The sequence below is a fragment of the Streptomyces sp. NPDC012794 genome, from assembly GCF_042901085.1.
Lineage (GTDB): Bacteria > Actinomycetota > Actinomycetes > Streptomycetales > Streptomycetaceae > Streptomyces.
Genome location: NZ_JBIBCI010000001.1, coordinates 504546 through 688968, shown reverse-complemented (window position 1 = coordinate 688968; position 184423 = coordinate 504546). Strand labels below are relative to the sequence as shown.

Here is a 184423-nt window from a genome sequence, read left to right as displayed (position 1 = left end):
TCCTCCACACCTACAACCACCACCGCTGCCACACCGCACTGGGCGGCATGCCACCCATCAGCCGCGTGAACAACGCTGCGGGTCAATACACCTAGCCAGTGGAGGTCCGTGGCGGCGGCCAGGGCGGCAGCGAGGACGGCGAGGCCCTGGGTGGCGACGCAGACGAGGAAGGCGGCGCCGGGCATGCGGCGGCGCCAGTGCCGTACGACGGCGGTGAGGAGCCCGGGCCACAGCAGGGCGGCCAGCGCGAGCAGGGCGGCGGCCTCGCGCTGCCGGCCGAGCTGGGAGACGCGGGCGCCGAGCACGGTGGTCGCGGCGACGGCGGTGAGGGCGGCCGGGGTGTCGGCCTCGGTCCGGAAGCGGCCCCGGTCGCCGATGAGCCGGGCGGCGAAGTCGGCGGCCAGTACGAGCCACAGGGCGACCGCGACGGCGAACGCGGCGAGGGAGAGCCGGGTGCGGCCGGTGAGCTCCAGGCCGACGGACAGGATCCCGGAGGCCATGACGGCTCCGCCCGCGGCGGGCGGCAGCGATGAGGACCAGGCCCTCAGACGGCTCCCGCTGCGCATGGCCTCACATTACGCCGCGGGTGCGGAACTGGACGCTGATCCGGGGGCCGACGGCCCGCGTCGTCTTGGGGACGGCGTGTTCCATGGTGCGCTGGCACGAGCCGCCCATCACGACCAGGTCGCCGTGGCCCAGCGGCAGCCGCAGCAGGGTGGGGCCGCCGTCGCGCGGGCGCAGGACGAGGTCGCGGGGGTCGCCGACGGAGAGGATGGCGACCATGGTGTCCTCGGTGGAGGAGCGGCCGGTGCGGTCGCCGTGCCAGGCGACGCTGTCGCGGCCGTCGCGGTAGAGGCAGAGCCCGGCGGTGACGAAGGGCTCTCCCAGTTCGGCGGCGTAGTGCCGGCCGAGTGCGTCGCGGGCCTCGGTGAGCACGGGGTGCGGGAGCGGCTCGCCCTCCCGGTAGTGGGCCAGCAGCCGGGGCACGTCCACCTCGCGGTCGTACATCTGGCGCCGCTCGGCGCGCCAGGGCACCTCGGCGGCGAGCCGTTCGAACAGGGCGTCGGCCCCCGTGAGCCAGCCCGGCAGGTGGTCGACCCAGGCTCCGGCTCCGAGCACGGTCCTCCGGACCGGTGAGAGCGGTCCGAGCCGGATCTCGTCGGTCTGGTCGAAGAGGGAGCCCTGGAGTGCGCGCATACGACCAGCCTACCCCCGGACTCGAACACGTGCTCGATCAAGTGGGGTGCTCCGGGGGGTAGCCTCCCGGGACGCCGGAAGAGGATCATGGCCGCACCCGCCGGCCCCGCCGGGCCGCAGAGTCGTGGAGGTACACGTGTCCGTCGCGCCCAGCCATGCGTCAGGAAGCTCCCCGGTCCCGCTGCTGGACGAGACGATCGGGGACAACCTCGACCGCACCGCGCGCCGCTTCCCGGACCGCGACGCCCTCGTGGACGTGGCCGCCGGGCGCCGGTGGACGTACGCGGAGCTGACCGCCGACGTGGACACCCTCGCCCTGGGCCTGCTGAACCTCGGCATCGCCAAGGGCGACCGGGTCGGCGTCTGGGCCCCGAACCGCGCCGAGTGGACCCTGGTGCAGTACGCCACCGCCAAGATCGGGGCGGTCCTGGTCACCGTCAATCCGGCGTACCGCTCGCACGAGCTGGAGTACGTGCTGAACCAGTCCGGGATCCGGCTGCTGGTCGCCGCGGAGCGCTTCAGGAGCTCCGACTACGCGGCGATGATCGAGGAGGTCCGGCCGCGCTGTCCCGGCCTGGAGTTCACCGTCCTGCTGGGCGGTCCGCTGTGGGACGCGCTGCTGGAGCGCGGCGCCCAGGGCGACCCGGCGGACCTGGAGCGGGCCGCGGCGGCGCTCGACCCGCGGGACCCGATCAACATCCAGTACACCTCGGGCACCACGGGCTTCCCGAAGGGGGCGACCCTCTCCCACCGCAACATCCTCAACAACGGCTTCTTCGTCGGGGAGCTGTGCGGCTACACCGAGCGGGACCGGGTGTGCGTGCCGGTGCCCTTCTACCACTGCTTCGGCATGGTCATGGGCGCCCTCGCCTGCACCAGCCACGGCGCGGCGATGGTGATTCCGGCGCCCGTCTTCGACGCCGCCGCCACACTGGCCGCGGTGGAGGCGGAGGCGTGCACCTCCCTGTACGGGGTGCCGACCATGTTCATCGCCGAACTGGCCGCTCCCGGCTTCGACGGGTACGACCTGTCGAGCCTGCGGACCGGGATCATGGCCGGCTCGCCCTGCCCGGTGGAGGTGATGAACGAGGTGATCGAGAGGATGGGCATGGCCGAGGTGTCCATCTGCTACGGCATGACGGAGACCTCTCCGGTGTCCACGCAGACCCGCGTGGACGACTCCGTGGAGCGGCGGGTCACCACGGTGGGCCGCGTCGGCCCGCACCTGGAGGTCAAGGTGATCGATCCGGAGACCGGTGCCACCGTGCCCCGCGGCACCCCCGGCGAGCTGTGCACCCGCGGCTACTCCGTGATGCTCGGCTACTGGGGCGAGCCGGAGAAGACCGCGGAGGCCGTGGACCCGGAGGGCTGGATGCACACCGGCGACCTGGCGGTCATGGACCCGGACGGCTACCTGAGCATCACGGGCCGGATCAAGGACATGGTGATCCGGGGCGGCGAGAACCTCTACCCGCGTGAGATCGAGGAGTTCCTCCACGGCCACCCCGACGTCCTGGACGTCCAGGTCATCGGCGTCCCGGACGCCAAGTACGGGGAGGAGCTGATGGCGTGGGTGCGGATGCGCGAGGGGGCCGAGCCGCTGACGGCGGAGGCGGTCCGCGCGTACTGCGCGGGCCGCCTGGCCCACTTCAAGATCCCGCGTTACGTCCACGTCGTGGACGAGTTCCCCATGACGGTCACCGGGAAGGTCCGCAAGGTCGAGATGCGGGAGACCGCGGCCCGGATCCTGGGGCAGTCGTAAGCCGCAAGTGGTTGCTCCGGGCGCCAGTTGGGGCCCCGCACGCGCATGGCAGGCTGTGGCCATGCAGTTGCGCGATGTGATCCTGTCCGGCGGCCCGGCTCCGTTCCGGCTGCTCGGCGGCGAGGACGGGCTGGAGCGGCCCGTGCTCGCCGCCGTGACCATCGACCTGCCGGACCCGGGGCGGTTCGTCTCCCCGGGGGACCTGGTGCTGTCGGGGCTGGTGTGGCTGCGGCAGGACCTCGGGCGCGCCGATGCCTTCGTACGGATCATCGTGGAGGCGGGCGCCGTGGCCCTCGGCGCGGGCGAGGCGGAGTTCGGGCACGTCCCGGACGAGCTGGTGCGGGCCTGCGCCCGGCACGGGCTGCCGCTGTTCGCGGTCGGCGTGGACGTGCCCTTCGGGCCCGTCGCCGAGTTCGTGGCGCGGGGCCGCAGCGGGGCCCGCGTCGGGAACCTCGCCGCGCTGGTGGACCGGCACCGGCGGCTGATGGCCTCCCGGCCGGGGAGCGGCGCCGGGGCGGGTGCGCTCCTCGAACTGCTGCTGAGCGAACTGGACCTGCGCGCCCATGTGCTGTCCCCCACCGGACGGCTCATCGCCGGCGCCCGGCCGCCGCTGCCGGAGGGTACGGCGGCCGCCCTGGCCGGGCGGTTCCTGGCCGCCGAGCGCTCCGGCCGGCGCGCCCCGCACCGTACGGTCGCCCACGGGCTGCCGTACTCGCTGTTCCCGGTGCGGTCCGCTCCGGGGGCCGGGCCCGCGCTGACCGACTGGGCCGTCGCGGTGGAGGCCGACACCGGGGACTGGCACGACGAGCGCATCGGCCTGGTGGAGCGGCTGGCCGGACTGATCGCCGTGGAGCGCGGCGGCCGTGACGCCGACCGCACCGCGCGCCGGCGGGCCGCCGGGAGGCTGCTCGGGCTGCTGGACTCCGGCGGCACCGGGGCGGAGGCACGGCAGATGGTCCGGGACGCGGCCGGGCGGCTGGCCGCGGAGGGGCCCGCCGGGGAGGCCCGCTGGCAGGCCGTCGCGGCCCGGCTGGACGGCGCGACGGGTGACGGCGGGCCGTCGCCGGTGCGGGACCTCCTGGAGGAGGTGCTGCTGCACCCGGCGTGCCTGGGGCCCGGCGCGGTGCGGCGCATCGGGGTCGCCGCCGCGCTGGACGGCCGGGAGGCCGTGGCCTTCGTACGCGTCGACCCCGGCGGGGAGCTGACCCCGGACGCGGTCCGGGAGGCCGCGTGCGGCGCGCTGCCGCGCGGGCTGCGCGGCGGGGAGCGGCTCGGCCTCGGACTCGGGGATCCGGTGGCGGAGCCGGACGACCTGCACCACACGCTGGCGGAGGCCCGCACCGCCCGTCAGGTCGCGGCAGGACCGGACGGGGAGGCCGTCGCCGTGCGCGGGACCGGGGACATGGCGGCGCACGTCATGTCGCTGCTGCCGCTGATCCCGGCGGAGGTCCGGCGGGCCTTCAGCCGCCGGCTGCTGGCACCGTTGCACGCGTACGACCGGCGCTACCACTCCGAACTGGTCACCACGCTCCGGACGTTCCTGGAGCACGACGGCTCCTGGGCCCGCTGCGGGGAGGCCCTGCACCTGCACGTGAACTCGCTGCGGTACCGGATCGGCCGGATCGAGTCGCTCACCGGGCGGAACCTGGCCCGGCTGGAGGACAAGATGGACTTCGCGGCGGCCCTGCGCATGGACTGAGCGCCGCGACGGGGCCGGTCACCCCGCGCGGCGGATCCGGGCCAGTACCAGGACCGTGTCGTCGGTGGCCGCGCCGGGCAGCAGGGCCTCCAGGACGCGGTCCACCTCTTCCTCCAAGTCCCCTTCCACGGCGGCCAGTTGCTCCCGCAGGGCGTCCAGGCCCGTTTCGATGTCCCGGCCGCGGGCCTCGATCAGGCCGTCGGTGTAGAGGGCCAGGACGGCCCCGTCGGGGAGGCGGGCCCCGGCCGGGAGGAAGGGGACCCCGCCGATTCCCAGCGGGATTCCGAGGCCGCCGCCCAGGGTCTCGACGGTGCCGTCGGGGTGGCGCACGAGGGGCGGTGGGTGGCCGGCGTTCGCGATGCGGGCGCGGCCGGTGTGCGGGTCGTACTCCACGTACACGCAGGTGGCCAGTTCGATTCCGGACTCGCGGGCGCACGCGTCGAGTTCGCCGAGGAGACGTCCGGGGTCGGGGCCGTGGCGGGCCAGTGCCTTGGCGGTGATGCGCAGCCTGCCCATCGAGGCGGCGGCGGGCACCCCGTGGCCCATGACGTCACCGACGACGAGGGCGACCCGGTCCCCGGGCAGGTCGATCACGTCGTACCAGTCGCCGCCGACCTCGGTGGCGCGGCTGCCGGGCAGGTAGCGGTGGGCGATGGCCACGTGCTCGCTGTGGGCCAGGGCGCTGGGCAGCAGGGCGCGCTGGAGGGTGAGCGCGATGTCCTGGACCCGGCTGTAGAGGCGGGCGTTGTCCAGGCACAGGGCGGCGCGTGAGGCGAGTTCCCCGGCGAGGCTGAGGTCCTGCTCGGTGAAGTCGGGGCGGGCGGCGGTGCGGCCGAACATGGCGATGCCCTGCACGGTGCCCCGGGCGGCGAGGGGGGCGATGAGTATGCGGGCCAGACCGCTGTCGAGGAGCAGCCGGGCGCGGTCCCGGCGGGAGGCGGTCCGGGCCGCGAACTCCTCGTCGACCTCGGCGCAGAGCGGACGGCCGGTGGCGAGCATCCGGTGGATGCCGGAACCCGGCGGGTACGTCACCCGGTCCAGGCCCGCCACGAGCTCGGGGGCGGGCGGCGGCAGGACGGTGCCGGAGGCGATGCGGCGGGTGAGCAGGGGCAGGTCCGGGTCGAAGGCCTCGGCGGGGTTCGTCCACTCCACCAGCTCGACCACGCAGCCGTCGCAGAAGGCCGGTACGGCCACGTCGACCAGCTCCCGGGCGGTGGTGTCCACGTCCAGGGTGGTGCCGACGCGGGCGGCGGCCCGGTCCAGCAGGGCCAGGCGCTGGCGTGCCTCGGTGGCCTCCAGCAGGGCCCGTTCCCGGTCGGTGACGTCCACGAGCAGGCCGCCGACCCCGGGGCGGGTCCCGCCGGAGCGGCTGAGCGGGAACAGGCTGACCGACCGGACCTGGTCGCGGTCGGGGCGGCCGGGTGTGCGCAGCCCCACCAGGGCGCCGACGAGGGGCCGGCCCTCGTCGGCCACGGCGCGCAGCATGCGCTGGAACTCTCCTCCGTCGGAGGTGAGCATGATCTCGTCGGTGGCGCGGCCGAGGTGGTCGGCGACGGGCAGCCCGTCCATGTCGGCCAGGGCCTGGTTGAGGTGGACGTAGCGCAGGTCCTGGTCGAGCATGACCAGGCCGATGGGGCAGGTCTCGAAGAGGGCGTCGAGGAAGGCGAGGTTGGTCTTCACCCGGTCCAGTTCGTCTCCCCTGCTGGCCAGCCCGATGATCACCGCGTCGGCGTCGCCGGCGACCGGGAAGACCCGGAACCCGCAGTCGAAGACCGAGCCGTCCCGGTGCAGGGCGGGCAGCCGCACCCGCCAGTACCCGAGGGCCAGGGCGCGTTCCGCCAGCCGTTCGGCCGCCCCCGGGGTGCCTTCGGGGGGCGGGGGGAAGAGCCCGGCGGCCGGCCGGGACAGCACGTCGGCGGCCTCGTGGCCGAAGAGTTCCCGCGCGCCGGGGCCCCAGAAGCGGATCCGGCCGGCCGCGTCCATGCCGAAGACGGCCACCGCCACGTGCTCCAGCAGGGACCCCGGCTCCGACCGGATCGGGCCGGCAGTCCCCGCGCCCCCCGCCTGCTCCGACGGCACCGGAAGCCTCCTCATGCCCGGGGCGCGCCCAGTCCCCGTACCGCCCGCGCGGGGCGGGGGGCCCGCCGCTCCCCTTCATTCTGCGCGCACCCGGCGGGGCGGACATCACGGTGCGGGCCGGCCAGGCTCCGGGGCGGCGCTCACGCGGCGCGGGTCGAGGACGATCTGCTGGGCGGGCCGGCAGTCGGCGCTCTCGATCGCGAGCCGGTCGGAGCAGCCGGTGCACAGCGGGTTGGCGCCGCCCAGGCCGTCGGGGCCGCAGCAGCCGCCCCGACTGCCCAGGTAGGTGGCGGGAGTCATGCCACGGGCGTCGCCCGGGCTGAGGACGATGCTGCGGGGCGGGCCGGCCGGGACCCGGCCCGACTGCCGGGAGGGGCCGGGTTCCCACGAGTACGCGGAAGGCCGGGGGTCGTACGCGAAGCGGCCCGGCGGGATGCGCGTGCGGCCACGCGCCCCGGCCTCCGCCTCGTAGGGCAGCGGGCCTCCCCCTCCGGCAGCAGCACCTCGGCGGTGACGGCCGTACCGCAGTCGGCGCGACGGAACGCGGTCATGCCGGTCCTCCCTCTCCCGGCCGGTGACGGCGCCGGCCGCGCGGGCGGGGTGGGTGACGGAGCGGCCGTCGGCGGGGAGGCGTACCACCCGGCGCGGCACGGCGGACCCGGCCACCGGACGTGTTCCCACCGCCGGCCGGGCGGGCGCCGCAACCGGCCGGGGCGCCCGCCGGCCCGGACGGGCGCGGACAGCCGGGCGGTGGGGACGGCCGTTGTGGGCCAGGGGGCCGGAAGGCGCGGCCTACCGGTGGTTCCGCGGGACGTTGGAGGTGATCGAGCCGTCGGAGCCGGACACGGTCACCGCGTGGCGGACGCCGTCCGGGCCCAGGACGACCGCCAGCCAGGCGCTGCCGCCACCCTCCTGGGCGACCGCGCGCAGGCCCGCGACCTTGCCGCCCTCCACCGCCGCGGCCGCCTTCTCCGCCGCCTGCCCGATGGGCAGGGCGGGCAGCGGCACGGGCGCCGCCGGGTCGTGCTTCGCGAAGCCCCCGCGCGCCGGGCCGGCGCCTTCCCGTACGGCCTTGGGGCCGCCCTTGAGGGCGTGCTCGCGGCCGGGCTCCGACCGGACGAGGTGGCGGGCGGCGGCCCGGTCCCCGTGGTCGTCGTGGGGGGGGGGGGGGGGGCGGCGCGCCCCCCCCCCCCCCCCCCCCCCCCCCCCCCCCACCCCGCCGCCCACGATCACCGCGACCGCGCCGACGCCGAGCGCCCAGCGCGCGGCCGCGCCCCGGGTGACGGCCGCGCCCAGCCCCTGGCGCGGGGACTTCGCCGGCTGCTGCGCGGGCCGCGCCGGCTCGGCGGCACGCGTGGGCTGCTCGGGCTGCTCGGGCTGCGGGAAGGACTCAGACATGGCGGGACTCCTCAGGCACAACCGGGCACCGCACCCGGCTCGCCGCCGAGCATGCCGAGGCGATGCTGAAGCCCACCTGAAGCCACCTGAAGACCCCTTCAGCAAAGCCCGGACCCCACCTGAGACCCTGGGCGGCATGCGCGTACTGGTGGTGGAGGACGAACGACGACTGGCCCTCGCCCTCCAGCGGGGGCTCCAGTCGGAGGGCTTCTCGGTGGACGTGGCCCACGACGGGCCGCAGGGCCTGTGGATGGCCTGCGAGCACGACTACGACCTCATCGTGCTGGACATCATGCTGCCCGGCCTCAACGGCTACCGGGTCTGCGCCCGGCTGCGCGCGGCCGGCAACGAGTCCGGGATCCTGATGCTCACGGCGAAGGACGGCGAGTACGACGAGGCCGAGGCCCTGGACACCGGCGCCGACGACTTCCTCTCCAAGCCCTTCTCCTACCTCGTGCTCGTCGCCCGCCTCCGCGCGCTGGCCCGGCGCACGGGCCGCCGGGTCCCGCGGACCATGGAGTTCGGCGACCTGCTGGTGGACCCGGCGCGCCACCTGTGCTCCAGGGGAGGAACGGAGATACGGCTGACCGCCCGGGAGTTCGCCGTGCTGGAGTACCTGGCCCGGCACGCCGGCGAGGTGGTGCCCAAGCGGGAGATCCTGGAACAGGTGTGGGACAGCGCCTTCGACGGTGATCCGAACGTGGTCGAGGTGCACGTCAGCGCGGTGCGCCGGAAGATCGACGCGCCGTTCGGCCGGTTCGCCCTGGAGACCGTGCGCGGCGCCGGATACCGGCTGGCGGCGGACGGTGGCTGAGCCCCGCCCGAAGGCGCCTCCGGGGACGCGCCCGCAGACCCGCGCACCCCGCCCGTTCGGTCCCGTACGCGAACCCGTACGCCGCCTGCTGCGCCGGATCGGCCCCACCACCGTCCGCGGACGCGCCACCGCCGGCGCCGTCCTCGTGGTGGCGGCGGCCCTCGCCCTGGCCTCGTTCGCGCTGATCGGGCTGCTGGAGGCCAACCTGCTGCGCAACGCCGAGCGCGACGCCGAACGGCAGGCCGTGGCCATCGCGCGGCTCGCGGCCGGCGGCGGCCTCGACCGGATGCGCGCACCGCTGCCCGGCGCCGACTTCGTCCAGGTGGTCAACGCGCGCGGCCGGGTGCTGCGGGCCACCCCGAACCTGGCCGGCGCGCCCGCGCTGGGCCCCGGCGGGCGGTCGGGCCCCGGCACCGCCTTCCACACCTGGCGGGTCCGGCCGCTCGGCGGCGAACACCGGCTGCGGGTCGTACAGCTCACCACGGACACCCCGCAGGGCCTGGTCACGGTGTACGTGGGCACCTCGCTGCGTGATGTGGACGCGGCGGACGACACCACCGCCGCCGCCCTCGCGGTCGGCGGGCCGCTGCTCCTCGCCACGGTGGCCCTGGTCACCTGGCGGGTGACCGGCCGCGCCCTGCGGCCCGTCGAGGCGATCCGCGCGGAGGTCGCCGAGATCACCGACCGGCACCTGCACCGCCGGGTCCCGGTGCCGCCCACCCGTGACGAGGTGGCCCGGCTGGCGGAGACGATGAACGCCACGCTGGACCGGCTGGAGTCCTCCGGGAACCGTCAGCGCCAGTTCATCGCCGACGCCTCGCACGAACTGCGCAGCCCGCTCACCGTGCTGCGCACCCAACTGGAGGTGGCCCTGGCCGTCCGGGACCCGGAGCTGTGGCCGGAGCTCATCGGCGGGGCGCTCGAGGACACCGAGCGGCTCCAGCACCTGGCGTCCGACCTGCTGCTGCTGGCCCGGATCGACGCGGCCCGGCCCGTCGCGGCGGTCCGCCTGGACCTGGGTGCCGTGGTGCGCTCCGCCGTGGAGTCACGGCTGGGCGACCGGGTCCCCGTACGGATGGAGCTGGAGAGCGGTGTGACGGTGGAGGGCAGCGAGCTGTGGCTGACCCGGGTGGTGACCAACCTGCTCGACAACGCCCAGCGGTTCGCCGGCCGGAGGGTGGAGATCGTCCTGACCACCACCGGCGGCTCCGGGACGCGGACCGCCGTACTGGAGGTCCTCGACGACGGTCCCGGCATCCCGCCCGACGACCGGGAGCGGGTCTTCGAACGGTTCACCCGGCTGGACGACGCCCGCAGCCGCGACCACGGCGGCGCCGGGCTGGGCCTCGCCATCGCCCGCGACCTGACCGCCCATCACGGGGGCACCCTCACCGCCGAACCCTCGGCCCGCGGTGCCCGCCTGCGAGCGGTCCTGCCGACGGCACCGGATCAGCTCCCGGCGCACCGCCCCTGCCGGAACGGCGGCTCCTCGGGCAGGTAGCGGAGCGCGGCCGTCCCTTTCTGACGGGAACTTGACGCCGCCCGGCCGGGTCCGTACGCACCGCTGACGTACGGGCCGCCCTCGCGGGAGTTCAATGGGAGCCGGACGGCGGGCGACTCGGGAGGGGCCGGCGGTGGGGCGACGGGTAGTGGCGGGTGTGAGCGGCGGTCCGGGAAGTGCGACGACCCTGCACCGGGCCGCGGACGAGGCCCGGTTGCGCGGGGCGGAGCTGTGGGCGGTGCTGGCCTGGCAGACCCCGGGCGGGGCTCCGGGCAGCCCGGACGCCTGCGCCTGCGAGTCCTACCCCGAGTACCGGGCGGCGGCGGCCGGGCGGCTGCGCGACGCCCTGGTGTCCGCTTTCGGGGCGGGCGGTCCGGGCGTCCCCCTGGTCGCGCAGATCGTACGGGGCACCCCGCGGGCCGTCCTGACCGACGCCGCCCGGGACGCCGACGACCTGCTGGTGGTCGGCGCCGGCCGCCGCGGACGGCTGCTGCGGGCCCTGCGGCCCTCGGTGGCCCGCCACTGCCTGGCGCACGCGCCGTGCCCCGTACTCGCCGTGCCGCCGAACCCGCTGGAGGCGCAGCTGCAGAGCGTGCGCCGCCGCAACGCGTGGCACCTCCCGCTGGACACGCGGAAGCTGGCCGGGTGAACCGTCCCCCGGGGTCCCGGCCGGGCCCGGTCCTGGGGGCACGTCCCCGGCCACGGCGCGGCCGGCGTTTGTCCGGTTCGGGGCCGTACATCACGCGGGGGGCGAGCTACGATCACGGCGTGGTCACAGCCCGGTCCTCCCGTACGCCGCGGGTCCGCACCTCAGCGGGCCTGGCGCACCTGCTCGGGCTGGCCCTGCTGCTGATCGGCCTGCTCTGCGCACACGGCGCCGGCTCCCAGGGCGCCGCCCACGCCACCGCCCCGGCGTCCCCCGCCCACGCGTCCACCATTCCGGGCTCGGCCGTGCCGGGCTCCGCCGTGCCGGTGCCGGGCTCAGCCGTACCGGCGGCGCCGTCCGGCACCACGACTCCGGTCTCGGCGGCCCCCGCCGACCGGCACGACCCCTCCCACCCGGTCCACGGCTGCACCCCCCTGCCTCCCCGGGCCGGCTCCCCGGCCGACGCGACCGCCGCTCCCCCGCCGGCGGCCGTCGCCCGGGCCGTCCTCGCGGCCCACCGGGACGGGGCCCGCCACGACGGCGCGGTCCGCCACCAGGCCGGAGCAGCGCCCCCGGCGCACTCCAGAGCCTCCGCCGTCCTCCAGGTGTAGGCCCGGGATCCGTCCGGGCCCGTCCCGCGATCCCCACCACCCCCGTGCCCTCCGGGCCGTGGGGTGCCCGCCGCACGGAGGAACTCTGTTGCCCCATCCCCTCACGCGCCCCTTACCTCCCTTTTCATCCTGGTTCCGCACGCTGGTGGTCGTCACCCTCGGCGCGCTGCTGTCCGCGACTCTCGTCTGCTCCGCGCAGGGGCACGCCGACGTCTCGTACGGCTCGTCAGCCGCTGGAGCCGCGCCGCAGCCGGGACCGACACCTTCCGCAGAACCGCTGGGTCACGCGCACCCGCATCCCGGGCACGGCACCAGCTGCGCCTCCTCCACCCCGGCCTCCTCGGCGCAGGCCCCGACCCCGCTGCCCGCCGGGCCGGCGCGGCCCTCGGCGACTGCGGGCGCCGCTCCGGCGGCCGCCCGGGCCGTCCCCGCGGGCACCACCGGACCGGCGGCCGTCCGCTCGGGACGTTCCACTCTGACCATCGTCTGTCGATGGCGGCTCTAGTCCGCTCCCGTAAGCCCGTTCGCAACGGCTGACGTATGCCCGACGGGCTGACCCTGCCCTGCCCCGGCTCGGCATTCCCGCGAGCGCGACCACCCGAAGCACCATCAAACGAGAGCGGAACAATGCATTCTTCGGCCACCGACGTCACTCCTCCCGCCCGCACCGGAATCTCCGGGCTGGTCGGCAACACCCCCCTGCTGCGCGTTTCGGAGCCCCTGGCCCCGGCGGGGCGCGGCTTCTGGGCCAAGCTCGAGGGCTTCAACCCCGGCGGCATCAAGGACCGCCCCGGCCTGCACATGGTCGAACGGGCCCGCGCGCGGGGCGAGCTGGAGCCGGGCGCCCGGATCATCGAGTCCACCAGCGGCACCCTCGGCCTCGGCCTCGCCCTGGCGGGCATGGTCCACGGGCACCCCGTCACCCTGGTCACCGACCCCGGCCTGGAACCGTCGATGATCCGCCTGCTGACGGCGTACGGGGCACAGGTCGACGTCGTATCCGAGCCGCACCCCACCGGCGGCTGGCAGCAGGCCCGCCGCGACCGCGTCACCCAGCTGCTGGGGGAGCACCCCGGTTCCTGGTGCCCGGACCAGTACAACAACCCGGACAACACCACCGCGTACACCCCACTGGCCCTCGAACTGGCCACCGAGCTCCACCACATCGACGTCCTGGTGTGCAGCGTCGGCACCGGCGGACACTCGGCGGGCGTCTCCCGCGTGCTGCGCCAGCTCTACCCCGACCTGAAGCTGGTGGGCGTGGACACCGTCGGCTCCACCATCTTCGGCCAGCCCGCGCGGACCCGTCTGATGCGCGGTCTCGGTTCGAGCATCTACCCGCGCAACGTCGCGTACGAGCAGTTCTCCGAGGTGCACTGGGTCGCGCCGGGCGAGGCCGTGTGGACCTGCCGCCAGCTCGCCGCGTCCCACTACGCCGCCGGCGGCTGGAGCGTCGGCGCGGTCGCCCTCGTGGCCGGCTGGCTGGCCCGGACCCTGCCCGCGGACACCCGGATCGCCGCGGTCTTCCCCGACGGCCCGCAGCGCTACCTCGGCACCGTGTACGACGACGACTACTGCGCCGCCCACGGCCTGATGGACTCGCCCCCCGCCGCCGAACCCGAGACGATCGGCCGTCTGGACGAGAAGGAGGTCACCCACTGGACCCGCTGCACGAACGTGGTGGACCCGCTGACCCTGCGCGCGCCGGAGGTCGCGGCGTGATGAAGGGCACCCTCGCGCAGGTCCGCACGTACGAGCGCAGCGTCCAGCTGCTGATGGTGAACCAGTTCACCATCAACCTCGGCTTCTACATGCTCATGCCCTACCTCGCCACGCACCTGGCCGGGCCGCTGGGGCTGGCCGGCTGGACCGTCGGGCTGATCCTCGGCGTGCGCAACTTCAGTCAGCAGGGCATGTTCCTGATCGGCGGCACCCTCGCCGACCGCCTCGGCTACAAGCCGATGATCATCACCGGACTCGCGCTGCGCATCGCCGGCTTCGCGACGCTCGGGCTGGTCGACTCCGTGCCGGCGCTGATCGCCGCCTCGGCGGCCACCGGCCTGGCCGGTGCCCTGTTCAACCCGGCCACCCGCGCCTATCTGGCGGCCGACGCGGGCGAGCGCCGGGTGGAGGCCTTCGCCCTGTTCAACGTCTTCTACCAGGCCGGCATCCTGCTGGGCCCGCTGGTGGGCATGGTGCTGACGGGCGTCGACTTCCGCGTCACCTGCCTGGTGGCGGCGGGGATCTTCGCGGTGCTGAGCGTCGTGCAGATCCGCGCCCTGCCGGCCCGCCGTGGCAACGACGCCGCCGAGCGCGCCGGAGGCCCCCGGGAGGGGGTGCTGGTCCAGTGGCGCGGGATTCTCGCCAACCGCCCTTTCCTGCTGTTCTCCATGGCGATGATCGGCTCGTACGTGATGACCTTCCAGGTCTACATGGCGCTGCCGCTGGAGGTCCGGCGGGTCGGCGGTGAGGGCGGCTTCGGGACGGCCTCGGTGGCGGTGCTCTTCGCGGTGTCCGGGCTGAGCACGATCCTCTTCCAGACCCGGGTCACGGCCTGGTGCAAGGCCCGTCTGGAGCCGGGCCGGGCGCTGGCGGCGGGCCTGCTGACCATGGGGGTTGCCTTCCTGCCCCTGCTGGCGGCCACGGCACTGCCCGCACCGGAGTCGCAGTGGGGGACGCGGCTGCTGGCGGCGGTGCCGCCGGTGCTGTCGGCGCTGCTGCTGGCCGCCGGGACGATGATCGCGTACCCCTTCGAGATGGACACCATTGTCCGCCTCTGCGGCGACCGCCTCGTCGCCACGCACTACGGCCTGTACAACACGGTCTGCGGCCTGGGCATCGCCGTCGGCAACCTGCTCACCGGGGCGGCGCTGGACGCGGCCCGCTCGGCCGGGATGTCGGCGCTCCCATGGCTGGCCCTGTTCGTCCTGGGCCTCGGCTGCACGGCCGCGCTGTACGGACTCGACCGCACGGGCCGTCTCGCCGCGCCGGCCCGGCAGGCGCACCCGGAGGCCGTGACGGCCTGACCCCCGGCCAGGCCGGCGAGCGGGACGGGTGCCGCCCGCCGGCCGGGACCGGGGTCATCAGGGCCGGGCCCGGGCCCGTCGGTGCCGGGTCAGGAGATCCCGTACCACTGGCTGCCCCAGCCGGTGTTGATGGTGCTCGTGGACTGCTCGGCGAGGTTCACGGTGGGCGGCAGGGAGCTCTGGCCGGTCAGGATGGTGCTGTAGCGCAGGTTCGGGGGCGTGAGGCCCGCGTTGACCGAGATGCCGGCTCCCGTGGACTTCAGGGTGAGGGCGTTGGTGGCCCAGTTGCCGTTGAGGAGGAGCGCGATGAAGTAGGTCCCGGGGGCGGCCGTGAACGGCTTGGCCAGGGCGAGCGGTTTGGCGACGGGGTCGGTCATCAGCTGCGGGGAGATGTCGGGAGTGGCCGCGCGCAGGGTGCCGGTGGCGTCGTACACGCCGAGGTAGCAGTCGGACAGGCGGGCCCCCTGGTCGAGTCCGGCCAGCCCCAGCCAGATGTTCGACCAGGTGATCTCCTGGCGCAGGACGACCCGGACCAGGGTGACCCGTCCGCCGACGCCGGCCGCCGACTGCGCGGTGACGTGCCCCGCGTCGTTGGGGTCACCGGTCCACGCCAGCAGGTTCTGGTCCTGCGGCCGCGGCCCCTCGTACCCGCCCCCCGTGCCGCCCGGTGCCGGGGGTGCCGCCGTGCCCGCGGGGGAACTGTCCGCCGCCCGCGGGCTCTTGTCCGGTGAGGTGCAGCCGGACAGGACGAACAGCACGGCGAGCGCGGCGGCGAGCGAACGCGCGGCGGTGGTGCGGGTGGACATGCTTCCCCCAGGTGGTGCGGATGGACCGGGGGCCATGGTCACATGCCGGGGAGGGGCCGGGTCCGTCGGCTGGCGGTCCCCCAGCCCCTCGGGGCGGTGGCCGGGGCTCGGCCGGAGCCCCGTCAGTGCCTGGTCAGACGCGGTCGGCCGCGATCAGGACGTACTGGAAGGAGCCGTCCTTGTAGGAGTTGATGAACGCCTCCTCGATGCCGGTGACCAGGGAGGAGGTGGCCCGCAGCTCCCAGTAGGGCAGGGTGTCGGGGGTCAGGTCGATGACCGCCTGCGGGACGAGGCGGTTGTCGGCCATGGCCCGCAGGTACTCCCGGCGGGAGTGGATGTTGCACTCGAAGTGGGCGTTGATCTGGGAGACCCACTTGGAGGGCTGGCCGTAACGGGGGTTCCAGCAGCCGGTGATGGTCACGTAGCGGCCGCCGACCGCGAGGACCCGGGCGTGCTCGGCGAAGAGGTCGTGCAGGTCGACGTACATGCTCGACTCGTTGTTCCACGAGGCCGCGGCCTGCCCGGTCTCGAAGGGGGTGCCCAGCATGTTGCAGACCCGGGCGCGGACGTGATCCTCGATGCCGAGTTCGCGGGCGCGCTGGTTGGCGAAGTCGGCCTGCTTGGCCGACAGGGTGACGCCCTCCACCGTGCACCCGAAGCGCTGGTGGGCCATGACCATCGAGCCGCCGCGGCCGCAGCCGGCGTCCACGAGGGTGTCGTCGCGTCCGATGGGGCCGAGGTGGTCCAGGAGCAGTTCGGCCTGGGCCGACTCCAGCCGGTGCAGCTCGGCGATCAGCTTCTTCTCGTATGCGCTGTCCGCGGGGTCACCGAGGGCGGCGTGGTCGATGTCGCCGATGCCGTAGTGGTGGTGGTAAAGGCCGTCGACGTCGCCCAGGCGCAGGTTCACGGGCCTGGCCTCGTCGTTCCAGTAGCGGGCGATGTCCCCCTGGTAGGGGGTGCTCGGCGCGGGGATGAGCAGGGAGCCGGCCGGGGAGGTGGTGGTGAGATCAGTGCTAGTCACGGATAAGTCCGTCCTTACCAGAAATCGGGCAGTCTGTAGCGGTAGGTGTTGCTCATGTGCCAGTAGTGGTTGCCGTCGACCCATACGGCCACTCCCCGCAGGAAGCGCAGCACGGTGGGTACGGGGCAGGCCGCGGCCAGTCGGGCGGCCTCCTCCTCGAAGGCGTGCATCAGGTCGTTGTGGACCTCAACGGCCTTCAGGTAGGCGTCCTTGTCGGACAGGCCCTCGCGTTCGGCGATCACCACGGGCAGGTTCAGGTGCCGGCCGGGGGAGGCGAGTTCCTTGGTGTACGAGTAGAGGTCGTTGGCGATGGTCGCGGCGTTCCCCGCGAGCGCGATGACCCGCTGCATGGCGGGCTGGGCGTGGAGCTCCGGGGGGAGTTCGTAGCCGCCGACGGTGTCGGTGATGGTGGGGCAGGGCCGGAAGTTGTTGAACTGGCGCATCGCCAGGTACTCGGCCACCTCCGGGACGTACTCCGTCTCGGCCCAGGCGGCCTCGGCGAGGTACCCCATGTGCAGCCGGGCCATGTCGTGCCGGAACCGGTCGGCCTGGGAGGGGGTGGCCGCCCGGACGAAGTACTCCATGGCCGAGCGGTAGGTGCGCCGCGGGGCGTCCGAGAGGAGCGATTCCTCCCACGCCGGCACGTACTCCCGCGTCGTGTGGAGGGGGTCGAGGGCGGTGTGCGCCAGCAGGAGCCTTCCGCCGAGACCGACGGGCGAGCCGCCGTGGTCCTCGCAGTAGACGTCGTCCACGACGTTCTCGGCGACCATCAGCCGCGTGGCGATCATCAGGTGGTCGATGGTCGGCGCGTCCGGGTGGCAGGCGACCATGTAGCGGCCCACGGAGAAGCCGTCGAACTGGTCCTCCCATTCCGGGGGGTACGCCTGGACCTCGTCCACCGCCCAGCGTTTGATGCGGCGGCTGACCTCCTCGACCCGTACCGGGTCCGGCTCCGGCACGGGGTGGTGGTAGAGGCCCGGGACGGGCCGTCCCGCCGCCGGCGCGGCGGGTGCCGCCGGTTGCGCGGGCGGGGCCAGGTGCAGGGCGGCCGTGCCGAGGCCGCCGGGCCCGCGCAGGATCCGCTGCAGGGCGGCGGGGTCCGCCTGCCCCACCGCCGCGGCGTCCTCCGCGGGTGCGGGTACCGCTCCCGGGGCGGGGGCGGTGCCGAAGGGCAGGACGGGTGCGGTCGGCAGGGCGGGGCGGGCGGCGACGGGGGCTTCGGCGGCCGGTGCCGCCACGACGGCCCCGGCGGCCGCCGCCCCGGCGACGGGGGCGTGGCCCGGGGCGCGGCCCGCACTCAGGACGTTGGGGAGGCCGTGCGCCCCGAGGTGCGCCGCGGCGGAGGGCAGGCCCGACTGCAGAGGGGAAGGCCCGGGCTCGGGCATCCGTGACTCCTTGGTGAGGTGGGTGAGGTGGCCCGGATCCCGGGCGCGCGCGGCCCGTCCGGGGTGATGCCGGGCCGCTGCGGCCGGGGGCGGGTCCGCTAGTCGCGCCTGCGGGCGATCTGTACGTTCTCGAGGACGCCGAGGGCGTCGGGCACCAGGATGGCGGCGGAGTAGTAGGTGGTGACCAGGTAGGAGATGATCGCCTGCTCGTTGATGCCCATGAAGCGCACCGACAGGCCCGGCTCGTACTCCTCGGGCAGACCGGTCTGGCGCAGGCCGATGACGCCCTGGTTGTCCTCGCCGGTGCGCATCGCGAGGATGGAGCTGGTGTTCTCCTTGCTGATGGGGATCTTGTTGCAGGGCAGGATCGGCACTCCGCGCCACGCCGGGACCTGCTGACCTCCGACGTCGACGTGGTCCGGGTAGAGCCCGCGCGCGTTGAACTCGCGTCCGATCGCCGCGATGGTCTTGGGGTGGGCGAAGAGGAACTTGGTCCCGCGGCGGCGGCACAGCAGCTCGTCGAGGTCGTCCGGGGTGGGCGGGCCGGAGTGGGTCTGGATCCGCTGCTTGAAGTCGGCGTTGTGGAGCAGGCCGAATTCCCGGTTGTTGATCAGCTCGTGCTCCTGGCGCTCGCGCAGCGCCTCGATGGTGAGCCTGAGCTGTTCCTCGGTCTGGTTGTGCGGGCCGTTGTAGAGGTCGGCGACCCTCGTGTGGACCCGCAGGACGGTCTGCGCGACGGAGAGCTCGTACTCGCGGGGATTGAGCTCGTAGTCGACGAAGGCGCCGGGCAGCTCGTACTCGCCGGTGTGGCCGGCCGACATCGCGATCTCGGCCTCGCCGTGACGATTCTGCCGCTGCTGCGGGAGCGAGCTGAACCGCTGGATGTGGGCCTGGAGGCTGGGCGCCGAGGACGTCAGGGCCGCGAAGTCCTCGCGGGAGAGGCTGAGCAGGGTGCCCGGGGTCTCGGCGGTGGCCGTGTAGTCCCAGTCGGCGTCTCCGTCGAGGAGGGCGTTCTCGCCGAAGCTGTCGCCGTCGGCGAGCGTGGCGACGGCCACTTCGTCGCCGTACTTGCCGAGGGAGGTCTGGCTGACGCGGCCGTGCGCGATCATGAGGATCCGGTCGGCCGGGGCGCCGCGTTCGACGAGCACCTCACCGGCGCGGAAGTCGCGCTGGACGCACCGGCCGGCGAGGGCGGTCAGCACCTCCAGGTCGTCGAAACCGCGCAGCAGGGCCAGTTCCCCGAGCTCCCGGGGGATCACCCGCACCGAGGCACCGTCCTGGACGAACTCGATGCGTCCGTCGCCGACGGTGTAGGTCAGCCGGCGGTTGACGCGGTAGGTGCCGCCCTTGGTCTCCACCCAGGGCAGGCTCCGCAGCAGCCACCGGGAGGTGATCTCCTGCATCTGCGGGGCGGACTTGGTCGTGGAGGCAAGGTTGCGGGCGGCCGCCGTGCTCAGGCTGGACTGCTGCGGCGGATCCAGCTGCGCTTCCGGGCTGGTGTCAACGGTCATGAGGGCGAGCTCTCCTTCGTAAGCGCGGGGACGGACACAGGGGTACGTCACCGGTGAAAAGGAAAAAAAGGGGGCGAATATCCGGGAATCCGTCCAGATCTCGGGGAACAGTAACCAGCGGCTCACCCGGTTGACCTTGAAACGCCGAGGCCATTACCTCGATGCAGTGATCTTGGGCAACTGGAGGTTTGACCCGGCGCCGGGCGGGAGCCGGACCCTCCGGCCGCCCGCGCCCCGCTCGGCGGGCACGAAAAAAGGGCCCCTCCCGCCGGCTTCCGCCGGCGGGAGGGGCCCCAGGAGGGCGACCGTCAGGTGCGGTACGCGAAGTAGCGCGCGTCCGGGTAGGACGCGATGATGCTCGCGAGCGACTTCCGGTACGTGTTCGTGGAGTGGTACGTGAGGTACGGCATCCCGGCACGGCTGCGGTAGGTGACGATCATGGAGTGGTCCTTGGACCCGTCCTTGTTGAAGTCCACCTGCATGACGTCGCCGATGTCCATCTGGTACACGTTCGCCAGGTTCGTGGCCCGCTGGTTGGAGAGCGTGAACCAGGCCCACTCGTTCACGCCGATCCAGGAGACGGACTGGCGGGTGCCGTCGTACCACCAGTTGCGGTAGTCCGAGGAGGTGCCCGGAACGGGCTTCCAGCCGCCGGCCTTCAGCGACTGGCTGACGAAGTTGGTGCAGTCACCGCCGGCGCCGTTGAACTTCCGGTACGCCGGGTTGTAGTTGCTCCAGTACTTCTCCGCGTACTTCGCCATGGCGTTGTAGTCGTACGCGCCGCCGGTGGTCTTCTTCGGATTCGGCGTGGCCGGGTACTTGGTGGACGCGGGCGTGCCGTCCGGGTACTGGTTGCCGTCGTCCTTGACGACGGCGACCTTGGCCGCCACGGGCTCGTTGACCGCCACGGGGGCGTTCGCGCTGTCCTGGGACTTGATCGAGGTCAGCTCCCAGGAGCCGCCCTTCTTGCCCGTCAGGGTCAGCTCGTAGCGCGTCTTGAAGTCGGTGGTGTCCGGTTCGTCCCCCCGCACCTTCTTGTAGGTGAGCGTGGTCTGCTCGGTGACCTGCACGGTCGCCTTGCCGCCGGTGAGGGTGGCGCGGTCCACCACGACGCTGGTGTCGGCGGCCGTGTAGGCCTCACCGAGCTCCGCGAGGCGGGTCTTGCGGGACTGCAGCGACGCGATGGCCGCGTGCTCGTCCTTCTTCAGCCTGTCCGACAGCCGGGCCTTCTTCTTGGAGGAAGGAGCGGCCTCACGGTGCCGCACGTGACCGTCGACCAGGGCCTGCGTGCGCTGCGAGAGCACGTCGTCGGCAATGCGGGCGAAGGCGTCCGCGGTGGCGCGGTCGGCTTCCTCCGTCGTGCCCGCGCTCGCGGAGTAGGCGAACAGGCTGCCGGACGCCATGGCCACGGTCAGGGCGCCGATGGCGGCCAGCCTGAACCTCTTAGGTATCACTGTGCATCCCCTTGTCACCCGGTCCGCACGGACCGGGCGACGGAATCTTCGCACAACTGGGCGACGCCGTGGCCGTGTTCCGTTTCGTCCCCTCTCGCCCGGCAATGATCACGCCAGGCGCCGGTCCGCGCGCTTCCGCTTCCGGACGGGACACCGCCCCCGCGGAACCTCCGCCTTCACCCCACCTCCCCGCCGGCTTCACAGGAGGTGCATCTAGGGTGTAGGCGGAAGCACAGTACGGGGGGCATTCGGAGTGGGCGGGCAGGACATGTCCTCAAGAGGGCGATCGCGGGGCAGACGGGCGGCCCCGAAGGACAGCGGAGCGGCCGCCCCGGGCCGCCGCAGGAAGTCCGGGAGCCGCCGGGCGCGGTCCGGCTCCGGCCCGGCCGGCCGTCTCCCGGCGGCGCTCGCGCCGGTCCTCGCCGCGGCGCGCCCCGCGCTGCGCCGTCTGCGGCCGGCGTACCCGAGGCCGGGGCGCGACGGCTGGCGCCGGTGGGTCCCCTCGGGCCGCCAGTGGGCCGGCGCCCTCCTGTACCTGTTCGTCGGCATGGCGGGCTTCGTCGGCATCGCCTACGCGACCACGGACATACCCGACGACCTCAACTCTTTCGCCACGCAACAGGACAATGTCTACTACTGGTCCGACGGCTCCACCATGGCCCGCACGGGCTGGGTCCAGCGGCAGGAGATGCCCCTGGCGAAGGTGCCCGAGAAGGTTCAGGGAGCCGTCCTCGCGGCCGAGAACGCCAGCTTCTACTCCGACCCCGGCGTCTCCCCGTCCGGCGTGCTGCGCGCGATCCGCGCCGCGGTGACCGGCGGTGAGACCCAGGGCGGATCCACCATCACGCAGCAGTACGTGAAGAACGCGTATCTGAACCAGGACCGCACCCTGTCCCGGAAGTTCACCGAGCTGCTGCTCGCCGTGAAGCTGGACAGCCGCGCGGGCAAGAAGCAGATCCTGGAGGACTACCTCAACACCAGTTGGTTCGGCCGCGGCACCTACGGCATCCAGCGCGCGTCCCAGGCGTACTACGGCAAGGACGTCTCGCAGCTCAACGCCAGCGAAGGCGCCTTCCTGGCCTCCCTCCTCAAGGGCGCCGGTCTCTTCGACCCCTCCCTCGGCAAGGAGAACCACGCGCGGGCCGTCGAGCGCTGGAGCTGGATCCTGGACCGCATGGTCGAGACCGGCCACCTCTCCCCCGCCGAACGCGCCACGTACACGAAGTTCCCGGAGCCCTCGGCCGCTTCCCTCGTCGGCATGCCCGGGGCGCAGAACGGCTACCTGGTGGAGATGGCCAAGGCGTACGCGATCAAGGCCGGACACCTCAAGGAGTCCGACTTCGACCTCGGCGGCTACCAGATCTACACGACCTTCGACAAGAACCGCATGGCGGCCCTGACCGCCGCGGTCCAGCAAGCCCAGAAGGACATCGACCCCGAGCGGCGCCCCGACACCGACAAGTACGCGAAGATCGGCGCGGCCAGTGTGGCCCGCGACGGCCGGCTGCTCGCCGTGTACGGCGGTCCCGACTACCTGAAGCAGGGCTTCAACGAGGCGAACGCGACGACCATCCCGGCCGGCACGGTGTTCACGCCCCTCGTCTACGCCGCCGCGCTCGAGGACGGGGTGCTGCGCACGCGCGGCCAGGCCCGTACCCCGGTCTCCCCCTCCAGCGTGTACGACGGCAACGACCAGGCGACGGTGCGGACGCCCGAGGGTCCGTACTGGGACCGCAGCGGCAAGGTGGTCAAGGGGCACAACGAGGGCGACCGCAGCTGGGGCCAGATCACCCTCCAGCAGGCGGTGGCCCATTCCGTGAACACCCCCATGCTCCAGCTCGGCCTCGACGTCGGGCTCGACCGGGTGGAGTCGTACGCCGAGCGCTCGGGGCTGCTCGCCTCGAGCCTCGGGCCGCGGATCCCCGCCTTCGCCCTCGGGGAGAACTCCACGCCCAGCGCGATCCGGATGGCCGGCGCCTACCAGACCTTCGCGGCGGACGGAATGCACACCGACCCCTACTCGGTGCGGTCGGCCACCCGCGCCGGAGCCGCCGTGCCGCTGGACGCGCCGAAGGCGGTCAGGGCGATGTCGCAGAAGACCGCGCGCACGGTGACGGAGGCCCTGCGGGCGGCCGTCAGCGAGGGCTCGGCCAAGGCCGCGGCCAAGGCCCAGCCGGGTGCGGCCGGCAAGACCGGCACGACCGCGGCGAACACCGCGGGCTGGTTCGTGGGCACCACCGCGCAGGAGACCACGGCCGTGGTGGTCTACCGGATGTCGCTGCTGGACCTGATCCCGCTGCCGCTGACGGGGCTGGCCGGCGACGCCCCCACGACGCCCGGCAGCGCGCGGGCGGTCGGCCTGTGGGCCGACTACGCGAAGGCCGTGAAGTAGGCGGGGCCGTCGTACGTGGCCCCCGGGCGGCGCGCCGTGCGACGGGCCCGGCAGGAGCCGGCCGTCCCGGCCGCGCCGGCCCGGGTCACTTGATGAGCGCCTTCCAGTCCGGCGCCTGGGCCGGGTCGAGCATCCGCAGCTGGGCCAGGACCTTCGGATCCTGGACGTCCATCCAGTCCGCCACCTCCCGGAAGGACGCGCAGCGCACGTCCTGGCGGTTGCAGACGTCCTTCATCACGTCCTCGACGGCCTTCATGTAGATGCCGCCGTTCCAGTCCTCGAAGTGGTTGCCGATGAACATCGGCGCCCGGCTGCCGTTGTAGACGCGGTTGAAGCCGTTCATGTACGAGCCGCGTACCTGCGCCTGCCAGGCGGCGAACTTCGACGGGTCGCCCTGGGTGCTGTCGCCCGACTGGTTGTAGAGGAAGTTGAAGTCCATGGAAAGAACCTGCACCTCCTTGCCCTGCAGGGGGACGAGCTGGAGCGGGAAGTTCCAGATGCCGTCCATCTTGGACGGCCACATCTGGAAGTCGCCCGAGGAGCTCGCGTCGTAGCGCCAGCCGTACTGCTTGATCGCGGTCACGAGGTTCTTCTGGCCCTCGAGGCAGGGCGCGCGGCCGCCGACGACCTCCCGGTCCGGGTCGAACGGCAGGGGGGCCTCACCGGTGAAGCCGGTGTTGGTCTTCCACCCCTTCATGAAGGCGTACGTCTGGTCGATCTCGCTCTTCCACTCCTCGGGGCTCCAGTCCCCGCCGCCCTTGGGGCCGCAGAAGTGCCCGTTGAAGTGGGACCCGATCTCGTGGCCGTCGGTCCAGGCGCCGCGCAGCTGCTGGATCGTGGACCGCACGTGCGGGACGGTCGGGTACGAGATGGCGGCGGCGCCCTGGCCGTGCTGCGGCGGGCGGTAGAGCGACTTCTTGCTCTCCGGCAGCAGGTAGATGCCCGTGAGGAAGAAGGTCATGTGGGCCTTGTTCTCCTTGGCCACCTTGCGGAAGTGCGAGAAGAGTTGGTCGTCGCCCTCCAGCGCGCCGTCCCAGGAGAAGACCACGAACTGCGGCGGCTTCTCGCCCGGCTTCAGCTTCTCGGGCTTGAGCTGTCCCGGCTGCGGCCCGGTGTAGGAGGTGGAGCCGTCGCCCAGCACCTCGACCTTGCCGTCCCAGTCCGGCTTGGGGCCCTTGCCGAAGCCGGGCCCGCCGGTCACCGCGCCCGCACCCGCCGGGGCCGCCAGCCTGGCGTCGCGCTCGACCTCGGAGGATCCCGGGAGGCCGACGGCGAACGCGACGCCCGCCCCGCCGGCGACGAGTACGGCCCCGGCTATGCCCAGGCGCTTGCGGTTGCGCGTCTTGCGGCGGGCCTTGCGGGCCGTACGGGACTTCGCCCGGGTGCCGGCGTCGGTCTCGGCCATCGCGGTCGTACCCCCTGAATCTCCGCAGCCGGGCCGCGCGTGGATGCTTCATACGAATATAGAACTTCTCGGCACGGCTCTTTTACCACACCTCCCGTACCGCCCGGTTTCACAGCCGGTCCACAGGTCGCGGGCAGGCGCGGGAGGAGCCGCGGGCGAAGCCGCCCGTTCCGGCGGTCACCCGGTTGCCCCTTCCGGTGGGCGTCCGGGCCGCCGGGGTTTTGACTGGGAGCCCGGAAGACCCTTGGAGGCGTGGTGGCGGCGGTCGTGTGGATGCGCGGTGCGGCAGGCGGGGCGGTACTGGCGGCGGTGGTGCTCGGCGCCGCCGGCTGTTCGGACGGCGGCGTGCCGTCCGGGGCGGTGTCGAGCGCCGCCGAGGCGGTGAAATCGGCCGGCGAGGCCGTCTCGTCGGCAGCCGCCGAGGCGGGGAGGGCCGCCGAGTCCGCCGCCGCCGTGGCCAAGGACAAGCTCGCCGAGGTCAAGGACGGGGTCGACGCCAAGGACCAGGTGACCCTGGGGACGGTGACGAAGGACGCGGACGGCCGTACGTCGGTCCCCGTGACCGTGCGCAACACCGACGAGGGGCAGAAGTCCTTCGCGGTGCAGGTCGAATTCGAGGACGAGGGCGGCAAAATCCTCGACACCGTGGTGGTGACGGTCGCGGACGTCGCGGGCGGGGGCACGGGCCGGGGCGCCGCGCGCAGCACGCACGAACTGTCCGGCACGGTGAAGGCCCGGACCGGCACGGCCCTGCGCTACTGACACCGCCCGGCGGACGGGGCCGCACCGGGGGGCGGACGCGCCCTCGCCGCAGGAGCCCGGAGCCCGGAGCCTGTGCGGTGCCGTGCCCCTGACCACGCCCGTGCACCCGTCCCGGCCGGACGGGACCCGTCCCGCCGGTCCACGATCGGAGCCGCAGCGCGACCCCTTCCCGCGGCCCGCCGGAACGTCCCGCGCGCCCACTCCGGGATCGGCACCCTCGCCGTCGGGGTCGCGGCCTGACGGCTCGCGTCACTGTTCCTGCGGTGGTTTGCCCTCCGCCGCGGACACCTCGACGAACTCGACCTGGCCCTTGCCGTTGAGACGCAGGATCGGGACGGCCTTGTTGCGCGGATTTCCGTTGTTCTGGAAGGAGATGAACCCGCTCGCGCCGGCCACCTGCTGGGTGCCGTCCATCTGGTGGAACATCCGGGCCACCGCGTCGCCCGCGACCTGTCCCTGCCAGCGGGCGGCCATCTGGATGCCGTGGGCCGCTGCGAGGACCGCGTCGTGGCCCATCAGGGCCCCGCCGTCCTCGCGCGGGTCGTGCGGGAACCACTGGTGCAGCAGTCCGCCCGGCTGGAAGTTCTTAGCCGACGGCGCGGACACCGCCTGGGGCGCGGAGCGGTACATGTCGGGGTGGGAGAGGCCGGTGTAGAGCACCTGGATGCCGGTCTCGGCGGCGTGGGCGAGCTGCTCGGCGCTCAGGTTCGTCGTGTCGTCCCCGGCGAACACGGTGAACTGCTGGTCGGTGCAGCTGCGGTTGGAGAGCGCGTCGAGGAAGTGGGTGAGGTGGCGGCCGCGGCCCGCGAAGTACACGAGCTGGGGCCGCTGCTGGCACAACTGGCCCGGCATGTAGCGCAGTTCGTTCTGCCAGGCGCTGCTGACGGAGGAGTCGTAGGTCATCCGCTCGGAGACGAGCCGGTGCTTGTCGCCGTCGTGGAAGGCCTTGGTGAAGGCGGTGCCCAGGGTCGAGGCGTAGAGGTTGCCCTCCGCCACGTCCTGGAGGACGACGGCGGTGGCGACCCCGTGCCGTTTGAGGTAGCCGGCGGCCGCGTACGCCTCGTCCTCGTTGGTGGGGGCGATCCGCACGAAGCCGTTGATGTCCTGGATGTTCGTCGCGGTCAGGGTGGCACCGACCATGGCGATGCCGTGTTCGGAGAGGCGCTTTATGGCCGCGAGGTTCTCGTTGGTGCTGGGGCCGAGGCCGGCCACGGCGACGAGCCGGTCCGGGGAGTCCTTGCGTGCGATCAGCTCGTCGACGGTGTGCTTCCACTGCGTGGACCTGCTGCCGGGATTGGCTATCAGCAGGCGGATCTTGGGGGTGGCGGCGAGGTCGCCCCGGTTGTGCCGGTACTGGGCGAGGTAGGCGCCCTGGAGTTCGTGGCGGACGCCCTCGGCGGAGTTGCTGTCCTCGGCCGTGGTGGTGAAGGAGGTGAAGTAGGCGACGCTGACGTACGGTTCGTCACCGGCGTTGGCGAGGACCCTGCGGTTCTCCTCCTCGATCTTCTCGCTGACGGCGTCGAGGTGCGGGGCGAAGACGTAGGAGCCGTCGGTCACGCCAACGCACTCGTCCTGCGCGCCCCGTTCGACGATCCCGTCGCCGCATCGTGCCTGGCGGTCCTGGAGCCAGCCGAGGCCCAGCCAGAGGCCGGCGGCCAGCGCGACGACGGCCGCGGTGGCGAGGGCGACGCGGCGCACGACGTGCAGGGGCCATTCGAGTCTGGGCACGTGCTCAGCCCTCCCAGCCGGCGGTCTGGGGATCGCGCCAGTGGCGGTACCGTTCCGACTCGTTGAAGAGGGCCACGATGTCGTTCCTCCGCAGTTGGGACAGCTGGGTGTAGCCGTCGGCGATCATGTCGTTGAGCCGCATGGCGGGGTCGGCGAGCGGATCGCTCCACACCCAGCGGGTGGTCACCAGGGTGTGGATCACGGACTCGGTGTCCATCACCCGCCCGGGCCGGCGGGGGACGAGTCCCGCGAGGAGTTCCAGGGGTCCGCTGTCGGCGGGCAGGCGGTTCGGCGCGGCGGTGATCGCGTCGAACTCGGAGATCCACTGGGCGGCCGGTACGGCGGTGAAGCGCCGCGCCAGGTGGGTGGTGACCTCCTCGGTCCGGCCGCGGGCGAGCTGGTGGTACATCTCCTGCACCGGCTTGCCCTCGCCGTGGTAGTACTCCGCGAGGAGTTCGTGCACGGCGTCCCACCCGTCGGGGCGTGCGGCCAGCCGCCACAGCAGCAGCCGGCGCAGCCACGGGTGGAGTACGGGGACGACGGAGACGGGCCCGCTCAGCAGCCAGCGGGAGCGGATGTCGCCGAAGAGGGAGTCGTCGGGGCTGAGCAGCCGCGTGGCGACGGAGAAGTCCCGGGCTGCGGCGCATTCGGCGAGGGCGGTGCGCTGGGTCCTGTCGAAGTCGCGCAGGAGGTGGCCGAGGGCCGTGTCGGCGAGGGTGGCGGAGTCCTCCCCGGTGCGCAGCGGCCGGTCGGGCAGGGTGCGCAGCCAGCGGTCCTGCCCTGGACCCGGCTCCCTGGGGGGCCCGGCCTGGCGCAGTACGTCGAGTACCTGGTGGACGGCGCGGGGCAGGCCTCCGGTGAGGCGGTGCACGAAGGGGGTGAGGCGGGTCAGCGGGGCCAGGTCGCTGTGCCCTCCGAGCTGGAGCTCGATCCGGATCCGCACTTCGTCCAGGTTGAGGTCGCGCAGGCGTAACGGGTACCACCAGGAGTCCTCGCTGTCGCGGGTCGGCCGGTGGGCGTTCCAGTCGGCCAGGGAGGCCCGGTCGGGTCCGCGCAGCTGCCAGGGCCAGGACTCCCCGGTGGCCGGGCCCCAGCGGGGCAGCCAGCGGTTGGAGCTGGCGACGACGGTCAGCGGGTCGCTCGTACGGCCGGCGACGACCGTCTCGTCGTGGCGGGAACGCAGCAGCAGGTCGAGGAAGCGGCGGCCGTACTCGGTGTGGGAGTTGTCGAGGAGCAGCAGGTAGGAGCGGGGCATGAAGTTGCGGGCGGTGTTGCGTCTGAGGTCTTCCAGGAAGGCGGAGAAGAGGATGAGGTCGAGCCGTTCCTGTTCGTTCTCGTCGCCCTCGTGCCGCCAGAGGTTGAGTTCCACGAGGGCTTCCATGGGGTCCGCGCTGCGGGTCATGGGGTGGCGTCCGTACCAGTGGGCCCCGGCGGTGAGCCGGTTGCCCAGTCGGCCGCCGAACAGGCCGGGCACGGTGCGGCGGCCGCGCCGCAGGGCGTCCTGGAAGAGGGCGAGTGCGGCGTTGGAGGCGCCTTCGGGCATGCCGACCGCGCCCATGCCGACTTCGAAGAACGCGGCCAGGTAATCGCCGTGCCTGGCCTCGTTCTCCTCTTGGAACCGGTCGAGCCGGCGCTGCACCGCGCGCCGTCCCTCGGGAAGGCTGCGCATGCTCAGTTCCTGGTCGGAGGCGAGCAGGCCGAGGCTGAGCAGCGGGAAGTGGGAGCGGCCGTAGCGGGGCAGTTTGCGTTCGAGCTGGCGGGCCAGGAGGCCGAGGGCGTAGCGGGGCAGCAGGGACTGGGCCCCGCCGAAGTTGACGAAGGCGAAGGGGTAGTCGGGCCCGAAGTGCTCCATGAGCGCGCTGTGCGCCTCGCTGGCTCCGCTGCCGGCGGGACCGAGGAGCACGGTCAGGGGCCGCTCGGCCGCCGGGCTCTCCTTTAGGCACGCGTCGACCAGGGACAGGATGCCGCTGCGGCCGCGCAGGCCCATGCCGGTACCCGGCTCCATCACTCGTGATCCCCCCAGGACGACGCTTCCGAGAAGTAGAGACTGCCATCCGGAGCGGGAGTCAGACAGGGGTTTCCGCTCCTGGATCGTTTCGGTCTGCGCGTCGCGGGGGCCGCGGCGTCCTTCAGCCGTGCGCGCCGGAGCGGGGTTCCGTCATGCCCCGGTGTACCTGGGCCTTCAGGCTGTCGGGCAGGACGCGGTTGGCCAGGCCCTGGGCCTTGGTCTTCCAGGTGCCGGCGACGACCTTGTCCTCGCCGGCCATCATCGCCTGGAAACCCTGCGCGGCCACCTGGGCCGGGTCGTCCTTCCGCGACCGGCCGACCCTCGTGTCCAGCAGGCCGGCCCGTGCGAAGAACTCCGTGTCGGTCGGGCCGGGCATCAGCGCGGTGACGGTGACCCCGGTGTCCTTCAGCTCGTTCTGGAGCGCCTGGGCAGCGGCAGTTTCGCGAGGTGGACGGTGGACGTGATGTTCAGGTCGATGATCTTCAGCTCGTCCGCCAGACGGGTCCGCAGGAAGGGTCCGCCCTGCCCGGCGCCCGCGTTCATCGCGACGGCCGCCACGGGCCGGCGGGTGGCCGTGACGGCGCGGTGGAGCTCCTCGACGCCGTCCCGGGTGCCGAGGTCGGTCCGGACGGCCTTCACGCGGGTGCCGTGGCCGGTCAGGGTGGCGGCGGCCGGGGCGAGGGCGTCGTCCTCCGCGGCGATGATCAGGTCGAAGCCGTGTTCGGCGAATTGCCCGGCCGGCTCGTAACCGATGCCGCTCGACGCACCGGTGACGACTGCCAGGGGGTGGGTCGTTTCCATGTCCGGCGCCTGCCCGTACCCGGGCGTCCCATCGCCCCTTCAGGCCCGGCCCGTCCGCAAGAGGTCCAGGACCGCCTGCTCCACGGCGCCGTGGGTGGCGGGCCGGCCGAAGAGGCCGTCCTCGCCCAGCTCGCCGAGGGAGGCGGCGACGGTCTCGCCCTCCTCGTAGAGCTCGATGACACGGGGGGCGATGTAGGACGCCCGGCATACGGCGGGCGTGTTCCCCAGGTATTCGCTCACCTCGCGCACGGCCCGCGCGACGACCTTGCCGCGCCGGGCACGGGAGGCGTCCGAGGTGGCCTCGGAGACCGCCAGGGCGACCGCGGCCAGGACGGTGGCGTACCAGGTCCGGAAGTCCTTCGCGGTCACGTCCTCCCGCGCCCGTTCCCGCAGGTAGGCGTTGAGGTCCTCGGCGTGGACCTCGTGCCACGCGCCCCGTTCCCAGTACGCGAAGAGCCGCGGGCCGGGGTCCTTGCGGCGGAGCAGCGCCCGGACCACCGCGTGGGCCTGGGCGTCGACCAGCGTACGGTCGACCGTCCGGCCCGACTTGGCGGGGAAGTGCAGGCGGATCTCGCCGGCGCGGCAGACGGCGTGCTCGCGCAGCAGGGTGGTGAGGCCGTAGCTGCCGTTCTCCCGGGCGTAGCGTTCGCCGCCGATCCGCAGGAAGCCCAGGTCGAGCAGGCGCGTCATGCAGGCCAGGACCCGTACGCGGGACAGTCCGCGGCCCGCGAGGTCCCGCGTCACCTCTTCCCGGAGCCGTGGCAGTCCCCGGGCCACGCGCTGGACGTGCTCGTGCTTCGCGGCGTCCTGCTGCTCACGGAAGCGCGGGTGGTAGAGGTACTGGCGCCGGCCCGCCGCGTCCGTTCCCACGGCCTGGATGTGGCCGTTGCGCCAGGGGCAGATCCAGACCTCCCGCCAGGCCGGGGGGATCACGAGCGCGCGGACCCGCTCGACGTCCGCCTCCGGCAGGGGACGCCCGTGGGTGTCCAGGTACCGGAAACCGCGCCCGTGGCGTACCCGCCGCCACCCGGGCGCGTGGGGATCACTGGTCCGCAGCCTCACGACAGCCGTCGGTCCGCGTCGCGCCGGGCACGCGGGGTCCGCGCCTGCCCCGAGCCGTCGTCGGGCAGCGGCGGGAAGCGGTGCCCGCCGGCATCGGGGCTCTTCATGTCCGGCGCCTACCCGTGCGGGCGCGGCGGCATGCGGGGCGCGCGGCCCATGTGCCCCCGGTCGGCCGGGGTGCCAGGCGGCCGGGGCAGTGCGGACGGCCCAGGGGGCCGGGTCTGGCCGGGTCCCGGCCACCCGGTCGGTACGCCCCGGCCACAGGGCCGGGACTGGCCCGGATGCCGGTCACCCGGCGGGCGCACGGCCCACGGGGCCGGGACGGACGCGGGTCCCGGCGACGCGGCCGGCAAGCGCGGCCCGGTCACCGGGATCGGCCGCCGGCCGGGTGTCTGTCCCGGGCGCGGCGGTGCGCACGGGGCCGGCTCAGCCCCGCCTGCTGCGGTCGGCCGCGCGCCGGTCAGGGGCGGCTGCGGCGAGAGGGCCGGCCCAGAGGGGTGCCTGCCGGGGCCCGCCGCGGCCCGGTCCGCCGTACTTGGCAGTGCCCGGACCGGAAGGCCGTACCCGGCAGGACCCGGACAGGTGGGACGCCTCCGCCAGGACCCGGCCGAAAGCCGCCCCCGCCGGGTCCCGGAGGGGAATGCCGTACCTGGCAGTGCCCGGACGGGAACACCGCCCCCGCCGGGAGCCGGCCGCACGCCGGCCCCGCCCGGATCCGGCCGAAGGACGTGCCTGCCGGGCCCGGGACCGGAACGCCGCACCCGGCGTGCCCGGACCGGAAGGCCGCACCCGGCAGGATCCGGCCGAAGGCCGTCAGGCCGCCGTGCCCACCGCCACCGGGGCGGCCGGGCGGGACACCGCGGGGTCCGCCATCACGACGGGCGGCGTCGCGCGCCGGGGCCGGCGGCCCTTGAGCAGGTAGCCGCAGGTGACGGCGCCCACCACGATCAGACCTCCCGCGACCAGGGTCACCCGGACTCCCGCCAGCTCCATCAGCAGGCCGAGCGTGGGCGGCGCCGCGAGGCTCCACACCGTCCGGATGCTGGACCACGCGCCCAGGACACGGCCCCGCATCCGGGCCGGGGGGTCGGTCTGCAGGACGGTGGACTGCGCCGTGTCGGCCACCGACTCCGCGAGGGCCATCGGCAGGACGATCACCATCAGCGCGGCGAGGGACGGGGACACGCCCGCGAGGACCTGGAGCAGTCCTCCGGCAGCCGTCAGCACCCCCACCAGCCGGACGCCGGGGTTGCGCAGCCTGGCTCCCAGTACTGCACCGAGCAGGCCGCCCACGGCCAGCACGGTGGAGACCTTGCTGAAGGAACCGGCGCCGCCCGCGAGGGGGCCGGCGACGAGCACGACCAGGGTCAGCGAGTAGTTGCGGCCGAAGAGCGCGCTCACCGCGTTCATGGCGGCGAGCGCCACCAGGCGGGGACGGCTCATGAAGTAGGCCAGCCCCTGGCGGGCGCTCAGCGTCTCGGCCGCGGGGGCCGCCGCCTGCGGGACGGCGGCCGGGGCCGCCGGCCGGACCGGCTTGAGGAAGGGGATGACACCGGCCACGAACAGGAACGACAGGCCGTTCGCCACGTAGGCGGAGGCCGTGCCCATGACGCCGACGGCAAGGCCCGCGAGCGCGGCGCCCATGAGCCTTCCGGCACTGTGGACCAGCGAGCCCACTCCGATGGCCGAGGGCACGTCCCGCGTGTGCACGAGGTCATTGCCCAGGAGCGAGCAGGCCGGCCCGTCGACGGTGGCGATGAGGCCCGTGACGGCCGCCAGGGCCATCAGCACCGGCAGGTTCAGCATGTCCAGCCCGACCAGGACGGCGGTCACCAGGGCCACGGCTCCGAGGACGGCCTGGCTCACGGCCGCGGTCAGCTTGCGGGGCCAGCGGTCCACCGCGGCGCCGCCGAGCAGGCCGAAGAGCAGACCGGGAGCGGCCTGCACCGAGATGGACAGTCCCGTGGCGGCGGCGGATCCGGTGATCTGGAGGACCAGCAGGTTCTGGACGGTCAGCTGCATCCAGGTGCCGGCGTTGGACACCAGGCTGGCCGCCGCCCACCACCGCATGCTGCGGTAGCGCAGGCTGCGCCACGGCGAGCGGTCTACGGGAACCTCAGGCCGGGCGGACGGCGACTGCTCGGCGGAGGACGTGACGGGAGAAGGGGAGGAGGGCAGGGCGGAGGATGTGGCAGACACAGGGGCGGCACTCGGGAACGGCCGCGGGGTGCGGCTGGCGACAGGGAGCGGCGGGCGGCGTTCCGCCCCGGCGGCGCACGGCCCGGAGGCTGCGGTGCGGCGGACGGCGACGAGCGCGCCGCAACCATGGTGGCAGACCTTGCCGGCCCGTCCCGGCCTCCGGCGGGCCGGCGGGCCGGCGGCGGCCCCAGGCCGCCGGTACGCGGGGGGAGTTGGGCGCGGGGTGGGGTTGCTCACACGGCTCACACGGCTCACAGAGCGCATACGGCTCACACGGAGCGGCCGCGGCCTCCCGTCACCGGCCGCGGGGGCCGCGGGGGGCGGTCGAGGCGGCCGGCGGTGATCAGCGCCTCCGCCGCGGGCCTGGCCCCGTACGCGCCCTGCCCTCCGGTCCGGGGCCCTCACCCGTCCGGACGTACGCGGCCGGGCATGGCTGTCCGCCGTCTCCGCGACACTTCGGCGCGGTCCGGCCCGTCCGCCCCGAGGGTCACTGCCACAGTGTGGCCGTGCCGTCTCCGGCGGGCCGTCCGGCCCGTCCACCCGTACGGCGGCGCGGAAGGAGAGTGGGCAGGTGACCGCAGCACAGGCAGATCTGGGCGGCAAGCTGGCGCTGGTGACGGGAGGGGCGCGCGGGCTGGGCGCCGCCATCTCGCGGCGGCTGGCCGCGGCGGGAGCCACCGTCCTGGTGGCGGACGTGCGCAAGGACCTCGCGCAGGAGTTGTGCGCGGACCTGCTGGTGGCCGGAGGCCGGGCGCGGTTCGTGGAGCTGGACGTGTGTGACCCGCAAGCGGTCGCGGCCGTGTTCCGGGACATCGAGGAGGACGGCCAGGCGGTCGACATCCTGGTCAACAACGCCGCCGTGGACGTGTCCAAGGCCGTCGAGCAGCTGTCGGCGGAGGAGGTCACGCGCGTGGTCACGACCAACCTGCTGGGGCCGATGTACCTCTGTCTGGAGTCCTACCGGCGCATGGTCGCCCGGGGCGGCGGCCACATCGTGAACATCCTGTCGACCGCCGCCAACCGGACGTGGACCGAGGCCGGTCCGTACGCCGCCAGCAAGACGGGCCTGCGGGCCTTCACCCACACGCTCTTCAAGGAGGCGCAGCGGGACTGCGCGGGCATCGGGATCACCGGCGTCATCGCGGGCGGCATGGAGACCGGTTTCATCCTGGAGCGCTTCCCGGATGCCGACGTGTCGATGCTGCAGAGCCCGGACATCGTGGCCGACACGGTCATGTACGCGCTGTCGGTGCCCGTCGGCAGCGTGGTGCCCGAGGTCGTCGTCGTACCGCGGTGCGAGCCGTCCTGGCCCTGATCCGGCGCCGGGGGGGTTACGCGGCGTCATCACTCCAATGCGGCGTGGACGTGCCGACGGCCGGGTCCGCGTGCACGCTGGGATCCTCTGGCGGCCCCGCGGGGCCGGCCGACGCGTACGGGGCCGCTGCCGCCCCGCCGAGACCTCCGCGTCGCGCAACTCCCCCGTCCCATCAGGAGATGACCATGGGTAGTCCCCCGTCCCGACGCTGGGCGCACGCCGTCGTCACGGGCGGCGCCGGTTTCGTCGGATCGCACCTCTGCTCCGCCCTCGTGGACTCCGGCACCGCCGTGACCTGCGTCGACGACTTCAGCACCGGCCGCCGGGCGAACGTGGAGCACCTCGTCGGGCGCGCGGACTTCGTCCTGTGCGAGGCGAACGTGTCCGAGGGGTTCACGGTGGACCGTGAGCCCGATCTCGTCCTGCACCTGGCCTCCCCGGCGTCTCCCGCCGACTACCTCCGGCTGCCGCTGCACACCCTGGACGCCGGCAGCCTCGGTGTCCGCAACGCGCTGGAGCTGGCGCACCGCAGCGAGGCGCGCTTCGTGCTGGCCTCGACGTCCGAGGTGTACGGCGACCCCCTGGAGCACCCGCAGAACGAGCGCTACTGGGGCAATGTGAACCCGGTCGGCCCGCGCAGCGTCTACGACGAGGCGAAACGCTTCGGCGAGGCGCTGGCCACGGCGCACGCGACGGCCCTGGGCACGGACGTGGCCATCGTCCGGCTGTTCAACACCTACGGCCCCCAGATGCGGGGGTACGACGGGCGCGCCGTCCCGACGTTCATCCGGCAGGCGCTCACCGGCGCACCCCTCACCGTCACCGGTGACGGCCTCCAGACGCGTTCGCTGTGCTACGTCGACGACACCGTCGCCGGGATCCTCGCGATGGCGGCGCACGGCATGCGGGGGCCGGTGAACATCGGCAACCCGGTCGAGATCACCATGCTCGAGCTGGCCCGTTACATCCGGCACCTGACCGGCTCGCCCTCGGAGATCGCCTTCATCGAGCGGCCCACGGACGATCCCGCCGTGCGCTGCCCGGACATCACGCTGGCGCGCGACAAGCTGCAGTGGGAGCCGGCGGTGGCGGCCGAGGAAGGCCTGCGCCGCACGATCGAATGGTTCCGCGCCCATCTCGACGACTGACCGGCGGGCGCTCCCGGTACCGCACGCCCCGTCCGGGCGGGCGGTGTCGGGCGCCCGTCCCGGTGCCCCGATCCCGCCGGCCGAAAGGCTCGTCCCGCCATGCGTGTGCTCGGCATCAACGCGCTCTTCCACGACCCCTCCGCCGCCCTCGTCATCGACGGCACGACCGTGGCCGCCGCAGAGGAGGAACGTTTCTCCCGCCGCAAGCACGGCAAGCGGCCCGTACCCTTCTCCGCCTGGGAACTGCCCGAACGAGCAGCGGCCTGGTGCCTGCGGTACGCCGGGCTGCGCCCCCAGGACCTCGACGTGGTCGCCTACGCCTACGACCCGGAACTCGCCCTGCCGGCCCCGGACATGGGCCTGCACGACCCCTGGGACCACCTGCGGCAGACCTACGCCCGCGAGGCGCCCGGATTCCTGGCGACGGCCCTTCCGGGCCTCGACCCGGGCATCGTCCGCTTCGTACCGCACCACATGTCCCACGCCGCCTCCGGCGCCTTCGCCGCCGACGGGGCCGAGCGCAGCTCCGTCCTGGTCCTGGACGGTCGCGGGGAGCGCGGCTCCCACCTGGCGGCGACCCGCAGGGGCAACCGGCTGGAACCGCTGCGCGCGCAGGAACTGCCGCACTCGCTGGGGCTGGTGTACGAGGAACTGACCGACCACCTCGGCTTCCTGCGGTCCAGCGACGAGTTCAAGGTGATGGCCCTGGCGTCGCACGGCCGGCCCCGGATGCTGCCCGAGCTGCGCCGCCACGTCTTCCCCACCGGCGACGGCGGGTTCCACGCCTCGGACGTCCCCTGGCACGAGCTCTGCCCGCCCCGCCGCCCGGACGAACCGTGGACGCAGGAGCACGCCGATACGGCTGCCAGCGCCCAGGCGGTCCTGGAGGAGACCCTGCTCGACCTGACCCGGTGGCTGCACGGCCGCACGCACGACCAGGTGCTCACCCTGGCGGGCGGCGTCGCGCTGAACTGCGTCGCCAACGCCCGCATCGCCCGGGAGGGCCCCTTCTCCCGGGTCTGGGTCCAGCCCGCCGCCGGCGACGCCGGTACGGCCCTGGGGGCGGCGCTGCTGGTGGCCGCCACGGAGGGCGACGCCGTGGAGCCCATGGCGGGCGCCGACCTGGGCCGCGACTGGTCCGACGCGGAGCTCGGCGGATGGCTGAAGACGGCGGGCGTGCCCTTCGAGCGGCCGGCGGACATCGCGGCGACGGTGGCCGAGGCGCTGGCGGACAACGCCATCGTCGCCTGGTTCCAGGGGCGCTCGGAATTCGGGCCGCGGGCCCTGGGGCACCGGTCCCTGCTGGCGCACCCCGGCCACGCGGGGAACCTCGAACGGCTGAACGACGTCAAGGGCCGCGAGCAGTTCCGTCCGGTGGCGCCCATGGTCCTGGAGGACCGCGCCGCCGAGATCTTCGACGGGCCGCTGCCCAGCCCGTACATGCTGTTCGTCCACGACGTCGCCCCGGAGTGGCGCGAGCGCATCCCGGCCGTCGTCCACGTCGACGGCACGGCGCGCATCCAGACGGTCAGTTCGACGCGCGAACCGCTGGTCGCCCGGATGCTGACCGAGTTCGAGCGGCGCACCGGACTGCCCGTCGTCGTCAACACCAGCCTCAACACGGCCGGGCGGCCGATGGTGGACGATCCCCGGGACGCCCTGGAGTGCTTCGGTTCCTCACCGGTCGACCTGCTCGCCATCGGACCGTACGCCGTCCGGCGCGGCGGCCTCTTCGCGGCGGGAGAGGGCGCGTGAGCGCGGCGACGGGGTACGCGTCGGTCCCGTCCTACGCGGTGGTCGTTCCCACGGTGGGACGGCCGAGCCTCGGAGTCTGCCTGGAGGCCCTGGACGCGGCGACGGCGGACGGACCGCGACCCGACCGGGTGGTGATCGTGCACGACCGGCCGGACCCCGACGGCAGCGTGCCGCCCGTGGAGGTGCCCGAACGGCTGCGCGAGGTCACGGTCGTGGTGCCGGGCGCGGGGCGCGGGCCGGCCGCGGCCCGCAACGCCGGGATGCGGGAGGCCGGCCCGGCGCCCTGGATCGTCTTCCTGGACGACGACGTCGTACCCGGTCCGGCGTGGGGCCGCGAGCTGGCCCGCGACCTGGCATCGGCCTCCCGCGACACCGCCGCGGTCACCGCCCGCATCGACGTACCGCTGCCCGTCCGCCGGCGCCCCACGGACTGGGAGCGCAATACGGCCGGCCTGGCGACGGCACGCTGGATCACCGCCGACATGGCCTTCCGGCGTACGGCCCTGGAGGCGTCCGGCGGCTTCGACGAACGCTTCCGGCGCGCCTTCCGCGAGGACGCCGACCTGGCCCTGCGCCTGCTCGACGGCGGCTGGACGCTGGCGTCGGGCACCCGGCGGACCACCCACCCGGTACGGCCCGCCGGCCGGTGGATCTCCGTACGCGTCCAGGAGGGCAACGCCGACGACGTACTGATGACCAGGCTGCACGGGCGCGACTGGTGGCACCGCGCCGGGGCACCGCGGGGCCGGCTCCCGCGCCACCTCGCGGTGAGCACGGCGGCCGGCCTGACCGTGGGCTGCGCCCTGTCCGGCAGGCACCGCGCCGCCGCCGTCTGCGGCGCGGCCTGGCTGGCCGGGACCACGGAGTTCGCGGCCGCGAGGATCGCCCCCGGGCCCCGTACCCGGTCCGAGGTCCTCACCATGGCCGTGACGAGCCTGCTCATCCCGCCCGCCGCCGCTTGGCACTGGCTGCGCGGCCACGTCGCGCACCGGGCCGTCCCGCGCGGGACGCCCGCGCGCGGACCGGCGGCCGCCGCGGTGCCGGTCGCGGTGGGCCCCGGGTCCGACGGGGCGACGCGCGCGCAGGTGGGTTCGTGACCGGCGGCGGCACGCCGGGCGCCGCCGGCGGCCCGTGGCTGTGGGACGGTCCCGCCCCGGCGCCGTCCGGCGGCGGCCCGGGTACCGCGGCCGCGCGCCGGCGGGGCGCGAGCGCGGAGCGGCAGTTGCCCGACGCGGTCCTCTTCGACCGCGACGGGACGCTCGTCGTGGACGTGCCCTACAACGGCGACCCCGCCCGGGTGACCCCCATGCCGTCGGCCCGTGCCGCCGTGTCGGCCCTGCGGCGGCTGGGCGTCCCGCTGGGCGTGGTCAGCAACCAGTCGGGCGTGGCCCGCGGGCTGCTGACCCGGCGCCAGGTGGAGGCGGTACGGCGCCGCGTCGACGCGCTGTTCGGCCCGTTCGCGCTGTGGGCGGTGTGCCCGCACGGGCCCGATACCGGCTGCGGCTGCCGCAAGCCCGCTCCGGGGCTGGTCACCGCCGCCTGCGAACGGCTGGGCGCGTCGCCCGGGCGCACCGTGGTGATCGGCGACATCGGCTCCGACCTGGAAGCGGCCCGTTCGGCCGGGGCCCGCGGCGTGCTCGTCCCCACCCCCGCCACCCGTGCCGAGGAGGTCGCGGGGGCCGACGCGTGCGCGGCCGACCTGATGGCCGCGGTCCGCCTGGCCCTCGGCTCCGTACCCGTCGGGCGCTTCGCCGTTCCCGGCCGGTCCGCGGGGCGGTCGCGGTGAGCGCCCCGCGCACCCTGGTGGTGCGGCTGGACAGCGCCGGCGACGTCCTGCTCAGCGGTCCGGCCGTACGGGCCGTGGCCGCCGGCTCCTCCTACACCGCGCTGCTGTGCGGCTCGTCCGGGATCGCGGCCGCCCGGCTGCTGCCGGGCGTGGACCGGATCCTGGTGCACGATGCCGCCTGGGTCGGGCTGCGGCCCGCCCGGACCTCCCGCGAAGAGTGCGACATGCTGGTGGACGCGCTGGCGGCGGAGCACTTCGACCGCGCCGTCATCCTGGTCTCCTACCACCAGAGCCCCCTGCCCGCGGCTCTGCTGCTCGCCATGGCGGGCGTGCCGTCCGTCGCGGCCGACTGCGAGGACTACCCCGGGTCCCTGCTCGCGCTGCGCCACCACCGGCTGCCCGGACGGCACGAGACCGAGGCCGCCCTCGACCTGGTACGGGACTTCGGCTTCGCCCTGCCGGCCGGTGACGACGGGGCGCTCCGGGTCGGCGCGCCGCCCGACACGACCCGGCTGACCGGTCCGGAACCGTACGTGGTGCTGCATCCGGGAGCCGCCGTCGCGGCCCGTTCGTGGAGCCCCGACCGGGCGGCCCGCGCCTGCGCCGCCCTGCACGCCGCCGGGCACCGGGTGGTGATCACGGGCAGCGCCGCCGAGAAGGAGCTGACGTCCCGGGTCGCCGGGCGCCACGCGCTGGACCTGGGCGGGGTGACGACGGACCTGCACGAGCTGGCGGGCGTCCTCGCCGGGGCCCGCGCGGTGGTCACCGGTAACACCGGCCCGGCGCACCTCGCGGCCGCCGTCGGCACACCGGTCGCGTGCCTGTTCGCGCCGGTGGTTCCCGCCGAGCGCTGGCGCCCGTACCGGGTGCCGCACGTGCTGCTCGGCGATCAGCACGCCGCCTGCGCCGGGAGCCGGGCCCGTGACTGCCCGGTGGCGGGCCACCCCTGCCTCGACTCGGTGACCGACGCCGACGTGCTCGCGGCCCTGGAGTCCCTGATCGCACCGGACCCGGCGGCCGGGCGGGCCGGGGGCGGACGGCCGCACCCTGCGCAACCCCGGGAGACCGAGCGAGGAGCGAACGTATGAACATCCTGCTGTGGCACGTGCACGGTTCCTGGACCACGGCGTTCGTCCAAGGCCCCCACTCCTACCTGGTCCCCGTCACGGCGGACCGCGGCCCGGACGGCCTCGGCCGGGCCCGGACCTTCGAGTGGCCGGAGTCGGTGCGCGAGGTCGCCGTGGGCGAGCTGCGGCACACGCCGGTCGACCTCGTCGTCCTGCAGCGGCCGCACGAGTGGGAACTCGCCGAGCGCTGGCTGGGCAGACGGCCCGGCCGCGACGTGCCGGCGGTCTACCTGGAGCACAACGCGCCGGCGGGGGCGGTGCCCGACACCCGCCACCCGTTCGCCGACCGCCCCGACCTGACGCTGGTCCACGTGACGCACTTCAACCGCCTGTTCTGGGACAACGGCGGTACCCGCACCGTGGTGATCGAGCACGGCGTCGTCGACCCCGGCCACCTGTACACGGGGCGGCTCCCCCGGGCGGCGGTGGTCGTCAACGACCCCGTCCGCCGCGGCCGGTTCACGGGTACCGATCTGCTTCCGGGGCTGGCCGAGGCGGCGCCGCTCGACGTCTTCGGCATGCGCACGGAGGGGCTGGCCGCGCACCTGGGCCTGCCCGCCGACCGCTGCCGCGCCCAGGACCTGCCGCAGCGCGACCTGCACGCCGCGATGGCGGAACGCCGCCTCTACCTGCACCCGGTGCGGTGGACCTCCCTCGGCCTGTCGCTCCTGGAGGCCATGCACCTGGGCATGCCCGTCGTGACCCTCGCCACCACCGAGGCGGTGGAAGCCGTACCGGCCGGGGCCGGTGTCCTCTCGACCCGGCCCGAGGAACTGGCCCGGGCGGCCCGCCACTACGTCAACGAGCCGCAAGCGGCCGCCGAGGACGGCGCCCGGGCCCGGCAGGCGGCCCTCGAACGGTACGGGCTCAAACGCTTCCTGGACGACTGGGAACGCCTGTTCTCGGAGGTGCGCTCATGAGGGTGTCCAGCCGCTCCCGGGGATCCCGCCCGCTGTCGATCGCCCTGGTCTCCGAGCACGCCAGCCCCCTCGCGGCCCTCGGAGGCGTGGACGCGGGCGGCCAGAACGTGCACGTCGCCGCCCTCGCCGGCGCACTGGCGGACCGCGGCCACCACGTCACCGTGTACACCCGGCGGGACGGCCGGGACCTGCCGGAGCGGACCCGCATGCGTCCGGGCGTGGAGGTCCACCACGTACCGGCCGGCCCCGCGGAGCCGATCCCCAAGGACGAACTCCTGCCCCACATGCGGGACTTCGGCTACCACCTCGTCAACGAGTGGCGGGCGGGGGCACCGGACGTCGTGCACGCCCACTTCTGGATGTCGGGCGTGGCGTCGCTGCTCGCGGCACAGGAACACCGGCTGCCGCTGCTGCACACCTACCACGCCCTGGGCAGCGTCAAGAAGCGCCACCAGGGAAGCTCCGACACCAGTCCGGCGGCCCGGATCGCCCTGGAGAAGGAAGTCGGTCTGCGGTGCGACCGGGTCATCGCCACCTGCCGGGACGAGGTCTGCGAGCTCGCCCTCATGGGGGTGGGCCCGGACAAGGCCGACATCGTGCCCTGCGGGGTCGATCCGAAGCGCTTCCGGCCGCCGGATCCCGGCGCGGAGCAGCGCTCCGGGCACCGGTACCGGCTGCTGCAACTGGGCCGGCTGGTCCCCCGCAAGGGGGCGGCCCTGTCCATCGCCGCGCTGGCGCACCTGCCGGGTGCCGAGCTGCTCATCGCCGGCGGGCCGCCCGCCGGCGCGCTCGACCGCGACCCCGAGGTCCGCCGGCTCCGGGGCATCGCCCGGGGCGCCGGCGTGGCCGACCGGGTGCGTTTCCTGGGCGCGGTCTGCGGCGACCGGGTCCCCGGCCTGATCGGCACCTGCGACGTGGTGCTGTGCCCGGCCGACTACGAACCGTTCGGGATCGTGCCGCTCGAGGCGATGGCGTGCGGCCGGCCCGTGGTCGCCAGCGCCGTCGGCGGCCAGTTGGACACCGTGGCCGACGGCGAGACGGGTCTGCTGGTCCCGCCCGGTGACGTCACCGCGCTGGCCTCGGCCGTGGCCGTGCTGCTGGACGACCCGGCGAGGCGTCTGGCGTACGGCGAGGCCGGCCGCCGCAGGGTGCTGGACCGGTACGGCTGGGACCGCGTGGCGGCCGCCACGGAAGCCGTCTACCGGTCCGTCCTCACCGCCCGGTTCAGCGTCGCGGAGCCGGTGTGAAACGTCCGCCGCCCCCGCCGAACGACTCCCCCGTTCCGAAGCCAGAAGGAGGTGCGGCCCGGCCGGCCCACCGCGGCGGCCGGGTCAACGCCATGGACCCCAGCCTTTCCCACGGAACCTCGGAAGCGCACCGGCACTGCCGGTCACTGCAGGAGGCGCTCGACGCCCTGCGCCGCGACGGACTCGACCGGATCTCCCAATGGGGCACCCACCTGGCGGCCGTCCTGGGCGCCGGGGGGAGGCTGCTCGCCGCGGGCAACGGCGGCAGCGCGGCGCAGGCCCAGCACCTCACGGCCGAACTCGTCGGCCGGTACCGGCGGGAACGTCCCGCGTACTCCGCGATCGCCCTCCATGCGGAGACGTCCAGCGTCACCGCCATCGGCAACGACTACGGCTTCGAGCAGGTCTTCGCCCGCCAGGTCGCGGCACACGGCCGGGACGGTGACGTCCTGGTCCTGCTGTCCACCTCGGGCCGCAGTGCGAACCTGCTGTCCGCGGCGATGACGGCCCGCGCGAGCGGCGTACGCGTGTGGGCCCTGACCGGGCCCGCTCCGAACCCGCTCGCCGAGGCCGCCGACGACGCCCTGTGCATCGCCGCGGATTCGACGGCCACGGTGCAGGAGGCGCACCTGGTGGCGGTCCACCTGCTCTGCGAGTCCTTCGACGCGGCCGTCACCCCGAGGCCCTCCCGCAGGCTGAAGATCGCGGTGAAGCCCTCCGTGGCGGCCGCCGAGGGGGCCTCGTGAGCGGGCGCCACCAGCCTGTCGTCGTCGTGGGTGACGTCCTCCTCGACCGCGACATCGACGGGGTCGCCGGCCGTCTCGCCCCGGACGCCCCCGCACCTGTCGTCGACGTCACCTCCGACCGATCCCGTCCCGGCGGGGCCGGGCTCGCCGCACTGCTCGCGGCCCGCACCGGCCGGGAGGTCACCCTGATCACCGCCCTCGGCGACGACGCGGCCAGCCGGGAGGTCCGGGACGCCCTGAGCGGCCGGCTGCGGCTGGTGGAGCTGCCCCTGCGCGGAACACTGCCGGTGAAGGCACGGGTGATGGCCGGCGGCAGGCCCCTCGTCCGCGTCGACCGGGGAGGCGGGACGGTGGGCCCGCCCCCCGGGGCGGCCCGGGAGGCGCTGGCTGCGGCGCGCGCCGTGCTGGTCGCGGACTACGGACGCGGCACCGTCGAGGCGATGCGTCCGCTGCTGTCCGGCGTCGTGCGTCAGGTGCCGGTGGTGTGGGACCCGCACCCGCGCGGCGGCCCGCCCGTGCCGGGCACCAGGCTCGTCACCCCGAACGCGGCCGAGGCCGCGGCCCTCGTCCCGGACGAAGGGGACTCCTGGGGTGCTCACGCGCGGCGCGGATCCGCGCTGGCACGGCGCTGGGGGGCGGCCGGGGTGGCCGTCACCCTGGGCGACCGCGGCGCGCTGCTCGTGCGCGCCCACGCGGCGGCCCCCCTGCTCGTTCCGTCCCCATATCGGGCGAAGGGCGACCCCTGCGGGGCCGGCGACTGCTTCGCCGCGCTGACCGCCTGCGCGCTGGCGGACGGAGCACTGCCGGAGGAGGCGGTGACGCGCGGGACGGCCGGGGCCGCCGCCTTCATCACGGCGGGCGGGGTCTCCTCGCACACCCTGTGGCCGGATCCGGGCGCGGGCCCCGCCCGCACCGACTACAGCGGCGGCGAGACCGACGCCTTCGCCCTCGCCGACGCCGTACGGGCGCGGGGAGGGACCGTCGTGGCGACGGGCGGTTGCTTCGACCTGCTGCACGCGGGCCACGTGGGGCTGCTGGACAGCGCCCGGAGCATCGGCGACTGCCTCATCGTGTGTGTGAACTCGGACGCGTCCCTGACGCGGCTGAAGGGGCCGGGCCGTCCGCTCACTCCCCTGGAGGACCGGCTGCGGGTCCTGCTCGCGCTGGGCAGCGTCGACGCGGTCGTCCCCTTCGACGAGGACACCCCGGAGGCCCTGCTGCGGTCGCTGCGCCCGGACGTCTGGGTGAAGGGCGGCGACTACTCCTGCGAGGACCTGCCGGAGGCGGGGGTGCTCGCGTCCTGGGGCGGCCAGGCCGTCGTACTGCCGTATCTCGACGGCCGTTCCACCACCGGCCTGGCCCGGCGCGCCGCCCTCGCGTCCGCGGCGGCCCGCCCGCCGGCCCGCTGATGGACGTCCAGGGATCCGGCTCCCGCCGGCCGGCCGTACTGGTCCTGCGCGCGCTGGGCCTGGGCGATCTGCTCGCCGCCGTGCCGGCGCTCCGCGCGCTGCGGCGGGCCTGGCCCGCCCACGAGCTGGTGCTGGCCGCTCCCGCACGCCTGCGCAGCGCCGCACGGTTCACGGGGGCGGTGGACCGCCTCCTGCCCACCAGCGCCCCGGGCCGTGAGGTCCCCACGACGCTGCCCTGGCGGGGGCCGCCGCCCGAGGTCGCCGTGGACCTGCACGGGAACGGACCCCCGAGCCGCCTGCCGCTGCGGGCCCTGCGCCCCGGGCGGCTCCTCGCGTTCCGGCATCCCGGACTCCCCGAGCCGCCCGGACCGCCCTGGGACGACCAGGAGCACGAACGGTCCCGCTGGTGCCGCCTGCTGGCCTGGTACGGACTCGACGCCGATCCGGACGACCTGCGCATCACCGCACCCGGACGCCCCTCCCCCGCGCCGGGCGCCGTGCTGCTGCACCCGGGCGCCGACGCGGGGGCCCGGCGCTGGCCCGCCCGGCGGTTCGCCGAGGTGGGCCGCCGCCTCGCCCGGGCCGGGGCCGAGGTACTGGTGACGGCCGGTCACGGCGAGGGACGGCTGGCGCACGACGTGGCCAGGCAGGCCGGGCTGCCTCCGGAGGCGGTGATCGGCGGCGAAGGGGACGTCCCCTTCACCGAACTCGCCGCGCTCGTCGCGCGGGCGCGCTGCCTCGTTGCCGGGGACACCGGCCTCGCCCATCTCGCCTCGGCACTGGGCACTCCGTCCGTGGTGCTCTTCGGTCCGGTCTCGCCCCGGCTGTGGGGGCCGCCGGCGCAGGGCCCGCACCGCGCTCTGTGGCGGCTCCGGCCGGGCGAGGACCCCTTCCGCCCGGGTGACCCGCACGGCTCGGAACCGGACGTACGGCTGCTGCGCATCACGGTGGACGAGGTGCTGGCGGCGGTCGCGGCGCTGCCGGAACGCCCACGGGATCCATGACGGGCGCGTCCCGTCGGGGCCCGCGCCTCAGCGCAGCTGACGGCGTACCAGCTCGTGGAAGAGGCCCGCCGGGTCGGCCAGCAGGTCCGCGGGCCGGCCCTGCTGGACGATCCGCCCGTCCGCCATGGCGATCACCCGGTCGGCGTCCATGATGGTGGACAGCCGGTGGGCGATCACGACGCGGGTGGCGCGCAGGGTGCGGGTGGATTCGATGACCACGCGCTGCGCTTCGTTGTCCAGGGCGCTGGTGGCCTCGTCGAGGAACAGGACGCGCGGCTTGCGGATGAGGGCCTGGGCGATCATCAGCCGCTGCCGCTGGCCGCCCGAGAAGGTGCCGCCGCCCTCGGAGAGCATGGTGTGCATGCCCATCGGCATGGCCTTGATGTCCTCGGCCAGACCCGCCATGGCGGCGGCCTCCCAGGCCTCTTCGAGTGAGTACGCCTCGGCGCCGCGGATGCAGTCGAGGACCGAGCCGCTGAAGGGCTGGGCGTTCTGCAGGACCACCCCGCACTGGCGGCGGACGGCCGCCCGGTCCAGGGCCGCCAGGTCCTGGCCGTCGTACAGCACGCTGCCCCCGGAGGGCTTGTCGAAGCCGATGAGGAGGCGCAGGAGGGTCGATTTGCCGCAGCCGCTCGCGCCGACGACGGCGACGAACTCGCCGGGTTCCACGCGGAGGCTGACGTCGTCGAGCACCAGGGGGCCGTCGTCGGTGTACCGGTACGACAGCTGCCGGGCCTCCACGGCGCCGCTCAGCACGCCCGGCGCGGTGCTGGTTCCGCGGACCTCGGGGGTCTCCCGCAGCACCGGCTTGACCTGCTCGTACATCGGCAGCACGGCGGCGGCCGACAGGAGCGCGCCGGTCAGCTGGGTGACCGAGGACAGCAGCATCGTCACGGCGGTGCTGAAGGTGAGGAACTCGCCGGCCGACATGGTGCCGCGGGCCGGGCCGGCGAGCAGCGCGAACATCACCAGGGTGCACAGCGGCAGGTGGACGGCGCCCACCACCGTGATGAGGTTCTGGATCCGGCCGGCGCGCTGCTGGAGCTCACGGGTACGGGCGAATTCCCGGGCCCAGGCGGCGTAGGCGAAGCTCTCGGCGGCGGCGACGCGCAGTTTGGGCAGCCCGCGCAGGGTCTGGAAGGCCTGGTTGTTGATCTTGTTGCCGAGCGTGACCAGCCGGCGCTGGTAGCGCAGCTGCCACAGGCCCAGGCCCAGCAGTACCGCCGCGATGACGAGCAGCATGGCGATCGCCGCCAGCGCCAGCGGCACGCTGTAGACGAACAGCAGGACGAGGTTGACGGTGCCGACGGTGCCCGCCTGTACGCAGACCGGGCCGATGCCGGACAGTACGCGGCGGATGGCGCTGATGCCCATGGCCGCACTGGCCAGTTCGCCCGTGGAGCGGCCCGCGAAGAACGTCGTCGGAAGCCGCAGCAGCCGGTCCCACACCGCGGGCTGGAGCGTGGCCTCGATCCGGCCCTCCATGCGCAGTAGGGCGGTGTTCTGCAGCAGCATGAAGGCGGCCGAGACGACGGCGGCCGCGATGAGCGCGAGGGTCGTCTGCACGATGAGGCCCGTCTCGGCCTCGGGGACGTACTGGCCGAGCACCTTTCCGGTGGCGATGGGGACCAGCGCGCCGAGGAGCACCGCGACCAGCCCGCCCAGCAGGAGGCCGCGCAGTTCGCCGCGGGTGCCGTGGACGCTGAAGCGCAGCAGGGCCGACAGGCCGGGCTTCCCCTCGGGCAGCGGCCGGTAGAACATGACGGCCCGGGGTTCGTAGGAGCCGGCGGTGGCCGCGCCGATCCGCTCGCGGCGGCCGGAGGCGGTGACCGCCTCGTACCGGCCGCGCCGCCACAGCAGGGCGACCGGTGTCCCGTCCTTCGCGCGCCGGCCCACCAGGGGACCGCTGTTCTCCCGCCACCACCGCCCGCCCAGCCGGACGGGGCGGGTGCGGATCCGGGCGGCCAGCGCGATGCGTTCGACGGGGTCCGCGTGCTCGGCGACGGTGGCCGTGGCGCCCGGTCCGGACAGGGTGATGCGGGCCTCGGCGGCGACCAGCCGGCACACGCCGAGGGTCGCGTCGTCGCCCGCCCCGCGGCCGGACGTCCGGCCGGAGCCGCCGATGGAGGAGAGCAGCGCCCGGTCCGCCTGGACGCGGGCCGCCCGGCCGGCCTCGATGCCGGCCGCGGTGCGGCCCTCGTGGGCGCGCTCGAGCTGTTCGATCCAGTCGTCCAGGGCGTGGAGCAGCCGGTACTGCTGGTCGACCATGCCCTGCCACATCGCCCCGTCGAGGAGGAGGGTGCCGACGGGCTCCGCCTCGTACGCGGCGCCGTACTGCACGCTGCCCGGGGTGATCCGCATCCACAGGACCTCGTCGTCGTCCCCCGCGTGGCCGGTGGTGGCGCGGCCGTCGAGCGGTGCCTCGTAGAGGACGCGCAGGCCGCGGCCGACGCCGAGGGCGAAGGCGTCCTCCAGGGGGCTGAGCCGGCCGCCGGCTTGGGCGTACCCGTACGGTCCCTGGCCCGGGTTCCCGTACCCGTACCCGTGCCACTCGTCGCCGTACGGCGGGCGGTGCAGCTCCCGCAGCTCGATGCGGCGCAGCCGGCAGCCGTGCGGGGTGCGGCCGACCAGGGTGTGCCCGGTGCCCTCGGCGGGGCCCATCAGCAGCGCGCCCGCCTCCAGCCGGCCCAGGTGGTGCCAGGGCCCGGCCTGTGCGGTGTCGACGGCGAACAGGTCCAGCGCGCCGTGCACGACCAGCCACAGCACGAGTGGGCCCTCCAGGGAGACGCTGCGCAGGCCTGGGCGGTCGACCGGCGTGCCCAGGCCGCCCAGCGCCGTGACGACCGGGTCGGTTTCCCGTCCGGTGCTCCCGCCCTGGTCCGCGCCCGGCTGTGCGGCGGGGGCCGAGGGGTGGTGGTGGGTCGTCACCTCAGTGCTCCTTGACCAGTTCGGCGTACGGGCCCCGCGCGGCGAGGAGGTCCTCGTGCCGCCCGCGTTCCACGACCGTGCCCGCGTCGAGCACGAGGATCTCGTCGCTGTCGCGCACCGTGCTCAGCCGGTGGGCGATGACCACGCAGGCGCAGCCCCGGCGCCGCAGGTTGTCGATGATGACCTGTTCGGTGGCCGCGTCCAGGGCGCTGGTCACCTCGTCGAGGACCAGGACGCTGGGGCGTCGGACCAGCGCCCGGGCGATCTCCAGGCGCTGGCGCTGGCCGCCGGAGAAGTTGCGGCCGTCCTGCTCGACGCGGCTGTGGATGCCGCCGGGGCGGCGGGCGACCACCTCGTGCACGGCGGCGTCCCGGAGGGCGGCGACGACGGCCTCGTCCGGGATGGAGGGGTCCCACAGGGTGACGTTGTCGCGGACGGTGCCCTCGAAGAGGAAGACGTCCTGGTCGACGAAGGAGACGGAGGCGGCCAGCGCGCCGCGGGGTATGTCGGCCAGCCGCATGCCGTCGATCCGGATGGCGCCCGACCAGGGGGTGTAGAGGCCGGATATCAGCCGGGACACGGTGGACTTGCCGCTGCCGGACCCGCCGACGAGGGCGATCTGCTGTCCCGGGCCGACCGTCAGCGAGAAGTCCTTGAGCAGGGGGGCGTCCAGGGCGCTGTAGCCGAAGGTGACGGCGTCCAGTTCGACGTGGCCCTTGAGCCGGCGCGTGCTCGCGGCGGGCTCCCGCCGCGAGTGGACCGGGTCGACGGGGAAGTTCTCGACGTCCTTGAGGCGGGCGACGTCGGCCGCGAAATCCTGGACGCGTCCGGCGACCCCATTGAGGCGGGTGATGGGCGCGGTGAAGCTGGTCACCAGTGCCTGGAAGGCGACGAGCAGTCCGACGGAGAGGTGCCCCTCGACCGCCCGCAGGCCTCCGAGCATCAGGATGAGCGCGCTGTTGAGCGCGGCGAGCGTGGGTGCGACGACGGCCAGCCAGGCACTGGGCACGCCGAGCCGCTGCTGCACTTCGAGGGTGAGCGCGTGCTGTCCGGCCCAGCGGCGGAAGAAGCCGTCCTCGCCGCCGGTGGCCTTCATCGTCTCGATGAGCTGGAGACCGCTGTAGGAGGTGTTCGTCAGGCGGGCGCTCTCGGCGCGCAGCTTCTGGGTGCCGGTGGACCTCAGGTGGATCACGATCCGCATGGCCGCGACGTTGAGCAGCGCCACGGCCACGCCGAGGACGGTGAGTTGCGGGTCGTACGTCCACAGCAGTACCGCGTAGAGCACGACGACGACGGCGTCCACGCCCGCGGCGGCGAGGTCGCGGGCGAGGGTCTCGGCGACCGCGTCGTTGGACTGGAGGCGCTGGACGAGGTCGGCCGGGCTGCGCTGGGAGTAGAAGGCGACGGGGAGCCTGAGCAGGTGCCGCAGGAAGCGGGCGCTGCCCAGGGTGGAGGAGATGACGCGTCCGCGCAGCAGGTTGGCCTGTTGCAGCGCGGTGAGCGTCGCGGTGAGGACGAGGGCGACCGCCATCGACGCGAACAGCACGCCGAGCAGGGAGGTCTGGTCACCGATGAGGAACATGTCGATGTACGTGCGGCTCAGCGCCGGTACCGCCGAGCCGACGACGACGAGCAGGAGGCTGGCGATCACAGCGGCCGCCATGGTGCCGGACGTGCCGCGCAGGCGGGCCGGCACGGCGCCCAGGACGCCGGGTTTGCTGCCGGCGCGGCGGAATCCGTCACCGGGCTCGAAGGTGAGCACGACGCCGGTGAAGCTGGTGTCGAACTCGTCCAGGGGTACGAAGCGGCGGCCCTTGCCGGGGTCGTTGACGTGGACGCCCCTGCGGCCGAGGCGGCGGCCCATGCCGTCGTAGACGACGTAGTGGTTGAACTCCCAGAAGAGGACGGCCGGTGCGGGCACCTCGGCCAGCGCGGCCAGATCCATCTGCATGCCCTTGGCCCGCAGGCCGTATCCCCGGGCGGCCTTGAGGAGGTTGCCGGCGCGGGAGCCGTCACGGGAGACGCCGCAGGAGATCCGCAGCTCTTCCAGCGGGACGAAGCGTCCGTAGTGTCCCAGCACCATGGCCAGGGCGGCGGCGCCGCACTCCACCGCCTCCATCTGGAGCACGGTCGGGGTGCGTACGGCCCGGGGCGTCCTGCCCCCGGGGGTGTGCGCGGACCGGCGGCGTCCCGTGGTCCCGGCCGCCGGTCCGGGGCGGCGGCGACGGCGCGGGGCGCTCACGGCAGGAGCCAGTCGACGGGTCGCTGCGCGGCGAGATGGACGGAGCCGGTGACCGGCGTCGGGGAGTCGAGGGTGTACGGGGGTCCGTCCGTGGAGGACCACGCGTAGCCGGACCTGGTGGTGGTGGAGCGCTCCAGGTGTACGAGTACCGCGACCGGGTCGCCCAGCCGGTAGAACTGTTCGGCGAGTCTTCTGTCGCCGAGGAAGCCCCTGAGCTGGGTCTCGGTCTGGGGGACGCGGCCGACCGCCTGGACGCGGCCGCGCAGCACGCCGAACCGCTGCCGGGGGGCGGACTGGACGCTCAAGTCGACCGGGGCGCCGACCGGGATGGCCGGGCCGCTGCCGGCGGGCACGTACAGCACGGCCACCAGCGGGTCTTCGGGACCCCGCACCCGTTCCAGGGTGGCCACCTCGGCGCCGGTCGTGACGACCGAGCCGGTCCTGGCCGCCATCGTCCTCACCCGGCCGCCGGCCACGGCGCGCACGGGCCGGTCGCCCTGGTCCGTGCGGACGGTGAGCAGTGGCGTTCCGGGGGACACGATGCGGCCCTCCTCGGCGAGGACTTCGGTCACCTGGCCCGACACGGGGCTCTGCAGCGTGTAGCTGCCCTCGGCACGGGTGAGGACGCCGGGTGCGCTCTGCTTCGCGGACACGGTGCCGGTGACGGCCCAGAAGCTCGCGGCCGCCATGACGACGACCGTGACGGCCAGTACGAGGCGCCCCTGCGGGCGCGCGAAACGTACGGGCAGGTCGAGTTCTTCGGGCGATTGCAGCTTGGAAAGCGCCTTTTGGCGGAACTGCACGAACTATTCCTTCAACCGCATTCGAATGAAGTGGGAGTGGGATCAAGGGCAGCCGTGAACCCCGGAGCCGCGGGGGGCACTCCGGGGTTCGGGGCATATTCCGATCAGAGACCGGCGATACCGGTGTGCACCGAAACGCCCGTGATACCCGAGACGAGACCGGGGGCGGCACCGACGAGGCCCTGCGCGGCCTGGACGGTCTGGAGGGAGCCCACGGCGCCCAGGACGGTGCTGACGTCGCCGGTCACGGCGCCGGCCAGGCCACCGTTGACGCTGACGATGCCACCGGAGACGGCGTCCAGCTCGGCGTCGTCCATCTCACGGGTCTCAATGTCGTTACGCATGCGTGCGCACCTTTCCTTCATCGAAATGTTCCACGGCCACGGCGGTTCAACGGCCGGAAATGCCGGCCGCTGTTCTTCCGAACCGCCGCGGTGCGCAGATAGAAGCACGCGAACGGGTGACCGGCCTAATTGAGTTGACGCCCCATCACGGCGCCGCCTTCACTCCTGCCCACCGGCGTGCAGCTATGTTCACGCAATGACCACAGTCTCTCCGTGAGATCGAGTAACAGATATGCGCGACCCTCCTCACCCTAGGGCGATATGCGGACATACAGCCAGCAAACGCATCGGCTGGTCCGGCGGTCCGGACGACGACGGAAGGGGTCCGTCCGATTTCGCGCACACCATGTGGAGATTTTCGGAAGATGGCATTCCGGTCCGCGGCGCTGGTGCCTCCGCTCAGCGGCCGGTCGCCGCCTCCGCCCGCCGCCACGCGGACTCGCGCAGCAGCCGCAGGCCGTTGAGGCCGACGATGACCGTGGACCCCTCGTGGCCGAGGACGCCGAGCGGGAGGGGCAGGTGTCCGACGAGGTCCCAGATCACCAGGGCGGAGATGAACACCGAGGCGATCACCAGGTTCTGCGTCACCAGGCGCCGGGCGGCACGGGACAGGGCGACCACCGTGGGTACCGCGGCGAGTTCGTCCCGGGCGATGACGACGTCCGCCGCCTCCAGGGCGAGGTCGGAGCCGACCCTGCCCATGGCGATCCCGGTGTGGGCGGCGGCGAGTGCCGGGGCGTCGTTGACGCCGTCGCCGATCACCAGGACCCTGCGGCCGGCGCCCTCCTGCCGCTTCACGGCGGCGACCTTGTCCTCGGGCAGCAGCCCGGCGCGGACGTCGGTGATGCCCACCTCCCCGGCGACACGGGCGGCGGCACGGGGGTTGTCCCCGGTCAGCAGCGTCGGGGCAGCACCGGTGAGGGCGGCCAGGGCGGCGACGGTGGCGGCCGCGTCCGGGCGCAGCCGGTCGGTGATGCCGAGGAGCCCGACCGGTGCCCCGTCCCGCTGGACCAGTACCGCGGTACGGCCGTCGTCCTCCAGGCTCCCGGCCACCGCCAGGGCGCCCGCCGTCCCGTGTCCGCGGGCACCGGCCAGCCGGAGGGGGGCCCCGACCGCGACCGTGCGCCCGCCGACGGTGGCCCGTACGCCCACGCCGGGAGCCGAGGTGAAGTCCTCGGCGGTCGGCAGGCTCAGGCCCCGCCGGCGTGCGGCTTCGACGACGGCACGGGCGAGGGGGTGCTCGCTGGGGTGCTCGGCCGCCGCCGCGAGCGCGAGGAGACCGTCCTCGTCGAGACCGCTGCCGGGCAGCGGGCGGACGTCGGTGACCTGCGGGGTGCCCTCGGTCAGGGTGCCCGTCTTGTCCAGCGCCACCGCGTCGGCCTCACCCAGTCGCTCCATCACCACGGCCGACTTCACCAGGACGCCGTGCCGACCTGCGTTGGCGATCGCCGAGAGCAGCGGGGGCATCGTCGCCAGCACCACCGCGCACGGAGAGGCCACGATCATGAAGGTCATCGCCCGCAGCAGCGCGCCGGTCAGGTCGTCGCCGAAGGCGAGCGGTACGGCGAACACCGCGAGGGTGGCGAGCACGATGCCGATCGAGTACCGCTGCTCGATCTTCTCGATGAACAGCTGCGTCGGGGCCTTGGTCTCCGAGGCCTCCTCGACCATCGCGACGATGCGGGCGATCACCGAGTCGGAGGCCTCCCGCTCCACCCTGACCCGGAGTGCGCCCGTCCCGTTCAGGGTGCCGGCGAAGACCTCGTCACCCGCCCGCTTCGGCACGGGCAGCGATTCCCCGGTGATGGTGGCCTGGTCGACCTCACCGGCCCCGGACAGCACCCGGCCGTCGGCGCCGACCCGCTCACCGGGGCGGATCAGGATGGTGTCGCCGACCGCCAGGTCCTCGGCGGTGACCGTCTCCGTCCCGCCCGCGCCGAGCAGCCGGGTCACGGTGGCCGGGGCGAGGTCGAGCAGGCCGCGCACCGAGTCCGCGGTGCGGGCGGTGGCCAGGGCCTCCAGGGCGCCGGAGGTGGCGAAGATGACGATCAGCAGCGCGCCGTCCATCACCTGTCCGATCGCCGCGGCCCCGATCGCGGCCACGATCATCAGCAGGTCCACGTCCAGGGTCTTCTCCCGCAGCGCCCGCACGCCGGCCCAGGCCGGCTCCCAGCCGCCCGTCACGTACGCGAGCGCGTAGAGCGGCCCCCAGAGCCAGGGCGGAGCTCCGGTCAGCTGGAGCGGGAGCGCGAGCAGGAACGCGGCGGTCGCCGCCGCGGCCCAGCGGGCCTCGGCCAGGGCGAGGACCCGCGTACGGCGGGGCCGGAGCGCACCCCGGCGGCTCGCGGAGGAAGAGGCGGCGGAGGGGGAGCGCTCGGTGAGCGTGGAAGGCGAGGAAGGCATGGCGAAGAGACCCTTCACGGCACGGGAGGGGCGACACCGTCAGGATACAGGAACGAATGAACATCTCTTCATGTATCGCCGGTAGGATGGTGCCCATGGGCCACGGAGTCGATTCGAAGAGCACGGTCAGCACCCGCGAGCGGCTGGACGCCGTGGGCGCCTCCGATGTCGCCGCGACGCTCCAGGCCCTGGCCACGCCCTCGCGGCTGCACATCCTCGCCCGGCTCCAGGAGGGCCCCTGCCCGGTCGGCGAACTCGCCGAGGCCGTCGGCATGGAGCAGTCGGCCTGCTCCCACCAGCTGCGGCTGCTGCGCAACCTGGGCCTGGTGACGGGTGAGCGCCGGGGCCGCTCCATCGTCTACGAGCTGTACGACGGCCATGTCGCCGAACTGCTCGACCAGGCCCTCTTCCACGTCGAGCACCTGCGCCTGGGCCTGCGCGACGCCCCCGGCGAGGGGTACACCGGATCAGCCGGCGGGCACGAGCGCTGAGGTCGGGCCGCACCCGGCCAGGCGGCCCCCCTCCAGGACGTGCACGGTGTCCGTGTAGGCGCCGATCAGGTGGAGTTCGTGGGAGACCATGGCCACGCTCAGCGCGTGCTCGGCGCGCAGGCGCGTCAGCAGCTCCATGACGGCGCGGGCCGTGTCCGGGTCGAGGGCGGACGTGATCTCGTCGCACAGCAGGATGTCGGGTCCGGCGGCCAGGGCGCGGGCGATCGAGACCCGCTGGCGCTGACCGCCCGAGAGCTCGGCCGGATAGCGGCCGGCGAACCCGGCCGGCAGTCCCACCTGCCGGAGGAGTTCGGCGACCCGGCCGGGTACGGCCGCCCCGGACAGGCCGCCGTGCACGCGCAGGGGCCGGGACAGTGCCGCGCCGACGGTGCGCGCGGGGTTGAGGGCCGCGAGGGGGTTCTGCGGGACCAGTTGGATGCGCCGCTGGTCCTCCCGCGTGCGCTTGCGAGCCAGGGAGGCCAGGGGCCGGCCGTCCAGCTCCAGGCTGCCGGTGTCGGCGGGGTGCAGTCCGGCGAGCACCCGCAGCAGCGTGGTCTTGCCGGAGCCGGACGGGCCGACGATGCCGGTGGCGGATCCGGGGGGTGCGGTGAAGTCGACCGCGTCGAGGACGCGGTGGCGGGTGCCGCCGTGCCGGAAGGTGACGCCGACGGCGCGGGCGCTCAGCCCCTGGCCCTCCTTCCGGGCGGCGGCGGGAGGTCCGGAAGAGGGGCGTGGCGGGGTCCGCGGTGTGGGGACGGCCGGGGGCCGGGCGGGCGTCAGGCGGACCGTGTGGTCGGCGCAGGCGCCGACGAGTTCGGGGTCGTGGGTGGCCATGACGACAGCCAGCCCCCGCTCGGCGGCGAGGTCACGGAGCAGCTCGGCGATCTCGTCGCGCAGGGCGGGGTCCAGTCCCGCGGTGGGCTCGTCGAGGAGCAGGATGTCGGGGGTCCGGGCCAGCGCGCGGGCGAGGGCGACACGCCGTTGCTGGCCTCCGGAGATGGCGGTGGGCCGGCGGTCGGGCAGGCCGTCGCCGAGCGGGAGCCGGCACTCGCTCAGGAGGCCGAGGACGGTGGCGTGGCCGCGGTCGGGGGCCATTTCGGCGACGAGCCGGCGCACGGTCATCCGCGGGTTGAGGGCCGAGCCGGGGTCCTGCCCGACGTAGGCGACGCGCGAGCGCCGCAGTCGCCGCAGCTGTCCGGGGGCGAGGGCGACGGGGTCGTGGCCCAGGACGTCGAGCGTGCCGGCGGTGACGGCGGCGCCGGGCGGGAGGTGGCCGATGAGGGCGCGGAGCAGGGTGGTCTTGCCGGAGCCCGAGCTGCCGGTGAGGGCGGTGACGCGGCCGGCGTGGATGCGTACCGAGGTCGGCCGCAGCAGGACGCTGCCGTCCTCCATCGAGACTTCGAGACCGGTAGCGGTGGCCAGGGGCGGGCTGTCGGGGACGGCCCGGGCCGTGGCCCGAGGTGTTTCCGCCCGGGGTGCGGCGTCGCTCACGAGGTGGTCACCGCCTTGCGTACGGAGTGGGGGGCGAGGGAGGTGGAGGCGAGGTTGACGCTGATGGCGAGCACGGCGATGGCCAGGCTCGGGGCGAGGACCCCCCAGGGGCTGAGGAGGATGCCGGGGGCGTTCTCGCGGACCATCAGGGCCCAGTCGGCGGCGGGTGGCTGGGGGCCGATCTGGAGGAAACCGGCCATGGAGATCACGTAGATGCCCTCGACGAACCGCAGGCCGAACAGGGCGAGGACGGTGGCGCGGAGGTTGGGCAGCAGCTCGCGCACGGCGATGTACGCGAGCCCCTCGCCGCGGGTGACGGCGGCCTCGACGTAGCCGGAGTTCGCCAGGGGCGCCGCGGCGCCGGCGACGATGCGCACCGCGTACGGGGTTCCGAGGACGGTGGCGGCGATGACGACCGGGCCGCGGCCGCCCCCGGGCCAGGCCAGGGCGATGAGCATGATGCCGAGGACGGACGGGAGCAGGATGGACACGTCCGCGGTGCGTTCGACGGCTCGGCCGAGCGCCGGGCGCAGCACGGCGGCGCAGCCCAGCAGGGTGGCCAGCAGGGTGACGGTGACGGCCACGACGAGGGCGCTGCCGATGAGTGCGGTGCCGCCGTGCAGCACACGGCTCAGGACGTCGCGGCCCAGCTGGTCCCCGCCGAGGAGGGCGTCCCGGCCGGGGGTCGCGTAGGGGGCGGTGACGGGGGTGTCGACGGTGTGGGGGGCGAGGAAGGGCCCGCAGAGGGCGAGCAGGACGAGGAGCAGTGCGGGGGCGATGCCGCGCACGGCCCGGATCGGTCCGGGCAGGGGCCGCGTCCTCGTGGCGGCGGCGGTGGCGGCGCTCATGCGCGGACTCCCAGGGTGCGGGCGCGGAGCAGGTCCGCGGCCAGCAGGACGAGGCTGATGACGGCACCGGCGCAGATGACGACCCCGGCGATGAGCGGGGTGTCGCGTGCGGCGACGGCGCCGGCCAGGACGGTTCCGATGCCGGGGTAGTTGAAGAGGGTCTCCACCACGACCGCTCCGCCCAGGAGCATGCCGGTGGAGGTGGCGACGCCCGTGGCGATCGCCGGTACCGCGCCCGGGAGGGCGTGGCGCAGCAGGACGTGACGGGCCGGCAGCCCGTCGAGGACGGCGGCTTCGACATGGGGGGTCGCGGCCTGGTCGGCGAGGGCGCCGCGCACGATGCGGGTGTTCCAGCCGGTCTGGGGGATCACCAGGGCGATGACGGGCATGATCAGCATGGTCCAGGCGGCCGGAGCCCCGTCGGCTCCCGTGACGGTGACGGCGGGCAGCCACCCCGTCCACAGCGACAGGAGCAGCAGGAGCAGGACGGAGATGACGAATTCGGGTACGGCGAAGGAGGCGGTGGCCGTGTGCCCGATGATCCGGTCGGTCAGCCGGCCGGGGCGGGAGGCCGCCCAGCAGCCGAGGGCCAGGGAGAGGACGACGGTCAGGAGGAACGCGGTCGCCCCCAGCAGCAGGGTGTTGGGGAGGGGGTCGGCCAGCAGCTCGGTGACCCGCCGGCCCCGCGCCGAGGTGCCGAGGTCGCCGGTGGGCAGGGCGGTCATCCATTCCCAGAAGCGTTCCCACAGCGGCCGGTCGAGTCCGAGGAGGTGCCGTCGCGCCGCCAGGTCGGCGGCGCTCTCGCCCCGCTCGGCGGCGGCGGTGGCGGCGTCGCCGGGCAGCGCTTCGACGGCGGCGAAGACGACGGCCAGCAGCACGACGAGCAGCAGGGCCCGCCGGGCCGCCGCCCCGGCCGCCCTGGCCGCCCTGGTGGCCAGGGCGGCGGCACGCCGTGAGGCGGCGGCCGCCCCGGGGCGTGCGGGGGCGGCCGCCTTCTCGTCCCGGGCCGGGTGGCTCAACGCAGCCACACGCCCTCGAGCTGGACCCGGCCGTATCCGGCGAGCCTGGGCAGGCCCTGGACCTTGGCGGCGGCCAGGTCGATGCCGTCGGCCATGCCCCACAGCAGGTAGCCGGACCGGTCGTACTCGATCCGCTGGAGCTCCTTCAGGGCGGCGGCGCGTGCGGTCTCGTCGGCGGTTCCGACGACCTTGAGGTAGGAGGCGTCGAACTCCTTGTCGGACCAGGCCGCTTCATTGGTGGCGGCCTCGGTGACCATGGTCTTCGAGGCGAAGAAGACGACCGAGTCGTTGGTGCCCCAGTAGGTGGTGTAGAAGTCGCCGCTCTTCCAGGTCTTGTCCCAGAAGGCGCCGGATTCCTGTTTGACGACCCGGACCTTGACGCCCGCTTCCCTGGCCTGGTTGGCGAAGAGGGTCGCGGACTCGGCGAGTCCGGGGATGTCCTCGGTGGTGACGAGGTCGTAGGTCCGGGACAGGTCGAATCCCGCCTCGGCGAGGAGCTTCCCGGCCTTGGCCAGGTCCCGCGCACGCTGCGGGATGTCCTTGGCGAAGTTCGGGTCCCCGGTGCCCATGATGTCGTTGGAGACGGTGCCGTAGCCGGAGAGGACCTGCTTGACCATGGCCTCGCGGTCGACGATCAGGCGCATGGCCTCGCGGACGCGGGGATCGGCGAACGGGCTGCCCGCGGCGGTACGCATGACGATCGGCATGGCCATGTCGTTGGGGCGGCGCAGGACCTGGACGTCCTTGCGCGCCTCGGCGGTACGGGCGGCGACCGCGCCGACGTTGGAGGCGACGTCGATCTGCCCGGCGAGAAGGGCGTTGGCCATCGCCTGGGGGGTCTCGAACATGGTGACCTCGATGGCGTCGAGGTGGACGGTCCCGCCGTACCACGTGTCGTTCCGCACCAGGCGGGCGTTGCCGCCGCGGTACCAGTCCAGCTTGAACGGGCCGGTGCCGGGCGCCTTCTCCAGCGCGCCGTCGGCGGTGTCCTTCTTCAGGACGAAGGTCGTCAGGCGGGTCAGGAGCGGCAGTTCGGCGTTGGCGTGGTCCGAGACGAGGACGACGGTGTCGGTTCCCTCGGCCGTGATGTTCTCCGGCTTGATGCCGGGCAGGCGGGAAGCGCCGGAGGGGGTGTTGCGCAGGCGCCGCAGCGACCAGACGACGTCGTCGGCCGTCACCGGGCTGCCGTCGTGGAAGACGGCGCCCTTGGCGATCTTGAATTTCCAGGTCCTCAGGTCCGCCGAAGGCTCCCACGAAGCGGCCAGCCGGGGACGGGTGTTGGGCTTGGCGCCGGGAGTCGTGAGGGTGTCGTAGACCAGCGCGATGACGAGGTAGTCGCTCTCGTTGGCCTGGGAACCGTGCGGGTCGCGGGTGATGGCACCGGCGCGGCCGAGTGCGCCGACGCGGAGGGTACCCCCGCTCTTCGGCTTGCCGTCACCCGCCGCGGGGTCGTCCGCGGTGCCGGCTTCCCCGGAGGAGCAGGCGGCGAGGAGGGCCGCCGCGCCCAACGCTCCTCCGGACCAAAGAACTTGACGCCTGTTCATCTTCACGTACGTCCTCGATCCACTGAGCGGGCTGGGGTGTTCTTAGGTTTGCCTATCCTAATGACAACCATTTCCGCAAGCCGTCGTTCGCGATGGGACGCGTATCCGAATCCGGGTGAACGTCAACCCGTTAGTAAGGTTTGCCTTACCTTCATCTCCTGCTAGCGTTCGAATCGTTCGCCGGTTCCGCAGGTTCACGGCTGGCACGCCAACTGCCGTTGAGGCGTTGCCAGTTGACAGTTCCCGCCCCGTCATGGAGAGATGAACCGCGCCAGGAAACCGGGTTCCCCCCTGCCATCCGAACGAAACGGATTCCTTCGCCATGAGCACGGCAGCCGCCCCAGTCCGCCAGCTCAACCCCCACACCGCGGGAGAACTCCGCGACGCCGCGGAGAAACTGCTCGCCACGTTCGGTACGTCCGCCACGAGCCCCGCCCTCCTGGCGCGGGTCCAGGAGGTGGCCGGCGGTTTCGGCGACGCCCTGCGCCACCAGTGCCGCCCCGTCGACACCGCCGACGGCCTGTTCGTCCTGCGCGGCCTCGCCGTCCACGACGGAGCCATCGGCGCGACGCCCGCCAGTTGGGCCACCGCGCACGACAGCGGCGCGGTGTACGACATCGCGCTGCTCCTGCTCGCCACCGTCATGGGCAACCCCATCGCCTGGCAGGGCCAGCAGGACGGCCGCTTCGTCCACAACATCGTCCCCTCCCGGGGACACGAGACCGAACAGACGGGCGCCTCCAGCACCGTGCTCCTCAGCCCCCACACGGAGGACGCCTTCCACCCCGGCCGCGCCCACCTGCTGATGCTCGGCTGCCTGCGCAACCCCGACGGCATCGCCACCACCGCCGCCAGCATCCGTAGGACCCGCCTCGCGGACACCGACATCGCCCTGCTGACCCGGCCGGTCCTGCCGATCCTGCCCGACGACGCCTACCGGGCGGCCCAGGGCTACAACGGCGGGGCCCCGCCCGCCGTACCGGCCCTCCACGCCGGCGAGGACGGGATGACCCTGCGCTACGACCCCGCGTACACCCCCCTGCACGAAGCGGACGCCGCGTACCGGTCCGCGTACGACCGCCTGTCGGAGGAACTCGCCCGCGTCTCGGTGGCCGTCAGCCTCGGCCCCGGCGAGGTCCTCGTCGTGGACAACGACCTCGTCGTCCACGGCCGCGTCCCCTTCCGCGCCCGGTACGACGGCACCGACCGCTGGCTCAAGCGCGCCTCGGTCCGGGTACCCGGACGCCGCACCCGCCCCTCCGCCGAAGCCGGCGAGCACGGATACGGCCAGACCGCCCTCGAAGCACACCCGAGCTGAACTCCCGTCCCGCACCGGAGGAGTGACCCACCATGACGGACACCCCGGCCGCACCCGCCGCCACCCCGGCGGCCTGCGACGGCACACACCTGCGCGTCCTGTCGACCACCGACCTGGCCGGGATCGACGTGTCCCTGGCCGACGTGGTCGCCACCGTCGAGGGCGCCTACCGCACCCTGCACGCCGGCCGGTCCGACAACCCCCGGAAGCTGACCGTCAAACCGCAGGACGGACACTCCGTCTCCTACGCGATGCTGGGCCGGGACGGCTCCCGCGACGTGGTGGCGATCAAAACCTCGTACAAGCACGGCCTGGACAAGGGCCGCGAGGAACAGCACTACTACACCGCGCTGACGCTCTACGACGACAGCACCGGGCTCCCCGTGGCCATGATGGACTGCTCCCGCATCGGCTCGCTGCGCACCCCCGCCGTCTCCGCCCTGCTGGCCCGGGAGTGCGCGGCGCCCGGAGCCCGGTCCGCGCTGGTCGTCGGCACCGGGACCCAGGGCCGCCTCGCCCTGCCGTTCCTGCTGACCACGCTGCCGGAGCTGGACCGGCTGATGCTGTTCGGCACCCACCCCGAGGGCATCGGTTCCGTCCGCGAGCGGTTGCGCGCCCACTTCCCCGACCGGGACGTGGACATCGTCACCGACCTGCGGGCGGCCGCCTCCCAAGCGGACGTCATCGTCGCGACCGCCGGCGCCCACACGCCCGCCGCGATCGAGGCCGACTGGCTGGGGCCCGGCACGCTGTCCGTCCTCGTCGGACACGGGCTCTCGCCCTCGACCCTGCACCACGCGGACCGGGTCATCGCCACCAGCGAGGCCCAGATGCACGTCACCGGCACCGACATGGCCGACGCCGACGGCAAGTTCCCCGCGGTCGACGCCGAGCTGGCGCCCGTGCTGGCCGGGGAGGCCGCGGGCCGCGGGAGCGGCACCGAACGCGTCTTCGCCTACAACAGCGGGCTCGTGGTCACCGACATCGCCCTCGGTCACCGCTTCGCCCAGCTGGCCATCGGCCAGGGCCTGGGCACCGAGGTGCCACTGTGGCAGTGAGCCCCGGCACCGGCCACTCCCCCGCCCTCCCTCCCCTCCCCGACGCCGCGACGGAGGCCGTGCTGGCCAGCGGCCTCCTGCCCGAACTCGCCCACGCCCTCGGCGGCCCCTTCCACTTCCTGCTGCCCGAGGCGTTCGACGCCAACCTGCGGGCCCTGCGGGACGCCCTCGCCGCCGCGGGCGTGGACGGCTTCGTGTACTTCGCGAAGAAGGCCAACAAGGCCGCCGTGTTCGCCGAACGGGCGGCGGCGGGCGGTGCCGGGGTGGACGTGGCCTCCGCCGGCGAGCTGCGCGAAGCCCTCGGGCACGGCGTCCGCGGCGAGCACCTCGTGGTCACCGGCCCCGCCAAGGACACCGTCCTGCTCCGCCTGGCCGTCCAGCAGGGCGCCCTGATCGCCGTCGACGCCCTGGAAGAGCTCGACGCCCTCGTCACCATCGCCCTGACCGGACCGGTGCGTCCCGCCCGCGTGCTGCTGCGCTGCCTTCCCCCGGCCCAGCCGCACAGCCGTTTCGGAATGACCGGTGCCGAACTGGACGCCGCGACGGACCGCTGCGTCCGGGCCGGTGACGCGCTCCGGATGGAGGGCTTCAGCTTCCACCTGTCCGGCTACGCCCTCCAACCGCGCGCCGACCTCGCCGGACACCTCGTCGACCTGTGCCTCAAGGCCCGCGCCCGGGGCCTGGAGGCCGCCCGCATCAGCATCGGCGGCGGCCTGCCCGTCAGTTACACCGACGCCGACAGCTGGCACACCTTCCTCACCCGGCACCACAGCCGCCACTACCACGCGGGCAAGACGTTCCGGACCGGCGACTTCTACCCCTACCACTCGCCGGTCTCCGGCGCCGACGCCCTGGCCGCGCTGCTGGCGGCCCGGCCCGAAGGCCGCGGCCGGCCGCTCGGCGGCCTCCTCAGGGACGCCGGGGTGGTCCTGCTCCTGGAGCCCGGCCGGGCCCTCCTCGACCGGGCGGGGGCCACCGTCTTCCGGATCCAGGGCGTCAAGGAGCGCGCGGGGTACCGGATCCTCACCGTCGACGGCACCAGCCTGAGCCTGTCCGAGCAGTGGTTCAACAGCGAGTACCTGCCCGATCCCCACCTCCTGTCCCAGGACCCCACTGGGCCCGCCGGGGTGTACCCGGCGAGCGTCGGGGCGGCCACCTGCCTGGAGTCCGACATGCTCACCTGGCGCAAGGTCGGCTTCCCCCGCCGCCCCCGCACGGGCGACCTCCTCGTCTACCCGAACACCGCCGGGTACCAGATGGACTCCAACGAATCCCCGTTCCACGACCTCGCCCTGCCGCCCAAGGTCGTCATCGACCGCACCGGCTGCCCCCGCCCCCGCTGGCGCCTCGACCGCCACTCCCCCTGAGCCGGAGACCATCCGACCGTCCTCCCCCTCACAGGAGCTTTCGATGCCCGGAGCACTTCAGCGCCCCGCCGTGGTCTCCCGAGTGTCCGACCTGATCGGCCGCACCCCCCTGCTGGAACTCGCCGCCACGGGGACCGGCAGCCGCCTGCTGCTGAAGCTGGAGATGTTCAACCCGACCGGCACCGCGAAGATCCGTATGGCCCGTGCGATGGTCGACGCGGCCGAGCGGGCCGGCGAGCTGCGCCCCGGGGGCCGCGTCGTCGAGTCCACCTCGGGCAACACCGGTCTGGGACTCGCCGTGATCGCCGCCGAACGCGGTTACGCCTTCACCGCCGTCGTCGACGACCACGCCTGCTCGGACAAGCTCCGCACCATGAAGGCCCTGGGCGCCGAACTCGTCCACGTTCCCGACGCCGGCACCGGCGAGCTCGCCACCGCCGCCCGTGAGGAACTCGCCGAGGAACTGGCCCGCGGCCGGGACAACACGGTCTTCACCGAGCAGCACAACAACCCCGCCAACGGCGTCGGCTACTTCCCCGTGGCGCACGAACTGCACGAGGCGCTCGACGGCGGGCTCGACGTCCTGATCGGCGCGGTCGGCACCGGCGGCGCCCTGTGCGGCACCAGCCGGGAGCTGCGCAAGCTGATGTCCGGCTTCACGGTCATCGGTGTCGAGCCCAAGGGGTCCATCGCCTTCGGCGGCCCGGCCCACGACTACTACCAGTCCGGCACCGGCACTCCCGAAGGCGCGGAGATCGGTGCCCTCGTCGACTTCGACCTGATCGACGAAGGGGTCAAGGTCGGCGACGTCGAGGCCTTCGCGACCTGCCGCGCGGTGGCCCGTACCGGTCTGCTCATCGGCGGATCCGCCGGCGGCGTCGTGTACGAGGCGCTGACCCGTCTGACCGCCCTGCCCCCGGGCACCACCATGGTCGCCCTCGTCAACGACGGCGGTGAGAAGTACATGGACACCGTCTTCGACGACGCGTGGATGCGGGAACGAGGCCTCCTCGACACCGAGGCGGAGCGCGAGATCGACGAACTCCTCACCAAACTCCGCAGGAAGCGGTGATCCTGACTCATGCTGACCACCCTCCTCCGCGACAGCCGCGCACTGGCCTCCCTGGCCGTGCCCCTCGTCCTCACCCAGCTCGCGCAGGTCGCGCTGACGACCACCGACACGGTGATGATGGGTTTCCTCGGGACCGAGGAGCTCGCCGCCGGCGGCCTGGCCCTCGTGATCTTCAACCAGCTCCGCACCATGGGCGTCGGCCTGGTCACCGCCGTGGGCAACCAGATAGCCGCCGCCGCGGCCAGAGCCGAGCGGGCCGGCGAGGGCGGGGCGGACGGCGGAGGGGCGGTCGGAGGGGGCGGGGCGAACGAGGAGGTCCGGGGCATCGTCCGCGCGAGCCTGGCCGTCGCCACGCTCGCGGGGACGGCCGGCGCCGTCCTCATGGTCCTCCTTGGCCAGGCGCTGATCTGGCTCGGCCAGGACGCCGCGGTCGTCGAGCGCACCCGGACGATGCTGCTCGCCCTCGCCCCCGGCCTGCTGCCCTGCCTGTGGTTCCAGGCCGTCCGCCAGTTCACCGTCGGCATGCGCCGCCCGCAGGGCCTGCTCCGGATCACCCTCGCGTCCGTGGCCGTCAACGCGGGCCTGAACTGGGTCCTCGTCCACGGCACATGGGGTCTGCCCCGGCTGGGTCTGACCGGCATCGGCGTCGCCACCTCGACGGTCTACCTCCTGTCGTTCACCGCCCTGTACCTCTCCGCGAGGAAGGACGGCGAGCTGGCGCCACTGCTCACGCCGAACGTCTTCAGGGCCGACCCGGCCACCGTCAGGCGCCTCGTCGCACTGGGCGTCCCCATAGCCGCCACCTACGGCTCCGAAGCCGGGTTCTTCTCCATCACCGCGCTGATGGCAGGCTCCTTCGGCCCCGACGCCCTCGCCGCGCACACGGCCGTCAACCAGCTCGTCTACATCGTCTTCCAGGTCGCCGTCGGGCTCTCGCACGCCGCCTCGATCAACGTCAGCCGCGAACTGGCGCTGGGCCGCACGGATCACGCCCGGCGCATCAAGAACACCGCGCTCGCCTGCGCCGCCGCCGTCATGGCCGCCGTCGGCGTCCTCTACCTGACGCTCCCCGGTCTGGTCCTGGCCCCCTTCCTCGACTCCGGACCCGGCTCTGGGCAGGCCCTGACGATCGCCACCCAGCTGCTGGTCGTCACCGCCTTCCTCCAGTTCTTCGACTGCGCCCAGAACATAGGGGTCGGACTCCTGCGGGGGCTCGACGACACCAAGAGCGGTTTCCGCATCACCGTCATCGGCTACTGGGCCGTCGGGCTGCCCGCCTCCTGGCTCCTCGCCTACGCGCTCGGCCTCGACCTCCTCGGCATCTGGCTCGGCCTGCTCACCGGCCTGGCCACCACCGCCGTCCTGCTGCTGCGCCGCTACTCCGCCTCGCTCGCCCTGCGCGGCGACCCCACGGCCATGACGGCCCCCGCGTAGCGCCGGGGAGGGTTCCCCGGGCCGGTTCCGCGTGACGGGCCGTCCCGGCCGCCGGAACGATGCGGGGCCGACGGCTACCGGGAGGGGACCAGCCGGCCGGCGTCGAGGACCGCGGTCCGGTCGGCCAGGGCCTCGGCGGCCGCCCGGTCGTGGGTGATGAACACCAGGCTCAGCCCGTCCCGGTCCCGCAGCCCGGCGAGGTGGGCGAGGATGGCGTCACGGGTCGCCGCGTCGAGTCCCGAGGTGACCTCGTCGCAGACCAGGACCGCGGGCGCGGCCAGCAGGGCCCGGGCCAGGGCCGCCCGTTGGAGTTCGCCGCCGGAGAGCGCGCCCGGGCGGCGCAGCGTCAGGTCCTCGGCCAGCCCCAGCTCCCCCAGGGTGCGCACGGCGGCCCGGCGGGCGGTGTCCCGGTCGGCGCCGCGCAGCCGGACGGCGGTGCGGCCGACCTGGTCGAGGACGGGCCGGTGTTCGTCGAAGGCCGCCTTGGGGTCCTGGAACACGTACTGCACGGCGGCCAGTTCGGCGCGGGTGCGGGCGCGGAGACCGCGCCGCAGGGGGACCCCGTCGAGCAGGACCGCACCGTCGTACGCGGAGTGCAGGCCGGACAGGCAGCGGCCCAGGGTGGTCTTGCCGCTGCCGGACCGGCCGGTCACGGCGAGGCACTCCCCCGGCGCGACCGACAGCGTGACGCCGTGCAGGACGGCGACGGTGCCGTGCGCCGTACGGTGGCGGGCGGTCACCTCCTGTACCGCGATCCTGGCGGCGGCGGGCCGGGGGGCTGCCCGCGGCCCGGGGAGCACGGGCCGCGCGGGGGCGGGCAGCACCTCGTCGGCGGGGCCCCGGTCCACGACCCGGCCGGCCCGCAGGACGACCACGTCGTCCGCGAGTCGCCGTACGACGTCCCCGTCGTGGCTCAGCAGGACCACGGCGATGCCCTGCCGGGCGACACCGGCCAGCGCCTCGACGATGCCCTGCTTGGTGACCGGGTCCTGGCCGGTGGTGGGTTCGTCGGCCACGATCACCTCGGCTCCCAGGAGCAGTGCCTGGGCGATGACGACGCGCTGCTGCTGGCCCCCGGAGAGCTGGTGGGGGTAGCGGCGCAGCACCGTCTCCGGGTCGGGCAGCCGGGCCAGGCGCAGGGCGTGTTCGACGCGGTCCCGGATCTCGCGGCGGGTTCCGCCCCGCAGGGCGGCGATGTCCCGCAGGAGCGCTCCGGCCCGGCGGGCGGGGTTGAGGACGGCGGCGGGGTGCTGGGGCACGTAGCCGACGGAGCCGGGGCCGGGGGTGCTGATCCGGCCGTCGATCCGGGCGCCGGCGGGGAACTCGCCCAGGAGGGCGCGGCCGGTGGTGCTCTTGCCGCTGCCCGAGGGCCCGACCAGGGCGGTGATCCGCCCGGCGCGCGCCGTGAGGCTCACCCCGTCGACCAGCGTGCTGCCGGCCACTTCCACCCGCAGACCCTTCAGTTCGGCTACCGGGTTCATGCTCGGTCTCCCTTCCCGGCGGCCTTCGGCCCGGTGCGCAGTGCGGCGTCGAAGAGCAGGTTGGTGCCCATCGACAGGGCCGCGATGAGCAGCGCGGGCACCACCACGGCCCACGGCTGGAGGAACAGGCCCGTCCGGTTGCGGTCGACCATCACCGCCCAGTCGGCGGCGTCCGGTTCGACGCCGATCCCGAGGAAGGCCGCCGTCGCGACCAGGTACAGGGCCCCGGTCAGCCGGATCCCGGCGTCGGCGGCGAGGGTCCTGCGCATGCTGCGGAGCACATAGCCGAACGCCGTGCGCCACCAGGACTCGCCCTGCATCCGCAGGGCCTCGACGGCGGGCCGGGCGCAGACCTCGGCCGCCGCCGCACGCACCACGCGCGCGGCGTCCGGTACGGCGGCCAGGCCGACGAGGACGGCCAGGCCGGCCGGGCCCGGGGTGAGGGTCGCGGCCACCAGCAGCACCAGCAGGAGCGAGGGGACGGCGATCAGCACGTCGAGGGGCCGCATGAGGATCTCCTCCAGCCAGGGGCGGCCGGTGAGCGCGGCTGTCAGCCCGAGCGGGACGGCCACCAGGTAGGCGAGGACGGTGGCGGCGAGTGCCACGAGGACCACGGAGCGGCCGCCGAGCAGGACCTGCCGCCAGACGTCCCGGCCGGAGAAGTCGGTGCCCAGCCAGTGCCCGGCACCGGACTCGAAGGACACCGAGCGCGGGCCGGCCGGTCCGGCGAACAGCGGTCCGAGGGCCGCCAGCAGCAGGGGCACGGCGATGAGCCCCACCGCGAGGGCGTATCCGGACGCGGGGCGCCTCACGCGATCACCTCCGCGCGGGGGGCGAACCGGCGGGCGACGAGGTCGGCCCCCAGGTTGGCCAGGACGGTGACCACGCCGAAGACGACGGCCATGCCCTGGACGACGGGCACGTCCCGGGCGGCGACGGCGTCGATGAGCACGGTCCCCAGGCCCGGGATCACGAAGAGGGCCTCCACGACGATCACCCCGCTGAGCAGCCAGTCGCAAGTACGGGCCAGCTGCTGGGCGGCCGGGGCGAGGGCGTTGGGCAGGGCGTGCGTCCAGCGGACCCGGGCGCCGCCGACGCCGTAGCGCAGGGCCTGGGCGACGTACGGCGAGGCCATCGCGTCGATCATCCCGGCGCGGACCAGGCGGCTGATGGTGCAGACGGGCCGGGCGACGAGCACCAGGACGGGCAGGACCAGCACGGCCGGCTCGGTGAGCGGGTCCGCGCCGACGGCCGTGGGCGGCAGCCAGCCCAGCCACAGTCCGAACAGGGTGGCCAGCAGCACGCCGAGGGCGAACTCGGGGACGGAGTGCACGGCCAGGGTGAACGCGCTGAGGGTCCGGTCCAGCGGGCCGCCCTCGCGACGGGCGCACAGCACGCCGAGCCCCGCGGACAGCGGCAGGAGTACGGCGAGGGTGGCGCAGGCGAGGGTCACCGTGGGCCCGAGACCGCCGGTGAGGTAGCCGGCGACGGGCCGGCCGCTGACCAGGGAGGTGCCGAGGTCGCCCCTCAGGAGTCCGCCGGCCCAGTCCAGGAACCGTTCGGCGGCGGACCGGTCCAGCTCCAGGGCCGCTCGGATCCGGGCGATGCGCTCGGGGTCGGGCTGGTCGCCGGCCAGGGCGACCGCCGCGTCACCGGGCAGTGCCTCGGTGAGGACGAAGACGAACAGCACGACGGCCGCCGTCTGCCCCACACCGAGGAGCAGACGGCGGCCGGCCCAGTTCAGGTGCCGGGTCACGCGAGCCAGAGCTTGTCGAAGCGGGCCCAGTCGAGGGTGTTGGCGGGTGCCTTCCCCGAGACGCCGCGCACGGAGGGCGCGGTGGCGACGATCCAGTCGGCGAAGCCCCAGATCAGGAAGCCTCCCTCGTCGTGCAGGCGGCGCTGCATCCGCTCGTACAGGGCGGCCCGCTCCTTCTCGTCGCGGGTGGACTGGGCCTGCTGGTACAGGTCGTCGAAGTCCTTCTGCCGCCACTTGGTCGCGTTGGTGGTGGAGCCGGTGAGCAGCCGCTGCGAGACGTGCGACTCGATGGGCATGGCGCCGGAGCGGTAGGAGGCGAAGGTGCCGCTGTCCAGGATGTCCTTCCAGTAGGTGTCCTTGTTGCCCACCTTGACGTCGACGGTGACCCCGGCCTTGGCGGCCTGTTCCCTGAAGATCCCGGCGGCCTCGACGAAGCCGGTGGCGGCGGGGGCGGTGTCCAGGGTGACCTTGAGGTTCTCGGCGCCCGCCTCCTTCAGCAGGGCGCGTGCCCGGTCGAGGTCCTGGGTGCGCTGCGGCAGGTCGGAGGCGTAGTACCGGTAGCCCTTGCCGAAGAGGTCGTTGCCGGTCTCGCCGGCGCCGGACAGGGCACCGTCGACGAGCTCCTTGCGGTCGGCGATGAGGAAGAACGCCTGGCGGATCCGCTTGTCGTCGAACGGCGGCCGGTCGGTCTTCATGACGAAGCCCTGCATGGAGCTGCCGGGCAGCCGGACGACCTCGATCTTTCCCTTGCCCTCGTGGGTGCGGGCGGTGGCCGGGCTGAGTTCGTGGGCGTACTGGACCTGGCCGCCGAGCAGGGCGCTGGTGCGGGCCGATTCCTCCGTGGCGACGACGAACTCGACCTGGTCGAGGTGGGGTGCGCCCTCCCAGTAGGCGTCGTTGCGCTTGACGACGAGGGACTTGCCGGGGGTGAAGGAGGCGAAGGTGAACGGGCCGGATCCGACGGGCCTGTCGAAGGAGGTGGTGTCCTTGGGGACGATGTGGGCGCCGAACGCGGCGAGGACGTTGGGGAATTCGGCGTAGGGGCGCTTGAGCCTGAACTCGACGGTGTTCGGGTCGAGGGCGCGGCTGGCGGCGAGGTCGATGGGCTCCAGGGAGGCCTTGGCCCGGAAGGTGCCCTTGGGGTCGGCGATCCGCCGGTAGCTGTAGAGGACGTCCTCGGCGGTGACGGGGCGTCCGTCGTGGAAGGACGCCTTGCGCAGGGTGATCTTCCAGGTGTCGAGGGTCTCGTTGGGCTCCCACCGCTCGGCGAGCCGTGGGACCGGCGCGAGGTCGGCGCCGAAGTCGGCGAGCTTGTCGTAGAGGGCCTTGGCCCGGGCGGCGTCGACGAACAGGTTGGCGGCGTGCGGGTCGAGGGTCTCGTTCGCCCCGCCGCCCGCGAACGCGGCGCGCAGCGTGCCGCCCCGCTTGGGGCTGCCGGTCCCGGCGGCGTTCCCCTTGTCGGCGGTCCCGCCGGTGTCGGCGGCGCAGCCGGCGGTGAGGGCGAGGGCGGTGGCGGTGGCGAGGAGGAATCCCCGGCGGGCGAGGCCGGCGCGGTGGTGGGTCACGGTGCTTCTCCGTTGCTGTGCGGCGGGTTGGGGCTGGGGGCGAGCCGGGCGACGAGGTGCAGGCGGTCCGAGGCGACGGTGGTGTGCGGTACGTCGCCTTCGCGCCAGGCCGGTTCGGTCCGGGGGCCGGGGCGGTCGTACAGGTCGAGGACCTCGAAGCCGGCGGTGGTGAGGAAGTACCGGAGTTCCTGGGGGAACAGCAGCCGCCAGGCGGAGTGCTGCTCCTGCCGCGCACTCGACGGGGTGCCGTCGGCAGCGGTCCAGGTGCGGCGGCGGCGCAGGAGTTGGGCGCCGTGGTCGATCCACAGGGTGGTGTGCGAGGTGTGGGTGGTGCCGCGCCACGCGAAGGAGGCGGTGCGCGGCCCGTCGAGGAGTTCCGTGTTGCCGAGGAAGAAGGCTCCGTTGCGCATCTCCGCGATGAGCAGTCCGCCCGGGTCGAGGTGGCGGCGGACGGCGGCGAGGCAGGAGGCGAGTTCTTCGTTGCTGTGGCAGTAGAGCAGGGCGCTGTCCAGGCAGAGGACGGCGTCGAAGGTGCGGCCGAGGTCGAAGTCCCGCATGTCGGCGCGGCGGTAGTCCGGGCCGGGGTGGCTGCGGCCGGCGTGGGCGAGCATGGCCTGCGCGGTGTCGACTCCGGTGACTTGGCGTCCGGCGTGGTGGTGGAGCCAGGCCGCGTCACGGCCGGTGCCGCAGCCGAGGTCCAGGACACGGGTTCCCGCGCCGTGCCGGCGCAGGGTGTCCTCGGCCCAGCGTGCGGCGACGCGGTCGGGGTCGGGGAAGCGCTCTTCGTAGAGCTCGGGGTGGTCGGTGAGGAGGTTTCCGGTGCTCATCTGGTCTCGCTCAGGGGACTGGGGTCGCCGTGCGGGGGCGGCGGGTGCCGCGCCCGGTGGCGGGCCCGGGGTGTCTGCTTCCGGGGGGCGGGGGTGCGCGGGGCGGGGGTCGGGGGCTTCGGCGGCGGCCGGGTCCGCCGCGGGGGCAGGGGGGCGGGGCAGGGCCCCGCGGCGGTGCAACGCGGTGACGGCCGTCGCCGAGGCGAGGCCGAGGGCCGTGCAGCAGGCGTACGGGAGCCAGGCCGGGCCGCCGCGGGTGACGGCGTCCATGGCCCAGCCGACGCCCGCGCCGACGCCCGCGGCGGCCACTCCGGAGACCGCGTAGAACAGGCCGTAGAAGGTGCCGGTGAGCTGCGCGCGGCCGAAGGCGGGGATGAGTTCCATGACGAACGGCTGGGCGGTCATCAATCCGAGGGACAGCAGCAGCGCCCCCGCCAGGACCGGCAGCAGCAGTGCCGGATGGGTCCCCGTGGCCGCCGCCGTCAGCATCGGCGGTACGAAGCCCAGCCCGCCGAGGGCCAGCCCGGCGGCGATCCACCGGCCCCGGCCGCCGCCCCGCGCGGTCAGCCCGCGGGTGATGCGCAGTTGCATCAGGAGGCTGGCGAGGGTCCCGACGACGAAGACGAACCCCACCGATCCCGCCCAGCCGGTGGCCTGCCGCGCGGCGTGCGGCAGCAGCAGGTAGAGCTGGCTCTCCATGCCGTACATGCCGACCATGGCGAGGGAGAAGGCCACGAAGCGGCGGTTGCCGGTGACCTCCCGCCAGTCGCCGAGGACGGAGCCGGCCGGACGCGGCACGCTCCGGGCGGGCAGGACCGCGGCCTGCGCGAGGGTGAGCAGCCCGAACACCCCCGCCGCGGTGAGCGCCGCCACCCGGAAGCCGCCGTACAGCAGCAGGCTCCCCAGCAGCGGCCCGATCAGCGCGCCCGCCGTGGCGAACACGTTGAACAGGGAGAAGGCCTCGGCCTTGCGGTCGCCGGACTCCTGGGCGACGTAGGTCCGCACGGCGGGGTTGAACAGGGCACCGGCCAGCCCGCTCAGCACCGATGCGGCGATCAGCACGGGCAGCGCGTCGCCGAGGGCGAACAGCGCGAAGCCGAGGGTGCGCAGGCCGCAGCCCGCGATGATCACGCCGCGGGCGCCGAGGCGGTCGGCGGCGGATCCCCCGATCAGGAACAGCCCCTGCTGGCTGAGGTTGCGCAGGCCGAGGACGAGGCCGACCACGGCCGCCGACAGTCCGAGGTCGTCTTTGAGGTGGGTCGCGAGGTACGGGATGAGCAGGTAGAAGCCGATGTTGACGCCGAGCTGGTTGACGAGCAGGAGCCGCACGGCCGGCGGGAAGCCGCGCACCGCGGCGAGGGTTCTCATCGTCCCGCGCCCACGGGTATGGCGGCGCGGGGCAGCACGCCCAGGCCGCCGCGCGGGGAGGGGGCCACGGTGCCGCCGGTGCCGCCGATGCCGGACCACGGGTCGTCGGCGAGGAGCAGGTGTCCGTCGAGGTCGACCCAGCGCGCCCGGTCCACCAGGTGTACGGCGGGCGCGATGCCGAGCGAACTGGCGGTGAGGCAGCCGAGCATGAGGTCCGTGCCGCTGCCGTCCAGGGCGGCGTGGATGCGCAGCGCGTTCCGTACGCCCCCGCACTTGGCGAGCTTGACGTTGACCCCGTGGACCCGTCCGGCGAGGGCGGCGGCGTCCTCGTAGGTGACCGCGTCCTCGTCGGCGATCACGGGGATCGGGGAGGCGGTGGCGACCCGGGCCAGGGCATCGGGCTGTCCGGCGGCGACGGGCTGTTCCACGGCCGTGACGCCGAGGGCCGCGAAGCGGGGCAGCAGGGCGTGGGCCTGGTCCTCGGTCCAGGCCCCGTTGGGGTCGAGGAGCAGGTCCGCGTCCGGCGCTCCGGCGCGGACGGCCTCGATCCGGGCCAGGTCCTCGGCGGGGTCGGGTGATCCGGCCTTGACCTTCAGGATGGTGAAGCCGCTCCCGGCGAGCCGGCTCGCCTGGGCGGCGGCGGTGACGGGCGCGACGATGCCGATGGTGCGTGCCGTGACCGCGGACGGCGGCAGGGGACTGCCGAGCAGTTGGTGCGCGGGTTCGCCGGCCCGCTTGCCGACGAGGTCCAGTACGGCCGACTCGACGGCGGCGAGGACCCCCGCGGGCAGTTCCGCGCCCAGGGGGCCCGCGGGTGCGAGTTCCGCCCAGGCGGTCTCGGGGTCCGGCAGGCGCTCCAGCGCCGGGCGCAGGGCGCTCAGGCGGCGCAGGATGCGGTCGGCGGGCAGTCCGAGGTAGACGCTGCTCACGGCCTCCCCCCAGCCGCGCAGCCCGCCGTGTTCCAGGCAGACCCAGACCGCGTCGCGGCGCGCCATCACGGAGCGGGAGATGCGCAGCGGTTCCGCCAGTTCGAGCGAGGCGGTGTGGCAGGTGAGTCTCATACGGCACCTCCGGGGGCCGGAACGCGAGGGGCGCGGGCTTCGCCGCCGGGGACGGTGGCGGGATCGACGACGGTCCGGCAGCGGGTCCAGCCGAGGGCCTCGGCCGCACGCGGGTGCGGGATCTCCAGCGGCCGGGTGGCCGGTGCGGTGGCGGTCAGGCCCTGGGCGCGGCAGAAGTCGTCGTCGTACACGGTGCCGAGGTAGCGGTGCGGCCCGTCGGGGAAGACGGTGGCGACGACGGCGCCGGGCTCGGCCCTGGCGGCCCAGGCGGAGACCAGGGCGACGGCTCCGGTGCTCCAGCCGCCGCTGACGAAGCTGCCGCGCGCGAGCCGGCGGCAGGCGTCGACGGCCTCGGCGGCACCTACCCAGTGCACCTCGTCGAACGCCCCGTGGCGGACGTTGGAGGGGTGGATGCTGCTGCCGAGCCCGCGCATCAGGCGGGGCCTGGCGGGCTGCCCGAAGATCGCGGAACCGACGGAGTCGACGCCGATGACCTTCAGCCGGGGCCAGCGGCCGCGCAGCGGGCCGACCAGCCCGGCGCTGTGCCCGCCGGTGCCCACGCTGCACACCAGGACGTCCAGGTGGTCGAGCTGCGCGATGAACTCGGCAGCCATGGAGCGGTAACCTGCGGGATTGTCGGGGTTGTTGTACTGGTCGGGCCAGTACGCGCCTTCGGTGCGGGCCAGGACCTCGCGCAGCCGGGCGATGCGGGCCGCCTGCCAGCCGCCCTGGGGCGCCGGGCGGTCTACGAGCTCCAGGCGGGCGCCGTAGGTGCGCAGCAACTGGCGCATGGAGGCCTCGAGTTCGGTGTCCCCCACGAGGATGACGGGGTGGCCGAGGGCCTGTCCGGCGAAGGCCAGCCCGATGCCCATGGTGCCGGAGGTCGACTCCACGACCGGGGCTCCCGGGCGCAGTTCGCCGCGCCTGCGGGCGCCGGTGAGCATGGACATCGCCGCGCGGGCCTTCATCCCGCCGGCGCTGAGGCATTCGAGCTTGGCCCAGAATCCGGGGTGGGGGTGGGGCAGGTCGGTGTGGACGCGGGCGACGGGGGTGCGCCCCAGCAGGGGCAGGAGGTCCGGGTTGGCGGCGGACCGGGACCGGTGCACGGGCGGAGCGAGGGTCATGGACGGCCTCCGTAGCGGTGGATGACCCCGGGGCCGCCGTCGAGCCAGAAGAACGGGTACGGCTCGGCGGACACCGCGCTCACCCCGGCTCCGAGGAAGCGGGGCAGGACGGCGCTGCCGGTCTGGGCGAACATCACGAGGGGCTTCCCGGTCGCGGCGCTGTGGTCGAGCAGGGTCTGGAAGGAGCCGTTGCCGAGGGTCATGCCGGAGGCGAGGACGGCGCCGCAGCGTTCCAGGTGTGCGGCCGTGTCGGTGAGGACCGGCTCTCCCCACTCGGTGGTGCCGCCCTTGAGGTCGCACGGCAGGTAGTCCAGGCCCCGCGTGCGCAGTTGTTCCAGGAGCGAGTTGACCACTCCGACCACCAGGACCGGCCGGTCCCCGCCCGGCGGGGAGGGTGCGGCGGGCAGCAGGTCGACGACGGCGCGGGCCCGGGCCCGTGACCGGCTGAGCGAGCTGCCGGCCGGCAGGGGGTACGGGCGGGCGCCGTTGTCCGGCGTGTGCGGGCGGACGTGGGCCAGGTAGGCGTCGAGCGCCGCGATCCGCACCGGCAGGAGCGAGTGGCCGAGGAGGTCGGCGACGGTGGCGCCCACGCAGTCGTCGAGGGCGCCTCGGGGCAGCGTTCCGGGCTCGACCGCGCAGGATCCGACGGCCGCGGCGAGCCGCAGGCTGAGCACCTCGTTGCGGTAGCCGCCGCTGCGCCCTTCGTGCCGGACGGCCTGGACGGTCGTGAAGGCGAGCGAGATCCGCTCGTGGGCGGGGCCGGGGCCGTACGCCCCGGCCAGGACCGCGTCGACCAGCTGGGCGACGGTACGGACGGCGGGGTCGGCCTGCGGGCGGCCACCGGGCGGCACCGCTCCGGTCCGGGGTGCGGGCGGGGAGGACAGGGTCACGCGGGCACCGCCGGGGAGGGCTCGTAACAGGGGTGCAGGCCGGCGAGGAGCCGCTCTGCGGCCGCGCGGGCGCCGCCGCCCTCGGTGTCGGCGGTCATGACGTGGCCGAGGTACTCGTTGTTGCTGGTGGCGGCCCGCACGGTGCGCCCCGGTTCGGCGAGGCTGAGCTCCAGCACCTCGGGCCGGGCACGTACGGCCTGCGCGCCCTCGATGCCCGCGAGGACGCCGTCGGTGCCGGGGAGCAGGAAGGAGATGGCGGCGCTGCGTACGCCGGTGGGGCGCGGCGTCAGGTCGGGCGTGCGCCCCAGGGCGACGTCGACGCATGCGGCGGCGAGGTCGACGCCCGTGACGTGCCGGACGAGTTCGGTGATGCGGTTGCCGGCGGGGCGGGGGTTGACCTCGACCAGCCGGGGTCCGTCGGGCGTCAGTTTGATCTCGGTGTGGCAGACCACCTGGTCCAGGCCCAGGGCCTTGACCGCCGCCAGCGCGGTCCCGGCGGCCTCCGACGCCGTGGCCGCGTCGATGCCCGCCGGGAACATGTGGCCGGTCTCGATGAAGGCGGGCGCCCCTCCGACGCTCTTGTCGGTGATGCCCACGACGTGCGTGGTGCCGCCGGAGGACACGGTCTCGACGCTGACTTCGGGCCCGTGCAGCAGTTCCTCGAGCAGGATGACCGGCGCGCGGTCCTGGCCGCGCGCGTTGACCGGGAACTCGGCGAGGGCCTGGCAGGCGTGCTCCAGTTCGCGCTCGTCGCCGACCGCGCGGACCAGCATGCCCGCACACAGGTCCACCGGTTTGACCACGAGCGGGTACCCGATCTCGCGGGCGGCGGCGGCCGTCTCCCCCACCCCCTCGCAGAGCGCGAACCGGGGCCCGGCCACCCCGGCGCCGGCGAGCACACGGCGCGTCAGGTCCTTGCGGCAGGCCGCCTCGACGGCCTCCGGGGAGGGCCCGGGCAGGCCGAGCCGGCGGGCGGTGTGCGCGACGGCGGGCAGGTAGTAGTCGCACGAGGAGACCACCCCGTCGAAGCCGAGGACGGCGTGCAGGCCCTCCACCCGCTCCAGGAGCGCGGCCGTGTCGTTGGTGTCCGCCGTGATGACGTTGCGGGCCGTGAGCAGCGGATGCGGCCCGTCCCCCGCGGGGTGCGCGCGCAGGTAGTGGTGCAGGTCGCGGGTCACGAAGGTGAACTCGTGCCCGTCCTCTCGGATGGCCCTGGGCAGCAGCCTGCTCATCGACCCCACCCAGCTTTCGATCACCAGCAGATGTCCCACAGGACTTCCTCCCAGACTGCGTCGGCTCTGTGCGACGCAGACGTTATAAGAAATCGTTTTCATTTCCAATAGATGAGTTTTCCGCTAGCCTGCGGCCCCCGGAACACGAGAGGCGGAGTGCGATGAAAGTGCTGACGCGGGATCAGAGGGTCGGCCCGTACACGGTGCGGCAGGCGAAGGCCGAGGACCTGCCCGGCGCCCGGAGCGTCATGCTGGACACCTTCTACCGGGAGTTCGGCTACGGGTACGTGCCGGACTGGCACTCCGACGTCGTCGACCTGGACGGCACCTACCTGCGGCATCCCCGTCACACCCTCGTCGTGGCCGCACGCGACGACGGCGAGGTGGTCGGCACCACCGCACTCCATTCGCGCGGCCCCGCCCATCCGCCGCACCCGCGCGCCCTCGCCGAGCGCTACCCCTCGGGGCGGACCGCGCAGCTGCTGCGCGTGTACGTGCGCCCGACCACCGGCGGCACGGGCTCGCCCGCGCCATGGTGCACACCGCTTGCGCGTTCGCCGCGGCCGTACCCGGCTACGAACGCGTCTACCTGCACACCAACGTGGACATCCCCGGCGCGGAACACTTCTGGCGCAGCATGGCCACCGAGGTCTTCGACGCCCGCACCACCGGGGAACACGGAGGCTTCGGCACCGTCCACTTCGAGATGCCGCTCCCCGCGGCGGGGGCCGCGCCGTCGCCCGCCTTCGCCTCCTCCCCGGCGGGCGCGGCGGTTCAGCGGCCGGCGTAGGGCAGCAGGGCCATCTCCCGTGCGTTCTTGACGGCGGCGGCGAGGGTTCGCTGCTGCTGGGCCGTGACCCGGGTGACGCGCCGGCTGCGGATCTTCCCCCGATCGGAGATGAACTTCCGCAGCAGGTCGGTGTCCTTGTAGTCGATGGAGGTGATCCCGGCCGCGTCGAGCGGGTTGGGGCGGGACTTCAGGGGCTTGCGGGGCTGGGGGGTTCGGGCCATGGCGGTGTCTCCTTGTTCTGGACGTTTCGGCTGCGGCCTCGGGCGGCCGCGGTCAGGGCGTACGGGTCAGGCGGCGTCGAGGAGGGAGTCGAAGGCGGCGGGCAGGCGCTTCCAGCCCTCGCGCCCGGCCTCGTACTCCGCGTCCGTCAGGAGGCAGGAGTCCAGGAGCCGTTCGAGCCCGTCCCGGTCGAGGCCGGGCGAGGTGAACACGAGGTGCTGGCAGCAGTCGCCGTGGTCGGGGTGCCAGTCGAGTGCGGCCGCCGCCCGGCGCACGGGCGGGACCATCTCCCAGGCCGCGTCGGGCAGTGACGCCAGCCACGGCCCGGCGCTCTCCACGCACAGCGCTCCGCCGGCCGCGTCCCAGGCGAGCAGGGTGTCCGGGCGATCGGCGAGCCAGAACCGGCCGCGGCTGCGGGCGGCGGCGCAGCACAGGTCCTCGAGCGCCCGGTAGAGGCGTTCCGGGTGGAAGGGCCTGCGGCGGTGCCAGACGAACGTGGTGACACCGGCCTCGTCGGCGTCCTGGGGCAGGAGCGCACAGGCGGGGTGCTGTGCGGCCGCCGCGGCCTCGACGTCGAAACCGGCGAAGGCGGCCCGCGCGAGATCGGCCGACGCGGCCGGGACGCGGCGGGCGGTGGGGTGCAGTTGTGCGAGCAGGGCGTGGTCCTCGTCATCGGCATCGTCACTGTCGACGACGGCGAGGACGGACGCGTACTCCAGCTGGCGGGCCCAGGTGTCGCCGACGGTCCGCTGGTCGGTGGGGGCCGCGGCGAGTCCGGCCTCGGCGAGGTCGTCGCCGTTGGCGAGGCAGGGCAGGACGAGCGCGGGGTCCACCGCGGTGATCACGCCCGTCACGGCCAGCCGTTCGCCGCCGTGCCCGGCGATGACCTCCGCCATGGCCTTCGGTTCGACCGAGTCCCACAGCTCGACCACGGCGAGCCGGGTCAGGCCGTCGTCCGCCATGCGCTCCAGCTCGGGTACCAGGTCCTCGCGCAGCGCGCAGCAGGCGCAGTCGTTGACCAGGGGCGTCTCCGCCCGGGACAGGACGCCCGAGGCGTCCCGCACCAGGCGGAGCACGGTGCCGTCCGGTGCCGCCGCCAGGTCGTGGTGCAGCGCCACGCTGCCCGGGACGCTCCGCAGCAGGCGTTCGACGACCTCCGTGCGGGCCTCGGCGTGGAGGCCCGCGACGAGTACGACGGGAAGCTGCTGGCCGCGGGCCATCAGCGGGCCCCGTAGCGGCGCTCGAACCGTTCGACGCGGCCGGCGGTGTCGAGCACCCGCGCGGTGCCGGTGTAGAAGGGGTGGCTCGCGGAGGAGATCTCCACGTCCACGACGGGGTAGGTGTGGCCGTCCTCCCAGTCGACGGTCTTGTCGCTGGTCATCGTGGAGCGGGTGAGGAAAGCGGTGCCGGAGGCGGAGTCGCGGAAGACGACGGGCCCGTAGGCGGGGTGGATCCCGGGCTTCATGGCAGGGGGCCTTTCGATGCTGGGGCGGGGGGCGCGGAGTCGGCGCCCTTCGCGGAAGGCGGCGCGGCGGCCGGTTCTCGCGGGTGACGCGGGCGAACGCGCCGTCCGCAAGAGAGCGGAGCCCGGTGACCGGGCGGATCCCGCCGCGTTCGTGCCGCTAGTATATGACAATGGTTTCCATTATCAACAAGGGGACCACCCGGAGAAGGAGCAGAACCATGTCCGCCCACTGCCAGCTGACCGGCGCCAAGCCCGGTTTCGGCAACACCATTTCCCACTCGCACCGGCGCTCCTCGCGCCGCTTCGACCCCAACATCCAGCACAAGCGGTACTGGCTCGCCGGCGAGGGGCGCCACGTCCGCCTGACGCTCAGCGCCAAGGCGATCAAGACCGTGGACGCGATCGGCATCGAGGCCGCCGTGGCCCGGATCCGCGCCCGGGGAGGCAAGATCTGATGGCGAAGAAGAGCAAGATCGCACGGAACGAGAAGCGCAAGGAGACCGTCGAGCGGTACGCCCCCCGGCGCGCCGAGCTCAAGGAGGTCATCCGCCGCACGTCCTCCACCACGGCCGAACGCGAGGCCGCCCTCGCGGAGCTGCGCCGCCAGCCGCGCGACGCCAGTGCCACGCGCGTCCGCAACCGCGACAGCGTGGACGGCCGCCCCCGCGGCCACCTGCGCAAGTTCGGACTCTCCCGCGTGCGGGTCCGGCAGCAGGCCCACGCCGGCTTCCTGCCCGGAGTGACCAAGTCCTCCTGGTAGCGGGCCTCCACGTCCGTACGCGTGCGGCACTCCGACGGGGGCCCGCAGCCCCGGCGGCGCCGCACGCGTACGCGCCTCCCGAATTTGGTAATGGGATCCATTTTCATATAGCGTCCCGGTGTAACCGAGACCGAGGAGCCCCACCATGGCCGTCCCCAAGCGGAAGATGTCCCGCAGCAACACCCGTCACCGCCGCGCCCAGTGGAAGGCGACCACGCCCCAGCTCGTGCCGGTCACCGTCGACGGGATCGTCCACCAGGTCCCGCAACGCTTGGTGAAGGCGTACGAGCGCGGCCTCGTCCACCCCGAAGGCTGACACCGTGGCCCCTTGCGACCGCCTGCCGGTGACGGTCCTGTCCGGCTTCCTCGGCGCCGGGAAGACCACCCTGCTCAACCATGTCCTCGGCAACCGCGAAGGCCTGCGGGTCGCGGTCATCGTCAACGACATGAGCGAGGTGAACATCGACGCCGCGCTCGTGCGCGGCGGCGAGGCGGCACTCTCGCGCACCGAGGAGCGGCTGGTCGAGATGACCAACGGGTGCATCTGCTGCACCCTGCGCGACGACCTGCTCGAGGAAGTCGACCGGCTGGCACGCGAAGGCCGGTTCGACTACCTGCTCATCGAGTCCAGCGGCATCTCCGAGCCCATGCCGGTGGCCGCCACCTTCTCCTTCCCGCGGGACGACGGCGCCACCCTCGGCGACCTCGCCCGCCTCGACACCATGGTCACCGTCGTCGACGCCGCCAACTTCCTCCTGGAACTCGCCGGCGGGGACGAACTCGTGGCGCGCGGTCTCGCCCCGTACGAGGACGACGAGCGGACCGTGAGCGATCTGCTCATGGACCAGGTCGAGTTCGCGGACGTCATCGTCCTCAACAAGCTCGACCTGGTCGGACCGGACGACGCCGCCCGGCTGCGCGCCACCCTCGCCCGGCTCAATCCCGAGGCCCGGCTGGTGCCGGCCGTACGCGGCCACGTGGCGCTCGAACAGGTCCTGGGCACCGGGCTGTTCGACGTGGAGCGGGCCCAGCAGGCCCCGGGGTGGGTCAAGGAGCTCAACGGGGACCACGTCCCGGAGACCGAGGAGTACGGCATCTCCTCGCTGGTGTTCCGCGCGGACGCGGCCTTCCACCCCGGCAGGCTGTGGACGTTCGTCACCAAGGGCCTCGACAGCGGCACCTTCGGCCGGATCCTGCGCTCCAAGGGGTTCTTCTGGCTCGCCAGCCGCCCCCGGGTGACCGGCCTGTGGTCCCAGGCCGGCGCGGTGGCCCGGTTCGAGCCCTCGGGGGCCCGCGGCCCGGACTCCGCCCAGGGCCAGGAGCTGGTCTTCATCGGCACCGGCCTGCGCGCCGACGCGCTCCGGGCGGCACTCGAGGCCTGCCTGCTCAGCCCGGACGAACCGGCCCCGGCCGGGGACGAGTTCCCCGCGTGGGAGACGTACGGCGTCGACGACGCCTGCGAGCACGAACACGCCGCCGCGTCCGGGGCGGCGGCCTTCTGAGACTCCGGGCCGGGTGGTGGTCGCAGCCACGGCACCACCCGGCCCGGCCAGCCCGCCCCGTCCCCTTCAGGCGCGCGGGGCGGGAGGGGTGTTGCCGTAGTAGGCGTCCGGTCCGTGCTTGCGGGTGAAGTGCCGCGCCAGCAGGTGGGCCGGCGGCTCGGAAGTGTGCCCGAGGCGGGACCCCAGGGCCAGGGTGTGCAGCGCCATCTCCGCCACCGCCTCGCAGACGACGGCGTTCTCCAGCGCCGCCTTCGCGGTGGCGCCCCAGGTGAAGGGGCCGTGCCGCGAGACGAGCGCTCCGGGGACCTCGTCGGCCCGGCGGGGATCGCCATCGAGCCGGGCGACGATCACCTGTCCGGTGTTGTACTCGTAGTCCTTCGCGCACTGCTCGGCGGTGAGGTCCGCCGTCACGGGAACGGGCCCGTTGAAGGTGTCGGCGTGCGTCGTGCCGAGCACGGGGATCGGGCGGCGCGCCTGGGCGAAGGCGACGGCGTGCGCCGAGTGCGTGTGGGTGACGCCGCCGATGGAGGGAAAGGCCTGGTAGAGGCACCGGTGGGTCTCGGTGTCGGTGGACGGCCTGAGGTGCCCGTCGACCACCCGCCCGTCCTCCAGTGCCACCACCACCAGGTCCTCCTCGGTGAGGTCGGCGTACGAGACCCCGGACGGCTTGATCACGAAGACACCGGCGTCGCGGTCCACTCCGCTGACGTTTCCCCAGGTGAGGGTGGCGAGTCCGGCTTCCGGGATGCGCAGGTTGGCCGCGAGGACCTCGCGACGGAGGTCCTTGAGGAGGGTCTCGCTCACTACGCTCTCACCGTTCTCTCCGGCATGCGCGCCGGTTCCCGTGCCGGCGTCCGGCGGGTACCGCGGTCGCGCGTGGATGGGCTGGGCGATCGGAGCAAGCGCGCCAGGCGTCGCGGCTGTGACGAGCGCAGCTCCCCCGGTTCAAATTGTGAGCGTTCACATGCCTAAAGCTCAAGAGGAGAGGAGAAGATTCCTGCCCACAGAACCCGCTCATCGCTGCATAATGTGAGCGCCAACATCGATGTCGTGCCGCCATGCTCCCGATCGGTCCGGGACGTGTGCGGGCCGCGGCCGGTTCGGTACCGTGAGGGAAGGCCGCTCGACGAGGAAAGGAAGAGGGTTGACCCAGCTCCCAGACGTCCCGCGAGCGCCCACGATGACGGACGTCGCGCGCGTCGCCGGCGTGTCCCACCAGACCGTTTCCCGGGTGCTCAGCGACCACCCGAACGTCAGCGCCAAGACCCGGGCCGCGGTGACGCGGGTCATCGAGCAGCTGGGGTACCGCCGCAACTCGGCGGCCCGGGCCCTGGCCACGCGCCGGACCCACACGCTGGGCGTCATCGCGGTGAACACCACGCTGCACGGGCCCGCCAGCACCCTGGCGGGAGTCCAGGAGGCGGCCCGGGAGCGGGGTTACCTGACCTCCGCCGTCACGCTGCGGACCGCCACGCGGACGGCCCTCGCCGAAGCCATGCAGCACCTCGCCGGGTGGGGGGTGGAGGGGATCGTCGCCGTCACTCCCCAGCGGGACGCGGTGAGGGCCCTGGCGGCACTGGAGGCACCGTGTCCGGTGGTCACCGTGGAGGGCGGCCACACACTGGACCTGCCGGGGGTGTCACTGGACCAGAACCTCGGCGCCCGCCTGATCACGGAACATCTCCTCGCCTCGGGCCACGCCACCGTGTGGCACGTCGCGGGCCCGCCCGACTGGCTGGAGAGCGAGGCCCGTACGCAGGGGTGGGAGGACGCGCTGCGCGAGGCCGGCGCCGAGGTGCCGCCCCTGCTGCGCGGCGACTGGAGCCCGCTGTCGGGGTACCAGGCCGGCCAGCAGCTCGCGGGCCGGGTGCGGGCGTCACGGGGGCGGGGGCCGGGTCTCACCGCGGTGTTCGTCGCCAACGACCAGATGGCCCTCGGAGTCCTGCGGGCGTTGCGGGAAGCGGGCCTGCGCACGCCGGAGGACGTGGCGGTCGCCGGCTTCGACGACATCCCGGAGGCGGAGTTCTTCCCGCCCCCGCTGACGACGATCCGACAGGACTTCGCCTCCCTCGGCCGCGACAGCATCGGGCTGCTCCTGGACCACATCGAGGGCCGGACGGACGAGCCGACGCACCTGGTCGTGGCGCCCGAGCTCATCGTGCGCGCCAGTACGGCCCGCAGGATCCCTCCCGCCGGGGAATGACCTCCACCGCCACCGCCCGGGGGACCGCTCCCCCGCGGGCGGTGGGACGGGCGGCCCCCGCGCCAGGCCCTGTCGTCAAAGGAGCGCCGGTCAGGTCCGCGGCGTCCGGTGCCGTGTATCGCAAGGCGGAGGGGCGCCCGAGTACCGGACGTACTGGGGTGCCCCGACAACGCGGCGAGGTGCGGTGCCGGGGGCCGCGGGCCAGGCGGGACTTTGACGGCAGGGCCCGGGCGCGTACGGCCCCACCGTCAGGCGGCGACGGTGGTGAAGGCGTGGACCGTGGTGGACCGGTACGGCCGGCCCGGGCGCAGCAGGACCGTCGGGTAGTCGGGGCGGTTCGGGGAGTCGGGGAAGTGCTGCGTTTCCAGCGCGACGCCCGCGTAGGCGCGGTACGGCCTGCCCCCCTTGCCCGTGATGTCACCGGTCAGGCCCTGGGCGGTGTAGACCTGGATGCCCGGTTCCGTGGTGCGCACTTCCATGCGCCGGCCGGATGCGGGCGCGTACAGCACGGCGGCCCTCCGGGGGCGGGCCCGCCGGGCGCCGTCGAGGACCCAGTTGTGGTCGAAGCCGCCGCCGGCGAGGGCCAGTTGCGGATCCGTACGGGTCAGGGCGTCGGAGAGCCGCCGGGGGCGGCGGAGGTCGAACGGGGTGCCGCTGACCGGGCGGTGCGGGCCGTCGGGGATCAGCTCGGCGTCCACGGGGGTGTAGAGGGGGGCGTCCACCTGGAGGTGGTGGGAGAGGACGTTGCCGCGCCCCTCTCCTTCGAGGTTCCAGTAGGCGTGGTTGGTGAGGTTGACGATCGTCGGCGCGTCGGCGACCGCCCGGTAGGACACGGTCAGGCTGTCCTGGCGGTCCAGCGCGTAGGTCACGCGGACGTCCAGGGCTCCGGGAAACCCCTGGTCGCCGTCGGGGCTGTGCAGGAACAGCCGGACACCTGTGCAGTGCGCGGAGTGGAAGGGTTCGCACCGCCACACGCGCTGGTCGAACCCGTCGGGACCGCCGTGCAGGGTGTGCCCGTTCTCCTGGGTGGCGAGCCGGTGGGTGACCCCGTCGACGACGAGCCGGCCGCCCGCGATGCGGTTGGCGTAACGGCCCACCGTCGCACCGAAGTAGCGTGCGGAGCCCTCGAAGGCGGCGGGGTCGAGGGCGGCGAGCACCACATCGGCCGGGTGGCCCCAGCGGTCCGGCACGGTGAGGGAATGGAGGCGGGCGCCGCGCGTGTGGACCTCCGCGCGGGCCCGGCCGGGGAAGCCGAACCGCCATCTCTCCCCCGTTCCCTCACCGTCCGTGCGCGGGGGGCGGCCCGTCCGCGGACCGGGGGCGGTCCGCGGGGTCCCGGTGGTGCGGCCGGCGGGTTCGGATGCGTTGGTCACGGCGGTGTTCCCTGGGAGTCGGTCCGTCGGAGGGGCCGCGCGGCGGGCCGGGGTCGCGGCACCCGAACGCGTCGGCACGGGACGTACGGGCGGAAGGGGGCGGGGGATCAGTCGGCGGCGGGGCGGCGCCCGCTCATCAGCCGTTGCAGCACGATGAACACGAGCAGCAGGGCACCGATGACGATCCGGGTCCACCAGGAGCTGAGCGTGCCCTGGAAGTTGACGACCGTCTGGATCATGCCGAGGACGAGCACGCCGAGGGCGGTGCCCAGGACGAAGCCGGAGCCTCCGGTCAGCAGCGTGCCGCCGATCACGGTGGCGGCGATCGCGTCGAGTTCCATGCCCATGGCGTGGAGGGCGTAGCCGGAGAGCATGTAGAAGGTCAGCAGCAGGCCGCCGAGGGCCGAGCACAAGCCGCTGACGGCGTATACGGCGATCTTGGTGGAGCCCACCGGAAGACCCATCAGGCGCGCGGAGGACTCGTTGCCGCCCAGCGCGTACACGTTGCGGCCGAAGCGGGTGTGGTGCAGTACGACGAAGGCGGTCGCCAGCACGGCCAGGGCGATGACGACCGGGATGGAGACGAAGAGTCCTCCCGGGCCGTACAGCCGGGTCTGCGCGATGGCCGCCGTGGCGGGGTCGCTGATCGTGATCGATTCGGTGCTGATGGTGTAGCAGAGGCCGCGGGCGAGGAACATGCCGGCCAGGGTCACGATGAACGGCTGGATCTCGAAGGTGTGGATGATCCAGCCCATGAGCGTCCCGCTCGCGGCGCCGACCAGCAGGACCGGGGGAATGACGGTGGCCAGGGGCCAGCCGTGCGACTCGACCAGCCATGCGGTGAGCATGGTCGACAGGGCCACCATGGAGCCGACGGACAGATCGATGCCGCCGGTGAGGATGACGAAGGTCGCCCCGACCGCGACGACCAGGAGGAATCCGTTGTCGATCAGCAGGTTCAGTACGACTTGTGCGGAGAGGAAGCCCTCGTAGCGCACCGATCCGATGCTGAACATGCCCGCCAGCAGGACGGCCGTGACGATCAGCGGGATACGGGTGCGGGTGCGCGGGGACACCGTCGCGAAGGGGCGGGTCAGCTGCGCGGCGGCGGCCGCGATGCCGGTACTCATGCGCGTACCTCCTGCTGCTGCGGGGCGGCGCCCGCCGTGGTGTGCGATCGGGGGGTGCGCGTCCCGCGGCGGCGCAGGGCCTTGGCCCGGAAGACGGGGGACTGCACGAGACAGACGACGATGACGACGAAGGCCTTGAAGACGAGGGTGGTCTCGGGCGGGACGCCGAGGGTGTAGACGGTGGTGGACAGGGTCTGGATGATCAGGGCGCCCAGGACGGTGCCGCCGAGTGAGAAGCGTCCTCCGGTCAGGGCGGTGCCGCCGACGACGACGGCGAGGATCGCGTCGAGTTCGATCCACAGGCCGGCGTTGTTGCCGTCGGCACTGGAGACGTTGGAACTGATCATCAGTCCGGCGACGGCGGCGCACAGCGCGCTGAAGACGTAGACCAGGGCGAGCAGGCCGCCGGCGCGGATGCCGACCAGGCGGCTGGCGGCGGGGTTGCCGCCCACGGACTCGATCAGCATGCCGAGGGCGGTGCGCCGGGTGACGAAGGCGGTGAGCGCGACGAGGGCCGCGGCCAGGAGGACGGCGAAGGGGAGGGTCAGCCAGTAGCCGCCTCCGATCATCTTGTACGGGCCGCTGCTCACCGTGATGATCTGGCCGTCGGTGATCAGCTGGGCGACGCCGCGGCCCGCGACCATGAGGATGAGGGTGGCCACGATGGGCTGCACCCCCAGCCCGGACACCAGGAAGCCGTTGGCGAGGCCCAGCACGAGGGCGACGCCGAGGGCGAGGGCGACGGCCGTGAGCATGGTGGCGACGCTGCCGGGACGCGCGGCGGTGGAGATGTGCGCGCAGGCCACGGCCGCGGCGATGGCGACGGTGGACCCGACCGAGAGGTCGATGCCGCGGGTGGCGATGACGAGGGTCATCCCGAGTGCCACCAGGGTGAGGGGCGCGCCGAACTGGAGGATGTCGACGAGGCTGCCGTAGAGGTGGCCGTCGCGTACGCGGACGGAGAAGAAGTCGTGGTGGAAGGCGAGGTTGCCGAGGAGCAGGGCGAGGAGGACGAGCGTCGGCCACAGCAGGCGGTGGCCGGCCAGTCGTCTCCGGATCGCGCCGGCCGCCCCGGACGTGCCGGGCTGGGGGGTCATGAGTCCGCTCCGGTGGCGATGGTCGTGAGGATGCGCTCGGGTGTGACGGTGTCGTCGTTCCTGAGGGTGGCCACCATGCGGTGGTCGCGGAGCACGGCGATGCGGTGGCTCAGGCGCAGGACCTCTTCCAGTTCCGCCGAGATGAACAGCACGGCGGTGCCCTCGCCCGCCAGGCGGGCCACGAGCTTCTGGATCTCCGCCTTGGCCCCGATGTCGATGCCCCGGGTGGGTTCGTCGAGGATCAGGAGCCGGGGGTCGGTCAGCAGCCACCGCGCGAGGAGGACCTTCTGCTGGTTGCCTCCGCTGAGGTGGCGTACCTGCGCCTCCGGGTCGGCGGGGCGGATGTCCAGGGCCGTGATCCAGTTCCGCGCCAGTTCGTCCTGTGTGGCACGGGCCAGCGGCCTGGTCCAGCCGCGGGCCGCCTGCAGGGCGAGGACGATGTTCTCGCGGACCGTGAGCTCGCCCACCAGCCCCTCGGACTTGCGGTTCTCGGAGCAGAAGGCGATGCCCCGGACGATGGCGTGGCGGGGCGTGCGCAGGAGCACCTTCTCGCCCTCGATGCTCACGTCCCCGGCGTCCGCGCTGTCCGCGCCGAACAGGAGACGGGCCACCTCGGTGCGGCCCGAGCCCAGGAGGCCGGCCAGACCGATGACCTCACCGGCATGGATGTCGAGGTCGTACGGTTCGATCGAGCCCGTGCGGCTCAGCCGGCGCGCCCGGAGGAAGGGTTCGCCGGCCGCCCGTTCGGCCGCCGTCTCGTGGGCGCGGTCGGACAGCCGGTCGAGGGTGGCCAGTTCGCCGCCGATCATGCGTTGCACCAGTGTCACCGGGGTGAGTTCACCGATGGGGTACTCGCCTTCCAGGCGGCCGTTGCGCAGGATGGTGACGCGGTCGCAGAGGTCGAAGACCTGGTCGAGGAAGTGCGTGACGAACAGGATGGCCACACCGCGGTCGCGCAGGCGCCGTACCAGGGTGAAGAGCTGGGCGACCTCCTCCCGGTCCAGGCTGGAGGTGGGTTCGTCCAGGACGAGCACCTTCGCCGAGACGTCCACCGCCCGGACGATGGCGACCAGTTGCTGCACCGCCAGGGAGTGCGAACCGAGCAGACCGGTGACGTCGAGGTCGAGGTCCAGTTCCGTCAGCAGTTCCGCCGCCCGCCGGCGCATCGCGGACCAGTGGACGAGGCCGAACCGGCGCGGTTCGCGCCCGATGAGGATGTTCTCGGCGACCGAGATGTTCGGGCAGAGGTTGACCTCCTGGTAGACGGTGCTGATGCCGGCCTGCTGCGCCTGGAGGGGGTCCCCGAACGTGTGGGGCCGGCCGTCGACGAGGACGGTGCCGCCGTCGGCGGGGTGGACCCCGGTGAGCACCTTGATCAACGTGGACTTGCCGGCGCCGTTCTCGCCCATCAGGGCGTGCACCTCACCGGGGAAGAGCCGCAGGGCGACTCCGTCGAGGGCGAGCACCCCCGGGAACTGCTTGCGAATGCCCTGGGCTTCCAGGACCGGCGGCGGGCCGCCGGGGTCCGCGGGCCGCGGGGTGGACGGGGATGCCATCCGCCCTCCTCTCGTGGGTGGGGTGGTGGAGCGGGCTCCGGGGAGTGGAGGAGACACCGGGTCCGGCCTCCTCCGTCACCGGTCGTGCCGCGTCAGTACTTCCGGGACGGCAGCGCGGCCGCGGCCTTGTCCTGCGGGAAGACGCCTTCCTCGGTCTCGACGCGGGGCGGCACCTCCTCGCCCGCCGCGACCTTCTTGGCGAGCTCCATCAGCTGGTCGCCGAGCAGCGGGTTGCACTCCACCACGACGTTGATCTTGCCCTCGGTCATCGCGACGAAGGCGTCCTTGATGCCGTCGACCGAGATCACCTTGATGTCCGTCCCGGGCTTCTTGCCGGACTCCTCGATCGCCTGGATGGCGCCGAGGGCCATGTCGTCGTTGTGGGCGTAGAGGACGTCGATGTCCTTCTCGGACTTCAGGAACGCCTGCATGACCTCCTTGCCCTTGGCACGGGTGAAGTCGCCCGACTGCGAGGCGACGATCTTGAACTTGCCGTCGGCGCGGATGACGTCGGCGAAGCCGGCCTTGCGGTCGTTGGCGGGTGCGGAGCCCGTGGTGCCCTGGAGCTCGACGATGTTGACCGGGCCCTGCTCGTTCGCGTACGCGCCGGTCAGCCACTCCCCCGCGGACTTGCCCTCCTTGACGAAGTCCGAGCCCAGGAAGGTCTTGTAGAGGGTGGTGTCCTTGGTGTCCACGGCGCGGTCGGTGAGGATGACCGGGATGCCCGCGTCCTTGGCCTCCTTCAGCACGGTGTCCCAGCCGGACTCCACGACCGGCGAGAAGGCGATGACGTCGACCTTCTGCTGGATGAAGTTGCGGATCGCCTTGATCTGGTTCTCCTGCTTCTGCTGGGCGTCGGAGAACTTGAGGTCGATCCCGGCCTTCTTCGCCGCCTCCTGGACCGACTTGGTGTTGGCGGTGCGCCAGCCGCTCTCGGCTCCGACCTGGGCGAAGCCGAGCGTGATGGCGCCGCCGGAGCCCTTCTTGGCCCCCGGGGCGGAGGCGGAGCCGGGGTTCTCGGTGGAGCAGGCGGTCAACGCCGAGGAGGCGAGGAGGGCGGCGGCGAGGGCGAGGGCTGTTCTGCGAGCCATGTCGGGGGTCCTTTCGGGGTGCACGGAGGAGGCGGCGGCACACGACGGCCGGAATGGCCGGGGTGGGGTGGGGAGGGGAGGGGATCGGCAGGAGAGGGGGTCACCTGGGAAGGGGGCGCCGTCGCATTGTGAGCGCTAACAAGTCACGTTCTCAAGCCCCTTGCGTGCGTTACCTGTCCGTGACCATCCCGGCTCGGCCACAGGACGGGCTCCGGCTTTCCGCGATACCGTCCGACCCGCTGCCCTGGGCATGCCGCAACCCGCAGCACCGCCGGGCAGATCGACTCGCCCGTCCGGCGCGCGCGCAGGCCGCCACACCGACGAAGCTCGCACACGACCGCCCGGACCCCTTGCCTCACGGCATTGTTAGCGCTCACACTGCGGGGACCGCCGATCACGCGGGCCGACTGCCGTGATCGCGGTCGGGCAACCGCGTCCGCCGGGCCGCCCGCTGCCCTCCGACCCCATCGAAAGGCACTCCCTTGACGTCACCCCATCCCCCCGCGCCCACCCCGAGTCCCGAGGAACCGGAGCAGTACACGGTCGGCGTCGACTTCGGCACGCTGTCGGGCCGCGCCGTGGTGGTGCGGGTCCGCGACGGTCAGGAGCTGGCCGCGGCGGTCCACGCCTACCGGCACGGGGTCATCGACCGGCACCTGCCGCACGGCGGCGCGCCGCTGCCTCCGGACTGGGCCCTGCAACACCCGCAGGACTGGCGGGACGTGCTGTGCCGCGCCGTCCCGGAGGCGGTGGCGGCGGCCGGGGTGGATCCCGCCGCGGTGATCGGCATCGCCACCGACTTCACCGCGTGCACCGTGCTGCCCGCGCTGGCCGACGGAACGCCCCTCGCCGAGACCGGGCTCGCCGTACGGCCCCACGCGTGGCCCAAGCTGTGGAAGCACCACGCGGCCCAGCCGTACGCCGACCGGATCAACGAACTCGCCCACGCCCGCGGGGAGAAGTGGATCGCCCGCTACGGCGGGAGGATCTCCGCCGAGTGGCAGTTCGCGAAGGCCCTCCAGGTCCTGGAGGAGGATCCTCTCGTCTACGACACCTGCGCGCGGTGGATCGAGGCCGCCGACTGGATCGTGTGGCAGCTCACCGGAACCGAGTCCCGCAACGCCTGCACGGCCGGGTACAAGGGCATCCACCAGGACGGCGCCTACCCGAGCGAGGAGTACCTGGCCGCGCTGAACCCCCGGTTCGCCGACTTCGCGCGCACCCGCCTCGAATTCCCCCTCTCCGCGCTGGGCTCCCGAGTGGGCTCGCTGAGCACGGAGGCGGCGGCGTGGACGGGGCTGCCTCCCGGCATCGCCGTGGCCGCGGGCAACGTCGACGCCCATGTCACCGCGGCGGCGGCCCGGGCCGTCGAGGACGGGCAACTGCTCGCCATCATGGGCACCTCCACCTGCCACGTCGTGAACGCCCCCGTCCTCGCCGACGTCCCCGGCATCTGCGGTGTCGTCAACGGCGGGATCGTCGAGGGGACCTACGGCTACGAGGCCGGCCAGAGCGCCGTCGGCGACGTCTTCGCCTGGGTACTGGACCAGGGCGTCCCCGCGGAGTACCTCGCCGAGGCCGCCGACCGCGGCGAGGACCTGCACACCCTGCTGACCCGGAAGGCCGCCGGGCAGCCGGTCGGCGCCCACGGACTGGTCGCCCTCGACTGGCTGAACGGCAACCGTTCGGTCCTCGTCGACCACCACCTCTCCGGGGTCGTCGTGGGCCTCACCCTCGCGACCCGCCCCGAGGACGTCTACCGGGCGCTGCTCGAGGCGACCGCGTTCGGCACCCGCGTCATCGTGGAGGCGCTGGAGGCGGGCGGGGTACCGGTGCGCGAGTTCATCGTCGCCGGCGGACTGGCCAGGAACGAACTGCTGATGCAGATCTACTCCGACGTGCTGCGCCGCCCCGTCTCCCTCGCCGCGTCCGGCCAGGGACCCGCCCTGGGGTCGGCCATCCACGCCGCCGTGGCCGCCGGCGCCCACGCGGACGTACGCACGGCCACCGCCGCCATGGGCCGCCGGCGGCCCGCCGTCTACACGCCCGACGCCTCACGGGCCGACGCCTACGACGCCCTCTTCGCCGAATACCGGCTCCTGCACGACCACTTCGGCACCGGCGGCATGCTGCACCGGCTGAGGAGCATCCGCGACGCGGCCCGCACCGGGGGCTGACCCCTCGCCCCGCTGTCCGTCACCACTTCCCCGCGCGCCCGCCGCCCCCACCCCCGTGGCGGGACGTCACCTCCAGGAGTCCATGTGCCCAGCCGAACGTCTCCCGCCCAGGAAATCTGGTTCCTCACCGGCAGCCAAGGCCTGTACGGGGAGGAGACCCTGAAGCAGGTCGCCGAACAGTCACGGCGGATCGCCACCACCCTGGCCGGCGTCCCCGGCATTCCCGCCCGAGTCGTTTGGAAGGCGGTGCTGACCGGTGCCGACGCCATCCGCCGGACGTGTCTCGACGCGAACGCCGACGACCGGTGCGTCGGCCTGATCGCCTGGATGCACACCTTCTCGCCGGCCAAGATGTGGATCGCCGGACTGGACGCGCTGCGCAAGCCGCTGCTGCACCTCCACACCCAGTCGAACGTGGCCCTGCCCTGGGACACCATCGACATGGATTTCATGAACCTCAACCAAGCCGCGCACGGGGACCGGGAGTTCGGGCACGTCCAGGCCCGTCTCGGCGTACCCCGCAAGACCGTGGCCGGGCACGTCAGCGATCCGGTGACGACCGCACGCGTCGCGGTCTGGGCGCGGGCCGCCGCCGCGCGGACCGAACTGGCCACCCTCAAGGTCGCCCGGTTCGGCGACAACATGCGCGACGTCGCCGTCACCGAGGGCGACAAGGTCGAGGCCCAGCTGCGCTTCGGCGTCTCCGTCAACACCTACGGGGTCAACGACCTGGTGGAGGTCGTCGACGGCGCGGACGAGACCGACGTGACCTCCCTCGTCAAGGAGTACGCGGACCTGTACCACCTGGCGCCGGAACTGCGGCCGGGAGGAGAACGGCACGACGCGCTGCGTTACGCGGCCCGCATCGAAGCCGGTCTGCGCACCTTCCTCGAAGCGGGCGGCTTCGGCGCCTTCACCACCAACTTCGAGGACCTGGGAGGCCTGCGCCAGCTGCCCGGCCTCGCGGTCCAGCGGCTCATGGCCCAGGGCTACGGCTTCGGGGGCGAGGGCGACTGGAAGACCGCCACCCTGCTGCGCGCCCTCAAGGCGGCCGCCGCCGGGCTCCCGGGCGGCACCTCCTTCATGGAGGACTACACCTACGACATGACGCCCGGCGACCAACTCATCCTCGGGGCGCACATGCTGGAAGTCTGCCCCACCATCGCGGCCGACCGGCCCAGGTGCGAGGTCCACCCCCTCGGCATCGGCGGGCGGGAGGACCCGGTGCGCCTGGTCTTCGACGCGGCCCCCGGGCCGGGCGTGGTGGTGGGCCTCGCCGACCTCGGCGACCGGTTCCGTCTGATCGCGAACGACATCGACGTGGTGGCACCGCCCCGGCCGCTGCCCGCCCTGCCCGTCGCCCGCGCGGTCTGGCGGCCCCACCCCGACCTGCGGACCTCCACGGAATCCTGGCTGACGGCCGGAGGGCCGCACCACACCGTCCTCAGCACCGCCCTCACCTCCGACCACCTCGACGACCTGGCGGAGATGCTCCGCATGGAACTCGTCCTCATCGACGGGACCACCACCCCGAAGCGGTTCCGGCGTGAACTCCGCTGGAGCCAGGCGTACTACCGCCTGGCACAGGGACTGTGAACCCCGCGGCTGGGCTCCGCGGGCGGTGGAGGGCTCTTCGGTGACTCCGGATCCCCCTTTGCCGTCGGCGACCGGAGCGCGCGGCCCGGGGAGCGGATCCGGGCAGTGTGAGCGCCTGGGGCGGGGGCGGGCGGCTGCTGCCGGGCGGACGGCCGAGGAGACCGTGGGCGGCCCCTGACCGAGCTGCCGGCCGGACACCCGCCCGGCTCCCCCGGCGACGGCGGCCGCCGGACGACGAACGGCCTCCGCTGCCGCGCGTTGCCGGCCGTCCGTCCGAGCTGATCGGGCTGCCCGCCCACACCTCGGGGCTGACCTGCGTCGGGCTCGGCTTCGAGGCGACCGGCGCGTTGTGCGTCGAGCATCTGGCGGCGCTGGGCCACCAGGACGTCGCCGTCGTCGGCGAGGCCCCCTCGGTCTGCGAACGGCCCACAGGCTTCGCCGAGCGCACCCTCGACGGACTCCGTCCGCTCCGGGCCATCGACGGCTGACCGTCCCGTCTCCCCTCCGGGGGGACGGGACGCCCTCAGCCCAGGGGCAGGCGGGTGGGATCGGCGATGATGCGCCGTACGGTCGACCATGCCGCGCCCAGCACCGGCCCGCGCCGCCCCAGGGCGGAGGGGCGTACCGCTTCCGGGGCCCAGGGACGGACGGTGATCCGGGCGGCCAGTTCGGCGCGGACCGGCGGGAGGAGCCAGTCGGCGAGTTCCGCGTAGGCTCCGCCCAGGACGAGCGCGTCCGGGTCGATCAGGTTCACCGCCGAGGCGAGGGCGAGGCCGAGGGCCCGTCCCGCCCGGTCCAGGGCGCCCAGGGCCCGCGCGTCCCCGGCGGCCGCCCGCTCGGCCAGCAGGGTCACCGGATCGCCGGCGGAACCGAGCCCGGCCTCGCGCAGCACGGCGGCCCGGCCCGCGTACTGCTCCAGGCAGCCGCGTGCCCCGCAAGCGCAGCGGGGGCCCTCCGGGTGGACGGGCAGGTGGCCCAGTTCGCCGGCGAAGCCGCGGGCGCCCCGGAACAGCTGCCCGCCGATGACCAGTGCGGCCCCGATTCCGGCCTCGGCGGAGACGTGCACGAAGGTCTCGGCGGGGTTCCCCCGGTGCCACTGCTCGGCGAGCGCCCCCAGGTTGGCCTCGTTCTCCGGCTCGGGAACGGCCTCCGGGCCGGGCCAGTGGTCGGCGGGGCGGACCGCCTGCCAGCCGAGGTTGGGCGCGTTCTCGACCAGCCCGCCCGGCGCGTTGGGCACCACCCCCGGCACGGCCAGGACACGGCCCTCGACGCGCAGGCCGAGGGCGGCGGCCTCCGACTCCGCCTCGGCGCCCAGTGCGGCGGCCTCCGCCAGGACCCGCCCGGCCGGCCGGCCCGCGTTGGCCCGCTCGACCCGGCGCCACACCCGGGGTTCGCCGCGCAGGTCCACGACGCAGGCGGCGAGGTGGGTGACGCCGATCTCCAGGCCGAGGCCTGCGGGGCCCCGGTCGTTCAGGGCCAGTGCCCGGCCGGGGCGGCCGACGCGTCCGCTGGGCGCGGTCTCCGTCTCGGTCAGGGCTCCCCGGCCGATGAGCTCGTCGACCATGGAGGAGACGGCCGGCCTGGTCAGGCCCGTGTGCCCGGCGACGTCCGCCCGGGAGAGCGGGCCGTGCGCGGCGACCGCGCCGATCACCACCGCCAGGTTCTGCCGGCGCATCCCCTGCTGCGAGGCGGGCGCGGCCTCCGGGCTCCCGCTCGCCCTGCCGATCCCGGTCACGGGCCGACCCTCCTATCGCTGTGCCGGCGGGACTTCCTGCAAGGTCCGCGCCCGACGCAGCGTATCGGTGATCCGTTCGAGCGCGTCGTCGTCCCGGGGCACGGGCTCCAGCACCCGGCCCTCCGCGGTGCGCCAGCGGCGGGCGACCGCGTCGGCGGGCTCTCCGGTGAGCAGTGCGCCGGCCTGTGCGGCGGCCCCGAGCGCGACCGGTTCCGGGGCGTCGGGCAGTTGGACGGCCCGGCCGGACAGCCGCAGGACGGTCCGCTGCCAGGCCCTGCCGCGGGCGCCGCCGCCGATGAGCAGCAGTGGTTCGCCGGGGGCCGGCGTCTCGCCTCCGGCGCGCAGCACGTCGTCCAGGGCGACGAGCAGGGCGTGGGCGGCGCCGTCGTAGGCGGCCTGGAGCAGCTGTCCCGGTGTGGTGTCGTGACGCAGGCCGTGGACGAGGCCGGAGGCGCCGGGGAGGTCGGGGGTGCGTTCGCCGTCCAGGTACGGGAGCACCACCACCGTGCCGCCTCGCTGGACGTCCTCGCGGTCGCGGCCGAGGAGGGCGGCGAAGCGGTCGACGGCGAGGGTGCAGTTGAGCGTGCAGGCGAGCGGCAGCCAGCCGCCGAGGGCATCGGCGAAGCCCGCTACGGTCCCGCTCGGGTCGGCGGGCCGGCTCCGGCCGACGGCGTAGACGGTGCCGGAGGTGCCGAGGCTGAGCACCGCCCGTCCGGGCGTCAGGCCGAGCCCGAGGGCGGCGGCCATGTTGTCTCCGGTTCCGGTGGCCACGAGCGCGCCTTCGCGCAGCGGCATCCCGGCCCGGACGACGCCTGCCCGGGCGCCCGGGGGGAGGACCCGGGGCAGCAGCCGGGGGTCGAGGCCGATCCGGCCGAGGATGTCCCGGTCGTAGCCGTCCGGGCCCCACCAGCCGGTTCCCGACGCGTCACCGCGGTCGGTCACCGCCTCCCCGGTCAGCCGCTCCGTGAGGTAGTCGTGGGGAAGCCGGACGGCGGCCACGCGGTCGGCGGCGGCGGGCTCGTGGGCGCGCAGCCAGGCCCATTTGGCGGCGGTGAAGGCGGCCGTCGGGACGCTGCCGGTGCGGTGGGCGAGTTCGGCCGTCCCGAACGAGGCGCCGAGTGCCGCGGCCTGCGGGGCGGAGCGTACGTCGTTCCACAGCAGTGCCGGGCGCACCGGCCGGCCGGCCGCGTCGAGGGTGACCAGGCCGTGCTGCTGGCCGGCGATCGAGCACGCGGCGGCGCGGTCGGCCCACCCCGTGGCCGCCAGGGCCTCGCCGAGCGCCCGCCACCACCGTTCGGGGTCGCTCTCGCGTCCGGCGCCCGCGCTGACCGTGTGCGGGGCGCGGCCCTCGCCCAGGACGGCACCGGAGTCCAGGTCGACGGCGAGGGCCTTGGTGGACTGGGTGGAGCTGTCGACACCGATCACGACACGCTGAGCGGACATGCGTTCCTCCGGTGGGGTTCCTTCTGGCGTCTCGGCATACTAATTTGTTTTCCGCCATAACAAATAGCCCTCGGTATGGATCCGGAGCGCCCCATGACCAGCGACCCGCTCGTCCCCACTCCCGCGCACAGGTTCACCTTCGGCCTGTGGACCGTCGGCTGGCAGGGCCGGGACCCCTTCGGCGACGCCACCCGGCCCGCCCTCGACCCGGTCGAGGCCGTGCAGCGGCTGGCCGAGCTCGGCGCCTACGGCGTCACCTTCCACGACGACGACCTGATCCCCTTCGGCGCCGGCGACTCCGCCCGCGAGCAGGCGGTCAAGCGCTTCCGCACCGCACTGGACACGGCCGGGCTGAAGGTGCCGATGGCCACCACCAACCTGTTCACCCATCCGGTGTTCAAGGACGGCGCGTTCACCGCCAACGACCGGGGCGTACGCCGCTACGCGCTGCGCAAGACGATCCGCAACATCGACCTGGCCGTGGAACTCGGCGCCTCCGTGTACGTCGCCTGGGGCGGCCGCGAGGGCGCGGAGTCGGGCGCGGCCAAGGACGTCCGCACGGCGCTGGACCGGCTCAAGGAGGCCTTCGACCTGCTCGGCGAGTACGTCGAGACCCAGGGCTACGATCTGCGCTTCGCCATCGAGCCGAAGCCCAACGAGCCGCGCGGCGACATCCTGCTGCCCACCATCGGCCACGCCCTGGCCTTCATCAACGAGCTGGAGCGGCCCGACCGGGTCGGCCTCAATCCGGAGGTCGGCCACGAGCAGATGGCCGGGCTGAACTTCCCGCACGGCATCGCCCAGGCCCTGTGGCACGGCAAGCTGTTCCACATCGACCTCAACGGCCAGTCCGGCATCAAGTACGACCAGGACCTGCGCTTCGGCGCGGGCGACCTGCGCCAGGCCTTCTGGCTGGTCGACCTGCTGGAGTCGGCCGGATACGACGGCCCCCGCCACTTCGACTTCAAGCCGCCGCGCACCGAGGACTCCGCCGGGGTGTGGGCCTCGGCCGCCGCCTGCATGCGCAACTACCTGCTGCTGGCGGAGCGTTCCCGCGCCTTCCGGGCCGATCCGGACGTACGGGCCGCCCTCGACGCCTCCCGGCTGCCCGAGCTCGCCCTGCCCACCGCCGAGGACGGCCTGGCCGGCCTGCTGGCCGACCGTTCCGCCTTCGACGGGTTCGACGCCGGGGCCGCCGCCCGCCGCGGCATGGCCTTCGAGCACCTGGACCAGCTCGCCCTCGAACACCTCCTCGGCGCCCGCTGAGGCGCGGCGCCCGGGAGCCGGGCCGTGCGTGCCACGGCCCGGCCGGGTCGGCACCCGCCCGCCCGCGGTGAACTCCCGCCGCCACGCCGTGAGGCGTCCACCCGCAGCGCCGGCTCACCCGCGCTGAGCCCGATCCCACCGCGCCGTCCCGGTGCACCTTCCCGGCGTCGGGTCTCGCGCCGGGCGGCGCGTACTCCGGCCCCTGCGGCACCGGACCGGCGTGGCGGGCGTGCAGTTCGCGCAGCAGCTCGGTGAGCGCGTCCGGGACGACGGGCCGGCCCATGGCGGTGTGCCGCGCCCGGTACGGGTCCCGCTCGGTGACCCCGGTGTCCACGGCGGTGCGCAGCGCAGCCCCGGGTCCTCGGCGCGGTGGGGCGCTGCGGCTGCGGGCCATCGGGCGGTAGAAGCGGTAGGAGTCGACGCCGAGGAAGTCCGGCGGGGCGCCGACCAGCTCCAGGACGGCCGCCGGCCGCCGGGGGCCGCCGGCGAGCCCGGCCCGCCCGGGTCTCGGCCTCGTGGCGCGGGGTAGCGTCCGGCGGGGAGCGGCTCGGTAAAAAAAGCGGCCGGCTCGGCGGGCTCAACGGCGGGGCGCGGGCCCCACACTGCGGCGCAGCACGATCTCGGGCGCGATCCGCACGTGGGTGCGGGCGTGCGCGACGCCCACCAGCTCCTCGACGAGCAGTTCCAGGGCCCGGCGGCCCAGCTCGGCGAAGTCCTGCCGCACGGTGGTCAGGGGCGGCGTGAAGTAGGCCGCCTCGGGAATGTCGTCGAAGCCCACGACGCCGATGTCGCCCGGAATCGACCGGCCGGCCTCGTGCAGGGCGCGCAACAGGCCCAGGGCCATGTGGTCGTTGGCGCAGAAGACGGCGGTGACGTCGCTCAGCCCTGCGATCCGCAGGCCCGCCCGGTAGCCGGAGCGTGCGCTCCAGTCGCCGCGCTCGACAGGCGGCACGGGGGCCCCGGCAGCCTCCAGCGTGCCGCGCCAGCCCTCCTCGCGGTCCTGGCTCTCCAGCCAGCCGGCCGGGCCGGCGAGGTGGTGCACGGTCCGGTGGCCCAGCTGGAGCAGGTGCCGGGTCGCGGCTTCGGCACCGGAGCGGTTGTCCACGGAGACCATGGGAACCCGCGCACGGCTGCCCGATCCGACCGCGACGACCGGCACGGAGCTGGAGAGCCCGGCCACCGCGCTGACGGCGGAGATCTGGGGCGCGATCACGACGACGCCTTCCACGCCCTGGTCGCGGAGCCGGTCGACGGCCTCCTGGACCGAGCGGCCGTCCAGGGAACGCAGGCTGGTGACGCTGACGGAATACCCCGCGCCGCGCGCGGCCCGCTCGATGCCGTCCAGCATCGAGGCGGGGCCGTAGAGGGTCGAGCCGAAGCTGACCACCCCGAGGTTCTGCGAGCGGCGGGTGACCAGGGCCCGGGCAGCGGAGTTCGGGCGGTAGTCCAGCTCCCGGATGGCGGCGAGCACCCGGTCCCGGGTGCCGGGCCGTACGTGCGGGGCGCCGTTGAGCACCCGTGACACCGTCTGGTGGGACACGCCGGCCAGTTTGGCCACGTCCGCCATCACGGGGTGGCGCTGCCCGGTCCCGGCACCGTCGGCTCCCACTCGCACTCCCTCCTCGACTGCGGGCCACGGTACGCCACCGCCCCCCGCCGAAGGCCACGCGGGCGCCGGCGAACGCGGGGGCCGGTGCGCGGACGCCCCGCCGCGGAGCCCGGCCGCCTGCTCCTCCGTCACCCGACGGTGATCCGGACACGGCCCTTGACGACGCTCTTGTGAGCGTTAACACTCAGGTATCGCCAGGCCGGAGCCGCAGCAACCGGACTTCGCCGAGGGCGAGGAAACCACTCCCCGGCCGGTCCTGCCCGACCGCTCCCGGCCGCCCAGCCGGGTCGCAGCGTGCCGGTCGCGCACCACCACTGGAGGAACTGTGCGGAAGCTTTCGGCGAGCCTTGCCACCGTGGGTCTGACACTGTCGCTGGCGGCCTGCGGCCAGAGCGCCAACGGAGCGGGCGACGGCGGGGCCGGCGGGAACGCCAAAGGCGGCCTCGTCGGCATCGCGATGCCGACCAAGTCGTCGGAGCGCTGGATCAACGACGGCACCAACATGGCCAAGGAGTTCCAGGCCAAGGGCTACAAGACGGACCTCCAGTACGGGGACAACGTCGTGGAGAACCAGGTGTCCCAGGTGGAGAACATGATCACCAAGGGGGCCAGACTGCTGGTGATCGCCCCCATCGACGGTTCCTCGCTCACCAACGTGCTGCAGAAGGCCGCCGACGCGCACGTCCCCGTCATCTCCTACGACCGGCTGATCCGCGGCACGGGGAACGTCGACTACTACGCGACCTTCGACAACTACAAGGTCGGTGTCCTGCAGGGCGGTTACATCGTCGACAAGCTCGGCCTCAAGGACGGCAAGGGCCCGTTCAACATCGAGCTGTTCGCCGGCTCACCGGACGACAACAACGCCAACTTCTTCTTCAACGGGGCCATGAGCGTCCTCAAGCCGTACGTCGACGAGAAGAAGCTGGTCGTGCAGAGCGGCCAGACCTCGTTCAGCCAGATCGCCACCCTGCGCTGGGACGGCGGTCTCGCCCAGTCCCGGATGGACAACCTGCTGAGCAAGTCGTACACCGCCGCCCCCGTCGACGCCGTGCTCTCGCCGTACGACGGCATCTCGATCGGCATCATCTCCTCGCTCAAGGGCGTCGGCTACGGCACCGGCCGGCCCCTGCCCGTCGTCACGGGCCAGGACGCCGAACTGGCTTCGGTGAAATCGATCATCGCGGGCGAACAGACCCAGACCGTCTACAAGGACACCCGTCAACTGGCGAAGGCGGCGGTCCAGATGGGCGATGCCCTGCTGACCGGCGGCAAGCCCGAGGTCAACGACACCACCCAGTACGACAACGGGGTCAAGACCGTCCCGGCCCAGCTGCTCCAGCCGGTCAGCGTCGACAAGGACAACTACCGGAAGGTCCTGGTGGACAGCGGCCAGTACACCGCGGACCAGCTCAAGTAGCCCTCGGGCCCCGCCCAGGGGACCCGAGCCGAACCGGCGGCGCGACGCCCGGGCCATCGCCCCGCACCCGCACGCGCACCGCCCCGAACGATACGGATGCACAGCCATGGCCGGACCCGTTCTCGAAATGCGTTCGATCAGCAAGTCGTTCCCCGGTGTCAAGGCGCTCTCCGAGGTCAACCTGACCGTGGCCGCGGGTGAGGTGCACGCCCTCTGCGGCGAGAACGGCGCCGGCAAGTCCACCCTGATGAAGGTCCTCAGCGGGGTCCACCCGCACGGCAGCTACCAGGGCGAGATCCGCTTCGAGGGCCGTCCCTGCCGGTTCCGGGGCATCCGGGCCAGCGAGCGGCAGGGCATCGTGATCATCCACCAGGAACTCGCGCTCGTGCCCCACCTGTCCATCGCCGAGAACATCTTCCTGGGCAACGAGCACGCCACCCGGGGTTTCATCAGCTGGCACCGAACGCTGACCCACGCCGCCGAACTGATCGGGCGGGTCGGACTCGACGAGAGCCCGCACACCCGGATCACCGACCTCGGCGTCGGCAAACAGCAGTTGGTCGAGATCGCCAAAGCCCTCGCCAAGGACGTCAAGCTGCTCATCCTGGACGAGCCGACGGCCGCGCTGAACGACGAGGACAGCCGCAAGCTGCTCGACCTCATCCTGGGACTCAAGGCGCAGGGCATCGCCTGCGTCCTCATCTCGCACAAGCTGAACGAGATCGCCCGGGTCGCGGACGCCGTCACCATCCTGCGCGACGGCCGGACCATCGAGACCCTCACCATCGGGTCCGAGGGCATCTCCGAGGAGCGGATCATCCGCGGCATGGTCGGCCGCGACCTGGAACACCGCTACCCCGAGCGCACCCCGGCGATCGGCGAGGTCGCCTTCGAGATCGAGGACTGGAGCGTCCTGCACCCGGTCGACCAGCGGCGGAGGGTGGTCGACCGCGCCTCGCTGAACGTCCGCCGCGGGGAGATCGTCGGCATCGCCGGCCTCATGGGCGCCGGCCGCACCGAACTGGCCATGAGCGTCTTCGGCCGCTCGTACGGACGGTGGACCGGCGGCCGCGTACGGCTGCACGGCCGGGAGATCCGAACCCGGACGGTGCCGGAGGCGATCGGGCACGGCCTCGCGTACGTGACCGAGGACCGCAAGCAGCTCGGCCTCGACCTCAACGACGACATCAGCCGGAACATCTCGCTGAGCGCCCTCGGCAAGGTCGCCCGGCGGGGCTGGGTCGACCGGCACGAGGAGACCCGGATCGCCGAATCGTTCCGGCGGAGCATGAACATCAAGGCTCCCTCGGTGTTCGCGCAGACCGGCAAGCTCAGCGGCGGCAACCAGCAGAAGGTCGTCCTCAGCAAGTGGATCTTCTCCGGGCCGGAGGTGCTGATCCTCGACGAACCCACCCGGGGCATCGACATCGGCGCCAAGGCGGAGATCTACGGCGTCATCGCCGGACTCGCCGACCAGGGCAAGCCGGTCCTCGTCATCTCCTCCGAACTCCCCGAGCTCCTCGGCCTGTGCGACCGCGTCTACACCATGGCCGAAGGCCGGATCACCGGTGAGGTGCCCCGCGCGGAGGCCACCCAGGAATCCCTCATGCGGCTCATGACCATGAGCGCGGCATACCCCGACAAGCAGGTGTGAGGCATGGCGCAGACCGAGACCACCCCAGACACCAAGCCCGGCGTCCCGCGGACCGGCCGACGGCCGTCGGCCGGTGCCGCACTGGCCCGAGCGCTGCGCGGCAACCTGCGCCAGTACGGGATGCTGCTCGCGCTGGCGCTGATCGTGCTGCTGTTCCAGATCTGGACGGGCGGAATCCTGCTCCAGCCGCTCAACATCACCAATCTGATCCAGCAGAACGGCTACATCCTCATCCTGGCGATCGGCATGATGATCGTCATCATCTGCGGGCACATCGACCTGTCGGTCGGCTCGCTCGCCGCCTTCGTCGGGGCGGCCGCGGCGGTGATGATGGTCGAGCACGAGATGCCGTGGCCCGTGGCGGTGGTGGTCTCGCTGCTGATCGGGGCCCTGGCCGGGGCCTGGCAGGGGTTCTGGATCGCCCATCTCGGGATCCCGTCGTTCATCGTCACGCTGGCCGGCATGCTGCTGTTCCGCGGCGGCACCCAGATCCTCCTGCACGGCCAGTCGGTGGCGCCGTTCCCCAAGGGCTTCCAGAACATCAGCAGCGGGTTCCTCCCCGCGGCCGGCCCCCACACCGACTACCACAACCTCACCCTGCTGCTGGGCCTCGTGGTGCTGGCCGTCACGGTCCTCCAGGAGGTGCGCGGACGGCGGCGGGCCGCGTCGTACGGGCTGGAACCGCTTCCGCGCGGGCTGTTCCTGCTGAAGCTCGGCGCGATCGCGGCGGCCGTGGTGGCCTTCACGCTGCTGCTGGCCAGCTACCACGGGGTGCCGGTGGTCCTGCTGATCTTCGGCGTCCTGCTGGTCGGCTTCGGGTACGTGATGCGCAACTCGGTCCTCGGCCGGCACACCTACGCCATCGGCGGCAACGAGGCGGCGGCGAGGCTGTCCGGGGTGAAGAGCAAGCGGGTCGTCTTCCTGGCCTTCGTGAACATGGGAGTCCTCGCGGCCCTGGCCGGACTGGTCTTCGCGGCGCGGCTCAACGCCGGCACGCCGCAGGCCGGCATCAACTTCGAGCTGGAGGCCATCGCCGCCGCCTTCATCGGCGGTGCCTCCGCGAGCGGCGGTGTGGGGACCGTCCTCGGTGCGCTCACCGGCGGTCTGGTGCTGGGCGTACTGAACAACGGGATGTCACTGGTGGGCGTGGGTACCGACTACCAGCAGGTGATCAAGGGCCTGGTGCTGCTCGCGGCCGTCGGCTTCGACGTCTACAACAAGCGCAAGGCCGGATCCTGACCGGGCCCCGGCAGACCACGCCTTCCCCGGCGCGGCCTGCCGGGGGCTCGGCGCCCCGCGGCTGAGCGGCCCCGGATCAGGCGTCAGAGGTCTTTCGGGTCCCGTCGTTCCAGGGGGTCGAGGGCGGGGCCCTGGAGGACCTCGCCGTCGATGCCGAAGCGGGAGCCGTGGCAGGGGCACTCCCACGTCCGTTCCGCGTTGTTGAAGGCGACGAGGCAGCCGAGGTGGGTGCAGACGGCGGACACCGCGTGCAGTTCCCCCTGGTCGTCGCGGTGTACGGCGCACGGCCCGCCGTCGGCTCGGACGACCGTGGCCTCACCGGGCCGCAGCGCGCCGACCGGGCCGCCCGTACCGTCGCCCATGGCCTTCAGCCGGTCCATGACGAAGTGCTTCCCGACGTCCCACTGTGCCTTCAGGAACTCGGGGGCCGACCGGAGGGCGGGGCCGAAGCGGCGGGGGTCGTAGAGTCCGGACCACGGGTCCTCGTCGCGGGTGGCGAGGGAAGCGATGAGCTGCCCGGCCAGCACTCCGCCGGTCATGCCCCACCCGGCGAATCCGGTGGCGACGTAGACGTGGTCGCCGTCGGAGCCCCAGCGGCCGATGAGGGGCAGCGTGTCGGTGGAGCTGTTGTCCTGTGCCGCCCACCGGTGCGTGATCGGCACACCGGGGAAGTACCGCTCGGTCCACGCTTGCAGGCGGGCGTACCGCTCCGCCGTGTCCTGTCCGGTGCCCGGGGTGAAGGCCTCTCCGCCGACGATCAGGAGCCGGCCGCCGTCCGCGAGGGGCGCGGTGCGCACGGACCGCGTGGCGTCTTCCCTGGTGATGTACATGCCGTCCGGGTCCTGGCTCGCGGGCAAGGGCCCCGCGATGACCAGGTCGCGTCGCTGGGTGAGCCGGGTGGCGAGCAAGGCGTGGTCGAAGACCGGGTGGTGGGTCGCGATGACCACGTGCCGGGCGGTGACGGTGGTCCCGGAGGAGGTCGTGACGCGGCACGGATCGCCCCCGTCGAGGCCGGTGACACGGGTGTGCTCGTACAGCCGCCCACCCCGCGCGACGAGGTCCTCGACGAGACCGCGGAGGTATCCGAGGGGGTGGAACTGCGCCTGGTCCCCGAGCGTGACGGCGCCCGCGACCGGATACGGCAGACCGGTCTCGGTGACGAAGGAGGCGTCGAGACCGGCCGCCCGGGCGGCTTCGGCCTCCGCCCGCAGCGCCTCGACGCCGTCGGGCCGCTCGCAGTAGGTGACGGCGGGGCGGCGTTCCAGGTCACAATCGATGCCGAGGTCCCGGACCACCTCGAAGACGTGGCGCAGCGCGGCGCTCTGGGAGGTGGCGTAACGGCGGGCGGCGTCCTCCCCGTGCCTGCTGCGCAGCGTGTCGTAGACGCCGGGGTGCAGGGCGGTGAGCTTTCCGGTGGTGTGGCCCGTCACGCCTGCCGCGAGGCGGTCGGCCTCCAGCACGACGACGCTCAGCCCGGTGCGGGCGAGTTCCCAGGCGACGCTGAGGCCGGCGATGCCGGCGCCGATGACGGCCGCGTCCGCCTCGGTGGGGGTCGACAGGGGGGCGAAGGCGGGCATCTCGGCCGTCTGCATCCAGAACGACCGGCCCGGGGAGGGGCGTGGATTCATGTCCGGCGCCTGCCCAGGGAGTCGCGTCGCAATGCGCGGTCCGTGCGTTGGCCGGCGAGCTCCTCGTAGAGCGAGGCGTACGCCGCCGCCATGCGCGAGGTGTCGAACCGGTCGAGCACCCGCGCCCGGCAGTCGCGGGGGGAAAGCCGGCTGACGTTGCGGATGGCGTCCGGCAGCTCGGCCGGGTCGTCGCACACGAAGCCCGTCACCCCGTGGTCGACGATCTCGGGTACGGATCCCCGCCGCAGCGCCACGACGGGGGTGCCGCATGCCATGGCTTCGATCATCACCATGCCGAAGGGCTCTTCCCAGCAGATCGGGAAGAGCAGGCACTGGGCCTCGGCGAGCAGCTCGCGCTTGGCCGCCTGGTCCAGCTCGCCCACCCATTCGGCGTCCTCGCCCAGGCGGGGCAGGACCTCGTTCCTGAAGTACGGCTCCTCGTCCGGGTCGTTGCACTTGCCGGCGATGGTGATCGCCTTCCCGGCCCGGCGGGCGGCGTCGATGGCGAGGTGGACGCCCTTCTCGGCGGCGATCCGGCCGAGGAAGGCCACGCGGTCGCCCTTGCGCTCGCGGTAGGGGTGGTCGAGGGTGCGGACGGCGTTGTGGACCTGCCCGGCCCAGGGGAGGCCGGGGGCCTGCTCCTGCTGGGCGCGGGAGATCGCCACCAGGCTCACCGAGCCGGCCAGCGCCTGGTAGTAGTCCCCGAGCTCGCCGGAGACGGGGCCGTGCGCGGTCACCACGGTGGGCACGGGCCGCTGACCCGCCTGGAGCGGTCCGGCGGTGCTGTGGTCGTGGATGATGTCCGGCTGAAGGGTGCGGAGCACCTGTGCCGCGCGCGCCGCGTGCAGCACCTCCGGTCCGGCCCTCCCCAGCCGTGTGTCTCCCCGGGGCATGGTGTCGGTGGCGATGAAATCGGCCTTGGTCCCGTTGAGGCCCACTCCGATGACGGTCACCTTGTGGCCCAGCTCCACCAGGCCGTCGACCAGGTCGGCGCACATCGACTCGATGCCCCCGTAGGCGGCGGGCGGAAGCTGGAACCAGGGCGTGGAAACGATGGCGATGTCCAGAGGACGGTTCATGAGCTACTCCCCCCTGCGGACCCCGCGGGCCCGGAGTGGTCTGCGTGGTCCGTGTGGCCTGCGTGGTCCGTGTGCGCTGCATGGTCTGGGTGCGCTGAGTGGCCTGTGTGGCCTGCGGCGCCACCGGCCGGGGGCGGGCCCGTCGGCGCCCTCCGGTGGCTCGGCGCCGCGGCGAGCGGCTTGCGCGGCTGCAGGATGACCTCCACGTCGTCGGCGAGGCCCTCCAGACGGGTCGAGGGTCCGTCCACCCACAGCTCCGCACGGCCGCCGGCGAGCGGCAGGTTGTGCACGTGGAGGCGGCCGTAGCGCTGGGGCCAGGCCGGGGCCACCCACACCTGCCGGTGCGACATCCACGGGTCCAGCCGCAGCAGCGCCCGCATGAGCTGGACCGGGGCCGCGGCCGCCCAGGCCTGCGGGGAGCAGGAGGTCGGGTACGGCAGCGGTGCCTCGTACTCACTGCGGTCGAAGCCGCAGAAGAGCTCGGGCAGCCTGCCGCCGAACGCCTCCGCGGCGTCCAGGATGCCGGTCGCCACGCGCTGGGCCTCCTCCACGAAGCCGTAGCGCATCAGGCCGGTCGCGACGATGGCGTTGTCGTGCGGCCAGACCGAGCCGTTGTGGTAGCTCATCGGGTTGTAGGCGCCCATGGAGGAAGCGAGGGTACGGACCCCCCAGCCGGTGAACATCTCCGGCGACAGCAGCCGTTCCGCCACCCGGGCCGCCTTGTCCTCGTCGACGATCCCGGTCCACAGGCAGTGCCCCATGTTGGAGGCCAGCGAGTCGATGGGACGTTTGTCCCGGTCGAGGCCGATGGCGAACCATCCCCGGTCGGGCAGCCAGAACTGTTCGTTGAACGCCTCCTTCAGCGCGGCGGCCCGCCGCGCCCAGTGTTCGACCGCGGCCGTGTCCCCGGCCTCGTGCGCGAAGTGCGACCGCACCACGTACGCCGCGTACACGTAGGCCTGCACCTCGCACAGGGCGATCGGTGACTCGGCGAGGCGGCCGTCGGCGAAGTTGACGCCGTCGAAGGAGTCCTTCCAGCCCTGGTTGAGCAGGCCGTCGTCCGTCATCCGGTGGTATTCGACGAAGCCGTCGCCGTCCCGGTCGCCGTACCGCTCGATCCACTCCAGCGCCCGGTCGGCATGGGGCAGGAGCGCGTCGACCGCCGCCGGTGCGATCCCCCAGCGCCGCAGCTCGCCCAGCATCACCACGAACAGCGGGGTCGCGTCGGCGGTGCCGTAGTACACGCTGCCGCCGCCTCGGGCCAGCGGGAAGTCCAGACCGAACCGGGTCTCGTGCAGGATCCGTCCCGGCTGCTCCTCCGTGCGGGGATCGACGGTGCGGCCCTGCGCGCGGGCCAGGGTCTGCAAGGTACCCAGGGCCAGGCTCGGGTCCAGGGGCAGCGCCATGTAGGAGGCCAGCAGGGAGTCACGTCCGAAGAGCGCCATGAACCAGGGTGCGCCGGCCGCGACGGCCACGTTCTCCGGGTGCTGCGGGTCGAAGATCCGCAGCGCGCCGAGGTCCTCCACGCTGCGCCGCAGCGTCCGCCGGAGCTCGGGGTCCTCGATCTCCCCGACGCGCGGGGCGCCCTCGCGCCACGCCCGCATCCGCCGCGCGGGGGAGGATTCGCCCACCTCCGCTCCCGTCGGGAACGTGCCGGTGATCAGTTGCCCGTCGATGCTCGGCTGGACCAGGACGGTCGTACGCCAGTCGCCGTGGGCGGGGAGGCTGACGCCGAAGTCCAGGCCGTCCGGCCGGGCCCGGGCACCGGTGGCCTCCACGTGCACCCCGCGCCGCGCCTCTCCCGCGAGGAGCGCGAGGGTGAGGCCGGAGCCGTCCGGCGAGGCGGTGACCTCGCCACGGGACTGCACCCGGTTCTCCTTCACGTCGAACAGGTCGGCGAAGTCGGCGCCCACGTGCAGGGAGAGCACGAGTGACACCGGCCGGTTGCCGAGGTTCCGCAGGTGGAGGTCCTCCCGCATGCCGTCACCGACGTACCGCCGGCGTTCCAGCAGCACTTCGGTCTCCGAGCCCCTCGGGGGGACGCGGGCCACGAACGTCGTGCTGTACGGGTCCCCGGACAGGACCGTGAGCTCGTGCGGGAGGCGGTCGTCCAGTCGCAGCCGCCAGTCGGAGATGATGCGGGTGTCGCGGAAGAACAGCCCCTGCGGGGAGTCCGCCTCCATGTCCCCTGACGTTCCGGAGACGCAGAACGTCGGCCCCTCGACCAGCGTCACCGTGGCTGTGGTGTGCACTGCGGGTTCGTGCTCGACGATCGTGTCGAATCCCGCGCTCATGCTTCCTCCTGATGGCTGAAGCCCATGGCCCCCGCCGTAGCGTCGGCCCGCGCCGCTCAGGGCGGGGTGACGTCCGTCAGCCCCGTGGCAGACGTAGGGATCGGTCAAGTCGTACCGCACGGAGCCGGGCCTCACCCAGGCAGCGCGACCGGGCAGGGGAACTCGTCCACCACCTGGGCCAACGCCTCGGAGGCTCCTGCGGGCGGCCCACAGGAATGCCGGCCGGCCCCGGGTGTTCTTACTGGTAGGGAGTATGGCGGCCGGTCGGGGGCGGTCGCCGCGGCCGCGTTCGCGCGCGGGAGGGTGCCGTGGAGTGGTTCACGGATACCGACTACTGGCTGGGCCGTCTGGTGTTCCAGCGGGGTCTGGCCGTCCTGTATCTGGTGGCCTTCCTCAGCTCGGTGCACCAGTACCGGGCGCTCATCGGCGAACGCGGGCTGCTGCCGGTGCCACGCTTCCTGGCCGCCACCACGTTCCGGCGGACCCCGTCCGTCTTCCACCTCCACTACTCGGACCGTTTCTTCGCGGTCGTCGCGTGGACGGGGGTGGCGCTCTCCGCCGCGCTGGCCGCGGGGGCGGCGGACCGGGTGCCCCTGTGGGCCGCGATGGCGATGTGGGCGGTCCTGTGGGTGCTGTACCTGTCCATCGTGAACGTCGGGCAGACCTGGTACGCGTTCATGTGGGAGTCGCTGCTGCTGGAGGCGGGCTTCCTGGCCGTCTTCCTCGGCAACGAGCGCACCGCGCCGCCCGTCCTGGTCCTGTTCCTGCTGCGCTGGCTGCTCTTCCGGCTGGAGTTCGGAGCGGGACTGATCAAGCTGCGCGGGGACTCCTGCTGGCGCGACCTGACCTGCCTGTACCACCACCACGAGACGCAGCCGATGCCGGGACCGCTCAGCCGGTTCTTCCACCACCTGCCCGGGCCGCTGCACCGGGTCGAGGTGGCGGGCAATCACGTGGCGCAGCTGCTGGCACCGGTGCTGCTGTTCGCGCCGCAGCCGGTCGCGAGCGTGGCCGCGGGCTTCGTCGTCGTGACCCAGCTGTGGCTCGTGGCGTCCGGCAACTTCGCCTGGCTCAACTGGCTGGCCGTCCTCCTCGCGCTGTCCGCCGTGGACGGCGGACGGGCGGCCGACGTGCTCCCCCTGCCGGAGCCTCCCGCCCTCGCCGCCCCACCGGGGTGGTACCAGGGCCTGGTCATCGCCGTCACCGCCCTGGTGGCCGTGCTCAGCTACTGGCCGGTGCGCAACATGCTCTCGCGGCACCAGGTGATGAACTCCTCGTTCAATGCCTTCCACCTGGTCAACACCTACGGAGCCTTCGGCAGCGTCAGCAGGATCCGCCTGGAGGTGGTGATCGAGGGGACGGACGAGCCCGCGATCACGGCGGACACGCGGTGGAAGGAGTACGGCTTCCGGGGCAAGCCCGGTGACGTCCGCCGGCGGCCGCCGCAGGTGGCCCCCTACCACCTGCGGCTCGACTGGCTCCTGTGGTTCGCCGCGCTCTCGCCCACGTACGCCCGCACCTGGTTCGGGCCACTCCTCGGCAAGCTCCTCGACAACGATCCGGCGGTCCTCAAGCTGCTCAGGGACAACCCCTTCCCCACCGCTCCCCCCACCCATCTGCGCGCCCGGCTCTACCACTACCGCTTCACCAGCCGACGGGAACGGCGTGCCACCGGCGCCTGGTGGCAGCGCGGCCTGGTGGCCGAGTACGTCCCCCCGGTGACCAGGGCCGACTGAGCGGCGCGGCGGGACTCGTCCCTGCGGTCCGCGGGGTCAGCGGTCGCCCGGGCCGGCCGAGGAGCCGCTCCGGCCGTCACTGCGGCGGGGACCCATGGAGAGGTAGCGGATACCGGTGTGGGCGACGGCGGCGGGCGGCAGGCAGTTCTTGGTGTCGACCAGCAGTCGCGGCGCCGCCATGCGCCGCCCGTGGGTGGCCCACTCGGCGGCGGTGACCTGCGGCCAGTCGGTCAGGACGACGGCCGCCGCTGCCCCGTCGAGCGCCTCGGTGAGGTCGGCGGCCGGCTGGGTGCCGGGGAACAGCCCGGTGATCTCCGCCGCCGGGACGGAGGGCTCCCAGATCCGTACGGTGCCCGCCAGCGCCCGCAGTTCCGGGACGATCGTCATGGAGGGCGCGTCGCGCAGGTCGTCCGTCCACGCCTGGTAGCGCAGGCCGAGGACGGCGACGACGGCTCCGTCCCCGGCGAGGGGTACCGGGCCGAGGTGGTCGCGCACCAGCCTGACCGGACGCAGCACCTGGGCGCGGTTGGCGGCGATGACGGCCTCGATCACCGGCAGCGGATGCCCGGCGAGGCGGGACCAGTACCGCAGCGCGAGGGTGTCCTTGGGCAGGCAGGATCCGGCGTAGCCGGCCTCGGCGCGCAGGAAGGCCGGGCCGATGCGCGGGTCGAGTCCGGCGCCGGTCAGCACGTCGTCGATGTCGGCGCCGGTTCCCTCGCACAGGGTGATCAGGTCGCCGACGAAGCTGACCTTGGTCGCGAGGAAGGCGTTGGCGGCGTACTTGACCGTCTCGGCGGTGGTGGGGTCGGTCACCACCCACGGGGCGTCGATGCCCCGGTACAGCTCGCGGACCTGGTCGAGCAGTCCGGGCTCGGCGAGGCCCGCGACGATCCGGGCGGGATGGTTCCAGTCCTCGGCGGCGCGGCCCTGGCTGAGGAACTCGGGGCTGTAGACGTAGCGGGTGCGCAGCGGTTCCGCATCCGGGGCGGCCAGCCAGTCGGCGCTGGTCCCGGGCGGCACCGTGGACTTGACCACCACCAGGCCGGGCAGCGTGGTGAGCGCCAGCACGTCCGCGAGGGCGGCCCTCACCTGGCCCAGGTCCGGACGGCCGGTGGCGGTCGGCGGGGAGCCGACCGCGATCAGTACGGCGTCCAGCGGATCGCGGAGCGCCGACAGCGCCCCGGCGAAGGCCAGCGTACCGGCGCCGCGGGCCTCGGCCAGGAGCGCCCCGAAGCCCCGCTCCTCGAACGGCACCTCCCCCTCGGTCAGCAGCCGCAGCCGCCGGGGGTCGGCTTCCACCCCGATCACCTGGTGCTTCTTCGCCGCCAGCCCGAGGGCCGCCGTCAGCCCGACGTACCCCTGGCCCACCACCGCCACCCGCACGGCCACTCCTCACTCGAACAGCTCCGCCGGCGACGCCGGGTTCACCTGCCGCGCCGGGGAGGCGGCCTACCGGTCCCCGGAAGCGTCCTCCGCCGTCTGCAGGGCCTGGGCGGCGATGGTGATCGCCTCTTGGTCGTGGCCCGCCGCTTTCGCCGCCCGGGCCTGGTCGAGGGAGACCTGGAGCAGTTCGACGGTGTGCTCCGGCAGGGAGTCCGACGCCACGAGGTCCTCCAGCTTCCGGATGGTGTCTGTGGCCAGGTCCTCGGTCATCGGGGCGTCTCCCTCTGTCTGGATCAAGGACATGTGACGCTGCCACGCCATCGCGGACGGGGACAAGGCGGCCCGCGGCCGGACCACCCTCACGCGTGACCGCGGCTGATCTCCCCGGCCCAGCCGTCCGTCCCGGCGGAGCGGGCCGCCGTGGGCACAGCCGGCAGGCGCGGTCCACGGCTCCTGATCCGCCGTGTCGCGCAACGGCGGGCGCGCCGGCGCGTTGTCACTGCGGAACCGTCCGGACACTGACCTCACGCGCGCGGTCCGCCGGCCATCCTCGGTACCACCGGCTCCGGGTGGCCTGGACGCGCGGGATCGGAGCGCCATGCCCCTTCCTCATCGCGGAACCCGCCTCACGCGCCGCTTCGGGCGCTGCCTCGCCCTGGCCGCCGTCGCCGCCGCCATGGTCCTGGGCCCGGCCGGGGGCCCCGTCCTGGCCGCCGCGGACGGTCCGGTGCTCGACCGGAACTTCCCCGACCCGGACGTCGTGAGGGTGGGCCGCACGTACCACGCGTACGCCACTAACGGCGACGGCAAGAACATCCAGCACGCGACCTCCACCGACCTGGTGCGCTAACAGGTCGACAGCGCTGACGTCCTGCCCGTGCCGGGCGACTGGGCGGTCCCCAACCGCGACTTCGTGTGGGCGCCGGAGGTGTACGACAACGGCAACGGCTTCACCATGCACTACACGGCCCGCGACAGGGCGACGGACAAGCAGTCCATCGGTGTCGCGCTGTCCTCCTCCGCGGCGGGCCCCTTCCGGCCGGCTGGTGACGGGCCGCTGGTGTGCCCGGCGTCGGAGGGCGGTGCGATCGACGCCTCCAGCCACACCGAACGGGGGCGGCGCTACCTGCTGTGGAAGAACGACGGCAACTGCTGCGGCATGGACACCTGGCTGTATCTCCAGCCCACCTCGTGGGACGGCACCCGTACGACCGGGGACCCGGTCAGGCTGATCGGGCAGGACCCGGGGGAAGGGCTGGTGGAAGCGCCCACCCTCGTCGAACGGGGCGGCCACTACGTGCTGTTCTACTCGGCCGGTGACTACCGGCGTGACAAGTACAGGACCGGCTACGCGGTGGCACCCGCGCTGACGGGCCCGTACGTCAAGGCGGCCGGCCCGTTGATGACGACGGAGAGCTTCTCGGGCAGGGTACGCGGCCCCGGCGGGCAGGACGTGGTGGCCGGCCCGGACGGCCGCGACCGGATCGTCTTCCACGGCTGGAGCGCCGACTACGGCCGCCGGCCGATGTACATGGCCGACCTGGGCTTCGCAGACGGGCGCCCCGTCGTGCGCGGCAGCAAGGTCCTCCATCAGGCGGAGGACGCGCGCGTGCACCACGCGCTGGTCCGTGACGCCGCCGGCGGTTCCGGCGGCCGGGCCGTCGGGGGAATCGACCACGACGACAGCTACGTGGAGTTCACGGTCTTCGCCGCGTCGGCGGGCGAGCACCTGCTGTCCGTGCGGTTCGGCAACGGTTCCAGGGACGCCGCGGGAGCCCCCGTGGACGCGACCCACCGCCTCTCGGTCAACGGCACCGCCGCCGGTACAGTCCGCTACTGGCACACCGGCTGGGACACCTGGAAGACGACCGAGACGTCGGTGACCCTGTCCGGAGGATGGAACACGGTCCGTCTGTCCAAGGGTGAGTACTTCACCGAGCTGGACAGCGTGGAACTGGCCTGAGCCGCGGCGGGCGCCGCTCAGGTCCCCGACGGCCGCGGCTGCTCCGGCGGAACCGAGCTTTCGGCCGCCGCCATCCACTGGTCCAGGTCGGCCTGGGTGAACTCCGTCCACGGCGGGATCCCGGGGAGCCGGCGCAGGAGGTCGTAGGCCTCGGGGATGTGCGGGCCGCGGAGGACCGGGCAGTGGCAGCCGGCGATGACCTGGGCGTCCAGGTCCTGGAAGGCGTTGACGACCGCCCCGAACTTCTCGTCGTCCAGCAGGGCGGACCAGGGGGAGACCAGGCGTCCGCCGAAGAACTGTCCGTCGCGGAATTCGTCCGGCGTCAGCGCGGACGTTTCGGGCATGGGGGCGGGAACGTTGGTGGCGAAGGTGTCCACGGACCACAGGACGCTGGTCTTCGTGTCGAAGAGGGCGCGGGTCGTGGGGTTGTCGTACAGGGGCGGCCGCTTGGCGACCAGGGTGCGGTCGCCCGCGTCGATGGTGTCGCCGTCGTTCATGAAGCGGCACCGGTTGACGGGGGTCTCCCATTCCTCGGCCATGCGGCCGATGGAGAACCAGGTCGTCAGCAGTGTCGCGTTCGGGCATTCCGCGAGGACCGCGAGGAGGTTGCCGGCGTGGTCACGGTCGTCGTGGGTGAGGAAGATCCACCGTACGTCCAGGGGATCCACCACGGACCAGGCCGCCTCCAGCCACTGGGAGCGCACCGCGGGCGCACCGGTGTCCACGAGGACCGGTTCCGCTCCCCGGATGACCATGGAGTTCATCGGGAAGTGGCCGACCGGTGGGGCTTGCAGGGCCCACGGGATGACGAACGTCTCCTCGGCGATCTCGTACGGCTGCAGAAGGTTGAAGCTGTCCATGCTTGTCATCGCTGCTCTCCCTAGGACGGAGTCATCGCAGCGTCCATGAATCCAGTGCAGCCCCGGTGCGCGGCGGCCGCAAACGCAGGGCGGCCGCGGCCGGACGACGCCGGCTCCGGTGAGCGACGAGGGGCGCACGGCCCGGCGCCGGGCAGGTCCGGCCGTGACCGCGGACCGGCCCGGCTCCGCGGGCCTGCCGGCCTGGCGGGATCTGGGGGGCCGGCGTCCGCGGCGTGCCGCTACGACCAGAAATCGTCGTACAGGGGCGGGTCCGCAACGAAGACCCGGCCCTCGGTGATCACGCCGTCGGCGATGCGGAAGACGATCACGTTGTCCATGTCGAGCCGCTTTCCTTCGCGTGACGCCGTGACGTGCAGCAGGGCGACCGTGTTGTCGTCGTCGGCGAGGACGTTCTGGAGCGCCGGGCGATAGGTGCCGCCCGTCAGCTCGAACTCCCGGCCGAACCGTGCGAACGTCTCCTCGCGTCCTCTGGTCTCCCCCGCCAACAGGTTCCTGCCCCCGATGTGCCAGACCACATCGGGGTGGAAGACTTCCGCCAGCGCGTCCATGTCGCCGGCCGAGAAGGCGGCCAGGGCTCGGTGGAACACGACGATGTGCGGGTGCTCGGTCATCGGGTCTCCTCCTGGGTCTCGTCGGCGACGGTATGCAGGTCGCGGGACGGGACGCGGGTGCCCCGCCGGGCCACCGGCCGTCCGGGACACGTCCGGCCTCACCGGCCGCGTACCGGACCGGGAACCATCAGGTACCGGCGGCCGCCGGCGGCTTCGTCACTGGGATCCGGCCTGCTTGGCGCAGGTCCGGTCCTGCTTCGGCAGGGTGCCGGTGGCCAGGTACGCGTTGACCTGGTCGTCCACGCAGGTGTTGCCGTAGAGCCCGAAGAGGGCGTGCCGGTTGGCGCCCTCCAGGGTGAGCAGCCGGGAGCTGGGGAGCAGGCCGCGCAGGGCGACGCTGCTGCGGTAGGTGGTGCGCGGATCGCCGGTGGCCGCCACGATCAGGGCGGGCGTGTCCCGCCGCACCCGGGTGGGTTCCTCGCGGGGGCGGTCCCAGAAGGCGCACGGGCCTATGTTGTCGGTCAGGGGGCCGAAGAGGGGGTGCTTCGCCCGGTTGCGTTCGATGTCGCGCCAGTAGAGCTCCGGGTCGCGCGGGGCGGCCACGTCCCCGCAGATGATCGCGGCCTGCGCGCCCGTGGGCTCGCCCTCGCCGCGCAGCGCGTACCGGAGCGCCGCGGCGAACTCCGGCGACAGGGTGCTCGGTACGCCCTCCGCGGCCTTGGCCAGGGCGGAGATCTGTTCCCCGAAGGCCGCCCGCGCCGGGTCGGTGTCGTCCGCGATGCCCGAGAAGAGCAGGAGCGGCACCTGGCTGTCGTCGATCCGGAAGGCGTCGGTGCCGGTGCCGATGGTCAAGGGGCCGCGGGCCGACGCCGCGACGATACGGCCGATGGTGGCGAGCACCTCGGCGCGGGTGCGGCCGAGCCCGTAGGTGTCGTGGCGGCGCGCCGCCCAGTCGGCCCAGCCGGCGAGCGCCTGCTCGTTCTCGCGCTCGGTGCCCTGGAGCAGCCGGGCACGGTAGTCGGCCGGGGCGATCGCCCCGTCGAAGACCACCCGGTCGTAGCGGGTGGGGAACATCTGGGTGTAGACCGTGCCCAGGTAGCTGCCGTACGAGTAGCCCAGGTAGGAGATCTTCCGCTCTCCGAGCACGCCGCGGATGACGTCCATGTCGCGGGCCGTGTTGCGGGTGCTGACGTGCGGGAGCACGGAGGCGTTGGTGGCGCGGCACTTGTCGGCGAGGCTCTTCTGGAGGGCGACCTGCCGGTCGAAGCCCGCCCGGCCCTCGCCCGAGGACAGCCAGCTCATGCCGACGGGCCAGCCGCAGTCCAGCGGGGTGCTGCGGCCGACGAAGCGCGGGTCGAAGCCGATGATGTCGTAGCGGGCGCCGACGCCCTTCATCGCCTTGCGCATGTCCGGCGGTGACGCGACCGCGCCTCCGCCCGGGCCGCCGTTGTTCAGCAGGATCGAGCCGATGCGGTGGCGGGTGTCGGTGGCCTTGAGCCGGGACACGGCGACGGTGATCGTGCGGCCCCGGGGGGCGGAGTAGTCCAGCGGAACGGTCACGTCGGCGCAGCGTACGCCGGCCCGGTCGAGGTCGCGGCCTGTCGTGTCGTCAGGTCCCTTGGCGCAGCTGCCCCAGTCGGGCCGCTGTCGGTAGTAGCGGTCGAGCCCGCTGCCCCCTTCGTCGGCCGCGGCGAGGGCGGGAGACCCGGTGAGGCAGGCGGAGAGGGCGAGGCCCAGGGCGAGGGCGTTGCGCAGGGGCGGGCTGATGGCCGTTCGGGGTGATCGCATGCCCCGAGGCTACGAACGTGCCCGCGTACGGCACATCGCCCCCGGGCACGAGGACCCTGGTCCCGCCCGCCGCCGGCCCGGGACCCTCGTCCCGGTACGGCGTCCGCCCCGGGGAGGACAGCCCCCAGGCAGCCCCGGCCGGCCGGACCGCCGCCGGGACCGCCGACGGTCCGGGGGCGGGCCCGCGCGGCCCGCGGCAGCTACAGGTGGGACAGCGCGAACGCGGACAGGAAGCCCACCACGGTGACCAGTCCCGTCAGCAGGTGCACCTCGCCGTACGCCTCCGGGATCATCGTGTCGGCGATCATCGCCAGGATCGCCCCGCCGGCCACCGCGGTGATCACGGCCATCGTCGCCTCGGAAGCCCCTCCCAGCAGCGCGTACCCGGACAGGGCGGCGAGTCCGCTGATCACGGCGATGCTCCCCCACAGGGCGAACACGTAGGTCCGGCTGCGCCCGGCACTCCTCATCCCGACGGAACTGGCCAGCCCTTCCGGAATGTTGCTGATGAACACCGCCCCCACCGTGGCGACTCCCAGATGACCGCCGCCCAGCAGGCTCGTCCCGATCACCACGGACTCCGGGATCCCGTCGAGCAGCGCCCCCAGGGCGATGGCGTTCCCGGACCCGGGGGCCTCGTCCTCGGAAGGCTGCTGCTCCCCCGAGCGCTTGCGGTGTCGCGCACCGCGCCGTGCCAGCAGCGCGTTGGCGCCCGAGTACACGGCCGCGCCGCCGACCGCTCCCGCCGCCACCGGCCACATCCCCGACCGCTCGTAGGCTTCGGCGATCAGCTCGAAGGACACCGCAGCCATCAGTACGCCGCTGCCGAACGCCATCACGAGCGCGATCAGCCGTGGCGGGACGCGCACCAGCGAGCCGATGGCCGCCCCTGCCAGCAGGGCCGCGCCCGCGAACAGCCCCCACCCTCCCGCCGTCAACGCTCCGCTCACAGCCAACCCGCCTTCCTCGCCGACACGTGGGCCGCTCCTACCCGGCGAACGAGCGCCGCAACGGCCGTCCCGCCACGGACATCCGGCCGGCGTCCCGGGGGACGGCTCGCGGCACCGGTACCCGGCGGCTACTGACTGGTAGCTATATTTTGACGGCTCGTACGCCCGAGGGAGGCGCACGGGTCTCAACAAGGGGAAATCATCATGACGATGACACACCGTCGGAGCAGGCCAGTGCTCTCGACGCTCTCGGCCGGGATCGCGGCCACCGCCCTGCTCCTCGGGCTCGCGACGTCCGCCGACGCCGCTCCGCTTCCGGACACGACGCAGGGCGGGCCGAAGGACGGGGCGACCGCGGGGGCCGTCACCGGGCCCGTGCTCACGCCCACCGGCCCGGCCCCGAAGGTGAAGAAGCCCGGACCCGGCATACCGCCGATCCAGTACTTCGGCACCATCGACAGCTTCGGGCAGAACTCCGAGCACGAACGCATCACCCGTGCGGCCCTCGCGTGCCCGACCGGCACCTCCCCGGGCACGACCGGGGACTGCTTCCAGCCGGCGTCCATCCGCCAGCTGGCGGGGGCGAAGGGAACGATGGGGGCCATCGGCGCGCCGGACGTGGACCAGGTGTTCACCGAAGCCGCGCACTGCGACGGCGCCGACTACCTCAACGGGGCCGGCTACCCCCGGACCCGCGCGCAGGCCACCTCGGTGCTGCTGGCGTGCATCGCGCACCTCAAGGGCGAGTTCAACCGGGGCGTGGAGAAGGCGGACGCGCTCGTGGACGCCGCGGGCGGCGTCAGCGCCTCCGCGACCGACCTCTCCTCCGACTGCACCTTCGTGCTGGGCGTCGCGGGCCGCGGCAAGTGCAACGCCATCGAGGGCTTCGGCCGGGCGCTCCACGGAACCGAGGACTTCTACTCGCACAGCAACTGGGCGGACAAGGCGGACAGCAGGTACGCCATCGGCGTCAACAACCCGCCGGGCCTGGCCCGTACCGGACCGGCGCCCTTCCTCCGGCTGGCCGCCCCGGCCCCTTCGGCCTCCGACATCCCCGGCGACCTCACGACCGGCTGTTTCAGCCTCAACCCGTGGGGCTGCGGCAACCGCGTCACCCACGGCGTCCTGAACAAGGACAACGGCATCATCGACCCCGTGACCGGGGAGGCCTCCTCCCCGACCACCACCCGGGGGCAGGTCGCCGGCAACTTCAGCGCCGCCGTCCAGGCGGCCATCGCCGACACCCGCGCCCAGTGGGCGGGCTTCCGCAGCTCCCTCATCGCCCGCTACGGCACCGTCCGCGGCCAGCGCATCGCCTGCGCGATGACCCAGGACGACCCGGTGCGCGACTGCCGGTAGGTCTCGGGGCGCTGCCGGGCCGGGGGCTCTCCGCTCCGGGCGACGGGGCCGGGGGCGGGGGGCCGGGGGGATCTGTTCGCCCCCGGCCCCGGGCCCCGCTCAGGGGAGCGGGGTGCCGCCGGTGGCGTTGACGATCTCACCGGTGATGTAGCCGGCCTGGGCAGAGGCGAGGAAGACGTACGCGGGTGCCATCTCCGACGGCTGGGCCGGCCTGCCCAGGGGTGACTGCTCGCCGAACTTCGTCGGGTCGGGCATCGTCGCGGGGATCAGCGGCGTCCAGACCGGTCCGGGGGCGACGGCGTTGACCCGGATGCCGCGCTCGGCGAGCATCTGCGCCAGTCCGTGGGTGAAGGAGATGATCGCCGACTTCGTCATCGCGTAGTCGAGCAGGTGGGGGCTGGGCTGGTAGCCCTGCACGGACGTGGTGTTGATCACGCAGCCGCCGCGCGGCATGTGGGCCAGGGCCGCGCGGGTGAGCCAGAACATCCCGTACAGGTTGGTCTTCATCACCCGGTCGAACTGCTCGGTGGTGATCGCCTCGATCCCGTCGGGCTGGGCCATCTGGTAGGCGGCGTTGTTGACCAGGAGGTCGACCGGGCCCAGCTCGCGCACGGCCCGCTCGACCAGGGAGGTGCACTGCTCCTCGTACCGGATGTCGCAGGCGACGGGCAGTGCCGTACGGCCCGCCTCGCGGATGAGGCGGGCCGTCTCCTCGGCCTCCGCGGCCTCCTCGGGCAGGTGGGTGAAGACGACGTCGGCTCCTTCCCGGGCGAAGGCGAGGCAGACCGCCCGGCCGATCCCCGAGTCCCCTCCGGTGACGAGCGCCCTGCGGTCCAGGAGCAGTTCGTGACCGCGGTAGGTGTCCTCACCGTGGTCGGGACGGGGGTCCATCGCGCCGGTCGAGCCGGGGTGCTCCTGGTCCTGCTCGGGGAACGGAGGGCGCGGATGGAGGTGCACCGGGTCGGGGAGGTGGGGTTCACCGCGGGAGGGCATCGGGATCACGTCCTGTTCGCTCTGTTCTGAAGGCCGTCGGGGGACGGCGGGTAGGGGGACTGCGGCCATGGGCCCGGCTTCGAGCCGGCGGGACACCGCGCGGACCGGTGCGCCCGCGCGCGGCGGGCCGTTCCGGTGTCCATGCGACCCGGCTACCCGGGCAACGGGCTCCTATCCCATCCGTCGCCTGGACGGCCCCACGGGTGCGCGGCCCCCGTCAGCAGTCGGTCGGCACCGCCGCGGCAGGGCCGGAGCGGCTGCCCGCCGGCTCCCAGGGCGGGGGCGCCGCCAGCTCCGTCCAGGCCGCCAGCGCGTCGCCGTCGACGCAGACGATGCCGCAGGCGGCGGCGTACTCCAGGGCGGGCGTGGTGAAGGAGCTCGTGGTGACGAAGACGGCCACGTCGGCTTCGTGGACGGCGAAGCAGGTCCCGCCGAAGCGCTGCAGCTCCGGCGAGCTGACCCGGTTGTCCGCGCCGTAGTGCTTGCACTGCAGCACGACGCGCAGGCCGTCCGCGGTCGTGGCGAGCACGTCGGCGCCGAGGTCGCCCGCTCCGCCGCACACCTCCACCGGGGTACAGCCGTCCCGCGCGCAGAGCGCGGCGACGGTGTGCTCGAAGCCGTCGGCGTCGACCGCCTCGTGGTCCAGCGCCGGAGCCGACACGTCCGGCAGGCCGGGTCCGGCCCCCGCGGACGAAACGTCCGCGCCGGGACCGCGGCACGGTGCGGGGCGGGCACGCACGGGCTGGACGCTCCACGCCATGAGTGCCGTCGCGCCCGCCAGGACCACCAGCAGCACCACGGGCACCACCGGAATCCGGATGCCGGACGCTCCGACGGCCTTCGCGAAGGCCGCCAGGCCGCCGACCCCGGTACCCACGAGTCCGACGGCGAGTACCACGTCACGCGCGAACGGCGCGCGCGGCCGGCCCCGTTTCCCGCCCGCCCTCGATGACCTCATGCGGAACCTCCCCTCCCTTGCCCGCCCAGCGGCCGGTCACGGCCGTGTTCCCCGTCCCGCCCGGATCATGAGCGGTGCATGACGAGCGGCCCGTGTGATCCCGGCAGGGCAACGGCAGGACGGGGCGGCCGGAGGGGCCCGTGCAGGAGCTGCGGCCCGCGCCTGCCAGACTGACGGGCATGGACATCGTTCGCAGGAACAACGTCACCGTCACCGGCAACCCTCGGGGCCGGACGGTGCTGCTCGCCCACGGGTTCGGCTGTGACCAGCACATGTGGCGGCTCACCGTTCCCGCCCTGGCCGGGGAGTACCGGGTGGTCCTCTTCGACTACGTGGGCGCGGGCCGTTCGGACCTGTCGGCGTTCTCCGCGGAACGGTACGCCTCCCTCGACGGGTACGCCCGGGACGTGGTGGAGATCTGCGAGGAGCTCGACCTGCGCGACGCGGTGTTCGTGGGGCATTCGGTCAGCGCGATGATCGGGGTGCTGGCGGCCGGTGCGGCCCCCGGGCGGATCGGGTCGCTGGTGATGGTCGCCCCGTCGCCGAGGTACGTCGACGACGGGGACTACCGGGGCGGGTTCAGCGCAGGGGACATCGACGAGCTGCTGGCTTCCCTGGAGTCCAACTACCTCGGCTGGTCGGCGGCCATGGCGCCGGTGATCATGGGCAACGAGGACCGGCCGGAGCTCGCCAAGGAGCTGAAGAACAGCTTCTGCGCCACCGACCCGGAGATGGCGCGCGTCTTCGCCCGTACCACCTTCCTCTCCGATTCGAGGGACGACCTGCCTGGGGTGCGGGTGCCGACGCTGGTACTGGAGTGCACCCAGGACGCCATCGCTCCCCGCGAGGTGGGCGCCTTCGTCCACCGGGCGGTCCCCGGCTCGACGCTGGTCACACTGGACGCGGTCGGACACTGCCCGCACCTGTCCGCGCCCGAAGCCACCAACCAGGCCATCACCGGCTTCCTCTCGAGTCTGCGGTGATGTGCCGCGCCGGGCAGCAGCCGGAACCGTACGACGCCGGGGACGAGCAGGTGTCGAACGCGGTGTTCGCCTCGCTGCTGGAGGGCAGTGCGGAGGAGCTGTACGAGAGCGCGCCGTGCGGGTACCTGTCCACGCTGATGGACGGCACCATCGCGAAGATCAACACCACCCTGCTGGGCTGGCTCGGCCTGGAGCGGGAGGCCGTGGTGGGCCGGCTCCGGTTCACCGACCTGCTGACGGTGGGCGGCAAGCTGTACCACGAGACGCACTTCGCGCCGCTGCTGCGGATGCAGGGCGAGATCGGCGGCATCGCCCTGGACATCACCCGGGCCGACGGCGGGCGGATGCCGGTACTGGTCTCCTCCGTCATCAAGCACGGCGAATCCGGCGAACCCCTGCTGATCCGTACCACCGTCTTCGACGCCCGGGACCGCCGCGCCTACGAAGAGGAGCTGCTGAGATCGCGGGAAGCGGCCGAAGAGGCACGCCGTCAGGCGGAGGCCGACCGGGCCAGGCTGCAGCACGCCCTCGCCGTGCTCCAGCAGTCGCTGCTCCCCGACACGCTGCCGCCGCTGCCCGGCATGGAGACGGCCGCCCACTACCGCACCGCCTCCCCCGACCGGCTCGGCGGCGACTTCTACGACGTCTTCCCCGTGGACGGCAAACGCTTCGCCTTCTTCCTCGGAGACGTCTGCGGCAAGGGCCCCGAGGCCGCCGCCGTCACCTCGCTGACCCGCTACACCCTGCGCGCCGCCGCCCTGCACGATCCGGACCCGGTGTCCGCCCTGACCACCCTCAACCAGGTGCTCCACGAGCGCTACTCCGGCGGAGACCCGCGCTACTGCACCGCCGTCTTCGGGACCGTCGAGTCCGACCCTGCGACCGGACAGGTCGACGTCCGCCTGGCGTCGGGCGGCCACCCGCCCGCCCTGGTCCTGCGCGCCGACGGCACCGCCGACTTCCTCCCCACCCCCGGCGGCCTGCTCGTCGGCATCCTGCCCGCCGCCCGCTTCACCGCGGCCACCACCACCCTCGGCCCCGGTGACACCCTCCTGCTCTACACCGACGGCCTCACCGAAGCGCGTACCGGCAGCGACCGCACACAGCTGTACGGCGACCAGGCCCTGCGCGCCTTCGTCACCCGGCACGCCGGCCGGCCCCCGCAGGCCGTCATCGAAGCCCTGACCGGCCTGCTGGACGACTTCGGCGACGGCCTCGACGACGACACCGCCCTGCTCGCCCTCGGCGTCCCCACCGCCGGACCTACGACGAAGAACCCGAGATGAAACCGCTGACGATCCTCACCCGAGACGCCGGAACCGGTCCCGTCCTGGAGATCACCGGCGACCTGGACTACGCCACCGCCACCGAGCTGCGGACGCTGGTCACGGCCCTCACCCTGCGACCGGGCCAGCGCCTCGTACTGGACCTGAGCGGCATGGAGTTCTGCGACTCCAGCGGCATCACCGCGCTGCTCGCCGCCCGCAACCACGCCCAGGCCGCGGGGGCCGGCATCGCCCTCGCCTCCGTCCCCGCCAACACCCTGCGCATCCTGCGCGTCGTCGGCCTCGACCAGGTCTTCCCCCTCCACCCCGACGCCGACTCCGCCACCCGGCCCTGACCGCCCCCGCGCGCGGCGGCCCGGCCGGCGGCGGGAGCCTCTGCTCAGGGTCAGCGCGGGCTGAGGAGGCAGAACTCGTTGCCTTCGGTGTCGGCCAGGACCGTCCAGTGGATCGCGGACTGGTCGATACCGGGGTCGGTGGCGCCCAAGGCGCGCAGTCGGGCTCCTTCCGCTTCCACGTCGTCACCGGGGTAGGGGCAGACGTCGAGGTGGACACGGTTCCAGACGCTCTTGGTGTCGGGGGTGCGGAGGAACTCGAGGTAGGGACCGACCCCCTTGGCAGAGCGCATGGCCGCCTTGTCGTCCGTGACCTCGTGCAGCGTCCAGTCCATCGCCTGGCTCCAGAACCGGGCCATCTCCCGCGGGTCGGCGCAGTCGACCACCACCGCGGCGACCGGCCCGGTGTCCTCGTAGACCGGGCGGGGCTCCAGGACGCAGAACTCGTTGCCCTCCGGGTCGGCCATGACCGTCCAGGGGACGTCGCCCTGCCCCACGTCGGCGAGCGTCGCACCGAGACCCCGCAGGCGCGCGACCAGAGCGGCCTGATGGGCGGTCGAGGTCGTGGCCAGATCAAGGTGCACCCGGTTCTTCACGGTTTTGACTTCCGGGCGGGCGATGATGTCGATGCACACGGCCGCGGGGTCCGGGTAGGTGAATCCCACGGGTTCGAGGTTGGTCACACCGGGTCCCTCGCTGTCGACACCCCAACCGAGTGCCTCCGCCCAGAACCGGCCCAGCGCGACGTCGTCATGGGCCTTCATGTTGATCTGCACGAGTCTTGTTGCCATGCGCAGATCCTAAAAGGCCGCCGCGATCGAGCGGGTGCTCGTCCCGGCACCGACCCTCATCGTCCTGGTCGAGACCGCCCGCGCGAGCCGCGCACGCCTGTCCGTGCTCACGCGGCTGCCCCCTCTGTCCCTCTCGGCTACCGGATTTCCGTTGAAACCGGGCCGAGGAAGAAGAGGCACTGCTTCGCGTTGAATTCGCCCACCTCGGCGACGAAGCGGAACTTGTCGCCCGCGCGGACGGTGGCGGGGGTGTTCCGGCCGGTCAGCTTCAGGCCGGGAACGTTGACGTCCTCGTACGTGAAGGCCGGGCCGATCCCCGTCTTCGTTCCCTGGTCGCCCGGGCCCAGGAGGAAGTCGTAGCGGGTGGCGGCATCACCGTGGGGTGCCATGTGCACGATCGAGCCGTCGAAGGCGACCGTCCTGCCCTTGTACTTGGCCGCGAAGTCCACGTTCGTCTGGGCGCAGGAGTCCGGCGTCTTCAGCAGCGCCGCGAACTCCGGGTTGTTCTCAGCCGAGATCACCTCAGCGGCAGCCGACCCGGCGGCGCTCGGAGTCGACGCGGTGGAGGGCTCCGCGCTCGCCGTGGCTGCCGCCGGCTTGTTCGACCCGCCCTTCTCCTCGCCTTCGTCCTCGAGTGCCGCGGCTGTGCCGATGACGACGGCCAGGACCACGAGACCGCCGACCGCGGCGCCGATCAAGGCCCGCGGCAGGGGCTTCTTCGGCCGGCGGAAGTCAAGGGTGGAGCGCAGCCCGCCCTGGGTCTGCTCCACGAGCTGCCAGCCGTCCTTCCGCATCTTCGAGATCACCAAGCCGTCGGTGCCGCGGAGCGCCCGCACGGACTTGTACTCGTACCTGATCTCGTCGGCCATACGGCTCCACGCCCCCTCGGCGAACTGTTCGTACCCCCTGCCTCGCGAGCATAGGGGACCCCGCGAGGAACTCGGCGATCAGCAGCAGTCGGGGACGTCCCACGGCAGCCAGCCCGCTCCGATAGCCGGGCCGGCAGGGAGCCGGTCGGCGATCGACCCGTGGATCACCGGCGCCGGCAGCCCGGCCCGCGTGGCTGACGGCCGGTCAGGAGGCCGGGGTGAAGAGTGGGGCGACCTGTTCCTCGCGGTCGAGGGCGGCCTCGACGGTGTCGTCCGCGAAGCAGAGCATGACGCCCTTGCGGCCCGGGTGGTAGGCGGCCAGGATGATCGCGCCGCGGCGGGTGGCGGGGTCGTAGGCGTGACCGGACTCGCGGAGCCGGGTGAGGGCGGCGGTGAAGGAGGGCACCTCCCAGTGCCGGGGCCACACCCGTTCCAGCAGGATGCGGTCGGTACCGAAGCCCGGGCCGACGACCCGCTTGCCGACGATCTCGTAGATGTGGGTGGAGCCGGTGGCGCGGCCGTTGTACTCGGTGAAGAGGACGTCGCCCTCCGGGGTGACGACGGCGTCGGCACTGAGGATCCCGCGGTAGCCGACGGCGCGCAGCCCCTCCGAGATGCGGTGTCCTCCGTCGAGGAGGGCGCCGAGCTGGTGGGCGGTCAGGTCCGGGGCGGGCATCACCTGGGCGTTGGGCAGGGGGCGGTATTGCATCTCGCCGTGCCCGCCGAGCCGGATGCCCGCGTCGGAGATCCAGTACTCGGCGAAGTAGGCGCGGCTGCCGGGGTGGTACCGCTCGACGACGACCCGGTCGCGGCCGCCGACGGTCAGCCAGTCCCAGCGCTCGGCGAGGTACGCGGCGACCGCCGCCCGGTCGGGGAGGGCTCGTACGCCGCGTGCGCCGCGCAGGTCCACGTCGCCGGTGCGGCCCAGGATCTCGTTGCCGTCGCTGCCGGAGCCGAAGTCCTGCTTGAGGATGACGGGGCTGCCGCCGTCGAGGAGGCGGACGATGTGCTCCTCGGCGCGCCGGGGGTCGGCGCAGACCGCGCCGTCCGGGAGGGGGGCGCCCACGCCGGCGGCCAGCGCGCGGAAGACGGCCTTGCTGCTGCCGAGGAGTCCGCCGCTCTGGGTGAGGAAGGCGTGCCCTTCGAGGGCTCCGGGGCAGCCCAGGGCATCGGCGGCGGCCGCGACCGCGGCGTCGGGCCACAGGGCGAAGACCTCGTCGACGGGCCGGCCGGCGGTCCTCTCGCGCAGCTCGGCGACGAAGGCGGGGTCGGTGAGCCGGTCCGCGGTGAGGGCGCCGGTGCCGGTGCGGCCGGGCGGCGGGACGACGATCTGGAGGGAGTCCGTACGGGTGCCCGTCAGGGAGGTGACGTAGGAGAGGAACTCCTTCTCGGGCGGGACGGGCAGGACGAGGACGTCGCCGTCGCGGGCGAACCACAGCAGGCGCTGCACGGCCCAGCCGGTGCCGACCGGCTCTTCCAGTTCCTCGCTCCAGTCGTTTCCGATGAGCAGTCGCAGCATCCGGCAATACTCCCTGTGGTCGCAGTGCCCTTTCCGGCGGCGGGCGAAGGATTTCGGCCCGGCTGGACGGCCAATTGTGAAAAGCGGCGTGAGACGGCGTCAAGAGCGCCTCTTCCGCCTCCAAGGCCCCACCGGAATCCGCCGGTGACGACCGGCCGGATGCTCCGGTGGCCGGATCGCCACCTTGTTCCCCGCTGGAGGGGTTCGTACGATCGTTGACCGTTCACCGACGGAATCTCATGCCCGGATATGAGGAAGGAGGTGAACCATGGAGCGTGAAATCCTCTGGACCGAGATCGAGGACGCGGATGTCGCGGAGATCGTCTCGGACAGCAACGTGAAGGACGTAGGCGTCGTTTCGGCCAGCAACGTCAAGGACTGAAGCTGAGCCGGCGGACCGACCAGTGCGCGACCCGGGTCCTTCCCCGCCTGCCGGGGAGGGGTCCGGCCTGCCGGAGCGGACGTACGGAGGAATCGTGTCAGGCGGCGGTGAGTTGAAACTGATCGGCGAGCCCCTGTTCCCGCCGGACTGCGTCCCGGCGAGACCGCTGCGGATCGGGCTGGTGAACATGCCGTGGGCGCGCACCGACACCCCTTCCATTCAGTGCGGGCTGCTCCAGGCCGCGCTCCGCTCCTTCGGCCACGACGCGCGGAGCGTCTACCCGAATCTGGAACTGGCCGCCGAGCTGGGAAAAGACCTGTACGAGATCATCACCGAGGCCCCTTCCGAACGGGTCCACCTCTTCGGTGAATGGCTCTTCGGGACGGCGGCGTTCGGGGTGACCGAGGACGTGGAGGATTACCGGCTGCAATTCCCCGAAGTGGCCGAAATGTGCGCCGAAGCGGGAGCGGACTGGGACGCCGTGGCCGACTTGCGCGGCCGCCGTCTGCCCGCGTGGATGGACGAACTCGCCGCCCGCGACGTCTGGTCGGAACTCGACATCGTCGGATTCACATCGACTTTCATCCAGAACGTCGCCGCGCTGGCACTCGCGCGCCGCCTGAAGGAAGCCCGCCCCGATCTGATCATCGTATTCGGCGGTGCGAACTACGACGGCGACATGGGGCCCGAGTACCTGAGGAATTTCGACTTCATCGACTACGTGGTCGTCGGCGAGGGCGATGTGACGCTCCCCCGGCTGGCGGCGGCCGTCGCGCGCGGCGCCGACCCGGCCGCCCTCCCGGGCGTCTGCGGCCGCACCCCCGACGGCCGGGTGACCATCCCCTCCCCCGGCGTCCGCACCCGGGAGATGGACCAACTGCCCGTACCGGACTACGACGACTACTTCACCGCCCTGGATGCCCTCGGCCGGGACCGGGTGATCGGCCGGAACACGCAGCGGCTGCTGGTGGAGTTCTCCCGCGGCTGCTGGTGGGGCGCGAAGCACCACTGCACCTTCTGCGGGCTCAACGCGCTGGGCATGCAGTACCGGGCCAAGTCCCCGGCGCGGGCCCTGGCCGAGCTGGAGGAGCTGATGCGCCGGCACCGGGTCCTCGCGGTCGACGCCGTCGACAACATCCTCGACATGGCCTACCTCGACACCTTCTGCTCCGGACTGCGCGGGGCCCCGTGGGACACCGCCCTGTTCTTCGAGGTGAAGGCGAACCTGACCCGGGACCAGGTGCGCCTGCTGGCCGAGGCCGGGGTGTGGAAGATCCAGCCGGGCCTGGAGAGCCTCAGCACGCACGTCCTCGGGCTGATGCGGAAGGGCTCCTCGCGGCTCCTCAACATCCGGCTGCTCAAGTGGGCGCACTACTACGGCGTCCGCGTCGACTGGAACCTCCTCGCCGGCTTCCCCGGCGAGACGGACGAGGACTACACCGGCCAGGCCGCCCTCGTACCGCTGCTGACCCATCTGGAGCCGCCCGCCGGCGTCGGGCGGATCTGGCTGGAGCGGTTCAGCCCCTACTTCACCGACCCCTCCTTCGGGATGGGCGAGATCACGCCGAAGAGCGCCTACCGGCTGGCGTTCCCGGTCCCCGGGCTGGACCACAGCCGCATCGCGTACTTCTTCGACTACCGGGCGCCGGACACCGCCTCCCCGGACGCCGTCGCCGAGCTGGCCAAGGCCGTGGAGGCGTGGGGGCGGGAATGGGCCTCGGCCGACCGGCCCGCCCTCACGTACCGGCGCGGGCCCGACTGGCTGACCCTGTTCGACACGCGCGGCGGCCGGCGCCGCAAGACGACCCTCACCGGGTGGCGGGCGCAGGCGTACGAGCTGTGCGGCGACGCCCCGCGCGGTGCCGCCCGCGTCCACCGGGAGCTGGGCGGCGGTACGCGGCCGGACGGCAGGGCCGTGGAGCGGGCGGAGGTCGAGGAGTTCCTGGCCTCCTGCGTCGCGCACGGGATCTGCCTGGAGGAGGACGGCAAGTACCTCTCCCTGGCGCTGCCGCTCCGGTCCGGGCTGCCCGCGCTGCCCGGGCGTACGGCGGGGACGGGCACTTCAAGCGAGCAAGGGAGCTCACGATGACGCTGAACAGCTTCGACGAATGGTCCCCGCTCAAGGAGGTGGTCCTCGGCTCGGCGGCCCACTACACCTCCCACGAGCGGGAGCTGTCCTTCGACCTCTTCTTCCACGACAACATCGCCGGCGACAACTCCACGCGCTCCGAGTGGTACTACCCGCGGCTCACCGTCGGCGGGGCGGACGGGAACGCCGGACCGGACGGGGCCCGCCGGGGGCGGGTGCCCATCAAGCAGCGCTACGTGGACGAGCTCGTCGAGGACCTGGAGGGCATGGCGGCGGCCCTGAGGGGCCTCGGGGTCACCGTGCTCCGGCCGATGGACCTCGACCCCGGCACCAGCGAGGTGCGCACCCCGGCCTGGTCCGCCTCCGTCGTCCCGCCGCTGAACATCCGCGACAACACGCTGATCCTCGGCGACGAGATCATCGAGACGCCGCCGATGATCCGCTCCCGGTACTTCGAGACCCAGTTCCTCACCCCGGTGTTCCAGCGGTACTTCGCGCGGGGCGCCCGCTGGACGGTGATGCCGCGGCCCCTGATGACGGACGCGTCGTTCGACCTCGACTACGCCCGCGAGAGCACGATCGGCGGCCCGACCGAGCCCATCGGCACCCCGAGCCCCTCCCCCTACGACGTCGGCATCGAGATGATGTTCGACGGGGCGCAGGTGCTGCGGCTCGGCCGCGACCTCGTCGTCAACGTCTCCACCGCGCACCACGCGCTGGCCTGCGACTGGCTGGAGCGGCACGTCGGCGGCCGGTTCCGGATCCACCGCGTGCACCGGCTCAGCGACAGCCACATCGACAGCATGGTCCTCGCGCTGCGGCCCGGCACCCTGCTCGTGCGTTCGGAGGCCGTCGCCGAGAAGCTGCCCGAGGCGCTGCGGAAGTGGGACCGGATCGTCGCGCCCGCTCCGGAGAGCGACAACTTCCCCCGTTACGAGGACGAGGACCTGGTGCTGACCAGCCCGTTCATCGACCTCAACGTACTGTCCGCCGGCCCGGACACGGTGCTGGTCAACGAGGCGTGCCCGGAGCTGGGGCGGACCCTGGAGAAGCACGGTTTCACGGCGGTCCCGGTCCGGCACCGGCACCGGCGGCTGTTCGGCGGGGGCTTCCACTGCTTCACGCTGGACACGGTGCGCGAAGGCGGGCTGGAGGACTACCTCGGATGAGCCTGCCGGACACGGGGTGTGCCGCCCGGCTCGCCGGGGTCGGCACCGCCGTCCCCGACACCAGCTACAGCCAGCGCGAGCTGCTCGACCTGCTGGCCGTCACCGATCCCCGGGTCCGCTCGCTCTTCCTGAACAGCGCCATCGAGCGGCGCGGCCTGACGCTGCCCGCCGCCGGCCCGGACGGTTCGCGGGCGGTGGAGTCGCAGGGCGAGCTCCTGCGCAAGCACGCCGAGCAGGGGCTGCTGCTGGGGCGGCGGGCGATCGAGAACTGCCTCGCCGACACCGGGGCGCGGCTGTCGGACGTGCGCCACCTGTGCTGCGTGACGTCGACCGGCTTCCTGACGCCCGGGTTCTCCGCCCTGCTCATCAAGGAGATGGGCATCGACGTCGGCTGCTCGCGCCTCGACGTCGTCGGCATGGGCTGCAACGCGGGGCTCAACGCCCTGGGCGCGGTCACCGGCTGGGTCCGCGCGCACCCCGGCGAGCTGGCGCTGCTGGTGTGCGTGGAGGTGTGCTCGGCGGCGTACGTCTTCGACGGCACGATGCGCTCCTCCGTCGTCAACAGCCTCTTCGGGGACGGCGCGGCGGCCGTCGCCGTCACCGCGCCCGGGGGCGGCGGCGGTGCGGATCCGGGCGGGGTGCCGTCACCGGCCCTGCTGCGGTTCTCCAGCCGGATCATCCCCGACGCCGTCGACGCCATGCGCTACGACTGGGACGAGGGGCACGGCAAGTTCAGCTTCTGGCTGGACCCGCAGATCCCGTACGTCGTCGGCGCGCACGCCGAGGAGGCGCTGGGGCGGCTGCTGCACGGCACGGGGCTGCTGGCCTCGGACATCGGCCACTGGGTGGTGCACTCCGGGGGCAAGAAGGTCGTGGACTCCGTCCGGGTCAACCTCGGGCTGACCCGGCACGACGTACGGCACACCACCGGCGTGCTGCGCGACCACGGAAACCTGTCGAGCGGCTCCTTCCTCTTCTCCTACCAGCGCCTGGCGTCCGAAGGTTCGGTCCGGCCGGGCGACCTGGGCGTGCTGATGACGATGGGGCCCGGCTCGACGATCGAGATGGCGCTGGCGCGGTGGTGACCCGCATCCCGGGCCGCACGGCGGGCGGCGGCGCGACGACGAAGGGAACTGCGATGCGGACGCACGACACGCTGCCGCCGCCCGCGGAGGGCGAACCGGCGGACGGTACGGGGAGGACCGTGCCCGACGGCCCCGCGGACGGGCTGTGCACCACCGTGGAGCTGGACGCCCGGCAGCCGCTGCCCGAGCTGACCGCCGCGGTCACCGGTGCCTGCGACCGTGCCGAGGCGCGGGCCGACGGCTCGGTGGTCCTCCTGCGGCTGCCGGACGCGCCCGCCGGGGCGCGGGCCTGGCCGGGGCAGGTGGACATCCAGCAGATCAACCGCTGGGAGCGGGCCGTGCGGAGGCTGGAGCGGCTGCCCGCGCTGAGCATCGCCGTCGCCTCCGGGGCCTGCGGCGGTCCCGCCCTCGACCTGCTGCTGGTCAGCGACTACCGGATCGGGTCCCCGGACCTGCGGCTCCTCGCGCCGGTCAACGACGGGCACTTCTGGCCCGGGATGGCCGTGCACCGGATATCCCGGCAGCTCGGGGCGGCCCGCGCCCGGCAGATCGTGCTGTGGGGCGACGACATCGACGCGGTACGGGCCCGTGACCTCGGCCTGATCGACCAGCTCGCGGACGACACCGACGGGGCCGCGCACACGGCGGCCGTGCTGATGGGCCGGATCTCCGACCGGGAGCTCGCGATCCGCCGGCAGCTGCTGCTGGAGGCGCAGAGCCTGGAGTTCGACGAGGCGCTGGGCCCCCATCTCGCCGCCTGCGACCGGGAACTGCGGCGCCTGGCCGCGTCCGCGGCGGCTGCCGAGGAGCCGGGCGACACGGCGGGAGGGGCGGGTGAGTGACGGGGCGGGGCGCCGGGAGGCGGGCATCCCGGCCGCCGGCCCCGCCTCCGCCGACCCGGCCGTCTCGGGAGACCCCGCCGTCTCGGGCGCAGACCCCGGCTTCCGCGGTGACCTCGCCGCCGACGCCAAGGTGCTCGCCGGGCACGCCGCCGACGCCGAGCGGAGGCTCGCCCTCCTGCCGTCCCGCCCCGAGCGCACCACAGCCGAGGCCGAGCGGGCGGAGGGCCTCCACGAGGACTGCCGGGCGGCCCGGCACGCCTTCCTGGCCCGCCACGCCGACGCCGTCTACGACGAGCTCACCGCCGGGCGGACGCGGCGGCCCCGGCTGCCCGAGCTGGCCGCGGAGGCCGCCGTACGCTTCCCCGGGCTCGTACCGGACGCCGCGCGACTCGCCGAGGAGCGCGGCCGCCTCCAGGCGCACAAGGAAGGCCGCGAGATCGACCAGGGCATCTTCTTCGGGGCCCTGCTGCGCTCCCCCACCGCGGGCACGCACCTGATCGAGAGCATGCTGCGGCCCGCGCCGGGCTCGGCGGCCCGCCTCGCGGAGTTCCGGCGCACGGACCGGCTGGAGCTGCCCGCCGTGCTGCTCGAACGCCGCGGCGAGGCGGCCCACGTCACCTTCCGCAACGGCCACTGCCTCAACGCCGAGGACAACCGGCTCATCGCCGGCCTGGAAACCGCCGTCGACGTGGCCCTCCTCGACGACCGGATCCGCGTCGGCGTCCTGCGCGGCGGGCCCGTCACCCACCCGCGCCACGCCGGGAGGCGGATCTTCAGCGCCGGCATCAACCTCAAGGAGCTGCACGCGGGCCGGATCTCCTTCGTGGAGTTCCTCCTCGGCCGGGAGCTCGGCTACGTCAACAAGCTGGCCCGCGGCCTGCTGCGCGAGGGCCCGGCCGCCGCCGGCGGCGCCACGGCCGGCAAACCCTGGGTGGGCGTCGTCGACGCCTTCGCCATCGGCGGCGGCATGCAGCTCCTCCTCGTCCTGGACCGCGTCATCGCCGAGGAGGGCGCCTTCCTGAGCCTGCCGGCCGCCGACGAGGGCATCGTCCCGGGCCTCGGCAACCTGCGGCTCACCCGGCTCACCGGCGCCCGCACGGCCCGGCAGATCATCCTCTCGGGCCGCCGCGTCCACACCTCCGACCCGGCGGCCGCCCTGCTGGTCGACGAGGTGCTGCCCGCCGCCGCGCTCGACGCGGCCGCCGAGCGCGCCGTACGCGAGCTGGCCGGACCGGCCGTGGCCGCCAACCGGGCCATGCTGACGCTGGCCGAGGAGCCCCTGGAGCTGCTGCGCGGCTACCTGGCGGAGTTCTCGGTCGTCCAGGCCCGCCGCATCCACAGCCCCGACGTGCTGGCCAAGACGGAGCGGCACTCGGCGCGTTCCGGACGGGCCCCGGCATGACCCTCCTCGCCCGCGAGGCGCTGCACGCCTCGCTCCAGGACCCGGTGCTGGAGTCGATCGGTTTCCTCAACGAGATCATGGGCCGCTACCCGGACGCCCTCTCCTTCGCCCCCGGCGCCCCCCACCCGGCCCCGTACGAGGGCCTGGACACCGCCCGCTACCTGGACCGCTTCACCGCCCACGCGGCCGCGACGGGCCTCGGGCCGGACCGGGCGGCCCGGCTGCTGTACGAGTACGGGCCGGCCCGCGGCCTGATCAACGGGATCGTCGCCGACGCCCTCCGCCGCGACCAGGGCATCGACGCCGACGCGGACGCGCTGGTGATCACCGTGGGGGCGCAGGAGGCGATGTTCCTCGTGCTGCGGGCCCTGATCGCCTCGCCGGAGGACCTGCTGGCCGTCTCCGATCCGTGCTTCGTGGGCATCACCAGCGCCGCCAGCCTGCTCGGCGCCGGGGTGGTCCCCGTTCCCGAGGACGCCGACGGCCTCGACCTCGACGCGCTGGCCGGGGCGTGCCGGGCGGCCCGCCGCTCCGGCCGCCGCATCCGAGCCTGCTACGTCGCCCCCGACTACGCCAACCCCGGCGGCACCCGCATGGCGGCCGGGCGGCGGCCGCGGCTGCTGGAGCTGGCCGAGCGGGAGGACTTCCTCGTCCTGGAGGACAACGCGTACGGGTTCACCGCTCCCCCGGGCACCGAAATGCCCGCCCTGAAGGCCCTGGACGGCGGGCGGCGGGTCGTGCACATCGGGACGTTCGCGAAGGTGTGCTTCCCCGGGGCGCGCGTCGGCTACGTCGTCGCCGACCAGTCCGTGTCCACCGCCGGCGGGGCCGCGGCCGTCCCGCTCGCCGCGGAGCTGGCGCGGCTGAAGACCGCCGTCACGGTCAACACCTCGCCGGTGTGCCAGGCGCTGATCGCCGGGATGCTGCTGGAGCACGGCGGCTCGCTCGCCGAACTGAGCCGGGCCAGGTCCGTGCTGTACCGGCGCAACCTGGCCCACCTGCTGCGGGCGCTGGACCGCGAGGGCGCGGCCGGGCTGCCGGAGGGGGTGGAGTGGAACCGGCCCGACGGCGGGTTCTTCGTACGGATGCGGCTGCCCGTGCCGGCGGACGCCGGGCTGCTGGAGGCGTCCGCGGCCGGGTACGGGGTGCTGTGGACGCCGATGGCCCCCTTCCACCCGGGCGGCGGGGGCACCCGTACGCTGCGCCTGTCGTGCAGCTACCTGGATCCGGAGGAGATCGACGAGGGCGTGCGGCGGCTCGGGGCCTTCCTCAGGGAGCACGCCCGGCCACGGGCCGGGGCCGGGGCGGGCACGAGGCCGGGGGGCGGGACGTGAGCGGGGGCCGGGGCGTTCCCGTCCACCCCACCGCCCGCGACCGGGACCGCCCGTTCGACCCGCCGCCGGAGCTCGCGGCGCTGCGCGCCCGCGGCCCGGTCAGCCGCCTGCGCTACCCCGACGGCCACCTCGGATGGCTCGTCACCGGTCACGAGGCGGCGCGCCGGGTGCTCGCCGACCCCCGTTTCAGCGCGCGCTCGGAGCTCAAGCGGGTGCCGGTGGCCCGGCCGGGGACGGACCCGTTCTACGGCAGCCCCGCCCTGCCGGGCTGGCTCGTCGACATGGACGCACCCCACCACACGCGGCTGCGCGGGCAGCTGATGGGCTGGTTCACCGCCCGCCGTACGCGGGCCCTGGCGCCCCGGATCGAGCGGATCGTCGGCGAGCACCTGGAGGCGATGGCCGCCCTCGGCGGCCGGGCCGACCTCGTCGAAGCCTTCGCGCTGCCCGTCCCTTCCCTGGTGATCTGCGAGCTGCTGGGCGTGCCGTACGGTGAGCGCGCCTCCTTCCAGCGCAACAGCGCCACCCTGTTCCGGATCGACGCGACCGCCGCCGAGGCCGCGGCGGCGATGGGCGAACTCGACGTGTTCCTCACCGAGTTGGCCCGGCACCGGCGCCGGGCGCCGGGCGACGACCTGCTGAGCGCGCTCGCCGCCGGGGGCGAGCTGTCCACCGCGGAAGTCGCCGGTGTGGGCGCCCTCCTGCTGTCGGCGGGGCACGAGACGACCGCCGGCTCCCTCGGGCTCGGCACGTTCGCCCTGCTGTCCCACCCGGGCGAGGCGGCCCGGCTGGCGGACGATCCGTCCCTCGCCGGGAACGCGGTGGAGGAGCTGCTGCGGTACCTGACCATCTTCCACTTCGGGGTGCCCCGCTCCCCGCTGGAGGACGTCGTCCTGGAGGGACACACCCTGCGCGCCGGGGAGTCCGTCACGGTCTCGCTGTCCGCCGCGAACCGCGACCCGGCGCGCTTCGCCGACCCCGACCGCCTCGACCTCGCCCGCCCGGCCTCCGGCCACCTCGCCTTCGGCCACGGGGCGCACCAGTGCATCGGCCAGCACCTGGCCCGCACGGAGATGCGGATCGCGTTCCCCGCGCTGTTCGCGCGCTTCCCCGGGGTGAAGCTGGCCGTGCCGCCGTCGGAGGTGCCGCTGGGGGAGGACATGGGCTTCTACGGGGTGCACCGGCTGCCCGTGGCCTGGTGAGGGGCCCGTACCCGCCGGCGCCGTGCCGCCTCAGCCATGCCAGGACTTCCACAGGCGGGCGTACGCCCCGCCGCGGGCCACCAGTTCCTCGTGGGTGCCGGTCTCGGTGATCCGGCCGTCCTCCATCACCACCACGCGGTCGGCGTCGTGGGCGGTGTGCAGCCGGTGGGCGATGGAGACGACCGTGCCGCCGAGCAGCCCGGCCAGGGCCCGTTCCACCGTGTGCGCGGTGTGCGGGTCGAGCAGGGCGGTCGCCTCGTCGAAGACGACCACCGGCGGGTCGAGCAGCAACAGGCGGGCCAGGGCCAGCTGCTGGGCGCGGGCCGGGGGCAGTTCGGCCGCGCCGGAGCCGACCTCGTGGTCCAGGCCCAGCGCCGACGCCCACTCCCAGGCGGCGACGGCCCGCAGGGCGCGCTCCAGGTCCGCGGGGGTCGCGTCGGGGCGGGCGACGAGCAGGTTGTCGGCCAGGGTCCCGCGGAAGACGTGGTACTCCTGGGTGACGAGGATGACACCGCGGCGCAGTTCCTCCGTCGGCAGCTCCGTCAGGGGCACGCCGCCCAGGCTGACGGTCCCCCGGCCGGGGCTGTCGATCCCGGCGAGGAGGCGGCCGAGGGTGGACTTGCCGGCCCCGGAGGGGCCCACGACGGCCAGCCGCTCACCGGGCCGTACGTGCAGGTCGACGCCGCGGAGGCTCTCCTGCCGGTCCCGGTAGGCGAAGTGGACGCCCTGTACGTCGATCGCGCTGTCGCGCGGGGCGTCGGGTCGCGGGGCCGTCGTGTCCGGGACCGTGTCCGGGGCGGCGGCGTCGCGGACGCCGAGGATGCGGGCCATGGACGCGCCGCCGACCTGGAGTTCGTCCATCCAGTACAGCATGGTGTCGACGGGCCCGATCACCTGCTGGACGTACAGGGTGGCGGCGGTGACGGCGGCCAGGCCGACCAGCCCCTCGATGTACATCAGACCGCCGATGACCAGGGTGGCGGCCACGGGCAGGATGTAGCCGGTGTCGGCGATCGGCAGGTAGGTGCTGCGCAGGTTCAGGGTATGCCGTTCGGCCGCGTACGAGGCGGCGATGTCCGCGTCGGTGCGGCGGCGGCGCCGCCCCTGGAGCCGGAGCGCCTCCACCGTGGGGGCGCCCGCGACGGTCTCGCCGAGGGTGTCGGTGAGGCGGGCGTACGCGGAGTTGGAGCGCAGGTAGCCGCCGCGGGCCCGCCGCAGGTACCAGCGGGTCGAGAGCCACAGCACGGGGACGGCGACCAGGCAGGGCAGGACCAGCAGCGGGTCGGTGAGGCAGACGGCGCCGACGGTCAGGGCGATGGTGGTGCCCGCCACGAGGGTGTCGGGGACGGCCCGCTGCACGGTGAGGGCGAGGACGTCGACGTCCCGGGTGGTGCGGGTGACGAGCTCGCCGGTGCCGGCCCGCTCGACGACGGGGGTGGGCAGGGACAGCACGCGGTCGACGAACTCCTCGCGCAGCTCGGCCAGTACGGTCTCCCCGAGCCGGAGCGAGGCCAGCCGTGCGAAGCGGGTGAGGACCGCCTGGAAGACGACCGCGGCGCAGATCGCGAGGGCGACCGGGGTGACGGCGAGCGTGCCGTGCGCGGCGTCCTCGACGATCCGGCCGAGGAGCTGGGGTGCGGCCAGCGCGGCGGCGCAGGCCAGCGCGTGCAGGGCGAGGGAGCCGGCCAGGGGGCGGCGGTGCCTGAGCATGGTCCGCCGGGCGTGCGCGCGGACCTCCCGGGCGGAGGCGACGGGCAGCCGGTCGGTCGGCGGGGCGCCCGGGTCGGGGGCGGTGTCGGCGGGGGCGGTCATGCCAGGACCTCACGGGTGACGACGGCACGGTAGTCGGGGTCGGCGAGGAGGGTCCGGTGGGGCCCTTCGGCGACGGCCTTGCCGTCCTTGACGAACACCACCGAGTCGGCTCGGTCCAGGACGATCGGGCTGGTGGTGAAGACGACGGTGGTGCGGCCGGCGCGGTAGGGGCCGAGGTTCCGGGCGACGCGGCCCTCGGTGTGGGCGTCGAGGGCGTTGGTCGGCTCGACGAGGACGAGCACCCGCGGGTCGGCGAGCAGGGCGCGGGTCAGGCGCAGCCGCTGCTGCTGCCCGCCGGAGAACTCGCGTCCGCCGGTGCTCTCGTGGGCGAGGCCGTCGGGAAGGGCGTCGACGACGTCGCGGGCGGAGGCCGCGTCGAGGGCGCGGAGGAGGCCGTCGGCGGGCCGGCCGTCGCGGGGGCCGCCGGGGCGGTCCCGGGGGTCGAGCTCGATGCCGAGCCGCCCGGCGAAGAGGGTGGCGTCGTTGTCGGCGAGGAGGGCGTGGCGGCGTACGTCGTCGGTGCGGAGGGCGGACAGGGGGGTGTCGCCGAGCAGGACCGCGGAGCCGGTGTGGCCGCAGAGCCGTTCCGCGAGCGTACGGGCGTCCCCTTCCGTGGCGCACACCACGGCGAGGAGCCGGCCGGGCGGGACGGTCAGCCCGGAGTCGGGGTCGTGCAGCGGGAGGGCGTCCGCGCCGTCGTCGAGCGGGCGGGTGCCGCCGGGCCGTTCCCGTTCCAGGCGCAGGAAGTCCAGGACGCGGCCGGCCGCGACGCCGGCGCGGGTCAGCTGGTCGAGCATGGCGGTGACCTGCCCGAGCTGGTCGGTGAGGAAGACGGCGTACCCGTAGAAGGCGACGAGCAGGCCCGGTTCGAGGCGGCCGGTGCTCACCTGGTGCGCGCCGAGCCAGACGATGGCGACGAGCAGCGCGCCGGGCAGCAGGACGCGCAGGAAGGCGATGTCGGCGACGGTGGCCGCGACCCGGGTGCCCTCGGCGCGCACGGCCTGGGAACCCTCGCGGTAGCGGCGGCCGTAGGTCTTCTCGCCGCCAAACCCGCGCAGGACGCGCAGCCCGTCGATGATGTCGACCGACAGGTCGGTGAGGGCGCCCTGCTGCTCGCGCAGCCGCTGCTGGCGGCCGTGCAGGACGCGCATCAGCCGGGTGACGGCGACCGCGATCAGCGGGACGCCGACGAGCACGACCAGTCCCAGCTGCCAGGACGTGACCAGCATGAACACGGCGGCGAAGAGGATGGAGACGACGGCTCCGGTGCCGCGCGCCGTGCCCTCCAGGGCGGTGCCGAGGTGGCCGACGTCCGAGGCGCTGACGCTGACGACGGAGCCGGTGGAGGCCCGCCGGGGCAGGTCGGCGCCGAGGTCGGCGGCGTGGCGGACGACGAGCTGGGTGGTCCCGTACACGGCGCCGAACCGGTTGGTGGTCGACGCCCGGTCGCGCAGCATGCCGATGACGGCCTGGAAGACGCCGAGGGCGAGGACCGCCCCGCCCCACAGCAGCAGCGCCTCCCGGTCGCGCTGGAGCAGCCCGCGGTCGATGCCGAGGGCGACGGCCGCCGGCACCAGCGCCTGCGCGAGGGTGCACAGCACGCCGAACACGGTGGCGAGGACGAGGCTGCCGCGGTGGCGGGTGGCCAGCCACGCCAGGAAGCGGACCGGCGAGCCGGTGGCGGGCGCCCCCGGGTCGGCGGCGGGGAACCTGTCGCGGCTCATGGCTTGGTGCCGATGGTCAGGCCGTGTTCGTAGGGGTAGCCGGTGAGCGTGCGCACGGCGTCGAAGCCCGCCCGGCGCATCCAGTCCTCGTAGTCGCGGGCCGGGTAGGCCATGCCCTGGCCACTGGCGAGCACGTTGAGGTAGAGGGAGAGGCGCGCGGAGTACCAGCCGCGCGTCTCGTCGTCGGAGGCGTTGTAGCCGTAGACGAACACCCGCCCGCCGGAGGGGAGGACGGCGTGCGCCTTCGCCAGCAGCTCCGTGATCTGCGCGCCGGAGAAGATCTCCAGGACGTGGCTGAAGAGGACGGCGTCCGCGCCGGGCGGGAAGGGGTCGGTGAAGAGGTCGCCGGGGTGCAGCCGGATACGGTCCCCGGTCCCGGGTTCCGCCCCGGGTTCGGCCCCGGATTCCGCCCCGGACTTCGCTTCGGCCGCCAGCCGCGCGACGGACGGGATGTCGAAGACGGTCGAGCGCATGCCGGGGTGGCGGGCGAGCAGCCGGGCGCTGGTGGTGCCGTCGCCGCCGCCGATGTCGAGCAGGTGCCGTACGGTGGCGAACTCCTCGGTCTCGACGAGCGCGTCGAGGCTCTTGAGGGTGAAGGCGCTCATGCTGCGGTGGAAGACCGCCTCGAGCTCCGGGGCGTGCGCGAGGCGACGGTAGAGCGTCGGCTCGTCGCCGGGGTGCGCGTCGAGCGCGAGGTTGGTGCCGGCCGCGAGGGCCTCGCTCATGCGGGAGAAGGCGGGGTAGTAGATCTCCCGCCAGCCGGTGAGGATGTGGCGCCAGCTGTCGGGGCCGTCGGGGGCGAGGAGCTCGGCGGCGGCGGACGCGTTGCGGTAGCCGCCGTCGGGGTCCCGCTCCAGCAGGCCGGTGGTGCACACGGCGTGGAGCAGGACCCGCAGGGAGTGCGCCGGCACCCCGACGGCCGCGCGCAGCTCCTCGAAGGAGGCGCCGGGGTGGGCGCGGAGATGGCCGAAGACGTCCCATTCGAGCGCGGTGACGACGGCGTTGAAGAGGGCCGGGGCGTTCACGAGGAAGTGGAACCGCTCGACGACCGGATCGACGGCGGCGACGTCCGGATCGGCACCGCCGGGACGGGGGACCTGGCCGGGCACGAAGGCCGGCTCAGGCCGTCCGGGCCGGTCGGCCGGGTTCGTTCCAGCGGATGGTGCCGTGTCGGCAGACGAATTCAACGTCGCACCTCTCGTCAGCGGATCGCCGCGGCCCGCTCACGGGGGCACCACAGCCGACTCCAAGATCACGATCACGTCCTGGCATGCTGGCACACCCCCCAAAGCCCCGCAAGAACACCCCGCGCAATCCGGCCGTCCCCACGCACACGCCCTCCGCGCCCGCCGCTCCGGCTCAGAGGAGGTCGGGCTTCCAGAGGGTGCGGTCCGGGTAGACGTGGGCCGTCGGGGAGAGTTCGTACGCGCCGGCGTTCGCGTCCGCCGGGACCACCCGGCCGACTCCCTGGTACGCGTACGGAACCGGCTCGCGCGGGAGCGAGCAGCGGGCCGGGTCGGTGATGACCGTGCGGCCCGGGGGGCGTCGACGGGCTGCGGGTTCGGTGCTCCGGGCACGCGTGGAAGGCCTTCTGCCGTGCGTACTGCACCTGACCCGGACGCGGGCCGTCGCCGCGCGGTCGGCCTGGTTGGTGAGTTTCACGGCGAACGCCACGCGGTCCTCGTCCACCCGGGCGCACACCCGCCAGACCACCGGCTCCGGCCCGGGGACGGGTTCTCCGCAGCGGCTGTCGGCGCCGAGGGTGTCCTTCTCCAGGCCCGGCCGTTCCAGCGCTGCCGCCGGTGCGGGTGGGGCGACGGTCGTCGCCGCCCGCGGGGGTGCGGGGGGGCTTCGCGGTGTCGGGGGTCGTGCGGGTGGAGGCGAGGTGGGCGACGAGGGCGGCCGCCGCCACTCCCGCCGCGGGCCGCTGCCGCCAGCCGAGACGCCGTGCGGCGCCGCCGTCGGCGGGTCGCGGGGGTGCCGTCGGGCGGGGGCGTGGTCGGCTCGTCGGGCGCCGGCGCGGGGAGGGCGGGCGACGACGTGTCCGGGTGGCTTTCGCGGAGGTGCTCCACCGCGCGTTTGCGCCAGTCCCGGGGGTGGAGGTCCTCCAACTGCCGCTGGAGGCCGTCGACGCGGGCCGCGAGGACGGCCAGCTCCTCCGCCCTCGGGCCTTCCAGGCCGAGTTCGCGGACGATGGCCCGCGTGGTGGCCGCGCCGGGCGGGCCCGCGCCGCTCAGCCAGATCTGCTCCCGTCCCCGCAGCCACAACGACACCTTCGGCGCGGGTGCGCCCAGCCTGCGCGCCAGCCAGTTCTGGTACCGGCCCTCCGCGGCGAGGGCCTCCTTGACCGCCGCCGACCACGCGTCCAGTGCCCCGCCGAACTCCGCGGCCAGCCCGATGAGCGAGCCTGAAGCCGGACAGCGGTGGCCTCGACGCCGGCCGCCCGCCGGCCCTCCCGGCCGGCGGCCGGTCGCCGTGGCCGGCCGCCTCAGCGCACGGCCGTGGGGTGCGGGCACCCCGGTAGCGCCGGCCGTTCCTTGGTGCGTACGGCCGGGAGCCACGCCGTGGGGGGCGCGGAGCCGCGCGGGAGACGGACGCGGAACCAGTGGGTGGACCTCAGGCCCTCCTCGTCGATGATGGGCTGCCCTTCGGCCGACTGGCAGTCGGCGGCGAGGACGTCGCCGTGCCACACCCGGGTCGGTACGACGTTGTCCGCGTCGTACGGCTTCAGGGGATCGACCGCCAGGCCCAGACTGCACCGCGGGTCACGGTCGGCCCGCTCCCGGCAGCCACGCTCCGCGTTGAACACCCGGATCTCGCCGGCGCCGTCCGGACGGCCGGACGGCGCCGGCGAGCCCGCCCGTTCCGCGTCCGCGTACAGGGTCGCGCCCGCGATCCCGCAGAGCGCGGTGGCGAGGACGGCGGCGCGGGCCCGGCCCCGCAGCCGTACCGTCCCACGCGTCCCCTGGTGGGCACGGATGCGGGCGAGCAGGCTCTCGGCGGTGTGCGCGGCGCGGGCCGCGTGGGTCGGGGCGAGGCAGTCGGCGGCCAGCGCGCGCCAGAACGGCGGCAGGGCGTGGTCCATGCGCAGCGGGGCACGCCCCGCGCCGTACTCCTGGACCGCGGCGCCCCGCGCCACGGGTGTGGCGCCGGAGAACGGTGAGCCACCGGACGCGAACACCTCGTGGATGACGATGCCCAGGGCCCAGATGTCGGCACTCGGCCTGACCTGCACGCCGAGTTCCCCGAGGGGCGCCTTCCAGCGCTCGGGCGGGAGGTAGTCCAGGGTGCCCAGGGGAGGCACGTACCCGTGCGTGCCCGTCAGCTCGGTGGCGAGGCCGAAGTCCGAGAGCTTCACGGAGCGGTCCGTGCCCAGGAGGACGTTCTCCGGCTTGAGATCGGCGTGGACCCATCCCGAGCGGTGGAGATGGGCGAGGCCTTCGCAGATTCCCGCGATCAGCCGGCCGCGGTCGGCCTCGGGCACACCGGCGTCGACGAGTTCCCGCAGACTGCCCGCGGCCCTTTCCATCACCAGGACGATCGCCCCGTCCAGGGAGGGCCGGTCCGGTGCGGCGAGAACGAAGGTCTCCAGGAACCCGATCAGACGGGGATGCCCCGCCCTGCGCCCGAGTTCGACCTCGCGGCGGGCGGATTCCACGGTCTGGCGCGCCTGGCGCGGCGCGAGTCCGGCGGTCGGCATGACCTTCAGCGCGACGTCGGCGGGGCACGGAGACCGCTCGGGGGCGGCTCCGCCGGTCCGGTCCGGGCGCCTGTCGGCCGGCCGCGCCGCGTAGACCGTGGACCAGCCTCCGGACCCGATCAGCTCGGTGACCACCCAGTCCCCCACCCGGTAGCCGGGCGGGAGCAGGTCCGTGCGGTTGCACTCCGCGGTGCGGCCCGGGCCGTGAGGCGGTGTCATCGCCCCGCCTGCCGCTCCCGCCCGCCGGCGCGTGTCGGGGACGGCAGCAGCGCGAGGTGTTCTTCCCGTACGAGCCCGAAACGCAGCGCGAGCCCGACGATCTCCTCCCGCTTGCCGTTGCGGCGGTCGGCCTTGCCGCGCTCGTCGGTGCCCAGGACGCCGATGCGCAGCTTCTCCTCGGCGAGGTAGTCGATGTGCGAACTGACCGCCCGCGCCGTCAGGGCGTCGTGAGCGCCGTGCCACCTCAGCCGCTCGACGATCTGCGGAGTGGTGGGGACCGCCACGCGGGACTGGTCGCGCAGGCGCGGTTCGCACAGCGCGACGAGGACGAGGAAGTAGGTGGCCGTCTCGTCCAGGGAGTACGCGGTGACCGTCCGGTTCCCCCAGGGGACGCCCATGGCGTCCGGGTCCAGGTAGACGTGGTCGGGCGCGAACACCTGGAAGGAGACGGGGACGTCACCGCGGGTGGGCAGCACCACGCGCGAGAACTCGAACGGGATGGGCGCCCCGACCCGTCGTGGGGGAACCCTCAGGTACTCCCCCGCTCCCTCCGGGTTCTCCACGAGATAGCTGTGGGTGGTGCTGTGGTTCGTCAACTGCCAGTGGTCGTCGCTCACGCGGATCTCCCCGGCGAGCCGGGAGATCGCCGCGTCGGCGAGGCGCAGTTCGACGGGGACCGTCGTGGAGCCCCGTCCGAAGCGGGCGACCTCGCCGGGGCCGAGCCGTAACGTCACCGGGTCACCGCACGGTTCGCCGTCGTCGGCGCCACCACTTCCCTGCGGCAGATGGACGACTACGCCGCTCACCGTTCCCCCTGTTCCACGCGTCGCACTTGCCGGACGAGCGGAACGATACTCATCTCCCGGGGGAGTTCACCGGCGCACTTCGGCCACTTCGGCCGGGACCGTCTCCGGGGCGGGGACCTGCCCGCGTGCGCCGGGCGCGGATGCCTCGTCGCGCACCCGGCAAGTGGGGAAACTCACCGTCTACGGAGGGGGCGAGGGGCGCTTCGGGGGGGTTCGCAGCACGGCCGGACCACCGTTTCGCCCGTTCGGGTGGCGAGATCCGGACTCCGTTCCCCCTCCGGCCTCAGAGAGCGGGAGCACCCGACACGAGGGGTGCGACCTCGCGATCACCGAAGGCCGTCCAGGGCCGCCACCCGCCGCTCGGGCGGGCCTGGACGCGGGTCCTCATCCGGCCCTCGGCGGTGACGGCGAAGACGTGCATCCGCCCGGTGGGGTCGAGCGCGGCCACGGGCGTCGCCGCGAGCCGGATGCCGGGCTCGCCGAACTCCCCGCCGGGATCCCAGCCGCCGCCCGGAGCCATCTGCCAGCGGTGGCCGAGCCGGGCGCCGCCGGGCGTCAGGAAGAACGCCTCCAGCCGGCCGTCGGCGTTGGCGGCGAACGCCGGGGCGGCGGCGCTCCAGCCGGACATCGGCAGCCACTCGTCCCAGCGGCCGCTCGGCACGGACTGGAGCCGGGAGAAGGTTCCCAGGCCCGACGGTCCGATCGCGGCGACGGTGAGCCGGCCGCTGCCGTCCCCGGCCACCCGCGGTGCGGCGCCGGCCGCGGTGCCGAAGCGGTGCCATGCGGGGGTCCAGGCGCCGCCCGGGGCCTCCTGCCACCGGTGCTGGATCGCGGCCCCGCCGGGTGCGAGGGTGAACACCTCCAGCCGGCCGTCGGCGTTCGCGGCGACGGCCGGTGGCGCGCCCGCGGCCCCGCCGAAGCCGGGCTCCCACGGGTCCCAGTCCGGAGATCCGGGCGAACGCTGCCGTCGCCGTGCGACGGAGGCGCCGCCGGGGCTCAGGGCGAAGACCTCCAGCCGGCCGCCGGCGTCGCGGGCCACGGCAGGGGCGGCGCCGGCCGGGCCGCCGAACTCCTCCCACTCGTACCAGCCGCCGTCCGGCCGCTGCACCCGGTGGTGCAGGTTGACGCCGCCCGGGGCGAGGGAGAACACCTCCAGCCTGCCGTCGGTGGTGCGGCCGAGCGTGGGAGCCGCGCCGGCCGGCCCTCCGAAGGGCTCCCACTGCGTCCAGGTGTCGGTGTACGGGTCGGCCTGGACGCGCCGCAGCATCGAGCGGTCGGCGGCGTCGAGGGCGAACACCGTGAGGCGACCGCCGGCATCGAGGCCGGCCACCGGATGGTCCGGGCTCTGCCACGGCGGTGGTGTGTCCCGCCAGAACAGGGGCGCCACGTACAGCCCCTGCCGGAACCAGCCGGCGGAGCCGGCGTGCCACCTCTCCCCGTCGGCGACCACCTCGACGGCGTGACCGGGCACGTGCCCCGCGTATGCGGCGAGGTCGAAGTGGAACGGGTCGCGGGACGCCAGTACGTCGGTGCCCTCGTAGCCGCCCCGCGGCCCGATGAACAGGTAGTACCAGCCGTTGCGTTCGACGACGTACGGGGACTCCGTCACCGAAGCGGTCACGTCCGTGCTCGCGTCGGTGAACGCGACGCCCGGGTCGCTCCAGCGCAGGAGGTCGGCGGAACGCCGGTGGGCCACGACGTGCCGGCCGCCCGCGCCCGAGAGCTCGGTGTAGTACATGACCCACTCGCCGCCGACCCGCAGCACCATCGGGTCACGCGCCGCGAGCCCCCGGAACAGCGGGCCGGACGGCTCGCGGGTCCAGGTGAACAGGTCGGTGGAGGTGGCGAGGTTGATCGCGGCACCGTTCCCGCCGCCCGCGGCGTAGAACATCAGGAACCTGCCGCCCGCCTCGATGACGTGCGGTGCCCACAGGTGTTCCTCGCCGAAGTAGGACGGGTCGACGGTGAGGGCGTCGGGGTGGGCGGTCCACGGCCCGTGCAGGCTCGGCGCGGAGGCGTGGGCGAAGGAGATCTCCGCCGCGCTGTCCGGGGATTCGCCGCGCGGCGCGCTGTCCCCGACGATGCCGAACAGGTGCCAGCGGCCCTGGACCTTGATCAGCGTGTGGTCGTTGAGGTAGCGCGGGCCGGCCGGTGTGGACGGGTCGTGGACGTACGCCATCGGGCCCGCTCCGACCCACTCGTGGGGCGGGGCGTCCTCGGAGGCCACGGCCGCGGCCCGGCCGGCGGGCAGGAACGGGAGGGCGCCCGCTCCGGCGACACCGCGTAACAGGTTCCGTCTGCTGATCGGGAGCATGGGCCTCTCCAGGGGGACCGGGCGGCCGGCGGTGTCGTACGGGCACGGCCGGCCGCGGGTCGTACGGGGTCGTATGCGGTCGTATGCGGTCGTATGAGCGGGCGGTCGGGGGAGGGTCAGTCGAGGGCGGGTCCGGCGCTGTCGTTGACCCAGATCCAGTCCGCCCAGGTGGCGAAGCCGGTCTGCCATGTGTGGTAGGTGCCGGCGCGGCTGGTGCCGAAGACCTCGATCCGGCCGTCGGCGTTGGCGGCCGCGGTGACTTCGGTGCCTCCGGTCCCGAAGGCGGCCCAGTCGCCGTAGGGGCCGTTGACGGCCGTCTGCCAGGTGTGCATGGCGGTGGAGCCGTTCACGGCGAAGACCTCGACGCGGCCGTCGGGGGTCCGTTCGCTGGTGAGCTGCGCGTCGGCGGGCCCGCCGGTCGGCTCCCAATCCGACCAACTGGCCGGGCCGGTCTGGTACTTGTGGAACACGCCCACCGGGCCGGAGGCGAAGACCTCCAGGCGGCCGTCGGCGTTGCGGTCGGTGGTCAGGTCACGGCCGCCGCCACCGAAGGTGTCCCACGCGGACCACCCGCCGTTGGGAGCCGTCTGGTAGCGGTGCTGGAAGGTGTCGCCGTTGAGGGCGAACACCTCCAGGCGGCCGTCCGGTGCCTTCGCCATCTCGATACGGCTGTCCGAGGGGCCGCCGTCGGCGGGCTGCCAGTCGGACCAGCCGCCGTTCGGGGCCACTTGGTACCGGTGGAAGAGCCCGACCGGTCCGGAGGCGTAGACCTCGATGCGGCCGTCGGCGTTCACGCCGGCCGCGGTGTCCTTGCCGCCGCCGCCGAAGTCCTCCCAGTCGGACCAGCCCCCCGAGGGGGACAGTTGCCAGCGGTGCCGGAAGGTGTTCCCGTTGACGGCGAACATCTCCAGGCGGCCGTCCGCGTTCGGTGCGATGGCCAGCTCGGCGTTGCCCGGTCCGCCGAGCGGCTCCCAGGCCGACCAGTTGCCGTTCACCTCCCGCTGCCAGGCGTGGTGGACGCCGTCGGCACCGGCGGCGAACACCTCGAGCCGCCCGTCCGCCGACCGCGCCGACACCACCCGCCCCGACTCCGCCGGATACACCAGCGGCTTCGGCCGCGGACCGCTGCCCGGGGTACAGGGCAGCACCACGCCGCGCTCCGCGAGGTAGGCCTCGGGGTCGATGCCGTAGGAGGCGGACGGGTCTCCCCAGATCCGCAGGTGCAGGTGCGGACCGGTGGAGTTCCCCTCGGAGCCCATCAGGGCGATCTGCCGGCCGGCCTCGACGTGGTCGCCGACGGAGACGTCCCGGCGGGACATGTGGCCGTACTCGGAGATCCTCCCGTCGGGGTGCTGGATGCGGATCCACTGGCCGTAGTCGCCGATGTATCCCGAGATGGTCACCTCACCGTCGCCCACCGCGTAGATCGGCGTCCCGACGTCATTGGCGATGTCGACGCCGTTGTGACGGCTGTGGAAGTGCTGGGAGACCATACCGGCGGCCGGGCAGGCCGCGGCGAAGTCCGTGGCGCGGGCCGCGGCCGGAGTCGTGGCCACCAGCGCCGGCAGGAGGGCGGCTGTCGCCGCGAGGAACCAGTTCAACGCGCGTCGGGACGGTCCGGAAAACACAAGACGCTCCTCCTCTGGGAAATCTGGGGTGAGTGGGACGGACGTGGGCGTGAAGGGGGGCCGGTCACGCCTCGGTTCAGCCGATCGCGGGGCCGGAGTCGTTCAGCCAGCCCCACTCCGACCAGCTGGTGAAGCCGGTCTGCCACCTGTGGTGGACGCCGGCGCGGCTGGTGCCGAACACCTCGATCCGGCCGTCGGCGTTGTTGCTCGCGCCGATCCCTGTGCCGCCGCCACCGAACGTCTCCCACGGGGCGTACGACCCGTTCGGGCCGGTCTGCCAGGCGTGGCTCGCGGTGTCGGCGTTGATCGCGAACACCTCGACGCGGCCGTCGACCGACCGGGAGGTGGTCAGCTCGGCGTTGGCGACCCCGCCGGTGCCCGTCCACTGCGACCAGGAGGCCGGGCCGGTCTGCCAGCGGTGGAAGACGCCCTGGGCGCTGGAGGCGAACACCTCGAGCCTGCCGTCCTGGTTGTAGCTGGCGGTGACGGCGTGCCCACCGCCGCCGAAGTTCTCCCAGGCGGACCAACCGCCGTTGGCGCCGGTCTGGTAGAGGTGCTCGAACGTCGCGTCCGACAGTGCGAACACCTCGAGCCGCCCATCGGGGGCGTTCTCGATGGCGAGCCGCGCACGGGCCGGGCCGCCGCCGGTGCCTTCCCAGGCCGCCCAACCGCCGCTGGGCGCGGTCTGCCAGCGGTGGAACACACCGTTGGCGTTGGAGGCGAACACCTCGATACGGCCGTCGGCGTTGTTGCCCGCCGCCAGTCGGTACCCTCCGGTGCCGAAGTTCTCCCAGGCGGACCAACCCCCGCTGGGCGCGGTCTGCCACATGTGATCGAACGTGCTGTCCGACAGCGCGAACACCTCCAGCCGGCCGTCCGCGTTGGACGCCACCGCCAGCTGCGCATCGCGCGGACCGCCCGCGAACCGCCACGGCGACCAGGCACCGTTCACCGCGGTCTGCCACGCGTGGTACACGCCGTCGGCGCCGGCGGCGAAAGCCTCCAGCCGCCCGTCCGCGGACCGGCCGGACACCACCCGGCCCGAGGCGTACGGGTGGACGGGGCCGCCGCCGCCCGTGCCGGACCACAGCGCATTGGCGATGAGGGTCGCGTCGCCGGCCTCTATCGCGTACAGGCCGCGCAGGTCCTCCCTCGGCCGCTGGACGTTCCAGCAGACGTCACCGATCGCCTCGTCGTTCCACCTTCCGCCCGGGAACAGGCGTTCCATCTCGTCGAGGAAGGCGTTGGTGGCGTAGGCCGGGTTCAGGCGCTGGTCCCGGGTGCCCCACCAGTCCTGCTGCTGGAACAGTCCGAGGCTGGTGTAGTCGACGGCCTGGGAGTAGTTGTTCATGCTGCTTTCCACGATGATCGTGGCGATGGCGATCGCCGCGGCCCTCGGGTTGAGCCCCCGGTCCTTCACCGCCTGCGTGACCATCCGCGCGCAGGAGACCTTGTAGGCGTTCAGATAGCCGGCCATCTTCGCGTGCAACTGCGGGTTGAGCTGGTCGGCCATGATGCCGTCGGCGGCCGACGGGCCGGCCGGGTCGCAGGGCTCGGTCGGAATGGCCAGCCCCTCCGGGCCCGCGAAGTACCGGGAGACGCCGGCCCGTTCGGCGCGCGGATCCGGACCGGGCCCGGGTCGGGCGACGGAGACCGAGGGGGTCGTCCCGATGACCAACGCCCAGATGCCGGCCACGACGGCCAGTCTGGTGAGCACGCGGTACAAGCCGTTTCCTGCCACTGTGTGCCTTTCCCTCGTGAAGTGAAGTGCAGCGAAGTGCAGTGCGGGTGCAGCGAAGTGCGCGGAATCCAGCGGGCTCCTGGCCCCGGCCCTGCCGCCTGGCCCGCACGCCCCGCCGGACCCTCCGGTCGTCGGTGGCCGACAGTAGGGGTCAGCGATGAAATGCCGATGGAATCGGCCGGAACCACCTGGATTCGAGGCCGCCCCGTCCGTCGGCCCCGCGGGTTTCATCGGGATGTCATCGGCCGCTGCCACGGTCGTCGGGTGACTTCGGCCGACCGCGTACCGCATCGGAAAGCAGACGCGCGGGCCGACTACTTCGGGAGGATCGAATGCGAACCAGGCGGATCGCGGCCGCGTCAGCCGGACTGCTGCTGACGGCCGGGCTTTCGGTGGCACAGGCGCCCACGGCCCAGGCGGCGGCTTCGTGCGAGGGCACCTACACGATCGTCGTCGGCGGCACGGGCAGCTCGTGGAACAACGACGGCTTCTACGGCAACATCCAGCAGCACGTCGGATACCCCACCCAGATCCCCAACGGCGCGAGCGCCCGGGCAGGGGTCAACGAGCTCAACCGCCTGGTCCGCGACCAGCGCGCCGCGTGCCCGGACCAGCACGTCAAGATGGGCGGGTATTCCCTGGGCGCCGCGGTGGTGCACATCTGGGTCACCGAGAACTGGCAGACGTTCGACAACGTCAACGCCGTTCTCATCGCGGACCCCAAGCGCCAGGGCCCTCCCGGCGCCAACGGCGGAGCCGTGCCGTTCGGCGGTTTCGTCGGTGCTCCGCTCGCCGGCGCCGACAAGTTCTTCGGCAACGTGCCGGTCAAGACGATCTGCCACTGGGACTACGTCTGCGACGAGTCCGCCGGAATCTGGACCTACCCGAACAACCACGTCAAGAACTACCCGGCCGACTTCAACATGGATCACCACAACGACAGCGCCAACGAGCAGTGGTACAACGGCGCCTGGTACCCCGCGTAATCACGGAGCCGGCCCTCGGGCCTCGGGCCTCGGGCACGGCCTCGGGCACGGCCTCGGCCTCGGCCGGGAAGGACCTTCCCTCCGGCCCCTCAGGACGTACGCGCGTCCACCCGGCCAAGGGGGGTGAGGCCGAGGCCGGCCTCGTCACCGAGGAGGATCATCTGCTGCGTCCGCCGCAGCATCCGGCTCGGAGGAACCCCCAGGTCGCCGGCCAGACGGCGGCGGGTGCGGTCGAACACGGTCAACGCGTCGGCCTGTCGGCCGTGCCGGTACAGCGCCCTCATCAGCATCGCGGCCAGCGGCTCGTTCAGGGGGTGTGCCGCGGACAGGGCGAACAGTTCGGCGATCGCTTCCGCGTCCTGGCCGAGCCGCAGCTGCCACTCCACCTTCCGCTGCACGATGGCGATCCTGCGCTCGGTGAGCCGCAGCCGCTCCAGTTCGGCGAGCGGCCCGGGTAAACCGGCCAGGAGCTCCCCGTGGAAGAGCTCCAGGGCCCGGGCGCACAGGCGTACCGCCTCGGCCGGTTCGCCCGCCCGGTGGGCCGCCCCGCTGTCGGCGACCAGTTGCTCCATGCGGACCAGGTCCACGTCGACCGCGCCCGGCACGAGCCGGTATCCGCGCCGGGCGTGCTCGATGACCGCGTCCGGACCGTCTCCCGCGCGCAGGGCCTTGCGCAATCGGTACACGTACACCGGCACCACGTTCGCGGCCGGCGCTTCCGTCCCCCATACGTCGTCGAGCAGTTCCTGCCGGCTGAGGGTCCGCCCGGCGCACAGCGCCAGCGCCGCCAGTACGGCTTGCTGGCGCAGGTGCCCCAAGTTCAGGGGCCGCCCGTCATGCCATGCCCGCAGCGGCCCGAGTACGGAGATCCGTACCTCCGGTCCCGCCGCCCGGCCGGAGGCGGTCGACGACGGTACGGGGCTCACCGCCCGCGTGCGCGGGCCGGACCCGGGGATGACCAGGCCGCAGTCGAAGGCGTGGACGATGGCGGCGGCCCGGTCGCGCAGCCCGAGCTTCACGAGGATCCGCGCGAGGTGTTCGGCCACGCCCTCCTCGGAGAGGGAGAGGGCGGCGGCGATCTCGCCGTCCCCCAGGCCGCAGCCGACCGCGGCGAGCACCTCGCGCTCCCGCTGTCCGAGCACGGCGCCGGTCGGGCGATCGGTGGTGGCGGTCGTCGGCATCACTGCTCCCCGGGCTCCGGACTGGTCGGTCGGACGGACGCGGTCGACAAGGTAGTGGGGGTCCGCCGGACAAGGCATCCGGAACGCTCCGGAGTGACAGATCCTCCCCGCGCTCCCCGCGACCGTCGCGACCATGCTCCGCGTGGACCGGCGCTCGAAGCCCCCCAGTACACTTCCTGACCCCCCGTCGCGGCCGACCACGGGGCACGAGCCCCGACCGTCGCACGGCCACCGCGGTGTGCCCCGGCCGTACCCCGAGCAGGAAGAACGCGTCATGACCCAGCAGATCCTCGAGCGTGTCGCCGGATACGAGCACCGGTTCAACGCGCTCTTCGAGGAGTACTTCGACACCGTGGGTGCCGCGCTCGACGCGCCGCCGTCCAGCCGGTTCACCCCGGAATGCCTGCGGTTGCTACGGGAGTTGTCCTTGCGGGGCGGGAAGCGGATACGGGTCGTCCTGCTGCATGAGGCGGCGCGCCTGGTGACGGACGAGCCGGTCGGCGGACTGGACGCCGCGGCACTGAGCATCGAGCTGCTGCAGACCCACGGCCTCGTGCACGACGACCTCATCGACGACAGCCCCACCCGCCGCGGCGGCCCGTCCACCTACTACGCCTACCGCGAGCAGTTCCCCGACCACCCGCAGACGGCCCTCGGTCTGACCGTGCTCGCGGGTGATCTGGCGCTCGCCCTGTCGTTGCGGGTGCTGCTGGAGGCGGAGGTGCCCGTCGCGGTGCGGCAGGCCATGGTCGAGGTGCAGACCCGGGCGGCGGCCGATACGTTCATGGGCCAGATCATCGACCTGGAACGCGACTTCGGCGCCGCACCGGACGAAGACGTCCTGCACCGCGTGGCCGACTACAAGTCCGCCCGGTACTCGATCCTCGCGCCCCTGCGGCTCGGCCTCCTGGCCGCGGGCGAACCGTTGGCGCCCCGGGACGAGGAGCTGCGGGAGTACGCGCGGCTGGTGGGGATCTGCGGGCAGATGCGCGACGACTACCTGGACCTGTTCGGGGATGCGGCCGTCATGGGCAAACCGACCGGTACCGACCTCCGCGACGGCAAGCACAGCTACACCGTCCGCGCCCTGCTGTCCGCCGTCGACGACGCGGAGCGCCGCGTGGTGGTGGCGGCGCTCGGTGACCGGTCCTGCCCGCCGGAGAACGTCGCCGCCGTCCGCGAGATCGCGGAGCGCCGCGGGGTGACGGGCAGGATGCGGGCGGACATGCACCGCCATGCGCAGCGGGCGTCCGCGGTGGCCGCGGGCTGGCGGTCGCGGTGGCGGGATGAGGCGGTCACCTTCTTCGAGCAGCTGCCGCTGTGGAGCGTTGAACGCGCCGGGTGACCCACGGCCCACGACCGGTCGTCGGGGTGCCGCAGGGCGTGCGGGAGGGCCACTGGCGGGTCTCGTTCAGGGGCGGTGGACGAGCAGCACGCTCGCCGTGCGGATCGGCGGCCGGTCCGGGTAGGCGCGTGCCAGGGATTTCCGTCCGAAGCGAAGGCGGCGGTCTACTGGGGTCTGGGGCTGGTGACCGCCGCCGTGTTCTTCGCACCGGCGTGGCGTACGAGCTTCGCCCCCGCCACACGAGCCCTGCTCGGCATCGTCTCCGAGCGTGACGTCAACCACGCCGTCACCCGGCTCGCCGCAACGCGGCCGCGGCCTCCTGATCGCCGGCGGGGATCAGGAGGCCGCGGCCGCGTAGTGGTCGAGGTACTCCTGGAGGTGGGGGGCCGGCCCGACGCCCTGGTTGGTGGTGTTCAGGTGCATCCACAGCTCGTTCTCCACCACGAAACGGTAGGCGAACTCCTCGAAGGTCGAGGCGCACCGCACCAGCGACTCCGCCGCCGCGGCACGGAACTCGGCCGCCTGCGCCGCGGTCAGTTCCCGCTCGGCGAGCTCCACGTCCAGGTCCAGGTGCGAGAAGACCACGAACGTCTCCCCCGAGGGACGCAGGTACACGTACCAGATGACGCAGTCCTGCTGGTCCCGGAGGAACCGTACGAGGCGTGCGCCCTCCTCGACCGGGCTCCGCAGCGCTCCGGACAGGTCGCTCCAGCAGGCGGTCACCGACACCTCGTCGAACGCGCGGCAGAGGCTGCCGCTGCGGTAGAAGGTGCGGAAGTCGGTGGGAAGGCGCAGGCCGAGGGGGGCCAGGTCCGCCTCCACGGCCGCGAGGTGCTCTCCGTGGCCCGGCTCCGGGCCGTCCGGCGTACCCGGCCCACCCAGCCACCCGAAACCACCGTCGAGGCGGCCGGAGTGCAGGGAGGGCAGGCTGTCCAGCGGGTAGACCTCGTAGGTCGACTCGCACGGCCGGTGGGAGCCGAGGTCGGTGGCGCACCATCCGGTGGGGAAACGGAAGGGTGCGGGGGCGGGTGCGGACATGAGGGTTCCCTTGGATGTTGCCGGTTCAGCGGTACGGTCACATCCTCCTGCCCGCCACTGACACCCGGTGGACGACCGCGTGTACGACGGCCGGCCCGGCTCCGCCGCGCGCGCCCGGCACCGATGCTCGCCGCCGGTTTCGGTCTCGGCATGATCGGTGCGCCTCTCGCCGACGTGACCCTCGGCAAGGTCGCCCACCACCACGCGGGATCGGCCTCCGGCCTCTTCAACACCGCCACGAAAGCGGTCCCACGGGTGCACCGGCTCGTCGCGCTCCGGGGGAGTCGCGCTGGGGACTGCCGCGTACCATCAGCCGGCCCGCCGTCCCATGAAGGAGATCCGTCCGGTGACCGTCGTCCTCCCCCCGCCTCGCACCGTCCCGTTGCTCGCTGTGCGGCAGTTGACGCGGATCGAGGACGGCGAGGAGCTGCGGGCCTTGCTGTGGTCGGCCGGGCCGGGATGGCGGATGATCAGCAGCACGGTGGTGGGCGGTGGCATCGGCGAGCGAAGCTGGGTGCTCAACGCCCAGGTCTCCCATGGTTACCGGCGTATGGACCCGGACCGGCACCTGGCCGAGGTGGCGGGCGCGGTGAGCGCGCACGGCGGTGGGGTGGGGATGATGACGGCCGCAGACGTCTCGGCGTACGCGCACGCCCGCGACGAAGGCGTCGAGACCGTCGCGACCGCGGGTGTCACCGTCCGCGGATGGGCCGCCTCCCCGGCGGAAGGCACGCCCCCGCCGACGGAGCCGGGCACGATCAACATCATCGCCGCGCTTCCCGTCGCCCTGTCCGATGCCGCCCTGGTCAACGCGGTCGCCACCGCCACCGAGGCCAAGGTCCAGGCGCTGCTGGAAGCGGGGTACGACTGCTCCGGCACCCCCACGGACGCGGTCTGCATCGCCGCACGCGCCCCGCGTCCAGGGAAGGAGGTCCATGCCTTCGCCGGTCCCCGCTCCGTATGGGGTGCCCGCCTGGCGCGCGCCGTCCACCGGGCCGTACACGAAGCCGTGCCCGCACCGGAACGTTGACTGCTCGGCGGGAGCGGAGGCACGGACTCATCACGGCAGGGCCGGACCCCCTTTTCAGCGCACGGCACGGTCCGCTGCTTCTCGGGTGATGTCGGCGTAGAGGCGGAAGAGGGCCGGACGGGCTTCACCGTGCTCTCGGTGGTGCAGGGCGGCCCAGCACCGGGCGACGAGCTCCCGGGCCTGGGTGCCGGGCCACGGCTGGGGCAGGAGCTGAGGCGGCAGGAGCGGGTCGGGTTCCATGGCGCGGGTGAGTTCGGCGGCCAGTTCGACCGCGATGGTGAGGAGTACGGAGGGGGAAAGCCGGTCGGGGCCGGTGAGCCGGGCCAGGCGGGGCTCGGCGAGGCGGCCGAGGCGGTGGTAGCGCTCGGCGATCTCCTGCAGGGGCCATAGCCGGCGGGCGACTTCGGCGGGCTCCCGGGTGGCGCCCCTTCGCAGGTCCGTCGTGGTGAGGAGGGTGAGCGCGTCATGGGCACCGAGGCGGCGGGCCGCTTCCTCGACGTACGGCTCCCAGGTGTTGGCGCAGACGTACAGTCCGCCCTGGAGCGGGGCGCCGCCGAGGTGGACGAGGGTCTCGCGCAGGGAGTCGCGGGCCGTGCGCGCCGATTCGGGCACCGCGAACGCGGCGAGGTGCCAGACACCGTCCCAGGGCGCGAGCCCGGCGTCCTGCCGGAACGCGTGCCGCAGGAAGTCCGCGTTGGGGGCGAGGGTACGCATGGTGTCCGCGGTGGCGTGCAGCTGCGCCTTGCGACCGCGGCCTTCGTGGGTGAACCGGCCCTCGGCCACGAGGCGTTTGACGCACAGCCGCACCTGCTGGTCACTCATGCCCAGGGTGTTGGCGACGGTGTAGAGCTCGTCCGCGCCGACGGTGCCGTCCTCGCGGATCAGCGCGTGGACGAGCATGCGGGTGGGGATCTCGATGTGTTCGGTCATGGTGTGCTCAGTCTCCCGGCCCGTTCCCGCCGACGGGGCGGTGCATGGTGGTCACCGCGCCGAAGCCCATCAGCCCGCGGAGCCAGGGCGTGCGCTCGGTCCGTACGGCCGTGAAGCCGCGCCGCTCGTACAGGGCCCTGGCGCGCGGGTTGGTGTCGATCACGTCCAGTCGGATCTCCCGGCAGCGCTGCTCGGAGGCGACTGCGGCCACTTCTTCGATGAGCAGGCTCCCGACGCCGCGGCCACGTATGCCCGGGTCCACGGCGATGCCGTCCATGACGAGCTGCCGGGGGGCCGGGTGGCGCTCGAACAGGGCGAGGAGCAGGAGCCGGTGCAGTCCCCTCAGGTGTCCGTACGCGCGCAGCACGGCGGCGGCCGAGCCCCCGGTGAGGGACCGGCCGCCGAGCTGGTAGCCGGCGAGGCCGACGAGCCGCCCGTCGAGGAACGCGCACACCGCGCGGTCGGCGTTCAGGTGGGTGGCGAGGAAGGACACCGCCTTGTCCGGCGGGTTCAGGGCGGGGCCGAGTTTGCGGCCGAAGGCGTCCCAGTACAGCTCGGCCGCCCGCCGCTCTGCTCCGTCCGGTATGCCCCGCCGGACCGTGACCGGCCCGGTGCCGGTGTCCGTCGCGTCGAATCCCATGCCGTTCTCCCTCTTGTCGCCGTACCCCACTCAAAACTATCACTTGATGAACGATCGTTTCATGAGTGATAGTTCCGATGTTGCATGAAGAACCGAACAGAGGCGGTCAGACGTCATGTCTCCCAAGCTCCAGCCCCGACGGCGCGGGCTCCGCATCGCCGTGTGGTCGCTCGTCCCGGTCCTGCTCGTGGCCGCCGGTCTCGTCGGCGTGGCGCTGTGGCAGAACACCTACGCCATGGAGGAGCGACGGGTCTCGATACGCCACGGCGGCCACACCCTCAACGGAGTGCTGGCCACCCCCAGGGACGGCCGCGAGCGGCACGGCCTGGTCGTGTACGTCCACGGCGACGGCCCCGTCAGCGCCACCCACGACGACGGGTACAAGCCCATGTGGGAAGCGAACGCCAGGGCCGGGTACGCCTCCCTGTCCTGGGACAAACCCGGAGTGGCGGGCGCACCCGGCAACTGGCTCGACCAGTCCATGGACGACCGGGCCGACGAGGCCGCCGCCGCCATCGCCTGGGCGCGTGCCCGCCCGGACATCGACGGCGACCGGATCGGGCTCTGGGGCGCCAGCCAGGCGGGCTGGGTCGTGCCGAAGGTCGCCGCCATGACGCCCGTGAGCTTCGTCATCGCCGTCTCGCCCGCGATCAACTGGCTCCAGCAGGGCCGCCACAACCTGCTGGCCGAGCTGCGCGCCGCCGGCGCGTCGGAGGTCCGCGTCCAGGCCGAGATCACCAGGAGCGAGGCGACACGCCGGCTGTTGGAACGCGACGCGACCTTCGAGGAGTACGTCAGGGCGATGGGCGGCGACGCGAACGGCATGACCGCCGATCGCTGGGGCTTCATCTCCAAGAACCACACCGCGGACGCCACGCACGATCTCCGCGCTCTGCACGGCGTACCCGTCTTGCTGACCCTCGCCGGCCACGACGTCAACGTGGACACCGCCGACACGGAGCGCGGCTACCGCGGGGCGCTGGACGGAGGCGGCGCCCTGACGGTCAAGCGGTACCCGGACGGAGCCCATTCACTGCTCAAACGGTCCATCGAGCAGTCGGACCTCAAGACCACGCTCACCGCGCTCCTCTCCCCCCGTTCGCTCTTCGCGGAGGGATTCCTGGACGACCAGCGGCGGTTCCTCGAGGATCTCGGCCCGGGCGGCAACGCCACTCCGTGACGCCCGGCGCGACTGACGGTCAGAGGTGCGGCACCGTTCCCACCAAGCCGACGGGCCGGCCCGAGTACGAGAGCCACCGCGCCCCCGAACGCTTCCCGCGCCGCGCATCAGCCCCGCGTCGGAGCGCGAGGTGGCGGGGTACGACCGCAGGAGGAGACCCGCCACCTCCTGCGGGCGCACGCCGGGCGCCGGTCCGGGGCGCCCGGCTGCCACTCCGGTCGCATTCGGCGGCGACCCGGGGCCGATGCGGCGGCGCGGGCCCGGCGCCGAGCATGGCCGGGTGACCGAAACCATCCCGGGGCTGTTCCTGTCCCTTCCGGAAGTCCTCCTCCTGCTGGGCGCCGTCGCGCTGCTGGTGGCGCGCCGGCTCCCCCCGGCCGCCCGCCGGCCCGTCACCGTCGCGGCGGGGGCGGTCCTCGTACCGTCGGCGCTCGTGCTGGGCGTCGTGGGGCTCCGCTGGCAGATGCTGCCGGTCCTGTCCGGCGCCGCCGTCGCCTCGGCGTTCGCCCTCCCGCCCCTGCTGCGGCGCGGTGCCGGCCGACCGGCGTGGCGGGCCCGCTGGTGGCTGGCCCTGCCGGGATCGCTGGCCTGCGCCGGCCTCATCGCCACCGGCCCGGTAGCCGCCTGGGCCTTCCCCGTGCCCGTCTTCCCCGAGCCGACGGGCGCCTTCGCGGTCGGCACCCGGGTGGTGCAGTGGACCGACCCGCAGCGCCCCGAGGGTTTCACCGCCGATCCGGACGACCGGCGCACGGTCGTGGTGCAGCTCTGGTACCCGGCGCGGAAGAGCCCTGCGGGCGTCCCCCGGGCCCAGTACCTGGGACGCACGGAGGGTGAGGCGCGGACCGTCTCCGAGGCCCTCGCCGACGGGGTCGGCCTGCCCGGTTTCCTGGTCGACGGCGTCCCGAGGGCCCGCAGCCGCGCGGTCGTCGACGCCCCGGTGGCCGACGGGGGCGAGCGGTTCCCGGTCGTCCTCTTCTCCCCGGGGTCAAGCGGGGTGCGGTCCCAGAACACGGCCTGGGCGGAGGAGCTGGCCAGCCACGGCTACCTGGTCGCCGCCCTCGACCACCCGTACGACTCCAGCGTCGTCGTCCTCGCCGACGGCCGCACGATCCGCACCGCCACCGTCTCCTCCGGGGACCGCGACAAGGACGCGGAGCTGGCCGCCGGCTGGACGGCCGTCCGGGCCGCCGACCTCGGCTTCGTACTCTCCCGGCTGGAGCGACTGGACCACGGTGAGACCCCCGACGCGCTGGCAGGACGCCTGGACACCGGCCGCGCCGCCGTGGCCGGCCACTCCCTGGGCGGAGCCGCCGCCCTGCAGGCGGCCCGGCAGGACCGCCGGTTCGACGCCGTCATCGACCTGGACGGCTACCCCCACGGCCCCACCGCGCCCGCCCTGGAGCAGCCGGCGCTCGCGCTCACCCAGGAGATCACCGCCGGCACGGACCCGCGCTACCTGCCCCGGCTCACCGAGGCCCTCGAGAACAACACCGCGACGAGCTACCGGCTCACCGTCCCCGGCGCCGGGCACCTCACCTTCATGGACGGCCCGCTCTACCTGCCGCCGGTGCCCTCGATCGTCGGCACCCTGGGCCGCACCGAGAGCCCGCGCGTCGTCGCCGCGGCCACCCTCGCCTTTCTGGACGCCACTGTGCGAGGCCGCCCCGGCGACGTGGCCGACGCCCTCCGGGCCTACGGCACGGTCTCGTCATCAGCAGGGGCCCGGGGAACCGCGACGCCGGCCCCGGAGCCCCGCGGCTGAATCCACGGCGTACGGGGTGGTGTGCGTGGCGCCGGGATTTGTGCGGGTTGTCGGGTGATGATGGCGCGGTGCGACTTGATCATGTGTCCTACGCGGTGGCCCGCGACAGCTTCGTCTCGACCGTCCAGTGGATCGGATCGGCCCTCGGAGCCGGGTTCGTCGACGGGGGCGTGCACCCGCGGTTCGGCACCCGCAATTTCGTTCTCCCGCTGAGCGGCGGCACCTACGTCGAGGTCGTCACCACACTCGACCACCCCGCCGCCGACCGCGCGCCCTTCGGCCAGGCGGTCGCGCGCCGCGCGGCCGAGGGCGGCGGCTGGCTCGGATGGGTGGTCTCCGTCGACGACATCGCCCCGGTCGAGGCCCGCCTCGGCCGCACCTCGGCCGAGGGCCACCGTGTCCGTCCCGACGGGTACGACCTGAGGTGGAAGCAGATCGGCCTGCTGGAACTGCTGGACGACCCGCAACTCCCCTACTTCCTCCAGTGGTTGGTCCCCACCGAGGAGCGCCCGAGCGCCGGCCCGCACACCTCCACCACCATCCGCGGGGTCTCCATCGCCGGTGACGCCGCCTCCATCGCCGAATTCCTCGGCGAACCGGCCGACCACCCCCTCGACCAGATCGACGTCACCTGGGTCGAGGACGAGGAACCGGGCCTGGTCTCGGTCGAGTTCGCCACCGCCCACGGACCGGTCACGATCTGACCGGGGCCCGACCGCCCCTGTGACGAGCAAGAACGCATACCCGGGTCACGTGGTTCCGCTCGACCCCCACGGCCCCTGGCCCTCGCCCCCGGCCGGGGCCCAGTCGCTCCGTCGACGCCAGGGCGAGCCGCCGCTCGTCCACCACGCTCATATAAGGGTTCTCGTCGGCCTCCCTGGACCGCCGCGCCACCAGTGCGCGAGCGACGGCCGCATGGAGCCGGCCGCTGCAGCACCGGGCCGGGCCCGGCTCTGAACCACGTACCTCGCCTCGGCATCCCACACGCTGCCGTCCGCAGCAGTCCGACTGGCCTTCCCGAGTGACGCCTCGAAGCGACCAGCCGTCACCGAAGGACGACGCTCACGCCCTGTTCCTCGAGGATCCCCACAAGCAGGTCGAACAGCACAACCTCGCGATCTCCAGACGGCACGCGCTCCACCAACCGCATCCGAGCCTCGGCCGAGGAATCCCAGTGCAAGGTAAACGGAGTAGTGGCGCCCCAGCCTCCCCGCAGACAGTCGTACAGGGCGTCCAGGTTCCAGCCGAAGTATCCTCCGGGGCCGTTGACGGCCTCACCGATCGCGCAGTAGAAGCTGTCCCTGTCTACGATCTGCCGACCGTCCAAGGCGAACACCTGACCTGCGGGGGCATCAGGCCTTCCCTGCCGCCGGTACTCCCGGGACCACAGTGCCACCGATAGCCACGCGTGTCTGTCCGCGGCTGCGAGTTCGTGCCACATGCCTGCTTGGTTCAGCTGACCAGCACGGAGCAGACCCCACGCTCGTTCCGCTCCGGGCAAGGCGTTCTCGCACCACAGCGTCACAGTGAGGTCGACAAGGCCGGCTGCGCGGGCGGAAGGCTTGACGTCAACGACGGTGACCTCGTTGACGAAGTAGGACCCCATGGTGGCACCGTCCCCGTCAAGGAGGTCGAACCAGGCGTTCCCCGCCATGGCGCGACGACCACCGACATGGCGGACGCTCCTCAGCAGGCCACCCTGCGGGAGACACCCTTCGAGGTGCACTCGGCGTGCGCCCTCCGCGCCCGGCAGAGGCGTGAAGAACCCCTCGGCCTCGTGAGTGAAGCTCCAGAAGTCACTGTCGTCTCCGTCCGCGGTCAGGGCGTACTTCTGCCCCATGCCGCCCCGCCCTGCTGTTCGCATCGCACCCTTCATGAGAGCGCTGATCTTACCGACGCTCACCGACTCGCCGGGCAGTCGCCGGCATCGTCTCCCGGCTGCCCTCCAGCAGGAGGCCGGCGCATCCCAAGCCGAGGGGACGGAGGCCGACGCCGCCGCCGGGGGATCCACTCTCAGCCGCGCCACCGCAGAGCCCCGCGGTCGACCGCCGGACGCAGTGCCTCCCGTCCACCAGGAGTACTCCTTGACTGTGTCCCCTGCACACGAACGGTGGCGTGCCCCATTCGATGACGGAAGTCTTACGTCCGGACGTGGAAGCGGCCGTGCGCATGCGAAGTTCCGTAGCGTCCACCGTTTGCGCGTACTCGTCACAGGAGGCGCCGGTTTCATCGGCGCGCACATCGTCACGGCATTGAACGAGGGCGGGCACGCCCCCGTGGTCCCGGACGCGCTCCTGCCGGCCGCCCATCCGGTGCCGCCGGCTACGCCGAGGAGGAGGGCTACGCGGACGCCTCCGCCCACGGCCGGTACGCCCTGCTGCGCCTGCTGGTCCCGGGCTCCCGGGCGCTCCCCCTGGTCGTGGCAGGCATGCTCGCCGTGAGCGGGTACGTACTGCGCCGCGGTGACCCCGAACGCCCTTGGAGCGGAGCGCTGCTGGTCACGGGCATCGCCTTCCTGCTCATGACCCCGGGCTACTCCTGGTACGCGCTCCTGCTGATCGCCCTGGACGCCTCGACGGCCGCTGGGAATGGCTCGGCATCGCCATGGCGGGCGCGGCCGGGTACGGCGTCGGCCGGCCGCTCGGCGGCGCGACGGGCACGGTTGCCTACGCGCTCGCCGGAGCGGCCGTCCTGGCCGGTCAGGCGCTGCACCGTCGTTACATATCTGGCAAGTAGTTGCTACTCTGGCAAGTACATGCCGGGTAGACAGATATGAGGTGCCCGGCGACCACGGGAGGGGTTCGGGATGAGTGAACGGGCTGACGCAGCCGCGGCGTTGAAGGGGATGGCGCGGATCGAGGCGACAGCGCGGGGGCGGAGCGGCTGGCACACCCGCTACCTGTGGCTGTTCGCCGCGTGGCAGTTGGTCCTCGTGCCCGCGGTGCTGCTGTGGCACGGGCCGAGAGGAACGATCGTCAGCACACTGGCGAACGCCCTCGTGGTCGTGGGGCTGTCCGTGTTCGCCGTGCGGCAGCCCGTGGTCCCGCGCGGCTACGCCGGCCGGCACCTCAGGGTGATCGGCGCTTGGGCGGTCACCTACGCCTTGGCCCTCGCCCTCGGCCTCACCGCCTTCGTGGACAGTGTCGCCTTCGCGGCCGCGGCCGCCCTCGCGTGTGCGCTGCCGGCCGGCTTCACGGCCTGGCGGGAGGCGCGCTCCGCATGACCCCGGAAACCGCAGCGGCCGCAGGGCGGAGCCCTCACCCGCGACACGGGCTCGAAACCCTCCTGGCGTCGGCCGTGCGCCTGTCGATCGTCGCGGCCCTCGCCGGCGTGGAGAAGGCCGAGTTCGCCTACGTGCGCGATCTCGTGGAGATCACCGATTCCGCATTGTCGAAACAGGTCTCGCGCCTGGAGGAAGCGGGCTGGGTGACGGTCGAGAAGGGACAGGTCGGCCGCCGGCCGCGGACCTGGCTGCTCCTGACCGAGGCCGGAACCGCCGCATACCGGCGTCACATCGCCGCGCTCACGGCGATCGCGGGCCCCCTGCACTGACGCGGAGCGGCGCACGGGGCCCTGTTCCGGCCGGCGTTCGCACCGTCCGTCCTCGGAGTCGTGGAGCCGCGCGGGTCAGGCACCCCCGGCGTGGCGGCCGTGATCACTCGCGAAGGACGCGAAGACCTGGCGCGCCGTGCCTCCGGCATGCAGGAAGCGTTCGTCGAGGATGGCGGCCAGGTCGTCCAGCGCCGCCCTCAGCACCGCGGCGGAGAGCCGGACGTCCGGGTGACGGGCGCCGGCCGCCTGGTCCGCCAGGTTCAGGGCCCAGGTGATCTGGCGGGCGAGGGAGGTACGGTCGTCCCCGTCGTGGAAGTAGTAGGACTCGGCGTACTGCTGGAAGTCGACGGACACCACGGAGACGGCCCCGGCCAGGCCGTCGAGGATGGCCGCGCCCGCGTCGGCGTCGATCTGCTCCGTCGAAGGACGGGTACGGGCGAGGTGCGAGATCCGCAGGGCCAGGGCCCGGCGCCTGGCGAGGGCGGGGTAGATACCCAGGGTCCAGGCCACCGTGGCGCTGAACAGGGCGAAACCGACGACGGCCTCCACGGGGGCGAGGATGCGCAGCCACCCCTCGGCGGGCGCGATGTCGCCGAGGCCGAGGGTGGAGATGTGGACCAGGGATACGTACAGGGCGTCCGGAAAGTCCGCGTGCTCGGCGGGGCGCAGACCGGAGGCGTAGGTGAAGGCCCGTGGCATGTGCGGCCAGTAGACGAGAGCCCATCCCAGGACCGCGGTGAGGGCCCACACGGCGACGACGACCACCATCGCGACGGGGCCCGCCAGCCCTGAGGGCCCGCGGCGCAGCGGCCGGCGGGAGGACAGCCGCCAGAGCGTCGTCATGACCAGACGGCTGAGGCCACCGTGGCGCGTGGGGTGCCACAGGGTGTGGAACACGTCCCGCAGGACGACCGACACGAGGACCGCGCCCCCGAAGGTGATCAGCCAGTTCATCCCCGTCGCCTTCCCCCTCATGGCGTCCTCAGCCCACCGCGGGAGCCCTCACGGGCGATCACCCAGCACGCCGTGTTCGCTCAGGAAACCTCAGATCCGGACAACGATCGCATCACCGACCCCCGGAAGCGCGCTTCGGCGCCTCTCGACAGCGATCCGCACCACTAAAGATCCCGTAAAGAGCGTGCCGATACGCCACTCCGCTTCGGCACCGCCCCTCGCCGGACCACGGACCGCCGGCTCGCACCGGCTTCGCACGGCGAGGAAGAGCCCGGAATGCGGCTATCCGGCACGGCGTGACAGGTGGTGTTACACGCCTGTTATTCCGGGCAACTGCTTCGAGGTGGAAAGCCGTCGTAACCGGAAGGCCAGAAGCCGAGGTGAGCCGCGTGAATCGCTGGGAGAAGAGCACAGCCGTTGTGTCGGCACGGGAAATCGTCTGCCTCTCGGCACGCCGGCCCGGAGCTGCCGCGGAGGCGCGCAGGCGGGCACGGGGGTTCCTGCGGGGTCTGGACCCGGCCGTCGAGGAGGACGTGGGCGACGCGGTCGTGCTGGTCGTCTCCGAGCTGGTCACCAACGCCCTGCGCCACTCGGGCGGCACGTGCTCCTTCGAGCTGGCGGCCGCCGAAGGCCATGTCGACGTCTGTGTGCGCGACACCGGCTCCCGTCTCCCGCTCATCCGTCCCCCCGACGTGAGCGGTGAGACGGGCGGGTTCGGACTGCCCTTGGTGCACCGCCTGGCGAACGCGGTCACGGTGACCCGCGAAGGGCGCGGCGGGAAGACCGTCCGCGCCCGCATGGCGCGCCATCCGGCCCCGACGGCGCGCGGACGCAGGGCCGCGCCGTCCCCCTCCGGCGATGTGCGGACCAAGCGTGACGACCATGAAGGTGGCTGACTGCCCTCAGGCCGTCTCTTCCGGGTCTTGCTCCCCCAGCTACCGCTGGGAGGTACCCCCAGACCCGCGACGCCTGGCACGGCCCCTCGCCGCGTTGTGTCGGCACAGCCGAGTACGTCCAGTACGCGCGCTGTGCCTCCGCCTCGCGAGGCACCGCACCAGACGCCGCGGGCTTGACCGGCAAGACCCGAAAGAGACGGCCTAAGGCTGCGGGACCCGCTCGGCCTGGTGGCCGTGCGGACACCCCCGGCCGCGTACGGCTCATCGTGCGCCCGCACACCACAGGTCTCATCCCCCTTCGTAACGTCTCGACAGAATGGCCCTCACCATGACGAACTTCCTGGCCGTGGAGCGCGCTGTCCGCACGGCGGCCCCGGACGACCTCCTGCGTACGCTCCGCGACGCGCTGGTCGAGCACTTCGAGGCGACCGCGGTGGAGCTGCTCATGGCGGATTACAGTCTCACGTGCCTGCAGCCCGTGACCTTCCTGCCCCACACCGCTGAGCCGCTCCCCGTACAGAGCACCCCCGAAGGCAGGGCGTTCGCCAGTCAGGAGCCGTACCGGCAGGACGCGGCCGAGAACGACGCCGTCGATCTGCATCTGCCCGTCACGGTACGGGGTGACCGGTTGGGGATCTTGACGGTGCGCCTTCCCGAGCACAGATGCACGTCCGAGGCCGTCCGCGAACTGAGGGAACTGGCAGAGCTGCTGGGGCACGAGATCATCGTGGCCGAACGCGACACCGACCTGTACCTCCAGGCACGCCGGGCCTCCCGGCTCACCCTGGCCGCGGAGATGCAGTGGCAGATGCTGCCCGCTCGCTCCTGCGCCCGTCCGGAGTACGCGATCGGCGCCCAGCTGGAGCCCGCTTACGACATCCACGGCGACAACTTCGACTGGTCCACCACCGGAGAGACCCTCACCCTGACCGTCACCAACGGCATGGGCAAGGGGATCGAGGCGTCACTGCTGACGAACCTCGCCATCAACGCCCTCCGCAACGCCCGTCGGGCGGGCATCGGGATCGCCGATCAGGCCGCTCTGGCCGACCAGGCCATCTACGCCCGTTACCGGGGCACGGAGTACGTCTCCACGCTCCTGCTGTCCGTCGAGCTGGCCACGGGGCGCGGGCACGTGGTGGACGCCGGCTCTCCGCAGCTGTGGAGGCTGCGGGACAAGGCGGTGGAGCGCGTCGAGTTCGAGGCGCAGCTCCCCTTGGGCATGTTCGAGGAGACCCCTTATGTGACGCAGGACTTCGCCGCGCTGCCCGGCGACCGGCTGGTCTTCGTCAGCGACGGTGTGTACGCGGCCGCTTCCGCGGGCGGAGAGGCGTACAGCGAGCGGGCGCTGGCCCGGGCCATCCAGGCCACCCGTCTGCTGCCCGCCGCCGCGGTGCCGCGTGGCATCCTCCAGGAACTGGCCGTGCACCGTGGCGCGGACGCCGAGGACGACGCCCTGGTGCTGTGCATGGACTGGTTCGGCCGCGCGGTCGCGGGCTGAGGTGCCCGGCCCCGCCGCCCGGCGGCATCCGTCGATCAGGCGATGTCGCAGATGCCGTTCGCGGCGGGAGCTTCTTCGGTGACGCCCATGTGTTCCAGGGCGGCACTGTGGAACGCGGTCATGCCCTCGAAGAGGGCTCGCTGCTGCGCGGGCGACATGCGGGTGAGGACTGCCTGGAGCTCGCCCGCGCGGACGGCGCGTACGGACGCGAGGACGGCGCGTCCCCCGCGGCTGAGCCGCACCTCCAGTTCCCGCCGGTTGGACGTGGCGCGGGAGCGGTGGATGAGGCCGGCGGCTTCCAGCCGGTCGCACAGCCGGCTGACGGACGGGGGCGTCGAGCCGAGCACTTCGCCGAGGTCACGCAGGTTCATGCCCTCCCGCTCGTCGATCACGGAGAGCGCGCGCAGCTGGGACGGCGGCACGGCGGTCATGGCTTCCTGACCGCGGCCCCAAAGCAGGTCCAGCATCTCCAGGAGAGCGGACGCCTCGAGAGCCACCTGTTCAGGGTGGGGGGACGGCAACGGGAAGGCGTGCGGCATCGCACCAATCTAGTCACCCCTGCGGGCGTTCGCCAGCCCGCTCGCGTGTGCCCATCCGCGGCACACGGGGTGCCGCCCGGTCGGGATGCCGGTCCGGCTCATCTCTTCGGTCCCCTCATTCTGAAGGCCAGGGCCAGGGTGTCGTCGGCGTGGGACACGATGGTGTGCATGTCAGCCGCGACGGCGCCGGGAATCTCGGCCATCGGCAGGTGGGCGTGGTCGCGCAGTGCCCGGATCAGCCTGCGCTCGCCTTCGATCATGTCCCGGCGGCTCTCGGTGAGCCCGTCGGTGTACAGGAGCAGCAGGTCTCCCGGTGCGATGGGGACGGTCAGGACCGTGTCGCTGCCCGGAGAGGGGAAGCCGATGCCCCTGCCCCTCACCTCCAGGTAGTGCGCCGTGCCGTCGGCCCGCAGGAGGAGGGCGGGCGGATGGCTGCCGTTGGCCAGTTGCAGTTCCCCGGTGGCCGGGTCGAGCCGGCCCAGGAGCACCGTGGCCATCAGGTCCGCGTCGATGGGTCTCAGGAGGTCGTGCGTCCGGGCCAGGAGCGACTGCAGGGAGTGTCCCTCCAGTGCCAGCGCCCGCACGGCGTGGGTGACGGTGATGGCGCTGCGGGTGCTGGTGACGCCATGGCCCAGGGCGTCGACGACGGTGACGTGGACGGTCCCGTCGGGCATCACGAACCAGTCGTACAGGTCTCCGCCGGTGGGGGCGGCCGGGTCGGCGGGTGCGTAGTGGACGGCGAGTTCGAGGCCGTCGACTCGCGGTGGCGGGGGGCGCAGTGCGTCCTCGAGTTCGCGCAGCACCCTGCCGTGGGCGCTGCGCAGCTGCTCTTCCTGCTCTGCGAGCTGTACGTAGAGGGCCAGGACGCCCGCGTTGGTCTCGGCCAGTTCGTGCTTGAGGAGCCGGTGGTCGGCCGCGAGCGAGTCCGCGAGGGCGAGTGCGGCGCGCATCTCCTCCTCGGCGTCGGCCTGGGCGTCCGCGTCGGCCCGGGCGTCGGTCCACCGCCCAAGGGACGTCTGCTTCCGGGGCGGGGGGAGCCGGCCCGGGGAGTGCGTGAGGGCGGTCCGCCAGGTGGCGGAGGTCGCCGTGGTGGTGGGGGCGGGCAGCGCCGAGCCGTCGCAGGGCAGGGCCGCGGCTGCCTGCGGGGCGGTCAGGGTGACGACGAGCTGGGCGCCGTCGTGTCCGGTGCCGTCGCAGGCGGCGGCGAGCTCGACGTGGTGTCCGGCCTCGAACTGCCCCGTGGCCAGTTCCGTGACGGACAGGACCAGACGGCCGCGCACCTCGGCGGGCAGCCGGTGGTGGTGGGCGAGGGCGCGTACGGCCCGGCGCAGGGCCGTCACGTCGCGGAAGGTCTCCCCGTGCGTCATCGTGAGCTGCGGGGCCGGGCCGCGACCACGGTGGCGTCGTCACGGGTGCGGTGGTAGCCGTGCACGAGGGCGGCGGCGAGCAGGGGGGCCGGCAGACGCAGCAGATGCGACGGTGGGGTGTGGGCCCAGCGGAGGTCGATGCCGTCGCTGTGGAGTACGACGGTGGCGGCGCCGGCGAGCGGGAAGCCGTACGTCCGGGGCGCCGGCATCCGCCAGCCGACCGTACCGGGCCGGCCGGTCAGCCGGTGGTGGACCTCGTCCGGGCCGATGGCCACGGCCCGGACGTTTCCGACGCCGCAGTACTCGGCCTCTCCGGCGGCAAGCCGCAGCAGGCCGACGGCGGCGCCGCGGGTGTGGCGCAGGGTCCGGTGCATGGCGGTCATGATCTCCGTGAGCGGCCGTTCGGCGTGGGTCCGGAAGGTGCGCACCGCCGCCTGCGCGGCCTCGGAAGCGTCGGGGCCGTGCCCGAGGCCGTCCACCACGGCGGCGGTGCGCAGACCGGTGAGGTCGGTGACCGCTGCGGCGTCCCCGCACTCGTCCTCGTGCGCGGCGGGCAGGCTGAGGAGTCCTACCGCCTCCCGGGCCGCCTCGCGTGCGTCGGGAAGGGTGAGCCGGGCGCAGATCAGGGTTCCGGTGCCGGCGCGCGTGCTGATGGTGAGGTCCGTGGCGATGCGGCGGACGGCGCCGAGCCCCGCGCCGAGGGTGCCCTTGGTGGTGTAGCCGTCGGTGAGGCAGCGTTCGAGTTCGGCCATGCCCGGCCCGCGGTCCGCGGCCAGGATCTCCAGACCGCCGCCCAGCGGCAGCGGCTGGAGGTAGAGGCTGCCGTCGACGGCGTGCTTGTCGAGGTTTCCGGCGAGCTCGGAGGCGAGGACCGCCGCCAGGTCCGGCATGGCACCGGGCAGCCCGCATTCCCGTGCGAGGGAACGGGCGGTCTCGGCGGCGTCGTGCACGGCGCTGTGGTGGTCGATCCGCACCCGGCGGGTCGCCGGCGCGGGAGAGCCGGCCATCAGTGCGTCCACCACCTGTCGTGTTCCCCGGTCTTCATGTGGCGCCCCTTCCGCAGGCCGGGGGCCGCGGTGCGGCTGTGGCAGGCCCCGGCGGCCGGTGATGTCGCTTCCGCCGCTCCAGCCGGGGCTCTGCGCGTGGGCGGGTACGGACCGCGCTGCTGATCACGAGGGTGCCTTTCGGGCAGGGGCCGGGGCCCGTCGGCAGGTCCGGATGTTTGCCCGACGGTAACTGTTGCCCTGCGGCAACTATAGGCAGGGCGGGCCGCCGAAGGAAAGCCGGACCCGCACCCGCCGGCCACTCTTCGCAGGCCGCCCGGCCATGAAGTCGTGGCGGTCCGCGGCAAGATGACGGCCGACGCCGGCCCGGCGCGCCGACCGCTCCTCACCTTCCCGGTTCGGGAGGCCACTCGACAGCCGGGACAGAAGTTGCTCGTGCTGTCGTCGGGATACGGGCGGGACGCGGCCGTCCCAGAGGGCATACTCTCGTCAGAGAGGGCAGACGCGGGAGACCCCGCGCGGAGGCGGCGGCGGATCGCGGCGGCCTCTGGGGGCATTGCACCTGCTCATGGAGGCGACCGCCACGATGGACCGCGCGGAACCGGCCGACGATCCTCTGTACGGGGCATCCCGTGAGGTCGCGGACGCCGCCGAGGCGTTGGTGGACTGCTGGAACCGCGCGGGCCAGAACTCCTCACCCCGCCTCTCCGCCCTTCAGGTCCGGGCCCTGGTGGCCGTACGGCGCGCTCCGGGAGCCAACCTCTCCCGGTTGGCGGAGATGGTCGGCGCATCGGTTCCGGCAGCGAGCAGACTGTGCGACCGGCTCGAGGCCGCAGGCTTCCTGCGCCGCGACCGCGCCGCCACTGACCGCCGCGAGATCGGCCTCTCCCTCACCAAGGACGGCGCGGACGCCCTCCTGTCCCTGTCCGAACGGCGCGCGGAGGACCTGCGCGACGTCCTGCAGCGCTTGCCCGACGAGGAACGCGACGTCCTGCTGGCCGGCCTGCGCGCTTTCACCCGCGCCGCACACCCCCCGGACAGCGTTCCACCCGGCCGCGCCCCTGGACGGTGAGTGGCCGCGGGGGTGCTCCGGTCGAACCGGTCCCCACGGGCCGCCTTCGCACCGGTCCGGCCCGCCGCCCTCCACCGAGTACCTCACCCCCGTCACGCGGGCCGAGGCGGCGCCGACGGCGGTACGCGGGGTGTGATCCGGACGGCCAGGGCGAGGGTGTCGTCCGCGTGCGGGACGACGGAGTGCATGTCCGCGGCGATGGCGGCAGGGACTTCGCGCAGAGGACGGTCGGCGTGCGCCCGGGCCGACGCGATGAGCCTGCGCCCGCCTTCGACCGGATCCTCGCGGCTTTCCACGAGTCCGTCGGTGTACAGCAGGAGCAGGTCACCCGGGGCCAGGCGCTCCCCGCGCACTGCCTCGCCGCCCGAGCCGGGGTAGCCGATGCCCCTTCCCCGTGCTTCGAGGTACCGGGCTGTTCCGCTCGTCCGCACCAGAACCGGCGCGGGATGGCCGCCGTTGGCGATCTGGAGTTCCCCCGTGACGACGTTGAGCCTGGCCAGGAGCACCGTCGCCATCAGATCGGCATCGAAGGACATGAGGATGTGGTGGCTGCGGGCCAGGACGGAGTCCAGCGAATGCCCCTCCAGGGCCAGAGTGCGCACCGCGTGGGTGACGGTGATGGCGGTCCGGATGCCGCGCACGCCGTGGCCCAGGGCGTCGACGACGGTGATGTGCACCGTGCCGTCCGGCAGGGTGAACCAGTCGTACAGGTCGCCGCCGGTCGGGGCACCTGGATCGGCGGGGGCGAAGTGCACGGCCAGTTCCACCCCCTCTACCTCCAGCGGCTCGGGGCGCAACGCGTCCTCCAGTGCCCGCAGCACCCGTCCGTGCGCCCGGCCGGCCTCCTCCTCCCGCTCTTCCAGGTGGACGTACAGGGCCAGGACCCCGGCGTTGGTCTCCGCCAGTTCGTGTTTGAGCCGCCGGTGTTCGGCCGCGAGCCCGTCCGCGAGGGCGAGGGCGGCACGCAGTTCCTCGTCAGCCGCTGCGGTGTGGTCGGCCGGTGTGCCGGGGCCGTGCTCGGGTCGCTCGGCGCGACGCGTTCCGCCGGGGGGCGTGGATGCCGGGGCCGGCAGGGTGATGTTCCAGGTCACCGAGGTGGCGGAAGCGGCCAGCGCCGTCAGGGCGAGCCCGCCGGCCTGCAGGGGGCACTGTGCCCGGGGAGCGGTCAGGGTGACGGCCAGGTGGGCGCCCGTGCCCGACGCGTCGCGGACGGCGGTCAGCCTGACGGGATGCCCGGCCTCGAATTCGGGGGCGGCCATGTCGGTGACGGACAGGACGAGACGTCCCCGCAGGTCGGCGGGCAGCCGGTAGACCGCGGCCAGGTCGCGCACCTCTTCGCGCAGCGGCGTCAGAGCCCAGAACAGCCGGCTCATGGTCGCGGGGTCCGAGCCGCCACCGTCGCCGCCCCGCCCGCGTCCGCCGGGTGGCCCGGAAGCGCGGACCGCGCCTCCGGGCGGCTCCGCAGGGGGAGTTGGACGCGCGGGGACGGCCGCCCCGCGGTGCGCGGCGCGTCCCGCACCGCTCTTCCCTGGCCCGGAGGCCACACCGATGACACACCGCGGGACGTCAACGCCGCCACCGCGTGGTGATGATCGTCGTACCGGCGCCCGGCTCCGTGCGCACCTCGAACTCGTCCATCAGGCGGCGCGCTCCGCCCAGCCCGTGGCCCAGGCCCACCCCGGTGCTGTAGCCGTCGGTCAGGGCGGCCGCCAGATCGGGAATGCCCGGGCCGTGGTCACTGATCGTCAGGCGCAGCCCGGTGCGTCCTTCGTCCCGCGCGGCATCGATCGTCAGGCTCCCGCCGCCGCCGTGGACGTAGGCGTTGCGCGCCAGTTCGCTGGCCGCGGTGATCACGCGGGTCTGGTCGATGATGGAGAAGCCGGCCGCGACCGAGGCCGAACGGACGGCATGGCGGACCATGAGCAGGTCGTCCTCCGTGGTCAACGGGATCCGGAGGGGTGCGTCGTCGTGGGCGGCCGGCTGCGGGGCGTCCGGATGGCCACCGTCCCTGGTGTGCTTGCCGTCAGCCAGCGGCCTCATCCGGCGCCCCTTCCCGGGGCGGCGCCGTCCGGGTCCAGCCCAGCGCGGCCATGCCCTGTTCGGCGTGCAACGCCGTTTCCACACCGGTCAGTTCGATTCCCAGCTCCACGAGGGTGATGGCCACCGGAGGGCGCATCCCCGCCACGATCACCCTGGCTCCCAGCAAACGGGCCATGCTCGTGACCTCCAACAGGTTCCGTGCCACGAACGAGTCGATGATCTCCAGTCGGGAGATGTCGATGAGGACACCCCGTGCCCGATCGGCGGAGATCCGCTCGGTGAGTTCCCGCGCGAAGGCGACGGCCGACTTGTCGTCCAGCTCGTCGAGCAGCCCGGTGACCAGCACGTCGCCGAGACGCAGGATCGGCACGGCCGAGGAGGGCGCCGTCACCGGATGACCGGGGCACGGGGCGCCGGCGCGGAACCGCCGGTGATCTTCACTGCTTCGGACAGGGCCTCGGCGAGCGTGGCCCGGGTGAGGATGTCGAAGAGGTCGATGCCCAACTGCGCGATGGTCTGGGCGATGGTGGGACGGATCCCGCTGATGACGCAGTCCGCACCCATCAGGCGCACCGCCCGCACGGTCTGCATCAGGTGCTGGGCCACGGCCGTGTCGACGGTCGGGACCCCGGTGATGTCGATGATCGCGACCTGGGCGTCCTCGTCCTGGATGGCTTGGAGCAGGTTCTCCATCACCACCTGGGTGCGCGCGGTGTCCAGGGTGCCGATCAGGGGCACCGCGACGACCTGCCGCCACAGCCGGACGACCGGCGTCGAGACCTCCAGCAACTGCCGGCTCTGCCGCCGGATGATGTCCTCGCGGCCTTCCACGTAGGTGGCGAAGGACAGCGCGCCGGCCGCGTCGAGGAGCCGGTTGATCAGCAGCGCCGCGGCGAGCAGCGCGCGGGGGTCGTCGATGCTCTCCTGGACGATCCCGAGCAGGACCTCCTTGAGGGCCAGTACGGACAGCGAGGTCGCCGTCGGCGCCGCCCCGGCCCGGGCCCGGCGCAGCGACAGGTCCCGGACCGCCTCGCGCAGTTCGCGGTGCTCGGCGGCCACCCGCTCCGCGGGCAGCGCACTGTCCAGACCGCCCATGAGCGCGGAGGCCAGCACGTCCGCTTCGTAACGCAACTCGCGCTCGCTGTTGGCGGGATCCATGGGGGCCCGCTCCACCTGGAGCAGGACCCAGCGGTCAGCTATGTCGTCGGCCCGGCCCTTCAGCGACTCCACCACGAGACCTCGGACATCGGCCGTACCGGCCGCACTGCTGACCACGCGGGTCTCCCTTCACCGGCTGCCCAAGCGCCCCCGTCGGCACCAAGAGTTGATGCACGGCAATAGTTGCTGTACGGCAAATATACGCACAGCGGGCCCGGCGGGGAAAGGCCGAACAAGTCAATGCGGACATAATCGGCCGAAGTTCCTCTCGGTGACGGCGGCTTGGCAGCCGAGTTGCGACGTAGCGTGCCGGGGTGCGCCGAGAGTCGGGGGCCAAACGAGTCCAGCCCTTGGCCTGAACGTTCGCTTACCGTGACCGTGATCAGGCACGATGACACATCGTGCTCATGAACCTCGTCAGTGTCATCGGTCTCGCCGTCCTCCTCTGGGCGATCGTCAGTACCGCGCGCAACGCCCAGCGCAACCGGAAGGCCGGGCGCTTCGACGCCGCCGCATACGGGCTCGTCCCCCGCGAACAGCTCGACACCCGCCACGCGGGGCCGCCCCGGGACGAGCCCGCGCTGCGCCTGGCCGTCGAGTCCGCCTTCGACGGTGAATGGGCGCCGGCCGCCGCGATGCTCGCGGCGGCCTCGGAGTCGGAGGACTGGGCCGAGCGCTGGCGGCTCGTCCAGGTGTTCGCGGACGTCTGCGTGGAGGACGAGCACTGGCTGCGCGTCTGGCGCGCGACGCGCCCGCAGGGCGCGGACGCCGTCGTCGTGCACGCCCACTCCATACTGCTGCGCGCCTGGGAGGCCCGCGGCGAGAAGGACATCAGGCACACCTCGGACGAGCAGATCGCGCGCTTCTCCGAGCTGCTCCCGACCGCCGTGCACGCCGCGGGAGAGGCGGCACGGCTGGCACCGCGCGACCCGTCGCCGTGGATCACCATGGTCGCCGCCGCGCGGGGGCTGGGGCTCCCGCACGACGAGTTCCGGCGGCTGTGGGGCGAGGTCGTCAGTCGCGCGCCGCACCACTACGACGCCCACTGGCAGGCCCTCCAGTACTGGTGCCAGAAGTGGCACGGCTCCCAGGGACTGATGTTCCAGTTCGCCAGGGCGGCGGCCGAGTCCGCCCCGCCCGGCAGCCTGCTGACGGGGATCCACCTCCACGCCGTGTACGAAGCCTCCCGCCAGGAGGGCGACGGGGCCTACCGCACCTGGGCCACCAGGTCCATGCTGGCCCGCGTGCGGGAGGACTTGGCGCAGGCCGCCCCGGACGACCGCCTGCTGCCCTCCGTACGGCATCTGTACGCGGCCGCACTCGTGAAGACGGGGCGGTTCCCCCAGGCCCTGGAGCAGTTCCGGCTCATCGGCGGGTGGTGCGGCGCGGCCCCCTGGGACGACCACGCCGATGTCGCCGCCGCCTTCGACCACGCCCGCGGACTGGCGGCCCTGCACTCCCGGTCCACGGGCTGAGCCGGGGCCGGGGGACTCGTTCAGCCGATGAGATCGCGGGCGGCCAGAGCGGTGCCTTCGATGCGGGCGCTGATCTTGGCGAAGGCTGTGTCGCGGGAGGTGGAGGTGTCGTCGGCGAAGGGGGAGAAGCCGCAGTCGTCGCAGGTGCCCAGACGGTCCACGGGCAGGTGTCGGGCGGCGGCCAGGACGCGGTCGCGTACCTCCTCGGGGGTTTCGACCCGCGGGTCGATCGGGTCGGTGACCCCGATGAAGACCCGGGCCCGGGCGGGGAGATGTTCGGCGAGGACGGCGAGGACCCGTTCCGGTTCCGGCTCGCTGGCGAGCTGGATGTAGAAGGCACCGGCCTTGAGTCGGAGCAGGGCCGGCAGCAGGGCCGTGTAGTCGACGTCCAGGCTGTGCGTGGAGTCCTGATCGCCACCAGGGCAGGTGTGGACGCCAATCCTGTCCTGCTCGGTGGCGGAGAAGCGTTCCAGGACGCGGTTGTTGAGTGTGATGAACTGGTTCAGCAGGCCGCCGCTCGGGTCGAGCTTCAGCGCGAGACGGGCCTCGGTGAAGTCGAGCTGGACGCGGTGGGCGCCGGCGTCCAGGCATCGGCGGATGTCGGCTTCGGCCTCGGCGGTGAGGTCGTCGAGGAAGGCTTCGCGGGGGTATCCGTCGATGCCGTCAGCCGGGTAGAGCAAGCTGAGCGCCGACGGCGCGATGACGGCCTGCTTCACCGGTGACGCCGCGTGCCGGAGTGCGGCGTGCAGATAGCGGTCGGCGTACACACCGTAGCGCAGCGGTCCGGCCGTGAGGCGGGGCAGCTGCCGGTGGTGCCCGTCGGCGAACGGGATGACGACGCCGTCGGGTGCCAGCCGGTTCAGCCCGGTCAGGGGGTAGGTGGCGAAGCTGGGCTTGGCCTGTTCTCCGTCGGTGACGACCGGGGAGCCGATCTCCTCCAGGCGCCGGACGGTGTCGCGGACCGCGCGGTCCTGGACGGACGCGAGTTCATCGTCGCCGATCCGGCCCGCGGCATGGTCCGCCATGGCGGCGAGCAGCTCGGGGGGCCGCGGGATGCTGCCGATCGGTTCGGTGGGGATGCCCACCGTGGTCCGACTCACGGCCTGATCTCCAGCTGTGCCTGACCGCTGCTGCCATGGAGCCCCGTCAGGAGGCAGGAGGTGGGCAGTTCACCGGGGAGCGCGGCAACGGTCCGCTGCGCCGCCAGCCCTTCGCCGCGGCCCTCGACCACCCGGCCCGACAGCCTGACCACGAGGACGCCGGCGACCCGGACGCTGGTGCTGCTGTCGTACGCGATCGATGACCGTTTCCCGTCAGCGTAGTGGACGAGTTCCTTGAGGCGCGGGCTGTTCACCGTGATGCAGGACGCCGCGGGCGACGTGCCTTCCAGGTAGCCGCTGGCCGGCACGGTCCGGCCGGGAGCGACCGCACACGCGTACCTGGCATGTGTCCGGACGCGGGTCTGGCGGGGCAACAAGGTCAAGGGCGGGTCGTACGTACTGGTGCTGGAGCCTGTGCACAGAACGTTCTCCGGGTGCACAGGCTCATGAGCCTGACCCACTGGAGCCCAGACCGCAGACGAGGCCACCAGGGCCAGGGAACTCATCACGACTGCTGTGCCACGTCTGCTCAACATTCACCCTCCACGGAATGTGCTCTTCCACAAGGGTTCTGCTTACCCCCAGACCGCTTCTGCCGTCTCGGGCGCGTTGGGTCACACCGGCGGCGCATCACGCGCGGCACGCCTGCCGAAAGACCCCCGCGCCCCCGATCGGGTGCCTTGATCGTCAGGCCGAGGGGGAAGGACACCCCACTGGACCGCAGCGCTCATGCGAACACCGTGAGGAAGGAACCTCGATGGACCAGAGAGCCGCGCAGAAGCTCGTCTTCGCCATGTTGGACGCGGACGGGGACGGGATCGTCTCCAAGGAGGAGTACTTGGCGCGCACCAGGAACGTCGCGCTGGCGATGGGGCTCAAGGAGGACGACCGGCTCGTCGCCGCCGCACGCACCCTCGGTGAGGGCGCGTGGGAGGCGATGGACGCCGACGGCGACGGAAAGATGACCTTCGACGAGTACGCGGCATGGGCCGGGGCCGAGGCGTTCGACACCGTCTGCGCGCCCGTGCTCGGCGCACTCTTCGACCTCGCCGACACCGACCACGACGGCGCCCTCGACCTCTCCGAGTTCACAGCCCTGCGCACAGCGCTGAACAACCCGGCCCCCAACGCCGAAGCAGCGTTCACGGCCCTGGACAGCGACGGAGACGGCCGCATCGGCCGTGACGACTACATCGCGTCCATCCGCGCGCACGTCACGGGCGAGGGCTCCCCCATGGGCAGGGCGCTGTACGGCAGGCCGCTCTCCGACGTGCCCGCGCGATGACCGCGGGGGACGGACTCGCCGACTGACATCACGGACCGCACCCTACGGATCCGGGCGACCGCCCCACGCCCGTGCGAGATCGGTTCACGTCATGGAGCGCCGCGGGCAGTGACCACTCCATGCCCGCGCGACCACCTCCGCGCAGGGGCGTCCGGCCACTGCGGCCACCTGCGGCCGGCGCCGTCACGCCCCTCCCACGCGAAGCCGCGGCTGGTGTCGGTGTCGGCGTACGCACCGTGTGACGTGCTCACAGCGCGGGAACGATATGCGCGGGATTGGCAGCCTCTCTCCTCGGGTGGCCTGGGCTGATCCGGCCGCTTTCGGTAAACCGCAGGTCAGCGCACCCGACCCCGCGCCTTCAGGGGCACTGGGGGGAGCTGCGGCACGGGGATCGGAGGGCCGTCGTAGCCCTTCACCTCGCCGAATCGGGACCCGTTCATCCAGTCCTCGCGAGCCTGCGCGATGTCCTCGTGCGAGCGGCCGATCCAGTTCCAGAACATCTCGCTTCAGGATCGCGTTTAGGCACCGCCCGGGCGCCCGCGCGGTTCTGCCCACCTTTCCCCGTCTCGCCCTTCCGGGCTCTTCCCAGGGCAAGGAAGCTCGAGCACCGCGGTTGCGTGGTGTGAGTTCAGCTCGGAGCGATCGTCACGATGTCAGGCGCGATGTCCAGCACCAGGAGCGCCGCCGCCACATGGGTCGGGTTGTCCTCCACCTTGACGGCCGAGAGCTCGTTGGCGCGTGAGACCCGCCGTTCGACGGTGTTGCGGTGCGCGTAGAGGTTGGCGGCCGCCCGGGTCGTACTGAAGCCGCACTGTACATAGGTGAGCAGTGCCCGCCGCAGCGCTGTGTCGGCTTCGGCCAATGGCCCGAGGGTGTTGATGACGAACCGGCGTGCGCCGGGCCGGTCCTTCGTGAGCGCGTCGATCAGCTCGACGTCGGCGTATGCGGTGAATCGCCGGTCGGACCCCAGCCGGATCACCAGCGCCTGCGCCGCGAGGGCGTCCTGGTGGCTGGAGCGGAATCCATCGAGACCGCGTCCCGGCCTTCCCACTGCCGCGCGGACCTCGTCGACCGCCGCGAGGTCCTTCTCCACGTTGTGGGGGTCCGGGACGGCTTCCGCCGAGAGCCAGATCCAACGCGACGTGGCGCTGGCGCGCGCCACCAGGGTGCTCCGGCCACCGGCGGAGGAGCGCACGGCGGCGATCGCCTCGTCCAGGGCGTCGGCCTCCTGGGGATCATCGACCCAGAAGACGAGACCCACGTGCCACCGCGCCATCCGATAGCGCAGGCGCCCTTCGGCGAGGTCCTCCGCCATCGGTGCCCCACTGGCGATCAGCTGGATCAGTGCGATCCCCTCGGCATCCGTGTTCCCCATCGCCGCGGCGAGGCCGGCTTGCCGCAGGGCCGCGACGGAGTCGAGGGCGTACTGCACCAGCGACTGCGCCGTCACGTCCAGGATCCCCACGAGAAGATCGGGGTCCGCGCAGTCCGCCACGCATTGCTCCAGCCATCGCCGCCAGCCGATCCCCAGGGCCACACGCCAGGCAACGGCGAAGTCGGGCGCGATGCCCCGGGAGACGAGATCGTTGATGTACGCCGTGGTCCTCGGACTGACGTAGGGCTCTACCCTCCGCCCCGGTTGTTGAACGTTTGCGGTCAACCATTGGACCAGCTCAGAGCGGTTGAGCGCACGATCCTCCTCGACCAGCGATGCGTCCGCGAGGAGAGCGGGATCGTTCTGGGCGACGAGAGAGGGCCTTGCGAAGGCGTCGACCAGGGCGTCCGTTTCCGTCAGCAGGCGCTGACACAGTGACCTGATCGCATCGGCGACCTCACGCGAGGGCGGGGGCCACAGCTCTTCCATGTTCTCAGTGTCCCTCTGCTCTCGGGGAGCCGAGGCTCCCGACATGCCGTGTCACAGACAGATGAAGGGCTATCAGGCTCGACCGCGGGTTGTCGTTGACGGAGGTCGCGTACCGGACAGAGGTCACCAAGGGCTTTCTGAGCCAGTTGGAGCGTGGGCTCACCAGCGTGTCCGTCCCGACGTTGCTGCGCGTCTGCGAGGTGCTGCGGATCGGGGTCGGGGAGCTGTTCGCGTACCCCGACGAGCAAGTCGTGCACGGTGGAAGCCGGATCGGCATGGGCGGTGAGGGCGTATCCGAATACCTGCTCACGCCCGCCGACACTACGGCGTTCCAGGGAGATTCTGTCGTCACATGTCGGGCCCACATCAGGAGTGATGCGAGGGCGACGGACGGCTGCTTCGTGAGACACGGCGCGGTCTTGTCGTAGCGAGTGGCGATCTCACATCACGTCGTCACAGAGCAGGCGCCACCCGAACCTTCAGAAGTCCCCGCGCCTGGCACGACGGAGCGCCCGCCGGGCCAGCGTCCTGCTGCCGTTGAAGAAGTCGTTGAACCGGTCCAGCCCCCAGATGGCTCGGAGGACGAACGGCTGCATCAGCAGCGACATCGACGGCGAGTACTTCGAGGCGTCCGACCAGATGCCGGCGAGGTCCTCCGGCATCTCACCGTCGACGATGTAGTCGGCGAGCTGATGGGTCACGTACGGCACCTGGCAGAGGCCGTGGCCGTTGCAGGCCATCGCGTAGAAGACGTTGTCACCCACCCGCCCGGCGACCGACAGCCAGTCCGGGCTGATGCCGATCCACCCGCCCCAGGCCCGCTCGATGGCCACGTCGGACAGCGACGGGAACCGGTTGGCCAGATCCTTCCCCATGTCCCGCACGACACCGGGGTCCGGGACCCGGTCCGGGAGCGGGTAGGTCTGGCCTCGCTGCGCTTTGCGGACCCCGCAGACGATGGTGTTGCGCTCGGTGAGCCGGTAGTGGGTCATCAACTGGTGCTGGGTGATGATGCCGGACCGACTGGTCCAGTCCAGCGCGGCGAGGCGCTCCGGCGCGATGGGTTCCGACTCGATCTCGATGACGTACAGCGGCGTCGCGAGGTTCTTGGGCGTGATGTCCCACTCGCCGCCGTAGACGCTGGTTGCGAGCAGCACCTTGTTGGCCCGCACGGTGCCGTGCGGTGTCGTGATCTCGACGGTGCTGCCGGTCCGCCGGACATCGCTCACCCGCGACTGCTCGAAGACCTTGGCCGAGGAGGCGAGCAGTGCGCGACGCACACCACGAGCGAGCTTGCCCGGGTTCAGCATCCCGCCGATGGATTCCCGCATCCCGCCCACGAAGCCTGCGGGGAGGCCGAGTTCCTCTCTGCTGCCGACGGTCCCGTCCCCACCGAAGGCACGCAGGATCGCCGCCTGGGTACGCACCCTGAGCATCATGAGGGGTGAGACCGCACCCCACACCAGGCCGTTCGCCACGTAGTCGCAGTCGATGTCGTGCGTCTTGATGAGGTTTTCCACATAATGGCCAGCGTGCTCCGCCAGTTTGGCCATGACCGGCATCTTCTTCGGGGACTGGAGGCTGAGCATCCGCAGGTCGCCACCCGGCGCCCCGGCGATCTGACCGCCGTTGCGCGAGGCCGAGCCGTAGCCGCAGAACTCGGCCTCCAGCAGGACCACGTCCTGGTCGCGCTCCGCAAGGCGCAGCGCAGCCGCCATGCCACCCATGCCGCCGCCGATGACGGCGATGTCACAGGTGAGATCGCCGTCCAGCGCGGGCTGCACGTCGTCCGGCGGGTCGATCCAGCCGGTGAAGTTGCTGTACTTCGTGCCGTCGGTCCTCATGCTGCGCTGGTCTCCTTTTAGCTGGCGGTCTGTCCTGCTTTATGCTCCGCGTCAAGGCATGCTCGGCAGCACGCCCCAAGCCCTCGTCCCCCTCCAGCGGATCAACCGTGGCAGGCGCCTCTTCGGCGAGACGTGTGAAGACGCCGAGGAGGAGGTTTTCCTGTTCTGGAAGCAGTAGTGGAGGCGAGAGGCGTCTGTCGCCGTGTCAGTCCTGAGAGGTCGTGCCCCGAGCGAGGCTCGGGCTGCTCGTCGCTCTCCCTTGGCTGCGACCGAGCGGGCCGGGAGGTCTCCCATCGACAGGAGACCGGGACGCGCTTCGACGACCGCGGTGGAGGCATTGACCGCCGCTGCGATGGTGCTGAGGAAGGAATCGAAGCCCACGGAGGAACGAAGGTCGACGACCTGCTCCTCTCCGACGATCCGATAGTCGTCCCCCGCGGCCACCTCATCGGCCGGCTCGAAGAATCCGAACGTGATCTCCAGGTCGATCACCGCTTCGCCTTTGAGCACGCCCCGGGCGGCATGAGTGACGACCTCTCCCACGTCCACCGGGTCGAGGTCCCATCCGAGCCCTGCCACGAGCGCCCCGATGGCCTGCTCGAAGCCGTGGTGACCGACGACCTCGCCCCCGCTGCGAGCCGTCGCGAACTCGCGCATGGTCAGACCGAGGCCGAACTTCGACAGGATCGCGCCATACCGTGACATGTTCGTCCGTCGGCGGATCCGCACGCTCTCCACGCGCTGAGTCAATGCGGTCAGCAGGCACGAACGCTCCAGCAGCGGCAGCAGGACGTCGGCCGCCCTGTGCAAATCCGAAACGGTCGCCACGATCGCGAGGTCGGCGGTGGGCAGGTCAGCCGGGTCGCTCACGATGACGACGCCGTTCGCGGCGCCGCCAAGTAGCGCTCCGAGGGACCAACCACGCGGGGGTCCCGGTCCGCTGCTCCGACGATGTCCACGTCCGCGCGTCGCAGCAAGGAAGAAGCGATGGCCCGGCCGGTGGCGCCGAGACCCACGATGACAGTCTGATTACTCAATGCACACCCCTAGACGCCCCGGTCGGCACGCCCTCGACACGGTGTTTAGCAAAACTGGACTTCGCCAGTGGCGATTGCCTCGCATCTCACTGTCGTCAGCCACGACCGCGGTGAGAACGACACCCGGCACCTAGTT

General features: G+C 73.5%; 155 protein-coding genes and 6 pseudogenes. 70 read left to right on the top strand and 91 right to left on the bottom strand.

All coding sequences use genetic code 11. From position 1 onward, the window contains the following. Positions 1-92: 92 nt before the first annotated feature. Together ACFY7H_RS03110 and ACFY7H_RS03105 are read right to left on the bottom strand one after the other, a co-directional pair. Positions 93-566: pseudogene (locus ACFY7H_RS03110) on the bottom strand (hypothetical protein); the annotation flags it as partial. 4 nt (positions 567-570) lie between these two features. Next, positions 571-1197: an alpha-ketoglutarate-dependent dioxygenase AlkB gene (locus tag ACFY7H_RS03105; RefSeq protein ID WP_388932198.1), complete on the bottom strand. Its 627-nt coding sequence runs from the start codon at positions 1195-1197 to the stop codon at positions 571-573. Positions 1198-1321: 124 nt separating this feature from the next. Here ACFY7H_RS03105 and ACFY7H_RS03100 point away from each other — a divergent pair, with 124 nt between their 5' ends. Together ACFY7H_RS03100 and ACFY7H_RS03095 are read left to right on the top strand one after the other, a co-directional pair. Next, positions 1322-2959 carry an AMP-binding protein gene (locus ACFY7H_RS03100; RefSeq protein ID WP_388932195.1) on the top strand — a complete coding sequence of 546 codons (1638 nt, stop codon included), beginning with the start codon at positions 1322-1324 and terminating at the stop codon, positions 2957-2959. Positions 2960-3020: 61 nt separating this feature from the next. Continuing rightward, positions 3021-4658, top strand: a complete 1638-nt coding sequence (locus ACFY7H_RS03095) for a PucR family transcriptional regulator (protein ID WP_388932193.1) — start codon at positions 3021-3023, stop codon at positions 4656-4658. Between the two features lie 18 nt (positions 4659-4676). Here ACFY7H_RS03095 and ACFY7H_RS03090 read toward each other — a convergent pair whose 3' ends face one another. From ACFY7H_RS03090 to ACFY7H_RS03080, 3 genes are all read right to left on the bottom strand, one after another. Next, positions 4677-6737, bottom strand: coding sequence for a SpoIIE family protein phosphatase (locus ACFY7H_RS03090; protein WP_388932191.1), 2061 nt, complete (start codon positions 6735-6737; stop codon positions 4677-4679). Positions 6738-6842: 105 nt separating this feature from the next. Then, on the bottom strand, positions 6843-7403 hold the full coding sequence (locus ACFY7H_RS03085; RefSeq protein ID WP_388932190.1) for a hypothetical protein: 561 nt from the start codon (positions 7401-7403) through the stop codon (positions 6843-6845). A 126-nt stretch (positions 7404-7529) separates the two neighbouring features. Next, a complete protein-coding gene (locus ACFY7H_RS03080) occupies positions 7530-8135 on the bottom strand; it encodes a hypothetical protein (RefSeq protein WP_388932188.1) in 606 nt (201 codons plus the stop codon). A 136-nt stretch (positions 8136-8271) separates the two neighbouring features. On the opposite strand from ACFY7H_RS03080, the gene ACFY7H_RS03075 reads away from it, so the two are divergent. From ACFY7H_RS03075 to ACFY7H_RS03060, 4 genes are all read left to right on the top strand, one after another. Continuing rightward, positions 8272-8949: a response regulator transcription factor gene (locus tag ACFY7H_RS03075; protein ID WP_388932186.1), complete on the top strand. Its 678-nt coding sequence runs from the start codon at positions 8272-8274 to the stop codon at positions 8947-8949. 85 nt (positions 8950-9034) lie between these two features. Then, on the top strand, positions 9035-10450 hold the full coding sequence (locus ACFY7H_RS03070; protein ID WP_388932293.1) for a sensor histidine kinase: 1416 nt from the start codon (positions 9035-9037) through the stop codon (positions 10448-10450). 94 nt (positions 10451-10544) lie between these two features. After that, complete coding sequence (locus ACFY7H_RS03065; protein ID WP_388932184.1) at positions 10545-11099, top strand: universal stress protein; 555 nt, start codon at positions 10545-10547, stop codon at positions 11097-11099. 119 nt (positions 11100-11218) lie between these two features. Continuing rightward, on the top strand, positions 11219-11707 hold the full coding sequence (locus ACFY7H_RS03060; RefSeq protein ID WP_388932181.1) for a hypothetical protein: 489 nt from the start codon (positions 11219-11221) through the stop codon (positions 11705-11707). Positions 11708-11989: 282 nt separating this feature from the next. On the opposite strand, the gene ACFY7H_RS03055 is transcribed toward ACFY7H_RS03060, so the two are convergent. After that, the gene (locus ACFY7H_RS03055) at positions 11990-12181 is read right to left on the bottom strand and encodes a hypothetical protein (RefSeq protein WP_388932180.1); all 192 of its coding nucleotides are present in this window, start codon (positions 12179-12181) and stop codon (positions 11990-11992) included. 153 nt (positions 12182-12334) lie between these two features. Between ACFY7H_RS03055 and ACFY7H_RS03050 the strand changes: the two genes are divergently transcribed. Then, the gene (locus ACFY7H_RS03050; protein ID WP_388932177.1) at positions 12335-13429 is read left to right on the top strand and encodes a PLP-dependent cysteine synthase family protein; all 1095 of its coding nucleotides are present in this window, start codon (positions 12335-12337) and stop codon (positions 13427-13429) included. Continuing rightward, on the top strand, positions 13429-14733 hold the full coding sequence (locus tag ACFY7H_RS03045) for an MDR family MFS transporter (RefSeq protein ID WP_388932175.1): 1305 nt from the start codon (positions 13429-13431) through the stop codon (positions 14731-14733). The genes ACFY7H_RS03050 and ACFY7H_RS03045 overlap by 1 nt, the downstream gene beginning before the upstream one ends. Before the next feature lie 89 nt (positions 14734-14822). Here ACFY7H_RS03045 and ACFY7H_RS03040 read toward each other — a convergent pair whose 3' ends face one another. From ACFY7H_RS03040 to ACFY7H_RS03020, 5 genes are all read right to left on the bottom strand, one after another. Continuing rightward, positions 14823-15539: a hypothetical protein gene (locus tag ACFY7H_RS03040; protein ID WP_388932171.1), complete on the bottom strand. Its 717-nt coding sequence runs from the start codon at positions 15537-15539 to the stop codon at positions 14823-14825. 133 nt (positions 15540-15672) lie between these two features. Further along, positions 15673-16560 (bottom strand): geranyl diphosphate 2-C-methyltransferase, encoded by an 888-nt coding sequence (locus ACFY7H_RS03035; protein ID WP_388932169.1) that lies wholly within the window; start codon positions 16558-16560, stop codon positions 15673-15675. A 14-nt stretch (positions 16561-16574) separates the two neighbouring features. Beyond that, complete coding sequence (locus ACFY7H_RS03030) at positions 16575-17945, bottom strand: family 2 encapsulin nanocompartment cargo protein terpene cyclase (protein ID WP_388932166.1); 1371 nt, start codon at positions 17943-17945, stop codon at positions 16575-16577. 98 nt (positions 17946-18043) lie between these two features. Further along, on the bottom strand, positions 18044-19456 hold the full coding sequence (locus ACFY7H_RS03025; RefSeq protein WP_388932163.1) for a family 2B encapsulin nanocompartment shell protein: 1413 nt from the start codon (positions 19454-19456) through the stop codon (positions 18044-18046). A 308-nt stretch (positions 19457-19764) separates the two neighbouring features. Then, positions 19765-20910: an amidase domain-containing protein gene (locus ACFY7H_RS03020; RefSeq protein WP_388932160.1), complete on the bottom strand. Its 1146-nt coding sequence runs from the start codon at positions 20908-20910 to the stop codon at positions 19765-19767. A 268-nt stretch (positions 20911-21178) separates the two neighbouring features. On the opposite strand from ACFY7H_RS03020, the gene ACFY7H_RS03015 reads away from it, so the two are divergent. Next, on the top strand, positions 21179-23302 hold the full coding sequence (locus ACFY7H_RS03015) for a transglycosylase domain-containing protein (RefSeq protein WP_388932158.1): 2124 nt from the start codon (positions 21179-21181) through the stop codon (positions 23300-23302). Positions 23303-23387: 85 nt separating this feature from the next. Here the strand turns inward: ACFY7H_RS03015 and ACFY7H_RS03010 are convergent, their stop codons facing one another. Next, positions 23388-24707 (bottom strand): hypothetical protein, encoded by a 1320-nt coding sequence (locus ACFY7H_RS03010; RefSeq protein WP_388932155.1) that lies wholly within the window; start codon positions 24705-24707, stop codon positions 23388-23390. A gap of 252 nt (positions 24708-24959) precedes the next feature. On the opposite strand from ACFY7H_RS03010, the gene ACFY7H_RS03005 reads away from it, so the two are divergent. Next, complete coding sequence (locus tag ACFY7H_RS03005; RefSeq protein ID WP_388932152.1) at positions 24960-25469, top strand: hypothetical protein; 510 nt, start codon at positions 24960-24962, stop codon at positions 25467-25469. A gap of 249 nt (positions 25470-25718) precedes the next feature. Here the strand turns inward: ACFY7H_RS03005 and ACFY7H_RS03000 are convergent, their stop codons facing one another. The 6 genes from ACFY7H_RS03000 to ACFY7H_RS02975 all read right to left on the bottom strand — a co-directional run bounded on the left by ACFY7H_RS03000 (position 25719) and on the right by ACFY7H_RS02975 (position 33138). Then, positions 25719-27197 (bottom strand): ABC transporter substrate-binding protein, encoded by a 1479-nt coding sequence (locus tag ACFY7H_RS03000; RefSeq protein WP_388932150.1) that lies wholly within the window; start codon positions 27195-27197, stop codon positions 25719-25721. A 4-nt stretch (positions 27198-27201) separates the two neighbouring features. Further along, positions 27202-29202 carry a hypothetical protein gene (locus ACFY7H_RS02995; protein ID WP_388932147.1) on the bottom strand — a complete coding sequence of 667 codons (2001 nt, stop codon included), beginning with the start codon at positions 29200-29202 and terminating at the stop codon, positions 27202-27204. A gap of 124 nt (positions 29203-29326) precedes the next feature. After that, the gene (locus ACFY7H_RS02990; RefSeq protein ID WP_388932145.1) at positions 29327-29581 is read right to left on the bottom strand and encodes a hypothetical protein; all 255 of its coding nucleotides are present in this window, start codon (positions 29579-29581) and stop codon (positions 29327-29329) included. Positions 29582-29610: 29 nt separating this feature from the next. Next, positions 29611-30006, bottom strand: a complete 396-nt coding sequence (locus ACFY7H_RS02985) for an SDR family NAD(P)-dependent oxidoreductase (RefSeq protein ID WP_388932143.1) — start codon at positions 30004-30006, stop codon at positions 29611-29613. 39 nt (positions 30007-30045) lie between these two features. Then, on the bottom strand, positions 30046-31068 hold the full coding sequence (locus ACFY7H_RS02980; protein WP_388932140.1) for a DNA topoisomerase IB: 1023 nt from the start codon (positions 31066-31068) through the stop codon (positions 30046-30048). Between the two features lie 813 nt (positions 31069-31881). Continuing rightward, a complete protein-coding gene (locus tag ACFY7H_RS02975) occupies positions 31882-33138 on the bottom strand; it encodes an MFS transporter (protein WP_388932291.1) in 1257 nt (418 codons plus the stop codon). A gap of 700 nt (positions 33139-33838) precedes the next feature. On the opposite strand from ACFY7H_RS02975, the gene ACFY7H_RS02970 reads away from it, so the two are divergent. From ACFY7H_RS02970 to ACFY7H_RS02920, 11 genes are all read left to right on the top strand, one after another. After that, positions 33839-34582 (top strand): SDR family oxidoreductase, encoded by a 744-nt coding sequence (locus ACFY7H_RS02970; RefSeq protein ID WP_388932137.1) that lies wholly within the window; start codon positions 33839-33841, stop codon positions 34580-34582. 185 nt (positions 34583-34767) lie between these two features. After that, positions 34768-35730 (top strand): NAD-dependent epimerase/dehydratase family protein, encoded by a 963-nt coding sequence (locus ACFY7H_RS02965; protein ID WP_388932134.1) that lies wholly within the window; start codon positions 34768-34770, stop codon positions 35728-35730. A 99-nt stretch (positions 35731-35829) separates the two neighbouring features. Next, positions 35830-37485 carry a carbamoyltransferase gene (locus ACFY7H_RS02960; protein WP_388932131.1) on the top strand — a complete coding sequence of 552 codons (1656 nt, stop codon included), beginning with the start codon at positions 35830-35832 and terminating at the stop codon, positions 37483-37485. Next, positions 37482-38582 carry a glycosyltransferase family 2 protein gene (locus ACFY7H_RS02955; protein WP_388932128.1) on the top strand — a complete coding sequence of 367 codons (1101 nt, stop codon included), beginning with the start codon at positions 37482-37484 and terminating at the stop codon, positions 38580-38582. The genes ACFY7H_RS02960 and ACFY7H_RS02955 overlap by 4 nt, the downstream gene beginning before the upstream one ends. Continuing rightward, positions 38579-39271 (top strand): D-glycero-alpha-D-manno-heptose-1,7-bisphosphate 7-phosphatase, encoded by a 693-nt coding sequence (locus tag ACFY7H_RS02950; protein ID WP_388932125.1) that lies wholly within the window; start codon positions 38579-38581, stop codon positions 39269-39271. The genes ACFY7H_RS02955 and ACFY7H_RS02950 overlap by 4 nt, the downstream gene beginning before the upstream one ends. Then, positions 39268-40359, top strand: a complete 1092-nt coding sequence (locus tag ACFY7H_RS02945; protein ID WP_388932122.1) for a glycosyltransferase family 9 protein — start codon at positions 39268-39270, stop codon at positions 40357-40359. Before ACFY7H_RS02950 ends, ACFY7H_RS02945 begins: the two co-directional genes overlap by 4 nt. Then, the gene (locus ACFY7H_RS02940; RefSeq protein ID WP_388932120.1) at positions 40356-41318 is read left to right on the top strand and encodes a glycosyltransferase; all 963 of its coding nucleotides are present in this window, start codon (positions 40356-40358) and stop codon (positions 41316-41318) included. Before ACFY7H_RS02945 ends, ACFY7H_RS02940 begins: the two co-directional genes overlap by 4 nt. After that, positions 41315-42565, top strand: coding sequence for a glycosyltransferase (locus ACFY7H_RS02935; protein ID WP_388932117.1), 1251 nt, complete (start codon positions 41315-41317; stop codon positions 42563-42565). The genes ACFY7H_RS02940 and ACFY7H_RS02935 overlap by 4 nt, the downstream gene beginning before the upstream one ends. A 92-nt stretch (positions 42566-42657) precedes the next feature. Beyond that, the gene (locus tag ACFY7H_RS02930) at positions 42658-43311 is read left to right on the top strand and encodes an SIS domain-containing protein (protein ID WP_388932115.1); all 654 of its coding nucleotides are present in this window, start codon (positions 42658-42660) and stop codon (positions 43309-43311) included. Further along, positions 43308-44720 carry a PfkB family carbohydrate kinase gene (locus ACFY7H_RS02925; protein ID WP_388932112.1) on the top strand — a complete coding sequence of 471 codons (1413 nt, stop codon included), beginning with the start codon at positions 43308-43310 and terminating at the stop codon, positions 44718-44720. Before ACFY7H_RS02930 ends, ACFY7H_RS02925 begins: the two co-directional genes overlap by 4 nt. After that, complete coding sequence (locus ACFY7H_RS02920) at positions 44720-45724, top strand: glycosyltransferase family 9 protein (protein WP_388932109.1); 1005 nt, start codon at positions 44720-44722, stop codon at positions 45722-45724. The genes ACFY7H_RS02925 and ACFY7H_RS02920 overlap by 1 nt, the downstream gene beginning before the upstream one ends. 27 nt (positions 45725-45751) lie before the next feature. On the opposite strand, the gene ACFY7H_RS02915 is transcribed toward ACFY7H_RS02920, so the two are convergent. From ACFY7H_RS02915 to ACFY7H_RS02895, 5 genes are all read right to left on the bottom strand, one after another. Beyond that, positions 45752-48556 (bottom strand): NHLP bacteriocin export ABC transporter permease/ATPase subunit, encoded by a 2805-nt coding sequence (locus ACFY7H_RS02915; protein ID WP_388932289.1) that lies wholly within the window; start codon positions 48554-48556, stop codon positions 45752-45754. A 97-nt stretch (positions 48557-48653) separates the two neighbouring features. Continuing rightward, complete coding sequence (locus tag ACFY7H_RS02910; RefSeq protein ID WP_388932286.1) at positions 48654-50771, bottom strand: NHLP family bacteriocin export ABC transporter peptidase/permease/ATPase subunit; 2118 nt, start codon at positions 50769-50771, stop codon at positions 48654-48656. 119 nt (positions 50772-50890) lie between these two features. Then, the gene (locus tag ACFY7H_RS02905) at positions 50891-51697 is read right to left on the bottom strand and encodes an HlyD family efflux transporter periplasmic adaptor subunit (protein WP_388932107.1); all 807 of its coding nucleotides are present in this window, start codon (positions 51695-51697) and stop codon (positions 50891-50893) included. 104 nt (positions 51698-51801) lie between these two features. Further along, positions 51802-52041 (bottom strand): hypothetical protein, encoded by a 240-nt coding sequence (locus ACFY7H_RS02900; protein WP_388932105.1) that lies wholly within the window; start codon positions 52039-52041, stop codon positions 51802-51804. A gap of 399 nt (positions 52042-52440) precedes the next feature. Further along, positions 52441-54444, bottom strand: coding sequence for a heavy metal translocating P-type ATPase (locus ACFY7H_RS02895; RefSeq protein WP_388932102.1), 2004 nt, complete (start codon positions 54442-54444; stop codon positions 52441-52443). Between the two features lie 95 nt (positions 54445-54539). Between ACFY7H_RS02895 and ACFY7H_RS02890 the strand changes: the two genes are divergently transcribed. Continuing rightward, a complete protein-coding gene (locus tag ACFY7H_RS02890; RefSeq protein ID WP_388932100.1) occupies positions 54540-54935 on the top strand; it encodes an ArsR/SmtB family transcription factor in 396 nt (131 codons plus the stop codon). Here the strand turns inward: ACFY7H_RS02890 and ACFY7H_RS02885 are convergent. From ACFY7H_RS02885 to ACFY7H_RS02870, 4 genes are read right to left on the bottom strand one after another with little or no spacing between them, the layout of a single operon-like run. Continuing rightward, the gene (locus ACFY7H_RS02885) at positions 54912-56426 is read right to left on the bottom strand and encodes an ABC transporter ATP-binding protein (RefSeq protein WP_388932098.1); all 1515 of its coding nucleotides are present in this window, start codon (positions 56424-56426) and stop codon (positions 54912-54914) included. The two genes, ACFY7H_RS02890 and ACFY7H_RS02885, sit on opposite strands and share 24 nt — an antisense overlap. Beyond that, on the bottom strand, positions 56423-57274 hold the full coding sequence (locus ACFY7H_RS02880) for an ABC transporter permease (RefSeq protein ID WP_388932095.1): 852 nt from the start codon (positions 57272-57274) through the stop codon (positions 56423-56425). The genes ACFY7H_RS02885 and ACFY7H_RS02880 overlap by 4 nt, the downstream gene beginning before the upstream one ends. Beyond that, the gene (locus ACFY7H_RS02875) at positions 57271-58302 is read right to left on the bottom strand and encodes an ABC transporter permease (protein WP_388932092.1); all 1032 of its coding nucleotides are present in this window, start codon (positions 58300-58302) and stop codon (positions 57271-57273) included. Before ACFY7H_RS02875 ends, ACFY7H_RS02880 begins: the two co-directional genes overlap by 4 nt. Then, complete coding sequence (locus ACFY7H_RS02870) at positions 58290-59837, bottom strand: ABC transporter substrate-binding protein (protein WP_388932090.1); 1548 nt, start codon at positions 59835-59837, stop codon at positions 58290-58292. The genes ACFY7H_RS02875 and ACFY7H_RS02870 overlap by 13 nt, the downstream gene beginning before the upstream one ends. A gap of 322 nt (positions 59838-60159) precedes the next feature. On the opposite strand from ACFY7H_RS02870, the gene ACFY7H_RS02865 reads away from it, so the two are divergent. From ACFY7H_RS02865 to ACFY7H_RS02845, 5 genes are read left to right on the top strand one after another with little or no spacing between them, the layout of a single operon-like run. Next, positions 60160-61155, top strand: coding sequence for a TauD/TfdA family dioxygenase (locus tag ACFY7H_RS02865; protein WP_388932087.1), 996 nt, complete (start codon positions 60160-60162; stop codon positions 61153-61155). Positions 61156-61187: 32 nt separating this feature from the next. After that, positions 61188-62213: an ornithine cyclodeaminase family protein gene (locus ACFY7H_RS02860; protein ID WP_388932084.1), complete on the top strand. Its 1026-nt coding sequence runs from the start codon at positions 61188-61190 to the stop codon at positions 62211-62213. Beyond that, entirely contained in the window at positions 62204-63580 is a 1377-nt protein-coding gene (locus ACFY7H_RS02855) for a Y4yA family PLP-dependent enzyme (RefSeq protein ID WP_388932082.1), read from the top strand. The genes ACFY7H_RS02860 and ACFY7H_RS02855 overlap by 10 nt, the downstream gene beginning before the upstream one ends. 43 nt (positions 63581-63623) lie before the next feature. Then, positions 63624-64652, top strand: coding sequence for a cysteine synthase family protein (locus ACFY7H_RS02850; RefSeq protein WP_388932079.1), 1029 nt, complete (start codon positions 63624-63626; stop codon positions 64650-64652). 9 nt (positions 64653-64661) lie between these two features. Continuing rightward, positions 64662-66086 (top strand): MATE family efflux transporter, encoded by a 1425-nt coding sequence (locus ACFY7H_RS02845; RefSeq protein WP_388932077.1) that lies wholly within the window; start codon positions 64662-64664, stop codon positions 66084-66086. Positions 66087-66160: 74 nt separating this feature from the next. On the opposite strand, the gene ACFY7H_RS02840 is transcribed toward ACFY7H_RS02845, so the two are convergent. The 10 genes and pseudogenes from ACFY7H_RS02840 to ACFY7H_RS02795 all read right to left on the bottom strand — a co-directional run bounded on the left by ACFY7H_RS02840 (position 66161) and on the right by ACFY7H_RS02795 (position 77429). After that, positions 66161-67567: an ABC transporter ATP-binding protein gene (locus tag ACFY7H_RS02840; protein WP_388932075.1), complete on the bottom strand. Its 1407-nt coding sequence runs from the start codon at positions 67565-67567 to the stop codon at positions 66161-66163. Next, positions 67564-68379, bottom strand: coding sequence for an ABC transporter permease (locus ACFY7H_RS02835; RefSeq protein WP_388932072.1), 816 nt, complete (start codon positions 68377-68379; stop codon positions 67564-67566). Before ACFY7H_RS02835 ends, ACFY7H_RS02840 begins: the two co-directional genes overlap by 4 nt. Then, positions 68376-69332: an ABC transporter permease gene (locus ACFY7H_RS02830; RefSeq protein ID WP_388932283.1), complete on the bottom strand. Its 957-nt coding sequence runs from the start codon at positions 69330-69332 to the stop codon at positions 68376-68378. The genes ACFY7H_RS02835 and ACFY7H_RS02830 overlap by 4 nt, the downstream gene beginning before the upstream one ends. Next, positions 69320-70888 carry an ABC transporter substrate-binding protein gene (locus ACFY7H_RS02825; protein WP_388932069.1) on the bottom strand — a complete coding sequence of 523 codons (1569 nt, stop codon included), beginning with the start codon at positions 70886-70888 and terminating at the stop codon, positions 69320-69322. Before ACFY7H_RS02825 ends, ACFY7H_RS02830 begins: the two co-directional genes overlap by 13 nt. Further along, a complete protein-coding gene (locus ACFY7H_RS02820; protein ID WP_388932280.1) occupies positions 70885-71715 on the bottom strand; it encodes a class I SAM-dependent DNA methyltransferase in 831 nt (276 codons plus the stop codon). The genes ACFY7H_RS02825 and ACFY7H_RS02820 overlap by 4 nt, the downstream gene beginning before the upstream one ends. A 126-nt stretch (positions 71716-71841) precedes the next feature. After that, positions 71842-73083, bottom strand: a pseudogene (locus ACFY7H_RS02815) (MFS transporter); the annotation flags it as partial. Continuing rightward, entirely contained in the window at positions 73080-74144 is a 1065-nt protein-coding gene (locus tag ACFY7H_RS02810) for a dipeptide epimerase (protein WP_388932066.1), read from the bottom strand. The pseudogene ACFY7H_RS02815 and the gene ACFY7H_RS02810, both read right to left, overlap by 4 nt. After that, on the bottom strand, positions 74141-75268 hold the full coding sequence (locus tag ACFY7H_RS02805; protein ID WP_388932063.1) for a PLP-dependent cysteine synthase family protein: 1128 nt from the start codon (positions 75266-75268) through the stop codon (positions 74141-74143). Before ACFY7H_RS02805 ends, ACFY7H_RS02810 begins: the two co-directional genes overlap by 4 nt. Next, complete coding sequence (locus ACFY7H_RS02800; RefSeq protein WP_388932277.1) at positions 75265-76065, bottom strand: Rossmann-like domain-containing protein; 801 nt, start codon at positions 76063-76065, stop codon at positions 75265-75267. The genes ACFY7H_RS02805 and ACFY7H_RS02800 overlap by 4 nt, the downstream gene beginning before the upstream one ends. Positions 76066-76154: 89 nt before the next feature. Beyond that, positions 76155-77429, bottom strand: coding sequence for an ATP-grasp domain-containing protein (locus ACFY7H_RS02795; protein ID WP_388932060.1), 1275 nt, complete (start codon positions 77427-77429; stop codon positions 76155-76157). Positions 77430-77551: 122 nt separating this feature from the next. Here ACFY7H_RS02795 and ACFY7H_RS02790 point away from each other — a divergent pair. Beyond that, positions 77552-78180, top strand: a pseudogene (locus ACFY7H_RS02790) (GNAT family N-acetyltransferase). On the opposite strand, the gene rpsR reads toward ACFY7H_RS02790, so the two are convergent. The 3 genes from rpsR to ACFY7H_RS02775 all read right to left on the bottom strand — a co-directional run bounded on the left by rpsR (position 78165) and on the right by ACFY7H_RS02775 (position 79864). Continuing rightward, on the bottom strand, positions 78165-78401 hold the full coding sequence (gene rpsR, locus ACFY7H_RS02785) for a 30S ribosomal protein S18 (RefSeq protein ID WP_388932057.1): 237 nt from the start codon (positions 78399-78401) through the stop codon (positions 78165-78167). The pseudogene ACFY7H_RS02790 and the gene rpsR overlap by 16 nt on opposite strands. 66 nt (positions 78402-78467) lie before the next feature. Then, positions 78468-79619 (bottom strand): CobW family GTP-binding protein, encoded by a 1152-nt coding sequence (locus ACFY7H_RS02780; RefSeq protein WP_388932054.1) that lies wholly within the window; start codon positions 79617-79619, stop codon positions 78468-78470. Then, positions 79619-79864 (bottom strand): type B 50S ribosomal protein L31, encoded by a 246-nt coding sequence (locus ACFY7H_RS02775; protein WP_384532069.1) that lies wholly within the window; start codon positions 79862-79864, stop codon positions 79619-79621. Before ACFY7H_RS02775 ends, ACFY7H_RS02780 begins: the two co-directional genes overlap by 1 nt. Positions 79865-80082: 218 nt before the next feature. Here ACFY7H_RS02775 and rpmB point away from each other — a divergent pair, with 218 nt between their 5' ends. From rpmB to ACFY7H_RS02755, 4 genes are all read left to right on the top strand, one after another. Then, the gene (rpmB, locus tag ACFY7H_RS02770) at positions 80083-80319 is read left to right on the top strand and encodes a 50S ribosomal protein L28 (RefSeq protein WP_388932049.1); all 237 of its coding nucleotides are present in this window, start codon (positions 80083-80085) and stop codon (positions 80317-80319) included. Continuing rightward, positions 80319-80624: a 30S ribosomal protein S14 gene (rpsN, locus tag ACFY7H_RS02765; RefSeq protein ID WP_388932046.1), complete on the top strand. Its 306-nt coding sequence runs from the start codon at positions 80319-80321 to the stop codon at positions 80622-80624. The genes rpmB and rpsN overlap by 1 nt, the downstream gene beginning before the upstream one ends. A gap of 145 nt (positions 80625-80769) precedes the next feature. Next, positions 80770-80940, top strand: a complete 171-nt coding sequence (gene rpmF / locus ACFY7H_RS02760) for a 50S ribosomal protein L32 (RefSeq protein ID WP_388932043.1) — start codon at positions 80770-80772, stop codon at positions 80938-80940. A gap of 4 nt (positions 80941-80944) precedes the next feature. Then, positions 80945-82126, top strand: a complete 1182-nt coding sequence (locus tag ACFY7H_RS02755; protein WP_388932041.1) for a GTP-binding protein — start codon at positions 80945-80947, stop codon at positions 82124-82126. A 66-nt stretch (positions 82127-82192) separates the two neighbouring features. Here the strand turns inward: ACFY7H_RS02755 and araD are convergent, their stop codons facing one another. Continuing rightward, positions 82193-82930 carry an L-ribulose-5-phosphate 4-epimerase AraD gene (gene araD, locus ACFY7H_RS02750; RefSeq protein ID WP_388932038.1) on the bottom strand — a complete coding sequence of 246 codons (738 nt, stop codon included), beginning with the start codon at positions 82928-82930 and terminating at the stop codon, positions 82193-82195. 376 nt (positions 82931-83306) lie between these two features. Between araD and ACFY7H_RS02745 the strand changes: the two genes are divergently transcribed. Next, positions 83307-84329: a LacI family DNA-binding transcriptional regulator gene (locus ACFY7H_RS02745; protein ID WP_388932274.1), complete on the top strand. Its 1023-nt coding sequence runs from the start codon at positions 83307-83309 to the stop codon at positions 84327-84329. Between the two features lie 248 nt (positions 84330-84577). Here the strand turns inward: ACFY7H_RS02745 and ACFY7H_RS02740 are convergent, their stop codons facing one another. From ACFY7H_RS02740 to ACFY7H_RS02720, 5 genes are all read right to left on the bottom strand, one after another. Next, positions 84578-85702, bottom strand: coding sequence for an aldose epimerase family protein (locus ACFY7H_RS02740; RefSeq protein WP_388932034.1), 1125 nt, complete (start codon positions 85700-85702; stop codon positions 84578-84580). 107 nt (positions 85703-85809) lie between these two features. After that, complete coding sequence (gene yjfF / locus ACFY7H_RS02735) at positions 85810-86832, bottom strand: galactofuranose ABC transporter, permease protein YjfF (protein ID WP_388932031.1); 1023 nt, start codon at positions 86830-86832, stop codon at positions 85810-85812. After that, positions 86829-87929, bottom strand: coding sequence for an ABC transporter permease (locus ACFY7H_RS02730; RefSeq protein WP_388932027.1), 1101 nt, complete (start codon positions 87927-87929; stop codon positions 86829-86831). Before ACFY7H_RS02730 ends, yjfF begins: the two co-directional genes overlap by 4 nt. Further along, positions 87926-89485: a sugar ABC transporter ATP-binding protein gene (locus ACFY7H_RS02725; RefSeq protein ID WP_388932023.1), complete on the bottom strand. Its 1560-nt coding sequence runs from the start codon at positions 89483-89485 to the stop codon at positions 87926-87928. The genes ACFY7H_RS02730 and ACFY7H_RS02725 overlap by 4 nt, the downstream gene beginning before the upstream one ends. A gap of 92 nt (positions 89486-89577) precedes the next feature. Then, the gene (locus ACFY7H_RS02720; protein ID WP_388932021.1) at positions 89578-90576 is read right to left on the bottom strand and encodes an ABC transporter substrate-binding protein; all 999 of its coding nucleotides are present in this window, start codon (positions 90574-90576) and stop codon (positions 89578-89580) included. 482 nt (positions 90577-91058) lie between these two features. Between ACFY7H_RS02720 and araB the strand changes: the two genes are divergently transcribed. From araB to ACFY7H_RS02705, 3 genes and pseudogenes are all read left to right on the top strand, one after another. Continuing rightward, entirely contained in the window at positions 91059-92753 is a 1695-nt protein-coding gene (gene araB / locus ACFY7H_RS02715) for a ribulokinase (RefSeq protein WP_388932018.1), read from the top strand. Positions 92754-92837: 84 nt separating this feature from the next. Further along, positions 92838-94349, top strand: a complete 1512-nt coding sequence (araA, locus tag ACFY7H_RS02710; RefSeq protein ID WP_388932015.1) for an L-arabinose isomerase — start codon at positions 92838-92840, stop codon at positions 94347-94349. Positions 94350-94579: 230 nt separating this feature from the next. Beyond that, positions 94580-94813: pseudogene (locus ACFY7H_RS02705) on the top strand (LacI family transcriptional regulator); the annotation flags it as partial. 59 nt (positions 94814-94872) lie between these two features. On the opposite strand, the gene ACFY7H_RS02700 reads toward ACFY7H_RS02705, so the two are convergent. Together ACFY7H_RS02700 and xylB are read right to left on the bottom strand one after the other, a co-directional pair. Then, entirely contained in the window at positions 94873-96024 is a 1152-nt protein-coding gene (locus ACFY7H_RS02700) for an ROK family protein (RefSeq protein WP_388932271.1), read from the bottom strand. A 72-nt stretch (positions 96025-96096) separates the two neighbouring features. After that, positions 96097-97527, bottom strand: coding sequence for a xylulokinase (gene xylB, locus ACFY7H_RS02695; RefSeq protein ID WP_388932012.1), 1431 nt, complete (start codon positions 97525-97527; stop codon positions 96097-96099). A 93-nt stretch (positions 97528-97620) separates the two neighbouring features. Between xylB and xylA the strand changes: the two genes are divergently transcribed. Beyond that, positions 97621-98793, top strand: coding sequence for a xylose isomerase (xylA, locus tag ACFY7H_RS02690; RefSeq protein WP_388932010.1), 1173 nt, complete (start codon positions 97621-97623; stop codon positions 98791-98793). 577 nt (positions 98794-99370) lie between these two features. Here the strand turns inward: xylA and ACFY7H_RS02685 are convergent. After that, on the bottom strand, positions 99371-100360 hold the full coding sequence (locus ACFY7H_RS02685) for a LacI family DNA-binding transcriptional regulator (protein WP_388932269.1): 990 nt from the start codon (positions 100358-100360) through the stop codon (positions 99371-99373). Positions 100361-100727: 367 nt separating this feature from the next. On the opposite strand from ACFY7H_RS02685, the gene chvE reads away from it, so the two are divergent. The 3 genes from chvE to mmsB all read left to right on the top strand — a co-directional run bounded on the left by chvE (position 100728) and on the right by mmsB (position 104715). Next, the gene (gene chvE, locus ACFY7H_RS02680) at positions 100728-101822 is read left to right on the top strand and encodes a multiple monosaccharide ABC transporter substrate-binding protein (protein WP_388932008.1); all 1095 of its coding nucleotides are present in this window, start codon (positions 100728-100730) and stop codon (positions 101820-101822) included. A 106-nt stretch (positions 101823-101928) separates the two neighbouring features. Beyond that, positions 101929-103476 carry a multiple monosaccharide ABC transporter ATP-binding protein gene (gene mmsA / locus ACFY7H_RS02675; protein ID WP_388932006.1) on the top strand — a complete coding sequence of 516 codons (1548 nt, stop codon included), beginning with the start codon at positions 101929-101931 and terminating at the stop codon, positions 103474-103476. Between the two features lie 3 nt (positions 103477-103479). Continuing rightward, positions 103480-104715 (top strand): multiple monosaccharide ABC transporter permease, encoded by a 1236-nt coding sequence (mmsB, locus tag ACFY7H_RS02670; RefSeq protein WP_388932003.1) that lies wholly within the window; start codon positions 103480-103482, stop codon positions 104713-104715. Positions 104716-104798: 83 nt separating this feature from the next. On the opposite strand, the gene ACFY7H_RS02665 is transcribed toward mmsB, so the two are convergent. The 3 genes from ACFY7H_RS02665 to ACFY7H_RS02655 are packed head-to-tail and all read right to left on the bottom strand — an operon-like array spanning position 104799 to position 109716. After that, the gene (locus ACFY7H_RS02665) at positions 104799-106343 is read right to left on the bottom strand and encodes an FAD-dependent oxidoreductase (RefSeq protein WP_388932001.1); all 1545 of its coding nucleotides are present in this window, start codon (positions 106341-106343) and stop codon (positions 104799-104801) included. Further along, positions 106340-107422 (bottom strand): glycosyltransferase family 4 protein, encoded by a 1083-nt coding sequence (locus ACFY7H_RS02660; protein WP_388931999.1) that lies wholly within the window; start codon positions 107420-107422, stop codon positions 106340-106342. The genes ACFY7H_RS02665 and ACFY7H_RS02660 overlap by 4 nt, the downstream gene beginning before the upstream one ends. Further along, entirely contained in the window at positions 107419-109716 is a 2298-nt protein-coding gene (locus ACFY7H_RS02655; protein ID WP_388931997.1) for a glycogen debranching N-terminal domain-containing protein, read from the bottom strand. Before ACFY7H_RS02655 ends, ACFY7H_RS02660 begins: the two co-directional genes overlap by 4 nt. A gap of 308 nt (positions 109717-110024) precedes the next feature. On the opposite strand from ACFY7H_RS02655, the gene ACFY7H_RS02650 reads away from it, so the two are divergent. Beyond that, positions 110025-111452 (top strand): lipase maturation factor family protein, encoded by a 1428-nt coding sequence (locus tag ACFY7H_RS02650; protein WP_388931994.1) that lies wholly within the window; start codon positions 110025-110027, stop codon positions 111450-111452. A gap of 36 nt (positions 111453-111488) precedes the next feature. On the opposite strand, the gene ACFY7H_RS02645 is transcribed toward ACFY7H_RS02650, so the two are convergent. Next, positions 111489-112835, bottom strand: a complete 1347-nt coding sequence (locus tag ACFY7H_RS02645; RefSeq protein WP_388931991.1) for a UDP-glucose dehydrogenase family protein — start codon at positions 112833-112835, stop codon at positions 111489-111491. Between the two features lie 66 nt (positions 112836-112901). Then, entirely contained in the window at positions 112902-113105 is a 204-nt protein-coding gene (locus ACFY7H_RS02640; RefSeq protein ID WP_388931989.1) for a hypothetical protein, read from the bottom strand. Between the two features lie 328 nt (positions 113106-113433). Here ACFY7H_RS02640 and ACFY7H_RS02635 point away from each other — a divergent pair, with 328 nt between their 5' ends. Together ACFY7H_RS02635 and ACFY7H_RS02630 are read left to right on the top strand one after the other, a co-directional pair. After that, on the top strand, positions 113434-113685 hold the full coding sequence (locus ACFY7H_RS02635) for a hypothetical protein (RefSeq protein WP_388931987.1): 252 nt from the start codon (positions 113434-113436) through the stop codon (positions 113683-113685). 27 nt (positions 113686-113712) lie between these two features. Then, positions 113713-114798 carry a family 43 glycosylhydrolase gene (locus ACFY7H_RS02630; protein ID WP_388931984.1) on the top strand — a complete coding sequence of 362 codons (1086 nt, stop codon included), beginning with the start codon at positions 113713-113715 and terminating at the stop codon, positions 114796-114798. Between the two features lie 17 nt (positions 114799-114815). On the opposite strand, the gene ACFY7H_RS02625 is transcribed toward ACFY7H_RS02630, so the two are convergent. The 4 genes from ACFY7H_RS02625 to ACFY7H_RS02610 all read right to left on the bottom strand — a co-directional run bounded on the left by ACFY7H_RS02625 (position 114816) and on the right by ACFY7H_RS02610 (position 118968). Next, positions 114816-115667, bottom strand: coding sequence for an MBL fold metallo-hydrolase (locus ACFY7H_RS02625; protein WP_388931981.1), 852 nt, complete (start codon positions 115665-115667; stop codon positions 114816-114818). Between the two features lie 230 nt (positions 115668-115897). Then, positions 115898-116290 carry a nuclear transport factor 2 family protein gene (locus ACFY7H_RS02620; RefSeq protein WP_388931978.1) on the bottom strand — a complete coding sequence of 131 codons (393 nt, stop codon included), beginning with the start codon at positions 116288-116290 and terminating at the stop codon, positions 115898-115900. Between the two features lie 156 nt (positions 116291-116446). After that, positions 116447-118018 (bottom strand): alpha/beta hydrolase, encoded by a 1572-nt coding sequence (locus ACFY7H_RS02615; protein WP_388931976.1) that lies wholly within the window; start codon positions 118016-118018, stop codon positions 116447-116449. Positions 118019-118218: 200 nt separating this feature from the next. After that, a complete protein-coding gene (locus ACFY7H_RS02610) occupies positions 118219-118968 on the bottom strand; it encodes a ZIP family metal transporter (RefSeq protein ID WP_388931974.1) in 750 nt (249 codons plus the stop codon). Between the two features lie 210 nt (positions 118969-119178). On the opposite strand from ACFY7H_RS02610, the gene ACFY7H_RS02605 reads away from it, so the two are divergent. Beyond that, a complete protein-coding gene (locus ACFY7H_RS02605; RefSeq protein ID WP_388931972.1) occupies positions 119179-120327 on the top strand; it encodes a CinY protein in 1149 nt (382 codons plus the stop codon). Positions 120328-120426: 99 nt separating this feature from the next. On the opposite strand, the gene ACFY7H_RS02600 is transcribed toward ACFY7H_RS02605, so the two are convergent. Further along, positions 120427-121320 carry an SDR family oxidoreductase gene (locus ACFY7H_RS02600; protein WP_388931969.1) on the bottom strand — a complete coding sequence of 298 codons (894 nt, stop codon included), beginning with the start codon at positions 121318-121320 and terminating at the stop codon, positions 120427-120429. Positions 121321-121537: 217 nt separating this feature from the next. Beyond that, on the bottom strand, positions 121538-122278 hold the full coding sequence (locus ACFY7H_RS02595; RefSeq protein WP_388931967.1) for a restriction endonuclease: 741 nt from the start codon (positions 122276-122278) through the stop codon (positions 121538-121540). A 179-nt stretch (positions 122279-122457) separates the two neighbouring features. Here ACFY7H_RS02595 and ACFY7H_RS02590 point away from each other — a divergent pair, with 179 nt between their 5' ends. From ACFY7H_RS02590 to ACFY7H_RS02580, 3 genes are read left to right on the top strand one after another with little or no spacing between them, the layout of a single operon-like run. Then, entirely contained in the window at positions 122458-123261 is an 804-nt protein-coding gene (locus ACFY7H_RS02590; RefSeq protein ID WP_388931964.1) for an alpha/beta fold hydrolase, read from the top strand. Next, a complete protein-coding gene (locus tag ACFY7H_RS02585) occupies positions 123261-124547 on the top strand; it encodes a PP2C family protein-serine/threonine phosphatase (RefSeq protein WP_388931962.1) in 1287 nt (428 codons plus the stop codon). The genes ACFY7H_RS02590 and ACFY7H_RS02585 overlap by 1 nt, the downstream gene beginning before the upstream one ends. Next, the gene (locus ACFY7H_RS02580) at positions 124544-124882 is read left to right on the top strand and encodes an STAS domain-containing protein (RefSeq protein WP_388931959.1); all 339 of its coding nucleotides are present in this window, start codon (positions 124544-124546) and stop codon (positions 124880-124882) included. The genes ACFY7H_RS02585 and ACFY7H_RS02580 overlap by 4 nt, the downstream gene beginning before the upstream one ends. Positions 124883-124932: 50 nt before the next feature. Here ACFY7H_RS02580 and ACFY7H_RS02575 read toward each other — a convergent pair whose 3' ends face one another. From ACFY7H_RS02575 to ACFY7H_RS02565, 3 genes are all read right to left on the bottom strand, one after another. Beyond that, positions 124933-125670, bottom strand: coding sequence for a VOC family protein (locus ACFY7H_RS02575; protein ID WP_388931956.1), 738 nt, complete (start codon positions 125668-125670; stop codon positions 124933-124935). A 137-nt stretch (positions 125671-125807) separates the two neighbouring features. Further along, positions 125808-126539 (bottom strand): DUF4839 domain-containing protein, encoded by a 732-nt coding sequence (locus tag ACFY7H_RS02570; RefSeq protein WP_388931953.1) that lies wholly within the window; start codon positions 126537-126539, stop codon positions 125808-125810. Positions 126540-126744: 205 nt separating this feature from the next. Continuing rightward, positions 126745-128058, bottom strand: coding sequence for a peptide ligase PGM1-related protein (locus ACFY7H_RS02565; protein WP_388931950.1), 1314 nt, complete (start codon positions 128056-128058; stop codon positions 126745-126747). Positions 128059-128326: 268 nt separating this feature from the next. Between ACFY7H_RS02565 and ACFY7H_RS02560 the strand changes: the two genes are divergently transcribed. From ACFY7H_RS02560 to ACFY7H_RS02525, 8 genes are all read left to right on the top strand, one after another. Then, entirely contained in the window at positions 128327-128440 is a 114-nt protein-coding gene (locus ACFY7H_RS02560) for a pheganomycin family RiPP precursor (protein WP_388931947.1), read from the top strand. A gap of 94 nt (positions 128441-128534) precedes the next feature. After that, a complete protein-coding gene (locus ACFY7H_RS02555) occupies positions 128535-130529 on the top strand; it encodes a RiPP maturation radical SAM C-methyltransferase (protein WP_388931944.1) in 1995 nt (664 codons plus the stop codon). Continuing rightward, the gene (locus tag ACFY7H_RS02550) at positions 130526-131698 is read left to right on the top strand and encodes a glycine amidinotransferase (RefSeq protein ID WP_388931941.1); all 1173 of its coding nucleotides are present in this window, start codon (positions 130526-130528) and stop codon (positions 131696-131698) included. The genes ACFY7H_RS02555 and ACFY7H_RS02550 overlap by 4 nt, the downstream gene beginning before the upstream one ends. After that, entirely contained in the window at positions 131695-132783 is a 1089-nt protein-coding gene (gene dpgA, locus ACFY7H_RS02545; protein WP_388931939.1) for a 3,5-dihydroxyphenylacetyl-CoA synthase DpgA, read from the top strand. The genes ACFY7H_RS02550 and dpgA overlap by 4 nt, the downstream gene beginning before the upstream one ends. A gap of 53 nt (positions 132784-132836) precedes the next feature. Next, positions 132837-133625: an enoyl-CoA-hydratase DpgB gene (gene dpgB, locus ACFY7H_RS02540; protein WP_388931936.1), complete on the top strand. Its 789-nt coding sequence runs from the start codon at positions 132837-132839 to the stop codon at positions 133623-133625. Next, complete coding sequence (dpgC, locus tag ACFY7H_RS02535) at positions 133618-135027, top strand: (3,5-dihydroxyphenyl)acetyl-CoA 1,2-dioxygenase DpgC (protein ID WP_388931933.1); 1410 nt, start codon at positions 133618-133620, stop codon at positions 135025-135027. The genes dpgB and dpgC overlap by 8 nt, the downstream gene beginning before the upstream one ends. After that, positions 135024-136361: a PLP-dependent aminotransferase family protein gene (locus tag ACFY7H_RS02530; RefSeq protein ID WP_388931931.1), complete on the top strand. Its 1338-nt coding sequence runs from the start codon at positions 135024-135026 to the stop codon at positions 136359-136361. The genes dpgC and ACFY7H_RS02530 overlap by 4 nt, the downstream gene beginning before the upstream one ends. After that, the gene (locus ACFY7H_RS02525; RefSeq protein ID WP_388931928.1) at positions 136358-137563 is read left to right on the top strand and encodes a cytochrome P450; all 1206 of its coding nucleotides are present in this window, start codon (positions 136358-136360) and stop codon (positions 137561-137563) included. Before ACFY7H_RS02530 ends, ACFY7H_RS02525 begins: the two co-directional genes overlap by 4 nt. Before the next feature lie 30 nt (positions 137564-137593). Here the strand turns inward: ACFY7H_RS02525 and ACFY7H_RS02520 are convergent, their stop codons facing one another. The 9 genes from ACFY7H_RS02520 to ACFY7H_RS02480 all read right to left on the bottom strand — a co-directional run bounded on the left by ACFY7H_RS02520 (position 137594) and on the right by ACFY7H_RS02480 (position 151507). Then, the gene (locus tag ACFY7H_RS02520) at positions 137594-139375 is read right to left on the bottom strand and encodes an ABC transporter ATP-binding protein (RefSeq protein WP_388931924.1); all 1782 of its coding nucleotides are present in this window, start codon (positions 139373-139375) and stop codon (positions 137594-137596) included. Beyond that, complete coding sequence (locus tag ACFY7H_RS02515) at positions 139372-141099, bottom strand: ABC transporter ATP-binding protein (RefSeq protein ID WP_388931919.1); 1728 nt, start codon at positions 141097-141099, stop codon at positions 139372-139374. Before ACFY7H_RS02515 ends, ACFY7H_RS02520 begins: the two co-directional genes overlap by 4 nt. Further along, positions 141096-142208, bottom strand: coding sequence for a methyltransferase (locus tag ACFY7H_RS02510; protein ID WP_388931915.1), 1113 nt, complete (start codon positions 142206-142208; stop codon positions 141096-141098). The genes ACFY7H_RS02515 and ACFY7H_RS02510 overlap by 4 nt, the downstream gene beginning before the upstream one ends. A 250-nt stretch (positions 142209-142458) precedes the next feature. After that, positions 142459-142788, bottom strand: a complete 330-nt coding sequence (locus tag ACFY7H_RS02505; RefSeq protein WP_388931912.1) for a hypothetical protein — start codon at positions 142786-142788, stop codon at positions 142459-142461. A gap of 799 nt (positions 142789-143587) precedes the next feature. After that, the gene (locus ACFY7H_RS02500) at positions 143588-145018 is read right to left on the bottom strand and encodes a serine/threonine-protein kinase (RefSeq protein ID WP_388931910.1); all 1431 of its coding nucleotides are present in this window, start codon (positions 145016-145018) and stop codon (positions 143588-143590) included. Continuing rightward, positions 145015-145824 carry a serine/threonine protein kinase gene (locus tag ACFY7H_RS02495; RefSeq protein ID WP_388931907.1) on the bottom strand — a complete coding sequence of 270 codons (810 nt, stop codon included), beginning with the start codon at positions 145822-145824 and terminating at the stop codon, positions 145015-145017. The genes ACFY7H_RS02500 and ACFY7H_RS02495 overlap by 4 nt, the downstream gene beginning before the upstream one ends. A gap of 283 nt (positions 145825-146107) precedes the next feature. Next, positions 146108-148138 (bottom strand): family 43 glycosylhydrolase, encoded by a 2031-nt coding sequence (locus ACFY7H_RS02490; protein WP_388931904.1) that lies wholly within the window; start codon positions 148136-148138, stop codon positions 146108-146110. A 116-nt stretch (positions 148139-148254) separates the two neighbouring features. After that, positions 148255-149766 (bottom strand): peptidoglycan DD-metalloendopeptidase family protein, encoded by a 1512-nt coding sequence (locus ACFY7H_RS02485; protein ID WP_388931901.1) that lies wholly within the window; start codon positions 149764-149766, stop codon positions 148255-148257. 76 nt (positions 149767-149842) lie between these two features. After that, the gene (locus ACFY7H_RS02480; protein WP_388931899.1) at positions 149843-151507 is read right to left on the bottom strand and encodes a peptidase M23; all 1665 of its coding nucleotides are present in this window, start codon (positions 151505-151507) and stop codon (positions 149843-149845) included. A 332-nt stretch (positions 151508-151839) separates the two neighbouring features. Between ACFY7H_RS02480 and ACFY7H_RS02475 the strand changes: the two genes are divergently transcribed. Continuing rightward, positions 151840-152493 (top strand): cutinase family protein, encoded by a 654-nt coding sequence (locus ACFY7H_RS02475; RefSeq protein WP_388931897.1) that lies wholly within the window; start codon positions 151840-151842, stop codon positions 152491-152493. Positions 152494-152582: 89 nt separating this feature from the next. On the opposite strand, the gene ACFY7H_RS02470 is transcribed toward ACFY7H_RS02475, so the two are convergent. Beyond that, a complete protein-coding gene (locus ACFY7H_RS02470; protein ID WP_388931895.1) occupies positions 152583-153674 on the bottom strand; it encodes a BTAD domain-containing putative transcriptional regulator in 1092 nt (363 codons plus the stop codon). Positions 153675-153948: 274 nt separating this feature from the next. Between ACFY7H_RS02470 and ACFY7H_RS02465 the strand changes: the two genes are divergently transcribed. Continuing rightward, positions 153949-155019: a polyprenyl synthetase family protein gene (locus ACFY7H_RS02465; protein ID WP_388931893.1), complete on the top strand. Its 1071-nt coding sequence runs from the start codon at positions 153949-153951 to the stop codon at positions 155017-155019. A 336-nt stretch (positions 155020-155355) separates the two neighbouring features. Here ACFY7H_RS02465 and ACFY7H_RS02460 read toward each other — a convergent pair whose 3' ends face one another. Continuing rightward, positions 155356-156057 carry a hypothetical protein gene (locus tag ACFY7H_RS02460; RefSeq protein WP_388931890.1) on the bottom strand — a complete coding sequence of 234 codons (702 nt, stop codon included), beginning with the start codon at positions 156055-156057 and terminating at the stop codon, positions 155356-155358. A gap of 346 nt (positions 156058-156403) precedes the next feature. Here ACFY7H_RS02460 and ACFY7H_RS02455 point away from each other — a divergent pair, with 346 nt between their 5' ends. Beyond that, positions 156404-157087 (top strand): adenosylcobinamide amidohydrolase, encoded by a 684-nt coding sequence (locus ACFY7H_RS02455; RefSeq protein ID WP_388931887.1) that lies wholly within the window; start codon positions 156404-156406, stop codon positions 157085-157087. A 54-nt stretch (positions 157088-157141) separates the two neighbouring features. On the opposite strand, the gene ACFY7H_RS02450 is transcribed toward ACFY7H_RS02455, so the two are convergent. Together ACFY7H_RS02450 and ACFY7H_RS02445 are read right to left on the bottom strand one after the other, a co-directional pair. Then, positions 157142-158017 carry a PaaX family transcriptional regulator C-terminal domain-containing protein gene (locus ACFY7H_RS02450; RefSeq protein WP_388931884.1) on the bottom strand — a complete coding sequence of 292 codons (876 nt, stop codon included), beginning with the start codon at positions 158015-158017 and terminating at the stop codon, positions 157142-157144. Positions 158018-158024: 7 nt separating this feature from the next. After that, on the bottom strand, positions 158025-158657 hold the full coding sequence (locus ACFY7H_RS02445) for a GNAT family N-acetyltransferase (RefSeq protein ID WP_388931882.1): 633 nt from the start codon (positions 158655-158657) through the stop codon (positions 158025-158027). Positions 158658-158772: 115 nt separating this feature from the next. Here ACFY7H_RS02445 and ACFY7H_RS02440 point away from each other — a divergent pair, with 115 nt between their 5' ends. The 3 genes from ACFY7H_RS02440 to ACFY7H_RS02430 all read left to right on the top strand — a co-directional run bounded on the left by ACFY7H_RS02440 (position 158773) and on the right by ACFY7H_RS02430 (position 162303). Then, positions 158773-159837 carry an alpha/beta hydrolase family protein gene (locus tag ACFY7H_RS02440; RefSeq protein ID WP_388931880.1) on the top strand — a complete coding sequence of 355 codons (1065 nt, stop codon included), beginning with the start codon at positions 158773-158775 and terminating at the stop codon, positions 159835-159837. A gap of 244 nt (positions 159838-160081) precedes the next feature. Beyond that, positions 160082-161599, top strand: coding sequence for an alpha/beta hydrolase family protein (locus tag ACFY7H_RS02435; protein ID WP_388931879.1), 1518 nt, complete (start codon positions 160082-160084; stop codon positions 161597-161599). 68 nt (positions 161600-161667) lie between these two features. After that, positions 161668-162303, top strand: a complete 636-nt coding sequence (locus ACFY7H_RS02430; protein WP_388931876.1) for a VOC family protein — start codon at positions 161668-161670, stop codon at positions 162301-162303. Positions 162304-162644: 341 nt separating this feature from the next. Here ACFY7H_RS02430 and ACFY7H_RS02425 read toward each other — a convergent pair whose 3' ends face one another. Next, on the bottom strand, positions 162645-163439 hold the full coding sequence (locus tag ACFY7H_RS02425) for a barstar family protein (protein WP_388931873.1): 795 nt from the start codon (positions 163437-163439) through the stop codon (positions 162645-162647). A 355-nt stretch (positions 163440-163794) separates the two neighbouring features. Between ACFY7H_RS02425 and ACFY7H_RS02420 the strand changes: the two are divergent. The 3 genes and pseudogenes from ACFY7H_RS02420 to ACFY7H_RS02410 form a co-directional block, all read left to right on the top strand. Continuing rightward, positions 163795-163938: pseudogene (locus tag ACFY7H_RS02420) on the top strand (NAD-dependent epimerase/dehydratase family protein); the annotation flags it as partial. Between the two features lie 467 nt (positions 163939-164405). Next, on the top strand, positions 164406-164822 hold the full coding sequence (locus tag ACFY7H_RS02415; protein ID WP_388931871.1) for a hypothetical protein: 417 nt from the start codon (positions 164406-164408) through the stop codon (positions 164820-164822). Beyond that, positions 164819-165151 carry a winged helix-turn-helix domain-containing protein gene (locus ACFY7H_RS02410; protein ID WP_388931868.1) on the top strand — a complete coding sequence of 111 codons (333 nt, stop codon included), beginning with the start codon at positions 164819-164821 and terminating at the stop codon, positions 165149-165151. Before ACFY7H_RS02415 ends, ACFY7H_RS02410 begins: the two co-directional genes overlap by 4 nt. 75 nt (positions 165152-165226) lie before the next feature. On the opposite strand, the gene ACFY7H_RS02405 is transcribed toward ACFY7H_RS02410, so the two are convergent. Beyond that, positions 165227-166105 (bottom strand): potassium channel family protein, encoded by an 879-nt coding sequence (locus ACFY7H_RS02405; RefSeq protein ID WP_388931865.1) that lies wholly within the window; start codon positions 166103-166105, stop codon positions 165227-165229. Positions 166106-166524: 419 nt separating this feature from the next. Between ACFY7H_RS02405 and ACFY7H_RS02400 the strand changes: the two genes are divergently transcribed. Further along, on the top strand, positions 166525-167001 hold the full coding sequence (locus ACFY7H_RS02400; RefSeq protein WP_388931862.1) for an ATP-binding protein: 477 nt from the start codon (positions 166525-166527) through the stop codon (positions 166999-167001). Between the two features lie 328 nt (positions 167002-167329). Then, positions 167330-168502, top strand: a complete 1173-nt coding sequence (locus ACFY7H_RS02395; RefSeq protein ID WP_388931859.1) for a PP2C family protein-serine/threonine phosphatase — start codon at positions 167330-167332, stop codon at positions 168500-168502. Positions 168503-168537: 35 nt separating this feature from the next. Here the strand turns inward: ACFY7H_RS02395 and ACFY7H_RS02390 are convergent, their stop codons facing one another. The 3 genes from ACFY7H_RS02390 to ACFY7H_RS02380 form a co-directional block, all read right to left on the bottom strand. Continuing rightward, entirely contained in the window at positions 168538-169041 is a 504-nt protein-coding gene (locus tag ACFY7H_RS02390; RefSeq protein WP_388931856.1) for a MarR family winged helix-turn-helix transcriptional regulator, read from the bottom strand. A 98-nt stretch (positions 169042-169139) separates the two neighbouring features. After that, a complete protein-coding gene (locus ACFY7H_RS02385) occupies positions 169140-170408 on the bottom strand; it encodes a PP2C family protein-serine/threonine phosphatase (RefSeq protein ID WP_388931852.1) in 1269 nt (422 codons plus the stop codon). Then, on the bottom strand, positions 170405-171430 hold the full coding sequence (locus ACFY7H_RS02380) for a SpoIIE family protein phosphatase (protein ID WP_388931849.1): 1026 nt from the start codon (positions 171428-171430) through the stop codon (positions 170405-170407). Before ACFY7H_RS02380 ends, ACFY7H_RS02385 begins: the two co-directional genes overlap by 4 nt. A gap of 550 nt (positions 171431-171980) precedes the next feature. Between ACFY7H_RS02380 and ACFY7H_RS02375 the strand changes: the two genes are divergently transcribed. Then, a complete protein-coding gene (locus tag ACFY7H_RS02375; RefSeq protein WP_388931846.1) occupies positions 171981-172484 on the top strand; it encodes a MarR family winged helix-turn-helix transcriptional regulator in 504 nt (167 codons plus the stop codon). Between the two features lie 92 nt (positions 172485-172576). On the opposite strand, the gene ACFY7H_RS02370 is transcribed toward ACFY7H_RS02375, so the two are convergent. From ACFY7H_RS02370 to ACFY7H_RS02355, 4 genes are all read right to left on the bottom strand, one after another. Continuing rightward, complete coding sequence (locus ACFY7H_RS02370) at positions 172577-173857, bottom strand: PP2C family protein-serine/threonine phosphatase (protein WP_388931844.1); 1281 nt, start codon at positions 173855-173857, stop codon at positions 172577-172579. A 193-nt stretch (positions 173858-174050) separates the two neighbouring features. Further along, positions 174051-174524 (bottom strand): anti-sigma regulatory factor, encoded by a 474-nt coding sequence (locus tag ACFY7H_RS02365; protein WP_388931841.1) that lies wholly within the window; start codon positions 174522-174524, stop codon positions 174051-174053. After that, the gene (locus tag ACFY7H_RS02360) at positions 174508-174894 is read right to left on the bottom strand and encodes an STAS domain-containing protein (protein WP_388931839.1); all 387 of its coding nucleotides are present in this window, start codon (positions 174892-174894) and stop codon (positions 174508-174510) included. Before ACFY7H_RS02360 ends, ACFY7H_RS02365 begins: the two co-directional genes overlap by 17 nt. A 17-nt stretch (positions 174895-174911) precedes the next feature. After that, on the bottom strand, positions 174912-175799 hold the full coding sequence (locus ACFY7H_RS02355) for an STAS domain-containing protein (protein ID WP_388931836.1): 888 nt from the start codon (positions 175797-175799) through the stop codon (positions 174912-174914). A gap of 290 nt (positions 175800-176089) precedes the next feature. Between ACFY7H_RS02355 and ACFY7H_RS02350 the strand changes: the two genes are divergently transcribed. Continuing rightward, positions 176090-177157, top strand: coding sequence for a hypothetical protein (locus ACFY7H_RS02350; RefSeq protein ID WP_388931833.1), 1068 nt, complete (start codon positions 176090-176092; stop codon positions 177155-177157). 20 nt (positions 177158-177177) lie between these two features. Here ACFY7H_RS02350 and ACFY7H_RS02345 read toward each other — a convergent pair whose 3' ends face one another. Together ACFY7H_RS02345 and ACFY7H_RS02340 are read right to left on the bottom strand one after the other, a co-directional pair. Next, the gene (locus ACFY7H_RS02345) at positions 177178-178242 is read right to left on the bottom strand and encodes a cobalamin-independent methionine synthase II family protein (protein ID WP_388932267.1); all 1065 of its coding nucleotides are present in this window, start codon (positions 178240-178242) and stop codon (positions 177178-177180) included. Between the two features lie 11 nt (positions 178243-178253). After that, positions 178254-178511 (bottom strand): hypothetical protein, encoded by a 258-nt coding sequence (locus ACFY7H_RS02340; RefSeq protein ID WP_388931830.1) that lies wholly within the window; start codon positions 178509-178511, stop codon positions 178254-178256. A gap of 503 nt (positions 178512-179014) precedes the next feature. Here ACFY7H_RS02340 and ACFY7H_RS02335 point away from each other — a divergent pair. After that, positions 179015-179542, top strand: coding sequence for an EF-hand domain-containing protein (locus tag ACFY7H_RS02335; RefSeq protein ID WP_388931827.1), 528 nt, complete (start codon positions 179015-179017; stop codon positions 179540-179542). A gap of 335 nt (positions 179543-179877) precedes the next feature. On the opposite strand, the pseudogene ACFY7H_RS02330 reads toward ACFY7H_RS02335, so the two are convergent. Together ACFY7H_RS02330 and ACFY7H_RS02325 are read right to left on the bottom strand one after the other, a co-directional pair. Beyond that, positions 179878-180042: pseudogene (locus tag ACFY7H_RS02330) on the bottom strand (pirin family protein); the annotation flags it as partial. 128 nt (positions 180043-180170) lie between these two features. Beyond that, positions 180171-181406 carry a PucR family transcriptional regulator gene (locus tag ACFY7H_RS02325; RefSeq protein ID WP_388931824.1) on the bottom strand — a complete coding sequence of 412 codons (1236 nt, stop codon included), beginning with the start codon at positions 181404-181406 and terminating at the stop codon, positions 180171-180173. A 71-nt stretch (positions 181407-181477) separates the two neighbouring features. On the opposite strand from ACFY7H_RS02325, the gene ACFY7H_RS02320 reads away from it, so the two are divergent. Next, positions 181478-181834 (top strand): helix-turn-helix domain-containing protein, encoded by a 357-nt coding sequence (locus tag ACFY7H_RS02320; protein ID WP_388932264.1) that lies wholly within the window; start codon positions 181478-181480, stop codon positions 181832-181834. 51 nt (positions 181835-181885) lie between these two features. On the opposite strand, the gene ACFY7H_RS02315 is transcribed toward ACFY7H_RS02320, so the two are convergent. Together ACFY7H_RS02315 and ACFY7H_RS02310 are read right to left on the bottom strand one after the other, a co-directional pair. Continuing rightward, the gene (locus tag ACFY7H_RS02315; protein WP_388931821.1) at positions 181886-183250 is read right to left on the bottom strand and encodes an NAD(P)/FAD-dependent oxidoreductase; all 1365 of its coding nucleotides are present in this window, start codon (positions 183248-183250) and stop codon (positions 181886-181888) included. Positions 183251-183301: 51 nt separating this feature from the next. Continuing rightward, a complete protein-coding gene (locus ACFY7H_RS02310; protein WP_388931818.1) occupies positions 183302-184120 on the bottom strand; it encodes a hypothetical protein in 819 nt (272 codons plus the stop codon). Positions 184121-184423 lie beyond the last annotated feature (303 nt).

Excerpts from the sequence above, each read along its gene's own strand:
- ACFY7H_RS02390 (WP_388931856.1), bottom strand. The coding sequence starts at position 169,041 with ATGCCGCACGCCTTCCCGTTGCCGTCCCCCCACCCTGAACAGGTGGCT.
- mmsA (WP_388932006.1), top strand. The coding sequence starts at position 101,929 with ATGGCCGGACCCGTTCTCGAAATGCGTTCGATCAGCAAGTCGTTCCCC.
- ACFY7H_RS02425 (WP_388931873.1), bottom strand. The coding sequence starts at position 163,439 with ATGGGGCAGAAGTACGCCCTGACCGCGGACGGAGACGACAGTGACTTC.
- ACFY7H_RS03065 (WP_388932184.1), top strand. The coding sequence starts at position 10,545 with ATGGGAGCCGGACGGCGGGCGACTCGGGAGGGGCCGGCGGTGGGGCGA.
- ACFY7H_RS02590 (WP_388931964.1), top strand. The coding sequence starts at position 122,458 with ATGGACATCGTTCGCAGGAACAACGTCACCGTCACCGGCAACCCTCGG.
- ACFY7H_RS02960 (WP_388932131.1), top strand. The coding sequence starts at position 35,830 with ATGCGTGTGCTCGGCATCAACGCGCTCTTCCACGACCCCTCCGCCGCC.
- ACFY7H_RS02660 (WP_388931999.1), bottom strand. The coding sequence starts at position 107,422 with ATGAACCGTCCTCTGGACATCGCCATCGTTTCCACGCCCTGGTTCCAG.
- ACFY7H_RS02475 (WP_388931897.1), top strand. The coding sequence starts at position 151,840 with ATGCGAACCAGGCGGATCGCGGCCGCGTCAGCCGGACTGCTGCTGACG.
- ACFY7H_RS02600 (WP_388931969.1), bottom strand. The coding sequence starts at position 121,320 with ATGCCCTCCCGCGGTGAACCCCACCTCCCCGACCCGGTGCACCTCCAT.
- ACFY7H_RS02635 (WP_388931987.1), top strand. The coding sequence starts at position 113,434 with ATGCCCCTTCCTCATCGCGGAACCCGCCTCACGCGCCGCTTCGGGCGC.
- ACFY7H_RS02465 (WP_388931893.1), top strand. The coding sequence starts at position 153,949 with ATGACCCAGCAGATCCTCGAGCGTGTCGCCGGATACGAGCACCGGTTC.
- ACFY7H_RS02895 (WP_388932102.1), bottom strand. The coding sequence starts at position 54,444 with ATGCCTTCCTCGCCTTCCACGCTCACCGAGCGCTCCCCCTCCGCCGCC.
- ACFY7H_RS02445 (WP_388931882.1), bottom strand. The coding sequence starts at position 158,657 with ATGGGATTCGACGCGACGGACACCGGCACCGGGCCGGTCACGGTCCGG.
- ACFY7H_RS02530 (WP_388931931.1), top strand. The coding sequence starts at position 135,024 with ATGACCCTCCTCGCCCGCGAGGCGCTGCACGCCTCGCTCCAGGACCCG.
- ACFY7H_RS02325 (WP_388931824.1), bottom strand. The coding sequence starts at position 181,406 with ATGGAAGAGCTGTGGCCCCCGCCCTCGCGTGAGGTCGCCGATGCGATC.
- ACFY7H_RS02350 (WP_388931833.1), top strand. The coding sequence starts at position 176,090 with ATGAACCTCGTCAGTGTCATCGGTCTCGCCGTCCTCCTCTGGGCGATC.
- ACFY7H_RS02435 (WP_388931879.1), top strand. The coding sequence starts at position 160,082 with ATGCGGCGGCGCGGGCCCGGCGCCGAGCATGGCCGGGTGACCGAAACC.
- ACFY7H_RS02450 (WP_388931884.1), bottom strand. The coding sequence starts at position 158,017 with ATGACCGAACACATCGAGATCCCCACCCGCATGCTCGTCCACGCGCTG.
- ACFY7H_RS02965 (WP_388932134.1), top strand. The coding sequence starts at position 34,768 with ATGGGTAGTCCCCCGTCCCGACGCTGGGCGCACGCCGTCGTCACGGGC.
- ACFY7H_RS02490 (WP_388931904.1), bottom strand. The coding sequence starts at position 148,138 with ATGCTCCCGATCAGCAGACGGAACCTGTTACGCGGTGTCGCCGGAGCG.
- ACFY7H_RS03105 (WP_388932198.1), bottom strand. The coding sequence starts at position 1,197 with ATGCGCGCACTCCAGGGCTCCCTCTTCGACCAGACCGACGAGATCCGG.
- rpmB (WP_388932049.1), top strand. The coding sequence starts at position 80,083 with ATGTCCGCCCACTGCCAGCTGACCGGCGCCAAGCCCGGTTTCGGCAAC.
- ACFY7H_RS02745 (WP_388932274.1), top strand. The coding sequence starts at position 83,307 with ATGACGGACGTCGCGCGCGTCGCCGGCGTGTCCCACCAGACCGTTTCC.
- xylB (WP_388932012.1), bottom strand. The coding sequence starts at position 97,527 with ATGTCCGCTCAGCGTGTCGTGATCGGTGTCGACAGCTCCACCCAGTCC.
- ACFY7H_RS02375 (WP_388931846.1), top strand. The coding sequence starts at position 171,981 with ATGGAGGCGACCGCCACGATGGACCGCGCGGAACCGGCCGACGATCCT.
- ACFY7H_RS02810 (WP_388932066.1), bottom strand. The coding sequence starts at position 74,144 with ATGAGACTCACCTGCCACACCGCCTCGCTCGAACTGGCGGAACCGCTG.
- ACFY7H_RS02930 (WP_388932115.1), top strand. The coding sequence starts at position 42,658 with ATGGACCCCAGCCTTTCCCACGGAACCTCGGAAGCGCACCGGCACTGC.
- ACFY7H_RS02460 (WP_388931890.1), bottom strand. The coding sequence starts at position 156,057 with ATGTCCGCACCCGCCCCCGCACCCTTCCGTTTCCCCACCGGATGGTGC.
- ACFY7H_RS02500 (WP_388931910.1), bottom strand. The coding sequence starts at position 145,018 with ATGACACCGCCTCACGGCCCGGGCCGCACCGCGGAGTGCAACCGCACG.
- ACFY7H_RS02415 (WP_388931871.1), top strand. The coding sequence starts at position 164,406 with ATGAGTGAACGGGCTGACGCAGCCGCGGCGTTGAAGGGGATGGCGCGG.
- ACFY7H_RS02870 (WP_388932090.1), bottom strand. The coding sequence starts at position 59,837 with ATGAACAGGCGTCAAGTTCTTTGGTCCGGAGGAGCGTTGGGCGCGGCG.
- ACFY7H_RS03095 (WP_388932193.1), top strand. The coding sequence starts at position 3,021 with ATGCAGTTGCGCGATGTGATCCTGTCCGGCGGCCCGGCTCCGTTCCGG.
- ACFY7H_RS03015 (WP_388932158.1), top strand. The coding sequence starts at position 21,179 with ATGTCCTCAAGAGGGCGATCGCGGGGCAGACGGGCGGCCCCGAAGGAC.
- ACFY7H_RS02995 (WP_388932147.1), bottom strand. The coding sequence starts at position 29,202 with ATGGAGCCGGGTACCGGCATGGGCCTGCGCGGCCGCAGCGGCATCCTG.
- ACFY7H_RS02470 (WP_388931895.1), bottom strand. The coding sequence starts at position 153,674 with ATGCCGACGACCGCCACCACCGATCGCCCGACCGGCGCCGTGCTCGGA.
- ACFY7H_RS02685 (WP_388932269.1), bottom strand. The coding sequence starts at position 100,360 with ATGGCGGACGTGGCCAAACTGGCCGGCGTGTCCCACCAGACGGTGTCA.
- ACFY7H_RS02580 (WP_388931959.1), top strand. The coding sequence starts at position 124,544 with ATGAAACCGCTGACGATCCTCACCCGAGACGCCGGAACCGGTCCCGTC.
- ACFY7H_RS02865 (WP_388932087.1), top strand. The coding sequence starts at position 60,160 with ATGAGCACGGCAGCCGCCCCAGTCCGCCAGCTCAACCCCCACACCGCG.
- ACFY7H_RS02990 (WP_388932145.1), bottom strand. The coding sequence starts at position 29,581 with ATGCCCGGCCCGACCGACACGGAGTTCTTCGCACGGGCCGGCCTGCTG.
- ACFY7H_RS02840 (WP_388932075.1), bottom strand. The coding sequence starts at position 67,567 with ATGAACCCGGTAGCCGAACTGAAGGGTCTGCGGGTGGAAGTGGCCGGC.
- ACFY7H_RS02335 (WP_388931827.1), top strand. The coding sequence starts at position 179,015 with ATGGACCAGAGAGCCGCGCAGAAGCTCGTCTTCGCCATGTTGGACGCG.
- ACFY7H_RS02775 (WP_384532069.1), bottom strand. The coding sequence starts at position 79,864 with ATGAAGCCCGGGATCCACCCCGCCTACGGGCCCGTCGTCTTCCGCGAC.
- ACFY7H_RS03025 (WP_388932163.1), bottom strand. The coding sequence starts at position 19,456 with ATGACCGTTGACACCAGCCCGGAAGCGCAGCTGGATCCGCCGCAGCAG.
- ACFY7H_RS02605 (WP_388931972.1), top strand. The coding sequence starts at position 119,179 with ATGACACACCGTCGGAGCAGGCCAGTGCTCTCGACGCTCTCGGCCGGG.
- ACFY7H_RS02575 (WP_388931956.1), bottom strand. The coding sequence starts at position 125,670 with ATGGCAACAAGACTCGTGCAGATCAACATGAAGGCCCATGACGACGTC.
- yjfF (WP_388932031.1), bottom strand. The coding sequence starts at position 86,832 with ATGAGTACCGGCATCGCGGCCGCCGCCGCGCAGCTGACCCGCCCCTTC.
- ACFY7H_RS02520 (WP_388931924.1), bottom strand. The coding sequence starts at position 139,375 with ATGACCGCCCCCGCCGACACCGCCCCCGACCCGGGCGCCCCGCCGACC.
- ACFY7H_RS02515 (WP_388931919.1), bottom strand. The coding sequence starts at position 141,099 with ATGAGCCGCGACAGGTTCCCCGCCGCCGACCCGGGGGCGCCCGCCACC.
- rpmF (WP_388932043.1), top strand. The coding sequence starts at position 80,770 with ATGGCCGTCCCCAAGCGGAAGATGTCCCGCAGCAACACCCGTCACCGC.
- ACFY7H_RS02410 (WP_388931868.1), top strand. The coding sequence starts at position 164,819 with ATGACCCCGGAAACCGCAGCGGCCGCAGGGCGGAGCCCTCACCCGCGA.
- ACFY7H_RS02560 (WP_388931947.1), top strand. The coding sequence starts at position 128,327 with ATGGAGCGTGAAATCCTCTGGACCGAGATCGAGGACGCGGATGTCGCG.
- ACFY7H_RS02805 (WP_388932063.1), bottom strand. The coding sequence starts at position 75,268 with ATGACCCTCGCTCCGCCCGTGCACCGGTCCCGGTCCGCCGCCAACCCG.
- ACFY7H_RS02985 (WP_388932143.1), bottom strand. The coding sequence starts at position 30,006 with ATGGAAACGACCCACCCCCTGGCAGTCGTCACCGGTGCGTCGAGCGGC.
- ACFY7H_RS02720 (WP_388932021.1), bottom strand. The coding sequence starts at position 90,576 with ATGGCTCGCAGAACAGCCCTCGCCCTCGCCGCCGCCCTCCTCGCCTCC.
- ACFY7H_RS02655 (WP_388931997.1), bottom strand. The coding sequence starts at position 109,716 with ATGAGCGCGGGATTCGACACGATCGTCGAGCACGAACCCGCAGTGCAC.
- mmsB (WP_388932003.1), top strand. The coding sequence starts at position 103,480 with ATGGCGCAGACCGAGACCACCCCAGACACCAAGCCCGGCGTCCCGCGG.
- ACFY7H_RS03045 (WP_388932175.1), top strand. The coding sequence starts at position 13,429 with ATGAAGGGCACCCTCGCGCAGGTCCGCACGTACGAGCGCAGCGTCCAG.
- ACFY7H_RS02975 (WP_388932291.1), bottom strand. The coding sequence starts at position 33,138 with ATGCGGTGGTGGGCGGCGGCCAGCCTGGTGTCCAACGCCGGCACCTGG.
- ACFY7H_RS02900 (WP_388932105.1), bottom strand. The coding sequence starts at position 52,041 with ATGCGTAACGACATTGAGACCCGTGAGATGGACGACGCCGAGCTGGAC.
- dpgB (WP_388931936.1), top strand. The coding sequence starts at position 132,837 with ATGCGGACGCACGACACGCTGCCGCCGCCCGCGGAGGGCGAACCGGCG.
- ACFY7H_RS02640 (WP_388931989.1), bottom strand. The coding sequence starts at position 113,105 with ATGACCGAGGACCTGGCCACAGACACCATCCGGAAGCTGGAGGACCTC.
- rpsN (WP_388932046.1), top strand. The coding sequence starts at position 80,319 with ATGGCGAAGAAGAGCAAGATCGCACGGAACGAGAAGCGCAAGGAGACC.
- ACFY7H_RS02880 (WP_388932095.1), bottom strand. The coding sequence starts at position 57,274 with ATGAGCGCCGCCACCGCCGCCGCCACGAGGACGCGGCCCCTGCCCGGA.
- ACFY7H_RS03030 (WP_388932166.1), bottom strand. The coding sequence starts at position 17,945 with ATGCCCGAGCCCGGGCCTTCCCCTCTGCAGTCGGGCCTGCCCTCCGCC.
- ACFY7H_RS02570 (WP_388931953.1), bottom strand. The coding sequence starts at position 126,539 with ATGGCCGACGAGATCAGGTACGAGTACAAGTCCGTGCGGGCGCTCCGC.
- ACFY7H_RS03075 (WP_388932186.1), top strand. The coding sequence starts at position 8,272 with ATGCGCGTACTGGTGGTGGAGGACGAACGACGACTGGCCCTCGCCCTC.
- ACFY7H_RS02405 (WP_388931865.1), bottom strand. The coding sequence starts at position 166,105 with ATGAACTGGCTGATCACCTTCGGGGGCGCGGTCCTCGTGTCGGTCGTC.
- xylA (WP_388932010.1), top strand. The coding sequence starts at position 97,621 with ATGACCAGCGACCCGCTCGTCCCCACTCCCGCGCACAGGTTCACCTTC.
- ACFY7H_RS02385 (WP_388931852.1), bottom strand. The coding sequence starts at position 170,408 with ATGACGCACGGGGAGACCTTCCGCGACGTGACGGCCCTGCGCCGGGCC.
- ACFY7H_RS02550 (WP_388931941.1), top strand. The coding sequence starts at position 130,526 with ATGACGCTGAACAGCTTCGACGAATGGTCCCCGCTCAAGGAGGTGGTC.
- ACFY7H_RS02595 (WP_388931967.1), bottom strand. The coding sequence starts at position 122,278 with ATGAGGTCATCGAGGGCGGGCGGGAAACGGGGCCGGCCGCGCGCGCCG.
- ACFY7H_RS02395 (WP_388931859.1), top strand. The coding sequence starts at position 167,330 with ATGACGAACTTCCTGGCCGTGGAGCGCGCTGTCCGCACGGCGGCCCCG.
- ACFY7H_RS03040 (WP_388932171.1), bottom strand. The coding sequence starts at position 15,539 with ATGTCCACCCGCACCACCGCCGCGCGTTCGCTCGCCGCCGCGCTCGCC.
- ACFY7H_RS02620 (WP_388931978.1), bottom strand. The coding sequence starts at position 116,290 with ATGACCGAGCACCCGCACATCGTCGTGTTCCACCGAGCCCTGGCCGCC.
- ACFY7H_RS03080 (WP_388932188.1), bottom strand. The coding sequence starts at position 8,135 with ATGTCTGAGTCCTTCCCGCAGCCCGAGCAGCCCGAGCAGCCCACGCGT.
- ACFY7H_RS03050 (WP_388932177.1), top strand. The coding sequence starts at position 12,335 with ATGCATTCTTCGGCCACCGACGTCACTCCTCCCGCCCGCACCGGAATC.
- ACFY7H_RS02910 (WP_388932286.1), bottom strand. The coding sequence starts at position 50,771 with ATGGAGGCGGTGGAGTGCGGCGCCGCCGCCCTGGCCATGGTGCTGGGA.
- ACFY7H_RS02730 (WP_388932027.1), bottom strand. The coding sequence starts at position 87,929 with ATGACCCCCCAGCCCGGCACGTCCGGGGCGGCCGGCGCGATCCGGAGA.
- ACFY7H_RS02615 (WP_388931976.1), bottom strand. The coding sequence starts at position 118,018 with ATGCGATCACCCCGAACGGCCATCAGCCCGCCCCTGCGCAACGCCCTC.
- ACFY7H_RS02700 (WP_388932271.1), bottom strand. The coding sequence starts at position 96,024 with ATGCGCCGGCAGAACCTGGCGGTGGTGATCGGCGCGGTCGCCGCGCAC.
- ACFY7H_RS02940 (WP_388932120.1), top strand. The coding sequence starts at position 40,356 with ATGAACATCCTGCTGTGGCACGTGCACGGTTCCTGGACCACGGCGTTC.
- ACFY7H_RS02365 (WP_388931841.1), bottom strand. The coding sequence starts at position 174,524 with ATGAGGCCGCTGGCTGACGGCAAGCACACCAGGGACGGTGGCCATCCG.
- ACFY7H_RS03010 (WP_388932155.1), bottom strand. The coding sequence starts at position 24,707 with ATGGCCGAGACCGACGCCGGCACCCGGGCGAAGTCCCGTACGGCCCGC.
- ACFY7H_RS02370 (WP_388931844.1), bottom strand. The coding sequence starts at position 173,857 with ATGAGCCGGCTGTTCTGGGCTCTGACGCCGCTGCGCGAAGAGGTGCGC.
- ACFY7H_RS02920 (WP_388932109.1), top strand. The coding sequence starts at position 44,720 with ATGGACGTCCAGGGATCCGGCTCCCGCCGGCCGGCCGTACTGGTCCTG.
- ACFY7H_RS02890 (WP_388932100.1), top strand. The coding sequence starts at position 54,540 with ATGGGCCACGGAGTCGATTCGAAGAGCACGGTCAGCACCCGCGAGCGG.
- ACFY7H_RS02725 (WP_388932023.1), bottom strand. The coding sequence starts at position 89,485 with ATGGCATCCCCGTCCACCCCGCGGCCCGCGGACCCCGGCGGCCCGCCG.
- ACFY7H_RS02315 (WP_388931821.1), bottom strand. The coding sequence starts at position 183,250 with ATGAGGACCGACGGCACGAAGTACAGCAACTTCACCGGCTGGATCGAC.
- dpgA (WP_388931939.1), top strand. The coding sequence starts at position 131,695 with ATGAGCCTGCCGGACACGGGGTGTGCCGCCCGGCTCGCCGGGGTCGGC.
- ACFY7H_RS02665 (WP_388932001.1), bottom strand. The coding sequence starts at position 106,343 with ATGAATCCACGCCCCTCCCCGGGCCGGTCGTTCTGGATGCAGACGGCC.
- ACFY7H_RS02935 (WP_388932117.1), top strand. The coding sequence starts at position 41,315 with ATGAGGGTGTCCAGCCGCTCCCGGGGATCCCGCCCGCTGTCGATCGCC.
- ACFY7H_RS02860 (WP_388932084.1), top strand. The coding sequence starts at position 61,188 with ATGACGGACACCCCGGCCGCACCCGCCGCCACCCCGGCGGCCTGCGAC.
- ACFY7H_RS02850 (WP_388932079.1), top strand. The coding sequence starts at position 63,624 with ATGCCCGGAGCACTTCAGCGCCCCGCCGTGGTCTCCCGAGTGTCCGAC.
- rpsR (WP_388932057.1), bottom strand. The coding sequence starts at position 78,401 with ATGGCCCGAACCCCCCAGCCCCGCAAGCCCCTGAAGTCCCGCCCCAAC.
- ACFY7H_RS02625 (WP_388931981.1), bottom strand. The coding sequence starts at position 115,667 with ATGACAAGCATGGACAGCTTCAACCTTCTGCAGCCGTACGAGATCGCC.
- ACFY7H_RS02585 (WP_388931962.1), top strand. The coding sequence starts at position 123,261 with ATGTGCCGCGCCGGGCAGCAGCCGGAACCGTACGACGCCGGGGACGAG.
- ACFY7H_RS02780 (WP_388932054.1), bottom strand. The coding sequence starts at position 79,619 with ATGGCCCGCGGCCAGCAGCTTCCCGTCGTACTCGTCGCGGGCCTCCAC.
- ACFY7H_RS02440 (WP_388931880.1), top strand. The coding sequence starts at position 158,773 with ATGTCTCCCAAGCTCCAGCCCCGACGGCGCGGGCTCCGCATCGCCGTG.
- ACFY7H_RS02845 (WP_388932077.1), top strand. The coding sequence starts at position 64,662 with ATGCTGACCACCCTCCTCCGCGACAGCCGCGCACTGGCCTCCCTGGCC.
- ACFY7H_RS02820 (WP_388932280.1), bottom strand. The coding sequence starts at position 71,715 with ATGAGCACCGGAAACCTCCTCACCGACCACCCCGAGCTCTACGAAGAG.
- ACFY7H_RS02565 (WP_388931950.1), bottom strand. The coding sequence starts at position 128,058 with ATGCTGCGACTGCTCATCGGAAACGACTGGAGCGAGGAACTGGAAGAG.